This is a genomic window from Allobosea sp. 05T438 (genome assembly GCF_056396025.1).
In genome coordinates, this window is record NZ_JBFTKQ010000003.1 from 220,997 (window position 1) to 447,030 (window position 226,034).

The 226,034-nt window shown below is 64.8% G+C and carries 208 protein-coding genes, 4 pseudogenes and 1 riboswitch (1 of these 213 cut by a window edge); of the genes and pseudogenes, 108 read left to right on the forward strand and 104 right to left on the reverse strand.

What is annotated here, in order from left to right:
- Window positions 1–211: 211 nt before the first annotated feature.
- Window positions 212–2,584, reverse strand: a complete 2,373-nt coding sequence (locus AC1DIN_RS09490) for a hypothetical protein (protein WP_476809555.1) — start codon at window positions 2,582–2,584, stop codon at window positions 212–214.
- A 518-nt stretch (window positions 2,585–3,102) separates the two neighbouring features.
- Here AC1DIN_RS09490 and AC1DIN_RS09495 point away from each other — a divergent pair.
- On the forward strand, window positions 3,103–3,303 hold the full coding sequence (locus AC1DIN_RS09495; RefSeq protein ID WP_476809556.1) for a hypothetical protein: 201 nt from the start codon (window positions 3,103–3,105) through the stop codon (window positions 3,301–3,303).
- Between the two features lie 53 nt (window positions 3,304–3,356).
- On the opposite strand, the gene AC1DIN_RS09500 is transcribed toward AC1DIN_RS09495, so the two are convergent.
- Window positions 3,357–3,998 carry a hypothetical protein gene (locus AC1DIN_RS09500; RefSeq protein WP_476809557.1) on the reverse strand — a complete coding sequence of 214 codons (642 nt, stop codon included), beginning with the start codon at window positions 3,996–3,998 and terminating at the stop codon, window positions 3,357–3,359.
- Window positions 3,999–4,344: 346 nt separating this feature from the next.
- Between AC1DIN_RS09500 and AC1DIN_RS09505 the strand changes: the two genes are divergently transcribed.
- Window positions 4,345–6,498: a hypothetical protein gene (locus tag AC1DIN_RS09505; RefSeq protein ID WP_476809558.1), complete on the forward strand. Its 2,154-nt coding sequence runs from the start codon at window positions 4,345–4,347 to the stop codon at window positions 6,496–6,498.
- Between the two features lie 116 nt (window positions 6,499–6,614).
- Here the strand turns inward: AC1DIN_RS09505 and AC1DIN_RS09510 are convergent, their stop codons facing one another.
- Both AC1DIN_RS09510 and AC1DIN_RS09515 read right to left on the reverse strand, forming a co-directional pair.
- Window positions 6,615–7,577, reverse strand: a complete 963-nt coding sequence (locus AC1DIN_RS09510; RefSeq protein ID WP_476809559.1) for a tyrosine-type recombinase/integrase — start codon at window positions 7,575–7,577, stop codon at window positions 6,615–6,617.
- Entirely contained in the window at window positions 7,574–8,332 is a 759-nt protein-coding gene (locus tag AC1DIN_RS09515) for a TIGR02391 family protein (protein WP_476809560.1), read from the reverse strand. Before AC1DIN_RS09515 ends, AC1DIN_RS09510 begins: the two co-directional genes overlap by 4 nt.
- 143 nt (window positions 8,333–8,475) lie before the next feature.
- On the opposite strand from AC1DIN_RS09515, the gene AC1DIN_RS09520 reads away from it, so the two are divergent.
- The gene (locus AC1DIN_RS09520) at window positions 8,476–8,970 is read left to right on the forward strand and encodes a hypothetical protein (RefSeq protein ID WP_476809561.1); all 495 of its coding nucleotides are present in this window, start codon (window positions 8,476–8,478) and stop codon (window positions 8,968–8,970) included.
- A 106-nt stretch (window positions 8,971–9,076) separates the two neighbouring features.
- Here AC1DIN_RS09520 and AC1DIN_RS09525 read toward each other — a convergent pair whose 3' ends face one another.
- The 8 genes from AC1DIN_RS09525 to dcm all read right to left on the reverse strand — a co-directional run bounded on the left by AC1DIN_RS09525 (window position 9,077) and on the right by dcm (window position 17,396).
- A complete protein-coding gene (locus tag AC1DIN_RS09525; RefSeq protein WP_476809562.1) occupies window positions 9,077–9,571 on the reverse strand; it encodes a hypothetical protein in 495 nt (164 codons plus the stop codon).
- A gap of 106 nt (window positions 9,572–9,677) precedes the next feature.
- Window positions 9,678–10,517: an HNH endonuclease gene (locus AC1DIN_RS09530; RefSeq protein ID WP_476809563.1), complete on the reverse strand. Its 840-nt coding sequence runs from the start codon at window positions 10,515–10,517 to the stop codon at window positions 9,678–9,680.
- Entirely contained in the window at window positions 10,507–12,123 is a 1,617-nt protein-coding gene (locus tag AC1DIN_RS09535) for an ATP-binding protein (protein WP_476809564.1), read from the reverse strand. Before AC1DIN_RS09535 ends, AC1DIN_RS09530 begins: the two co-directional genes overlap by 11 nt.
- 1 nt (window position 12,124) lies before the next feature.
- A complete protein-coding gene (locus tag AC1DIN_RS09540; protein ID WP_476809565.1) occupies window positions 12,125–12,553 on the reverse strand; it encodes an EcoRII N-terminal effector-binding domain-containing protein in 429 nt (142 codons plus the stop codon).
- Entirely contained in the window at window positions 12,553–14,445 is a 1,893-nt protein-coding gene (locus AC1DIN_RS09545; protein WP_476809566.1) for a DEAD/DEAH box helicase, read from the reverse strand. The genes AC1DIN_RS09540 and AC1DIN_RS09545 overlap by 1 nt, the downstream gene beginning before the upstream one ends.
- The gene (locus tag AC1DIN_RS09550; protein WP_476809567.1) at window positions 14,442–15,680 is read right to left on the reverse strand and encodes a type II restriction endonuclease; all 1,239 of its coding nucleotides are present in this window, start codon (window positions 15,678–15,680) and stop codon (window positions 14,442–14,444) included. The genes AC1DIN_RS09545 and AC1DIN_RS09550 overlap by 4 nt, the downstream gene beginning before the upstream one ends.
- Window positions 15,677–16,132 (reverse strand): very short patch repair endonuclease, encoded by a 456-nt coding sequence (locus tag AC1DIN_RS09555; protein ID WP_476809568.1) that lies wholly within the window; start codon window positions 16,130–16,132, stop codon window positions 15,677–15,679. Before AC1DIN_RS09555 ends, AC1DIN_RS09550 begins: the two co-directional genes overlap by 4 nt.
- On the reverse strand, window positions 16,125–17,396 hold the full coding sequence (gene dcm, locus AC1DIN_RS09560; RefSeq protein WP_476809569.1) for a DNA (cytosine-5-)-methyltransferase: 1,272 nt from the start codon (window positions 17,394–17,396) through the stop codon (window positions 16,125–16,127). The genes AC1DIN_RS09555 and dcm overlap by 8 nt, the downstream gene beginning before the upstream one ends.
- A gap of 198 nt (window positions 17,397–17,594) precedes the next feature.
- On the opposite strand from dcm, the gene AC1DIN_RS09565 reads away from it, so the two are divergent.
- On the forward strand, window positions 17,595–18,539 hold the full coding sequence (locus tag AC1DIN_RS09565) for a hypothetical protein (RefSeq protein ID WP_476809570.1): 945 nt from the start codon (window positions 17,595–17,597) through the stop codon (window positions 18,537–18,539).
- A gap of 247 nt (window positions 18,540–18,786) precedes the next feature.
- Here the strand turns inward: AC1DIN_RS09565 and AC1DIN_RS09570 are convergent, their stop codons facing one another.
- Window positions 18,787–19,581 carry a hypothetical protein gene (locus AC1DIN_RS09570; RefSeq protein WP_476809571.1) on the reverse strand — a complete coding sequence of 265 codons (795 nt, stop codon included), beginning with the start codon at window positions 19,579–19,581 and terminating at the stop codon, window positions 18,787–18,789.
- Window positions 19,581–20,573, reverse strand: coding sequence for an Abi family protein (locus tag AC1DIN_RS09575; RefSeq protein ID WP_476809572.1), 993 nt, complete (start codon window positions 20,571–20,573; stop codon window positions 19,581–19,583). Before AC1DIN_RS09575 ends, AC1DIN_RS09570 begins: the two co-directional genes overlap by 1 nt.
- A gap of 1,020 nt (window positions 20,574–21,593) precedes the next feature.
- On the opposite strand from AC1DIN_RS09575, the gene AC1DIN_RS09580 reads away from it, so the two are divergent.
- Both AC1DIN_RS09580 and AC1DIN_RS09585 read left to right on the forward strand, forming a co-directional pair.
- Window positions 21,594–21,794 (forward strand): FitA-like ribbon-helix-helix domain-containing protein, encoded by a 201-nt coding sequence (locus tag AC1DIN_RS09580; RefSeq protein WP_476809573.1) that lies wholly within the window; start codon window positions 21,594–21,596, stop codon window positions 21,792–21,794.
- Window positions 21,795–21,831: 37 nt separating this feature from the next.
- Window positions 21,832–22,218 carry a type II toxin-antitoxin system VapC family toxin gene (locus tag AC1DIN_RS09585; protein ID WP_476809574.1) on the forward strand — a complete coding sequence of 129 codons (387 nt, stop codon included), beginning with the start codon at window positions 21,832–21,834 and terminating at the stop codon, window positions 22,216–22,218.
- Between the two features lie 490 nt (window positions 22,219–22,708).
- On the opposite strand, the gene AC1DIN_RS09590 is transcribed toward AC1DIN_RS09585, so the two are convergent.
- Window positions 22,709–23,641: a M12 family metallopeptidase gene (locus tag AC1DIN_RS09590; protein WP_476809575.1), complete on the reverse strand. Its 933-nt coding sequence runs from the start codon at window positions 23,639–23,641 to the stop codon at window positions 22,709–22,711.
- Between the two features lie 94 nt (window positions 23,642–23,735).
- On the opposite strand from AC1DIN_RS09590, the gene AC1DIN_RS09595 reads away from it, so the two are divergent.
- The 3 genes from AC1DIN_RS09595 to AC1DIN_RS09605 all read left to right on the forward strand — a co-directional run bounded on the left by AC1DIN_RS09595 (window position 23,736) and on the right by AC1DIN_RS09605 (window position 28,014).
- Window positions 23,736–25,994, forward strand: coding sequence for a caspase family protein (locus tag AC1DIN_RS09595; RefSeq protein ID WP_476809576.1), 2,259 nt, complete (start codon window positions 23,736–23,738; stop codon window positions 25,992–25,994).
- 213 nt (window positions 25,995–26,207) lie between these two features.
- Window positions 26,208–27,518, forward strand: coding sequence for a peptidoglycan recognition protein family protein (locus AC1DIN_RS09600; protein WP_476809577.1), 1,311 nt, complete (start codon window positions 26,208–26,210; stop codon window positions 27,516–27,518).
- Window positions 27,519–27,636: 118 nt separating this feature from the next.
- Window positions 27,637–28,014: a hypothetical protein gene (locus AC1DIN_RS09605; protein WP_476809754.1), complete on the forward strand. Its 378-nt coding sequence runs from the start codon at window positions 27,637–27,639 to the stop codon at window positions 28,012–28,014.
- A 261-nt stretch (window positions 28,015–28,275) separates the two neighbouring features.
- Here AC1DIN_RS09605 and AC1DIN_RS09610 read toward each other — a convergent pair whose 3' ends face one another.
- From AC1DIN_RS09610 to AC1DIN_RS09620, 3 genes are all read right to left on the reverse strand, one after another.
- Window positions 28,276–28,584, reverse strand: a complete 309-nt coding sequence (locus tag AC1DIN_RS09610) for a hypothetical protein (protein WP_476809578.1) — start codon at window positions 28,582–28,584, stop codon at window positions 28,276–28,278.
- A gap of 20 nt (window positions 28,585–28,604) precedes the next feature.
- On the reverse strand, window positions 28,605–29,636 hold the full coding sequence (locus tag AC1DIN_RS09615; RefSeq protein WP_476809579.1) for a serine protease: 1,032 nt from the start codon (window positions 29,634–29,636) through the stop codon (window positions 28,605–28,607).
- A gap of 105 nt (window positions 29,637–29,741) precedes the next feature.
- Window positions 29,742–30,761 carry a hypothetical protein gene (locus AC1DIN_RS09620; protein ID WP_476809580.1) on the reverse strand — a complete coding sequence of 340 codons (1,020 nt, stop codon included), beginning with the start codon at window positions 30,759–30,761 and terminating at the stop codon, window positions 29,742–29,744.
- Window positions 30,762–30,902: 141 nt separating this feature from the next.
- On the opposite strand from AC1DIN_RS09620, the gene AC1DIN_RS09625 reads away from it, so the two are divergent.
- The 5 genes from AC1DIN_RS09625 (at window position 30,903) to AC1DIN_RS09645 (ending at window position 34,553) form a co-directional block, all read left to right on the forward strand.
- Window positions 30,903–31,058: a hypothetical protein gene (locus AC1DIN_RS09625; RefSeq protein WP_476809581.1), complete on the forward strand. Its 156-nt coding sequence runs from the start codon at window positions 30,903–30,905 to the stop codon at window positions 31,056–31,058.
- Window positions 31,059–31,330: 272 nt separating this feature from the next.
- Window positions 31,331–31,519: an antitoxin Xre/MbcA/ParS toxin-binding domain-containing protein gene (locus tag AC1DIN_RS09630; RefSeq protein WP_476809582.1), complete on the forward strand. Its 189-nt coding sequence runs from the start codon at window positions 31,331–31,333 to the stop codon at window positions 31,517–31,519.
- Between the two features lie 626 nt (window positions 31,520–32,145).
- Window positions 32,146–32,769, forward strand: coding sequence for an HAD family hydrolase (locus tag AC1DIN_RS09635; RefSeq protein WP_476809746.1), 624 nt, complete (start codon window positions 32,146–32,148; stop codon window positions 32,767–32,769).
- A 100-nt stretch (window positions 32,770–32,869) separates the two neighbouring features.
- Window positions 32,870–33,661: a metallophosphoesterase gene (locus AC1DIN_RS09640; RefSeq protein WP_476809583.1), complete on the forward strand. Its 792-nt coding sequence runs from the start codon at window positions 32,870–32,872 to the stop codon at window positions 33,659–33,661.
- Window positions 33,662–34,400: 739 nt separating this feature from the next.
- Window positions 34,401–34,553, forward strand: coding sequence for a WGR domain-containing protein (locus AC1DIN_RS09645; RefSeq protein WP_476809584.1), 153 nt, complete (start codon window positions 34,401–34,403; stop codon window positions 34,551–34,553).
- Between the two features lie 130 nt (window positions 34,554–34,683).
- Here the strand turns inward: AC1DIN_RS09645 and AC1DIN_RS09650 are convergent, their stop codons facing one another.
- A complete protein-coding gene (locus AC1DIN_RS09650; RefSeq protein ID WP_476809585.1) occupies window positions 34,684–34,983 on the reverse strand; it encodes a hypothetical protein in 300 nt (99 codons plus the stop codon).
- A gap of 10 nt (window positions 34,984–34,993) precedes the next feature.
- Complete coding sequence (gene mobF, locus AC1DIN_RS09655) at window positions 34,994–38,767, reverse strand: MobF family relaxase (protein WP_476809586.1); 3,774 nt, start codon at window positions 38,765–38,767, stop codon at window positions 34,994–34,996.
- Between the two features lie 69 nt (window positions 38,768–38,836).
- Between mobF and AC1DIN_RS09660 the strand changes: the two genes are divergently transcribed.
- A complete protein-coding gene (locus AC1DIN_RS09660; RefSeq protein WP_476809587.1) occupies window positions 38,837–39,115 on the forward strand; it encodes a hypothetical protein in 279 nt (92 codons plus the stop codon).
- A 263-nt stretch (window positions 39,116–39,378) separates the two neighbouring features.
- Entirely contained in the window at window positions 39,379–39,759 is a 381-nt protein-coding gene (locus AC1DIN_RS09665; RefSeq protein WP_476809588.1) for a hypothetical protein, read from the forward strand.
- 34 nt (window positions 39,760–39,793) lie between these two features.
- Here AC1DIN_RS09665 and AC1DIN_RS09670 read toward each other — a convergent pair whose 3' ends face one another.
- The 8 genes and pseudogenes from AC1DIN_RS09670 to AC1DIN_RS09705 all read right to left on the reverse strand — a co-directional run.
- Complete coding sequence (locus AC1DIN_RS09670) at window positions 39,794–40,591, reverse strand: hypothetical protein (protein WP_476809589.1); 798 nt, start codon at window positions 40,589–40,591, stop codon at window positions 39,794–39,796.
- Between the two features lie 53 nt (window positions 40,592–40,644).
- Window positions 40,645–41,460, reverse strand: coding sequence for a nucleotide-binding protein (locus tag AC1DIN_RS09675; RefSeq protein WP_476809590.1), 816 nt, complete (start codon window positions 41,458–41,460; stop codon window positions 40,645–40,647).
- Between the two features lie 104 nt (window positions 41,461–41,564).
- On the reverse strand, window positions 41,565–41,972 hold the full coding sequence (locus AC1DIN_RS09680) for a hypothetical protein (RefSeq protein ID WP_476809591.1): 408 nt from the start codon (window positions 41,970–41,972) through the stop codon (window positions 41,565–41,567).
- Window positions 41,965–42,750 carry a hypothetical protein gene (locus AC1DIN_RS09685; RefSeq protein ID WP_476809592.1) on the reverse strand — a complete coding sequence of 262 codons (786 nt, stop codon included), beginning with the start codon at window positions 42,748–42,750 and terminating at the stop codon, window positions 41,965–41,967. Before AC1DIN_RS09685 ends, AC1DIN_RS09680 begins: the two co-directional genes overlap by 8 nt.
- A gap of 262 nt (window positions 42,751–43,012) precedes the next feature.
- Window positions 43,013–43,207: a hypothetical protein gene (locus AC1DIN_RS09690; RefSeq protein ID WP_476809593.1), complete on the reverse strand. Its 195-nt coding sequence runs from the start codon at window positions 43,205–43,207 to the stop codon at window positions 43,013–43,015.
- Window positions 43,208–43,321: 114 nt separating this feature from the next.
- Window positions 43,322–44,092, reverse strand: a complete 771-nt coding sequence (locus AC1DIN_RS09695; protein ID WP_476809594.1) for a hypothetical protein — start codon at window positions 44,090–44,092, stop codon at window positions 43,322–43,324.
- A complete protein-coding gene (locus tag AC1DIN_RS09700; RefSeq protein ID WP_476809747.1) occupies window positions 44,089–45,048 on the reverse strand; it encodes a tyrosine-type recombinase/integrase in 960 nt (319 codons plus the stop codon). Before AC1DIN_RS09700 ends, AC1DIN_RS09695 begins: the two co-directional genes overlap by 4 nt.
- A 9-nt stretch (window positions 45,049–45,057) precedes the next feature.
- Window positions 45,058–45,312: pseudogene (locus AC1DIN_RS09705) on the reverse strand (Arm DNA-binding domain-containing protein); the annotation flags it as partial.
- 419 nt (window positions 45,313–45,731) lie between these two features.
- On the opposite strand from AC1DIN_RS09705, the gene AC1DIN_RS09710 reads away from it, so the two are divergent.
- From AC1DIN_RS09710 to AC1DIN_RS09730, 5 genes are all read left to right on the forward strand, one after another.
- Window positions 45,732–46,412 (forward strand): hypothetical protein, encoded by a 681-nt coding sequence (locus AC1DIN_RS09710; protein WP_476809595.1) that lies wholly within the window; start codon window positions 45,732–45,734, stop codon window positions 46,410–46,412.
- A gap of 504 nt (window positions 46,413–46,916) precedes the next feature.
- Entirely contained in the window at window positions 46,917–47,870 is a 954-nt protein-coding gene (locus AC1DIN_RS09715; RefSeq protein ID WP_476809596.1) for a metallophosphoesterase family protein, read from the forward strand.
- Window positions 47,871–47,899: 29 nt separating this feature from the next.
- Entirely contained in the window at window positions 47,900–48,244 is a 345-nt protein-coding gene (locus AC1DIN_RS09720) for a cupredoxin domain-containing protein (protein WP_476809597.1), read from the forward strand.
- Between the two features lie 47 nt (window positions 48,245–48,291).
- Window positions 48,292–48,822 carry a sigma-70 family RNA polymerase sigma factor gene (locus AC1DIN_RS09725; protein ID WP_476809598.1) on the forward strand — a complete coding sequence of 177 codons (531 nt, stop codon included), beginning with the start codon at window positions 48,292–48,294 and terminating at the stop codon, window positions 48,820–48,822.
- A gap of 41 nt (window positions 48,823–48,863) precedes the next feature.
- On the forward strand, window positions 48,864–49,619 hold the full coding sequence (locus AC1DIN_RS09730) for an anti-sigma factor family protein (protein WP_476809599.1): 756 nt from the start codon (window positions 48,864–48,866) through the stop codon (window positions 49,617–49,619).
- Between the two features lie 124 nt (window positions 49,620–49,743).
- Here AC1DIN_RS09730 and mctP read toward each other — a convergent pair whose 3' ends face one another.
- On the reverse strand, window positions 49,744–51,291 hold the full coding sequence (gene mctP, locus AC1DIN_RS09735; protein WP_476809600.1) for a monocarboxylate uptake permease MctP: 1,548 nt from the start codon (window positions 51,289–51,291) through the stop codon (window positions 49,744–49,746).
- 51 nt (window positions 51,292–51,342) lie between these two features.
- A complete protein-coding gene (locus tag AC1DIN_RS09740; RefSeq protein WP_441469281.1) occupies window positions 51,343–51,549 on the reverse strand; it encodes a DUF3311 domain-containing protein in 207 nt (68 codons plus the stop codon).
- A 310-nt stretch (window positions 51,550–51,859) separates the two neighbouring features.
- Between AC1DIN_RS09740 and AC1DIN_RS09745 the strand changes: the two genes are divergently transcribed.
- The 3 genes and pseudogenes from AC1DIN_RS09745 to AC1DIN_RS09755 all read left to right on the forward strand — a co-directional run bounded on the left by AC1DIN_RS09745 (window position 51,860) and on the right by AC1DIN_RS09755 (window position 54,348).
- Window positions 51,860–53,332, forward strand: coding sequence for a DUF2252 domain-containing protein (locus tag AC1DIN_RS09745; RefSeq protein WP_476809601.1), 1,473 nt, complete (start codon window positions 51,860–51,862; stop codon window positions 53,330–53,332).
- Window positions 53,333–53,472: 140 nt separating this feature from the next.
- Window positions 53,473–53,550, forward strand: a pseudogene (locus AC1DIN_RS09750) (IS5/IS1182 family transposase); the annotation flags it as partial.
- Between the two features lie 258 nt (window positions 53,551–53,808).
- Window positions 53,809–54,348 (forward strand): hypothetical protein, encoded by a 540-nt coding sequence (locus AC1DIN_RS09755; protein ID WP_476809755.1) that lies wholly within the window; start codon window positions 53,809–53,811, stop codon window positions 54,346–54,348.
- Between the two features lie 85 nt (window positions 54,349–54,433).
- On the opposite strand, the gene AC1DIN_RS09760 is transcribed toward AC1DIN_RS09755, so the two are convergent.
- Entirely contained in the window at window positions 54,434–54,694 is a 261-nt protein-coding gene (locus AC1DIN_RS09760; protein ID WP_441469277.1) for a PsiF family protein, read from the reverse strand.
- 128 nt (window positions 54,695–54,822) lie between these two features.
- Window positions 54,823–55,065: a hypothetical protein gene (locus AC1DIN_RS09765; protein WP_476809602.1), complete on the reverse strand. Its 243-nt coding sequence runs from the start codon at window positions 55,063–55,065 to the stop codon at window positions 54,823–54,825.
- A gap of 189 nt (window positions 55,066–55,254) precedes the next feature.
- On the opposite strand from AC1DIN_RS09765, the gene AC1DIN_RS09770 reads away from it, so the two are divergent.
- Entirely contained in the window at window positions 55,255–55,479 is a 225-nt protein-coding gene (locus tag AC1DIN_RS09770) for a hypothetical protein (RefSeq protein WP_441469275.1), read from the forward strand.
- A 315-nt stretch (window positions 55,480–55,794) separates the two neighbouring features.
- A complete protein-coding gene (locus AC1DIN_RS09775; protein ID WP_476809603.1) occupies window positions 55,795–56,427 on the forward strand; it encodes an HAD hydrolase-like protein in 633 nt (210 codons plus the stop codon).
- Between the two features lie 203 nt (window positions 56,428–56,630).
- On the opposite strand, the gene AC1DIN_RS09780 is transcribed toward AC1DIN_RS09775, so the two are convergent.
- Both AC1DIN_RS09780 and AC1DIN_RS09785 read right to left on the reverse strand, forming a co-directional pair.
- A complete protein-coding gene (locus AC1DIN_RS09780) occupies window positions 56,631–56,849 on the reverse strand; it encodes a hypothetical protein (RefSeq protein ID WP_441469273.1) in 219 nt (72 codons plus the stop codon).
- The gene (locus AC1DIN_RS09785; protein ID WP_441469272.1) at window positions 56,846–57,331 is read right to left on the reverse strand and encodes a DUF6790 family protein; all 486 of its coding nucleotides are present in this window, start codon (window positions 57,329–57,331) and stop codon (window positions 56,846–56,848) included. Before AC1DIN_RS09785 ends, AC1DIN_RS09780 begins: the two co-directional genes overlap by 4 nt.
- Before the next feature lie 270 nt (window positions 57,332–57,601).
- Here AC1DIN_RS09785 and AC1DIN_RS09790 point away from each other — a divergent pair, with 270 nt between their 5' ends.
- Entirely contained in the window at window positions 57,602–58,084 is a 483-nt protein-coding gene (locus AC1DIN_RS09790; RefSeq protein WP_476809604.1) for a hypothetical protein, read from the forward strand.
- 140 nt (window positions 58,085–58,224) lie between these two features.
- On the opposite strand, the gene AC1DIN_RS09795 is transcribed toward AC1DIN_RS09790, so the two are convergent.
- The 5 genes from AC1DIN_RS09795 to hisD all read right to left on the reverse strand — a co-directional run bounded on the left by AC1DIN_RS09795 (window position 58,225) and on the right by hisD (window position 63,957).
- Window positions 58,225–59,058 (reverse strand): ABC transporter permease, encoded by an 834-nt coding sequence (locus AC1DIN_RS09795; protein ID WP_476809605.1) that lies wholly within the window; start codon window positions 59,056–59,058, stop codon window positions 58,225–58,227.
- Window positions 59,055–60,224, reverse strand: a complete 1,170-nt coding sequence (locus AC1DIN_RS09800; RefSeq protein ID WP_476809606.1) for an ABC transporter permease — start codon at window positions 60,222–60,224, stop codon at window positions 59,055–59,057. The genes AC1DIN_RS09795 and AC1DIN_RS09800 overlap by 4 nt, the downstream gene beginning before the upstream one ends.
- On the reverse strand, window positions 60,221–61,291 hold the full coding sequence (locus tag AC1DIN_RS09805) for an ABC transporter ATP-binding protein (RefSeq protein WP_441469268.1): 1,071 nt from the start codon (window positions 61,289–61,291) through the stop codon (window positions 60,221–60,223). The genes AC1DIN_RS09800 and AC1DIN_RS09805 overlap by 4 nt, the downstream gene beginning before the upstream one ends.
- 180 nt (window positions 61,292–61,471) lie before the next feature.
- Entirely contained in the window at window positions 61,472–62,524 is a 1,053-nt protein-coding gene (locus AC1DIN_RS09810; protein ID WP_476809607.1) for an ABC transporter substrate-binding protein, read from the reverse strand.
- Window positions 62,525–62,649: 125 nt separating this feature from the next.
- A complete protein-coding gene (gene hisD / locus AC1DIN_RS09815; protein ID WP_476809608.1) occupies window positions 62,650–63,957 on the reverse strand; it encodes a histidinol dehydrogenase in 1,308 nt (435 codons plus the stop codon).
- Between the two features lie 135 nt (window positions 63,958–64,092).
- On the opposite strand from hisD, the gene AC1DIN_RS09820 reads away from it, so the two are divergent.
- Entirely contained in the window at window positions 64,093–64,638 is a 546-nt protein-coding gene (locus AC1DIN_RS09820; protein WP_441469265.1) for a cupin domain-containing protein, read from the forward strand.
- 198 nt (window positions 64,639–64,836) lie between these two features.
- Here the strand turns inward: AC1DIN_RS09820 and AC1DIN_RS09825 are convergent, their stop codons facing one another.
- The 7 genes from AC1DIN_RS09825 to AC1DIN_RS09855 all read right to left on the reverse strand — a co-directional run bounded on the left by AC1DIN_RS09825 (window position 64,837) and on the right by AC1DIN_RS09855 (window position 72,276).
- Entirely contained in the window at window positions 64,837–66,177 is a 1,341-nt protein-coding gene (locus AC1DIN_RS09825; RefSeq protein WP_476809609.1) for an MFS transporter, read from the reverse strand.
- 49 nt (window positions 66,178–66,226) lie between these two features.
- Window positions 66,227–67,342, reverse strand: coding sequence for an acetylornithine deacetylase (gene argE, locus AC1DIN_RS09830; RefSeq protein ID WP_476809610.1), 1,116 nt, complete (start codon window positions 67,340–67,342; stop codon window positions 66,227–66,229).
- A 3-nt stretch (window positions 67,343–67,345) separates the two neighbouring features.
- A complete protein-coding gene (locus AC1DIN_RS09835) occupies window positions 67,346–68,413 on the reverse strand; it encodes a Glu/Leu/Phe/Val family dehydrogenase (protein ID WP_476809611.1) in 1,068 nt (355 codons plus the stop codon).
- A complete protein-coding gene (locus tag AC1DIN_RS09840; RefSeq protein ID WP_476809612.1) occupies window positions 68,410–69,345 on the reverse strand; it encodes a DMT family transporter in 936 nt (311 codons plus the stop codon). Before AC1DIN_RS09840 ends, AC1DIN_RS09835 begins: the two co-directional genes overlap by 4 nt.
- Before the next feature lie 8 nt (window positions 69,346–69,353).
- Window positions 69,354–70,079: an alanyl-tRNA editing protein gene (locus tag AC1DIN_RS09845; RefSeq protein WP_476809613.1), complete on the reverse strand. Its 726-nt coding sequence runs from the start codon at window positions 70,077–70,079 to the stop codon at window positions 69,354–69,356.
- 97 nt (window positions 70,080–70,176) lie between these two features.
- Window positions 70,177–71,007 carry a helix-turn-helix domain-containing protein gene (locus AC1DIN_RS09850; RefSeq protein ID WP_476809614.1) on the reverse strand — a complete coding sequence of 277 codons (831 nt, stop codon included), beginning with the start codon at window positions 71,005–71,007 and terminating at the stop codon, window positions 70,177–70,179.
- 378 nt (window positions 71,008–71,385) lie between these two features.
- Complete coding sequence (locus AC1DIN_RS09855) at window positions 71,386–72,276, reverse strand: GntR family transcriptional regulator (RefSeq protein WP_476809615.1); 891 nt, start codon at window positions 72,274–72,276, stop codon at window positions 71,386–71,388.
- Between the two features lie 117 nt (window positions 72,277–72,393).
- Here AC1DIN_RS09855 and AC1DIN_RS09860 point away from each other — a divergent pair, with 117 nt between their 5' ends.
- Genes AC1DIN_RS09860 through AC1DIN_RS09890 form a run of 7 tightly spaced genes read left to right on the forward strand, consistent with a single transcriptional unit; the run spans window position 72,394 to window position 81,002 of the window.
- Window positions 72,394–73,659: a M20 family metallopeptidase gene (locus AC1DIN_RS09860; RefSeq protein ID WP_476809616.1), complete on the forward strand. Its 1,266-nt coding sequence runs from the start codon at window positions 72,394–72,396 to the stop codon at window positions 73,657–73,659.
- 11 nt (window positions 73,660–73,670) lie between these two features.
- Window positions 73,671–75,224 carry an ABC transporter substrate-binding protein gene (locus tag AC1DIN_RS09865; RefSeq protein WP_476809617.1) on the forward strand — a complete coding sequence of 518 codons (1,554 nt, stop codon included), beginning with the start codon at window positions 73,671–73,673 and terminating at the stop codon, window positions 75,222–75,224.
- Between the two features lie 19 nt (window positions 75,225–75,243).
- Window positions 75,244–76,191: an ABC transporter permease gene (locus AC1DIN_RS09870; protein ID WP_476809618.1), complete on the forward strand. Its 948-nt coding sequence runs from the start codon at window positions 75,244–75,246 to the stop codon at window positions 76,189–76,191.
- Window positions 76,184–77,008 carry an ABC transporter permease gene (locus AC1DIN_RS09875; RefSeq protein WP_476809619.1) on the forward strand — a complete coding sequence of 275 codons (825 nt, stop codon included), beginning with the start codon at window positions 76,184–76,186 and terminating at the stop codon, window positions 77,006–77,008. Before AC1DIN_RS09870 ends, AC1DIN_RS09875 begins: the two co-directional genes overlap by 8 nt.
- Window positions 77,009–77,011: 3 nt before the next feature.
- Entirely contained in the window at window positions 77,012–78,631 is a 1,620-nt protein-coding gene (locus AC1DIN_RS09880; protein ID WP_476809620.1) for a dipeptide ABC transporter ATP-binding protein, read from the forward strand.
- 17 nt (window positions 78,632–78,648) lie between these two features.
- Window positions 78,649–79,869: a M20 family metallopeptidase gene (locus AC1DIN_RS09885; RefSeq protein ID WP_476809748.1), complete on the forward strand. Its 1,221-nt coding sequence runs from the start codon at window positions 78,649–78,651 to the stop codon at window positions 79,867–79,869.
- Complete coding sequence (locus AC1DIN_RS09890; RefSeq protein WP_476809621.1) at window positions 79,866–81,002, forward strand: M24 family metallopeptidase; 1,137 nt, start codon at window positions 79,866–79,868, stop codon at window positions 81,000–81,002. Before AC1DIN_RS09885 ends, AC1DIN_RS09890 begins: the two co-directional genes overlap by 4 nt.
- A 27-nt stretch (window positions 81,003–81,029) precedes the next feature.
- Here AC1DIN_RS09890 and AC1DIN_RS09895 read toward each other — a convergent pair whose 3' ends face one another.
- Genes AC1DIN_RS09895 through AC1DIN_RS09905 form a run of 3 tightly spaced genes read right to left on the reverse strand, consistent with a single transcriptional unit; the run spans window position 81,030 to window position 83,008 of the window.
- Window positions 81,030–81,797 (reverse strand): aminotransferase-like domain-containing protein, encoded by a 768-nt coding sequence (locus tag AC1DIN_RS09895; protein ID WP_476809622.1) that lies wholly within the window; start codon window positions 81,795–81,797, stop codon window positions 81,030–81,032.
- An 18-nt stretch (window positions 81,798–81,815) separates the two neighbouring features.
- A complete protein-coding gene (locus AC1DIN_RS09900; protein WP_476809623.1) occupies window positions 81,816–82,607 on the reverse strand; it encodes a 2-keto-4-pentenoate hydratase in 792 nt (263 codons plus the stop codon).
- Between the two features lie 59 nt (window positions 82,608–82,666).
- Window positions 82,667–83,008: a hypothetical protein gene (locus tag AC1DIN_RS09905; protein WP_476809624.1), complete on the reverse strand. Its 342-nt coding sequence runs from the start codon at window positions 83,006–83,008 to the stop codon at window positions 82,667–82,669.
- Here AC1DIN_RS09905 and AC1DIN_RS09910 point away from each other — a divergent pair.
- From AC1DIN_RS09910 to AC1DIN_RS09920, 3 genes are read left to right on the forward strand one after another with little or no spacing between them, the layout of a single operon-like run.
- Window positions 83,007–83,336, forward strand: a complete 330-nt coding sequence (locus tag AC1DIN_RS09910) for a hypothetical protein (protein ID WP_476809625.1) — start codon at window positions 83,007–83,009, stop codon at window positions 83,334–83,336. The genes AC1DIN_RS09905 and AC1DIN_RS09910 overlap by 2 nt on opposite strands.
- Window positions 83,326–84,132 (forward strand): inositol monophosphatase family protein, encoded by an 807-nt coding sequence (locus AC1DIN_RS09915; protein ID WP_476809626.1) that lies wholly within the window; start codon window positions 83,326–83,328, stop codon window positions 84,130–84,132. The genes AC1DIN_RS09910 and AC1DIN_RS09915 overlap by 11 nt, the downstream gene beginning before the upstream one ends.
- Before the next feature lie 41 nt (window positions 84,133–84,173).
- Window positions 84,174–84,971 carry an inositol monophosphatase family protein gene (locus AC1DIN_RS09920; RefSeq protein WP_476809627.1) on the forward strand — a complete coding sequence of 266 codons (798 nt, stop codon included), beginning with the start codon at window positions 84,174–84,176 and terminating at the stop codon, window positions 84,969–84,971.
- 124 nt (window positions 84,972–85,095) lie between these two features.
- Here AC1DIN_RS09920 and AC1DIN_RS09925 read toward each other — a convergent pair whose 3' ends face one another.
- Both AC1DIN_RS09925 and AC1DIN_RS09930 read right to left on the reverse strand, forming a co-directional pair.
- Window positions 85,096–85,803: a GntR family transcriptional regulator gene (locus AC1DIN_RS09925; RefSeq protein ID WP_441469246.1), complete on the reverse strand. Its 708-nt coding sequence runs from the start codon at window positions 85,801–85,803 to the stop codon at window positions 85,096–85,098.
- A gap of 90 nt (window positions 85,804–85,893) precedes the next feature.
- On the reverse strand, window positions 85,894–86,454 hold the full coding sequence (locus AC1DIN_RS09930; protein ID WP_476809628.1) for an MFS transporter: 561 nt from the start codon (window positions 86,452–86,454) through the stop codon (window positions 85,894–85,896).
- Window positions 86,455–86,539: 85 nt separating this feature from the next.
- Here AC1DIN_RS09930 and AC1DIN_RS09935 point away from each other — a divergent pair.
- Window positions 86,540–87,680 (forward strand): annotated as a pseudogene (locus AC1DIN_RS09935) (IS3 family transposase); the annotation flags it as partial.
- Window positions 87,681–88,317: 637 nt separating this feature from the next.
- On the opposite strand, the gene AC1DIN_RS09940 reads toward AC1DIN_RS09935, so the two are convergent.
- Entirely contained in the window at window positions 88,318–88,503 is a 186-nt protein-coding gene (locus AC1DIN_RS09940) for a hypothetical protein (RefSeq protein WP_476809629.1), read from the reverse strand.
- A 656-nt stretch (window positions 88,504–89,159) separates the two neighbouring features.
- On the opposite strand from AC1DIN_RS09940, the gene AC1DIN_RS09945 reads away from it, so the two are divergent.
- From AC1DIN_RS09945 to AC1DIN_RS09960, 4 genes are all read left to right on the forward strand, one after another.
- Window positions 89,160–90,185, forward strand: a complete 1,026-nt coding sequence (locus AC1DIN_RS09945; protein WP_441469242.1) for an amino acid ABC transporter substrate-binding protein — start codon at window positions 89,160–89,162, stop codon at window positions 90,183–90,185.
- Between the two features lie 65 nt (window positions 90,186–90,250).
- On the forward strand, window positions 90,251–91,354 hold the full coding sequence (locus AC1DIN_RS09950) for an amino acid ABC transporter permease (RefSeq protein WP_476809630.1): 1,104 nt from the start codon (window positions 90,251–90,253) through the stop codon (window positions 91,352–91,354).
- Window positions 91,355–91,428: 74 nt separating this feature from the next.
- Entirely contained in the window at window positions 91,429–92,442 is a 1,014-nt protein-coding gene (locus AC1DIN_RS09955) for an amino acid ABC transporter permease (RefSeq protein WP_476809631.1), read from the forward strand.
- Between the two features lie 32 nt (window positions 92,443–92,474).
- Entirely contained in the window at window positions 92,475–94,553 is a 2,079-nt protein-coding gene (locus AC1DIN_RS09960; RefSeq protein ID WP_476809632.1) for a chorismate-binding protein, read from the forward strand.
- 19 nt (window positions 94,554–94,572) lie between these two features.
- On the opposite strand, the gene AC1DIN_RS09965 is transcribed toward AC1DIN_RS09960, so the two are convergent.
- Window positions 94,573–96,129 (reverse strand): IclR family transcriptional regulator domain-containing protein, encoded by a 1,557-nt coding sequence (locus AC1DIN_RS09965; RefSeq protein WP_476809633.1) that lies wholly within the window; start codon window positions 96,127–96,129, stop codon window positions 94,573–94,575.
- Between AC1DIN_RS09965 and AC1DIN_RS09970 the strand changes: the two are divergent.
- Window positions 96,035–97,027 (forward strand): annotated as a pseudogene (locus AC1DIN_RS09970) (ABC transporter substrate-binding protein); the annotation flags it as partial. The gene AC1DIN_RS09965 and the pseudogene AC1DIN_RS09970 sit on opposite strands and share 95 nt — an antisense overlap.
- Window positions 97,028–97,134: 107 nt before the next feature.
- Window positions 97,135–98,223, forward strand: a complete 1,089-nt coding sequence (locus AC1DIN_RS09975; protein ID WP_476809634.1) for a mandelate racemase/muconate lactonizing enzyme family protein — start codon at window positions 97,135–97,137, stop codon at window positions 98,221–98,223.
- A gap of 309 nt (window positions 98,224–98,532) precedes the next feature.
- Here AC1DIN_RS09975 and AC1DIN_RS09980 read toward each other — a convergent pair whose 3' ends face one another.
- Both AC1DIN_RS09980 and AC1DIN_RS09985 read right to left on the reverse strand, forming a co-directional pair.
- On the reverse strand, window positions 98,533–99,483 hold the full coding sequence (locus tag AC1DIN_RS09980; RefSeq protein ID WP_476809635.1) for an isocitrate lyase/PEP mutase family protein: 951 nt from the start codon (window positions 99,481–99,483) through the stop codon (window positions 98,533–98,535).
- The gene (locus tag AC1DIN_RS09985; RefSeq protein WP_476809636.1) at window positions 99,480–100,214 is read right to left on the reverse strand and encodes a GntR family transcriptional regulator; all 735 of its coding nucleotides are present in this window, start codon (window positions 100,212–100,214) and stop codon (window positions 99,480–99,482) included. The genes AC1DIN_RS09980 and AC1DIN_RS09985 overlap by 4 nt, the downstream gene beginning before the upstream one ends.
- Before the next feature lie 182 nt (window positions 100,215–100,396).
- Here AC1DIN_RS09985 and acnA point away from each other — a divergent pair, with 182 nt between their 5' ends.
- The 4 genes from acnA (at window position 100,397) to AC1DIN_RS10005 (ending at window position 105,768) form a co-directional block, all read left to right on the forward strand.
- Window positions 100,397–103,114: an aconitate hydratase AcnA gene (gene acnA, locus AC1DIN_RS09990; protein WP_476809637.1), complete on the forward strand. Its 2,718-nt coding sequence runs from the start codon at window positions 100,397–100,399 to the stop codon at window positions 103,112–103,114.
- A complete protein-coding gene (locus AC1DIN_RS09995; RefSeq protein WP_476809638.1) occupies window positions 103,111–104,472 on the forward strand; it encodes a dihydroorotase in 1,362 nt (453 codons plus the stop codon). The genes acnA and AC1DIN_RS09995 overlap by 4 nt, the downstream gene beginning before the upstream one ends.
- Window positions 104,473–104,490: 18 nt before the next feature.
- Window positions 104,491–105,222: an isochorismatase family protein gene (locus AC1DIN_RS10000; protein WP_476809639.1), complete on the forward strand. Its 732-nt coding sequence runs from the start codon at window positions 104,491–104,493 to the stop codon at window positions 105,220–105,222.
- Between the two features lie 132 nt (window positions 105,223–105,354).
- Window positions 105,355–105,768 (forward strand): RidA family protein, encoded by a 414-nt coding sequence (locus AC1DIN_RS10005; protein ID WP_476809640.1) that lies wholly within the window; start codon window positions 105,355–105,357, stop codon window positions 105,766–105,768.
- 287 nt (window positions 105,769–106,055) lie between these two features.
- On the opposite strand, the gene AC1DIN_RS10010 is transcribed toward AC1DIN_RS10005, so the two are convergent.
- The 6 genes from AC1DIN_RS10010 to AC1DIN_RS10035 form a co-directional block, all read right to left on the reverse strand.
- Window positions 106,056–106,787 (reverse strand): maleate cis-trans isomerase family protein, encoded by a 732-nt coding sequence (locus AC1DIN_RS10010; protein WP_476809641.1) that lies wholly within the window; start codon window positions 106,785–106,787, stop codon window positions 106,056–106,058.
- A gap of 10 nt (window positions 106,788–106,797) precedes the next feature.
- Window positions 106,798–107,979, reverse strand: coding sequence for an FAD-dependent oxidoreductase (locus AC1DIN_RS10015; protein ID WP_476809642.1), 1,182 nt, complete (start codon window positions 107,977–107,979; stop codon window positions 106,798–106,800).
- Window positions 107,980–108,067: 88 nt separating this feature from the next.
- Window positions 108,068–109,156, reverse strand: a complete 1,089-nt coding sequence (locus AC1DIN_RS10020; RefSeq protein WP_476765424.1) for an ABC transporter ATP-binding protein — start codon at window positions 109,154–109,156, stop codon at window positions 108,068–108,070.
- A gap of 8 nt (window positions 109,157–109,164) precedes the next feature.
- Entirely contained in the window at window positions 109,165–110,010 is an 846-nt protein-coding gene (locus tag AC1DIN_RS10025; RefSeq protein WP_476809643.1) for an ABC transporter permease, read from the reverse strand.
- A gap of 2 nt (window positions 110,011–110,012) precedes the next feature.
- A complete protein-coding gene (locus tag AC1DIN_RS10030; RefSeq protein ID WP_476809644.1) occupies window positions 110,013–111,191 on the reverse strand; it encodes an ABC transporter permease in 1,179 nt (392 codons plus the stop codon).
- Window positions 111,192–111,217: 26 nt separating this feature from the next.
- The gene (locus tag AC1DIN_RS10035; protein ID WP_441469223.1) at window positions 111,218–112,255 is read right to left on the reverse strand and encodes an ABC transporter substrate-binding protein; all 1,038 of its coding nucleotides are present in this window, start codon (window positions 112,253–112,255) and stop codon (window positions 111,218–111,220) included.
- 174 nt (window positions 112,256–112,429) lie between these two features.
- Between AC1DIN_RS10035 and AC1DIN_RS10040 the strand changes: the two genes are divergently transcribed.
- On the forward strand, window positions 112,430–113,980 hold the full coding sequence (locus AC1DIN_RS10040) for an aldehyde dehydrogenase (RefSeq protein ID WP_476809645.1): 1,551 nt from the start codon (window positions 112,430–112,432) through the stop codon (window positions 113,978–113,980).
- 26 nt (window positions 113,981–114,006) lie between these two features.
- On the opposite strand, the gene AC1DIN_RS10045 is transcribed toward AC1DIN_RS10040, so the two are convergent.
- Complete coding sequence (locus tag AC1DIN_RS10045; protein WP_441469221.1) at window positions 114,007–114,816, reverse strand: GntR family transcriptional regulator; 810 nt, start codon at window positions 114,814–114,816, stop codon at window positions 114,007–114,009.
- A gap of 145 nt (window positions 114,817–114,961) precedes the next feature.
- On the opposite strand from AC1DIN_RS10045, the gene AC1DIN_RS10050 reads away from it, so the two are divergent.
- Entirely contained in the window at window positions 114,962–116,266 is a 1,305-nt protein-coding gene (locus tag AC1DIN_RS10050; RefSeq protein WP_476809646.1) for an aspartate aminotransferase family protein, read from the forward strand.
- Between the two features lie 14 nt (window positions 116,267–116,280).
- Here AC1DIN_RS10050 and hemC read toward each other — a convergent pair whose 3' ends face one another.
- Window positions 116,281–117,417: a hydroxymethylbilane synthase gene (gene hemC, locus AC1DIN_RS10055; RefSeq protein WP_441469219.1), complete on the reverse strand. Its 1,137-nt coding sequence runs from the start codon at window positions 117,415–117,417 to the stop codon at window positions 116,281–116,283.
- Between the two features lie 113 nt (window positions 117,418–117,530).
- Between hemC and AC1DIN_RS10060 the strand changes: the two genes are divergently transcribed.
- Entirely contained in the window at window positions 117,531–117,827 is a 297-nt protein-coding gene (locus AC1DIN_RS10060; protein ID WP_476809647.1) for a type II toxin-antitoxin system YhaV family toxin, read from the forward strand.
- 162 nt (window positions 117,828–117,989) lie between these two features.
- Here AC1DIN_RS10060 and AC1DIN_RS10065 read toward each other — a convergent pair whose 3' ends face one another.
- Entirely contained in the window at window positions 117,990–118,631 is a 642-nt protein-coding gene (locus AC1DIN_RS10065) for a helix-turn-helix domain-containing protein (protein WP_476809648.1), read from the reverse strand.
- A gap of 245 nt (window positions 118,632–118,876) precedes the next feature.
- Between AC1DIN_RS10065 and dapA the strand changes: the two genes are divergently transcribed.
- From dapA to AC1DIN_RS10130, 13 genes are all read left to right on the forward strand, one after another.
- Entirely contained in the window at window positions 118,877–119,776 is a 900-nt protein-coding gene (dapA, locus tag AC1DIN_RS10070) for a 4-hydroxy-tetrahydrodipicolinate synthase (RefSeq protein ID WP_441469215.1), read from the forward strand.
- Window positions 119,777–119,790: 14 nt separating this feature from the next.
- Complete coding sequence (locus AC1DIN_RS10075) at window positions 119,791–121,218, forward strand: FAD-binding oxidoreductase (RefSeq protein WP_476809649.1); 1,428 nt, start codon at window positions 119,791–119,793, stop codon at window positions 121,216–121,218.
- Between the two features lie 126 nt (window positions 121,219–121,344).
- A complete protein-coding gene (locus tag AC1DIN_RS10080; protein WP_441469213.1) occupies window positions 121,345–122,193 on the forward strand; it encodes a transporter substrate-binding domain-containing protein in 849 nt (282 codons plus the stop codon).
- An 89-nt stretch (window positions 122,194–122,282) separates the two neighbouring features.
- On the forward strand, window positions 122,283–122,948 hold the full coding sequence (locus AC1DIN_RS10085) for an amino acid ABC transporter permease (RefSeq protein WP_441469212.1): 666 nt from the start codon (window positions 122,283–122,285) through the stop codon (window positions 122,946–122,948).
- A 10-nt stretch (window positions 122,949–122,958) separates the two neighbouring features.
- Complete coding sequence (locus AC1DIN_RS10090) at window positions 122,959–123,720, forward strand: amino acid ABC transporter ATP-binding protein (protein WP_441469211.1); 762 nt, start codon at window positions 122,959–122,961, stop codon at window positions 123,718–123,720.
- Window positions 123,721–123,728: 8 nt separating this feature from the next.
- Complete coding sequence (locus tag AC1DIN_RS10095) at window positions 123,729–125,006, forward strand: NAD(P)/FAD-dependent oxidoreductase (RefSeq protein ID WP_476809650.1); 1,278 nt, start codon at window positions 123,729–123,731, stop codon at window positions 125,004–125,006.
- Window positions 125,003–125,971 carry an ornithine cyclodeaminase family protein gene (locus tag AC1DIN_RS10100; protein WP_476809651.1) on the forward strand — a complete coding sequence of 323 codons (969 nt, stop codon included), beginning with the start codon at window positions 125,003–125,005 and terminating at the stop codon, window positions 125,969–125,971. The genes AC1DIN_RS10095 and AC1DIN_RS10100 overlap by 4 nt, the downstream gene beginning before the upstream one ends.
- A gap of 10 nt (window positions 125,972–125,981) precedes the next feature.
- Complete coding sequence (locus AC1DIN_RS10105; RefSeq protein ID WP_476809652.1) at window positions 125,982–127,145, forward strand: alpha-hydroxy acid oxidase; 1,164 nt, start codon at window positions 125,982–125,984, stop codon at window positions 127,143–127,145.
- A 16-nt stretch (window positions 127,146–127,161) separates the two neighbouring features.
- Window positions 127,162–128,793, forward strand: coding sequence for a thiamine pyrophosphate-requiring protein (locus AC1DIN_RS10110; RefSeq protein ID WP_476809749.1), 1,632 nt, complete (start codon window positions 127,162–127,164; stop codon window positions 128,791–128,793).
- 4 nt (window positions 128,794–128,797) lie between these two features.
- Window positions 128,798–129,970, forward strand: a complete 1,173-nt coding sequence (locus AC1DIN_RS10115) for an alpha-hydroxy acid oxidase (RefSeq protein WP_476809653.1) — start codon at window positions 128,798–128,800, stop codon at window positions 129,968–129,970.
- Window positions 129,960–131,411: an FAD-dependent oxidoreductase gene (locus AC1DIN_RS10120; RefSeq protein WP_476809654.1), complete on the forward strand. Its 1,452-nt coding sequence runs from the start codon at window positions 129,960–129,962 to the stop codon at window positions 131,409–131,411. Before AC1DIN_RS10115 ends, AC1DIN_RS10120 begins: the two co-directional genes overlap by 11 nt.
- 122 nt (window positions 131,412–131,533) lie before the next feature.
- A complete protein-coding gene (locus AC1DIN_RS10125) occupies window positions 131,534–133,834 on the forward strand; it encodes a xanthine dehydrogenase family protein molybdopterin-binding subunit (RefSeq protein ID WP_476809655.1) in 2,301 nt (766 codons plus the stop codon).
- Between the two features lie 102 nt (window positions 133,835–133,936).
- Window positions 133,937–134,239, forward strand: a complete 303-nt coding sequence (locus AC1DIN_RS10130; RefSeq protein ID WP_476809656.1) for a hypothetical protein — start codon at window positions 133,937–133,939, stop codon at window positions 134,237–134,239.
- A 633-nt stretch (window positions 134,240–134,872) separates the two neighbouring features.
- Here the strand turns inward: AC1DIN_RS10130 and AC1DIN_RS10135 are convergent.
- Window positions 134,873–135,631 (reverse strand): helix-turn-helix domain-containing protein, encoded by a 759-nt coding sequence (locus tag AC1DIN_RS10135; protein WP_476809657.1) that lies wholly within the window; start codon window positions 135,629–135,631, stop codon window positions 134,873–134,875.
- Between the two features lie 95 nt (window positions 135,632–135,726).
- Here AC1DIN_RS10135 and AC1DIN_RS10140 point away from each other — a divergent pair, with 95 nt between their 5' ends.
- The 4 genes from AC1DIN_RS10140 to minE all read left to right on the forward strand — a co-directional run bounded on the left by AC1DIN_RS10140 (window position 135,727) and on the right by minE (window position 138,969).
- Window positions 135,727–136,923, forward strand: a complete 1,197-nt coding sequence (locus AC1DIN_RS10140) for an MFS transporter (protein WP_476809658.1) — start codon at window positions 135,727–135,729, stop codon at window positions 136,921–136,923.
- A 201-nt stretch (window positions 136,924–137,124) separates the two neighbouring features.
- On the forward strand, window positions 137,125–137,859 hold the full coding sequence (gene minC / locus AC1DIN_RS10145; protein WP_441469201.1) for a septum site-determining protein MinC: 735 nt from the start codon (window positions 137,125–137,127) through the stop codon (window positions 137,857–137,859).
- 34 nt (window positions 137,860–137,893) lie between these two features.
- Complete coding sequence (gene minD, locus AC1DIN_RS10150) at window positions 137,894–138,709, forward strand: septum site-determining protein MinD (RefSeq protein ID WP_476809659.1); 816 nt, start codon at window positions 137,894–137,896, stop codon at window positions 138,707–138,709.
- Window positions 138,706–138,969: a cell division topological specificity factor MinE gene (gene minE, locus AC1DIN_RS10155; RefSeq protein ID WP_441469199.1), complete on the forward strand. Its 264-nt coding sequence runs from the start codon at window positions 138,706–138,708 to the stop codon at window positions 138,967–138,969. Before minD ends, minE begins: the two co-directional genes overlap by 4 nt.
- A gap of 42 nt (window positions 138,970–139,011) precedes the next feature.
- Here minE and fhuB read toward each other — a convergent pair whose 3' ends face one another.
- Together fhuB and AC1DIN_RS10165 are read right to left on the reverse strand one after the other, a co-directional pair.
- The gene (gene fhuB, locus AC1DIN_RS10160; protein WP_476809660.1) at window positions 139,012–141,009 is read right to left on the reverse strand and encodes a Fe(3+)-hydroxamate ABC transporter permease FhuB; all 1,998 of its coding nucleotides are present in this window, start codon (window positions 141,007–141,009) and stop codon (window positions 139,012–139,014) included.
- Window positions 141,002–141,892: an ABC transporter substrate-binding protein gene (locus tag AC1DIN_RS10165; RefSeq protein WP_476809661.1), complete on the reverse strand. Its 891-nt coding sequence runs from the start codon at window positions 141,890–141,892 to the stop codon at window positions 141,002–141,004. The genes fhuB and AC1DIN_RS10165 overlap by 8 nt, the downstream gene beginning before the upstream one ends.
- A gap of 299 nt (window positions 141,893–142,191) precedes the next feature.
- Here AC1DIN_RS10165 and AC1DIN_RS10170 point away from each other — a divergent pair, with 299 nt between their 5' ends.
- Together AC1DIN_RS10170 and AC1DIN_RS10175 are read left to right on the forward strand one after the other, a co-directional pair.
- Window positions 142,192–143,001 carry an ATP-binding cassette domain-containing protein gene (locus tag AC1DIN_RS10170; RefSeq protein WP_476809750.1) on the forward strand — a complete coding sequence of 270 codons (810 nt, stop codon included), beginning with the start codon at window positions 142,192–142,194 and terminating at the stop codon, window positions 142,999–143,001.
- A 23-nt stretch (window positions 143,002–143,024) separates the two neighbouring features.
- Window positions 143,025–144,779 carry an ABC transporter ATP-binding protein gene (locus AC1DIN_RS10175; RefSeq protein WP_476809662.1) on the forward strand — a complete coding sequence of 585 codons (1,755 nt, stop codon included), beginning with the start codon at window positions 143,025–143,027 and terminating at the stop codon, window positions 144,777–144,779.
- A gap of 25 nt (window positions 144,780–144,804) precedes the next feature.
- Here the strand turns inward: AC1DIN_RS10175 and AC1DIN_RS10180 are convergent, their stop codons facing one another.
- The 13 genes from AC1DIN_RS10180 to AC1DIN_RS10240 form a co-directional block, all read right to left on the reverse strand.
- Entirely contained in the window at window positions 144,805–145,665 is an 861-nt protein-coding gene (locus AC1DIN_RS10180) for a glycosyltransferase family 2 protein (protein WP_476809663.1), read from the reverse strand.
- A 16-nt stretch (window positions 145,666–145,681) separates the two neighbouring features.
- Window positions 145,682–147,145 (reverse strand): polysaccharide pyruvyl transferase family protein, encoded by a 1,464-nt coding sequence (locus AC1DIN_RS10185; protein ID WP_476809664.1) that lies wholly within the window; start codon window positions 147,143–147,145, stop codon window positions 145,682–145,684.
- Window positions 147,142–148,326, reverse strand: a complete 1,185-nt coding sequence (locus AC1DIN_RS10190; protein WP_476809665.1) for a hypothetical protein — start codon at window positions 148,324–148,326, stop codon at window positions 147,142–147,144. Before AC1DIN_RS10190 ends, AC1DIN_RS10185 begins: the two co-directional genes overlap by 4 nt.
- Window positions 148,323–149,504 (reverse strand): polysaccharide pyruvyl transferase family protein, encoded by a 1,182-nt coding sequence (locus AC1DIN_RS10195; RefSeq protein ID WP_476809666.1) that lies wholly within the window; start codon window positions 149,502–149,504, stop codon window positions 148,323–148,325. The genes AC1DIN_RS10190 and AC1DIN_RS10195 overlap by 4 nt, the downstream gene beginning before the upstream one ends.
- A gap of 31 nt (window positions 149,505–149,535) precedes the next feature.
- A complete protein-coding gene (locus AC1DIN_RS10200) occupies window positions 149,536–150,840 on the reverse strand; it encodes a glycosyltransferase family 4 protein (RefSeq protein WP_476809667.1) in 1,305 nt (434 codons plus the stop codon).
- Window positions 150,841–150,842: 2 nt separating this feature from the next.
- A complete protein-coding gene (locus AC1DIN_RS10205) occupies window positions 150,843–153,029 on the reverse strand; it encodes a glycosyltransferase family 2 protein (RefSeq protein WP_441469190.1) in 2,187 nt (728 codons plus the stop codon).
- A 4-nt stretch (window positions 153,030–153,033) separates the two neighbouring features.
- The gene (locus tag AC1DIN_RS10210) at window positions 153,034–153,786 is read right to left on the reverse strand and encodes a hypothetical protein (RefSeq protein ID WP_476809668.1); all 753 of its coding nucleotides are present in this window, start codon (window positions 153,784–153,786) and stop codon (window positions 153,034–153,036) included.
- Window positions 153,783–155,030: a glycosyltransferase family 4 protein gene (locus AC1DIN_RS10215; RefSeq protein WP_476809669.1), complete on the reverse strand. Its 1,248-nt coding sequence runs from the start codon at window positions 155,028–155,030 to the stop codon at window positions 153,783–153,785. Before AC1DIN_RS10215 ends, AC1DIN_RS10210 begins: the two co-directional genes overlap by 4 nt.
- Complete coding sequence (locus AC1DIN_RS10220; RefSeq protein ID WP_476809670.1) at window positions 155,027–155,860, reverse strand: class I SAM-dependent methyltransferase; 834 nt, start codon at window positions 155,858–155,860, stop codon at window positions 155,027–155,029. The genes AC1DIN_RS10215 and AC1DIN_RS10220 overlap by 4 nt, the downstream gene beginning before the upstream one ends.
- Entirely contained in the window at window positions 155,857–158,148 is a 2,292-nt protein-coding gene (locus AC1DIN_RS10225; protein ID WP_476809671.1) for a glycosyltransferase, read from the reverse strand. Before AC1DIN_RS10225 ends, AC1DIN_RS10220 begins: the two co-directional genes overlap by 4 nt.
- A gap of 116 nt (window positions 158,149–158,264) precedes the next feature.
- Window positions 158,265–159,059 carry a calcium-binding protein gene (locus AC1DIN_RS10230; RefSeq protein ID WP_441469185.1) on the reverse strand — a complete coding sequence of 265 codons (795 nt, stop codon included), beginning with the start codon at window positions 159,057–159,059 and terminating at the stop codon, window positions 158,265–158,267.
- 290 nt (window positions 159,060–159,349) lie between these two features.
- Window positions 159,350–160,705 carry an HlyD family type I secretion periplasmic adaptor subunit gene (locus AC1DIN_RS10235; RefSeq protein ID WP_476809672.1) on the reverse strand — a complete coding sequence of 452 codons (1,356 nt, stop codon included), beginning with the start codon at window positions 160,703–160,705 and terminating at the stop codon, window positions 159,350–159,352.
- Window positions 160,702–162,447: a type I secretion system permease/ATPase gene (locus AC1DIN_RS10240; RefSeq protein WP_476809673.1), complete on the reverse strand. Its 1,746-nt coding sequence runs from the start codon at window positions 162,445–162,447 to the stop codon at window positions 160,702–160,704. Before AC1DIN_RS10240 ends, AC1DIN_RS10235 begins: the two co-directional genes overlap by 4 nt.
- Window positions 162,448–162,770: 323 nt before the next feature.
- Between AC1DIN_RS10240 and AC1DIN_RS10245 the strand changes: the two genes are divergently transcribed.
- The 14 genes from AC1DIN_RS10245 to AC1DIN_RS10310 all read left to right on the forward strand — a co-directional run bounded on the left by AC1DIN_RS10245 (window position 162,771) and on the right by AC1DIN_RS10310 (window position 175,695).
- Window positions 162,771–163,385, forward strand: coding sequence for a MarR family transcriptional regulator (locus AC1DIN_RS10245; RefSeq protein ID WP_441469182.1), 615 nt, complete (start codon window positions 162,771–162,773; stop codon window positions 163,383–163,385).
- The gene (locus AC1DIN_RS10250; protein ID WP_476809674.1) at window positions 163,334–164,527 is read left to right on the forward strand and encodes a glycosyltransferase; all 1,194 of its coding nucleotides are present in this window, start codon (window positions 163,334–163,336) and stop codon (window positions 164,525–164,527) included. The genes AC1DIN_RS10245 and AC1DIN_RS10250 overlap by 52 nt, the downstream gene beginning before the upstream one ends.
- Before the next feature lie 92 nt (window positions 164,528–164,619).
- The gene (locus AC1DIN_RS10255; RefSeq protein WP_476809675.1) at window positions 164,620–165,525 is read left to right on the forward strand and encodes a LysR family transcriptional regulator; all 906 of its coding nucleotides are present in this window, start codon (window positions 164,620–164,622) and stop codon (window positions 165,523–165,525) included.
- A 100-nt stretch (window positions 165,526–165,625) separates the two neighbouring features.
- On the forward strand, window positions 165,626–166,462 hold the full coding sequence (locus AC1DIN_RS10260) for an NAD(P)-dependent oxidoreductase (RefSeq protein WP_476809676.1): 837 nt from the start codon (window positions 165,626–165,628) through the stop codon (window positions 166,460–166,462).
- Window positions 166,463–166,466: 4 nt separating this feature from the next.
- On the forward strand, window positions 166,467–167,585 hold the full coding sequence (locus AC1DIN_RS10265) for a 4-oxalomesaconate tautomerase (RefSeq protein WP_476809677.1): 1,119 nt from the start codon (window positions 166,467–166,469) through the stop codon (window positions 167,583–167,585).
- A gap of 21 nt (window positions 167,586–167,606) precedes the next feature.
- Complete coding sequence (locus AC1DIN_RS10270; RefSeq protein WP_476809678.1) at window positions 167,607–168,332, forward strand: PIG-L deacetylase family protein; 726 nt, start codon at window positions 167,607–167,609, stop codon at window positions 168,330–168,332.
- Window positions 168,329–169,018: a 4-carboxy-4-hydroxy-2-oxoadipate aldolase/oxaloacetate decarboxylase gene (locus tag AC1DIN_RS10275; protein ID WP_476809679.1), complete on the forward strand. Its 690-nt coding sequence runs from the start codon at window positions 168,329–168,331 to the stop codon at window positions 169,016–169,018. Before AC1DIN_RS10270 ends, AC1DIN_RS10275 begins: the two co-directional genes overlap by 4 nt.
- A 56-nt stretch (window positions 169,019–169,074) precedes the next feature.
- Window positions 169,075–170,250, forward strand: a complete 1,176-nt coding sequence (locus tag AC1DIN_RS10280) for an ABC transporter substrate-binding protein (RefSeq protein ID WP_476809680.1) — start codon at window positions 169,075–169,077, stop codon at window positions 170,248–170,250.
- A 31-nt stretch (window positions 170,251–170,281) separates the two neighbouring features.
- Complete coding sequence (locus tag AC1DIN_RS10285) at window positions 170,282–171,139, forward strand: branched-chain amino acid ABC transporter permease (RefSeq protein WP_476809681.1); 858 nt, start codon at window positions 170,282–170,284, stop codon at window positions 171,137–171,139.
- The gene (locus tag AC1DIN_RS10290; protein WP_476809682.1) at window positions 171,136–172,140 is read left to right on the forward strand and encodes a branched-chain amino acid ABC transporter permease; all 1,005 of its coding nucleotides are present in this window, start codon (window positions 171,136–171,138) and stop codon (window positions 172,138–172,140) included. Before AC1DIN_RS10285 ends, AC1DIN_RS10290 begins: the two co-directional genes overlap by 4 nt.
- The gene (locus AC1DIN_RS10295) at window positions 172,140–172,892 is read left to right on the forward strand and encodes an ABC transporter ATP-binding protein (protein ID WP_476809683.1); all 753 of its coding nucleotides are present in this window, start codon (window positions 172,140–172,142) and stop codon (window positions 172,890–172,892) included. Before AC1DIN_RS10290 ends, AC1DIN_RS10295 begins: the two co-directional genes overlap by 1 nt.
- Entirely contained in the window at window positions 172,885–173,610 is a 726-nt protein-coding gene (locus AC1DIN_RS10300) for an ABC transporter ATP-binding protein (RefSeq protein WP_476809684.1), read from the forward strand. The genes AC1DIN_RS10295 and AC1DIN_RS10300 overlap by 8 nt, the downstream gene beginning before the upstream one ends.
- A gap of 25 nt (window positions 173,611–173,635) precedes the next feature.
- Window positions 173,636–174,745: a 5-methyltetrahydropteroyltriglutamate--homocysteine S-methyltransferase gene (locus tag AC1DIN_RS10305; protein WP_476809685.1), complete on the forward strand. Its 1,110-nt coding sequence runs from the start codon at window positions 173,636–173,638 to the stop codon at window positions 174,743–174,745.
- Entirely contained in the window at window positions 174,742–175,695 is a 954-nt protein-coding gene (locus AC1DIN_RS10310) for a catechol 2,3-dioxygenase (protein WP_476809686.1), read from the forward strand. Before AC1DIN_RS10305 ends, AC1DIN_RS10310 begins: the two co-directional genes overlap by 4 nt.
- Before the next feature lie 137 nt (window positions 175,696–175,832).
- Here the strand turns inward: AC1DIN_RS10310 and AC1DIN_RS10315 are convergent, their stop codons facing one another.
- Genes AC1DIN_RS10315 through AC1DIN_RS10340 form a run of 6 tightly spaced genes read right to left on the reverse strand, consistent with a single transcriptional unit; the run spans window position 175,833 to window position 181,658 of the window.
- Window positions 175,833–176,600 carry an SDR family oxidoreductase gene (locus AC1DIN_RS10315; protein WP_476809687.1) on the reverse strand — a complete coding sequence of 256 codons (768 nt, stop codon included), beginning with the start codon at window positions 176,598–176,600 and terminating at the stop codon, window positions 175,833–175,835.
- The gene (locus AC1DIN_RS10320) at window positions 176,597–177,589 is read right to left on the reverse strand and encodes an ABC transporter substrate-binding protein (protein WP_476809688.1); all 993 of its coding nucleotides are present in this window, start codon (window positions 177,587–177,589) and stop codon (window positions 176,597–176,599) included. The genes AC1DIN_RS10315 and AC1DIN_RS10320 overlap by 4 nt, the downstream gene beginning before the upstream one ends.
- A gap of 5 nt (window positions 177,590–177,594) precedes the next feature.
- Window positions 177,595–178,344 (reverse strand): ABC transporter permease, encoded by a 750-nt coding sequence (locus AC1DIN_RS10325; protein WP_476809689.1) that lies wholly within the window; start codon window positions 178,342–178,344, stop codon window positions 177,595–177,597.
- Window positions 178,341–179,138 carry an ABC transporter ATP-binding protein gene (locus tag AC1DIN_RS10330; protein WP_476809690.1) on the reverse strand — a complete coding sequence of 266 codons (798 nt, stop codon included), beginning with the start codon at window positions 179,136–179,138 and terminating at the stop codon, window positions 178,341–178,343. Before AC1DIN_RS10330 ends, AC1DIN_RS10325 begins: the two co-directional genes overlap by 4 nt.
- Entirely contained in the window at window positions 179,128–180,576 is a 1,449-nt protein-coding gene (locus AC1DIN_RS10335; protein WP_476809691.1) for an acyl-CoA reductase, read from the reverse strand. Before AC1DIN_RS10335 ends, AC1DIN_RS10330 begins: the two co-directional genes overlap by 11 nt.
- A 5-nt stretch (window positions 180,577–180,581) precedes the next feature.
- Entirely contained in the window at window positions 180,582–181,658 is a 1,077-nt protein-coding gene (locus tag AC1DIN_RS10340; protein ID WP_476809692.1) for a LuxE/PaaK family acyltransferase, read from the reverse strand.
- An 89-nt stretch (window positions 181,659–181,747) separates the two neighbouring features.
- Window positions 181,748–181,875, reverse strand: a riboswitch (TPP riboswitch).
- Between the two features lie 138 nt (window positions 181,876–182,013).
- On the opposite strand from AC1DIN_RS10340, the gene ggt reads away from it, so the two are divergent.
- Window positions 182,014–183,690: a gamma-glutamyltransferase gene (gene ggt, locus AC1DIN_RS10345; protein WP_476809693.1), complete on the forward strand. Its 1,677-nt coding sequence runs from the start codon at window positions 182,014–182,016 to the stop codon at window positions 183,688–183,690.
- Window positions 183,691–183,710: 20 nt separating this feature from the next.
- On the forward strand, window positions 183,711–184,676 hold the full coding sequence (locus AC1DIN_RS10350) for a 2-hydroxyacid dehydrogenase (RefSeq protein ID WP_476809694.1): 966 nt from the start codon (window positions 183,711–183,713) through the stop codon (window positions 184,674–184,676).
- Window positions 184,677–184,833: 157 nt separating this feature from the next.
- On the opposite strand, the gene AC1DIN_RS10355 is transcribed toward AC1DIN_RS10350, so the two are convergent.
- The 6 genes from AC1DIN_RS10355 to pobA all read right to left on the reverse strand — a co-directional run bounded on the left by AC1DIN_RS10355 (window position 184,834) and on the right by pobA (window position 190,977).
- The gene (locus tag AC1DIN_RS10355) at window positions 184,834–185,550 is read right to left on the reverse strand and encodes an ABC transporter ATP-binding protein (protein ID WP_476809695.1); all 717 of its coding nucleotides are present in this window, start codon (window positions 185,548–185,550) and stop codon (window positions 184,834–184,836) included.
- Window positions 185,531–186,295 carry an ABC transporter ATP-binding protein gene (locus AC1DIN_RS10360; RefSeq protein WP_476809696.1) on the reverse strand — a complete coding sequence of 255 codons (765 nt, stop codon included), beginning with the start codon at window positions 186,293–186,295 and terminating at the stop codon, window positions 185,531–185,533. The genes AC1DIN_RS10355 and AC1DIN_RS10360 overlap by 20 nt, the downstream gene beginning before the upstream one ends.
- The gene (locus AC1DIN_RS10365; protein WP_476809697.1) at window positions 186,292–187,299 is read right to left on the reverse strand and encodes a branched-chain amino acid ABC transporter permease; all 1,008 of its coding nucleotides are present in this window, start codon (window positions 187,297–187,299) and stop codon (window positions 186,292–186,294) included. Before AC1DIN_RS10365 ends, AC1DIN_RS10360 begins: the two co-directional genes overlap by 4 nt.
- Window position 187,300: 1 nt before the next feature.
- Complete coding sequence (locus AC1DIN_RS10370) at window positions 187,301–188,164, reverse strand: branched-chain amino acid ABC transporter permease (RefSeq protein ID WP_476809698.1); 864 nt, start codon at window positions 188,162–188,164, stop codon at window positions 187,301–187,303.
- 175 nt (window positions 188,165–188,339) lie between these two features.
- Window positions 188,340–189,506, reverse strand: a complete 1,167-nt coding sequence (locus tag AC1DIN_RS10375; RefSeq protein WP_476809751.1) for an ABC transporter substrate-binding protein — start codon at window positions 189,504–189,506, stop codon at window positions 188,340–188,342.
- 298 nt (window positions 189,507–189,804) lie between these two features.
- On the reverse strand, window positions 189,805–190,977 hold the full coding sequence (pobA, locus tag AC1DIN_RS10380; RefSeq protein WP_476809699.1) for a 4-hydroxybenzoate 3-monooxygenase: 1,173 nt from the start codon (window positions 190,975–190,977) through the stop codon (window positions 189,805–189,807).
- 127 nt (window positions 190,978–191,104) lie between these two features.
- Between pobA and AC1DIN_RS10385 the strand changes: the two genes are divergently transcribed.
- Window positions 191,105–191,980 (forward strand): helix-turn-helix domain-containing protein, encoded by an 876-nt coding sequence (locus AC1DIN_RS10385; protein ID WP_476809700.1) that lies wholly within the window; start codon window positions 191,105–191,107, stop codon window positions 191,978–191,980.
- A gap of 6 nt (window positions 191,981–191,986) precedes the next feature.
- Here AC1DIN_RS10385 and pcaDC read toward each other — a convergent pair whose 3' ends face one another.
- The 5 genes from pcaDC to AC1DIN_RS10410 form a co-directional block, all read right to left on the reverse strand.
- On the reverse strand, window positions 191,987–193,168 hold the full coding sequence (pcaDC, locus tag AC1DIN_RS10390) for a bifunctional 3-oxoadipate enol-lactonase/4-carboxymuconolactone decarboxylase PcaDC (protein ID WP_476809701.1): 1,182 nt from the start codon (window positions 193,166–193,168) through the stop codon (window positions 191,987–191,989).
- Window positions 193,169–193,178: 10 nt separating this feature from the next.
- Entirely contained in the window at window positions 193,179–194,318 is a 1,140-nt protein-coding gene (locus AC1DIN_RS10395; protein ID WP_476809702.1) for a lyase family protein, read from the reverse strand.
- Window positions 194,315–194,977, reverse strand: coding sequence for a 3-oxoacid CoA-transferase subunit B (locus AC1DIN_RS10400; RefSeq protein WP_441469151.1), 663 nt, complete (start codon window positions 194,975–194,977; stop codon window positions 194,315–194,317). The genes AC1DIN_RS10395 and AC1DIN_RS10400 overlap by 4 nt, the downstream gene beginning before the upstream one ends.
- Complete coding sequence (locus AC1DIN_RS10405) at window positions 194,977–195,687, reverse strand: CoA transferase subunit A (RefSeq protein ID WP_441469150.1); 711 nt, start codon at window positions 195,685–195,687, stop codon at window positions 194,977–194,979. The genes AC1DIN_RS10400 and AC1DIN_RS10405 overlap by 1 nt, the downstream gene beginning before the upstream one ends.
- Window positions 195,688–195,887: 200 nt before the next feature.
- Entirely contained in the window at window positions 195,888–196,328 is a 441-nt protein-coding gene (locus tag AC1DIN_RS10410; RefSeq protein ID WP_476809703.1) for a PACE efflux transporter, read from the reverse strand.
- A gap of 88 nt (window positions 196,329–196,416) precedes the next feature.
- Here AC1DIN_RS10410 and AC1DIN_RS10415 point away from each other — a divergent pair, with 88 nt between their 5' ends.
- The 5 genes from AC1DIN_RS10415 to AC1DIN_RS10435 all read left to right on the forward strand — a co-directional run bounded on the left by AC1DIN_RS10415 (window position 196,417) and on the right by AC1DIN_RS10435 (window position 202,098).
- On the forward strand, window positions 196,417–197,301 hold the full coding sequence (locus tag AC1DIN_RS10415) for a LysR family transcriptional regulator (protein ID WP_476809704.1): 885 nt from the start codon (window positions 196,417–196,419) through the stop codon (window positions 197,299–197,301).
- A gap of 245 nt (window positions 197,302–197,546) precedes the next feature.
- Complete coding sequence (locus AC1DIN_RS10420) at window positions 197,547–199,112, forward strand: ABC transporter substrate-binding protein (protein WP_476809705.1); 1,566 nt, start codon at window positions 197,547–197,549, stop codon at window positions 199,110–199,112.
- Between the two features lie 98 nt (window positions 199,113–199,210).
- Window positions 199,211–200,152, forward strand: coding sequence for an ABC transporter permease (locus tag AC1DIN_RS10425; protein ID WP_476809706.1), 942 nt, complete (start codon window positions 199,211–199,213; stop codon window positions 200,150–200,152).
- 10 nt (window positions 200,153–200,162) lie between these two features.
- The gene (locus tag AC1DIN_RS10430; RefSeq protein WP_441469145.1) at window positions 200,163–201,008 is read left to right on the forward strand and encodes an ABC transporter permease; all 846 of its coding nucleotides are present in this window, start codon (window positions 200,163–200,165) and stop codon (window positions 201,006–201,008) included.
- A gap of 106 nt (window positions 201,009–201,114) precedes the next feature.
- Entirely contained in the window at window positions 201,115–202,098 is a 984-nt protein-coding gene (locus tag AC1DIN_RS10435; protein WP_476809707.1) for a MurR/RpiR family transcriptional regulator, read from the forward strand.
- A 118-nt stretch (window positions 202,099–202,216) separates the two neighbouring features.
- On the opposite strand, the gene AC1DIN_RS10440 is transcribed toward AC1DIN_RS10435, so the two are convergent.
- On the reverse strand, window positions 202,217–203,089 hold the full coding sequence (locus AC1DIN_RS10440; RefSeq protein ID WP_441469143.1) for a MurR/RpiR family transcriptional regulator: 873 nt from the start codon (window positions 203,087–203,089) through the stop codon (window positions 202,217–202,219).
- Window positions 203,090–203,181: 92 nt separating this feature from the next.
- Between AC1DIN_RS10440 and AC1DIN_RS10445 the strand changes: the two genes are divergently transcribed.
- The 8 genes from AC1DIN_RS10445 (at window position 203,182) to AC1DIN_RS10480 (ending at window position 211,311) form a co-directional block, all read left to right on the forward strand.
- Window positions 203,182–204,795, forward strand: coding sequence for an ABC transporter substrate-binding protein (locus AC1DIN_RS10445; protein WP_441469142.1), 1,614 nt, complete (start codon window positions 203,182–203,184; stop codon window positions 204,793–204,795).
- Between the two features lie 85 nt (window positions 204,796–204,880).
- Window positions 204,881–205,858 (forward strand): ABC transporter permease, encoded by a 978-nt coding sequence (locus tag AC1DIN_RS10450; RefSeq protein ID WP_476809708.1) that lies wholly within the window; start codon window positions 204,881–204,883, stop codon window positions 205,856–205,858.
- Window positions 205,855–206,763, forward strand: coding sequence for an ABC transporter permease (locus AC1DIN_RS10455; RefSeq protein WP_441469140.1), 909 nt, complete (start codon window positions 205,855–205,857; stop codon window positions 206,761–206,763). The genes AC1DIN_RS10450 and AC1DIN_RS10455 overlap by 4 nt, the downstream gene beginning before the upstream one ends.
- Window positions 206,760–207,740, forward strand: a complete 981-nt coding sequence (locus AC1DIN_RS10460; RefSeq protein WP_476809709.1) for an ABC transporter ATP-binding protein — start codon at window positions 206,760–206,762, stop codon at window positions 207,738–207,740. Before AC1DIN_RS10455 ends, AC1DIN_RS10460 begins: the two co-directional genes overlap by 4 nt.
- Complete coding sequence (locus tag AC1DIN_RS10465; RefSeq protein ID WP_476809710.1) at window positions 207,737–208,744, forward strand: ABC transporter ATP-binding protein; 1,008 nt, start codon at window positions 207,737–207,739, stop codon at window positions 208,742–208,744. The genes AC1DIN_RS10460 and AC1DIN_RS10465 overlap by 4 nt, the downstream gene beginning before the upstream one ends.
- Window positions 208,741–209,616: an alpha/beta hydrolase gene (locus tag AC1DIN_RS10470; protein WP_476809711.1), complete on the forward strand. Its 876-nt coding sequence runs from the start codon at window positions 208,741–208,743 to the stop codon at window positions 209,614–209,616. Before AC1DIN_RS10465 ends, AC1DIN_RS10470 begins: the two co-directional genes overlap by 4 nt.
- A 221-nt stretch (window positions 209,617–209,837) precedes the next feature.
- Complete coding sequence (locus AC1DIN_RS10475) at window positions 209,838–210,482, forward strand: outer membrane protein (RefSeq protein WP_476809712.1); 645 nt, start codon at window positions 209,838–209,840, stop codon at window positions 210,480–210,482.
- Window positions 210,483–210,627: 145 nt separating this feature from the next.
- Window positions 210,628–211,311 carry a response regulator transcription factor gene (locus AC1DIN_RS10480; protein WP_476809713.1) on the forward strand — a complete coding sequence of 228 codons (684 nt, stop codon included), beginning with the start codon at window positions 210,628–210,630 and terminating at the stop codon, window positions 211,309–211,311.
- Between the two features lie 24 nt (window positions 211,312–211,335).
- On the opposite strand, the gene AC1DIN_RS10485 is transcribed toward AC1DIN_RS10480, so the two are convergent.
- The gene (locus tag AC1DIN_RS10485) at window positions 211,336–212,679 is read right to left on the reverse strand and encodes a sensor histidine kinase (protein ID WP_441469134.1); all 1,344 of its coding nucleotides are present in this window, start codon (window positions 212,677–212,679) and stop codon (window positions 211,336–211,338) included.
- 72 nt (window positions 212,680–212,751) lie between these two features.
- Between AC1DIN_RS10485 and AC1DIN_RS10490 the strand changes: the two genes are divergently transcribed.
- Window positions 212,752–213,558 carry an EipA family protein gene (locus AC1DIN_RS10490; RefSeq protein WP_476809714.1) on the forward strand — a complete coding sequence of 269 codons (807 nt, stop codon included), beginning with the start codon at window positions 212,752–212,754 and terminating at the stop codon, window positions 213,556–213,558.
- Between the two features lie 120 nt (window positions 213,559–213,678).
- On the opposite strand, the gene AC1DIN_RS10495 is transcribed toward AC1DIN_RS10490, so the two are convergent.
- The 4 genes from AC1DIN_RS10495 to AC1DIN_RS10510 form a co-directional block, all read right to left on the reverse strand.
- A complete protein-coding gene (locus tag AC1DIN_RS10495) occupies window positions 213,679–214,362 on the reverse strand; it encodes a lysophospholipid acyltransferase family protein (RefSeq protein ID WP_441469132.1) in 684 nt (227 codons plus the stop codon).
- Window positions 214,363–214,486: 124 nt separating this feature from the next.
- Window positions 214,487–215,608: an amino acid ABC transporter permease gene (locus AC1DIN_RS10500; RefSeq protein ID WP_441469131.1), complete on the reverse strand. Its 1,122-nt coding sequence runs from the start codon at window positions 215,606–215,608 to the stop codon at window positions 214,487–214,489.
- A 1-nt stretch (window position 215,609) separates the two neighbouring features.
- A complete protein-coding gene (locus AC1DIN_RS10505) occupies window positions 215,610–216,782 on the reverse strand; it encodes an amino acid ABC transporter permease (protein ID WP_441469130.1) in 1,173 nt (390 codons plus the stop codon).
- Between the two features lie 183 nt (window positions 216,783–216,965).
- Window positions 216,966–217,988 carry an amino acid ABC transporter substrate-binding protein gene (locus AC1DIN_RS10510; protein WP_476809752.1) on the reverse strand — a complete coding sequence of 341 codons (1,023 nt, stop codon included), beginning with the start codon at window positions 217,986–217,988 and terminating at the stop codon, window positions 216,966–216,968.
- A gap of 167 nt (window positions 217,989–218,155) precedes the next feature.
- Between AC1DIN_RS10510 and AC1DIN_RS10515 the strand changes: the two genes are divergently transcribed.
- From AC1DIN_RS10515 to AC1DIN_RS10535, 5 genes are all read left to right on the forward strand, one after another.
- Entirely contained in the window at window positions 218,156–219,709 is a 1,554-nt protein-coding gene (locus AC1DIN_RS10515; protein ID WP_476809715.1) for a sensor histidine kinase, read from the forward strand.
- Window positions 219,706–220,311 (forward strand): response regulator transcription factor, encoded by a 606-nt coding sequence (locus AC1DIN_RS10520; protein ID WP_476809716.1) that lies wholly within the window; start codon window positions 219,706–219,708, stop codon window positions 220,309–220,311. The genes AC1DIN_RS10515 and AC1DIN_RS10520 overlap by 4 nt, the downstream gene beginning before the upstream one ends.
- A gap of 159 nt (window positions 220,312–220,470) precedes the next feature.
- A complete protein-coding gene (locus AC1DIN_RS10525) occupies window positions 220,471–220,959 on the forward strand; it encodes a GlcG/HbpS family heme-binding protein (RefSeq protein ID WP_441469127.1) in 489 nt (162 codons plus the stop codon).
- An 84-nt stretch (window positions 220,960–221,043) separates the two neighbouring features.
- Entirely contained in the window at window positions 221,044–221,724 is a 681-nt protein-coding gene (locus AC1DIN_RS10530) for an ankyrin repeat domain-containing protein (protein ID WP_476809753.1), read from the forward strand.
- Between the two features lie 468 nt (window positions 221,725–222,192).
- On the forward strand, window positions 222,193–224,007 hold the full coding sequence (locus AC1DIN_RS10535) for an ABC transporter ATP-binding protein/permease (RefSeq protein WP_476809717.1): 1,815 nt from the start codon (window positions 222,193–222,195) through the stop codon (window positions 224,005–224,007).
- 65 nt (window positions 224,008–224,072) lie between these two features.
- On the opposite strand, the gene AC1DIN_RS10540 is transcribed toward AC1DIN_RS10535, so the two are convergent.
- Window positions 224,073–224,909, reverse strand: coding sequence for an alpha/beta fold hydrolase (locus AC1DIN_RS10540; RefSeq protein ID WP_476809718.1), 837 nt, complete (start codon window positions 224,907–224,909; stop codon window positions 224,073–224,075).
- A gap of 398 nt (window positions 224,910–225,307) precedes the next feature.
- Between AC1DIN_RS10540 and AC1DIN_RS10545 the strand changes: the two genes are divergently transcribed.
- Window positions 225,308–226,034, forward strand: partial view of a carbohydrate kinase family protein gene (locus AC1DIN_RS10545; RefSeq protein ID WP_476809719.1) — the 5' portion only. Its footprint extends 227 nt past the window's final position; 727 of the gene's 954 nt are visible here — the first part of the coding sequence; it begins with the start codon at window positions 225,308–225,310; its stop codon lies beyond the right edge, outside the window.

Here is a 226,034-nt window from a genome sequence, read left to right on the forward strand (position 1 = left end):
GGCATTTCGCGTAAGCGATTGATCTCCCACAAAAATTTACGACTGAACTGGGGCCGGCCCTATGCCGGGCCCTAGGCAGATTGCCGGTTGCGGACGGTTGGCAGCGAACTTTTGCGGACGATGTGCCGCACCCACCTGCTAGCTGGTGAAGAGTGGATGTCCGAGGCGAGCCTGACCAAAATTGCCTCTCGGGCAGGCTCGTCTGTATCGACTACGCCGCTGCCCACACTTGGTTGAGGATCTTGGCAGCGAGTGCGGCTTTGTCCTGCGGCAGGAAACGACCGTAGTGATTCTGAACCATCTCCGGCGTGTCCTGGATCGCGTAGCTCGCTTGTTCGTACGAGCCGGTCTGCTTCAGGATGTGCGTTGCGAGCACATCACGGACGTTGTGCGGACCGTGCGGCAGCAACCCCTTGATAGCGCCGCGTCCGGTGAAGGGGTTGTAGATACCATAGCGCTGGATCGTCAGCCTCCACGCCTCATAGAAGGTGGTCTGATCGTAGGCGGGGTCTGTGCTCGTCTGTTTCACGGTTTTCACGAAGAAGGTGCCCGGGTCGTCAGCACCGGCGAGCAGAATTCTTCGATGCCGATCGACGTAGGCCTCGAGTTGGTCGTAGAGGCCCAAGAGGTTTGGCAGCACAAGCCGGAACGGCTTGCTGCCGAAATAGGATGAGTTTGCGTTCTTGAACGCGACGGCCGGGATCAGGACCTCCCATCCGCCATCCCGATCGCTCCACCGCAATTCGCCACGTTTCATGTCCTCAAGCTGACGTTCTGACCGCGGAAATTGGTGACGAGGGCACACCATCAACTGCCGCAGGTTTTTCTGTCGCAGACCGAGATGCAGACCGAGCCTGAGCATGAGGAAGGCACGAACAGCCTCCGCCGCACCTCGAGGGTAACGGCCGCTATCAGGCATCCGCTTCAGGATCTCCTCTGTGATCTTCCGATACTCTCCGACCGGACTGGTTGCCTCCAGCACCGGCATGATCGGCTCGAAGGGATCGCGGTGGACCCGCGCGACACGCTGGATCTCCTTGGCTCGGCCTGTCGCATGTTTGAAGAAGGCGTCGCATGCGCCGTTCCAGTCGGCCCGCGCTGCTTCGATCTCCTCTGGTGAGACAAGTCCCGGTATCGGGTGAACCCGGTGAACGAGCTGCCCATGCTGCCGAAGCCAACCGGTATCCTGGCGCGTCAGGGCCAGCGCAATCCGCAGCATGTCGACTTCCCAGGCGGTATAAAACCCGCGACGTCGCTCCCGCCATTGCACGTACCAGTCCCATACTCCCGGGAACACGAGCAAGCCTAGGGTCAGGTGCTGCAGGGGAACCCCGTAGCCGCGCACGGCGCCCTTGGGCGAAGCCGCAAGCGCCCCAAGCATCAGGCCAAGGTGCTCGATCTTCTGCGAGGTGGTTTCCTCGCCCCAGACGCCATTTCGCTGGAGGCCCAAAGCGGTGAGTGTCGAGGTCTTGAAACGGACCAGACCCGCCATTTCCATGGTGAGCTGCGGCGGAGCGTCCACCACGCCCGACAGCAGATCGGGATCGGTCTCTGGCATCCCCTCGGTTTGGGTATTGTGCTGATCGAGAGCTTTGATGGGCTCCGACCAACCATATGCCACTCCCGGGAACCGGATGGCGTAACGGTGCTTTGCCGCAGCAGCCTGGAAACGCCGATAATCGGTCGCGCCGCTGATGATCACCCGCCTCACCCATTCGATGATCTTCTCGCGCTCCGAGAACGGCAGCGAATTGAAGTTGTCGGGAAGATGCCAGGCCAGTCGCCTACGCTCGGAGGGGCTAACGTTATCGAGTTCGTAGCCTCCCGACGCGCGGGCTTGATGAGGAAGCTTCTCACGGAAGTATCCCGTTGGCAGTCGGTAGCGACGCTCAATGCGTCCCAGGATTTCCATGCTCTCGACGCTGCGTGGTGATCTCGTGCCTTGCATCCAGCTGACGATGGTCTTGATGTCGAAGCTCTCATCGGCGCGAACGACGGCTCGATGCAGGTGCCAGTAGCTATCTCCATGGCGCTGCATATGGAGCGTCAGTGCTTCGTGAAACACAGCCGTGTCATCCCAGTCGCCGCTCGACGGCTCCGGGAACTCTTCGACGGCCTTTGCTTTGACGCCGGGCCTCTCCCGGCAGCGAGCTGACTCCAATTTCTGCGCAGGCGCCTCAAGTGCGAACAGGTCGGGATGGAGGCGAGACCAGCCGCTCGTTCGCGCGGCGCTCTTAACGCCGGCAAGACGCCTCTTCGCATTGCCGCTTGGCCTCTCTTTATGAGCGAGAGGTTGGACCTCCTTCGTTGCAGCGGCATAGTAGGCGCGCATGATTGCATCGAGTGCAGGCCGGATTTCCTCCTTGATCTCCAGCAACCGAGCGTAGGGGATCCCACACCCTTCCGAGATCGTACGCCAATCGACGCCCCGGCCTTTCGCCGGCGGATATTCGCGATGAGCGATGAGGGCTAACAGGTACGCCTCGAGCCGCTCGGTATCGGCAAGAAGGAAAGGCGTCAGGCGCTTTCGGCAGAAGTCCGTGATCTTGGTGGCGAGCAGGCGGGAATTCGAACCAGTGTGCATATGAAGTCGATCTGCCAGGCAAGTTAGCGGGATCGCGCGGCTATCCGATTCGGCGCGAACTGGCCCCAAAAAAGAGCCGCCGGAAGTTGAAGGCGATCTAGGTTTAGTCGCCAAGGTGCGCCAAAGCAGACCTTGAGATCGAGCCTGAAAGCGGACTTTGCTAGCTAGCCGTCGGACTTCAGCTCCGATCAGCGGCTGACATAGGCGACGTCGCCTCGCGGCATCGCTTAACGAGCCCGTTACGCGGCTTCGGAGTGGCCTTCAGCCAAGCAATGGTGGTTGTCATCGCCGTCCGTTCGTGTGCGACCGACCTTTACCTCAGCCAAATGTCCGGATGCTTCGTCAGACGGAGGTTCCACTGTGAGCTCCCCATCTGGCAAGCTGAGCGTCGTTGCCCTGAGCGGAAAGACGCATGGTCGTCGCCGGATGGCAGATCCTCCCTGCCAGCCGGGCAAAGATCGCGTTTTGATACATACTAGAGCAGGCAAATTTTCACTCGACCTGCAGGAGTAAAAACAATGGATATTGAAGGACTTACAACGTCATCGCTGCGCAAGCTTCACAACGGATTGCTCCGCGCTATGGCCACGGATGATGCGCTGCCCAAGGGCCAAAAGCCCTATCTGATCAKGGAGTATGCGGACTGGCGCAGCCCTGCCGACCGCATCGAAGATGAACTGTGGTCACGGGGCGAGCGCTTCCTGCCGCTGGCCTGGTAACGACATAAAAAGAGAAGGGGCCGGGAATCCGACCCCTTCATGCTTCAACCACTTTAACGCTTGGGCGGCGGGGCCAGATAATAGCTCTGCTTCTCCATCCGCTCGATGTTCTTAATTAGGTTCTGGGCCTGCGGGGAGGCCGCGTATTCAGCCAAGCGCTTCGCGGCGGGCGAGTTTATGTAATTCTCGATCGCCTTGGCGGCAGGCGAGTTGGCATAATCAGCCAAGGCCTTGACCGCCGGAGAATTCAGCATCTGATCGACGATCGAGCGGTATCGATTGCCGGTCTCCAGAATCTTCTCCAGCACCTCCGGTGACCGCAGCTTTTCATGCAGAGGCCCCATGGCATCCAGGAGCGCCCCGATCTGCTCGGTCGGGATGTTCAGGCGGCCACCGGGGGGCCGCCAGGCGCGCGTGTCGTCGTGGTTCATCACCTTTGTCTGCGCCTGAGCCAGACGCGCACGCGCGACCTCCAAAAACGCTTCGTGGCCGATCTTCCATTTGCCCTGCAAACGACGAACAAGCGTGTCGTCCAACTCGGACGCGTCGGCGCGCTGATAGATGACGCGCTTGATGGCGGTCGTGGGCTTGGTTCCTGCGTTGGCCGCGATCATGTCCGCGACGCGTGCCAGATAGTCATCATCGTTCTTGCCGGAGCCGGGCGGACGGCCGCGCGGGCGCTTGGGGGTGGGCATATTGGCCTCCTGTGTTGGGTTCAGGCCTCGACGCTAGCGACAGCTCCTGCTCGAAAATAGTGAGAAGAAATGCACCGGAAAGAATTCTAGCGCGGAATAATGGCTCGCATGAAGCACCGGAGCGCGGTTAATTCGAGAGTTCCCTATTTATCCGCGCTTTTCATCTGCCGATCCGATTATTACGCGCGATCGGTTTCGCAGCCTGGACAAGCTACGCCGCCCGCGCTCTGGCGGGCAGTCCTGATGACACCGCCCCTCTTTAGGAAGGCCCCTGCAGAGGTGGAAGGGGCTCTGGTCAATATCCTCACGGTTGTGTCACAATCCGCAGGGGAGACGAAACGCCGATATGAGTAAGCTTACACAAAGAGCACTGCGAATCTTCGCGGTTATGGAAGATTTCCGTGGTGGCTCAGAAGATATCCTGAGCGCAGTGATGCCATTTTTTGAGCCCCTATTGGCCGAGAGGAATGGCCAGACCCTTGATCAGACTGAACTCGCAACAGCTGTACGATCTGCATATTATTGGAATTTTACCGCCGACGTAGTGGAGGAGCTTGTACCTCGGTTCGAAAAGCTAGGCTGGCTTCAGGAAATAGGCAAATCCCGGGATTCAGTATCCTATCGCGTGACATGCGATAATCCTGCTGCTGTTCCCATGGCGGAAAATGAAATCAGGATCGGGCAGCGCCTCTCGGCTGCGATCGAAGAATTTCAGGCGTTTGTCTCCAAATTATCGCCCCTATCACTTGCGAGTAAAACGACCGACGAGTGGTCGGATATTCTGGTCGAATGGCTCGTTTCGATCGATGCCTATACGGAAGACGTCCTAAGGCATCATGCGATAACGGCCACCAAAAACGAGGGGCAAATCGGCCTTAGCGTTGTTCAACCTGAAGGTGGCAGGCTTGGAACAGACGAAAAGTACCTTTGCGCTCGGTTCGTAAAGCATCTGGCAGATAAATCGTCACCATATTTGGCCGATCTCTGTAAAATTGCCTCTGTAGGCCTCCTGACAGAGGTTATTCAGGATTTTCAGAAGCCGACAACGCATGTGAACCGCACTTCGTTGGTGGTCCATTTGGATGCGCCCGTGGCGCTCGACCTATTGGGCGTTTCTGGCCTGTCAGCTCAAGAAAACATTAGGCCGCTGATCGTCCAACTGCAGGCGATAGGCGCGCAAGTGCGGATTTTTCGGAACAGCATCGAGGAGCTGACGCGGGTGCTCAGCGCAATGCTGGCCCGCCCTCCTTCACAGAGGACCGGCCCGACCGCTGATGCATTGAGAAGAAATCAGACCTCAGAAGCATATGTGCGCTCGGTCATTTCAAATCCTGACCAGGAACTGCGGCGTTTCAATATTTTGGTGACCGATCGGTCGCTTGCCCAGTTTCCCAATGAACACGCTTTCTTCCCCAAAGAGATATATGATGAATTTTACAGCCGAATTAGGTGGCAACTTGAGAATGCACCGCGCACCCACGATGCTTCGGTGGTTGCCTTCGTCATGCGCATGCGCGGCGCTAACAATAGCCCTGACATATTCAGTAGCCGCCACATCCTAATCACCCGGAACGGGATCCTCGCACAAAGCACGCGTCGATTCTGCCTCGATAGAGATCTGATCAACCGTCGCTCTTGCCCGCCGGTAATCCATCAGCGGCAACTGGCGACTGCAATATGGCTGCGCACAGGCTTCAACACGGGCGAGTCTGCTGAAATCCCTCGCCGGTATCTTCTCGCAGCGTGCGAGCGCGTTTTGGAACTCAAGAAGTCGGTTGTTGATCAGGTGCGGCTTGCTGCACGGGGGCTGACGCCGGAGAAGGCCGAGCAACTCGAATTGTTGCTCACACAAGATCGCAGCACGCAAATCCTCATGGATCAGACCCTCGGCATGTCACACTTGGTATCGAGCACCAATGTGGATGCCTTGGTCGACACGATGAAGCAGGGCCTCGTGTCTGAAATCCGCGACGAAAAAGAGGCTGAGGTCGCAGTTCTTAAGGCAGAAGCTGCATCAAAAGTTCGACATGCGCACGAAGGACGGAGGTCGGCCGAAGCTGAAATGCGGCGCCTGAATCAAGCCCTTCAGCAGTCGGAGGCCGATGATCGTGCCGCGATTAATGCGCTCGTCCTGGCGACGAATAAGGCGATGCGGTGGAGGTATCGTGCAGCCAACTGGATCGCTGGGTTTGTCCTGATTGCCGTTGCATTGTTGCCCATGGCAACCGAATTAGTCAGTGGGCCCGAGAAACTAGGGCTTTTGGCCGTATCGGGCGTCGTAGCCGTTGTTTTTGGGTACTTTCAGGTCTGGGACAAGCAGATGGGCCTTCGCCGTCGTATTGAAGCATGGGGCCTTAAGCGGATCCATAACTTGGCTACGGAACGCCGCTTGGAGCGCAAGCTTGCTGTCGTGTCACTGCGATACGAAGAGGGGTATCTCGTCGCAGACGATGCAGTCGAGGAGATCAGCGTGTCTGAGCCCTCGAAGCTCCTTGTTTAGACCACCTGGGGAAGAAGTGGCGCTATTGCTGGGTTGATGACGAAGGCGCCGGTCGCAGCATCACGCTGCAGGGCATCTCGAGCACAGCCCGGGTGATGCAGTGGTCCCCATGGAGCTTAGATAAGAACGCGCTCCACTTCATCCAATGTGATGTCGTCGGATCGCCGATCGTAAAGCTGCGTCGTCCTGGTTGAAGCATGGTTGGCCATGGTCGCCGCCCGCTCAAGCACCCCGCCATTCTTTAGATAGGCTGTGATTCCGGTAGCCCGGAACGTGTGGTTCCCGATGCTGGTGGCGATGCCTGCGGCTGCGGCCCGCCTGGATACCATGGCATAGGCGTTCGGCTGGGGCAGAGGGGTCTGGGTGAGCGCATGTGTTCCTCGGCCGATCGTCCTGAACAGCGGCCCCTTGGGGTCTCGCCGAAGGTCGCAGCCGTCCAGGTAGGCCACCAGGTACTCCTCGAGGTTATGGTGGCAGGGCATGTCATGTTGCTTGCCGCCCTTCTCCTGCAGCCGAACCCAGAGCCTGCGGTTCTGGGTGTATATGTCCTCCACCGTCATCGCGATCGCGGCGCCGATCCGGGCGAACGAATAGACCATCAGCCCAATGAGAGCCCGGTCCCGCAGGCCGATCGGAGTTGAAACATCGATGCTGTCGAGAAGTTGCCTGGCCTCATTAGGCGCCAGCACGGGGGTCTTGCCCTTCTTGACGGAATGCCGAGGCCCGCGCACGGCCGTCGCCGGGTTGAATTCCAGGACGCCGCCTGTGGCGAGCCAGTCTAGGAGCTTCCGGATAGCCGCCAGGCGCTGCTTCACCGTCGGCGCCGGATACCGCTCCTGCAGCTGCTCCACATAGAGCGCGATCACCACGGAATTGATCTGGCGGATATCTGCCATTCCTCGACTCTCAAGCCAGGCTATGAAGTCGGCCGTGGCGCGGATGTAGGAGCGCCGGGTGTGGTGGTTGCGGATCTGTGCGGCAAAGAACTCGAGAAAGCGGTAGGAGGCTCGCTCGCCGGCGGCCGCAACGATAGAAGGCGCGGCGTTGAAGACCGGCCGGGCTACGATCGCCGTTGTCATGCTGCTCTCGGCGCAGCGCGAGCATCGACGATTCTGAGGAGATGGTTGGCAAGAAGCACGATTTCCATGGCTTCCTGAGGATCATCAACCGCCACGTCTCGGTGAGAGTGGGGGTTTTTGTAGGAGCCAATCGCCCCGGCGAAGAGCTCCATGCGCGCGACACGCTCCCCCGGCTCTGCAGTCATATCGGTAAGAGGTCCACCCTCTGGTGCAAAAGCCTGTCGCATCAGTCTGACGCCAAGCGCTTCAGCGCCAAGACCGGAAGCTGCACGTACCGCGACCTCGACAGCCTTCATCGCCTGGAATGCTGCAGTGTCGAACTCTCCGCGGATAAGCGCACTCCACACCCGATCCCGCATGGATGCGTGCAGGGTCTCTTTCGGAAGTCGCCGAGCTGCAGTGAAATCGTTCATTCCTTGGGCGTCTTCGATGCGCTCAGCACGCCTACTCAAGACCCGGAAGCCATTTTGGCCGTTCATGCCCGGGGCGGGTACAATCAAGCCCTGAGACTCGAGCCACGACCACGCTTCGGCCGTCGCTTGAAAGAAGTTATCGCGAGCGGCGTCCGGATAGGTCGGCGCGCCATTGTTGCGGTTACCAAATGGCTCCGACTGATAGTTGCCCAAGGACGCGAGGTGGTTGCGCTCTCGCTGGATCCGCTCACGGATCAGAAACAGCATTTTGGCGCCCAGCTCTTCCGGCTCTAGCGCCAGGAGGGTCGCGACGTCTGGGATGTCCCGGGGTAGTTCGTACATGGGGTCTCCTATATTTGATAAAGAATATTATCATATATAGCGGGCGGCAATTATTTTGATCATTTTTCTCCCGGAGGATCTTGCATAAAGCACTTGATCATCTATCTTCATTTCCATCGCAACATGTAATGCAGGAAATGAATATGTCGAAATTGGTCAGCAAGGCTTCGGAAGTTCAGGACAACGCCACCCGGTTCGAACTCGAGCTCGATACCTCTCCGACGCTCCAGGACCGACTGGCATATGCCCGGGCTTGGTACGCATTCAAAACCAAGAACGGTTGGCAGTTCGTCCCGTCGAAGTTTGGCGGCTACACCAACATGACCGCCAAGGAATATCTGAACAACGATCTCCGCGATGGCCGTCGCACCGAAAAGCAGCTCGCGCAATGGTTTGCCGAGGTTCCGGAAGACAGTGAGCTTTTTACCGAGCTTTACGGCGAACTTGTCGCCCTTCTCGAGACCTACCAGAAAGCGCCCAGCACGGCGGCGCGGATCAGCGTGTTGAGCGAGGTCTATGCCGAACATTTCGGCGAGGACGAATCCAACGGCACGGACACCGCGATCGTGGATCTGATGCTCCTGGTTGCCGCCAAGCTCTCTCCGGTCGAGCTTGCCCGGCTCAAGGCTGGACTTTGACTCCGTGCACGCCCCTACTGCCTGATGGTGGCAGGGGCCGTGCTAAATTTCGCTGGCTGCCATGCCAATACTACGTCCAACTCTACGCAAAGCTGCCGGGGTCGCGCTAAGTTGGCTGTCGGCGCCCCCAAGCCCAGCACGCGTCGCGGTGTTCATGATGAAATGCCAGCTCATCCGTCAACTTAAAGCCTAGGCGCCGGGCCCCCTCGGCAAAGCCGGCAAGAGCGGCGGGCTCGAGTTCGCCGGTTTCCAGCCCCTGCTTATTGACGCAGATGGCCGGCAGCATGGGGAGACCTCGAGCGTGGCAAATATCGAGAAGGCGATCCAGGTGCCCGTTTGCGCCGTTCATACGATGGCGAGCCTGATTCCAGTCGACGCCATTAGCGGTGGCCAGCTCGCCATATGAAATACAACGCTGTTCGACCGCGGCCAGCATCAACGCCTTGAGCGATGTCTCGACGTCGAGTGAGTGCTTGGTCTTGCTGCGACGGGCCCGCTCCTCCAGCAGAAGCCCGTAGAGGGGTGCACTTGCAGCCGATTTGATCTCGTGGTTGCGGATCCACTGATCGATTTCTTTGTCGGATTTCGCCGATAGATCCATAATGCCAGTCCGTAGTGTGAATGCAGCTGTCCGACCAGAGTGGCGTAAAGATGATACCGCCGTAAAGCTGGCTCGATATTGCGGCGGCCAGCTTCGCCCGTTTGCCTTACCGTCCGAAAACGGCGATCCGCAGTTCATCAACGGTGAGCGGAGGTGTCCGAAGATGCGCCACCGCATGACAATTTGGGCATAGCGGTGCGAGATCAGTCGCGGGATTGATGATGTAGCCTGGCCCCAGCATGCTCACCGGCGTGAGGTGGTGAACCTCGATCAGGGTGGCGGCTATCTTGCCATACTCATCGGACATCAACCGATCGCAGGCCTGGCAGCGGAAGCCATGTATGGCCAATGCTGCCGCCCTGTTGCGGCGATCGCGTTCGTACCGATTCACGGTGGTCGAGAGTTTGGCACCTTCCGGAAACCCTGACAGGTCCTCGCCGGCCATTCCATCTGCCTCAACGGGCATCAGCGCGAGCATCGCCGCAGCCAGCCGCCCGGTCCACTTCAGAAGCTGTTCCCCGTCCCCTGCAGGATTGCCGGTATTCACCTCCAGCTGCCCGCGTGTCAGCCGGATCCTGAAGTTATCCCATGGTGAGGACCAGAGAGCGCTGTTGGACAGCGGGCCTGTTGTGCCGCTCATGCTGACAACCACGTCGGCGCCATCCAGCACGGACGCCTCGAGTACGCTCATGCAAAGCGACCTGGCTTCTGCCGAGGCGTTCCGCATGGCCTCGACCAGTCCGGCCGCATATGCCCCTGGTTCAAAGTGGACGATTACCGATCGCCATCTCAGAGTGGTGCGGAGCCTGAATGTGTCGCCGGCCTGATGGCCGGCTGGGACAAGCTCGATCTCGTCCTGGTTATCGCTACGGTGTCTTCTTCCCATGAAGGGAAGACCGGCTTCAGCCGATAACAGGCCCGCAAAAACGTCGGGATCAGGCAGCATCGGCGTTGGCGTCAGCCTCAGGCAGGGACTCTACAAGTGTCCGCAGGATCTTGGACACCTCGAACCGCATCTCCCGGAAGTGGTTGATTGTCGCCTGATCAATGGTCGATAGCTCTGCAACCACGAGTGCCCAGAACAGCGAATCCATCCCCTGTACGGTTACGCTTCGATTGAGGTTGGGCAGGTAGATTTTTTCATAATAGGGGTGAGACGTATTCAGCAGGACAGCCTTGTGCTGGTCGACAATGGCTGGCTGAAACAAAAGCCCGTCATTGAGCGATGGGACAGGCTTGATGAACACCTCTCCGGGTCGTGCAGCACTCTGAACCGGCAAGATCAGCTTCAGTTTGCCCTTGGCATTCTCGATTACGACCTCCCCGGTGGCGGCGCTGACAACGCTGACATTGGCGCCGGCGCCGGCCGCTGCCTCGCGTGCCCGGATATTCGTGTTGGAAGTGTCATGGGCACCACCTGCGGCCTTTTTCGCAATGTCCTTCTGCTTGCCTTCGCGGTAGCGGTCGTCGGCAGCCCGCCGTGGTGCAGGCAGAAACTGCTCTTTCAGCCATTTCCAGATGTCTTCATTCAGAATGATCTGGGATTTCTTGATATCGAGATGGAAGGCTTCGTCGAGTTTGTTGTCGAATGAGAACTCAACGCGCAGAAGCGTGCCGTGTGGCTCCTTCTGGAACATTCCGAGCCAGTCAGCTTCGTGAATCAGCCGGTTTTCCCGGTAGATATAAATGCCCTGCATCTCGGAGGAGAGCTTTGCTGCTGCTGCAGCTTTCTGGTCAGCAAATTCCTCGCGGCGCGGAAGAACATAGGCTTTAACTGTGAAAGCGGCCTGCGATCCGGACTCGGTTTCAACCTTCATTTCCTGCTGGGCCAGAACCTCAGAAAGGCCTGACTGGAAAGGATCCCACGCCTCCACCTGCTCCCCATTCAGCGTAATGGTTACGTTGTCCGAACGTGTGTCTTTGTGATCCAGAAAGCGCTGGTAGACCATCGCCAGATGCTCGCGCAGATCAGAGACCTTCTTTTCCAAGGCTTTGCGCGCGAATTTTCCATCCGGCTTGCTGTAGTCTTTCAGGAGGCGATCAACCCGCGACCAGGTGACTACGGTACCGGAGTGATTGCGGGCCACTTCTTCCAGATGGTCCAAGGCGTCCACGTCTGGAGTATCCGTGATCAGCACTTCCCATTTGCCGACCTTGCCGACGTGATCGAGGTCCCAGGTGATCATGGTCGGCGGCGAGTCAGCCGCGTTCCGGGATGTTACCGATAGCCTGCGGGCAAATGCCGTAGATGCCGTCTTTAGACCGAGACCGTATTTGCCAAGGCTTGCTGCACTCGGCCGAACCCGGGCACCGTATCGCATGGCGTTTTCCAGCCCGCCCTGATCCATCCCGTAACCATTGTCCGCAATCGACACCAGAATGTTTCCGCGAACGTCAGCGTCAACCTTGATATCGACAGCTGTTGCCGTGGCAGCGATGGAATTATCGACGATGTCGGCGATGGCTGTATTGAACTCATATCCCGTATCGCGCAGACCTTCGATCATCCGCTGCGGATCAGGAATGAGCTCCTGAACGATCTGATTGACCATGCTAGTTCCCCCCATCGATCTGTATTATTCGCCAGCCAGATCCCAGCTTCAGAACACCGTTCACGATTTCTGGCTGATTTTTGCGCCGGTATCTGATCGAGTAGCCCGAATCTGTTTCATTCTCGAGAATAAGCTCGTCCCCTACTCCCAGCCCGGCATCTCGAATATATTTGGTCATACGCGTCAGGCGATATTCATTCCGCGTTCCAGAAAATAGTGCATTGTTATAGTATATAAAAGCAAATTCCCACCGTGTTCGTGTTTCATCCATGAACATAAGGTGGCATCTTGGATTGTATTTTCTTGCATCGAGACGGGGAAAAAATCCAAGAATGCGAGAGTCCTTGGGTATCAGAATCCCCGCTTGGTGCCCGCCGGTCGCGCCAATATCGTTCGCGCTCAGGATTTTCGATATCGTGCCCATTGCCATCAGCTTTTAAGAGGTGAGAGTTGCAGCGCCTTCAGGATGTCCTCGTAGTCGTCATCCTGGCCTGTCACCCCCACAATCGCTGTCTGTGAAAGCTCTCGTTTGCGAAGCGTCCGCTCGTTGACGACCTCCTCGACGGTACCAGCGCAAAAGAGTCGGTGCACGGTAACGGGACGGGTTTGTCCCCGGCGATGTGCCCTGGCCGACGCCTGATCCTCGAGCGCGGGGTTCCATTCGAGATTGTAGTGAACCACGTGGTTCGCCGCGGTGATGTTGAGGCCAGCTCCCCCGGCCTTGGGGTTGAGGACGAGCACTGCCGGTCCTTCCACAACTGAAAACCGGTCAATCAACGGCTGCCGATAGTCGATGGGCAATCGGCCATCGAGGCAGCCGGCAAAAACGCCCCATGTACGCCTCACGAAACCTGAAATGGTATCGGCCATCGCAGTGTACGACGTGAAAATGATCGCCTTCTCGGAGGATGCAAAAACCTCTTCAAGGATCTCGCGCAGGCGCTCGAGCTTGGAAAACTCGAAGGATGACGTCATCTGGTCCAGCAGCCCGGGATGCGCGCAGAACATCCGCAGGCGGGTGAGTGCTACGAGACTTGCCGCCTGTCCGTGCTCAGCAAAAATGGCAGCCCGCTCCCGCTCGTAGGTCTCCGCCTCTTCGGGGCTCAGCTCTATGGCCTGTGGAATATCGATCCGTTCGGGCAGGTCGCCGGCGACATCGCGTACCCTGCGTCGGAGAATAACCGGCGATATCAGCTCCTCGAGGCGTGCTGCCGCCTCGACGGATTCCTCGAAATTCGTTGTGAAGTCTTCCTGGGTGCCGAGATGCCCGGGAATGCTGAAATCCATGAGCGACCACAGGTCAGTCAGCCGGTTTTCAAGAGGCGTCCCGGTTACAGCAATTCCCGTCTTGCGACGCAGAGCTTTTGCGGCCCGGGTCCTGATCGCACCGGGGTTCCGGATGTGCTGAGCCTCATCGAGCACAACAAGGGGCCATTCGATCATCCCGAACATCCCGGTGTCCCGGACGATAGTGTCGTAGGAAGTGACAATCACATCGTACTGCCTGAGCTCAGCCGGTCGCCCGGTGCGCCGCGGGCCGTGGTGCTTGAGAACCTGAAGGGCTGGCGTAAACTTTGCGATCTCGCGTTTCCAGTTCTCCAGCAGGGATCCCGGCGCCACGATCAAGGCGGGAAGCGCCGACGGGTTGCCCTGGCCGGCGTCACTCATAAGACTGATGATCTGGAGCGTTTTGCCGAGCCCCATCTCATCGGCGAGGATCCCGCCCATCTCCTGGGAGGCCATAAACTTCAGCCATCGCCATCCATCGTCCTGGTAGTTGTACAGGGTGGCCTGGACGTCCCGCGGGGCGTCTCCCTTTGCAKGCACAAACAGCAACGGCKGGAGCGGAGTATGGGCCGTGCGGTCCTCTACCGGAGCTCCATTCTGGGCAAGGCTGCGCAGCTTCAGGAACGACCGCAGCGACCGCAGCGGTCCCGGCGCGGCCCTGCTTTCCTCCAGCGCGGCCCGGACAGATCCGACATTCTCCGCGTCGAGAGCGAACCAGGAGCTGCCAACGACAACGTGCTCTGCGTCTGGGAGCTCTGCGGGAACCTCGATGTCCTTGCCCCGGGACTTTCCGGCTAGTGACAGAACGGGACCGTGATCGGGACTAGCGTCGATTACAAGCCGCAGGATGAGCGGATATTGGCTGAATGTCAGGGCTGCCGCAGCACCCGTGGCGCCAGGCTCAAGATCGGGCCAGATGCGCTTTCCATCGAGTACCGAGTTCAGGATGTCGAGGGCAGAGGGCACGAGCAGCCGTTCGCCCCGCCGCACCATCAGGATCGAGTGATCGAGCACCCATTGTGCTTCGACGGTCATGCCAGCGCCCGGCCTTCTTTCGATGCCACCAGCCGGACGAACGAGGCCACGTCCATGAGCCAAGCGCGTTGGGCTGCCGTGTAGGTTTTCTGCACCCCGGCTGGCACCACGAGCTGCAGCCGTTTTGTCCGCATCTCGTCGGTCTGATTGGTCGAGACGCCGGGCTCGAGGGTCAGCAAATGCTTGGGTTCGATCCGCTCAGCCTCCGAAAGCACCTGCCGCCAGCGGTCTTTTAGCGTCGATTTCGCGCCCAGCATCGTCAACCGATCAGCCGGAAACGAAGGATCGCGATATTCGGCCTGCCCGGGAAACAGGAAGTCGGGCTTGTTGCGGTTTTCTGTCTCTGCGCCGCGGGTAAAACGGATGTGGTGGGCCCGGAAAAGGGATTCTAGGTGATTTTCAAGGGCATGCCCGGCGCGGGATTTGCGGCGGTTCTGCACGCTGAGGGAAAAGCTCAGGAACCCGTCCACGTCTGACCCCTCGCCGGCCATAAAGCCCGAGCGCAGGCGTGAATCGACAATCCGCCGCTCAAGCCGGCGGAACAGCTGCTCCTCGAGCTCCATCCAAGCGAGAATTGCCTCGTCCGGAGCGTCAAGCGGCAAAGCCGCCGGCAGGGACTTCCGGGCCAATTCCGACAGGACCCGCGTCGTCGGAAAGGCGAAGCCAAACGGCTCAATCAGTGAATCTAGGCGTGCCGTTTCCGGTTCCTCGAGTTCGATCCCGATCTCGTCAAGGACATAACGCGCCGCAAAGTCCATCTCCGCGGATTCATCAGCCTCGATATCCCGCGCGACAAACTGGAAGCCAGGTTGGCTTTCAATACCGAACAGCCACATCAGCTGGTTCTGGATGGTGCTGTCCGCCGGAGTGACGATCACCATCGCTGTGCCGTCGCCGCGCGTCGCAACGAAAAAGCTGTCCCCGGCCTGCATCATCCCGGTTACCGCATTGGTGGGGTAATACAGGCGGTATTCGGTGCGGGTCGGGTGGTTGCGGCGGGCATCGTACCAGCTGATCACACCGTCTTCTGTAATTCCTTCCTGTTCCTCTCCGAGCCAGACGAAACGGGTCGAAATGTTCTTGCGATCAGGATCGCCGAACAGACGCCGGAGGGCTCCGGAGCCATTGAATTCATGCTGATTGGAGATCTCCGGACTGGTCTCAACCGCGCTAAGTCGTTTGACGGCGACGCCGTCGAAGTAGTCTGAAAGCAGGCCGCGGCGGATCAGGCTCATTGTAGACCCCGGATCTCGAAAGTCAGCTCGTTGCCGCGGAGCCATGACGCGCAGGCCTGTATGACGTCTGCCAGCGGCAAACGGGTTTTGCCCTTCAGCGCGCATTCCCAGACGATGCCATGGCGCCAGCCGGCGGCGCTCAACTGCTCCGCGGCGCGCTGATCTAATTCCCGGTTGCGTCCTATCTTCGCGCGCCAGAACTCCTCGCGGGAGGACGGCCAGCGGAACAGATGGCAGTCATGGCCGTGCCAGAAACAACCATGAGCAAAAAGAACAGCCCGCCGCCGCGGAAACACCATGTCCGGCCGACCGGGCAAGGCTCGGTCATGTAGACGAAACCGGAAGCCGGCCGCATGCAGCCCCTTGCGCAGCATCATTTCGGGCTTTGTATCGCGCCCGCGAATGCCAGCCATCATGCGGCTGCGAACCTCAGGCGGGACGATGTCAGCCATGAGCGGCGATGGGCTCGGGCCGTTCCTGGCCACTGGATCGGCTGCGGCGGGAATTCGCAGCATCCTGTTTCGCCAGAGCGGCCTCGATGTAGGGACGCATGGCGTTTGCCACGAACTCCACCACCGGCACGACAACGGCATTGCCGAACTGACGGTATGCCTGCGTATCGGAAACCGGGATCCGGAAAGGTCGGCCGGGCCGCTCGAAGCCCATCAGCCTGGCACACTCCTGGGGCGTGAGGCGGCGCGGGCGACCTTCGGGATGGTGGGGCTGGTCAATCAGCACCTCGGACCCGTCCTTGTAATACCTCGCTGACAGGGTCCTCGATACATCTTTCGGGCCAAACAGGCTGTAGCCAAAGCCATTGCCGGCCGCGTTGTGCTTCTTCTTGTAGTCCTGGAGGTACTGCCACAGCCTGGGGGTCAGCGTGTATTTCGGATCGACATCGCCAAGCGGCAGCAGGATCGTGCCCAGCTTTGGCCCTTTTTCAGCTGAAGGCAGCTTCAGAGCGCTGAAATCGAAATCGTTGGGCTCGCGGAACCCCACGATGAACACGCGCTGGCGTTTCTGGGGAACCCAAGGCTCCGAGCTGATGACCCGGTGCTGGACCTGGTAACCCAGCTCGTTTTTCAGCACATTCATGATGGTAGCAAAGGTTCGCCCGCCGTCGTGGCTCTCTAGGTTCTTTACGTTCTCCAAGAGGAATGCCGCAGGCCGGTGGTGGGCGATGATCTGGGCCGTATCGAAGAATAGCGTGCCCTGGGTGTCGCACAGAAAGCCGTGCGGGCGGCCGAGGGAATTCTTTTTCGAGACGCCGGCGATTGAGAACGGCTGGCAGGGAAAGCCGGCCAGCAGAACGTCGTGCCCCGGAATCGTACCCGGAGCCTTTGAAAACTCCCGAATATCTCCCGCGATCGGGTGATTGTCAGGGAAGTTCATCGCATAGGTCTTCTGCGAATGCAGGTCCCATTCGGATGTGAAGACACAACGGCCGCCGATGGTCTCGAACCCCATGCGCAATCCACCGATTCCGGCAAACAGGTCAATGAACCGGAATGCCGGCCGGTTTGCTTCTACCGGTGCGCAACGCCTCGCTGCGGCCTGTCTCAGTGTCCGCAGCGCCAACCCTTTGAGCTCACGCTCGCCGCTCTGGTACCGCTGCCCTGTTCGCTGCGATACCTCCAGGAGCGAGATGGTTTCCTCGAAGGTCAGGCCGGCCTGCTCATGCAGCCGGGTGAATTCGGTTTTCTGGCTGGGGCGCATGCGGGAGGTGATTCGCTTTATCTGTGTCATTTGCCGTCAGCTTGGCATCAGGTATCCCGCCGGGCAATGCCGTTGTTCGTGTAATGTTCTATAATTGGGCGGCTTTTAACAGGCGGTTTACGCTCCTCCGGCCACACCGTGCGAGCGCAAGCCTAGCGATGGCGCGGTAATCTGGCTCATTGAGATTGAGAACGCATAATGCCCGGCCTGACCCTTAGTGATATGCGTGCCTATCTCAAAAAAAGCCTATCCAGCGTAAACGCCAACAAGATAAATGGCCTCCTCGCGGAAATTGAACTTCGGGATTATCTCGATAGATTTGGATTTAGTGGACGGGTCTCGGTTGGTGGATGGATTTTTCGCAGTACCCGGCAGGCATTTGGTGAAGAGACGGTTGCTGTCTTCCCCCATATTGTATCACCAGAAGTCGATTTCCCATTGGATCCCTCGAAAATAAGTATCCCTCTTGGATTGCACACCATATGCGCAACAATGCACCAGCTGGGTGTGCAGAGTTATTTTGCCGTTCCGATTCTCGGGGCGACCGCCTCCGCAGAGGGTATTCAATGGATGTTCATCCAGCTGGGCATTCCCGTCGAGACAAGCCCTGTGGATCTAAAATCAATCGCCAAAGGCTTTATTAAGCGCACCAGGCGACATAATTTTCTTCGTAATAATTCCGATACTACACCTATCCCTGATAGATGTGTTCCTGAAGAGTTTTGCAAGGAGAACCTCCGAGTTTTTTTTCAGAACTCGTTTATGTCTGAGGTTTCTGACATTGATAGCATTATCTGGGGCAACCGATTTACGTATCCAGTAGAGATAAAAGAAAAGACTTCAGCTAATGACAGCACTGTAGGTGATTATTTCGGAATAGATGTAGGTCCATTTGTAAAGTTAACACATTTCTCCGCCCGAAAAGGCAATATGAACGCACTTTTTATTGTGAGGGAGATTGTAGATAAAGACAAACGCGACCTGAAAAATTGGTGGTTTATTCCGTTTGACGAATTAGCTGAGTTCGCATCCTGGGTGCCTATCAAAGGTGGCACCAACATGGGCGGAGGTGGCAGTTCGGTGATCAAAATCCCAAAATCGAAGTTCCGGCCTCTGGATGCGGCCGGCCTTCTATCGCTATAGCGCGCGACAAGTCCGCCCCGACTATCAGCGACCCGCCCCACGCAACATTCGGCATATCAGACGCCAGCCTGCCGGTGTCCTCGAGTGTCGGCATCAACCGGCTGGCTGGGCGGCCATTCGCCCGCAATGTGACCGATTCAACAAGGTAGCCGCAGGAGCGTCAGCATGGCGACGCCGAAGGCGGGACGCGGGACCGACTGCCTCCGGCACGTTGCTCCGCCGTGCGGCAAAGCCATACACGCTTCGCTTACTGCTCTATCGGCCGCCCCATCCCGAGTGAATGGAATGTCGAGTCGGCCGGCGTGTGCACCGCGATAATGCCCTGAGGTCCAAGCGGCATGGTCAGATATGCATCAATGCCCCGGATGTGCGGCCGATGGCCTAGTGCCTCGACGACACTCGAAAGGGCACTATCGGCGAAGCTCGAGGCGCGTTTGGTCAACGCGACCGGAACAGCGAGTTCTAGCACGACCGGCGTTCCAAGCCGTTGCAGGCGATTTATCAGCGTCTCATCCTGCTGCCAGAAATAGACGACCTCGCCACCCCAATGACCCAGCAACAGCTCAACCCCGCTGTCGGAAGGGTGGAGAGCTCGATCAGTTACCCAGAACATCCCTTGGCGGGCTTGGGCCTGCTCGGCATTGCGGAGCGGCGACCCTGCGCTGATGGCGGCTTGGTCGGCCGCTGAAAGCCGTCCGGCCTCGACTTGCCGAGCAACCCGCGCTTCCATACTGGCGATCGACCCCGGGACGACACCATGAATGCGGATGTCAGCGATTTCATCGTCGGTCAGTCGGGTATAGTGCCAGCAGCGAACTGTCCGCGCCTTGAACAGCTCCGTCAGCCGTTCGCGGAACAGCATGTAGGCGTCACCGAATGGATTTCGCTCGGTGAGATACTTCATCCCGCCGGCGCGCCGATCCACCTCCAGCTCGGCATCACGCTCGTGGTAGGCGTTTATGAGATCGGTGCTCTCCTCGAAGAATGCGCGCAGTGCAGGGTCAAACGTCCCCGGGTCGCCGGTCGAGATGATGTGCGTCATTAGGGCGTGCCCGCCGCGGGGATTTGCCAGAGAGGCAGGGCTTCCCAGCCACGCTCAAACCCAGACTGCTCTAACTGGATGTGCGGCGCGGCCGGAAAAGTGTCCAAAACGGCCTTCAGCCGGGTCGGCCATGTGGTCGTCGGATTGATCTTGAGAAGAAGAAACCGGATGGATGCAGCAGTGCCGTAGAGGCGCGTCTGCTTGTGGCTGTCGCCCAGAAGATGGTCGAGCATCGGGACCGCACCGGCGGCGGGGAACGCAGCCTGCAGCACCAGCGCCCGGTTCCACAGGCGATTGTGGTGAGCGCAGACGTTGCGAAGGAAGTTAATGGCCCGAAGCCAAGCCTCCAAAATGTCCGGATCCGACAACCCGTACTCTGCCGCGACTGTTTGGCGGTCTTTGTAGGCCATGCCCGCGTAAAAGCGTGACAGCATGCCGAAATCCCACAGCTCGGTGGCCATCCAGAGCGGGGCGTGGTCGCCGGGGTATTTCTGGCGGAAATGCTTCGCGAACTGCTCGTTGGACTTGGCAAAGTCCTGGTCCAGCTTGGCCAGCCAATCCTGGTGCGGGATGCGGCCGGTCCTCGGATCTGCTCGTCGCGAGAACTTACCATCCAGTAGAGCCGGAGCCCGGTGCCCCCAGGCGCCTTTTTGGCCGAGCAGCAGCGCTATGCTGCTGCGAAGCCCGATTTCGACCCGCTCGATGGCGTCCAGGACGACCAGCCGGAGATTCTTGTCGAAGATGTAGAGCTCGACGATATGCCGGAACTCGACGCCCGCCTTGAAATCGTCGCCGGCGACCGTGAGCATGCGCCCGTTGGGTTGCCGGGTGCGAGTTGAGACGCGGAACGGGAACCAGTAGCCGCTGAGGCGGTAATAGCCGATCCGGCTTAGATAGGCCTTGGCGCGGTCTTCATCGGTAACTGTGAGCCCGCGGCCCTGCAGCTTCGCGAGCTGCTGGTCGACAGTGAGATAAGGCTTGGCGTAAGGCATGCGTCCTAGCGTGCACCAGGCGCAAAAAAGAAGACCGACCCTTGAGCTTTCGCATCAGAGGGGCCGGCCGTGTTAACAACGATATGGGGCCCGATGCCGCGGCTGTCAATCGAAACCGCATTAGAATCGCGTACAACCGCCCATGGTTGACCAAATGCGCCAAAAAAATCAGCGGAAACCGCGTGATTCCGAGCAAATTCCTGACAATTCCTTAAAGATCCCAGCATGTTGCGACACTACCACAGCCGCGGGTAGTGGCCAGCGAATTCAAGATCTGAACATCGCTTAGAGTGAATAACCGGCGGATAAGCGCGCTTGTCGGGTTTGCGGTATTCTACCGGCCGCTCATACCCTAAGCCTCCGAGCCTGATGGCTCGTTGTCGTTGCGTGCGTCGATCAGGACAACATCCTTGTGATCGAATATTCCGAAAACCAGCCGCTTCGATCTCCTGAATCTCGTTCTTGGTGTTCTGTCCGGTTGTGGTGTCTCGGACATATGCGAAGGCGCGAGACATAAGTTTTCGTCCGAAAGAGGAGGTGCAAGATTCGGACATGTCCGGAATTAGCGAAAGCTATTTTTTGGACGTCAGGGGAAGAGGCGTCCGAAATCGCTCGTTTTTGGACACTACCGTCAGCTTGCGGCGATTGGGATGGGTAATCGCCGCAAAATTTGCGGAGATTGAGGAGGCGGCGCGGTTGTTACCATTTTCGCAGGAGTGGTAATAACAGGGAGTGGCTTTGCGTCAGCTGCGACGCATCATATTGCTGCGGTAACTTGGAACCGATTTGCAGGTGCAATCCTTGGCGCGCCCTGGCCGGCGTTTCCAGAGAGCTGTCTCGCCAAGCCGCAAGGCCGATCATTCTACCGCGGTTAACGAGGCGAACGTTGCCGAGGCTGAGCTGAAATCCGCGTGAACCGTCGCTGCGAGAACACGATCCGATCGGCTACCATTGACTTAATGAGATCAATGGAGCCATGGCACGCTTGGAAACCTTTATGTGCGGAACCTGGACGACAGCTTGATCGCCAAGCTGAAAATGCGCGCCGCCGCCACGGCCGCTCGGCAAAAGCCGAGCACCGAGGGATTCTGCGTCCCCGCCCTGCAAGGCGAAACCGAGCCTGATTTCGATAGTTTGGCAGCCGATCTGAGGAACCTGACCGCTTCACGCCAACAGACGCCTGTTGAGGATCTCCTGCGCGAAGGCCGAGACGAGCGTTGATGGAGGCTTTGATTGTTGACGCCAGCGTCGCGATAAAGTGGGTCGTGGCAGAAGGCGGTCCGACGCCCCTGTCGATCTGCGTTCGCGGTTCCGACTTGCGTCCCCTGAGCTTCTCATTCCGGAGTGTGCGAACATCCTCGGGAAGAAAGTGCAGCGCGGCGAGCTTTCAGCCAACGAAGCCAACCTTGCTGCGCGGCTGCTCGAACGCTCCGGAGTGGAGCTGCTCTCGATGGCAGGTTTGCTGGAACGGTCCGCAAACTTAGCAATGGAGCTTTCGCACCCGGCTTATGACTGCGTCTATCTGGCCGCTGCGATCAGAACTGGGTCGAGATTCGTAACTGCAGACCACCGGTTAATACGCGTGATTGCCGAGCGCGCTTCAAATGAGACCGCATCGAAATGCCTCTCCTTGGCGGCAATCTGAAGCGTCCCGAAGGCGGAGAGGCAAACGGGCTGTTCCGCAGGGTTGGTGGAACGGCGAAATTTTCCAGGCAACCATCGTGAGAGCAGGGCAGCGTCGAGAATCTGGGTTCTATCGGATCTTCATTTTTAAGGGTTCCCGTTTCCCTCGGCATTTGCCCCTTGCCGGGCGGCGTCCGACGTCCTGGTTTCGGCCGGGATGTTTGGCAGGGGAATACCCCAGCGGGTTTCCAATTCCTGCGCCACTTGGCCGGAGACAGACCCGTTATTGCGACGTTGGGCAATCATGAACATTGGCCAGGCGAACGGAGCACCGCGATCGGGCATCTAGGCGCGTCGCCAAAGCCAATGGTATCTCATTGCTCGAGGGCGACTTTGGCCCGCATCGGGAGCGCTACTACAGCCCGCGTCTCTGAATGCCCTCTGTCAGCTACTCGCTTTTTCTAGCGTCTGGGGGCGGATATCGAGCAATCCTTTGAGAGCGATTTGCAACATTAGTTACCTTCTATCGTCAGCAACTCCTTCACAAACTCGCGAATTTCCTTAGGGTCTGAGCCATTTCCAATCCCATAAAGGACGGCTCTCTCCCGTCCTTTACTTAAATTGCTACGCTGGAGAGAGTATGCTCTCTTGAGGCCGCGAATGTCACGAGGAGACGGTTTTAGATTTTCCCCCGAAAAGCACGGGCTGGATTCGCCATCTTCAATTTCATCTGGTGAAAAATAGTACTTCATTATGGAATTTATATCAAATGAATCCMATGTATAGAATCGCGAATCATTATTTAATCTCCCAATATTCACTTCATACTTCGAGTCGTCCCATCCTGTCCTTTGCTTAATTGTGTCCTTATTGAACTTACAAGGGTTGTGAGGAGCTTGATGCTCATGCTCAAAGCCCAAGGCGTGCATGATCTCATGAATGACAATTTGCTCCGCCCGCGCTCCCTTCTCTATTACGCCTTCTAGGTTGATAGTCGGCTCAGATTGAACGTCCCGGACATGGGCGGTGCGGCCGATGTGAGCAAAGCAGCATCCATCAGTGAAGCTGACGCGCAGGTCTGAACGGCGCCCCGGTGCGCTGCAAGCGCGAAATGTGGGTTCGGTCCCAAAATCAATCTTCAGCTGAATTGCGCTTTGAGAAATAAGTTGATTGGCTATTCGCACAAAGAGCGCCTTCTCATTAGAAGAGCCGCTAAAGAAACAACCACGTAGGGTTTGCTGAGGATCCCAAAGAAGTATATTGACGTATACAGTTCTTGCATCCGGATCCGCCTGCGCAGCGGCCAAAGCGGCAATACGGGAGCGTGCGAATTGGTCACCGATCTTGAGCGAGCTGTGCCCCAAACCACGAGTATCATGTGCCCCGACGTCAGTCGCGACGAATGCGAAGAGAAAAACTACGAGCAATTTGAAGGACTTACCCACTCACGACCTCGATGATTGTATCAGTGAATAGATTACGTTACGATACGATGTAGCACCTGCGTAGGCGATTGCATAACGCATTCGGAAGGTCGATATGCTACGAATCCTTGTGTACCTAGCCTTAATGGCGATTGCCTCGGGTTCGAGCGCTCAAGCGCCCGCTATACCGTTTCCGGGAAAAGATGGGGCGAATTTGCCCAAGCGAATCGCATTGGTGATTGGTATTGAAAACTATTCAACCGGGGGATCTATAAAACTCATTCAGTTGCCGGAGGCAGCGAAAGATGCGGAGCGCATGGCCGCTACCTTGGAGCGCGCCGGCTTTGAAGTAAATTTGTTGACAAGCAAAACCCAGAACAAGCCCTGGATCGATTTTCACGATATTACTGCTGCGCTGTCAGATCTTAGAAAAGATGCTCGGGAGGCCAGATTAGATACGGGGCKAGGCGCAATCGTGGCATTCTATTTCGCGGGACATGGGCTGAGATACGGCGAAAAGAACTATTTAATACCTTCTCATTTTACGGCAAATGATGCAGAGGACGTCCCCTTGAATTCGATTGATATTGAGAATCATATTGCAAGCGTTTTCAATTCTGACGATACTGCTCCTGAATTGAAGATTTTAATTGTAGACGCGTGTAGGACTAATTTTCCTCTCTCTCTAAATAGTAGAGTGTTAAATAGACCTGTTGAATTATATCCAAATATTGGAGATATATCTTTAGAGCCGACAAATTGGGACTTAGGAAAGAACCATACTTACTATATATTTGCGTCAATGCCGGGCCGGGCCGCATACAATGGTAGTTTCAATGGTGACATTGGGGGCGAATTCACTACTCGGTTAGTAGATGCGATCCAGGGCGAACTTGAGGTCGCAAAACGAGGCAACGTAGTTACACTTAATGCAACTATTCAAAAGATATTTGAAAAAGTAAAAATTGGCATGAGAGCAATGCCTCCTCCGAGGCCGCCGCGTACGAGGCAGATACCCGATCACAATGACCGATTTTCATCACCTTTTATACTATTTCCAACGGAGAACGAGTTCGAAGTAGAGAAAGAGTCATTCGATGGAGTTGAAAATATTCCAATCACAAATTTCCGTAACTATGCAGAAGTTAGTCGATATAGGGCTTGTGAATTTTTACGATTACTAACGCTATTCTCCGAATTCTCCTATTATTCTCCACAAGTCATCCAGCGCCTCAAAAGCCCGGACATTGATAGGTCTCTTCGGTGCCCCGATGACCAAAATGGTGCGCAGAACGAAGGTGCCGGCAGCCTGATTCAGCGAAATCTTCCTGGTCCGTATGCGCCAAGCGCGCCGCGAGGGTCTACGCCCAGTCGGATTCTTGTTCCAGGTGATGAGGGAGGGGAGAATGAGCGGCATGGAGCGCTGAGGCATTTCGGCCGCGTTAGGCTTGCTCAACTCGCTGGTCCAGATTCGATGAGGTTGGACGCATTGATTGCTAAGCCGACCGGCACGATCACATTTGGCGATCTGAAGGCGCTGATCGCACAGGCGGGCACGGTAGAACGACCGCATGGCCTTCTCGGTGATGACGTGCTGCTCAATCGAGCTGTGGTGACCAAATCGAGTGCCAATCTCCGCAGCGGACCCGGAGCTAGCCAAGCGGTCATCTCAGCCGTAGCGCCAGGCGAATTCCTTGAGGTGGTTCGAACCAGCAGCAATAAGAACTGGCTGCAGGTACGCCATCCGATTGTCGGCATGGCTTTCGTGTCGGGAGATCTGGTGGAGTCGGCGCTAGTGGAGGTTACGAAATCCGTACAATTTGGTGATGGAGAGTTCCGGCCGACTGAAGACTCCCTGGTTCAACTAACCGCCGCGTTTGGACTGCTGGGCGGGATTGTAGCGACGGAGGCCGCGGTTGAGTATCCAAAAGGGGACGGCAAGGTCGGTTTTGCCCGAGCAGCGGCGGTGCGGACCTTCGTAGAATCCCTATTGTCCCCGCCGGGGAACGAAAAGTCGCGTGTCTACATCCATGTCAAGGAAGTCAAAGATGGCGGATTTTTGCCCCACAGTGTCCAAGTCCGAGTTCGCGGATTGCCACTGAACCGCGCCGTGCGCGCGGCAGTAGCCCAGTCGATGAAGGGTGACGCCGCACTCGTCCTCGACATTCAGGTCCCAACAGATCTGACCACTCTGTCGGATTCTACCGCGACTATTTGCGTCGGAGAATCTGACTGCAGGGAGGTTCCCAAAGTCACATCTAGAGATGATCTAGAGAAAGCCATTCAGGAGAGCAAAAGGATTKAACCAAGAGTAATGCAAATTGAGCCGGATATAAAGACAATTCAGAATCGATTGAAGATACTTCGATTCTAATTTTTGGAGTTATAACATGAAAATTAAGCCAAAATTTATCTCACGTATATCTATGTTCATAGTCGTACTTATTTCCATGATCTCTTTTCAGTTAGATAGAGTTGAAGCTTGCCAGCGAAAATTTACGAGTTCTGGATGGCGCTGCGAGTAGATAGCATATAATTCGCAGTGGGAATGTCAATCTTTGAATAAATAACACGATAGGAGATTAGGATGGTCGCGCGGAATGCATTTGCTATTCTCATCATCGCGTCCATGTGTGCGCTCAATTTTGGGGCGAAGGCTGACATAACGGGCGCGCGCCTCCGCGTGAATCAGATAGATCTCCAATTTGATCTGGTGTCCGAGCAGCCTGGCCGCAATGTGCTGGACATTATGTTCGGAGTCCCTGGCGTCGTCTCGCGTTTGGGTAACGTGCTTTCGCGGCAATCGGTTGAAGCTGCCCGGCACCCAAAGGACCTTACGGTCGAGGTCGTATCTGTCAACGATGCAATCGTAGCCCGCTTCGCCTCCGGAACCATCACGACCCTCGACGCCGCATATCCCACAGGGCAGTTCCAGCCGGAGAGCCGAGAGGCCCTAGTCCAAGAGATTTGCAAGCTGCTGGAGCTCCAGACGTGCGAGGATCCCGGTCTTAGCGAGCGGCGGCCGCGACCCGGCGACGCTCCGCTGCCGCGCGGTTCGAGGGAAGCCGCCAGCACCGTGGAAGTAACCATCGGTGCGCTTCCGGGTGGAGCACCGGCGGATCAGCTCCTTATTGTTCCGCCTGGCCCCAGTCCCCGAGCTGCCCGCCCGTCAGGTCGCCAGCAAGAAACCCCTTTGTCGAGCGCGATCAAGGCCCGCGCCGATCGCGCGTTTGCGCCTAAGCGGCCTGGCACTCAACCGCGATCGCAAGTACCCGGCTCGGCGAGCGCGACTGCGCGCACCCATTTTGTCGTGCATTGCACCGCCTTTGCTGCTTCCGATCAAAGGATGAGGCAGTGGGTGGCGAACAGGAAGGATGAGGGTTCTCGGAACAAGAGCCACGGAGTGGTCTTGCCCAGCGGCGAGTATTTACCTATGTGGCCTTTTTCGGAGCGCCGTGTCTGGGCGACGAAGACGGAAACTTGCGCGCAAACCACATCGCGCGCGATGGGGAATTTGCTCAACATTGAGCTGCATTACTTCTGCGCGACAAACCGAAACGACGCCGCGACGGCAGCTCAGTACGATACGGTAGCTACAATATTCAACGAGGTGAATCGAGACTACGGACCCTTGGCGATCGTATCTCACCGCGAGGTCGACCGCGGGCTTCATGATGGGCACAATGATCCAATCGGCTTCAATTTCGAGCAGTTCTACGCCGTTCTGCAGTCGAAGGGTGTTGATGTGGCCGCGCTGCGAAAGATCTCCGATCGGCGGCACGGGCTCCGGACGGGCCGTGACATAAGTCATCATTTTGCCCCTCAGCTGACCGGAGATATTGTACTCGAGCGCGTCCGTCGTGACGATTGCCGGCGGGATCAGCGCGCTCCCAACTAGTTCCGCCTGGTACGGCGCACCATTTTGGCGAAGCGACTGCCCTGGCTTCGCGTGGCAAGATCAGGGCAGCCGCGAAGGCGATCCAAAGGGGCGGTCGGCTTGCCCACCCAGTGGCAACATGACGCTCGTCGAGTTTGCCCTCAAATCCAGCCTGGAAAGCAGGCCACCTAAGGCAAGAAATGAAACTCAAGGCTGCACTAACGGGGTGGATGCCCCCTCCGGCCGGTTTCGTATGGTGCCTGCGAGCGCATCTAGATGCGTTCGACAAGGAGCCATGTCCAACGTCCATGTTTTGGCGATCGATCTCGCCAAGCGGAGCTTCCAGGTCTGCGCGAAAGCTCGAGGGGGCAGTTCTATTCAACCGCATGGTGTCGCGCGCCGGCATCAGGCGCGGGCCGTCGCTTTCCGCACGCATCGGTGCTTCTTCCGCCAGCGTACGCTGCTGATCAACGCTCTGCGCGGCCATCTGGTGGAGTTCGGGATCGTCGTCGCCTAGCCCCCCGGGCCAAAACTTATCTGCGCCGCTGCCGCTGATCACTAACCCTCGGCTGTCCCGGCCACCTTGCAAACTCGAAGTCATCACAGCGCTGCGGCCTGATGACCTGCCGGCGTCCGAGCCTTTGCCGCCCATGGGAGTGCCGTGCGCTGCAGCGCCTTACGCGGGAGGGCCGGGCGGCGGCCCTGGACATGCCGCCCTCGAATGGTGTGAAGGGGCCGCTGAACTTCCAATCGGCCGCCTCGCAACGGGATCTCTGCCTTACCGCCCTACGGAGACAAACGCTCCACGTACATTGGTGTTGTCGATCTGAACTTGCAGAGGCCCAGCGGCTCGACCCTTCGGCAGCTTTTCAGCCGCCTTGCAGAAAACGCCCGCGACCGCGACGGCAGTAGACGCGCCCGGAACCAACTTCGAAAGATCTTCCGCAAATGGCAGGATTTCGCAGAGCCGAATAGCCTCGACCTGCACATCTTGGATCCAATTTCCGTTCTGCGTCGTACCGGGCGTAACGCAACCGGTAATTGCCAAGCTCGAACCAAGACAAATGGCGATCGTCTTCTTCTTCATGTTTGCCCCATCCCCCAATCTTATCGAGTCGCAACGACAGTTTTCTTCATTTCGGCATTTGCCCAATCAACATATGTCGGGACGCGCGTATAGACTCCGTATTTGAGCTTGAGGGCACATCCGCGACCCCAACTAACGATCCCGATCTGATGTTGAGTGCCCTTGATCGGAGCTGTGAGGGGGCCTCCGCTGTCACCCTGACAGGCATCAACGCCGCCCTCGCGGTAGCCGGCGCACAACATGCCCGCGCTGATCGCGCCGTTATACGAGGCCGGTTCGTTGCACGTCGCATTCGCTACGATCGGCATTTCGGCTTTCAGCAGCTGGTCGCTCATAGTCGCGCCTTGCACGACAGCTCCCCAGCCTGAGACGATCACCAGCGCATTGACAGGAATCATTAGATCCTTGGGCGCGAGAGGAAGCACCCTTCCCAGCTTAATGGGACGCTCCAAGCGAAGGAGAGCGATATCGTGTTCATATGTCGAGCTGTTATATTGAGGATGCAGAACAATTTTGGTCACCTGAATTCGATCGCCCTGACCGGAAAACCGTGGCCAGGTTGTTCCGGTGACGACGTTTACGTCGGCCGAACCTTTCACGCCCCGCATGCAATGAGCTGCGGTTAGAATCCACTGCGGGGCTACGATGCTGGCCCCACAGAACGGAACCCGGATTTCCGGCGGCGTGGTCCCAACTATCAGAGCAGCCTGCCAGGGATGTTCGTTGATGAACGCCATCTCGCCGCCCACGACCCGAGGGTTGAACTCCTCCGTCAGGCGCTCCTGAGCGGCCTCGAAAGGCGCTGGCGCCTCTGCTCGGGGAACCGGCGTTGGCGCAGGGCTTGGCGGAGCGGGCGGGGAGACCGGGAAGCCTCGACCGATCGGCCCATCCGGGACGACGATGCCCTTCGGATCGACAATCTCGCGAAGACGGTCGGGCGAAATAGCCTTGCTAGGAATCTTGAAATCGCGGAACTGCGCCAAAGCTGGCAATGCGATTGAAGAAGCAAAGCAAATTCCGGCCAGCAATTTGGTCACAAAATGCGAAAACATCTGACACTCCCCGGAGAATTATTTTTGCCGAAGGTCGCTTTCCACCGGCTTGATCAGAAATCAGCCGCTTCCTAGTACCCGCACCAAATCGATTGTTATGATAGATCATGCGTTAAGAGCAACGAGCCCCGGCTCGTGCATAGCGATCGTCTTGATCACTGCAGCCAACCCGGCTTGCTTTGAGACATATGTCGGAGACCAGACGTGGTCCCGCGGAAAGCCGCCTTTCGTATAATGCTTCGTGTATCCCCATAGATAAGGCGACCGAAACCCCGGGTGATCCCGATAACCCATCCCGTTATAAACTTCGAAGGCAAATAGCATTTCTGGGATCGTCCACCTGCCATCCTTGGGAAGTTGTCTCAATGCGTCCAAGGCACTCTCGCGCCAGGCGTCACGATCATTCCATGTTCTCGGCGGAGTCTCCCGCGCCCACTTTGATGGCGGCCAGTCGCGAGGCCTGCCGCTGGGGACGTTCAGCGTTTTGTATCTTAACGGGTCGCCGTTGTGCAGATGACCGAGAAAGTTGAGTGATGCTTCGCGGTAATGCAGCGATCCGATAACATACCACGGAACGCCACTCTCCTTTTCGACCTCTGCATATCTACCGCGGGAACCCGCAGAAATAATGCGTCGCGCCACCGCGTTCAGCTCATCCTTGCGCTCCGGGCGGATTTCGGCCGTCCGGAACAGCCGAATGTACTCGCCGGCCAGAAGGTCCAGCGTCCAACGACGAGCGCGTGCCGTGTCCTCGATCATTTTTGTTTCGGGATCGTAGTTGACGCCACCTGTGTCGGACTTACCGTCCCGTAACGACCGGTTCATTTCAGCGAGAGATTGGCCGATCCGCTGAGCTAAATCGTCAGCTTCTCGATCGCCTGCTGCGGATCTCACGAGCGCACCATCAAGAGCCTCGACCAAGCTCAGCATCGCGTCGGTCTGTGACAGTTTTGCTGGCGTGCCTGGCAACAGTCCGGACCGTGCGGCATCCTTCAACGCCGCTTCAGCGCCAAGCTTCTGGCTTGTCGACAGGAGTTTGCCTCCAATCGTCTGTGCCGTCGATTCCGTGATGATGGCGGACAGGCCGACAAATCCTAGCCGCAGAACTTGACGTCTGCTGTCCATTAGGTCAGCTCCCAACATGCCCAGAAGCATTACACGCATGCCTCTGCGGAATGTCAACAGCAGTTAAGCTCTCGCTAAGCGCCGGTATTGATGACGCTAGTCGGATTCCTTTCAAGAATACCTTTCCGATGGGGAAGTCGCATGGACAATCTGGCGCGTTCGACCTGGGCTATCCCGCAGGGATCGTCGACGCTTTTTGCGCCCGACATCGGCATCGATGGCCAAGACCGCAGTCAGTCGCAGCGTGGAGTCATGCTCGTCTGTGCGCTGGACACGGGCATGTTCCGCACCCTGTGATTCCGGAGCGTTCTGCCGCTGCCGCCTATAGCACCAGCACCTGGCACTCGCGCCCATCCGCGGCCAACGACACGGTCCCTGACTGGCGGCCCGATCGACGGCTTCTTGCCCGGCTGGAACTGGGCCTGTCCATCACAGCATCGACTTGCGCCGGCCAGGCGGAACACGGATCCTCTGCAATCCAGCCGAAGCCTTGTTCTCCAATTCGGCGTTTGACGAGAGCCTGGTGGTCGAGGTGTCGAACTGACGAGGCCTTTAGCTACGGGGATGAGATGAAAGACCTGGAACGCGATGCCCGACGCTCTCGTGTCACGGCCTTAGCCAACGACACCTTGGGCGATCCAGAGAAGGCCCGCCGCTGGCTTAGTCGCCCGACGACCGTCCTCAATAATAAAACACCAATCTCAATGGTGGAAACAGAGGAGGGAGCCAGAAAAGTCGAAGCATTTTGGCGAAGATAGATTGGGGTGTCCCTCCTTGAGCTATCACGCTGCGATCAGGCAGAAGGCCGCGCAACGATGTTGGGGTGCCTTCGCGGCGCACTAGAGCCTGACTAGTCCTAATCGAGAATAGCGGCAGCGCGAGGAACCAACGGTCTCTGCAATCTGCTACTGCAATGGGGTAAGGGGCATAGATCTGCTGGGATAGGAAGAATGGAAAGGTCATCTGAAGATAGCACCAGTGTAAGCGCGCCGGGGCTCCGCACGTTCTTGAACATCGCGGATCGCTGGGAATTGTCCTCGACTGACCGGCTCGCTCTTCTGCAATGCGACGCGGCTCAGTTTGAAGAGTGGGCGAACATCGCGCGGTCGCACGGTCCGCTCGTCCTCGACACCGCCGTCCTCATGCGGCTCTCCTGGCCTTTATGAGGATCTGCAACATCTTTTCGCAGCACCGGATCAACAACGAGATTGGCTTTTTGACGCCAGCACGACAGCGCCGTTCAACGGGCGGGCCGCCATCGATCTCCTATTAGGAACACTCGACGATCAGCTCGCTGTGCGCGGCGACGTCGCAGCAATTAGGTGACGAGAACTTCACGAAGTACACCGATAAAGATCTGATTTGGAAAGACGCTCGTCCGCAGATCAAGGCGGTCTGCTTCGACGGGTCCGGAACGCTCGTCGAAATTGGCGACAAGCGCCGGCCGTTCAGAGCTCTCCTCCGCGATGCCAGTTCATCGAAGGCGGCAACGCAGGCACTCACCACTCCGATGAGCCTGCGCGATATTGCAGAGGATCTCGCGACGATCACAGACGAGGCGCGGCTTGCGGAGTTGGAGGCTGACTTGTCGGCGGAAACCGCTTCGACGCGGCTACGGCCAAGCATCGATACCATTTGGAGATCGCTGCGCCGGCTCGGACTGAAAATCGGCGTCTGCTCCAATCTCGCTGCGCCATACGCCAGCGCTTTGCTTGATTGCCTGCCTGATGGGCCGGAAGCGGTCGTTCTGTCGTTCGAGGTGGGGCTGATGAAACCCCAGCCCGCAATTTACCAGCTGGTCTGCGAGCGGCTCGGTCTGGAGCCGCACCAGGTCCTTTTCGTCGGAGACACCGTAGAGGCTGACGTCGACGGTCCGCGGAGTGCTGGACTGTTCGCGATACACATTGACGAATTCGAAGCCGGACTGGCTCAGGGGACCGCGCCCGGAGCGTCGCAACCGGTCGCCGAATTCCTCGAGCGCGCCGCTCTTTCACAACGCCATGCTTGAGTCTCGCCAGCCTTCATCGCACTCCACTCTGGAGCGGCGAGAATCAAGCCGGTGAGGGACGCACTCCGCCAGCATCCCGGTGAATTGAGGGAAGGGCAGGATGCGCCTGTTGGTGATTTCCGATCTGCATCTCGAATTCGGCCTGTTTCAGTTCGCCAAGCCGATGCCGGAATTCGACGTCGCCGTCTTCGCCGGCGATGTGCACAAGCCGATCACTGCTGCGATCGAGTGGTTGGTGCAGCAACGGGAAGCCGGTCCGCTCCGTGACCGTGAAATCATCTACGTCGCCGGCAATCACGAGTTCTACAAGAGCGAGCTGAAGAGCAGCCTGGCGGCTGGGGGCGAGCTCGCTGACAAGGTTGGCATCCATCTGCTGCATCGCCGAGCAGTGATCATTAGGCAGGTACGCTTTATAGGCTGTACGCTTTGGACGGACTACCGGCTCCTCGGGACGCCGAAGCCTTCGATGGTCTTCGCCGGGCAGGAGCTGAACGATCACCGTCTCATTCGCTATCGGGAGGAGAGCGGCCACTACAGCCGCTTCATGCCCTGGCACGCCGCGGCTGAACATCGGCTCGACCTTGCATTCATCCGCGGCGAGCTCGCCAAGCCACATGACGGATCCACCGTGGTGGTCACCCACCATGCGCCGCATCCGCAGTCGGTCCAGAAGAGACACCTGGGCAGCGCCTTGTCGCCTGCCTTCGTTTCGGATCTCAGCGCGTTGATTGAGGAATACCAGCCGGAGCTCTGGATCCATGGCCATGATCACGGGTCGCATGACTACACCGTCGGTCGCACGCGCGTCCTGGCAAATCAGGCCGGCTACCCCAGCCGCAATGGCGATCGCGAAAATCCGGGGTTCGATTCCGGCTGCGTCGTAGAGGTGTGAAGCTAAGGATCGGATCAGGTGCGACATGGCTTCAGTTTGGCCCCGCGTCGCTATGAAGCCGGGTCGATGGTACAAAGGTTCAACGCGCGGGGTTCGCCGGCCTGATACCGAGGTTTAGCGCGCGGGGTCGCCCGGAACTTGCGATCTAGGATTTCAAAAGGGCCCTAGATCGGGTGCTCGGATGCCGTCGGTTCCCTATTCGGGTTTGGCGCGCGCATAGCGAGGTTTGGCACGCGGGTTAGCCGCCAGCTACCAAGGTTTAGCGCGCGGGGTCGCCCGCAACCGGCACCCCATCGCTCCAAATGAGCCCCGCCAATGGCTACCTTGGGCGCTCTGAAGCCCTCCGCCCCCTATTAGGGTTTGGCGCGCACATACCGAGGTTTGGCGCGCAGGGTCGCGCGGAACCGGGGATTGTTGCGCTCAAACGAGCCCTATTGGGGCTGAATCCGGTGGTCGGATGCCGTCGGCTCCCTATTAGGGTTTGACGCGCGCCCTAGTCAGATTTGGGATGCGGATTGCACGCCGGATACCGAGGTTTAGCGCGCGGGGTCGGCTAGAACCGGCGATTCTGATGCTTTAAATGAGCCCCGTGGCTGAAATCTGGTGCGAAAAGGCTTTCTGCTCACTATTGGGGTTTGACGCGCGCCCCTTCCGGGACTGTGCTGACAATTCCTGTCGATAGTTCAGTGATAACGGAGGTCGGCTTTCGATCTCAGGCGCGATGCTGGAAGCAGGAGCGATGAGTAGAAATTACCTGACGCGGTCAGATGCCAGCTGCAACATGAACCGCTTCTATCGGATGGAGGTGCAGCCGGATCTGTTCGGCGGCTGGACGCTTTGGCGCGAATGGGGACGCATCGGGCGAGGAGGGCAGCTCCGCTTCGATCCGTAGCGAGCAGGAAGGGCATGTGGCTCTCACCGACTTGGTGCGGCAGAAGATGCGGCGCGGCTACCAGGGCGCGTAGGTCAGAGCACGGGCAGGGTCTTGCCCGCTCGGTGAGGCATCGGGATCAGGAATCGTCCTATGGCTTTTGGATTTTCCAATCAGGTGAGGCTTCGATCCCTGCGGCGAGCCTCCACTTATGCTTTTGCCTCGGTTTGACCCAGACTTCACGTTTGCGGCTCTTGCGCATGGCGGTCAGCGATGCGTCGACCATTTCCTTGGTGGGGTTTGCTGGCACAACACGCCAGCGAGCGGCATCGAGGTCGTCGAGCAGAAAACGGGCCAACCGAAGGGCATCCTCCTCCGAGATTTCGTGATTGAGATCATGAAGGTTGGAGCGAAGCTGGTTTTTCACCATCAAGAGGATGCTGTTAGCCACTGGTCGCGCCTCACATCGACAACCCGTCGTGGCGTGATCCGCGGCCGCGATCGGGAGCCTTAGCCTTCTCGACCTCCGCGGCCGTCGTCTTGCCGATGATAAAATCAATTCGGCGCCGCGCAATTTCGGTCGGCGAAGATTCCAGAGCCCGGGCTATCGGATTGACCGTCGTCAGCCGCGTGCGGTCGCGCAGCCATATGATTGCCTGGGGTGGGGAGGTCTCCTTCACTCGGGCGACAAGGTCCGCGACACCGCGCATGGTGCTGCCTGCTATTGTCGACCAGGACCAACGGCCGGTTGTTGCGGATTTAGAGATCAGCACCTTTCCGGCGCTGCCTCCGAATTGCACCTCGTGATCCCGGTTCGAATTCCGCGACCTCAGAAGATTGCCGCCCAATTGTTGAGTGGCGACCTTCAAAAGGTTCTGCGTCTCGACCATCACCTTGTCGAACTGGGCTATGCGGCCTGCTGCTTGGCGAGCAGTTGCTCGATCGCCATTTCCCGGCCGTCGCAGGCTTGAAGATCGTTCTTCTCCTTGTTGCTGTAGACCTCGACGTGCATCACCCTGCAAAAGGCCCGCAGCTCGCCCGGCAAGGCGTACCATACGGCTGCTGGACAGGTTTCGCAGACCGTTGAGGGACTTGGCCTCACGTCCCGGGGCAAACGCGAGAGAGTAGGCGACTCGTAGATTGTCCCGAACGCTTCGGTCGCGCTGCTTTGGTCGTGGATTTGGGGCAAGCTCGATGCGGGCGGCGCTTCGATCTCGGCTGTCTCGGTCATTGCTTCGCTCATGATTTTGGGTTGCGGTTCCTGGGTTGGCCTCAACGTTCATCCCGGCCTGTGTGGGCTCGATCGCGGATGAATTCGCAGGCGGCACGGGATAGACCGCCGGCGAATTCATCCGCGCTTCCATTCGAATTTTCAGTTGCTCAGCCGGCGTCGGCTCGGCCTGCTCAGCCTCGACCGCAGCAAGCTTTGGGGCGACACGTTTGCCGTCGACGAAGGCCAGCGCCGGCTCAGTGATGGCAGGGGGAGCAGCCACAAACTGTCTGATGTCCGCGACGAAATCGGACGGGTTCATTTTGAGGTCGCTCTTTTTGACCTCGTCCATGAGCGCTTTCCGGACCTCGGCATCGCTGACGCCGATCGCGCGGTCTTCAAGCTCGAGCGTCGTGGTTTGCTGCTTACCGGTCAGCATCTTGCCGGGCTGATTGGCCTCAAGCCTGTCGCGAATGCGAGATGTGTCGGTGTACAGCCGCGCGGTCTGGCGGTGGCGCGTCATCGCGACATAGGTGGATTCCCGGCCCATCCCTCGCAGATTGGCGACGTAACAGTGATCTACGGTGACGCCCTGGCTGGCGTGAATTGTCATCGCGTACGAGTGCTGGATCTTCGGAACGGCCGGTTCGCCATCCTTGCGGCGGCCGACAAGCTCGCTCATTCGGGCAGTGACGTCTCGGCCACCGTCCTTCTGCAGTCGGACCATAATTTGCGGATCCGCCTCCTTCGAGATTGATACGATCTCGCCAAGGTCGGCATTTCGGATGGTCACGCCATCAAGCTCGACGGTTTCGCCGAAAATGATCCTGTCGCCTGCGGCGAACGCCAGATCGTCGACCTCCTTCGAGCCTCGGGGAAGCACCGGCACCAGGATTTCATCCTGAAGCTGGCCCTTGCTCTGCAGCACGGCGCGGATCTGCGAATTGATTTCGCGGACGTCCAGATTCCAGCCGCTGAGAATGGCGCGCGTCGATGTCGCGCCACCTTGAGCCTCCAGGTCGCCGCAATAGTCATCGACCAGCTGCTTGATCGACTCGTCGCGATCTTCCGCCCAGTTTATTGCCCCGGCGCGATCGTAAGCCTCGAGCGCACGGATAGGGTCGCCGACGGCGAAATCCTTGGAGGCGGCGCGCATCCATAGACCCTCGGCCTCATTGCGCCCCTTTTGCCTACGGATTTCGTCCATGCGGCTGGCCCCGATGGTCCGACTGAGAGCGACGAGAGGAGCACCGGCCGCAACAGGCTGCAGCTGCTTGGAGTCGCCAGTGAGGACGAGCTTGCTGCCAGCGTTGGTTGCCGCGGCGACGAGCCTGGCCATGTCGAGCGTACCGATCATGCCGGCTTCGTCGGCAATGATGACGGTGTTTGGTCCGAGGACGATCTTCCCCGTCTCAACCTGGTTCAGGAAACCCGAAACTGCCCGAGCCATCTCCTCGGCGGTTTCTGTGTCGGTTCGAATAACGTCGACCGCCTTCCAACTTGGAGCTATCGGCCGCACCTCTTTGCCGCACTCCCGAGAGACCTCGGCCACGGCTGCCATGGCGAAGCTCTTCCCCGCGCCAGCGGAGCCTTCAACGATGGAGATGCCGTCCCGATTCAGCGCGTGCCGTACCGCCCGCTTCTGCTCGTCCGCCATGGTCGTGCGGGCGGCGAGGGCGCGTTCAAGCGTCTCGGTATTGACGAAATCCCGGCTGTTTTGGCTCTCAATGGCCTGAGCGAGCATTCTGCGCTCAGCATCAATCAGCGCCGCGGTCGAAAACACAGGCTGCCTGGAATCGTCGAGACCGAGCTTGATGATGGCGCCTGACCTCTCGAGCTCGCTGACAACCTCTAGGGCTTCATTCGCAGACAGCTCGCACTGAACCGCCTCAGTCACCTCGCGCAGGACATCGGCACGGGTGAAGACAGCGTCGTGCTCGCTCATAGCGTCGATGGCTGCGACAGCGAGGCCTCTCAGTCGTTGTGCCTTCTCACCTTCTGCCTCGCGCTGCAGGCGCACGTGATCCGACATGACCCTGACCGATTGGAATAATGCGGCTGGGTTCCAGCCAGCATCCAGCAGCTCCCGAACCCATTTTTCCTCCAGCTCGCTTAGGGGCGTCTCACGGTCCTTCGTGTCGCGGCTCGAATAAGCAGCCAGCTGCGCAGCAGTCCGATTAGCCTCGGTGTCGAAGCCCATGTCGCGTGCGATTTTCTCGATCTGGGCGCGACGCTTCGAAAAGAGTTCAACGACCTGTTCGGATACCCCTGCGATCTCGAAGTTGCGCCCTTTTGCCTCGACCTCGATGCCAAGTTCGCGCCGGAGCTCGCTCGCGAGTTCGGATCGATAGAGAGCGGCGACCGCACCGCGGTATTTCATGATCGTCGAATTATCGATTCCACCCGTCGTACCATCCGCGCGAACAGCCAGGTTCACAAGGACGCCATGGCTATGCAGCTGCGGATCCTTCGCGCGCGACGTGAAGTGACGATAGACGGCAGCTGCTACCTCGGCCGGCGGATTGCGAGGGCCCTGACCAGCCTTGCCTTGGCGAGCATCAATCAGCCCGTCGTCGAAGATGAAATCCAGGGCCCGCCTGAACGCGCGATCATGGGCGGAGAAGACCTTCGCGCGCATGGCGTCGTCGCCAAAGGCTGCCAGCAATGAAACGGACTTTGGCGCACTGATCTGGACGTCGAAGCCAGCTGTGCGTTTGCCGTTGGCGCTGTTCTTGACGAGCGACTGACGTGTACCCGGGTCGCGTCCGGACGCCAGATCGCGCAACACACGACCATCAACTTCGTGCCCGTCGCGACAGGAACGGAATGGCGAAAGGCCTGGAGCGAGGGCGGTGTTTCCGCTTCGCGTCCACCAGGTACCGATGCTCTCTCCCTGGCCATTGTCCGTGTAGTAGGCGACCTGATCGCGCCCCGACCGGTTGACGCCGGCCTCAATCTCGGTGGCCGCAATGTCGGCCTGCGCTTCATAATATTCGACGCTTTGAACTCGCGTGAAATTCATCATCGCGTTGAACTCAATGTTAAATAGCTGTACGACTGAAAGTCACAATCACGCGGACGTCGAGTTAGCCCGATGTGCATCCACGACGTAGTCCGCGATGACATTGATCCGCTCGACCGTCTCGGCCGCGCTCGCTTGAGCAGAAAGAGCCAGGTCCGCTGCTCGCTGGATGATCTCGAAAGGGCCGAGTGCCAGGTGAAGCGCCTGCTCGATGTACGCGCTGGTGGCTATACCTCGCGCTCGGGCCGCAGCTTCTACGGCTTCCCAGAGCGATGGATCGATGCTTATGCGGCGTTGTTCTTTGCTCATAAATGGCTCATGCGACTGTATGAAAATGATTTAAATCAATGAGTTGAAGAGATTTCTGTCTAGCTTCAGAGCACGACAGGTGCGTAATGCGTCCTAAATTTAGCCGTTGTACTGAAGCGCGCGCGGACACACATTCAGATGTTCATATGGCCGATCTATAAATGTAACCAATGTGTACCAACCGTATCTCCTGGTCTTGAATAAAAATGCTGTGCTGATATCATATTATGTGAACTCGCATTGAATGTTGATGTGGATGCTAGGGTGACGGTGTGAAAATGAACAACGCCAGGATTGCGGGAGGCTTGAGCAAGCTGAAACAGGCGCTCAGGGAGATGGCTTCGGAGGAGCCTACGCGCCAGCCATCAATATTCGAAGCCATCAAAAATCTCCTGCCGGAGATCCGCGAGTTGAAATCGAAGCGGTTCACCGATGCTGAAATTCTGGCTCGACTTGAGGCAAACGGCGTTAGAATGACGCTTGGAACATTCAGGCAATATCTGAACAAGGCGAGTCGATCGAATGAAGGAACGCCGTTGAGAATGAAACGTGAGCGGAAGCCTGAGGGGGATCTGAAGCGTGATCAAGCTCGGAAGCCGAAACCATCTGAAACAGCAATGAAGCCAAGTGGCGCCCTACCCGGATCCAAAGTGTCGCTCGGGCATAAGCTCGATGATGACGTTTGAAGGACGTCAATCAATCTACGTGTCTGCTGCAATGCTATTTCAGAATCCACCGGATCGGCTTCACAGCCGTCACGTACCTGATAGCCTTGGCGCCGATAAGGCCGGTCGCAAATGAAGAGCTGACCAGAACGTATACGTTCCAGGAAGTCAGCCATTCAGAAAGGGTATTGTAAGTCATGCGAATTTCGTTAGTTGCAGCAGGCATATCTAGCCATACTGGAAGACTGCAAGCACGAGTTCCGTTCACGATACCATAGAATCTGGTGTTCGGATTGCAGAACTCCTTGATAGTACTGTTAAGATTGGGATTTTCTTGAATTAGCTTGAGCCATGCGGTGCTATCGCCCCGCACCGCGACCGCGGCCCACTCTGCGCTCAGCCCATTCACATACATATTCCCGATTATCCAACCGCAAAAAACGCAGACAAGCGCAGTCACGGTGCCGATAAAGACAAGGCTGAGGCTGGCTTCCAGCTTCCGGTTCTTTTCAATTTCTTTCAGATGGGCCGCAGCCGCGGCGGCCACTGATGCTCCTACGCTCGCATTCAGCCTGGCATGGGCAGCCTCAACTTGAGCCGTCGCTGCCGCGGCCACAGGCCCGACAGCCCGCCTGCTCGCCTCCTCGATCACCTTTGGAATCGAGCGAATAGCCGTCGGCAGGGTGTCGGCGGCCTTTTCGAGGAGGCCACTGACCGCGAGCAGGACATTTGTCGGATCGCTCGGCGGTAGCCCAAGATCGGTCATTCGCTTCCACGCGAGCGCACGCGCCTCGGGATCAAGACCCATAACCTCGCAAGCTTTGTCGAATTGGAGTTTGTTTTCAGGCTGCATTTCGTTCCTCGCATCCGCGGGAAGCAGCGAGGGATTTACCTCGCTCCGTTGGTTCAGAGGCCGAGCAGGTGGCGTGCGGGGTCAAGTGCCGCGGCATAATCTCGGCGGAATTTCGCAATATGAGCTCGCTCGGTAATGGTCAGCGCAGCGTCGGCCGCGGCTGCCGAGAACGACATGTTTTCCGCGTCAATCTTGGCAAAGGTGCCAATCGGAATTCCAGGAAGATCGATCTCAATGCCGCCAAGACCAAGCAGCTTCTCGCGTGTCTTTCCGCCCTTTGAGACGCCCTTGCCATCGGTGAAGCCGTACCAGAAGGGGAAGTCCGCTTCCAAACGCCCCCACCGACAATTCCGAACCGCAATGTGATCGACTTTGTCACCGACGAGCTCGAGCCAGCTGGCTACCGACTGCACCGCTCCAATATCTGGTGAAAGGATATGAACGATCGTGAGCCGATACCCGTGCTCTTCGAAAGCAGCCAAAAGCCCATCCAGCCCTTCGCCGCCGTCCACGATCCGCGTCAAATCTGCCAGCGAACCACCGGCCAGATCGTGGACGATGAGTTCATCTCCCGAAGCGATCGCATCCAAGAGCTTGTTCCGCGCTTCCTCCGCGCGAACGTTATAGTAGCCGACGCCCTGCACCGGATCCTGCTCCGGGGAAATGCGGCCGTCTTCGTTACGAGTGCCGAGCACACGTACTAACGCGCCCACAGATCCATCCGCATCATATGCGGCTACGATGAGATTTTCGTAACGCAGTTGGTCGATCAGAGCGCGGGCCTTGGTACTCTTTCCCACGCCCCCCTTTTCGGAAACGATGAGCGCACACCGCTTGCGCTTGCCTTTCGCCCTATCGATCTTAGCCATTTTAGGTTGTCTTTCTCACTGTTTGTGCTCGGCTCGCAGCGTGGCCACCACCGAGATCTTTCGCGGGTTTCCATTTGTTGGAACCAAGCGCGGAATGAATGGGATTAAGGGCTGAGGGGTTTGCTATCCGCCGTCCGTTTCCAATCGAACCGGTTCAACCGGCACCGTTCCACCACGGATTGGCGCTGAGCGACCGCCGCAGGGCTGTCGTCGCGGCTATCGCCAGGCGCCGGCAGCAAGCGCTGCCGCGGCGGTGCAATCAAATCCTCGCAATGGCGACAGGCGCGAGAAACTTGAGCGGTTGTCGGAGCATATTGACCGTTGAACCAGTCGAACTCTCCGCGGATCAGACGTTTGACAGCGCTCTTGATTGCCAGCAGCGAATAGCCTTCGACTGCAATCAAATAGGCTGCCGCGGCATTGCTCCCATGGCTGCGCTCGATGGGGAAGGCAGTGAACAGCAGCCGCAAGGCGTTGAAGGCCTCAGCCTGTGAGGCTGGTAGATTATGCATCGCGTGACAGCCTACATTCGAGCTTGTCGAGCCCCTCGACGGGTGAGCGGCGGTTTGATGGCCAGTTCGGTTCGACACTGTCGCGGCGCCGGTCGGGTCTCCATGCCAACCATCCGCGCTCGATCATCTCGTCGGCAGCCGAATTTGGATCTGCGGCTGCTGAAAAGCTGCGAGAAAGCAGAAGCGCGGCGTGGAGGGTAAGGGGCTTTCCGAGCAGCAATCGATGCTCGACGACCGCTGCTGCGCGGTCAGCGACCAACACTCCCTCAAAAGCAGCCAGAACGCGCTGTCGGTTGTCACGCCTTGACGAACGCGCTGCGCGCATATTCCGAAGAGACGTAGTCTCTGAGGAATCTTCCCTTGTTTCCTTGTTTTCTATTTTGCGTCGCTGCTGCGTCGCTTCTGCGTCAGATGATGCGTCGTCAGATCGGGCTTGCCGCTTGGTGACGCGCTGATATTCGTCGTAGTTGCAGATAGTTATGCGCGTCACCCCGGCGTCGTTATCAACGTCGATCGCTGCGCCGTTTTGCAAACGCTTGAGAAACCGTCGGACCGTGGCCTCCGGCCACTGCCAGATGGATGCGAGGTACCTGGATGAGTGCGAAAGCTGGCCACGCTCAAGTTCTACGGACTGCGATCCCACCATTACGCGGCGAGCCGCATATGACGCGGAGCTTAGTAGCCAGAGGTATGCAGCGTGCTCGTTGAAGCGCTGCCGTCTAAGTAAGTGGTGACCCCAGATGCTGCGATCCACCGCGAAGAAGCCAAACTGAGCCATCAGCTGTGCCTCCCCGAACCGCTTCGTCTCGGAGTTGAACAACTGTTAGCAAACCGTGGGTGGATCATCCGAACTCGAGGGTGGCGGTCGGCTGAGCAACTCATAGCTGCAACCCGCAGCGTAATTCTCTCGGCGGGCGAGATGGCTTGCAATTGTGCGAGGAGGGGGGCAAGGTCGGAGTTGATCGGCGGCCAAACCTGATCAATTCTGCGAGGCTCGTAACCGGTGATGACGGTTACGAGCCTCTGCCGCTTCTGGGCCATTAAGACGCCTTCCCCGGCGAGCCTGCCTTCGGCAGATTGGCGAGAAATGCATCCCAATCTTCGGCAAGCACCACGGTAGCTGCGCCAGCCTTGCGAGCTGTCAGCTTTCCTTTCGCGATGGCGTCAAAGATGAAGGTCTTCTTGAAGGGGCCGGCCTCGGCGAGTTGTTTAATGCGATAGGCCGTCTTTGGCATGGTCTGCTCCGTTTTTGAGCGGTCGGCAGCGGGTTGCTGCGATCCGTGGAACAGAGAGCCGTCGGCAGATGGGCACATCAATCTGGCACTTCGGCAGATCGAAATGCCGGAAATTCACTTTTTCTTTTCGGGGCTTATGATGTGTCGGATTGTGCGCGGCAGGTCCCCCGGCACTTTCAAATTCCGATCCTCAAGCCACTTATAGACCGGGTTAGCTTTACCCTTGCGAGCACTCCACAGCTTAACGTCCGGTCCGTAAATTGCCGTTAATGCGCTTTTGATGTCTGCCCGCGTGCGAACCTTCGCGCTGAGCACCGCGTTTGTAAGATCGGTCGGCGTATCCGCGGGGCCGCCAAGACCTTTATCCGCCTGATGGGTGACGCGTGTCGCTAGGTCAGCGGCATTTGGCTTAGCAGCTTCTGAAAAGCTCAAAGCAGTCGACTTGGCAACCACCGCACAATCCTGATCACCCCCTATTAAAATTTCGAGAACATCACCGTAGTGCAACCCTACCGGTCCAGCAAATCTAACGTCTCCGTCTGCCGCATAATCGCCGTCCTTGATCGCAGCATCCGTAATAGCCAATCCCCATGCCGAAGGATGGATCTCTACATCGCCACCGAGCCGTGGGTCTGAATGAAAGGCGCGAATTTTACCGTCGCGTAGCCACTGTCGTAGCAGTTTTCTTGCGTCATTTTTTAGATTGTTTTGAAAATCTAATATTGCACGAATATGATGTTCTTTTTCCAAATCATCAATTGCTAGGCTTTGTTCATTGGCCATGAGATGCTGTAGATATTGGTAACGTTTAGGGAATTCAACTGCGATAATTTGATCGACTGCATCGCTGATCTTGATCTGTGAACTGGGAATTGGCTTGGTCACGAGCACGCCCTCCCAGCGTGAAGGGTGGTGCGGTGGCCCGATGGGCCGCCAATATAGCGAGCCCATGCCTCCATCAACTTGCGACGCTTCTCGAGCGCCGAACTCCTGCGATAGGCCTGTTCGGTGCCATCACCGACTTGGTGCGCCAACGCATGCTCGATGATATCCCGAGGGAAATTCGTGCGGTCGCCTGCCCAGTCGCGAAAGGTCGAGCGAAAGCCGTGTGGTGTGGCATCGACCTGCATTCGCCGCATTAGCATTGCCATGCTCATGTTGCTCATCGGCTCAGAATTCCGCTGGCCGTGAAAAATGGGATCGCTCGCCTCCAAGGTGCGACCGCCGATCACGGAGTCGAGAATCTCGATTGCGCGCCCTGAAAGGGGGACCTCGTGCGGCTTTCCCATTTTCATCCGTTCTGGCGGTACACGCCAAAGCTTCTTTGCCCGATCGATTTCACTCCATGTCGCGCCGATGACCTCGCCGGTACGAGCGGCGGTTAGAATCGTGAATTCTAAGGCGAGTGCGGCCATAGCGGAGCGGTTGCGCAACTGCTCCACAAAAGAGGGGGTATCGTCGATCGCCACCGCCTTGTGGTGCCCTCGGGTGAGGCGCTCACGCTTGCCCAGCAACGAGTCCAAGTTGCCGCGCCAACGGGCCGGGTTTTCCCTGGAGCGATGGCCAAGAGCCGCGGACGCATCGAGCACGCGCTCAATCCGGTTACGGATACGAGAGGCTGTCTCGGGTTTCTCTCGCCAGATCGGACGCAGTACCTTCAGTACATGCTCGACCTCGATCTCGTTAACCGGCATCTCGCGCAGTGACTTCGCTTCGACCTCCAGTGCGCGCTTCCACTGATAACGGTGCTTTTCGTTTGTCCAATCTTTCTCGATTTCTCTAAGTAGGGCATCGGCAGCCTCACCGAAGGTCGGAGCGGGCTTGTCGCGTTCGCGTTGCACTTTCCGTGCTTCAATCGGATCCCGACCTTCTGCTAAATGGGCACGGCATTCGGCGGCAAGATCCCGGGCCCTAGCGAGAGTCACGTCTCGAGCGGGGCCTAGGCCCATCTCTCTCTGCTTCCCGCCTTTTGCGAAGAAGAAAACCCAGCGGCGTCTTCCGTCCGTCGAGATCGAGAGGTACAGGCCCCCGCCGTCGCTATGACGGCCAGTCTTGCTAAGGGCCGCAACACCCCTAGCGCTCAATTTGCCAATAACTCGTACCATTCGGCCCTAGTCCCGGCCCTAGTTGGAGCGCCGGATTAATACGGCGCGCCGCGATCCGCAGCGAAGGGCTGCGAAAACGCATACACTATAAGCCATTAGAATCTAGGGGTTTTGTGGCCGTTTACGGATAACCGCGATCACCTGCGGACAAACATTCAGTGGACCTCAGCTCCACCAAGGTTTTCCGTTAAGTGGGCGATAGTTTTGGAATCGCTTCTGTGCGGCCGCCATTATCGCTGCATTTGCCCCAAGATCGTACGCGGTTGAGGTCGGGCTGAAACAAGCCAGAACTCCGCAAGCGCGCGCGGGCGAGGCCCTCGGCTGCAATCGATGACTGATGCAGGCGGCAATTCCGCTGGGGCCTCTGTGCCGCGTCGATCCTCGATCCGGGCGCAGTGGGGGCGCGGAGATACGCGCCCATGGCGTCATCGTTGCCCTGGCCTGCATGCATTTGGGCTTCGTCGGGATGCCACTTTCGTTATTCCGTTGATGCCTGGCCGGACATTAAATTTCTTCGCGGCTTCCCATTGCGTAAGGTCGTTCATTCTCGGTATTCGGGCTGCGCGCTGCAGGCCATCTTCTTGACTTGGCGCAAGAGATCGTTCCCGATGTTCTTCACTCGTATTGCCGCGGGCGCCTTGGCGCTTGGCCTCCTTGCATTTCCAGCCTTCGCCAAGAATTTCGCGGTTCCGGCCAAAAATCCTACGATCACAATCGCTCTGCCGGATGATTGGTCGACCGAGGAGATCGAATTCGGCTTTCAGGCTCGGCCCGATGACGAAGCAATCTTCTTGTCCATTGAATCAGCAAACGCACGTCAAATCGACAAGATGCTGTCCGACACCCAGAAATGGATGCGCGACAACAAGATCAAAGCTGTCGATCCGATCAAGGCCGACATGAAGATCAATGGCATCGACTCAACCGTGTTCCAGTTCCGGACGGCCGACGAAAACGGCCCGACGACTGTCGACCTGATCCTGATGCCGGCCACCAACAATCGGGTGATGATGCTTACGGTGTGGGGCAATGACAAGGAACGCGAGACACACGGCAAAGCGCTCGATGCCATTTTTGGCAGCATCAAGTCGATCAACTAGTCCGTATCGGACCGCTTGAAGCGTCGACGGCTGCTTTCGCCGCCAGTAGGGTCCCGGCTGTGCAGGAAGCCCGAAAGCCGGAGTAGTCGTAGCTGGGCGATCGAAGCCCTCACCGGACACCAAGGCTCAGCCAGGCAGAGATTCCGCTGGAGCCTTGGTGATGCGCGTCGTGCGCATAGGCGTGCTCAGCCCGGTCGCGATGGCGCGAGCGCGCGTCGCTGCCTCGCCGGTGTGACCGGGCAAACAATACGCAACAACAATCCAGCCCGTCGTTCGCTCGCATTCAGCGCTGGAAGAATGCTCTGAGCCCACCGCAACAGCCAGGCGAGCGCCACCTGTATGGACGTCGCGCCCATTGGCAGGAATGCACGGACGCGCGGTACAATCCCCCGACCTTATGCCATCACGCCCCTGTGAACGTCCGGCGCGGCGGGGACGGGAATAAACCCGCTTCTCTCCCGGTCTTCTCAGCATCTGCCATCGGCGGCATTGCAGGAGACCGACATGACCCATCATCGCGACAGCAATGGCGAACCTATCGACCGCCGGCATGCGCTCGAGTGCATGATCTGGGCGGGCACCGGCATTCTCTGGACGGTTTCGAGCGGTGTGCCCGTATCGCTCGGCCTACTTGGCGAGGCCAGCGCGGCTGAAGGGGCATCCACCGGCTTCACGTTTCTGCAAATCTCGGACAGCCATATCGGCTTCGACAAGGCCGCCAATCCATATGCCATCGACACATTGAAGGAGGCGATCGGCAAGGTTCGGGCGCTGCCCGAAAAGCCGTCCTTCATGATCCACACCGGGGACATCACCCATCTGTCGACGGCTTCGCAGTTCGACACCGCCGCGCAGGTCATCGGCGGCGCCGGGTTCGACGTGCACTATGTGCCCGGCGAGCATGATGTCATCGATGAGAACAACGGGCGCGCCTACCTCGACCGCTACGGCGCCGGCACACGGGGGGGCGGCTGGTATTCCTTCGACCAGAATGGCGTGCACTTCGTCGGCCTGGTCAATGTCGTGAACCTCAAGGCCGGAGGCCTCGGCAATCTGGGGGCAGAGCAACTCGCCTGGCTGGCCGACGATCTGAAGGCTGTCAGTGCCTCCACGCCCGTCGTCGTCTTCGCCCATATTCCGCTTTGGGCGGTCTACCCGGAATGGGGCTGGGGCACCGACGATGCGTCGCAGGCGCTTGCTCTGCTCAAGCGCTTCGGCTCGGTCACCGTGCTCAACGGCCATATCCATCAGATCATGCAGAAGGTGGAGGGCAACGTCACCTTCCACACGGCCCTCTCGACCGCCTTCCCGCAGCCGGCGCCCGGCACCGCACCATCGCCCGGGCCGATGACCGTGCCTCCCGGCCAGCTGCGCAATCTCCTCGGCATCACCAATGTCGCAGTGAAGCGGGGCAAGGAGGAACTCGCGATCATCGACAGCACGCTCGCGGGAAGCTGACCCCCGTGGCGCAAACAAGGACGCCTCCCATGATCCGCACAGGCCTCAGTGCTCGACGGCTTGCCTCCGCGCTCGTCGGTCTCGGCCTCATCGTCTTGACGCAGAACCCGCTTCGGGGCGCCGATGCCGCCCATGTCAAGATCGAGAACTTCACCTTTGCCCCCAAGACCCTCACGGTGAAGGTCGGGACGGCCGTGACCTTCGAGAATGATGACGACATTCCCCATCTCGTCGTTGCAAACGATGGTTCGTTTCGGTCCAAGGCGCTCGACACGGGCGATGCCTACGCCTTCACCTTCACGAAAACCGGCGATTTTCCCTATTTTTGCGCGCTTCATCCGCATATGCAGGGTACCATCACCGTCACCCCGTGAGAGTGGCCGGGCGAGCCGTTCCCGGAGAACCGGACGATGCCGCGGTGTTGAGCGACAAAGCCTCGGCGGAACGCTTTGGCGAGGTGGTCCTGCCCCATCTCTCCGATGCCTTGGCGCTCGCCCGCTGGCTGACCGGCAATGCCGATGACGCCGAGGACGTGGTGCAGGAGGCCTGCCTGAAGGCGCATAAGGGGCTGGCAGGCTATGCGGGCGGCAATGCGCGAGCCTGGCTGCTGACGATCGTGCGCAATGTGTCCTACGCCTGGCTCGCGCGAAACCACCCACGTCGCATTGTTGCCGTTGGCGACCTTGCCGATCTCGACGCCCTTGGGGCCTGCGCCGAAACAGGCGTCGACACGCCGGAGGCGGCCTTGATTGCCAAGGCGGACGCGGCGGCGCTGGAAGCGGCGATCGCCATGCTGCCGCACTGTTTCCGCGAGGTTCTGGTGCTGCGGGACATCAACGGCCTCAGCTACCGGGAGATCGCTGCCATGCTCGATGTGCCGCTGGGCACGGTGATGTCGCGCCTGTCGCGGGCGCGCGGGCTGCTGATCTCGGAACTTGGGGTCAACCGATGAAGGAAGCCATGGGATTGCCGCTGGAACCTGCGGATCTTCGGTTGCTGCTCCACGCTCTGGTTGATGGCGAACTCGATGCGGCCACGAGCTTGGCGCTGGAGCGGCGCCTGGCAGACGATCTGGCGCTGGCGGCCGAGCACGCCCGTATCGCCGCGGCGCAGGCTGCCATTCGCAGATTGCCTCGGCCCGACATCAGCGAGGCATTCCAGGCTCGCATCGCGGCGCTTGGCGTTCGTCGCGGAGAAGCGGAGCAGCCGGAAATTCCCCGCCTCGGCTCGTTCGGCTGGCGCGCCATGGCGGCGTCGATCCTCCTCGCCGCGGTTCTGGCGAGTGGGGCGACCCAATGGTGGATGACACGTGGTGCGCCCGACAGCGTTGCGGCGGCGATCGCCAGCAGTCATCGCCGCAGCCTGCTCGCCGCAAGCCCGGTGGATATCGCCTCGTCGGACCGGCACACGGTCAAGCCCTGGCTCGACGCCCGGATTGGCCTGTCGCCCGCTGCGCCGGACCTGGCGAAGGACGGCTTTTCGCTCCTGGGCGGCCGTGTCGAAGTGATCGGGGACAAGCCGGTGCCGGCTCTCGTCTACAAGCACCGTGAGCATCTGATCACCCTCGTGGCCGCGCCGCAGGACAGCGGAAGCGCAGCGATGCCGGCCGCGGCGGAGCGTTCCGCCGGCGGCTTTTCGCTGCTCCGCTGGACCGACGGCGCTTTCTCCTATTGGGCCATCTCGGATACGGATCGCGCCACGCTCGAAGACTTCGTCAGCCGCTTCCGGGCCGCGGCTGCAGCGGGCTGATGCGCGCGTCTTCGTGCCTGGAAGGCCGGCGGGGCGACTCCCTTGCAAGTTCCGGTGCGGAGGCCCACACGGCCTGCGGTTGCGCATGCCGTGCTCGTGAAGTTCGGGTCGGGCCGCGAGAACATCAGGCGTAGTAGTCGGCGGCAATCGTCTCGTCGGCAGGGACTGAATGTGCCCTCAACGCCCGGAAGACCAAGGTCAACACGACGGCGATGGCGAGGTTGAGCACGAGCGTGTAGACGGCGGTATAGCCTGGGAAGACATGGCCGCCGAAGCTGAGTGGATAGGTGGGCGTGAGATTGGACGCGATGGCCATCAGCGTCCCCGCGACGATCCCGGCGAGCCAGCCGATCAGCAGGGCCCAGGAGTCGAACCAGCGCGTGTAGACGCCGAGCATCACCGCCGGCAGCGTCTGGATGATCCAGATGCCGCCGAGCAGCTGCAACTGGATGGCGTATTGCGTCGGCACGAACAGGATGAAGATGAGCGCGCCGAGCTTGACGATCAGCGAGACCCATTTCGCCATCTGCGCTTCCTGCCGATCGGTGGGGTTCTGGTTGATGAATTCCCGGTGGATGTTGCGGGTGTAGAGGTTGGCGGCGGCGATTGACATGATCGCCGCCGGAACCAGTGCCCCGATGCCGACGGCGGCGAAGGCGACGCCGACGAACCAGGACGGGAAGCTGTGCAGGAATAGCGCGGGCACCGCGAAATTATTGCCGAACTCGGCAAACCCCGCCGCATATTCCGGCATGGTGCGGACGCCGGCGGCGATCGCGAAGAAGCCGAACAGCGCCAAAAGACCCAGCAGGAAGGAGTAGGCAGGCAGCATGGCCGCGTTGCGCCGGACGGCCTGGCCACTGCTGGCGCTGAGGATGCCGGTCATGGAATGCGGGTAAAGGAACAGCGCGAGAGCTGATCCGAGGGCGAGCGTCGCGTAAGTGCTGTAGGCACCTGTCGTGCCCGGAGCCGGCGTCTCGAGCAGGATCTTCGCGTCCGGCACGGCGGAAAAGATCTTGGCAAAGCCGCCGAGCTGGATCGGGATGGCGATGATCGCGGTGAAGGCGGTGACATAGATCAGGATGTCCTTGACGATCGCGATCGAGGCCGGCGCGCGCAGGCCGCTCGAATAGGTGAAGGCCGCCAGGATGAGGAAGGCGATGATCAGCGGCAGGTCCGCGGCAAGGCCGGTGCCGGAAATGCCGAGCGCGCCGATCACCACCTGGATGCCGACGAGCTGCAGCGCGATATAGGGCATGGTCGCGACGATGCCGGTGATGGTCACGGCGAGTGCCAGCCAGCGGTTGCCGAAGCGGCCACGGACGAAGTCGCCGGCGGTGATGTAGCCGTGCCTGTGGCAGACGTGCCAGAGCCTGGGAAAAACGAGGAACAGGATCGGATAGATGACGATCGTGTAGGGTACGGCGAAGAATGCCACCGCGCCGGCACCGAAGGCGAGGGCCGGCACGGCGATGAAGGTATAGGCGGTATAAAGGTCGCCGCCGATCAGGAACCAGGTGACCCAGGTGCCGAATCTGCGGCCGCCAAGGCCCCATTCGTGCAAGAGATCGAGATCTCCCTTGCGCCAGTTGGCGGCGGCGAAGCCAAGCCATGTAATGAAGCCGAACAATGCCACGAACACGATGGTGGCGGTCCAGTTCACGTTCTGCATGACACGCTCCCCGAACTCGTCGTCCTCAGGCGCAAGGTCTGGTGAGGCGAGCTAATCCTTTGCCGCAAAGTAGACGATGGCGGTGAGGGCGGCCCCGATCAGCACCCAGAGCATCTGGTACCAATAGAAGAACGGTATGCCCGCCCAGGCGGGCTCAGCCCGGTTGTAGAAGGGCGGCCAGAGGACCGCGACGAACTGGATGACGAAGAGCAGGTACCACCAGCTCCATCTTCCCCGTCTTTCTCCGGTGCCGTTCATTCCKAGCCCTCCCGACATCGCGCCTTTGGGTCAGAATGAAAATTATGCTCCTCTTGGGCGGGGCCTGGCAATGGCTTTCCGAATACGTACCACTGCGAAGGCCGATACTTGTGTGTTTCGGAATTGGCCAGTGTCCGAGCAACGAGTGTTTTGCGATCACGGTTGCGTCATTTGACGAACCAGCGCGAGGCGTCTCACCTTTCTCCATGGGATGCCGGAATGCGAAGCCGGATCGCGGGATATCGCCGGCAGGGGCGGGCCCGTTGACGAGAAAGCCGTGCGGGCCGAAACGTCAGGATCGAGGTCACCGATGGCACGACATCAACCGAGCAAGCCACTCCTCCTGTCCCGTGCCGAGCGCTACGCCGCCGGCAAGGCCCTGCGCAGCAAGGTTCCGCGCGAGAGCCATGCTCAATGGTCGCTTCGCGACGGCGGCGACGCGGTCTCCATTCTCGCCGAGACCGATGGCAGCCGCATTCCGGAGCTTCTGCCCATTCGCTACGAGCGCATGATGCAGAATCCATTCGCCTTTCTGCGCGGTGCGGCGGCCGTGATGGCGGCGGATCTTGCAGATCTCCCATCGGCCGGTCTGGACGTGCAGGCCTGCGGCGACTGCCATCTGATGAACTTCGGCGTCTTCGCCACCCCCGAGGAGAATATCCTCTTCGACATCAACGACTTCGACGAAACGCTGCCGGGCATCGACTTCTCCGTCGACCTCAAGCGCCTGGCCGCGAGTATCGCCGTAGCGGCGCTCGACGCCGGATTTTCCAAGAAGGCCGCCCGTCTCACTGTCACCGCGACGGTCGCGGCCTACCGCCGCCGGCTGCGCAGGCTTGCCAAGCTCGCTCCGATAGAGGCTTGGCAGGCGCGCACGGAACTCGGGCAGGAACTGGCGCGGATCGATGATCCGGCGCTGCGCCGGCATGTGCAGGGCCTCCTCGCCAAAGCGCGGAACAACCCGCAGCAGGATGACAACTTTCCCCATCTCGAAGCCACCGCCGACGGCTCCTGGCGCATCGAGGATCGGCCGCCCCTGATCTACCATCTTCCCGAGGAACACGACGGCACGCGAACGCTGCAGGCCGACAAGGTCTTTCGTCATTACCGCGAGACCTTGCCGCCGGAGCGCCGCGTGCTGGTTACGCGCTACGGCCTGCGGGACCTCGCCTTCAAGGTCGTCGGTGTCGGCAGCGTCGGTACCTTCTGCGTGGTGGGCCTGTTCATGACAGCGGACGATGAGCCGCTGTTCCTGCAGGTCAAGGAGGCTCAGGCGTCCGTGCTCACGCGGCTGACGAAGGGTAGGAGCCCGGCGCAGCCCCATCAGGGGCAGCGTGTGGTGGAAGGCCAGCGCATGCTGCAGGCGGCGAGTGATGTGTTCCTGGGGTGGGCGGACGACAGTGCCAGCGGGCGCCAGTTCTACGTCCGGCAACTCAAGAACCGCCGTCTGGGATCGATCGCCGAAGTGGTCGAGGGCCAAGCCCTGACGGCATATGCAGAATTGTGCGGCCGAACGCTAGCGCGCGCGCATGTCCGCTCCGGCGATGCGGCAGCCATCGCGGGCTACATGGGCGGGTCCGGGATATTCGACGAGGCCGTGACGTCCTTCGCAATGGTCTATGCGGCGCAGACCACGCAGGACCATGCGGCGCTCGTTGCCGCCAAGGGCTCCGGCAAGACGATGGAGAAACCAACGGTCAAAGCTGGACCGAAAGCTTCCGTTTCCGGTCGCGCCGGTCAGCCAACTCGCCATGCGGAGACGCGGGCATCCGGCAGGTACTGACCGAAGGAGCAGCCTCGGCCCGGGCGCGGGCGATCACTTGTTGTCGAGCGCATCGCGGGCGCCGTCCCCTAGGCCGTAAACTCATAGGTCCTTTTGGGTTTTAGGCTGTTGCGTGATTCAAGGCTTCCGATGGGGGCTTGATGACGCGCCGTCGCTACGAACTCGCCGACCACGAATGGTCGATCCTGTCGCCGCTGTTGCCCAACGAGCCGCGCGGGCAGTGGCCCCTTTGCGCCCTTTACCGAACTGGGAGAGTTGAGCGCGGCCAAAAAGGCCAATCGCAGCTAAAGCGCACAGCGCCGACTATGCGGGTCGGGCTTTTGCCGTGGCCATTGTTACGAAATGTGTCGAGGACGACACCTCCCGGCCAGCGCTCAGCGCGAAACGGCCCCTGCGACGATGCCGCGTCATCCATTTGGCTGACGTCTATCCGAGACGCCCCTGATCAGGTTCAACCTCCTGGCGGGGGCTATCCCATGAGCAGCGGTGTTCCTCCTCAAAAGCTGGTCACTCTCGTTGGCCCCTCAGTGGGGTTGAACGGGGAGGGAGTGCTGTTCCGCACGAGCCTGACCCGGAATCCATACATCCGGAACGGCGCCAGCAACGAGGATATGGTGGGCATGGTGAAGGAGGGCGACAAACACGTCGTCTTCAACTGCCACGGCTTCTCTGCAAAGCCACCCTACAAGGCCTACCTCGCGATCGGGCAGATGCTCTTCGAGGACAACGTGGAGGTCTGCTTCCCCTGGATGCGGATCAACAGCCTCAGAGTGATCTGGCTTTCTGCCTGCAACATCGGAGGCAGCGGCCTGGGTTTCTGCAAGAAGCTCGCGAAGACCACCGGCTGCTACGTGGTCACGAACACGGGGCCGGCGCTCGATCGCTCACTGAAGCCGAACACGATCGAAGACAACTACGCCGCCATGCCTCAGTACGTGAAACCGGACGGCGGTATGATCAGCCGGGCCGATTTCAAGGCATTGGGCGGAAAGTACGGCTTCACGATTCCGGGGTGACTACGGCATTCAGAGCTCGCGGCCGCGAAATGCTGGCCACAGAGGCGCCACCCAACGTTCAGGATGGCGCCCAGCCGCGTCGAGCTTAGGCCTTCTTGCACTCGTCGCGGAACTGCTTTCGGGCCTTCCCGTGAAGGCCCTTCTGATCCGCTTGATCAGAGCAGGCCTTCGACTTGGCGGTCCTTTGACCGGAGGTCGTCGTCGCCTTCTTGGCGGGCGCTGCCGGCGCAGGGGCCGTCATCGCTGGCTTTGTATCGGGGGTCATCTGCACGGGTGTTTGCGCAAAGCCGTAACCCGTCATCATCGCGAGCGCGGCAACCGGCAGCAGATAGCGCGAGAGGTTCATGGCATCGTCCGTCATTAACCCGGATGGTCGGTTCCTGGCAGTCGCCGGGTCGGCTGTCGGATGGCGAATGATCGCGCGGACTGACTTGAACGGGTACTGAACAGCTCGCCGGCAAAGATTCAGACCCGCTAGCGGGTGCTGCCTTTCGGTCCGACGCGGATCGTGTTGAGTTGCTGCGATGACAGGGTCATATCGATCACCTGTTCCTTTGGCGCTTCAGCAGCTGGCGAGAACTCGGTCCGGAGCACGCCTAGGTCAACAACAGGTTGCCCCGGCAGTTCACACGCAGGCCCAACTCGGTTGGGCTCGGCCGCGGCCAAGGTGGGAAGCGCGGCAACGGCGAAACCTGCGACTATCGCAGCTTTGATCATGGCGCCCTCCTTGGCAGGTTGATGTGGTGGATCAACCCGGCCCTGGAGCACTATGTTCCTGCCCGCCAGGGAGGCTGGCTTCGGAGTTCGACGAGAACTCCGCTATCCCTGTAAGCGTTCTGTAAGCCGGCCTGACTACACCTTGCTCAACGAAACAACGGGCCTAGCCCGATGAGCAGGAGCGCAACGATGAACGCCAACCGAGACAATGTCGCTCTGGACGACGAGACGCTGGACAGCGTGAACGGCGCGGGCCTGAAGGATGCCCTGGGGCGCATCGGAGAGTCGGTGAAGACCGATTTGGACAAGGGTATTGAAATCGGCAGCTACGGCGGAAAGCTCGGCCTCGGCGTCGGCGCCTCTGTCGGAGCCACCATCGGTTTGGTGAAGGGCATCAAGAACGAGATCTTCTGAGGCTATTCCGCCGCGGCTGAAGGTGAGGCCGAACATCGGCCTACCATTTTCAGAGTTCGAAGAGGCCGCTTGCGAGGATCGGCCTCCCCGGAAGGATGGCCGCCAGGCCTCCTCGATCGTTTCGGACCGCTTCGCGGGTAACCGCAAGGCCCGGAGTATCGATGCGGGCTGGGGCCGCCGCATGGTCCGGTGCCGATTTCAAAGTTCGACGCGGCGAGGGGGCGACATTCCCGCGCGGCCTCGTGGTAGCTGGCGCGCGGCTGGTTGACCGCTTCGACGGCTCGGGGCAATGACACCTGAAGTTCAGGAGCCATTATGCCTCCCTTTTCGCTCGCCATATTCGATTACGATGGAACACTGGCGGACAGCTTCCCGTGGTTCTGCTCGGCACTCAATCAGACTGCCCGGCGGTTTGGATTTCGCGAGGTCGCAGAGCATGAGATCGAAGAACTTCGGGGGTTAGCTACGCGAGAAATCGTGGCGCGACTTCAGGTTCCCCTTTGGAGAATGCCTTCGATAGCCGTGCACATGCGCAAGCTGAGCGCAGACAGCCGCGATGAGGTGCGGCTATTTCCCGGCGTCGAGAACATGCTGGCCAGCTTGGCCGCATCCAATATTCAGGTCGCCATAGTGAGCTCGAATGGCGAGGAAGCAATTCGAGAGAAGCTCGGCTCTGCAGCTGTCCACGTTAGCCATTTCAATTGTGGAGCATCCCTCTGGGGCAAGGCCGCCAAATTTCAGGCTGTCATCAAACGCAGCGGGGCCAGTAAGCAAAGTTCCATCGCCGTGGGCGACGAAGTTCGTGACATCGAAGCTGCCCGAAGCGTTGGAATCGCCGCTGGCGCAGTGACTTTCGGCTACAATGCTGCTTCCGCGTTGCGGGCAGCGAAGCCGGACATGACGTTTGATAGCATCGGCGAACTGTCGGCTAGGTTGACGCACGCCTGAGGGATGCGTGGATTGACTGACCGCACGCCCATCGACTCGACTGGGGAGCCGTAGAGCGGGCCGCTGCATTGGTGTCGCAATGTCAGGGCGGCGAGGCTAGGCTCATGGCCTTCCGATTAGACTGATAGCCGGAATTCGCCATCCAATGGCGGCGTAGGTCTGGGCTGCATTATGGCTTGGCCGGTTCCGAAGTTCGAAGAATCTCACCAGTTTCGCCGCGACAAGGACCGGGCGATGTACCCGAGCCCGAAGCCCATCATGGCAACCGCGAGCCCGGAACAGACCAGTCCAGCCGGCGTGATACGCAACTTGCCCTGCAGCGTGATGTGATTGCCAACGCGCAGGTCGAACACCGATCGGATTTCCTCCGGGTGCGCTGGCGCCGCGTCGAAGATTGCAGGCTCTGCCTTTACATCGGTCATCGGGCGGCCTCACGTGACTGGGCCCTGAAGTAGAGCCAGGGCAGCAGGAAGATGCTCACAATCGTAGAGACTAGCAGCAAGCCGAAATTATTGACTGCCAGGTTGCCGGCGGCGGCATCGTAGACGTGATTGATCGCGACACCGATGAAGAAGACCACTGCGTAGAGAATAATCGCACCTTTGAACTGAACCGGTCGCCAGAAGGCAACGATTGCGGTGATCCCCATGGCGATGTCGGCAATGCCAATCTCGGTCTCGAACGGGCTGGGGCTCCACCCGATCGACTTCGAGGCGATTGCCGGGAAGAAGACGTGAAATATCCCGGACCAGATGCTGCCAATGCCCAGGAAAAGCAGAAGCAGCCAATCCAGCAGCCGCTCCTCGTACGGTGCCGGTCTCTTGGAGACGGCGGCCGCGACGAATGCCGCTGGGAACATCAGCACCGTCAGATTGCCAAGCACGAACCGGATCAGCGTTTCCATAGTGCCCCCCGCGCATTTTGCCGGAGCTTAAACGCTGCGTGAGCGGAAACCCACTGACCGGGAAGCCGAATAGCGAGAATACCGGGCCGGCGTCCTCTCGGTCCGCGATATCGCCAACGGCGCCGGCATCTCCAATGTCGCCGTCATCAAGCGCGCGAAGCGTTGCGGTTGGACCCAGGACATCGCCCGCAGGGTCAAGGAAGAGAGCGCCAAGCGGCTGGTTACCGCTGCGGTTACCAGTTCGGTTATCTGCGATCAGGCAAGGCTCCGATGTTCGGCTCGTCGCTGACCAGTCAGGTCAAGAGCATCGAGGGCATCCTCGACGGCCTCGGGGACGCCGGCGATGGCCGCGACAAGACGCTGGCCTATGGCCTCGCGACGGCGCGGCGGGTGGTTTGTGCCGGCATGGTCCCGGTGCGCGAGGGCTTGGAGCAGACTGGCGAGGAGCATCGCGCCTGCGTCGCGAAGCACTATCCGAATAAGGGCCGCAGCAAGCCGGCTGAGGCGATCAAGCGCCTGCTGGCCGAGCGCCTGCCCATCAGCTCGCCCGGTATGGAAGTGCGCGGACAGGCGCCCGATACCCACGAGGTCATCATCTTCTCGGCGGGCAGACAGAGCGTCTTCGGGCGCTGCCGGGGGCTCGCACTCCTTCCCCACTTGCACGATGGATCTCCAGCGTCTCGACGGAACGCCAAGCGAGCGGAAGCGCGCGATTCCACAAGCGAAAGATGCCCGGCCGGGACCGGGCATTGATCCACCCCCGTTGAATTGGATCGATTTTCGGTCATGCGGATACGGGAGCTCTGGAAGTCTGCTTTCGAGCGGGGGGCCCAGATCCCGCTATTGGCGCAGACCAGTACCGAAGCGACAGATGACTTCTAATGATGCCCGAGCTAGCCGATCTCGATCCTCTGCCTCTTGCGCAAAGCCTGGTACAGCGAAGCGCCCTTGACGGCCAGGAGCAGCACGAACGTCAGGATCATGATGATGAAGGCCGCTGCTGCGATTGCAGGGCTGATGTTCTCACGCAAAGACGAAAACATCTGGCGGGCGAGCGTCGTCTGGTTGGGGCCGGCGACGAAGAGCGTGATCACCACCTCGTCGAGCGAGGTCGCGAAGGCGAAGACCGCGCCGGTCAAAATGCCCGGCATGGCCAGCGGCAGCGTCACGCTCTGGAAGACCTTGACCGGGGAGGCTCCGAGACTGGACGCGGCACGCTCCAGCGCCGGATCGATGCTGGCGAGCGAACTCGCGACGTTGACGAGCACGAAGGGCACGCACAGCACGGCATGCGCGATGATGACGCCGAGATAGCTCGAAGCCAGTCCCATGCGAGCGTAGAGGATCTGCATGCCGACGCCGAGCACGACCGCCGGCACCACCATCGGCAACAGGAACACAGAACGCAGCAGCCCGGAGAACGGCACGAGTTCGCGCCTGAGGCCCAGCGCCGCCAGCGTCCCGACCACTGTGGCGACGATGGTCGCGCCTGTGCCGATGATCAGCGAATTGACGATCGCACGCGTCCAGGCCTGGCTTTCCGCGAGCGCGCCGAACCAGCGCATCGAAGGGCCGCTGATCGGATAGACGAGGAAGACGCTGTCGGTGAAGGCGAGCGGCAGGATCGCGACGAGCGGCAGTAGCAGGAAGGCGACGGCCAGTGCCGCGAAGGCGAGCCGCAGCGCGTTGAAGGCGGCGCCGCCGGGGCGGACCGAAACGCCGCTCATGTCTGCACCAGCGGCGTGCGCGAGAGCCGGCTGTAGGCGATGTAGAGCACCGTCGTGGGCACCAGCAGGAACAGGCCGAGTGCGCCCGCCATGCCCCAGTTCGCCGTTCCGGTGGCGTAGAAGGCGATGACCGAGCTGATCATCTGGTCGCCGGCGCCACCGGTGAGCGCCGGCGTGATGTAGTAGCCGAGCGCCACCATGAAAACGAGCAGCGAGCCCGAGAGCAGTCCGGGCATGGCGAGCGGCAGCAGGACGTACCGGAAGGCCTGCAATGGCGCGGCGCCCAGCGCCGCAGCGGCCGGCATCAGGTTGCGCGGGATCGCGATCAGGCTGGCATAGATCGGCAGCACCATCAGCGGCAGCAGCACATGCGTCATGGCGATCAGCACGCCGGTGCGGTTGTAGATGAGCGAAAGCGGCGAATCGATCAGCCCGATCGCGCGCAGCGTCTGGTTGATGAGCCCGTTGTCCTGCAGCAGGATCAGCCATGCAGCCGTTCGCACCAGCAGCGATGTCCATAGCGGCAGCAGCACGGCGATTAGAAGCGCATTGCGCTTCCAGCCGCTGACGCTCGCCGCCAGCATCGCGAAAGGCAAGCCGATCGCTGCGCAAAGGAGTGTGACCTGCGCCGCGATCACGAAGGTGCGCAGCATGATCGCGCGGTTGACGGCGAAGTCGGCTTCGACGGCCTCGATCCGCGCGTCGTCATTGCGCTTGAGGTCGACCGCCGCCAGCAGATTGGCGTCCGTATAGGCCGGCATGCTGCGCTTCAGCGCCAGCCAGTAGGCTTGGTCGCTCCAGCGCGGATCGACGGCGGCGAGATCGACCACGTCAGCCTCACCGGCCTCACGCACGGCGCGCGCCGTACGGGGCAGCAGCGTGCGGAAGCCGGCCTGCTGGCTGTTGAGCGTGCGCACCGCATCGCCGAAGCGCTCCTGCGGCGTATCGGCCCGCAGATCCCGGATGAGCGCCGCCTGCAACGGCGCGGACGGCGGGCTGTTGCCATCCCAGCTCGTGATCGCGGTCGCCGTCTGCGGAAAGGCGAGGCGCACCGTGCCGCCCTGCACCGCGGTCGAAATCATCATCCACAGCGGCCAGAGAAAGAACAGGCCGAGGAAGACCACCATCGGCGTCACGAGGAGGAAGGCTTTGAGGCGTGCGCTCATGGCGCCACCAGCGAGCAGTCGCCGGGCGCGAAGCTGGCGAAGGCCTTGCTGCCGATCGGCGGTGCCGCATCGCGGCGCCCGGCCCTGGCGACGAGGCGGTTCTCGCCGTAGGCGAGGTGCAGGCGGATGTGATCGCCATGATAGACATGGTCCTCGATGGTCACCGGCAATGCGTTCGCCGCAGCATCCGGCACGAGATGCAGCATTTCAGGACGAACCGAGACCATGACGTCATGGCCGGCTTCGAAAGCTCCGGCCCTGTCGCAGGTCACGCTCCCACCGGCCGCGAGCGCGACCGTCCCGGCTTCGCCCTGACGCTGGGACACTCGTCCCGCAAGCAGATTGGTCTCGCCGATGAACTCGGCGACGAAGCGTGTGCGCGGCCTGTCGTAGAGGCCCGAGGGCGTATCGAACTGCTCGATCTTGCCGCGGTTCAGCACGGCGACACGATCGGACATGGTCAGCGCCTCGCCCTGATCATGCGTGACGAAGATCACCGTCAGACCGAGGTCGCGATGCAGTGCGCGGATCTCGAGCTGCATATGCTCGCGCAATTGCTTGTCGAGCGCGCTCAGCGGCTCGTCCATCAGCACGACCTTGGGCTCGTAGACGAGGGCGCGGGAGAGCGCGATGCGCTGCTGCTGGCCGCCGGAGAGCTGCGAAGGCTTGCGGTCGGCGAGATGGCCGAGGCGCACGAGGTCGAGCGCGCGCTTCACCCGCGTCTCGCGTTCCGCCCGGGCGACGCCGCGCATCTTGAGCGGAAAGCCGACATTCTCGGCGATCGTCATATGGGGGAAGAGAGCGTAGTTCTGGAAGACCACGCCCATCTCGCGCTTGTGCGGCGGCAGATGCTCGACGCGCCGCCCGTCGACATGGATGCTCCCGCCGGACGGCGTCTCGAAGCCGGCAAGCATCATCAGGAGGGTCGTCTTGCCCGAGCCCGAAGGGCCGAGGAGGCTGACGAACTCTCCCCGCGCGACATGGAAGTCAAGCGAGTCGACCACAGTTACCGCGCCGAATACCTTGCTGATGGCCGCGAAATGAATGAACGGATCCGGAGCTCGCAAAGATCAATCTTCCCGTGACGAATAAGGCGCTGCCGTTGCGGCCGCGGCGAGGAACGTGAGGGAATGGCCGCGCCACCCCGGCCGGCCGGAACGGCCCCGGGCACGCTCTGGCGCACCCGGGGCTTCGCTGCATGAAGACCTGCGAACCGAAAGCGGCAGGTTGCCGCCCCCGTCGCCGAGCTATTTGCCGACCCAGGCGTTGAAACGCTTGGTCAGGTCCTCGATGTTGTCGTTCCAGTAATCGACGTCGATCGCGATCGCGTTCTCGAGATTCTGCGGCGCGGTTGGCAGATCCACGGCGAGATCGGCTGGAACGGCGGCCGCGGCGGCCTTGTTAGGCAGGCCATAGGCGATGTCCTGCGGCAGCTTCGACTGGTTCTCCGGCAGGCTGGCGAAAGCGATGAAGTCCATCGCTTGGTCCTTGTTGGGGCTGCCCTTCAGGATCACCCAGCTGTCGACCGCGTAGATGCTGCCCGGCCAGACGGTCTTGAACTTGGTGCCCTCGGTCTTGTTGATGCCGCTGATGCGGCCGTTATAGGCCGAAGTCATCACGACCTGTCCGGATTTCAGCAACTGCAGCGGCTGCGCGCCCGATTCCCACCAGACGATATCGGACTTGATCTCGTCGAGCTTCTTGAAGGCGCGATCCACGCCCCCCTTCTCGCGCAGCACCTTGTACACGTCCTTCGGCGCGACGCCGTCGGCGATCAGCGCGAATTCGAGCGCGTATTTCGGGCCCCGGCGAAGGGCGCGCTTGCCCGGAAACTTCTTGGTGTCCCAGAAATCGGCCCAGGAGGTCGGCGCCGTCTTCAGCTTCTCGGAATCGTAGGAGAGCAGCGTCGACCAGACGATCGCCCCGACGCCGCAGTCGCTCACCGCGCTCGGCAGGAACTTGTCCTTGCCGCCGAGCTTGTTCCAGTCGAGCTTTTCGTAAAGGCCGTCGGCGCAGCCGATGGCAAGCTCGTCGGCCTCGACCTGCACCGCGTCCCAGTTCGGCGTTCCCGCTTTCACCTTCGCCTGGACGACGCCGACGCCCCCGTCCCAGGATTCGTCGAGGACCGGCTTGCCGGTCTTGTCCGCGAAGGGCTTGAAGTAAATCTTGCGCTGCGCGTCCTGGTAGTTGCCGCCCCAGGATACGACGGTCAGGTCACGGGCGGATGCCGCGCCGAGACCGGCAATGACGAGCCCCGCCGCGAGCGCGGTGTTGCCGAGTATGGACTTCAGAAACGTCATGGATTGTCTCCCTGCTTCTGCTGCAGCGATCCGTTCCGCCCCTCGCGGACAGGATCGGTGTTGCCCTCATTGGAACCCCCTTTTTCGTGGTGCGATAGAGGGTTTCCGGAAAATCTTGTCGCCGGTCAGGCTCCGATCTCGCTCAGCAACTGCGCCGGGGCGAGCCGCAGCGCCGCTGCCCGCCTGTGTCCTTCCAGGCCCTCGCTCGCACTCTGGCGCATGGCCGGCGGAGCGACGGCCGCGACGCCGCGCTCGTCGAGCCATTGATGCGTGCAGGTCTTGAGATAGGAGCCGACCCAGAGGCCGCCGGTGTAGCGCCCGGCCGCCATGGTGGGCAGTGTGTGGTTCGTGCCGCAGCATTTGTCGGAATAGACCACGCTGGCGGCGACCCCGACGAAGATCGAGCCGTAATTGCGCAGCTTCGCGGCCGTCGCCTGCGCATCGCGCGTGTGCACTTCCAGGTGCTCGGCGGCGATATGGTCCGAGTAGGCCAGCATCGTCGCCTGGTCAGCGCAGACGACGATCTCGCCATAGTCGCGCCAGGCGGCGGCGGCCACCGGCGCGGTCGAGAGATTACCGAGCTGGCGCTCGATCTCGACTAGGACCTTCTCGGCCAGAGCGCGATCGGTGGTGATGAGGCCGACACGGGTACGAACGTCATGCTCGGCTTGCGCCAGCAGATCGACTGCGATCGTCACGGCATCGCCGGTTTCATCCGCGACGATAAAGATCTCGCTCGGTCCGGCCAACTGGTCGATCCCGACCTGGCCGAAGACCTGCCGCTTGGCCTCGTTCACATAGGCGTTTCCGGGCCCGACGATCTTGTCGACGGCCGGAATGCTCTCCGTGCCGAACGCCATCGCCGCGATCGCCTGGGCGCCGCCGATACGGAAAATCCGATCCGCCCCTGAGAGGTGACAGCCCGCGACCATTGCGGGATGGGCTCCGGGCGGCAGGCAGGCGATAACCTCGTCGCAGCCGGCGACTTTGGCCGGCACGATCGTCATGATCGGCGCCGACAGTAGCGGGTAACGCCCACCCGGCACATAGGCGCCGATGCGAGCGATCGGGATGATGCGGTGGCCCAGATGCAGCCCCGGCAGCGCTTCGATGTCGAGGGGCAGCAGGGTCCGGCGCTGCGCCTCGGCGAAGCTCCGCACCCGTTCGATCGCGAATTCGGTATCGGCGCGGGTCTGCTTCTCCAGTCCATCGAGCGCAGCGGCGCGCTCCGCCGGCGTGACCTCGAACGCCTCGATATCGACCTTGTCGAACTCGCGCGAATAGCGGCGCAAGGCGGCGTCGCCATCACACCGCACTGCCTCCAGAACGGCTTTCACGGTTGTCTCGACGGGGGTGTTGTCGCTCCAGGCGCTGCGCTGGGGTGCCTTGATGCGCGTTATCCGGCGTTCCAGGGCGGGATCGGACTTGGACATGCAGCGTGTTCCGGTGAGCAGGAGAGAGCTGCAAGCTTCAGCGGCACGCGACGACAAGGCAAGGAGGGCCGGCGGGCCTGTTGAAGATCCTCACCAATTGCGCTCACATGCAGGGCTTGGTGAAGGAGGCCTTCCATGAAAATCGGCGACCGTTTGAGGGAGCTTCGCCAGCGCCGCAAGCTCAGCGTCCGCGCCGTCGCCTTGCGCTCAGGTGTTTCCCACTCGTCCATCTCGCTGATCGAGCGGGATCTGATCAGTCCCTCGCTCGATACGCTGCATGCCGTGCTGGACGCGCTCGGAACGACCATGTCCGGCTTCTTTCTGGATTTTCATGCCGTTTCTCCGCCAAATCCTTTCTGCCGAGCTGCGGAGATGGCCGAAATCGGCCGCGCCGACGCCATCTCCTACCGCGTCATCGGGACCGGATTTCCCAACCGCTCGATGCTGATGCTGCACGAGACCTACGCTCCGGGGGCCGATACGGGCGAGGCCTTCTCCCATTCGGCTCAGGAAGGCGGCCTCGTTATCCGCGGCGCGGTCGAGGTCACGGTCGCGGGTCGAACGTCGATCTTGCAGACCGGTGATGGTTATTATTTCGACAGCCGGGAGCCGCACCGATTCCGCAATGCCGCGAACGAGCCGAGCGAGATCGTGAGCGCCATCACGCCTCCGACATATTAGCGGCCCTGACGAGGGGAAGCGCGTTGGATATGTCTGCTCTCGGGCCAAAGCTCGGTGTCTGGTTGTGCGCCCTACCGAATCCAACATGACAAAGTAAGTCCCGTTGCCACATGGTTTGGCTTCCGTCCGCAATCTTGTTGCGATTTGCCGCCGAGCTCCCGGATCTGCCGCCCGTCGGATTGGTCGCGCGATCCCCAATTAGCGGCCGAAGGACGCCTTCAGCAGGTTTCTGCCCATCAGCAAGGCGCTCAGGCTGATGGCTGCGGCCAGCATCACGTACCAGGCCGGCGCGAGGGCGCTTCCCGTCTGGGTGATCAGCCAGGTGGTTATGAACGGCGCGAAACCGCCGAAAACGGTGACTGCGAGATTGTAGGCGATGGACAGGCCGGTCGAGCGCATGGCGGGCGGGTAGAGCTCGGCCATCGCCGCCGGCGCGGGGCCGCTGAAGCCCGCGATCAGCACGGCGAATACGATCTGCGCGAGCATGAGGTTGAACGCACTGGGCTGCCCCGTCAGCCAGAAGAGCACCGGCCAGCTCAGCAGGAAGAGCCCGACCACTGAAGCCAGCATGATCGGACGCCGGCCTACCTTGTCGGACCAGGCGCCGAAGACGGGTGCCAGCACCACGATCAGGACGAGCCCGACGCTGTTGGCGAGAAGGCTCGCGCTCTGCGGCACGCCGAGCTGGCGCACCGCATAGGTCGGCATGGTGACCAGGAAGAAATAGGTGCAGACCGTCCAGGCGATGGTGATGCCGAAGCCGGTGATTACGGCGGCACGATGCTGGCCGAGCGTGTCGCGCAGCGGCGAGAAGTCGGACTCGGGCCGCGCGGCGCGCTCGCGCAGGATGGCCTTGAAGGCCTCGGTCTCGTCGACGCGCGAGCGGATGTAGAGACCGACCGGCGCGATCAAGAGCCCGATCAGGAACGGCACGCGCCAGCCCCACGCCTCAAGCTCAGCCGGCGGCAGCAAGCCGGTGAGCAGCGCGCCGGTCAGCGAGCCCAGCAGCAGAGCCCCGGCCTGGCTTGCCTGCTGCCAGCTCGCATAGAGCCCGCGGCGTTCGGGAGGAGCATGCTCGACCAGGAAGGCTGTGGCGCCGCCGATCTCGCCGCCGGCGGAGAAGCCCTGGATCAGCCGCGCGAGCACGATGATCGCCGGCGCCCAGGCGCCGGCCGTCGCGTAGGTCGGCGCGAAGCCGATCATGGCGGTGCCGAGCGCCATCAGCAGGATCGTCAGCGAGAGCGCCGCCTTGCGGCCGCGCCGGTCGGCGAGCGTCCCGAGCACGAGTGCCCCGATCGGACGCATCACGAAGCCGACGCCGAAGGTGGCGACGGTCAGCAAAAGCGAGACCGTGGCGTCACCCGCGGGAAAGAAGAGCTTGGCGAGCGTCAGCGCGAAGAAGCCGTAGACGGCGAAGTCGTACCATTCCAGCGTGTTACCGACGACGGCTGCAATCACCGCCCGTCGGCTCGAAATCGTGTCGGCCGTCCTCCCGGCCTTGGATTCGGAAATGGCATGCGTGGCGGCGAGTTCTGTCATGGTGATCCCCTCTTTGAAAACATGCCCCTGGCGTCGAGGCCCCGGGCTTTCAGGCGTGCTGGCGTCGGGCCCAGCCGGTGAGACGGGCGAGAAAGGCGTCGGCGGCATCGAGCTCGGCGCGCGCGATCCATTCGTCGGGCTGATGAGCCTGCCCGATCGAGCCCGGCCCGCAGACGACGGCGGGAATGCCCGCCCCCTGGAAGAAGCCGGCCTCCGTGCCGAAAGCCATCGGGAAGGGCGGAGCGATGCCGCCGAGCGCAGCCACGACGGCGAGCGCACCTTCGTCGCCTCCCGCGCATAGCGGCGGGACATGGATGTCCCGCCGCATCGACAGGCGGACATCGTCCGGCATCGCGCGCGCAAGATAGGAGCGGGCGAGCGCCTCGATCTCGGTGGCGTCGCTGGCCGTTACCGGCCTGAATTCCCAGAGCACCTCGCAGAGGGCCGGCACGATATTGATCGCGGTTCCGCCCTCGATCTGGCCGATATTGACCGTGGTCGCGTCGGCTCCCACGCCCGTGCGGTGCCCGATGGTCTTCAGGAAGCCGACGAAATCGGCAGCCGGATAGATCGCGCTCGCGCCGGCGCCGGGGTCGCTCGAATGCGCGGCCTTGCCCTCGAAGCGGGTGCGAAAGCCGAGGAAGCCGCGATGGCTGTCGCCGATCCGCATGCCGGTCGGCTCGCCGATGATCGCGAGCTCCGGCTTCTCCTCATGGGCCAGCAGGTCGTTGATGAGGCGCGCCACCCCGAGGCAGCCGACCTCCTCGTCATAGGACAGAGCCAGATGGACAGGCCGGGCGAGACCGGCGCCGGCAAAGCCCTCGGCCGCCGAAAGACAGGCCGCGACGAAGCCTTTCATGTCGGCAGCGCCGCGGCCATGCAGCTTGCCGTCGCGCTCGGTCAGGCGAAACGGATCGGACGTCCAGTCCTGGTCGGCGACCGGGACGACGTCGGTGTGCCCGGACAGGACGACGCCGCCCGGCGCGCGCGGCCCGAAGCTGGCGAGGAGGTTCGCCTTGGCGCGGGCGTCGTCATAGCTCAACCGGATGCGGGCACCGAGGCTGTCGAGCCGGTCGGCCACACGGCCGATGAGAGCCAGGTTCGAGCGGCTCGACGTGGTGTCGAAGCCGACCAGTTCCTCGAGCAGGGAGACCGTCGCGCTCATCGCTCAAGCTGCCAGCGCGTGCTGTCCGGCTCGAGCCCGCCCGAGCCGGGCCTGGGCGAGGCGCAGCGCCGCCGTATGAGTCGGCACGCCGTCCGCCTCCGCGCTCTCGAAGATCGTCCGCAGCGTGTGGCCGATGCCCTCTACGCCGCGATCGACGGAATCCTGATCATAGCCGGCGCGCTCGGAGGAGACGCGGATCATCCCGCCTGCATTGATCACGAAGTCCGGTACGTAGAGGATGCCGCGAGCGCGCAACTGCTCGCCATGCTCCTCGCGCGCAAGCTGATTGTTCGCCGCCCCGCCGACGACGCCGCAGCGCAGCCGGGCGATGCTCGTATCGTCCAGCACGGCGCCCATGGCGCAGGGCGAGAAGATGTCGACCTCGGCGGCATAGATCGCCTCGGGAGCCACGGCACGGGCCGAGAACGTCGCAACGGCCCTCGCGACACGGCTCTCGTCGACGTCGCTGACCGTAAGCGACGCCCCCGCCTCGCGCAGAAGCTGGCAGAGATGCCAGCCGACATTGCCCAGCCCCTGGACGGCGACCGAGCGCCCGGACAGGCTCGTCGCGCGCCAGCGATGCCGCGCGGCCGCGTCCAGGCCGTGGAAGACGCCGAGCGCCGTGGTCGGCGACGGGTCGCCGCTGCCGCCGAGCTCGACCGGCAGGCCGACGACATGGCCCGTCGTCTTGCGGACTTCGGCGAAGTCGGCCACCGAGGTTCCGACATCCTCGGCCGTGATGTAGCGGCCGCCGAGCCGCTCGACCGCCCGTCCCATCGCCATGAGCAGCTCCGGCGTCTTCTGCTGGCTGGGATCGCCGATGATCACCGCCTTGCCGCCGCCGAGATCGAGGCCAGCCGCCGCGGCCTTGTAGGTCATCCCGCGCGAGAGCCGAAGCACGTCGCGTAGCGCCGCCTGCTCGTCGGCATAGGGGTACATGCGGCAGCCGCCGAGCGCGGGGCCGAGCGAGGTATCGTGAATCGCGATCAGGGCCCTCAATCCGCTGGCCTCGTCGGAGACGAACACCACCTGCTCGTGATTGGCGAAGGATTCGTGGGAAAACACGGTCATGGCTTGAGCGCTCCGGCGGCTCGGGATGGGGAAGGGCGGCCGCTCGTCGCCGCGAGGCCGAAGCCGCACAGGATCATCGCGGCACCAACGAGGTGGAACGGCCGCACGGGCTCGCCCAGCAGCAGGAAGGCGAGCATGGCGGTGAACAGGGCGACGAGGTGGAAGGAGGCCCCGGTGACGCTCGGACCCAGCGTCGCGACGCAGCGGTTCCAGATGACGAAGGCGAGCAGCGAGGCGAAGACGCCGATATAGAGCACGGCGGCGAGGGGGCCGGGGGCGGTTGGGATCGCCGCGCCGAGCGCCAGTTCCCAGATCCAGAACGGCAGCAGCACGAAAAGCCCCGCCACCATCGTCGCCGCCAGGAAGACGAGCGGATCGAGATCGGTGGGGCGGCGGCGCAGCAGCACCGAGTAGACCGCGTAATTGGCGACCGCGACCAGGACCAGCGGCTCGCCGCCGCTGATGCCCAGCCGCGACAGGGTCGACGGCTCGCCGCGCGCGACGATCCAGGCCACGCCCACGAAGGAGATGGCGATGCCGGCGAGCGTGCGGGCCGAGACACGCTCGACCCCGAGTGCGAAAGCCGCCAGCGGCACCATCAGCGGCAGGGTCGAGTTGAGGAAGGCGACGCTGGCGGCGGGGGCGCTCTGCAAGGCGAGATAGCCGAGCGCATTGTAGCCGGCGATGCCGAAGGCGCCGCAGGCCAGGACGAGCCAGCGGGCACGAAAGAGCGCCTGCCGCTGCGCGCTGAGCGCGCCGAGCACGAAGGGCGCCAGACAGGCGAGCGCGACGAGCCAGCGCCCGACCGCGAGCGAGACCGGCGGGAACGTGTCCGCGAGCGCCCGTCCGAGCACGAGGTTTCCGGCCCAGAACAGGGGCGGCAGGGGCAGCAGCAGCAGCGGCTGGTCCCAGATGCGCCGGAGGATCGGCATCGCCAACCTCACAGCGCGCCTGCGAGGCCGATACGCAGACGCCGGTTGTGCCGGCCCTTGTTGTCGATCTTCAGGATGCGGATCGGCGGCGAGCCGCCGGTCGAGGCGAGGTGGGTGCCGCCGCAGGCCTGCCGGTCGAGGCCGACGATCTCGACGACGCGCACCTGCCCGTCCGCGGTCGGCGGGGGGGCGACCGAGCGCGAGCGGATCAGCCCCGGCTCCGCGAAGGCCGCGGCCTCGGGCAGATAGTCCTGCCGAATGGCGAGGTCTTGCCGGATGAGCGCATTCACCGGCTCCTCGATCGCGCGCAGGCGGTCGTTGTCAGCATCCGGGAGGTCGAAATCGATGCGCGCGGTGCCGTCCTCGTTCATCTGGACGCCGGTGACGAGCGCTCCGTCGAAGCTCTGGAAGACCACCGCGTTGACGATGTGCAGATCGGTGTGGAGCGCGCGCATCAGCTTGCGAAAAGTCGGATCTACCCGGGCTTCCACGGCGCCGGCTGGTAGTTCGATGGGGTCGCCGAGCATAAGCCGAAGCCGGCCTCCCTCGTTCTCGAAGCCGGCGACCGCGACCTCGCCACCGGCCCAGGCCAGTGCGCCGCGATCGGGCAATTGCCCGCCGCCGCCGGGATAGAACGGGCTCTCCGCGAGAACGACCCAGCCCGGTCCCGCCTCGACGACCTCAGTCGCGAGCGCCGGGACCTCCGGATTGTCGAGGCAGAAGTAGCGGGACATGAATCTCATCCTTTCCGCAGTGCCGACAGGGCATCTGCTCGGGAACGAGATTGGCGCGCCGAACCGCGCGGCTATTGGCGGAAATTGAGGACGCGGATCAGACGGTGGTCGCGCGCACCCATTGCAGCGGAGTGATGCCATAGCTGCGCTTGAAATGTCGCGTCAGCGCGCTCTGGTCATAGAAGCCGGCGTCGAGGGCGGCGGCGGCGATGCTCGTGCCGCGGCCGAGCGCGGCGATCGCGGCCTTCAGGCGCAGTTGCGTAAGATAGGCGTGCGGCGTCAGGCCCGTGGTGCGCTTGAATACCGCGATCAACTGGAACGGAGTGAGCCCGACCGTGGCGCCGAGCTCCTCCAGGGTGAGTTCCTCCATGTGACGTTCGCGCATGATCTCACGGACATGGGTGGCCTTGTTGGCATCGCGCGCCGGCAGCGACAGACTGGGCTCGCCGGCGGCGTGGCGCCGGATCAGGGCTCCGAAGCTGCGCAGCAACAGCTCGCGTTCCTCGAAAGGGTCGTTGCCATCGTCGAGAATGCGGTGCAGCTCGAGGAAAGCCTCGATCAGATCGGGATCCCGAAAGCTGTTGCGGCAGAAATAGGCGGTCGCATCGAGCCCGAGCGCGGCATTGAGCGTCTCGATCGCCGGGCGGGTCAGATAGAGCCCGCGATAGCGCCAGCGCGGGCTCCAGCCCATGCGCCCGGAATGCGGCTCGTCGGGATTGAACACGAGCAGCGTCGAGGTCCCGGCCTCGTCGCTCCGTCCCCGGCTCTTGAACTCGGCACCGCCGACCTCTGTCACCGCAACGACGAAGGCCTCGTGGCTGTGGGGCGCATAGTCGTGACTGGTGAAGTCGGCGACGAGACAACTCAGGCCCGGAACCCGAGGGTCGCGCCAGTAGCGGGACGAATTGCGCAGGTCGGTACGGGCCAAGATCCGATCCGGTCGTCAGGAGAGCCGGGATCGTGCAACGATCGTGCCGAGATCGCAACCGAGAGGGGGCTACCGAGGACACGATGGGCAGCGCTCCAAAAGGGGGCGATGAAGGCACTGGCAATGTCGGTCCGGCAGTGGCTGCGAGATCATCGAGAGCGGGGCCTCATGCCATCGCTCTGCCGAGGCTGGCCCGCGCGAGGACATGACGCCGTGTGGCAAGGGGCCCGGCAGTGACCATGGCCATTGGAAGAGTGGCCTTCGGATGAGCGCCGATCCACAGTCCCGTTCACAACGGGGCGCTTGCGATCTTCCAGACGCCGGGCGCCTCAATGTCCGCTTCAAGGCCCATCCGCTATCTCGACTTCTGGCGCGGGCCTACCTGACTTCGTTGACATAGGCGTGCGCAGCAGTCGTCGCGCGATGCCACCCGAGGATCGTGGGCACGCCTGCCTGATCGTATGCGACCTCGTCGATCGTGAGCACGGCTTCACGTCCGCCCAGCTGGAGCAGCGTGATATCCTCGTCGCCGGCGAGGTCGGCGGTGATCTGCTCGCGAACCGCGGAGATCCGGATGCCGTAGCGCTCCAACAGATGGAGATAGAGCAAGGGCGGTAATTCGGCGGTGTCGTGCGGCCAGTCCGGCAGCCGCTCCTCCGCCATGACCAGCTTGTCGTGCATTATCGGGCGGCCATCGACATGGCGGATGCGGTGGACCTTGATCACACCGCCGGTCCTGATCTGCAGTGCTTCGGCCTGTGCCTGCGTGGCGGGCAGGGTCTCGACGCCCAGGAACTGGCTGGTCGAGTGCACGAGGCTGCCATCGGCCCGGTGCAAGCGGAAATATTGGAAGAAGAAGCGCAGGCTGTGATGTGGGGTGCGCCCGGTCACGACCGTGCCGGTCTTGCGGCGACGGGAGAGCAGCCCCTCCGCGACGAGATCGCTCATGGCCCGGCGCACCGTGCCGACTGCGACCCCGAACCCCTGGGCCAAAGCCGTTTCATTGGGCAGCATCATGCCGGGCGGCCACTCGCCAACCAGGATGGCCTCCGACATATGCCGTTTCACGCGCTCATAGAGCGGCGCCGCCTCGCCAGCGCCGAAATTCGGCAGAACCGGTGCTGCCGCGCCGGCGTCATTGCCTGTTCCGGCGCCAGCGCTCGTCGCTTTTTTGGCATTGACAGGGGGCATGCCAGTCTGTCCTATTTCTATATAGTTTATATGAAAGAGGGAGGCCCGCAAATGGTATTGCCAGCTGCGGCGGTTCAAGTGCTCCATCGCAGATCGTGCCGGCGCTGGACAAGCGCGGCTTCGCTGGGCTGAGCGATGGCGGGAACCTCCTCTCCGCGACACCATGAGACTGCGCTGGCAGAGGCAGGCGGCTGGATGTCCGCCCATGTCGACGCTGCCGTCGCCGATCTCGGCCGGATGATCGCGGTCGATACCTCTTTCCCGCCCGGCCTCGGTTACGATGATTTCGCCGGGTTGATGGAAGAACTCGTTGCTCCGCTCGGCTTTGCGACCGAGCGCGTGGCTGTCCCCGAGGCACTCTGGCGCGTTCCGAATGGCCCCGCTGCTGGCCCGCGCACGAATCTGATCGCCAGCCACTCGAGCGGTCGGCCAGCCTGCGGCCTCTATTTCCATGTCGATACGGTGCCCGCCGCCGCCGGGTGGGAAACCGCTCCGCTGCGGTTGGAACGCGATGGCGATCGCCTGATAGGGCTTGGCGCTGCCGACATGAAGGGCTGCATTGCCGCCGTGCTGCTGGCTCTGCGGGCGGCGCGGGTCTGCGGGGTGGCGCTCGCCTATGATCCGATGCTGCTCTTCTGCACCGACGAGGAGGGCGGTCTCTATCCCGGTATCCGCTATCTCGCCGAACAGGGCCGGCTCCCCGATCACACGCTCAACTTCAACGGCAGTGCCGAGGCGCGGATCTGGGCCGGCTGCTTCGGTCTGTTCAACCTGCTCGTCCGGATGCACGGCCAAGCCGTCCATGCCGGCGAAGGCAATCGCAAGGGTTCCGGGCTCAATGCGATCGACGCCGCGCTGCCGCTGCTCAATGCGCTGACGGAACTGAAGGAAAAGGTCGCGACGCGTATCTCGGCCTTGCCGCCGCCGCCGGGCAAGCCGCCGCTCGCGGCCCAGCTCAATCTCGCCGCGATCTCGGGTGGTACGGCCGGCGGGCAGGTTCCGGCTCTCGTCGAGCTGACGGTCAACCGGCGCTATGCGCCCGAGGAGCGCTTCGAGGAGGCGCTCGCTGAGATCGAGGAGGTGATCCGCCGCAGCACGGCTGCCATGCCGGGCCTCTCGGTCGAAACGGCGCTGGTCGGTCATCTCATGCCGACCGCGGATCCGGCGGGGCCGCATTGGCCGCGCTGGCAGGCTGCCATGGGCGCTGGCTTCGGCTATGCGCCGGAAGAATTCCGGAAATGGGGCGCAGCAAGCTGTTCCGATTTCGGCTGGGTCCAGCGCGCCACCGGGCAGAGCGAAGTGCTGCTCGGCGGCCTCGGCCGGCCCGACCGCAACATCCATTCGCCCGGCGAATACACGACGGTGCCTGACATCGTCTCGCTGGCGAAGTCCGTGCTCGCCTATCTCGCCGTCGATTTCAGACCCGACATCAACCCCGATCTGCCCTCGTCCCAGAGCTGAAGGAGCGTTCCATGCCGAGCATCCATCGTCGCGATTTCCTCGCCGCCTCCGCTGCTCTGAGCGGCCTTGCCATATCCGGCCTGCCGGCCTTCGCGCAGACACCGCGGCGAGGCGGCACGCTGCGCGTCAGCGTCGACCAGGCGGTTGCGAAGCTCAATCCGCTCGTCACCCGCGTGAACCCGGAATACCTCGTTGCCGAGTTGCTCTATTCCGGTCTGACGCGGCTCAAGGTCGACATGAGCGCTGAGCCTGATCTGGCCGAATCCTGGACCAACTCGGCCGATCTGACCGAGTGGACCTTCGTCCTGCGCAAGGGCCTGAGCTTCCATGACGGCTCGCCCTGCACGGCGGCCGACGTGGTTGCGACCTTCGAGGCTATCCTCGATGCGAAGACGGCCTCGCCGGCGCGCCAGAATGTCGGCCCCATCGCCAAGGTTGCGGCCAAGGACGATACTACCGTCGTCTTCACGCTCTCGGCGCCTTTCGCCGACCTGCCGGTGACGCTGGCCTACACCAACGCCAAGATCGTGCCGGCCGCCGTGATCAAGGGCGGGCTGGAGAAGCTCGACCGCCAGGCGATCGGCACCGGTCCGTTCAAGCTCGTCTCCTTCGAGCCGGAGCGGCAGATCGTCGTCACCCGCAACGACGCCTATTACGACAAGGCCCGGCCTTATCTCGACAAGATCGAGGTCATGGTCTTCCCGGATGTCAGCGCGGAGGCTTCCGCGCTGATCGTGGGCGACACCGACCTGATCTCCACGACGCCGCCGACCGAATTCGGGCGCCTGCAGAAGGCGAACGGCGTCAAGGCGCTGCGCGTGCCTTCGGGCCAGTTCTGCAATGTCAATTTCGGTTGCGACCAGAAGCCCTTCAACGACGTGCGCGTCCGCCAGGCACTGGCGCTCACCGTCGACCGCGCCGCGATGGTGGATTTCGTCACCGAGGGCTTCGGCTCGCCGGGCAACGACACGCCGCTAAGCCCCGCTTATCGCTTCTACGCCGACCTGCCGGCCAAGAAAGCCGATATCGCCAAGGCCAAGGCGCTGCTCGCGGAAGCCGGCTATCCGAAAGGGCTCGAGGCGACGCTGATCGCATCCGACCGGCCGGGCCAGCGCACCCAGCTCGCCGTGGCGCTACGCGAGATGGCCAAACCCGCCGGCTTCGACATCAAGGTCGAGACCATGCCGCACGCGACCTATCTCGACCAGGTCTGGAAGAAGGGCTCGTTCTATGTCGGCTTCTACAACATGCAGGCGACGGCCGACGCCATCTTCTCTCTGCTCTACACCTCCAACGCCGCCTGGAACGAGACGCGCTGGAACAACACCGCGTTCGACAAGCTGATTTTCGAGGCGCGCGCCACGGTCGACGAGGCCAAGCGCCGGGCGCTCTACGCCGAGGCACAGAAGCTGATGTATGACGAGGTTCCATCGATCATCCCGGCCTTCTTCGATCTGCTCGGCGCGCAGCGCGAATGGGTGCAGGGCTATCAGCTCCATCCGCGCGGCGCGGTCTTCCGGCTCGATTTCGTCTCGCTCGGCGCCAACGCGCCGAAGCGCGGCTGAACGAAGCGGGGCAGCGGGCGTGTCGCCGGCCTATATTCTCAAGCGCATCTTGCTGATCGGCTACACGCTCCTCGTCGTGTCGCTGATCGTCTTCGCGATCACCCAGATCCTGCCGGCGGATGCCGCCGTCATGATGCTGGGCGAAAATGCGACGCCGGACGCGCTGGCGGCCCTGCGCGTCCAGATGGGGCTGAACGACCCCATCTGGATGCAGTATCTGCACTGGCTCGGCGGGGTCGTCAGGGGCGATTTCGGCGTATCGATGCGCACCGGCCAGCCGGTCGCGCCGGCCATGCTGGAAGCGCTTGGCCGCTCGCTGTTGCTCGCCTTGTTCTCGATCCTGCTGATGCTGGCGGTCGCGATCCCGCTCGGCATCGTCGCGGCTGTCAGGCGGGGCAGGGCGGCCGATCTCGGCGTCAGCTTTCTCTCCTATATCGGCGTCTCGCTGCCGGAATTCGTCACGGCGACGCTGGTCGTACTTGTGCTAGCCGATTGGCTGCAATGGCTGCCGGCGACGGGCTATGTGCCGCTGACCGAGGACCCGCTGCGTGGCCTGAAGCACCTCGTCCTGCCGGTGCTGACGGTGTCGCTGATCCTGATCGCGCATGTCTCGCGCATGGTGCGGTCGGAACTCGTCGACGTGCTGCATTCCGACTATATCCGCGCCGCCCGGCTGAAAGGGCTGTCGAAGCGGCAGGTACTGTTCAAGCACGCGCTGCGCAATGCGCTGCTGCCGACCATCACCATCGTCGCGCTCGATGTCGGTTATCTGCTCGGCGGCGTCATCGTGGTCGAGGAGATCTTCGCGTTGCCCGGCATCGGGCGCCAGCTCATCGTCGCGATCCAGGCGCGCGACCTACCCTCGATCCAGGCGGGCGCGCTGATCATGGCGACGACTTATGCCGTCGCCAATTTCCTCGCCGACATCGCCTATGCCTGGCTCGACCGGAGGATCCAGTATGATTGAGATCCTCAAGCGCATGCTGCGTTCGCCGCAAGGCGCGCTCGGCCTCGTCATCGTCGGGCTGATCTTGCTCGTCGTGATCGTCGGGCCATGGCTTGCGCCCTACGACCCCGAGAAGATGGCGCCGCTGATGCGCTATAAGCCGCCGAGCGCCCAGTTCTGGCTCGGCACCGACCAATACGGGCGCGATATCCTGAGCCGGCTGCTGCACGGCGCTCGCGCCACCGTCGTCATGGCCGTGCTGGCGACTGCGCTGGGGACGCTTGTCGGTGCCGTCATCGGCACGGTCTCGGCCTTCTTGGGCGGGCGCAGCGACGAAGCGATCATGCGCACCGTCGATGCGATCATGTCGATCCCGAGCCTGCTGCTGGCGCTGCTGATCGTGAACCTGCTCGGCAAGAGCAGCAGCAATGCACTGCTCGCGATCGCGCTCGCCTTCGCGCCCGGCATGGCCCGCGTGACGCGCTCTGTCGCACTCGCCGTGCGCAAGCAGGATTACGTGAATGCGGCGATCGCGCGGGGCGAAAGCGCGGCCTTCATCGTCTGGCGCGAGATGCTGCCGAATGTGGTGGCGCCGATCATCGTCGAGATGACGATCCGCGTCGCCTTCGCCGTAATGCTGTTCGCGACGCTCTCCTTCCTGGGGTTGGGCGCCCAGCCCCCGGCCTCCGAATGGGGGCTGATGGTCGCGGAGGCGCGCCGCTTCATGCATCTGAGCGCCTGGATGATCCTGTGGCCGAGCCTCGCCGTCGCGCTCGTCGCGATCGGCTTCAACCTGCTCGGCGACGGGCTGCGCGACGCGCTGAACCCGAGGACCTGAGCGATGAGCGAACCGATCCTCGACATCGCCGGCTATGGTCTCGACTACGCGACGCCGGCCGGCTTCACCCGCGCGCTCGACGATGTGTCGCTGTCCGTCGCCAAGGGCGAGGTGCTCGGCCTTGTCGGCGAATCCGGCTCCGGCAAGACCTCGCTCGCCTGGGCGATCATGCGCTACCTGCCCGCGACCGCCCGCGAGGCGGGCAGCATCCGCCTGACCGGGCAGGACCTTCTCAAGGCATCCGAAGCCGAGATCGACGCGATCCGCGGCAAGCGCATCGGCATGGTCTTCCAGGACCCGAGCACCTCGCTCAACCCGACGCTGCCGCTCGGCGAGCAACTCGCCGAGGTGCTGGTGCGCCATCGCGGCCTGACGCGCCGGCAGGCCTGGGCCGAGGGGGAGGAGCGCCTCGCCCATGTCGGCCTGAAGGTGCCCCGGCAGATGATGCGGCGCTATCCGCATGAGGCCTCCGGCGGCGAGAAGCAGCGTGTCGTCATCGCCACGGCCTTCGCCTGCCAGCCGGAATGCATCATCTTCGACGAGCCGACCACGGCGCTCGACGTCATCACCGCCCGGCAGATCCTCGACCTCTTCAAGGAATTGCAGGCCGAGACCGGCGTGGCCTCGCTCTACATCTCGCACGATCTCGCGCTGGTTTCGCAGATCTCCATGAAGGTCGCGGTGATCCATCGTGGCAGAATCGTCGAGAAGGGCGCCGTCGGCGACGTCTTCGCTCGACCGCAGGACGCCTATACGAAAAAACTGCTGGCCGCCGTACCGCGGCCGGACCACCGGCTGGTCGACACGGAGGCACCCGTAGCGGCCAAGCCGCTGGTCGAGGTCGAGAAGGTCAGCGTGCTCTATGGCCGCAAGCCCTTCCTCGCCGGCCTGCTCGGCCGGGCGAATACGCAATTCACTGGCAATCGCGAGGTCAGCCTGTCGGTGATGCCGGGCGAAATCCTCGGCATCGTCGGCGAGTCCGGTTCGGGCAAATCGACGCTCGCCAAGGCGATGACGGGGCTCAATCGCTTTGAGGGCGAGATCCGCTTCGCCGGCCGCCGCATCACCGGCCTCGGCGACATGGACCGGGCCTATCGCCGCGACGTCCAGATCATCTTCCAACATCCGGATTCCTCGCTCAATCCGCGCCAGCGCATTCGTGAGATCCTGTCGCGACCGCTTGCGCTCTACGGCGAGCCGGGCGGCCGCCGGGACGCGGCTGCGATAGGCGAATTGCTGGAGCAGGTTCGACTGCCGGCGGCTTATGCCGAGCGCTATCCGCACCAGCTTTCCGGCGGCGAGAAGCAGCGCGTCGCCATCGCGCGTGCCTTCGCCTCCAAGCCGAAGCTGGTGATCTGCGATGAGATCACCTCGGCGCTCGACGTCTCCGTGCAGGCCTCCGTGGTGGAGCTCCTGGTCGATCTGCAGAAGCGCTTCGGCACGGCCTATCTCTTCATCACCCACGATCTCAATTTGGTGCGCCAGATCGCCCACCGGATCGCGGTGATGTACCGCGGCGACCTCGTCGATCTCGTCGATATAGCGGCGCTCTCGACCGGGCCCCTCCACCCCTACACCCAATCCCTGCTCGAAGCCGTGCCCGCCCCGGCCACGGCCGCCTGACATTCGAGGCCATGACGATGAATCCCCGCGACCTGATCCATTCGCTCGACGAGAAGGCCTGCCTCGCGCTCCTCTCGGACTGGGCGAAGCACAAGAGCTATTCGGAGACCGAGGGCGAGAAGGCGCTGGTCCGCCACGTCGTCGGCCAGATGACGGCGATGGGCATCGAGGCCGAAGAGCAACCCTTCGACGAGGGGCGCCGCGCCAATGCCATCGGTCGCTGGAAGGGCACCGGCGGTGGCAAGAGCCTGCTGTTCAACGGCCATCTCGACACCAATCCGGCGACCGAGGGCTGGACCGTCGATCCCTGGGGCGGCCTGGTCGACGACGAGTTCATCTACGGCATCGGCGTCTCCAACATGAAGGCGGGCGATGCCGCCTCCTATTGCGCGGTCAAGACCCTGCTCGATGCCGGGGTGAAGCTGAAGGGCGATGTGATCCTGACCTATGTCGTCGGCGAATTGCAGGGCGGCGTCGGCACGGTGGCGGCGATCCGCAACGGCATCCGCGCCGATTATTTCGTCAACAGCGAGCCGACGGACGTGCAGGCCGTTACGATGCACGCCTGCGCCTTCTCCTTCGTGATAGAACTCACCGGCAATACCCGTCACCTCTCCAAGCGCGAGCAGGCGGTCGATGCGATCATGGCCGCCTGCGACCTGATCCCGCGCCTCAACGCGATGACGTTTTCCGGCGCACCCTCGCCCGAGCATAAATCGATCAACCGCGTCCATGTCGGCGTCGTCCATGGCGCGCTGGGCAAGGAGCTGCACGAGTGGCGCGCGCCGCAGGTCGCGGATTACTGCAAGCTCAAGGGCTCTGGCCGCTATGCGCCCGGGCAGACGCAAGAGGGCGCGCTCGCCGACATGAAACGCGAGCTCGCCGCGCTGGAGCAGCGCTTCCCGGGCCTGAAGACCGCGATCCGAATCGAGAAGAAGGAAGGGCATCAGTCGATGCCGGCCTTCGAGGTCGCCAAGGACGCGCGCATCGTGAAGACCGTCAACGCGGCCTATGAGGCGGTGCGCGGCGAAAAGCAGCCGACGGGGGCGATCAAGCCGCCGGGTTTCTTCGGCACCGATGCCGGTCATCTCTATGCCGAGGCCGGGATGGAGGGCATCGTCTGCGGGCCGGGCGGGCGCTACAACACCATGCCCGACGAGCGCGTCGAGATCCGCGATTTCCTCGACATGGTCCGCATCTACATGCTGACCATCCTCGATATCTGCGAGGTGGCGTGAGGCCACTCTTCACGCGTGAGGAGTTCGCAGGGCGGGTCGCCAAGGCCCGCCTCGCGATGGCCGAAGCGGGCGCCGAACTGCTGCTCGTCGACCATGCCGAGTTCCTGGCATGGCTGACTGGCTACACCGTCTCGGAGACGATGTACCGCGCCGCCTTCCTGCCGCGCGAGGGCGAGCCTTGGTTCGTGCTGCGCGAGCTCGATGCCGGGCCCTGCCGCGATGCCTGCTGGTTCACCGACATCGTCGGCTTCCCGGACACGGCCGAGCCGCAGGCCGTGATGGCCGAGGAAATCCGCCGTCGCGGCTTTGCGCAGGCCGGGATCGGTGCCGATCACGCTTCGTATGGCTTCACCATGCAGACGCGTGAACGCTTCGGCGCGCTGCTGCCCGATGCGTCCTTCATCGACCTGCCGTGCGCGAGCGACTTGCTACGGGCCGTGAAGTCGCCGGCGGAAATCGCCTTGATCGCGGACGCCGCGGGCATTGCCGACAAAGCGATGGCCGCCATCGCCGCGCAGGCCGAACCGGGAATCTCGCCGCGCGCCGCGGCCGCCATCGCCGCGGCCTGCTTCCTGGAGAACGGCGCCGATAGCGGGGAGACCGGGCCGATCGTGCCGGGCGTGGGCAATCACGAATTCCTGCACGGCGTGATGACCGCCCATCCGCTCGGCGACGGCGACATCCTGCATGTCGAGCTGATCCCGAAGGTGCGCAATTACGGCGCCCGGCTGATGCGGCCGGTGCTGATCGGCACGGACCGGCGCGGCCTGTCGCCGGTCGCCGAACGGCTCGTGGCCTTGCAGGACCGGCAGATCGCTGCGATGCGGTCGGGAGCGCGCGCCTGCGATGTCGACGCGATCCTGCGCGACGGCGTGCTCACCGAGCGCTTGCGCCCAGTGTACGACAACGTCACCGGCTATGCGCTCGGCCTGTACGGCCGCACGCCTCGTACCAGCGATTTCTCCCGTGTCTTCCTGCCGAATGCCCGCTGGCGACTCGAAGCCGGCATGGTCTTTCACATGTACGTCTCGGCCGGGGGGCTGGGTTTCAGCGAAACCGTTGTCGTCGAAGCCGACGGCGGAAGGCGGTTGACCTCCACGGCGCGCAAGATGCTCCCGGCCGGCCCAAACTAAACCGCGACATTTTCGCCCTTGCCCACGTCAGGAGCTAATTTGTCCGACGTAGCAAGGAGCCGCGGGAGCAGGCGTCCGCTTTCCGGTATTGATCCAATGCCGGCATTTGGCGCTTCTTCGTCGCCTCAGGCCGATCTTGATCGGCGGGATGCGCTCGCCCTCCAAGCGGATCTCACGATAGGGCGAGTCCTCGAGGATGATCAGGTCATGGGCGTTGGCGATCTCCACCAGCCGCTTGCGCCGCGCCAGGCTCATGGTGACGCCGGTCGGGTTCTGGAAATCCGGGACCGTGTAGATGAACTTCGCCCCCCGATTGGCCTTCAGCGCCGCATCGAGCGCCTCGACATCCATGCCGTCCCCGTCCATGCCGATCGTGACATAACGCTGCTCGCAGGAGTTGAAGGCGATCAGCGCACCAAGGAAGGTCGGGTCCTCGACGACGATGATGTCGTCCTTGTCGACCAGCATCTTGGCGACGAGGTCGAGCCCCTGTTGGCCGCCCTGCAGGATCAGGACCTCGTCGGCGGTGCAGGCCACGCCATCCCGCGTCATCCGTTCGGCGATCTGGCAGCGCAGCAGCGGCATGCCGTTCGAGACGGTGTATTGCAGCGCCTCCTGCCCGTTCTCGGCGAGCGTTTTGCGGAAAACCTGGTCCAGCCCCTCGATCGGAAACAGCGAGGCGTCGGGATAGCCGCCGCCGAAGGAGATCACGTTGGGATCGGCGCCGAGGCGCAGGAGCTCGCGGATGGCGGAGGGCTTGACCCGGCTCATCCGGGCGGCGAGGCGATGCGTCATGGCTTTTGTCTCCGGCGCTCAGGCAGCCGCGGCAGTGGCGTCGAGCTCGACGGCGCCGACGCCAGCGAGTTCGAAGCGATAGGTTTCGCTTTCGGTGGGGAAACGGGTGGTGACGAGGCTTCCGGTCATCACGATCTCGCCGGCGCGCAGGCTCTGCCCCTTCGCCGCCAGCGCATTGGCCAGCCAGGCGAGCGGCGCGAAGGGATGGCCGAGGACGTCGCGGCCATGGCCGCGGTCGAGCTCGCTGCCATTGCGGCTGACCACGCCGGAGACGGCATCGAGCGCCGGCCAGCTGCTCCGGAATTCCGAGAGCACCACGCCGCCATTCCACGAATTGTCGGCAACAAGCGAGAGCACGTCGAGCTCGGCATAGTCGGCCGCGCGGTCGTCGATGATCTCGAAGGCCGCGCAGACCCCGGCGACATGGGCCGCGATGCTCTCCGGCGTCCAGGCCGGGCCTCCGACGGGGAGATCGCTGGCCATGCGCACCGCGATCTCGAATTCGAGACCCATGCGACCGTAATCGGCGATTGCGACGCGCGCGCTGGAAGGATGCAGCCGGTCGGCCAGCACGACGCCGGCGATCGGCTGGTCGATGCCGCACATCACCTGCATGCGCTGCGAGGTCAGGCCGATCTTGTAGCCGACGGCTGCACCGCAGCGCGGCTTCAAGAGCGAGACATCGTGCTCTTGCACGTCATAGGCATCATCGAGCGAGGTGATGCCGTTAGCCGCGGCGAAGGGGCGGAACTTCTCCTTCCCATCATGATCCCCGATCAGCCGCGCGGCCAAGCCACCCCTGTCCATCATCATGTCCTCCTGACCCGGTCCTGTTGCCGCCGGGGTGAAACGATCGATTCCCAGGAGCCCTAAGCGGCAGCCATGACCTCGGCGAAGCGCCGCACGGCCGGGATTATGCGTTCAGGCACGGTATTGCCGAAGCCGAAGACGAAACCTGTCGCCGTCCGGTCCTGCAAGCGGTAGCGCGAGAGGGCTGGCGCATCGATGCCGCGCTGCCTCGCCGCATTGGTGACGGCGGCGTCGTCCAGTGGTCCCAGCGCATGGGCCGTCAGGTGCAATCCTGCTGTGACGTCGGGAATGAGCAGCCGGTCTCCGAGGGTTTGCCTGAGGGCATCGACCAGGATCGTCGCCCGCTCGCGATAGATGAGCCGCATGCGCCTGACATGCTTCGCGAGAAGCGCCTGCGGCATGTCCGCCTTCCAGGTCCAGCGCCTGATCGTGCTGCCGATCGCGCTCCGGCTCATGCTGCCCGCCTACAGCAACCAGGCGATCGGCATGCTGAAGGGCACCTCGCTCGCCAGCACGATCACGCTGATGGAGTTGACCGGCGTCGCCAACACCATCGTCGCCAGCACCTTCTCCCCCTACGAGGTCTTCATCATGGCGGCGCTGATCCACCTCGCGATCACGCTCGTGATCGCGCGTTGCTTCAAATACCTCGGATACGCGCTCGGCAAGCACCAGCGTCCGCTCGAGAGCACAGCTGCAATTCCCGGACAGGTCCGCCATGCCGACTAGCGACATCAGGAACTTCATCGCCTTCGCCCAGGGGCTGACTGATGCCAGCGGCGCGATCATCCGCGAGGCCGCCCGCGGGAACAACGCCTTCGTCTCCAAGGGCGACGACAGCCCGGTCACCGAGATCGACCGTGGCGTCGAGACCGAATTGCGTCGCCGCATCGGCGAGGCCTTTCCGGAGCACGGCATCCAGGGCGAGGAATTCGGCGCGCAGGCGACCGATGCCGAGTATGTCTGGGTGCTCGACCCGATCGACGGCACCAAGGCCTTCGTCGCCGGCATCCCGGTCTTCGGCACGCTGATCGCGCTCACTCGCCGCGGCACCTCCATCCTCGGCGTCATCGACCAGCCGATGACGCGAGAGCGCTGGATCGGCGCCGAGGGTTACCCGACCACCCTGAACGACATCCGCGTCGCGACCTCCGGCCGCAAGTTCCTTGCCGAATCTGTTCTCTCGACCAGCAATATCGAGCTCTATGACGCCGAGACCCTGCCGGTCTTCCAGGCCCTGCGCTCGTCGGTGCATTGGTGCGTCTATGGCGGGAGCTGCTATTCCTACGGGCGGCTCGCCTCGGGCGGGATCGACATCGCGATCGACCGCTTCACCACCCCGCACGACGTGCTCGCCCATGTTCCGGTTATCGCCAATGCCGGTGGCGTCATCACCGACTGGGACGGTGCCCCGCTGACCCTGCATTCGAGCGGGCACTGCCTCGCCGCGGCCAATCCCGAGTTGCATCAGGTGGCGCTCAGCCGGATCGCGGCCCCGCGCGCCGGGATCGTGCCGGCGGCGTGAGCCGACCGACCAGCGCACCAACTTCAGCCAGGTTAGCCATCATGCCCACCAAGTCCCGGACCCGGAGCGAGATCGTCGAGGCCATGAAGGAGACCGCGCGCATCGGTGGCGCCTCGCTCGCCGAGAATTTTGCCCGTCTCTCGGCCCTGCCCATCCTGGAAAAGGGCCCGTCCGATTTCGTCTCCGCCGCCGATATCGAATCCGAGCGCCTGATCGTCGCCTATCTCAATGAGAAACTGCCCGAGGTCGCGGTGCTCGGCGAGGAAGGCGCCGCATCCCCGGATGCAGGCAACGGGCTCAGGATCATCATCGACCCGCTCGACGGCACCAACAATTTCCTGCACGGCATCCCGCAATTCTCGGCCTCGCTCGCCCTGATGGAAGGCGACGAGGTCACGGCGGGCGTGACCTATAATCCACTCAGCGGCGAGATGTTCTGGGCCGCAGCCGGAGAAGGCGCCTATCTCGGCGACAGGAGGCTGAATGGCTCCAGCCGCAAGTCCCTCGCCCATGCGGTCGTTGGAACCTGCTTCCCCTATAATGGCAAGGGCGACACCGAAAAGGCGGCCCGAGAGATGGCCGCGATCATGCCCCGCGTCTCGGGCATCCGCAGCCCCGGCTCGGCCGCGCTGGAGATTGCCTATGTCGCGGAAGGCTGCTTCGACGGCTTCTGGACCTCAGGCGCAAAGCTCGATCTCTGGGACCTCGCCGCGGGGGTGATTATCGCACGGGAGGCCGGATGCCTCGCGACCGAGACCCGCGCCAATTCCACAGCCACTTCATCGAGATTTTTCGCTCGGCCTGTGCAGAAGAGGCGCTGGATGGAGCAGCCCTCTTAGCCGAGCCGCGATAACAATGTCTGGCTTATGGCGACCTCTCAATGTCCGTAGTTGGCGCAACGCCGCTATGAAACGTCTCATCAGGCCGGTCCAGAATTTGCCTCACCGGCAATGTTGTGGTCGCTCAGGCTGAAAAGACAGGCTTGTCAGCAAAGCCACTATGTCGTCGCATCATGCGGCCGACGACACGGTCTCTTGAAACCTTCACATGCCGGGCCACAGCGTCCCGCGCAGCAGCAGCATCTCGTCGCGCGAGAGCATCGATGATTTCGTCGTGATCGTGCCGAACCTCATCGCCATCCTCGACTGCGCCAAGGTCGGCAAACAGTAGACGCTGCATCTCGTCCATGGTCTGGCCGATTGCACGAGAGAGCCTGCTGTTGTCCGCGATCTGCGCAATTCCCTCATGGAATTCTTGATTGGCTCGCATAAAGGCGCGGTAGCTCGCTTGATTGCCGACTTCCAACTCCACGGATGACAATCGCCGCATTGTCTCGACATGGCTGTCGGCAATGCGGGGGGCGGCAAGTTCTGCCGCCGAACATTCCAGGATCAGGCGCATCTGGATCAGCTCATGAAAGTCGCGGAGCGTAAGCTCCGTTACGCTGTAGCCGCGACGAGGAATGACGCGAACAAGGCCATCCTGCCTGAGCCTCGATAGTGCCTCGCGCAATGGCGACGTGCTGACCTTGAAGCGAGAAACAAGGTCCGATTCATTGAAGACAGACCCTTGAGCGATCTCCCCCAGAACGATCGCGGCTCGCAGCTCCTCATAGACGCGATCGGCCAGGGAGATCTTTCCCTCCGTTTTCGCATCGGTCTTCGCCAGCATCACCCTATCCTCTGCGGGTTGCGAATCGCGGTACGTGATGTACCGCGACTGCGTGTCTTGCCTAAAAGTCGGCCTCGTTGAGACAGCACGTCAAGCACTGCGTCCGGCGAAGAAGCGCCGCACGATCAGGATCAGCACCAACGCCGCAAAAGCCTCGACAATCGAGACAGCCATGAGGCCAGGTGCAATGTTGCCGGTGGCGTCCTTCAGCAGGCCCAGGCCATAGGGGGCAAGAAAGCCGCCGAGGTTGCCGAACGAGTTGATGATCGCGATGCCTGCTGCCGCGGCGGTCCCCGCGAAGAGCTTGCTCGGCAGTTGCCAGAAGACAGGAATTGCACCGTAAGCGCCCGCGAGAGCCAACGCGAACATGACAAACACGAGCTGTGGCGAGGAATGAAGGACGGCGGCAATGCCAGCCAACCCTAGTGCGCCCGCGGCCAGCGAGCCGATGCACTCCCAAAGCGGACGCCCGGTGCGATCGGCCATCAGCCCATTGCCGATCATGACTGCTGAGCCGATGAGCGAAGCGCCTGAGACCAGCCAGCCAATCGTGGCCACATTTGCAAATCCGGCCTCGCGCATGATCGTTGGCCCCCAGAACGCGACGGTGGCGTTCGCGACGATAACGCAGAAGTAGACAAGTGATCTCACCACTTGGCTTGACTTCGCGCCACGTGGCCTGCTGCCGGTTTCGTGGACACCGAGATTGGGTGTTTCATGAACCCGGAGGTGGGGTATGCGGCGAAGACAGTTTGGGCGTGAGTTCAAGATCGAGGCGGTCCGCCTGATCAAGGATCGCGGAGTGAGTGTGGCGCAGGCGTCTCGGTATTTGGATGTCCACGAGAACCAGTTGCGCAAATGGGTGAAGCTGTTTTCGGCCGATCCTGCGCAGGCCTTTCCCGGCCACGGTCAGATGAAGCCGGAGCAACTTGAGATCGAGAAGCTGCGGCGGGAGGTGGCCAAGCTCAAGGCGGAGCGCGACATCCTAAAAAAGGCCGCAGCTTCTTCGCGAGGGACGTGACATGAGGTTCACGTTCATTGCGAAGCACCGGGGGATCTGGCCGGTGGCATGGCTTTGGGAAGCGCTGGATGTGTCGCGCTCGGGCTTCCATGCCTGGCTCAACCGGTCGCCGAGCCGGCGTGCACGCGACGACGAGGAGATTGGCGCCAAGGTCCGGGCAAGCTTTATTGGTTCGGATCGGACCTATGGTGCCAGGCGTGTCTGGCGCGACGTGCTGGCGGAAGGCATCGATTGCGGCCTGCATCGCATCGAGCGGCTGATGCGTGCCCAGGCTTTGCGTGCCAGACCGCGTCGGCGCAGCCTTCCGAGGGATGAGGGCCGGCGATTGGCCATCGCCCCGAATACGCTCGGCCGGGAGTTCCACGCCGAACGGCCCAACCAGCGCTGGATCGCCGACTTTACTTATATATGGACCGCGGAGGGTTGGCTTTACGCAGCGGTCATCGACCTCTTCTCCCGCCGGGTGGTGGGTTGGTCGATGAAGGCTGAGATGACCGCCGGCCTCGTAACCGATGCGCTAATGATGGCGATCTGGCGTCGGGGAAAACCTGATGCCCTGCTGCACCATTCGGACCAAGGCAGTCAGTATGCCAGCGAGCAGTTCCAGAAGCTCATGACCGACAACGGCGTCACCTGCTCGATGAGCCGCGCGGGTAACGTCTGGGACAATGCCGCGATGGAGAGCTTCTTCTCGTCGCTGAAGACCGAGCGGATCAGAGGCAGGGTTTACCGGACACGCGACGATGCTCGTGCCGACGTGTTCGATTACATCGAGCGGTTCTACAACGCCGTTCGCAGGCACTCGACCATCGGCTACATCAGCCCGGCCGAGTTCGAAAAGAAGGTCGGATTAGCCCAACCGACTGTTCACAAACCGGCAGCAGGCCATCCCGGTAAGGCCCAATGTCCGGCTTCTGCGCGATGCGATCTGGCAAGCGAGGTTCGACAAACGTCCGAAGGAATGATCGCGTGGCGGCTTGTGGAACAACAGGCTCCGGCTCGCGTAGTAACATGTCGCAAGGAGCGCGGCTCAGATGTTCAAAATATTCTTCGAGATGTCGATGCTCGCGTTCGAAGCGCAGCAAGCGATTTGGCTGCGCACAATCAGACTTTCCAAGGGCGGCCAAGCGGCCAGTCGCGAGGCAAAGTTGATGGTGACAGAGAAGGTTTCCGCCGCTCAACGGGCGGCCGGCAAGCTCGCAACCGGAACACCCCCCACCCAAGTCATTCGCGGATACAGGACGAAGGTGCGCTCGAATGTGCGGCGCTTGTCCAAGAGCTAGAAGCGACAAAAAGTTATCGACGAGGTCGGGCATGATACCGACCAGGCGATGCTCCGAACGCGGCTGGGACAGCGTAAAGAACGGGGGGCTGGCTCAACTCGGGTCGACCGTTGCTTGGGGAAGTGTCTCGCAGCGGGTTGAAAACAGGCGTCGCCAATAAAATCGACGAAGACCTCGATTTTCGGCGAGAGGTTGCGGCTGGAGGCCAGATCAGGCTGAAATGGCCGGGAGCATCGATCCGCGCGTCGAGGAAGGTGCGCATTTCCCCTCCGCCAGCGCATCGCGCGCCAGGAAATCCGGCATGCAGCCGATGCCAAGGCCGGCGACGGTGGCGCCGCGCAGGGCAGGCTCATACGCCTTCTGCCCGACTGGGACATCACCACGATACAGTTGCAAGCGGTCTATCCTGCCAACCGCCATATAGCGGTGAAGGTCCGACGCTTTGTCTCGTTCCTGGTGGGCAAATTGCGACCGTAACGGGCGAGGAAGGCGAGCCGGCCAGAACGGCTGCGTAAGAGCCCGATCGAAATGCCGACCGTGGCGGCTTCTACGACCGAGGACCCCACTCCGACTTCGACGACCGAGGCGCCAAGAACGCCATGGCACGCCAAGCTTCGCGGTACATTTTGTGCAGCAAAATGGAACCACTACGACCCCGCCTCGGGGCAGATCGAGGCAACCCAGGCCGCAGTAATTGGCAGCGTGTCTGTCGAGACCGAATCCAAAGCGCCACTGTCCGGAAGGTCCGCTTTCTGACGTCGAGCCAACGTCTGAAAATGGCGCGAAGCTCCAGCCGAGGATGCGACGAACGGCTGATTTCGTCGCTCTTCAGTGCAACTCAAGACAGGCGGCTTCTGCCGCCAGCGATCCACGCCCGGAAAAGGTTGGCGGTAGGCATTCGTGCGGCTTCCTAGCGAGAGAACGAGCCGGTCGACGTTTCCTCAAGGGCTGATCATCGCAAGCGCCCGGCATTCGTCGAGCGATGCTTGCCTTACCAGATTGAGCTGCTTAAACCCGCGCTCGCGGTCGTGATTGTTTCGGGAAATTATGCAATGAAATTACGTGAGCTTGCCGTGGCTGCGGCCCTGTTGGTCGCCCCGCTGCTGAACCCTGCGAACGCGGGCACGCTGGACACCGTGAAGGCGCGCGGCACGCTCAATTGCGGCGTCGGCGAGAGCTTTCCCGGTTTCTTCGCCGCCGATGCGTCGGGGCGCTGGAGTGGCCTCGATGTCGATTTCTGCCGGGCCGTGGCGACTGCGGTTCTCGGCGATCCGGAAAAAGTGAAATACCTGCCGGCGACGCCCGCAGCGCGCTTTGCCCAGCTTCAGTCGGGCCAGGTCGATATCCTGTCTCGCTCCGTGACCTGGATCATGTCGCGCGAGGCCGGGCTCGGCCTGTCGTTCCCCGGCGTCACCTTCTTCGACGGCCAGGGCTTCCTCGTCCGCAAGTCGGCAGGGATCAAGAGCGCCCGCGAGCTGGAAGGGGCGACGATTTGCACCCAGACCGGGACGACGACCGAGCGCAACCTCGCCGACTACTTTCGGCAGCACAACATGAAGTACAAGCCGGTGGTGTTCGAGCAGGCCGACCAGGTCGTCGCCGCCTATGAGGCGGAACGCTGCGACGCCTTCACAACCGACAAGTCGACGCTTTCGGCCCGTCTCGCCAAGCTGAAAGACCCGAGTGCCCATGTCATCCTGCCCGAGACGATCTCGAAGGCGGCCAACGGCCCCGTGGTGCGCCAGGGCGATGACCAATGGGCGAATCTCGTACGCTGGACGCTGAATGCACTGATCGCGGGCGAAGAGCTGGGCGTGACCACGGCGAAGGTGGACGATCTCGCGGCCAATGCGACCGACCCGGAGATCCGCCGGCTGCTGGGCACCGACGGCGATCTCGGAAAGCTGATCGGCCTCGACAAGGACTGGGCCGGGCGTGTCATCAAGGCCGTCGGCAATTACGGCGAGATGTACGAGCGCAACCTGGGGCCGAAGGGCGCGATCGTCATCCCGCGCGAAAACAGCCTGAACCGCCTCTGGCGCGATGGCGGGCTGCTGTTCGCGCCGTCCTTCCAGTGACGCCTCGCGACGCGCGGTGAATTAATCCCATGGCGGCGGCTTCCCGAGACGCAGGCAAGAGCTTCATGCGTCGCCATGGGATCGAGTATGGCGTTTATGTCGCGACGGCCTGCATCGTCGCGGCGCTCGCCGTCATGGCGATTTTCACGCTTCGGGCCCGCGGCATCCACGCGGGCTTCGGTTTTCTCTGGGATACGGCCGGCTTTGACATCAGTTTCGGCCTGATTCCGTACGATGCGACGAAGAGCTATGCCCGCGCTTTCATCGTCGGCCTGCTGAACACGCTCGTCGTTTCGGCCGTGGCGATCGGGCTGGCGACGTGCCTGGGGCTCGGCCTCGCGATCGCTCGCCTATCCGAGGATCCGCCTTTGCGCACGCTGGCGACCGCGGCGACCGAGCTCGTCCGCAACACGCCGCTGCTGCTGCAGCTGTTCGTCTGGTATTTCATGGTGTTCGGCGCGCTGCCGCCCGTCAGGCAGTCGCTTCATCTCGGCAGCTTCGCGCTGCTCAACAACCGCGGGATCGTGGTTGCGGCACCGGGATTGAATTCCGTCGGCGTGGCGTGTCTGGTCGTCGGAGCAATATCGATCCTGATCGCTGCCATGGCGCGTCCTCTGCCCTGGCCGATCGGCCTTTTCCAGCGATCGGTGGTCAGGACCGCCTTCGCAATCGCAGGCGTGCTCCTCCTTCTCGCTGCTGCAGCTTCCGCCGATTGGGACCTGCCGGTTCAACGCGGATTCAACGTAACCGGCGGCCTCACCCTGCCCCCCGAATTCGCCGCGCTGGTCACGGCGCTTGCAATCTATGCCGCCGCCTTCATCGGAGAGGCCTTTCGGAGCGGCTTCGTTTCGGTGCCGGCTGGCCAGTGGGAAGCGGCCCAATCGCTCGGTCTCGGCCGCTTCGCCACGTTGCGGCTGATCGTTCTGCCGCAAGCGATCCGCGCCGCCCTGCCGGCGCTCGGCAACCAGTTCGTCAACGTCGTGAAGGCCTCGTCGCTGGCTGCGGCTGTCGGCTTTCCCGATCTGATGCAGGTGTTCGGCAAGACCACGCTCAACCAGACCGGACAGGCCGTCGAGGTGATCAGCATCACGATGGCGGTCTATCTCGCGATCAGCCTCAGCATTTCCGGTCTGATTCATCGCAGCGAAGCCAGGCGCTGGCGTGCATGACCGAGGCCCCGGCTTGCCCATCCGTGACTACCGCCGATCGGCCAGCTCGGTCATCCACGCAGCGGCGATGGCGCGTGGGAAGCGTCCTCCTGCTCGCGGCACTCCTGGCGCTCGGCACTCTCCTCGGCCCGCGGCTGTTTCGTTGGGCCGTGCTTGACGCCGCCTTCCCCTGGGGCGAAGCGGCGAGCTGCGACGGGCGCGGCGCCTGCTGGCTTTTCATCCGCGAGCGGTTGCCGCAATTTATCTATGGCTTCTATCCGGCCCCCTCCCGGTGGCGGTTGAATATTGGCTTCCTGCTGCTGTTCGGCTGGCTCGCGCTGCCGCTGCTTCCCGGCATGCGCCGGAGAATGGCCGTGACCTTTGCGGGAGCCGCGATCGGAATCACGGCGGCCCTCCTGCTGGCGGCCGGCGGCGTGTTCGGTCTGGCTCCGGTCGAAACCGACCAGTGGGGAGGCCTCTTCGTCACGGCGCTGCTGTCGATCACCGCGATGGTCGTGTCGCTACCGGCCGGGATCGTGCTGGCGCTCGGCCGGCAGGCCGACAGCCCGCTCTGGCGCGGGCTCGCCAACATGACGGTCGAAGTCATCCGCGGCGTGCCGCTCCTGGCCATCCTGTTCACGGCCGTGGTGCTGCTGCCGCTCTTCGTGCCGGGTGGCGAAGGCATCGGCCTGTTCACGCGGGTGGTGGTCGGCCTGTGTCTCTACGCCGCGGCCTATATGGCCGAGGTCATCCGGGGGGCGCTACGCACCATCCCGGCCGGGCAGGCCGAAGCGGCCCGGTCCCTCGGGCTGGGCTATTGGCGCTGCCTCAGCCTCGTCGTGCTGCCGCAGGCGCTGCGTGCCGCTCTGCCAAACATCGTCAGCACCTTCATCCAGATGCTGAAGGATTCGACCCTGGTCCTCGTTGTCGGCGTCTTCGACCTGCTCGGCGTCGTGCAGCTCACGGTCGCCGACCCGAAATGGAACGGCTATTCGGCCGAAGCCTATCTCTTCGCCGGCCTGTTCTTCTTTGCAATCTGCTTTGGCCTTTCGAGAGTGGCCGCCCGCCTTGAGCGGCACCTCGACTACAACCGGACATCACCCACGTGACGCACAGCTTCATAACGCCATCCGGACTCGCCGTGACGCGGAGCGTGGAAGCGATCGATGCGCCGGAAGGGCTCGATGCGCTGATCGACGGCCTMGGGACGCGGCAGGGTCTGCTGCTGCGTTGCAATTTCGCGTTTCCCGGCCGCTACCGCCCGCATTGGCTCGGGTTTGTCGACCCGCCGCTCCGGCTCTCGCTGCGCGCGGATCGCCTGATCTGCCGGGCGCTGAACGAGCGCGGCAGCATTATCCTGCCGGCCATCGCCGCCGCTTTCGCGCAGGGCGGCATCGCCGATCTGGAGACGGGTTCGGATGTCGTCGAAGGGCGCCTCGCAACGGGCGAGACCCTTTTCGAAACCCTGCGAAGCCTTGTCGCGGCGTTCCGCTCGGACGACCCGCATCTCGGCCTTTTTGGCCCGTTCGGCTTCGATCTGGCATTCCATACGCTGGGGCTGGAGCGGCACGCCCGGCCGCAGACCGATCACGACGACATGGTCCTCTATCTGCCGGATCGGATCGTCGTCGCCGATCATCCAGAAACCGGCCAGGCCAAGATCGTCACCTATGACTTCGCTCTGGGCTCGCAATCGACACGAGGTCTCGCGCGTACGGGAAATCCATCCGCTCTGGGGAGCCGGACGGCGGCACCTGCGGCACAAGAACAGCCTTATTCCGATATGGTGCGCAGGGCGGTCGAAGCCTGCCGCTCCGGCGAATTGTTCGAAGTGGTCCTGGCGCAAACCTTCAGGCGCGAGCTTCCGGCAGGGCCCGATGCCCTCTTTCGCCTGCTCGATCGCATCAATCCGAGCCCTTATGAGTTCCTGGCCAATCTCGGGAGCGAAGCGCTGGTGGGTGCCTCGCCGGAAATGTTCGTGCGCGTCGAAGGCCGGCGTGTCGAAAGCTGCCCGATTTCGGGGACGGTCCGGCGCGGAGAGGATGCCATCGCGGATGCCGAGCGGGCTCTGGAGCTCCTGAATTCTTCCAAGTCGGCGGCCGAGCTCACGATGTGTACGGACATCGACCGCGACGACAAGGCCGGCCTGTGCGAGCCCGGCTCGATCCGCCTTCTGGGCCGCCGCCAGATCGAGACCTACTCGCATCTGTTGCACACGGTCGACCATGTCGAGGGGGTACTGCGTCCGGACCGCGATGCGATCGACGCCTTTCGCGCGCATGTCTGGGCGGTGACGTTGACCGGCGCGCCCCGCCGCGAGGCGATCGCCTTCATCGATGCCAACGAGGCAGCCCCGCGGCGCTGGTATGGCGGCGCCATCGGGCGGCTCGGCTTCGATGGCCGAATGGATACCGGCATCGTGTTGCGCTCGATGCGGCTTGCCGGCGGAACGGCGGAAATCACCGTCGGCGCGACGATCCTGCATTCCTCCGACCCGATCGACGAGGAACGCGAAACCGTGACGAAAGCCGGCGCGCTCCTGCGCACGCTCGACCTTGCATCGGCGCAACCTGCTGAGCCCGAGGCCGCGCCGTCGCCGCGAAGCCCCGCGCGCCCGGCCGAAAGCGCCCGGATACCGGTCACGATCCTGGGCGGCGTGCCATTCGCGCAGACCCTGACAGCGCTTCTGAAATCGGCTGGGGCCGATGTCGCCCTGCAGCCCCTGACAGGAGGCTCGCGGGCCCCGTGGAGAGAGGGAGCCTATATCGTCTCCCCGGATCTGTCGGATATCGGGCTAGACACCGCGCGCGAGGTCCTCGCCAACCTTCTCGCGGTTCAGTGTCCGGTGCTGGCGCTGGGGCACGGCATGGTGGCGCTCGCTCAATTGTTCGGCGCGAAGGCCCCACCGGCGGACACACCGCGCCATGGCGAGCGCGTTTTGGCGCTGCCTTCGGCCGGCCCTTCATGGCTGCTGCCGAACCGCGCCGAGCCGTTCGTCGTCGGCTGCTATCACCGCCGGGTCGTCCTTTCCGGCCAAGTTCCAGACTGTTTACGCGAAATCGCGCAGGGCCCTGCGAGGGAAGTGCTGGCACTCGAGCATGAAACGCTGCCGGCAGGCGGTTTTCTGTTCAGGCCGGAATCGCTCCTTACCCATGATCCGGAAGGGCCTGTTCGTGCGTTTCTCAACCGTGCTGAGCACGAATTGCTGAAAGTGCATTAGCATCCCCACGCCCGGCAGGTCAGCCGGCAGTCGTTAGCGCAACCAGCAAATGACCGGACAACGGCGCTTTTTCCAAGACCTCGCGTGCAAGGTCGATCCGCGCAGTGGTGACGTAGACCCGGTCCTTGCCCTTACCGCCAAAGGCAAGGCCGGTCGGACGCGGCACCGGCAGCGGCAGCAGCCGCTCAATCTCGCCCTCGGTCGTCAGCCGCGCGATGCTCCAGCCGTCATAGAGACCAACCCAAAGCCGATCATCCGCGTCCACTGCAAGGCTGCGCGGTTCGCCCGAGACACGCGGTATGCGCGTGAAAAGCCGGGGCGCCGCGCCACCGCGCTCAAGGAGATAGATCGTGCCACTCTGGGGGTCAGAGGCGAAAAGCCTGCCGCTCGCCTGCGACCAGGCGAGCGCGCCGATCCGCTTGCGCAGGGTCCATACGGTTTCGAGCGTTCCATCAGCGCCGAGTTTGCCGATCCGGGTTTCGTCGCCCTGGTGCACGGCGACCCATGGCTGCCCGTTGAGATCGGTTGCCATGGCGGTGGCGCCGGCAAGCTCGGGAACAGTGCGATCCAGCACGCATTCCCTCTTGTCGATCCTGAGCATGCGCCCGCCGAGCAGCAGAACGATGTCGCCTTCGGCCGTGATGGCGAGACCGTCGATCGGTGCGCCGGGCTCCGGCCGGATTGCCGCCGTCCGGGATCCCGCCGTCATGTAGAGGGTGGGTCCGAGCCGATCGGCCCAGACAAGGGATGAGCGCTCCGGGTCCCAGACCGGATGGGCACCGTAGAAGACGGGCTTGCCGTGCGGGGCGTGCGGCTGCCAGGGCATGCCTGCCTGCGGTTGCCGCGCCGGCGCGCCCCTGAGCCCCAGGCTGATATTGCGGGCGACATTCGCGATCTCCGGGCCGAGCTGCGCCACTCTTTCGCTCGTCAGCCGATAGACCGGCCCGGCAACGCTGATGGCGACGATCGGCTGGCCAGTAGAATCGAGCACCGGCGCCCCGACGCAACGATTGCCCGGCAGAATTTCCTGGTCCTCGACGGCATAGCCGCGAGCCCGGATGATGCGCAGCTGCGTCATCAGCGTGCCGCGATCGGTGATCGTCTGCGGCGTGAAGCGCTCCAGGGGCCCATGGCCGAGCATGGCCTCGGCCTCCGCTTCCGGCAGGAAGGCCAGGATCGCCTTTCCCTGGCTGGTGCAGTGCAGAGGCTTGCGCACGCCGAGGCGCGCGGCCGAGCGGATGTCGTGCGGGCTTTCGAACTTGCCGAGCGCCAGAACCATGCCGTCATCGGGCACGGCGAGATAGGCGGTCTCCCCGGTCATGTCGCGCAGGCGCTGCAGCTCGACGCTGGCGACCGCGGCGAGGTCGGGCGCGACCCAGACATTCTGGGCCAGCTCGAGCAGGCGATAGCCGAGCGTATAGCCCTGGGACTGCGGGTCGAGGCGAACGAAGCCGTGCGCCGTGACTGAGGCGAGGATCCGGCCTGGCCTGGTGTCGCGGATGACCTTCACCAAGGCGCCGGCCCCGGAACTGCCCGGCAAGATCAAGGCGCAGCAAGCTGCCGGTCGCGTCGACATCGACCTCGTGCTGACCGGCACTGATGCGCTGGCGGCGGGGATCGAGCAGAATTTGTGGGTCGATCTGCTCGCGGCTCACAAGCCCGCTCTGCCGAATCTCGACGAGATCTATGAAAAGGGCGCGGCCATGATGCAGGGCCTGGCCCGCGGCCAGGGTGTGGTCGTCGCCTATTATCCCTCAGGGCCTTTGCTCGAATACCTGCCGAACCACGTGCCCAACCCGCCCGGCTCGCTCGAAGAGCTGCTGGCCTGGGCCAAGGCCCATCCCAACAAGTTCATGTATGCCCGGCCGGCCAATTCCGGCCCGGGCCGCACCTTCATCATGGGATTGCCTTACATCCTTGGCGACAGCGACCCGAAGGATCCCATGAAGGGCTGGGACAAGACCTGGGCCTATCTGAAGGAGCTCGGCCGCTATATCGAATACTACCCGACCGGCACCTCCGCGGTGATGAAGGAGCTCGGCGACGGCACCCGCCACATCATCGCCACCACGACGGGCTGGGACATCAATCCGCGTGTCCTCGGCGTCGTCCCGAAAGAGGCGCGGATCTCAACCTTGAAGAATTTCCGCTGGGTCATCGACGGCCAGTACATGGCGATCCCGAAGGGGCTGCCCAACGACAAGATCGCCGTCCTGCTCGACCTGATGGCGTTCATGCTGACCAAGCCGGCGCAGGCCTTCACCTATGACGAGGGCTACCTCTATCCCGGCCCTGCGGTGAAGGACGTCCCGCTCTCGATGGCCCCGCCCGAGAGCCAGGCGGCGATCGCGGAATTCGGCCGCCCCGAATATGCGAAGCTGATCGCGGACACGCCCTTCGAACTGCCTCTCGAACCCAATCAGATGGTCATGGCCTTCCGCAGATGGGATGAGGAAATCGGCAAGCGAGCCTGATCAGCCTGCCGTGCCCGGTCTGCCATGTCCGGCAGGCCGTCGGCGATCCGAGCCCTGTTTCGCCGGGCCGGCCGCGTCGGGCCGGCTCCTGACCCGATGAGAAGGCCATGTCCGATCCGATCACCAAGGTGGAACCGATTGTCCTGCGCATTCCGTTCGACGACGGCGGCAAGGGGCAGGGCATCACGCCGACCCGGTGGAGCAATCTCGACATCGTCCTGGTCCGGGTCGAAACCGGCTCGGGCCTGGTCGGCTGGGGCGAAGCCTTCGGCTATATGTGCCAGAACGCCACCGCCGTCGCGGTTCGCGACCTGGTTGCGCCGGCGGTGATCGGGTGGAATTCGCAGGATCCGCAGGCGGTCAACCTGGCGGCTCAGCAGGCCCTGGCCCTGTTCGGCCGCTATGGCATAACCATGTTCGCGATCTCGGGGCTGGACATCGCGCTGTGGGATATCGCGGGCAAGCGCGCCGGTCTGGCGCTATCGCGCCTGATCGGGCCGCCCCGCCGCGACAGGATCCGCGCCTATGCGAGCCTTGTCCGCTACGGCGATGCCGAGCGCGTCGCGCACTTCGCGGCTGAGGCCACGGCGCTCGGCTATGACGAAGTGAAGCTGCACGAAGTGCTGCCGGAGACGATCGCGGCCGGCCGCCGGGGGGCGGGGTCGGATGCGCGGCTGACCGTGGACGTCAACTGCCAGTGGTCGCTGGAGCAGGTTCGCGCCATGCTGCCGGTGCTTGCGGAGAGCAATGTGAACTGGTTGGAGGAGCCGACCTTTCCTCCTGAAGATCCAGCACCCTGGCGGGCCATCGCAGCCGAGGGGATCGCCATCGCCGCCGGGGAGAATGCCTGCACGGCGGTCGAGTTCGGCCGCCTCGTGCCGGCGCTCGACATCGTCCAGCCGAGCGTCACGAAAGTCGGCGGCGTTACCGAGTTCGTCAAAGTCGCGCAGCTCGCGCGCGCCGCCGGCAAGCGCCTGGCGCCGCACTCGCCCTATTTCGGGCCGGGCTATTGGGCGAGCCTGCAGCTCGCTGCCGCCGTCGACAGCTTCGAGGTATTCGAATTCCTCTATGTCCGCCCGGAAGCCTGGTGTGGCCTGGATCCGGCCTTGCCGGCCGGCGGAGCCATCGGCATTCCCGATAAGCCAGGCATCGGCTTCGAGCCCGACATGTCCGTCATCGAACGCTATCGGATCTAGAACGGGGACGAATGCCCCGACGCAATCCCATCGCTACTGCTCGGGCGTGTTGTTCTTCCAGGATACCGAAGGCGATGCGTTGCGGGACGCCTCCGGTACGCGCATGAGCATTCGCCTGGGTGGAGGCAGAATAGAGGGCCAGCTTCGTGAAAGCAGCAGAATCTGAGTGCTTTCGCCGGCATCCGCCTCGTCGAGCTCTTCGATCTGCGTGACGGGCCGATCCGGCGTCATGAAGCCTGGAACGACAGCGCCGAACGGTGGTTCTGCCTCACTCTCGCCTTGAGTGGACGGCGGCCCACCGCGCCGGCCTCAGGCGGGGACTGCCGCAGCCTCGTATTTCAACGCGTAGCTGTCGACCGTCAGGAGTCGCTTTTCCAGCGCCTGCATGGCCGGGAAGCCCATCAGGTTCCAGATCTCGTCGATGCCGACGAGCAGGTCCGAGCGGTCGGCCGGCACGCCGGTCTCCATGACACCGCGCATCACCGACAGCGCATCGCGCATCGCCCTGATCGCGGCGGCGGGCAGCATGCGCGGCAGGCTGATGCGGCGCACGCCGAGTTCCTTGAGGCGCGGCAGCGGGATCAGCGGCGTGGTCGGGCGCGGGCGGATGCCGAAGCCCATATTGATCGAGACTGGCTTGCCGCCGGCTGCCTCGACGACGCGGGCAATCTGGTCCTCGGTCTTGACGGCGTCGGGAAAGATCGCGTCGGCGCCGGCCGCGACATAGGCGCGGATGCGCTCCAGCGTCGCGTCGAGCCCCTCGACGGCGAGCGCGTCCGTACGGGCAATGATGACAAAATCATCGTCGCGGCGGGCGAGGCAGGCGGCCTCGATCTTCTTCACCATCTCGTCGCGCGAGACGACTTCCTTGCCCGGCATATGGCCGCAGCGCTTCGGGCTGACCTGGTCCTCGAGATTGACGCCGGCAACGCCGGCCTCCTCGAACATCTGCACGGTGTAGTGCACGTTCATTGGGTTGCCGTAGCCATTGTCGGCGTCGCAGGTCAGTGGGATCGAGATCGCGCGCGCCAGATGCCGGCAATGGTTGACGTTTTCGTTCAGCCCCATCATGCCGAGATCCTCGACGCCGAGGATGGCGTTGGCGATGGCGGCGCCACTGGTGCAGGCGCTCTTGAAGCCGGCAGCCTCGACCAGCCTGGCGCTGTAGCCGTCGAAGACGCCGGGCGAGACGATGAACTCGCCGGAATTGAGCAGAGCCCGAAAGGCGGCGGGGGCCGAAATCTCGCGTTTGGCGATCATGATGCTCGTTTCTCCGCGCCGGCGGCGTCGTTGGTTGAGGCTTCGGGAACCTGGGCCAGCACATGTCGGCCGGCGCGCTCGACATGCGAGCGCATCAGGGATTCGGCGAGGGTGGGGTCGCGCATCTTGATCGCGCGCAGGATCTGCCAGTGTTCGGTGAAGGCGAGCTCCTTGCGCTCGGGCACGGCGCCGGAGATGCGCCGGTAGATGCGCAGCAGGTGGTAGAGGTCGCCGCAGAGGCTATCGATGATGCGGCTGTTGCCGCTGCCGCGCACGATCCGCTCATGGAAGTCGAAGCGCATATCCTCCGGCTGCTGCCCGGAATGGGCGGCCTCGAGGTCGGCGATCAGCGCATCGATCTCGGCATCGCTCATCTGCTGGGAGGCCAGCCGGCAGGCATAGCCTTCGAGCGCCTCGCGCATCTGGAACAGTTCGAGGATCGCCTGCGGCGAGAGCGAGACGACGCGAGCCCGCATAAAGGGCTCGCGCGAGACGAGCTGGATGCCCTGGAGGCGGCGGATGGCCTCGCGGACCGGGCCGCGGCTGACGCCGAAGCGCGTCGCGAGCGTCGACTCGTTGACGACCATTCCGGGGGCGAGTTCGCAGCTGTAGATCAGATCGAGGATGCGGCCGAAAACCTCGTCGCCGAGCGTCTCGGTACGCCTGTCACCTGTGGCTAGGAGCTGCAGTTCCATCGCGGTGACGTTAGGAGCGAGCGGAAAATGTGTCAACAGTTTTGCGAAAATGCCCCTGCGAGGGTTCAGCTGTGCGGAGGGCGAAGGCGCCATTCAGCGTTTGACTTGAAATCGACGGGAAGCTAAAACGTCTGACATAAGATACTTTTACGAAAGTGTTGACATTAAATGGCTCACTTTCATGGGGTGCGGGCCTGTTGGACGATGCGAGCGGCGAAATGTCCGACGTCATGACGACCGATGAGCCGCTGGCGGTCGATGCCGTGGCGGGCACTTACGTCTCCGTCGCCGCCGCAGCGGCGCGGGCCGGAGTGAGCCTTGCCGATCTGCCCTATGCCTGCCGGGTCTTCGTCGAGAACCTCGAACGCGGGCGGCTCTGCGATCCGAACATCGGCGCGGATGCCGTCGAGGCGATGCTGCATTGGCGCGAGAGCCACGGCGTCGGCGTGCCGCTCAGCGTCGGGCGAGTCATCTTGCCGGATTCCAGCGGGTTGCCGGTGCTGCTTGATCTCGCCTCGCTGCGTGATGCGGTGGCCGAGGCGGGCTGCGATCCGACGACCGTCGAGCCGCGCATTCCCGTGGACGTCATCGTCGATCATTCGTTGCAGGTGGATGTTTCGGCCACGCCTGACGCGATGGCGCGCAACATGGCGCGGGAGTTCGAGCGCAACGGCGAGCGCTACAGCTTCCTGAAATGGGCGCAGCAGGCTTTCCGCTCCGTACGGGTCTATCCGCCCGGCACCGGCATCATCCACCAGGTCAATCTGGAGCATATCGCCTCGGTCGTGACGCGCGTCGACACGCCGTTCGGTGAGGTTGCCTGCCCGGATTTCGTCATCGGCGGCGATTCCCACACGCCGATGGTCAACGGCATCGGCGTGCTCGGCTGGGGTGTCGGCGGCATCGAGGCGCAGGCCGCAATGCTCGGCCAGCCCTATGTCTTTCCGGTGCCTGAATTCGTCGGCGTCCGGCTCACCGGCACGCTGCCGCCGGGCGCGACCACGACCGACCTCGTCCTTACCGTCACCGAGAGGCTACGGCGCGAGCGCGTGGTCTCGACCGTGATCGAATACTTCGGCCCGGGCGCGGCGACGCTGTCGGTGCCATCCAGGGCGACGCTCGCCAATATGGCGCCGGAATACGGCGCGACGGCGGGCTTCTTTCCGATCGACGCGCAGACCATCGCCTATATCGCGCGGACGCGATCGCCGGAGCATGCCGCCTTCGTCGAAGCCTATGCGTGCGCCAACGCGATGTTCCGCGAGCCGGGTCTGCCCGATCCGCTTTATTCCCGCGTCATCGAGATCGACCTTGCCGGGGTGAGACGCAGCGTGGCCGGCCCGCGCCGCCCGCAGGATCGGCTCGATCTCACCGCCGTCGCCAGGGATTTCGTCGGCCGGCTGCCGCAGCCGCTGGCGGAGGGCGGTTTTGCCACCGATCCCGAAACCGCCGTCCCGATTGCGACGCCCGACGGTCCGGCCACGCTGCGTCACGGGGCGCTGGCGATCGCCGCCATCACCGCCTGCACCAACACCTCGAACCCGGCTGTGATGATCGCCGCCGGGCTTCTGGCGCGCAACGCCATCGCGGCGGGGCTGACGGTGCCGGCCTGGGTCAAGACCTCGCTCGCGCCGGGTTCGCGTGTGGTGACGCGTTATCTCGAAGAACTCGGCCTGCTGGCTTCGTTGGAAACGCTCGGCTTCGGCGTGGTCGGCTATGGCTGCACCACCTGCGGCGGGAAATCCGGGCCGCTGCTGCCGGTGATGGCGCAGGCGATCGACGCGGGCGGGCTGGTCGCGGCCGCCGCGCTTTCGGGAAACCGCAATTTCGAGGGCCGCATCCACCGGCAGATCCGGGCCAATTACATCATGTCGCCGCCGCTGGTCGTCGCCTTCGCGCTGGCCGGGCGGATCGACATCGACCTCGAAGACGAGCCGCTCAACGGACCGGATGCGCCGACGCCGATCCGCCTTGTCGATCTCTGGCCGGACGAGGCCGAGATCGCCGCGCTTGCCGCGCGGGCCGGCGACGCGCGCCTGTTCCGCGAGGTCTATGGTGACACGCCCTCCGATCTGCTCTGGAAGGAACTCGCGGCGCCGACCGGCCTGCGCTTCGACTGGGACCGGCAATCGAGCTATCTGGTCGAGCCGCCCTTCCTCGATCTCGCCCGGGAGCGCGCCCGGGAGGGCGTGCCGGAAGCGTTGCATGGTGCCCGCGCACTCGGCGCCTACGGCGACTCGCTGACCACCGACCATATCTCGCCGAGCGGCGAGATTCCGATCGACAGTCCGGCAGGGCGCTATCTGATCGGGCTCGGCATCGAGCCGAAGGCGTTCAACACCTATGTCGGACGGCGCTGCAATCACGAGGTGATGGCACGCGCGACCTTCGCCAATCTGCGCATCAAGAACCAGATGGTGCCCGGCCGCGAGGGCGGCTGGACGCGCCTCCTGCCTGAAGGCGAGGTCGTTTCCGTGCACGAGGCCGCAACGGCTTACGCCAAGCGCGGCGTGCCACTAATCGTGCTCGGCGGGAAGGATTACGGCATGGGGTCCAGCCGCGACTGGGCGGCCAAGGGCCCCGCCCTGCTCGGGGTGCGGGCCGTCATCGCCGAGAGCTATGAGCGCATTCACCGTTCCAACCTGATCGGCATGGGCGTGGTGCCGCTGCGCTTCGCCGAAGGCACGGGCTGGCGCCAACTCGGCCTCGACGGCAGCGAGAGTTTCGACATCGAGGGTTTGGCCGAGGCCATCGACGGAACCGCGCCGGCCATCGTCACCGCGACCGGCACGGCCGGCCCGATCCGCTTCGCGGTCACGGCCAATGTCTCGACGCGTAGCGAGCGCGCCTGCCTGCGCCATGGCGGTGTCATGGCGGAAGTCCTCGCCTTCTTCACCCGGCATCCTGCGCCGACCCTGGTCACGGAGCATCCATGAGTTTCGATCTGCTGCTGGAGGGGGGCGAGATCGTCTTCCCGAATATGGGTGTGCGTACCGGCTCGGTCGCAGTCAAGGACGGGCGCATCGCCGCGCTGCTGGCGACCGGCGAAAAAGTGCAGGCGAAGGAAGTCGTCGACTGCCGCGGCAAATGGGTGATGCCGGGGCTGATCGACCCGCATACCCATATCGGCTTCGGCTCGAACGAGACGGATTTCGAGACGGAGTCACGCTCGGCCGCCATCGGCGGCGTCACGGGCATGATGACCTTCCATCGCTCCAACGATCTGCGCCAGTCGACCGGGCCATGGAAGGAGCGCGGCGAGAGCCAGTCGCTGATCGATTTCGGCTTCCATTTCGGCGTCACCAGCAAGCTGCATATCGACACGCTGCCGGAATGCGCCGAGCGCTTCGGCGTGACCTCGATCAAGGTCTATCTGATGTACAAGGGCGCTTCCGGCGCCGCGAAGGGTTTCACCGAGATCGATGACGGCCTCCTCTACCGGGCGTTGTTGCAGGGCGCGCGCATCAAGGGCGGCGTCGTCGGCGTTCACTGCGAGAATGTCGAGGTCATCCCCGTCTTCCGCGAGCCGCTGAAGGAAGCAGGCCGTAACGATTTGCCTGTCTGGGACGAGCAGAGCCCCGGCTTCCTCGAAGCCGAGAACGTCTTCCGCGTCATCTATTTCGGCGAGAAAGCCGAATGCCCGGTCAACATCGTGCACATGTCCAGCGCCGAGAGCCTGGAGATCGTGCGCCGGGCGAAGCGGCCCGGACGCGCCCCGATCCATGTCGAGACCTGCAGCCATTACCTCGCGCTGACCAGCCAGTCGCCGATAGGCTTCCTCGGTAAGGTCAACCCGCCGCTGCGCCCGGCCGCCGATGTCGAGGCGCTGTGGGAAGGGGTGCGCGACGGCACGATCTCGACCGTCGGCTCCGACCATGTGCCGCGCAAGCGCGAGACCAAGGGCCCGGATATCTGGAAGGCGTCGGCCGGCTTCCCCGGCATCGGCACGCTGCTGCCGGTGCTGATCCATGAGGGCGTGCACCAGCGCGGATTGCCGATCGAGCGCATCGCCGCCGTCACCAGCGCCAATGTCGCGAAGCTCTATTCGATCCCAAACAAGGGCGGCATCGCCGTCGGAATGGATGCCGACCTCGTCGTCGTCGATCCCGATAGGGAGATCACCATCGACCCGGCGACGCAGGAATCCTTCTCTGACTACTCCCCCTATGAAGGCATGACCTTCAAGGGCGCGTCCGTCCGCACGATCCTGCGCGGCCGCACCATCGCCCGCGACGGCGCCGTCGACCGCCAAGCCCGCGCGACTCCCGCCGGCCGCTACCTGCACCGTTCCTGAGATTTGAGGCTGACGACCATGACCAAACGTATCTGGGACGATTTCCTGACCGAGCGCGACAAGCAGGTCTATGCCCAGGCCGGCTACGGCAAGCGCGGCGGCTTCGGCAAGCGGCCGGCGCTGTTCATCATCGACGTGCAGTACAATTTCTGCGGCGACAAGCCGGAGGAGATCCTCGAAGGGCTGAAGCAGTATCGCACCCATTGCGGCCCTGAGGCCTGGGCGGCGGTGGAGCACATCGTGCCGCTGCTGGAGATGGCGCGCGAGAAGAACATCCCTGTCTTCTACACCGAGAGCGCCCGCCGGCCGGACATGATCGATTCCGGCGTGCAGGTCGGCAAGAACCATCGCGGCACCGAAAAGACCTCGACCGAGGGCACGCATGCGACGCAGACCGTCGCACCGCTGGCGCCGCGCCCGCAGGATATCCGCATCGGCAAGCGCAAGCCGTCCTGCTTCTTTGGCACGATCTTCATGAGCCATCTGAACTTCTTCGATGTGGACACGCTGATCCTCACCGGCTGCACGACCTCGGGCTGCCTGCGCGCCACCGCGGTCGACGCCTATTCCTATAATTTCAAGGTGGTGATCCCGGAGGAGACGGCCTTCGACCGATTCCAGGCGAGCCACGCCATCAATCTCTTCGACCTCAACTGCAAATATGCCGACGTCATTCCGTCAGCCGAGGTGAAGGATTATCTCGGCGGCCTCGCCGTGAGGGATGATCTGCCCACAGGCGTGCAGGGCTGAAGCCAAGGCCGGGGCGTCTTTCCCGGCCGAAGCGCAGCGGAGAGCCGGGAAGCTCTGGACGAGCACGCTCCAGAGCCCCATTCGGATTGAGATGCTCGGGGCAGGCCCGAGCATGACGCCTGAGAGGACCTTATGGCCGACCGCGAGATCATCGTCCCGGAATCGATGCGCGCCATCGTCGAGCGGGCCGGCTATGCGCCGGCCGTGCGTGTCGGCGAGATCGTCTATGTCGTCGGGCAAGTCGGTCGCACGCCGGACCTTCAGGTGATCGAGGACCCGGCGGAGCAGTTCGCCGCTGCGTGGGAGAACGTCCGGATCGTCCTCGAGGCGGCCGGCTGCGGCTTCGCCGACATGGTCGACGTCACCACCTATCACGTGGGGATGGCCCGCCACATGGACGTGTTCCGGGAGGTTAAGAACCGCCTCGTCCCGCGCGAAGGCTATGCCTGGACCCGGATCGGCGTCTCCGAGCTCGCCCATCCCGGCCTGCTGGTCGAGATCAAATGCGTTGCGCACTGCCCCAAAGGCGGCGCCGGCTCGCGCTGAGAGATCGGCGCGGCGGATGCGGGGGGCGGCGGCAACTCACCACAGCGGCAGACGGGCAAAGCGCCGCGCGGCCTCGAAGGCACGGCTCGCCCGCAGGACCATGGCTTCGGCATAGCGCGCCAACGAGCTGGAGCGCAACCGGCCGGCCGTCCGGCGGCAGCAAGCATTCCCTGCGGTTTTGCCGAGCCCGGCGAAGACGGAGACGGCTTCACGGGTCAGGGCTTCTATGGCGGGATCGGGTTCGTCACGCAGGCGCCGGCCGGCAGGGGCTGGGTAAAACGGCAGCCTCAGGCAGCGGCGAGCTGGGCGCAGGCGCGAGCAAAGGCCGGGCCGGGCGCGACGCTCGTCTTTTTCATCATCCACCAGGCGCAGCAGAGATTGGACGACAGCAGCGGCGGGCTCGAACGCTCCGGGCGCGCCGCCATCGCCGGTAGCGTGATCATGCCGGTGCCGCTCATGACGATGGCGTCGATGCCGGTTGTCTCGACCTGGCGCAGGGCTGCCTCGACCTCTTCCGTGGTCAGCTCATAGGCGCGGAAGGTCTCGGAGACCTTGACCACCTGCGCGACGGTGAAGCTGGCGCCGGTCCAGTAACCGGCGGCCTCCTCGGTGAGCCAGGCCGGATAGGGCGAGAAGAGGCAGATGCGCTTCGCGCCGACCGCCTTCAGCGCATGCCGGATCGCGCCGCTCGCGGTCTCGACCGGGCAGCCGGCCGAGGCCGAGAGGCGGGCCGCCAGCGCATCGTCCTCGCCGGCGCCTAGCCGGTAGCTCGGCCCGGTCAGTGCCACGGTGGCGGCGTCGAGCTTCAGGCTGCCAAAGCTCTTCAGCGCCGGCTCGTAGGAGGCGATGTAGGCGCGGTTGCGCTGTTCCAGCGTGGTATCGGGCATCACCGGCAGACGCGTTGCGTAGAGCCGGGCGCCGGACGGGATCAGCCGGTTCATCTCCGGCTCGACTGTCGGATTGGCCGGCGGCACGAGCAGGCCGAGCGCGGGCCGGGTGGCGAGTTCGGCGAGATCCATGGTGGCCTCCTCAGGCGGCGGCGCTGGCGGGGCGCTCGAGCATGTCGAGCATGGCGGCCGTGGCGAGATAATCGGCTGCGCTGCTGCGCGAGCTGGCGAGTTCGCGGACCTTCTGCAGCCAGCCCTCCCCGCCCGCGACGTTGCGGTCGGTGCGCGGGATCAGCATCTCCTCGGCGACGCGCTTGCGCTCATCTGCGGCGGCGGCGACCAGTGCGGGCCGGTTGTCGCGCAGGGCGCGGATCATAGCATGGGTCAAGGCCTGGGCATCATGGATGCCGCAATTCATGTTCATGCCACCGCGGGTGTTGGTGACGTGCGCGCTGTCACCGGCCAGGAAAGCGCGCCCGACCTGGTATTGCGATGCCACGCGCCGGCTCGCCCCGTAGACGTCGCGGCCGCCCACGGCGGGCGGCGTGGTCCAGCTCGGCAGCACCTCGCGCAACCGCTCGGCGAACCAGCCGTCCTGGAGCGCAGTCTCGTCCGTTACCTCTTCCGGTACGCGGATGATGATGCGCCAGCAATCCGGCATCTTGAGGAAGCTCAGCGACTTCGGGCCGTTGTGGAGATAGGTGATGGCGGCGATGCCCGGCAGTACCTTGTCGAGATCGTCCGGCGTCATGACCCGCAGGATCTTGTGGGGATAGACCATGCCGTCGAAGGCGAGGCCGAGCGCGTCGCGCACGGCGCTGCGGGCCCCGTCCGTCCCGATCAGGTAATCGGCCGCAATGGTGAGCTTCTCGCCGCCCCGGTCGGCAGTAACCGTGATGCCGTTCTCATCCTGTGTCAGGGTGTCGAAGCCGGTATCGAACAGTACCTGCGCGTTGTCGCGGGCGTCGATCCGCGCCAGCAGCAGCGGGGTCAGCCGGGCCTGTTCGAGATGCAGGCGGAAGGGGAAGCGGGTGCGGTCCGCCAGATCGGCGAGGACGAACTCGGCGAAGGGGCCTTCCGGCGTGCGGTATTGGATGCGCCGGACGATTTCGCCCTGACCCATCATCGGCTCCAGCACGCCGAGATCGTCGAGGATTTCCAGCGTCGCCGGGTGGAAGGTCGAGGCCTTCGAGGCCGTGTTGAGCCCCGCGCGCTTTTCCAGCACGACGACGTCGATTCCGGCGCGCGCCAGGATCAACGCAGCGACGAGCCCGACGGGGCCGGCGCCGGCGACGATCACTTGCGTTTTCAGGCTGGCAGTCATGGAGTCCTCCGCAGCGGCGTTCGGCGCCACGTAATTGTATTAAGTATGCTACTTAATATGTTTCGGCAAGGCCAAAACGTCGACGTGCTCAAGTCTCTTCGGGACCGAGTGCGAGGCAGTTGGCCGCAGCCCAGCTAACCGCAATGCGCTCGCCCCGCTGCAGCGCGGGCAAGCCGTCGCGGAAGGTGACGCGGGCGGTGAAGCTATCCGAGCCGCCGAGCTTCAGCCGCAGGCGGGTGTGGTCGCCGAAATAGATCAGCTCTTCGATTTCGGCCTCGAAGCGGTTCTCGTCCGCGGCAGCCGGGCCGATCAGCACCTTCTCAGGCCGCAGCGCCAGAACGGCCGATGCGCCGACCGGGAGATCGGCGCCGGCGACGGCGCGGACCTGGCTGCCATCGGAGAGGCGCAGCAGACAGGAGCCCCCGTCGCGCGCGGCGATGGTGCCGTCGAGCTTGTTGTTCTCGCCGATGAAGGAGGCGACGAAGGCATTGGCGGGTTTCTCGTAAATCTCCGCCGGCGGGGCGAGCTGCTGGATGCGCCCGTGGTGGAACACGGCAACGCGGTTCGACATGGTCAGCGCCTCGCCCTGGTCGTGCGTGACGTAGACGACGGTGACGCCGAGCTGCTCGTGGATATGCTTGATCTCGATCTGCATATGCTCGCGCAACTGCTTGTCGAGGGCGCCGAGCGGCTCGTCCATCAGGACGAGCTTAGGGCGGAAGACCAGAGCTCGGGCCAGAGCGACGCGCTGCTGTTGGCCGCCTGAGAGCTGGGTCGGCCGCCGGTCGGCGAGATGGCCGAGCTTGACCATGTCGAGCGCGCCGCGCACGCGCTCCTCGCGCTCGGCTCGGCCGACGTTCTGCATTTCCATCGGGAATGAGAGGTTGGCGGCCACGCTCATATGCGGGAACAAGGCGTAGTTCTGGAAGACCACGCCGATGCCGCGCCGATGGGCCGGCACGTTGTTGAGCGGGCGTTTGTCGAAGGTGATAGTGCCGCCGGAAGGGTCCTCGAAGCCGGCCAGCATCATCAGCGTCGTGGTCTTGCCCGAGCCGGAAGGCCCCAGCAGCGTGACGAACTCGCCGCGCTCGACCGCGAAGTCGAGCGACTTCACGACTTGCGTCGCGCCGTCATAGCTCTTGGTGACCTTGTCGAAGACGATGATCGGGTCGCACATGCTCGCACTCATGGGGTAGGTCCGGAGGGAGAGGCCCCGCGGGCCTGGGCGCGCTTCCGGATGAATTCGTTCAGGGCCAGCAGCAGCACCGAGAACAGGATGAGCAGCACGGCTGCAGCCGCGATGGTCGGGCTCAGGAATTCGCGCAGGCCCGCATACATCTGGCGCGGCAGGGTGAACTGGCCGGGGCTGGCGATGAAGAGCGCGACGATGAGCTCGTCGAAGGAGGTGGCGAAAGCGAAGAGCGCTCCGGTCGCCACGCCCGGCGCGATCAGCGGCAGGACGACCCGTCGGAAACTCACCACCGGATTGGCGCCGAGGCTGGCGGCGGCCCGCAGCAGGTTCTGGTCGAAGGTCTGCAGCGAGGCGAGCACGGTCAGCAGCACGAAGGGCACCGACAGCACCGTATGCGCGAGGATGAGGCCGGTGAGCGTCGAGCCGAGGCCGACCAGCGAGAGCGCGAAATACATGGCGATGGCGGTGACAATGACGGGCGTGACCATCGGCAGCGACAGGATGGCGAGCAGGATCGCCTTGCCGGGGAAGCGCCCGAGGAAGAGGCCGAAGGCGGCGAGCGTGCCGAGCAGCGTCGCCAGCACCATGGTAGCGATCCCGACGACGAAGCTGTTCCAGGTCGCGTCGAGCCAGCGACTGGAGCTGAAGAAATCGGCGTACCAGCGCAGCGAATAGCCCGGCGTTGGCAGCACCAGCAATTCGCCCGAGGAGAGCGAGAGTGGGAAGACCACAACGATCGGCGCCACGAGGAAGAGCAGGATCAGGCTCGTAACGAAAGCGAGTGCGAGGCGTCCGGCGGAGGCTTTCTTGCGCAGGGCGGGGGCGGGTGCTCCTGCCATCGTCAGACCCTCACGCCGCCGGAGCGGAAGCCGGGCAGGACGAGGCGGGCGACGACGACGAATAGGCCGGTCATCGTCATCAGCAGCGTCGCCAGCGCGGCCGCCATGCCCCAATTCACCGAGGTGTTGGTGAAGAAGGCGATGAAGTAGCTGACCATCTGGTCGCCGGAGCCGCCGACCAGGGCAGGCGTGATGTAGAAGCCGACCGAGAGCATGAAGACCATCAGCGAGCCGGCGGCGACGCCCGGCATGGTGAGCGGCAGGTAGATGCGCAGGAAGCGGCGCCAGCCCGGCGCGCCGAGCGAGGCGGCGGCGCGCATATAGTCGGGCTTGATGCCCTTCATCACGCCGTAGAGCGGCAGGATGGCGAAGGGCAGCAGCACATGCACCATGGCAAGATACACCGCGAAGCGGGTGAAGATCATCGCCAACGGCTGGTTGACGATGTCGAAGGCCATGAGCAGCGCGTTGATCGGCCCTTCCCGCTGCAGGATGATGAACCAGGCGGTGGTCCGGACCAGGATCGAGGTCCAGAACGGGATGAGGACGAGCATCATCCCGGCATTGGCCCAGCCCTGGGGCACGATGGAGAGCGTATAGGCGACGGGGTAGGCTAGCAGCGCACAGATCAGCGTCACCACAAGGCTGATCTCGAAGGTGCGCCAGAACAGCGGCAGGAAGACAGCGTCCTCGGAGGGGGCGCGGATGACGCCCTGGTCAGTGGGGCGCAGGTCGAGCGAGCGCAGCAGATAGAGCGAGGTCCAGGGGCCGGTCGCGCGCTTGAACAGGCGCCAGAGGGCGGGGTCGCCCCAGCGCGGGTTGAGCGCCACCAGCGAATCCTTGAACGGGTCGGCTAGGCGGGCCGAGGCCCGGCTGGCCTGTAGCAGCAGGCTGCGCAAGCCGGTTTCCTCGAAATTGAGCCGGGAGAGCACGGACCCGGCCGCCTGATCCTGTTGCGCCAGGCGCAACTCCTCGATCAGCGAACGGAAGGCTTCTTCCGGCGGCAACTCCTTGCCGTCCCAGGCTTTGAGCAGGGCGGCGGTGCGGGGCAGGGCGGTCGAGAATTCTGAATCCTCGACCGCCCGGTAGAGCGTCGCGCCGAGCGGCACGAGGAAGCTCAGCGTGACCAGGAGCAGGAGGGGCGCGATCAGCGCCGCCGCCAACAGGTTCCGTCGTGACATGCCGAGCCCTCGCGCCGGTGGGAGGCTTACTTCGCCAACCAGGCGTTGAAGCGGGCTTCGAGATCCTCGCCGTGTTCAACCCAGAAATCTGTGTTGATGAAGAGGCCCTCCTTGGCGTGGTTGGCGACCATGCCTGGGTTCTTCTTGATGATCTCGGGATTGTTGGCGACGGAGGCGTTGGCCGGCGAGACGGCCCAGTCCTGCGCCAAGCTCGTCAGCGGCTTCTCGTCGGTCATGTAGTTGATGAGCTTCATGCCGTCGGCCTTGTTCGGCGAGTTGCGAACCACGGCCCAGTAGTCGAACGAGAACAGGAGTGTGTTCCACTGCACGGGGTACTTGGCGCCGCCTTCATTGGCGCGGATCGTGCGGCCGACATAGCCGACCGCATAGGCGGCCTCGCCGGAGCCGACGAGTTGCAGTGGCTGCGTGCCCGACTTCCACCAGACGACATGGGGCTTGAGCTGGTCGAGCTTGGCGAAAGCTCGCTTCTGCCCCTCCGGCGTCGCCAGGACCTTGTAGACCTCGGCGGGCGGCACGCCGTCGGCGAGCAGCGCGACCTCGAGCGTCATCTTCGCGCCCGAGCGCAGCGAACGCTTCCCCGGGAACTTCTGCACGTCCCAGAGCTCGGCATAGTTCGCCGGGCCGGTCGGGGTGCGGGCCTGGTCGTAGAACAGGCTGACGCCCCAGCCGACGGCGCCGGCGCCGCAGGCGGTGGTGCCGCCGGGGATGAACTTCTTCTGGTCGATGACGCTCCAGTCGAGCTTCTCGAACACGCCATCCTCGCAGCCGCGAGCGAGCTCCGGAGCTTCGACCATGATCACGTCGTAGGTGATGTCGTTCGACTTCACCATCGAATAGATCTTGGCCATCTCGCCGTTATAGACGTCGTCGGCGACCTTCACGCCCTTCTCGGCGGCATAACCCTGGAAAAGATGCTTGCGGGCATTGTCCTGGAAGCCGCCGCCGAAGCCGACGACCATCAGGTCGCGTGCCGCGACCGGAGCTGCTGCTGTCATCAGGGCGAGCGCGAAAAATCCCAAGCGGGCATACTTTGCGGTGTTCATACTGGTCCCCTCGTTTTTGCGGATACCCAACGGGTCGCTCCCGATCTCGTTGACAGTTTGCGCTGCCGCAAAGAAGGGCCCTTCCCCCTGTGATAAGCGTATTGGTATTTTTGATATGATGATGATACATATCTGTCAACGGCACCCCGCCGCCGTGATCTCCAGGGACCTCCGATGACAGCCGCCATGCTTTCGCTCGATCCGATCTCGCCCGCGATCCGCCCGACCAAGCAGGATGCGGACCAGCGCTATCGCTACCAGCATTATATCGACGGCACCTTCGTCGATCCGGTGGGTGGAACCTGGCTGGAGACCTCCGATCCTGTGACGGGCGAGGATTGGGCCTGGGTGCCGCGCGGCAATGGAGCTGATGTCGAATCCGCGGTGCAGGCCGCGCATCGCGCCTTCTCGGAAGGGGCCTGGCCGGCGCTCTCGGCCTCGGGTCGCGGCGCGCTGATGCGCAAGCTCGGCGACCTCATTACCGAGAATGCCGAGTGGCTGGCGCGCGTGGAGATGCGCGACAACGGCAAGCTGCTGGCCGAGCTGTCGATGCAGATGCGCTACATGGCCAACTATTATTACTACTATGGCGGGCTGGCCGATAAGATCGAGGGCACGGTGATCCCGACTGACAAGCCCGGCGTGTTCAACTACACCAAGCCGGAGCCGATCGGCGTCGTCGCCTGCATCATGCCATGGAATTCGCCGCTGCCGCTGACGAGCCTGAAGCTCGCCCCGGCGCTCGCCGCGGGCTGCACCGTGGTGCTGAAGCCGTCCGAATTCACCTCGGCCTCGCTGCTCGAATTTGCCAAGCTGGTCGAAGCGGCCGGTTTCCCGAAGGGCGTCGTCAACGTCATCACCGGCTATGGCGCGGAGGTCGGCGACGCGCTGATCAGCCACCGCCTCGTCGAGCGCATCGCTTTCACCGGCGGGCCGGAGGCCGGGCGCATGATCAACGAGAAGGCCGCCCGCCACATGAAGCGGGTGACGCTGGAGCTTGGCGGCAAGTCGCCGAATATCATCTTCGACGACGCCGATCTCGACCAGGCTGTGAAGGGCGCCGTCGCCGGCATCTTCGCGGCATCGGGCCAGACTTGCGTCGCCGGCTCGCGCCTGCTGGTGCAGGACACGATCCATGATGCCTTCGTCGAGCGGCTGAAAGCCTTCATCGCCGATGTGAAATTCGGCCACCCTTCCGATCCGGCTACACAGGTCGCACCGATCTCGACCAGGCCCCAGCTCGAGAAGATCAAGTCCTATGTCGAGATCGCCAAGTCCGAGGGCGCCCGCCTCGTCGCGGGCGGCGAGCCGGCTTCGGTCCCAGGCTATCCGAAAGGGCTGTTCTACAAGCCGACCATCTTCGTCGATGTGAAGAACGAGATGCGTATCGCGCAGGAAGAGGTTTTCGGGCCTGTTCTTTCGGTGATCCGTTTCACCGACGAGGACGATGCGGTCCGCATCGCCAATGACACGCAGTTCGGCCTCGCCGCCGGCATCTGGACGCAGTCGATGCGCCGGGCGCTCACCATGGCGAACCGCGTCCGCGCCGGAACCGTTTGGGTCAACAACTACCGCTCGACCAGCACGACCTCGCCGTTCGGCGGTTTCAAGATGAGCGGCGTCGGCCGCGAGGGCGGCATCGCCGGCATCCGGGAATATATGGAGACCAAGAGCGTCTGGATCTCGACGGCGACGGACATCCCGAACCCGTTCATCCGCCGTTGAGACGGTCGAAAACCGATGGCTGCGCCTCAGGCGGCGCCGCTGTCGGTGATCATCGCCTTCCACGGCGTGCCTAGATTCTGGCCATCGATCGAGTACTGGACGCGGTATTCGTAGCGGTCGGGCCGGTAGAGCGCCTGCAGCAACTCGATCAGGCGCCCGTCCTCGTCGCGGACCTGGCGGGTCATCGCCACCAGGGGCGTGCCGATCGCGATCTCGAGATGCGGCGACACGTCGGAATCGGCGAGCACGGCCGTGATCTTCTCCTCGAAACGAGCGAGCTTGACGCCGGCCGCTGCGAGCGTGGCGGAGACCGGCAGCGAGGAGATCGCCGTGCGCGGCACCAGCGGGGCGAGATCTGCAGGAAGATAGCAGAGGGTATGCGAGATCGGCGAGCGCTCGTCGCCGCGCACGCGCTCGATCCGCAGCAACTCGGTGCCTTCGACGATGCCGAAGGTCTGGGCGAGCAAGGGCGAGGGCCGGACGAACTCATAGGAGAGCAAGGCGATCTTCGTCTTACGGGCCAGCGAGATCTGGTTGTTGAGCAGCTGGCTCGCCGGCTCGCCCGTCTCGTTGGCGGGCGTCAGCGGAAAGGTGCCGCGCCCGCGCTGGCGCAGGACGCGCCCTTCGCGCTCCAGTCTTTCCATCGCCTTGCGGATCGTCACCCGCGACACGCTGAAGGTCTCGGCGAGGTCGTCCTCGCTCGGGATCGGGGCGCCGGCCGGATATGAGCCGTCCATGATCTTCTGAAGCAGCATGACGTAGACGCGGTGATAGAGCGGGATGACGTCTCGCTCCGACGCGGGCCGCTCCGCCGTACCCGTCTGCGGTCTTGCCATGAGTTGCCCTTCCCGGTTCATCCGCGGAATCGCTAGCATGTATGGTCTGGAATACCAATCAGGCCCCGGCTCGCGATAATATATTGTATTATATTTATATCATTGATACCTATCAAACGACTCCGGTACCGATGAGAGACGGGTGATGAGAGATAGCCTTGAGGCCGCAGACCGCCAGCGTTTTGCTGGCTCCTACGCGCATCGCGAGAAGGCGCTGTCGCATCTCGCATTCGGCGTCTCGTCCACGCCGCGCGCAACCCAGCATCCCGTGGCGATCGCGATCGAGCGCGGCGAGGGCGCCCATGTCGTCGACGTCGACGGCAATCGCTTCATCGACTACGCCCTCGGCTATGGCCCGCTGATCCTGGGGCATACGCCCGCTTCCGTCCTCGCAGCCGTTCAAAATGAGCTGACCAGCGGCTTGCGCACCGCGAGCGTCCATCGCGGCGAGGCACGACTGGCAGAGTTGATCGCCGCTTGCGTTCCCTCGGCCGAGCAGACGAGCTTCGTCAGCACCGGAACCGAGGCGATCCAGCTCGCATTGCGAGTAGCACGCGCCGCGACCGGCCGGGTTAAGGTCATCAAGTTCCGCGCGAATTATCACGGCTGGTTCGACAGCCTCCACATCGGCAGCGCCATTGGGCAGGATGGTCCATCGGCGCTGGGACAGGATCCCCAGGCGGCCGGAACGGTGACGCTGGCCGATTGGGGCGATGCGGGCGGGCTCGAGGCCTTGCTCGACGCCAGCTACGCGGCGGTGATCGTCGAGCCGGCCGCGATCAACGGCGGCTGCTTCGAGCCGCCTGCCGGCTTCCTGGAGCGGCTGCGGGCCGCGACGAAGCGCTGCGGCGCGCTGCTCATCTTCGACGAGGTGATTACCGGCTTTCGTCTCGGTCTCGGTGGCGCGCAGGAGCGCTATGGCGTGACGCCCGATCTCAGCGTCCTCGGCAAGGCGCTGGGCGCCGGCCTGCCCATCAGCGCGGTCTCAGGTAGCCGTGCAGCGATGGATGTTCTCTCCAGCGGGCGCCTGATGCATCGAGGCACCTTCAACGGCAATCCGCTCTCCGTGGCGGCGGCCATTGCCTGTCTTGAGGAGCTGCGTGATGGGCGCAGCGAGATCTATCCTCGGATGGACGCGTTTGCCGGCCGGCTGTGCCGCTTCCTGAATGATCGGGCCGCCTTGAGGGGTGTTCCGGTCCGCGCTCGGCAGGCAGGAGCTGCCTTGCAGATTTTCGCCGCCGAGGCGGCAATCGAGACGTTGCGTGACACGGCGCAGGTCGACAAGGAGAAAACGCTCTCGTTCACCGGCGCTCTCCTCAGGGAAGGGGTGCTGACCTTGCCGCGTGGTCTCTGCTACCTCTCCGCCGCGCACAGCCTAGCCGATATCGAGGCAACCGAAGCGGCGATCGCCGCGGCGGTGGACGCCGTGGCGCATGCGAAGGCCGGGTGATCGAGGCGGCTTCTTCAGGATTGCAGCATCTTGAAGTGGCTGCAGAATTCCCGGTAGCTCGAGTGCAGGATCTTCTCGCCGCCGCAGACTTTCAGGGTTTCGGCGGCAGCGAGGCCGAGTTCTCGCGCCCGGTCTCCAGGTTCGTCCTCGATGGCAACCACCCGTTCCTCGCCATCGAGAGAGGTAATCTGGGCTTGCAGGATCAGGCGTTCTTCCTTCCAGTTGCAGAAGGCGCCCACGGGCAGGCTGCAGCCGGCGCCTAGCGCATGCATCATCTCACGCTCGGCATCGACCTCGGCCCGGGTCGTCTTGCATTCGATCGAGCGCAGGATCTCGACGATCTCGCTATCCGCGCTGCGCGCCTCGATACCAAGGGCGCCCTGGCCGACGGCGTAGGGGAACAGGTGAGGGTCGAGAAGCTCGGTCGTCTTTCCGCCGAGGCCGAGGCGTTCCAGGCCGGCCTGCGCCAGGATGACGGCATCGAGCGCATCGTCCCCTTCGATCTTGGCAAGCCGGGGGCCAATGTTCCCGCGGATGGGAACGACGGTCACATCCGGCCGCAGGCTCAGGATCTGGGCGCGGCGACGCAGCGATCCGGTTCCAACTCTTGCTCCCGGCCGCAAGTCGTCGAGGGTCGAGCCACAGAGGACATCGCGAGGGTCCTCGCGCTTGGGCACCGATGCCAGCGTGAGCCCGTCCTTCAGAGCGGTCGGTAAATCCTTGAGGGAGTGGACGACGAAATCGACGTCCTTGCGCAGCAACTGCTCCTCATGCTCCGTGGTGAAGACGCCGATCATGCCGAACTGATGAAATTCGGAGATCCTGTCACGATCCGCGACCGTCGAAATGGGCCGGATCTCGAATTCGATATGAGGGTGAAGAGCCTGAATTGAACCAATTACAAAGTTGGTTTGCGTCATGGCGAGGGGGCTGCGGCGGGTGCCAACGCGAAGAAGCATATTGTGTGTAACCTGTTTGCGCCGTGCACGCGCGATCGCCACCCGTCTAGCAGTTGCCTTGTCGGAGTGAAAGTGCGTCACATTCGCTGCTTGTTGGGGTGGAAGCGCTTTCGCAATTCCACCCCTCGAGGTGACAAGTTGGTCGAACAGACTGGTCGGTAGCCCGCGCATTGTCGGTGACGCGATCGTCATGCCGCCACGTGGCGCCCATCTTCGGGGGCGACGCTCGAATGCGCCACGGCCCTGACCAAGGGCATGTTGGTCGATCCCGATGCCGTGATCGAGGGTGACGTCTCGCTCCGACCATGACCATCAATGGCTGGACCATCCTCGCGCATCCCCTCGTGCTCGATCCGTGGGAAAAGTTGATCGCGGCAGTCGAGGCACAGAAGGCGAACAGGCCCGACAACTATCAGAAATCGGCCGATGACAAGCTACATGCGGCTCTGGTCAAGCTCGTCACCGAGACGGTGCCCGCCGGCCCAACGGCCACCGCCTTCATCTTCGCACGAGTGAATGACGAGAACGGCTTGCGGACCTACGGCTCAAAAACCGATGCCTACTGTCTTCAAGAGCATGCTGGACGATGGCAATCTGCCTGACGACTGGGATGCGCTCTGCACGGCCGCATCTGCCACCGCCGCCACCAATCGCTGGAACAACGCCGTGCCGTCTCGCGAATGAGCCGCGCGGCCGCGGCCATTACGCTGGGCTCGCGGCCATCGCGAGCCGACTTGCTCGATGATGGCGGAGCCGGAACGATTTTAAAGATCGACGAGTACCCACAAAACCACGGCGTTGGAGACCCCTTTTGAGGTCCAGGTGTGTTCGGTAGTGGCATCGTAGTAGACGGAATCGCCCTTGTTGAGCTCCAGCGGCTCGTAGAGGCGGCTGTGCACGATGAGCGTGCCTTCGAGGACCATCACGAAGATCTCCGCCTCGGATTTTGCCCACGCTGCATATTCATCAGGAGAGCGCGCGGTCACCGTCGTCAGTATAGGGGTGGCGCGCTTGTTCTTGAGATCGGCACAGAGCAGGACGTTGTTGCAAGTGCCGGTCGTATGCTTGCTGCCGCTGCCGGCTCTGCTGATGCTGCGGCGTCCGGCGAAGCTAATTGTGCCGTTGTCCTGGCCGCTGGACAAAAGTGTCACCAATTCGACGTCGAGCCCATGCGCGATCCGCTGCATCGTCGAGATCGTCGGCGAAAGCTCGTTGCGTTCAATTTTCGAAAAGGCCGAGGCGGAAACCCCCGTCATCGCGCTGACGTCCTGCAGCGTCAGGCCCCGACCTTTACGCAGCTTGAGCAGCCGAGCGCCGATATCGACCCCGCCGCGCGGCTCGTCGCCAACCTGCCAGGCCTCAGGCGGTTCGATATCCCCGCGTTCCGCCAGCGAGATTTCCGGCATGCCGATTCTCCTCGTCCCCCCGATGGGGATACTCCTGTCATAATCTCTGGTTGCGCGGAGGGAAAGAGAACACCATTGCGTATGGTTCAATAATTTTCGTATCCGACATTTCTGTATTTTTGTGTTGACACGTCCACGCCCCTGAAAGAGGCTCCATTCCCAACGATGCGCCGGCAAGGAACTGGGCGCGGTTGGCGAGGGGCCGACACGCTGGAACCGGCAGCATCACTGCGGGGATGCTTCAAATGACGCTTACGCACGACACTCTCGGCGGCCTGTATACCGCGATCGTCACACCGCTCGACGCCGATGGCGCGGTCGACATCAAGGGTCTCCAGGCGCTGGTTCGGTTCCAGCTCGCCGCCGGCGCCGCCGGCATCGTGCCGATCGGCGGCACGGGCGAATATCCCGTCTTCTCGCGTGGCGAGCGCCGCGACATCGTCGCTGCCTGCGTCGACGTGGCGGACGGCAAGCCGGTGATCCCCGGCGTGCTTGCGACCGGCTACGAAGATGCGCTGGAGGCCGGCCGCGACTTCGCAAAGGTCGGCGCCTCGGCGGTCATGACCGTGACTCCCTACTACGCGCCCGGCACGCAAGAGGGCATGCGTGCGTGGTTCGCCCGCTATCGCGATGCGCTCGACCTGCCGGTCATGCTGTACCAGATCCCGCGCCGCACCACGGTCTCCGCCTTCGCCGAGACGGTGCAGGCCATGGCCGAGGACGGCTCGATCATCGGAATGAAGTACTCCTCCTACGACATGCCGGACTTCATCCGCACGGTGAAGCTCGCGGGCGACAAGATCGCGATCCTCTCTGGCGAGGAACCGCTCTTTGCGACCCATGTCGCGCTCGGCGCGCGCGGCGGCGTGCTCGCTTCCGCGACGATCTATCCCCGGATCTGGATCGAGATCTTCGAGCTCGCCAGTCAAGGCAAGCTGAAGGAAGCGCTCAAGCTCCAGGACAAGATCGACCCGGTCGTCGATGCCATCTATGTCGAGACGAACCCGGGCCCCCTGAAGGAATACATGGCGCTCGCCGGCAGGCCGGTAGGCGGGGTCCGCCTGCCGCTGCTCGGGCCGAGCCCGGAAACGCTGGCAAAGCTCAAGGTTGCCGCCGAGCGAGCCAAAGCCGTCAGCCTCGCCTGAGCGGAGACCGGCTCGTGATCGAGACGCTTCACAGCATCGTTGGCGACAAGGGGCTGATCACGGATCCGGCAGAGATGGAACCGTGGCTCACGGACTGGCGCCAGCGTCGGCGCGGCCACGCACTCGCCGTGGTCCAGCCAGCTTCGACGCAAGAGGTCGCGGCCGTGGTCGCGCTCTGCGCAGCCGAGGGGCAGCCGGTCTTCCCGGTTGGCGGCAATACCGGGCTGTGCTTCGGCGCCGTGCCGGAAAGCGACCGCAGCGACAAGCCCGGCATCGTGCTCTCCCTGCGCCGCCTGAACCGCATCCGAACCATCGATCGGGCGACCGGCATCGCCACGGTCGATGCGGGCGTGGTGCTCGGCGATCTGCACAGCGCCGCTACCGAAGCGGGGCGGCAGTTCCCGCTGCATCTCGGCAGCGAGGGCAGCGCCCAGATTGGCGGGCTGATCTCGACCAATGCCGGCGGCACCGGCGTCGTCCGCTACGGCCCGATGCGCGATCTCGTCGCGGGGTTGGAAGTGGTGCTGCCGGACGGGCGCGTGCTGGCGGACCTCGCGGCGCTGCGCAAGGACAATACCGGCTACATGCTGCGCCATCTTTTTATCGGAGCAGAAGGTTCGCTCGGCATCATCACCGGCGCGGCGCTGCGGCTGCATCCGCAGACGCCGAGCACCGCTCATGCCTGGGTTTCCGTCGCTGATCCGGCGGCGGCCGTCGCGCTTCTGGCTTCCCTCCAGGACCGTGCCGGCTCCTATATCCAGGCGTTTGAGCTCATCTCCGCCTCGCAGTTCGAGCTGGTGCGCCGGCACGTTGAGCGGGTGCGTTTTCCATTCGCGGAGATTCCGGCCTGGTCCGTGCTGATCGAGCTCGGCAGCGAGGATACGACCACGAACCTCCAGGTCATCCTCGAAGAGGTCGTCGGCGCTTCGCTCGAAAATGGCGAGTCCGTGGACGCGGTCGTCGCGACCTCCGAGCAGCAGGCGGCCGAATTCTGGCACGTCCGCCATTCGGTCTCCGAAGCCAACAAGAAGGAAGGCATCGGCATCGTCCATGACGTCGCCGTGCGCTCCTCCGATGTCGCCCCCTTCATCGCCGCGGCCGACACGGTCGCAGCGGAGCGCTACCCACAGGCGGTCACGCAGGTCGTCTGCCATCTCGGCGATGGCAATGTGCACTACATCCTGATGTTCCAGCGCGATTTCTGGGCGTCGCTGCCGGACCAGGACGCGTTCGCACTCGAAGTCGAGCGCGACATCCATGACGCCGCGGCGCGCTTCGGCGGCACCTTCAGCGCCGAACACGGCGTCGGCCGCAAGCTGACGGAGGAGCTCGAGCGTCTCGCCGATCCGCTCCGCTACGAGTTGATGAATAAGATCAAGACGCTGTTCGACCCGCAAAACCTGATGAATCCGGGTGTTCTGCTAGCGCCGAAAGCGGTTTGAAAACGACGGAAAAATCCGCTGCCGCCTCCGGTGAGGGGCGGAAGATCACGGAAAGCCCGCAGGGGAAGCGGGAGCCTGCCTCACCAGACATAACGAGGTTCGCCTCACAACGCCGGGAGAGTGAAAATGACGACACGCAGGGATCTGGCAGGCCTCATCGGCGCCGGCGCAGTTGCAGCCGGCGCATTGACGCTGGCTTCCAACGGAGCAAGGGCGCAGGCCGCAGGTCAGAACACCTTCGACCGCATCATCGCCAGCAAGAAGATGAGGCTCGGCGCCGTGACCTCGAGTGCCCCCTGGTTCATCAAGGACCCGGCCTCCGGCAAATGGAGCGGTCATTTCTACGCGATCGGCTCGGCGCTCGCCAAGGACATGGACGTCGAGCTCGAGCTTGTCGAGACGACCTGGGGCAACGCGGTGCTCGACCTGCAGGCAGACAAGATCGACATCATGTTCGGCCTCAACCCGACGCCGAAACGAGCCATGGCGGTCGATTTCTCGAACGGCGTCTATGACAGCGCACTGGTCGTCATCGCCAAGCCGGGCTTCGATCCGAAGAGCTGGGCCGACCTGAACAAGCCGGAGGTCAAGATTTCGGTCGACGTCGGCTCGGCGCATGACCAGATCGCTACGCTCCTGTGCCCCAAGGCCCAGATCACGCGCTTCAAGACCATCAATGAAGCGATGCTTGCGCTGCGCAGCGGCCGCGTCGATGCGCAGTGCATCTTCTGGATGGGCGGCGTGCGTGCCGTGAAAGCGGATCCCAGCCTCGGCAAGGTTGTCGTGCCGCAACCGTTCTTCGGATCGACATCGAATGCGGCCGTCCGCCGCGAGGTGGACAAGACCTGGCTCTTCTTCGTCAACACTTGGGTCGGCTATGCCCGCGGCCTCGGCCTCGTCCGCAGCGCTGTCGTCGAGAGCTTGGATCAGGTCGGCGTCAAGCCCGAGGACATCCCCGCGGGGATCACTCTCTAAGGCCTCCTCGGCTTCCCGCGCCCGCCCGCGGGAAGCCCATCCATTCTTGTGAACGGCTTCAGGCCGCGCGGGGCGCGGGCAGGGTTGGCATGTCCTACACTTGGAATTTCGACATCGTCTGGAGCTACCGCTGGATCTTCCTCACCGGAACCGGCGTAACGATCGGGATCACGATCGCGGTCGTGATCCTCGGCCTGATCGTGGGCTTGGTCGCCGGCATCGCGCAGCTCTCGCGTTCCCCGGCGCTACGCTGGCTGTCCTGGGCCTATATCGAGATGTTCCGGCTGACACCGCTGCTCGTGCTGTTGCTGTGGTTCTACTACGCGCTGCCGATCCTGACCGGGATCAAGCTGGACGCGATCACCGCCGCGATCGTGACGCTGACGCTGTATGGCGGTTCCTTCTACGCGGAGGTCATTCGCGGCGGGATCGTCTCGATCGATCCCGGACAAAGCGAGGCGGGGCTGGCTTTGGGCATGACCCCGGCGCGCGTGATGCGCCGCATCGTGCTGCCGCAGGCGATCAAGCGGATGATCCCGCCGCTCATGAACCAGTCGATCATCCAGTTCAAGAACACCTCGCTCGTCTCGGTCCTCGCTGTCCCGGACCTGCTCTATCAGGGCCAGGTGGCGGCGATGGACACCTACCGCGCGCTCGAAGTCTACACGGTGGTCGCTGCGATCTATGTGATCGTGCTGCTGCCGCTGACCGCGATCGTCAAGCAAGCCGAGAAGCGGCTTGCCCATAGCAATTGAGGGCGCAGCGATGAGCTACAAGATCGAGGTCTCCGGCCTGCGCAAGAGCTTCGGCTCGCTCACGGTGCTGCGCGACATCAACCTCAGGGTAGAGGAAGCGCAGGTCGTCGCGCTGATCGGCCCTTCCGGCTCCGGCAAGTCGACGCTGCTGCGCTGTCTCAACCTGCTCGTCATGCCCGAGGGCGGCCGCATCCGCATCGGCGACGACAGCTTCGCCTTCGGCGACGGCTCGAAGCTGCCGGGCACTCGCGAGCAGGCGCGCTTCCGCTCGAACGCTGGCATGGTCTTCCAGCATTTCAATCTGTTCCCGCACATGACGGTGATCCAGAACGTCATGGAAGGCCCGATCTCCGTGAAGGCGATGCGGAAGCCGCAAGCCGAGGAGCTCGCCCGCAAGTTGCTCGCCAAAGTGGGCCTGAGCGACAAGGTCGACGTCTTTCCCAGCAAGCTTTCCGGCGGCCAGAAGCAGCGCGTCGCCATCGCACGCGCGCTCGCCATGGAGCCTGCGGTGATGCTCTTCGACGAGGCGACCTCCGCTCTGGATCCCGAGCTCGTCGGCGAAGTCCTCGGCGTCATGCGCGATCTCGCAGCTGAGGGCATGACGATGATCATCGTTACTCACGAGATCGGCTTCGCCCGCGAGGTCGCCGATCGCGTCGTATTCATGCGCGACGGGGTGATCGTCGAGGAGGGGCCGGCGCGCGAGGTGATCGGCCAGCCTCAGCAGGAAGCGACCAAGAGCTTCCTCAGCCATTTCCACAATCGCGGCTGAGGCGATCCATGTCGAAGGATGCGCCCCTGACCGTCGCCGTAATCGGCGCCGGAATCGTGGGCCTGTGCGCGGCGCTGGAGATCCAGCGCGGCGGCCATCATGTCCTCCTCATCGAACCGGGCGAGCCCGGCGGCCGGCAGGCGGCCTCCTACGGCAACGCAACCTGGATCAACCCCGGCGCGATCGCGCCGATTTCCCTGCCCGGACTTTGGCGCAAGGTGCCCGGCTTCCTGCTCGACCGGACCGGACCGTTCACGGTGCGGTGGCGGGACCTGCCGCGGCATGCCGGCTGGCTCGCCCGCTTCATCGCCGCCGGCCGGGACTGGGATCGGATCACGACGAGCGCACGCCAGCGCTACCCGCTCTGCAAGGACACGGTGGCGGATCACCAGTTCTATGCCGCCGAGGCCGGCGTCGGCCACCTGATCCGGCAGCAAGGGCTGGTCTATGTCTATCCGGATCGGGCCGCCTTCGCTGCGGAGAGCCGGATCTGGACAATGCGCCAAGAATTGGGCGTGCGCTTCAGCGAGATAGAGGAAGCCGACCTGCGTCGCCTTCAGCCGGAGCTGTCGCCGGCCTATCGTTTCGGTGCTCGCCTCGACGATGCCGGCCAGATCATCGACCCCGGCGCTTATTGCGCCGCGCTTACCCGGCTGCTCGAGGCGCGCGGCGCACAGCGCTTCACCGCCACTGCCACCAGCTTCGCTTTCGAGGTCGGCAGGCTGAGCGGCGTCGCCACCGATCGGGGGCCCGTCGCCTGCCAGCGCGCCGTCATTGCGGCCGGCATCGGCTCGGCCGCCCTGGCTCGGCTCGCCGGCGACCGCGTGCCGCTGATCTCCGAGCGGGGCTACCATGTCGTCATCCCCGAGCCGGATGTGGAGCTGGGCGCCGGGCTGATGCCCTCGGACGGCCAGATGGGCGTGGTCTCGACGCCGCAGGGGCTGCGGCTCGCCGGACAGGTCGAACTTGCCGATCCCTCCGCACCGCCCGACTGGCGCCGCGCCGAAATCCTGCTGGGCTATGCCCGCAAGATGTTTCCCGAACAGGCGAAGCGCTTCGATACGGCCGAAGTCGATCGTTGGATGGGCAATCGCCCCTCGACGCCGGACGGCCTGCCCTGCATCGGCTTCGCGTCCCGCTCGCACGATATCCTGCATGCTTTCGGCCATGCCCATACCGGGCTCACCCAGGCTCCGGCGACAGGCAAGCTCGTCGCTGCGCTGATCGACGGTCGCGAGCCGCCCTTCGATCCCACCCCCTATTCCGCCCGGAGATTCGCCCGATGAGCGAGCACCTGCTCTATCTCTCGCGCAATGACGTGAAGGCCCTGGCCATTGCTCCCGGCGCGGCGCGCGAGGCCGTGCTCCGCGCCTTCCGCGACCATGCCGCCGGCCTCAACCGCAGCCTGCCCAAGAGCGCGCTGGGGCTCGGCCCCGGCCATGGCTTCCAGGCGATGACGGCCGCCTCGCAGCCGGACGGGATCGCCACCCTGAAATGGGTCTCGATGGCACCGGTTGCCCCGGATAGTCCGGTGCCCGGCATCAACGCCCTGATCTGCGTCAGCGACTACGCGAGCGGGGCGCCGCTGGCCGTGCTAGACGGCGACGAGATCACGCTGATCCGCACCGCCGCGCTCTCGGCCGCCGCCGCCGCGCGGATGGCGCCGCCCGCGCCCAGGATCATCGGTTTCGTCGGCTGCGGCCTGCAGGCCCATGCCCATCTCACCGCCTTCCTCGATCTCTATCCCGGCCTGACCACGGCGCTCATGCTGAGCCGCAGCCGCTCCTCGGCGGAGCAGCTCGCGCAAGCCGCCTCCGGGCAAGGGCTCGCGGCGGAGGTCGTTGCGGATGTCGATACCCTATTGGCGCGCAGCGATATCATCATTTCGATGGTTCCGGGCGCATCGGGGCTGAAGCCATTCCTCGACGCCAGGCTGATGAAGCCAAATGCCTTCGCCGCCGCCGTCGATATCGGCCGAAGCTGGATTCCAGAAAGCCTGCCGGCCTTCGATGTCCTCGCGACCGATAGCCTCGAACAGTCGAAGGCGCCCTACGATATCGACGGCAACCCGGTGACGACGGTCCGCTTCGGCCACGATCTCGTCGAGCTGGCGAGCGCCGCCCATCCGACCGCGCCGGCCGCCCGTTCCTTCTTCTGCTTCCGCGGCTTTGCCCTCGCCGATCTCGCGCTCGCGCATCTCGTCGTCGGCCGCGCACGAGAGCGCGGTGTCGGCGCAAAATTGCCACGGTGATCCTGACGCGATGACCGCAAAGCCCGCCTTCGCCCATATCCTCAACGTCGCCGACGCGCGACGCGCCGCTTCACGGCGGCTGCCGCGCGGCCTCTTCGAATATGTCGATCGCGGCAGCGAGGACGAGGTCTCGATCGCGAGCAATCGCAGCCTGCTCGATGCGATCCGGCTTTCGCCCGCTGTGTTGGTCGACGTCTCGCAACGTTCGACCGAGGCCGAGATCCTCGGCCACCGCCAACCGCTTCCCCTGGTGATCGCGCCCACCGCCGTCGCCGGCCTCGTCTGGCACGATGGCGAGATCGCGATCGCCAAGGCCGCGGCGGCCGCGGGCATCCCGTTCTGCGTGTCGACCCAATCGATCACCGCGGTCGAGCGCATCGCGGCGGAGTCCGGGGCCCGGCTCTGGTTCCAGCTCTATGTCTGGAAGAACCGACAGCGCATGCTTGCATTGCTCGACCGGGCCTGGGCGGCGGGCGCCGAGACCCTCGTCCTGACCGTCGATACCGCCGTTGGCCCCAATCGCGAATACAACCTCCGCAACGGCTTCGGCATTCCTCTCAAGGCCTCGTGGAAAGCCGGGCTCGACGTCGTGCTGCATCCGCGCTGGGCGGGCTCGGTCATGCTGCGGGCTCTGGCGGCGGGCGGAGTGCCGACCTATGCGCATTACCCCGACGAGTTCCGCACCAAGCTCGGCCGCGCCTCGCTTTCCGACGAGCTAGCCCTGGCGACCGACGTGACCTGGGAGGATGTGGAGCTGTTGCGCCGGCATTGGCGCGGCAAGCTCGTGCTCAAGGGAATTCTGCGGGTGGAGGACGCGCTGGCGGCCCTGGCGCACGGCGTCGATGCCATCGTCGTGTCCAACCATGGCGCTCGCAATCTCGACTGCGCCCCCGGCCCGACACAGGTGTTGCCGGCGATCGCCGATGCCGTCGCCGGCCGGCTCGAGATCCTGGCCGATAGCGGCGTGCGCCGCGGCGCCGACATCGCCCGATTCCTCGCGCTGGGCGCAGGCGGCGTCCTCGTCGGACGCGCACCGCTCTACGGCGTGGCGATCGGGGGAGCGGAGGGAGCGGGCCGCATCCTCGACATCCTCACCAACGAACTCAGGATCACCATGGGAATGCTGGGGGCGCCAGCCCTCGCCGATTTGCGTCTAGCGGCCGATCAGGCCTGAGAACCGGAGTGCCCGCATCATGAACGTCGCCCAGGCCATGACCGCCATCCTCAAGAAGGAAGGGGTGGAACTGCTGTTCTGCTACCCCACGAACAAGCTGATCGACGAGGCCGCTCTCGCCGGCATCCGGCCGATCGTCGTGCGCCAGGAACGCACGGGCCTGCATATGGCCGATGCCTATTCGCGGCTGTCTTCGGGCCGCAAGTTCGGCGTCTTCGCCATGCAGCACGGGCCGGGCATCGAGAACTCCTACGGCTCTGTCGCGCAGGCCTATGCCGATTCCGTGCCGGTGCTCGTGATCCCGCAGGGCTATCCGCAGCGCGTCGCGGGCATCAAGCCCAACTTCAATGCCGTCCAGAGCATGCGCGACATCACCAAGTCCGCCGAGCAGCTCAACCTGCCCGGCGAGGTCGTCAATGTGATGCGCCGCGCACTGAGCCAGCTTCGCAATGGCCGCGGCGGCCCGGTGCTCGTAGAAGTGCCGAACGATCTCTGGACCGCAGAACTGGCGCAGCCGGAGGATTACGTCCCGGTCCGCGGCCATCGCACGGCGCCCGATCCCGACGACATCGTCCGCGCCGCCGAGTTGATCGGCTCCGCCTGCAATCTCGTCATCCATGCCGGCCAGGGCGTGCATTACGCCCAGGCCTGGGACGAGTTGCGCGCATTGGCCGAGCGCCTCGCCTGTCCAGTCGTCACCACTCTACCCGGCAAGAGCGCGTTCCCCGAGGATCATCCGCTCTCGCTCGGCTCCGGCGGGCTGACCTATCCGATGCCGGTCAAGGCCTTCCTCGACGAGGCAGACGTTATCCTCGGCATCGGTTGCAGCTTTACCGAGACGCTGTTCGCGGTGCCGGTGCCGAAGGGCAAGCGTATCATCCATATGACGCTCGATCATGCGCATCTCAACAAGGATGTGCCCGCCGAGATCGGCCTCGTCGGTGATGCGAAGCTGGCCTTGCAAGCGCTACTTGCCGAACTGGAACGGCGCGGCGTGCAGTCGGACAAGGGAGAGGCCGTCGCCAATCGCATCCGCGTCGCGCGCGAAGCTTGGTTCGCGGATTGGCTGCCGAAGCTGACTTCGACGGAGACGCCGATCAATCCCTATCGCGTCGTCTGGGAGCTGATGGCGGCAACGAAAGACGAGCCGACGATCATCACCAACGACGCCGGGCGGCCGCGCGACCAGCTCACGCCGTTCTGGGTCGCGCGCGATCCGCTGAGCTTCATCGGCTGGGGCAAGACCACCCAGCTCGGCTACGGCCTCGGCATCGCCATGGGCGCCAAGCTCGCATGCCCGGACAAGCTCTGCATCAATGTCTGGGGCGACGCGGCGATCGGCTTTACCGGCATGGATATCGAGACAGCGGCCCGCGAACGCATCCCGATCCTCTCGATCCTGTTCAACAACGGCGGCATGGCTACAGAGCTGAACAGCATCCCGAACGCGATCCGCCTCTATGCGGCCAACCGCATCACCGGCAATTACTGCGAGATGGCGCGCGCCTTCGGCGCGTATGCCGAGCGCATCACCGACCCTTCCGAGATCCGCAGTGCGATCGATAGAGGCATCGCCAGGACGAAGGAAGGCCAGCCGGTCCTGCTCGAATTCATCACGGCACAGGAAACGGCGATGTCGAAAGCCTGAGGCGATGGCGCTCGCGCGCTGCTTCAATGTCGAGGATGTGCGCCGCCTCGCAAAGCGGCGCCTTCCGAAGGGCCTGTTCAACTTCATCGACCGGGCGACAGAGGACGACTTCGCGCGGGACCGCAACCGCGCCGCGTTCCGCGCACTGACCTTCCTGCCGCGCACCCTCGTCGACGTGGCCGAACGCTCGACCGAAGCTGTCCTCTTCGGCGAGCGCCATGCCATGCCGCTCGCGGTCGCGCCGGCCGGGCCTGCGGGCCTGCTGTGGTACCGCGGTGAGCTGGAACTGGCGAAGGCCGCGGCACGCGCCAACCTGCCCTTCACGCTCTCGACCTATTCGACCGTCGCCATGGACGATATCGCGGCGACCGGTGCGACCGTCTGGCAACAACTCTATTTCTGGAAGGACCGTTCGCTCACCGACAAGATTGTCGACCGGGCGCGCGATCTCGACTTTCGTGTCCTCGTCGTGACGGTCGATACGCCGGTGCTCGGCCAGCGCGAATATCTCCAGCGCGATCGGTTGATACCGCCCTATGGCCCCTCGCTGACGGCCTGCGCCGAGATGCTGCTGCATCCCCGCTGGCTCACCGGCGTCGCCCTGCGCTATCTCGCAACCGGCGGCCTGCCGCGCGTCGTCAACAGGCCTCAGCCGGGCCCCGGGCTCGTGGACGAGGAGATCGCCCGGCGCACCTCGCTCTGCCCCTCCGTCACCTGGGACGACATCGCCCGGCTGCGCCAGCGCTGGCCGCATCAGCTCCTACTGAAGGGCATCATGCGCGAGGAGGAGGCCGAACGCGCTTTCGCGCTCGGCTGTGATGGCGTCGTCGTCTCGAACCATGGCGGACGCAATCTCGACAGCGCCGCCTGCACGCTCGATGCTCTGCCCCGCATCGTCGCCGTCGCGGGTAACAAGGGCTCCGTCCTCCTCGACGGCGGCATCCGCCGCGGCAGCGACATCGCGAAGGCGCTCGCGCTGGGCGCCCACGCCGTGCTCACCGGCAGCGCTCCGCTCTACGGCATCGCCGCCGCGGGCGAGGCTGGAGCAAGTCATGTGCTCGGCCTGTTGCAAGCCGAGCTGGATTGCACGATGGCACTGACCGGAAGTCGCACCATCGGCGAACTCACCCGGGACCTGATCGCACCCAACCGCATGGAGGGCTCCCATGGCGCTTGAGAGGGACAAGGATGCCGACGTCATCGTCGTCGGCGCGGGCGTGGCCGGTGCCAGCGCCTTCCTCGAAGCGGCGGCGGCCGGTGCCAGCGTCATCGGGATCGATGCAGCTCCCGGCTTCGGCGGCACCGCCCGGCTGGCAGGCGGCGGCATGTGCGTGCCGGGGACGTCCCTTCAGGCCACGCGCGGCATCGTCGACTCCGCCGATCTCGCCTTCGCAGACCTGGAAGCCAACGGCCATGATTTCGACCGCGATTGGGCTCGCTTCTATTTCGAGCGTGGTTCCACAGACCTGATCGACTGGCTCTCCGGGCTCGGCGTGAGCTTTCCCGACATCAGGCATTTCGAAGGCGACAGCGTTCCACGCTTCCATCGCCCGCTGAACGGGGGAGCCGGGCTCATGGGAGTATTGTGGGAGCGCATGCAGGAGCGCGGCTTGCATCGGGCCTGGCGTTTCCGCTGGCGGCTGACCGAGCTCGTCGTCGAGGACAGCAAGGTGAACGGCGTGATCTGCCGCGACGGAGAGGGCCGCGAGCAGCAGCTACGCGCTCCGGCGGTCGTCATCGCCATCGGCGGCTTCGCCGGCAGCCTGGCGATGATCCGCCGCCATGCGCGCCGGCTCGACAGCGTGCCGCAGGTCCTGGCGGGCGGCGGCCCCGGCGCCCAGGGCGAGGCGATCACCATCCTGCAGCGCCATGGCGTTCGCTTCAACCATCTCGACGAACTCTACTGCTACGCGACCGGTGTCCCCGATTACCGTGACCCGGCCGGCGAGCGCGGCGTCGTCTTCAGGGGCAATACCGGCTGGCTCTGGCTCAATCGGGAGGGCGAGCGCTTCCACGACGAAAGCCAGTCGACCAGCGGTAACCTCGCCGTGCCGCGCCTGCTCTCCCAGCCCGGCGCGACCGCATGGGCGATCTTCGACGCAGCCATGCTGCCGGCGATCACCGTCGACGACCATCATGTCCCGCCCGGCTCGGAAACCGGCAACGAGGCTGCGAGACGCCATCTTGCTCATTCGACCTGGGCCTGGCAGGCCGATACACTCGACGAACTGTTCCGCCGCTCGGGCATCGATGCGAACGGTGCCGGGCGAACGGTCGCGCAGTGGAATGCTTGGCTCGCCGCCGGGCTGGCGCGTGACCCGGCGACACATCGTCCGCTGGCCGGCCTTCCACCGGTGGCCAAACCTCCCTTCTACGCCGTCCGCTTCGTGCCGATCGGGCGCAAGGCGATGGGTGGCGTGCAGACCGACCGGCAATGCCGCGCCTTGCTGAAGTCCCGCGAAGCTCTTCCCGGCCTCTATGCTGCGGGCGAAGTGGCGGGAATGGCCGGTGGCCATATAGGCGGCATCAAGCCGCTCGAAGGCATGATGGTCGGCCCGAGCTGTTTCAGCGGACGCATTGCCGGGCGGGAAGCTGCCGCTTTCTCCCGAATTTCCTGATGTCCCCGTCAACAACAAGCCGGGCATTGGCGCAAGAATTGGAGTATGGCCTTTATCCTCGGCGGACGAGTGACAGCCTGATGCATGCGAAAGTTTCTTGCCACGAGAAGGAGCCGGCCGTCGTGGATTCAGCCTCGTCGGACCCGCGCTCGCTGCGCCGCTTCGAGGACGAGCGCTTCCTGACAGGGCGCGGCAACTACCTGGACGACGAGGCGGTGCCCGGGGCGCTGCATGCGATGGTGCTGCGCTCGCCGCACGCTCATGCCGCGATCCTCGCCGTTGATACCGAGGCTGCCCGGAAGCTGCCCGGTGTCCACGCGATCTACACCGCGGCGGGCATCGCCGATCTCGGCTCCTTTCCCTGCTCGCTGGCGGTGGCTGGCGATGCGCCGCTGATCGTGCCATCCCGGCAGGCCCTTGCGCGTGACTGCGCCCGCCATGTCGGCGATCCCGTCGCCTTCGTCGTGGCCGAGACGATCGATCTTGCCCGCGAAGCCTGCGAACTCATCGCCGTCGACTACGACATTCTGCCTTCCGTCACCGACCTTACAGCCACGGCTGAGCTCGGCGCGCCGGAAATCTGGCCGCAGGCGCCCGGCAACCTCGCGCTGCGCTATCGCCTCGGCGACGAGGCCATCGTGGCTGCCGCCTTCGAACGGGCCGCCCACGTCGTGAGCTGCCGGGTCGTGAACAACAGGATCGCGGCGGCCGCGCTCGAGCCGCGCACCGCGCTCGGACGCTTCGATCCGACCAGCGGCCGCTACCGGTTGTCGCTCAGCGGCGCCTCGGTGCACGACATCCGCCGCGAGCTCGCGGCAGTGTTGTGCGTCGCGCCCGAACGGCTCGATGTCGCCTGCCCCGATGTCGGCGGCGGGTTCGGCATGAAGAATGTCACCTATCCGGAATATGCGCTGGTGCTCGTCGCGGCCGAGCGCCTCGGCCGGCCGGTGCGCTGGCTCGCCGAGCGCATCGAGGACTTCTCCGGCGGCGTCCACGCCCGCGACAATCTGACGACCGGCAGACTCGCCCTGGACAAAAAGGGCCGTTTCCTGGCGCTTCAGGTCGAAACCATCGCCAATCTCGGCGCCTATGTCTCCTCGCTCGGTCCGGGCAGCGCGACCACTGCGCCGACTCCGGCTGTGGGAGGGCTCTACGACATCCCGGCGATGACGATGGATGTCCGCTGCATCTTCACCAACACCGTTCCGATCGACGCCTATCGAGGCGCCGGCAAACCGGAGGCCAACTATCTGATCGAAAGACTGGTGGACGAGGCGGCTCATCGCTTGCGCATCGACCCCGCCGCCTTGCGCAAGCGCAACTTCATCCACCGCTTCCCTTATCGGAAGCCCTTCGGCGCCGTGCTCGATTGCGGCAGCTTTGGAAGCAATCTCGACGGCGTGCTGGCCGCGGCCGACCGCCCCGGCTTTCGGCGCCGCAAGGCGCAATCGCGTCGGCGCGGCAAACTGCGCGGCTTTGGCATCGGCTGCTTTCTGGAAACCTCGCGCGGCGCCCCGAGCGAGGATGCCTGGTTGTCGTTTCGCGCGGATGGCGGCATCGACATGGCGGTTGGCACCCAGTCGAACGGCCAGGGTCACGAGACGAGCTTCGCCCAACTGCTGTCGAGCGAGTTGGGTCTGCCTGTGGAGCGCTTCCATCTTGTCCAGGGCGATACGGCTCTCGTCCCCAGCGGCGGCGGCCATGGCGGCGCACGCTCGCTGCATATGGGCGGCGGGGCGCTGGTTCTGGCCGCGAGGGCGCTGGTCGAGGCCGGCAAGCCCGCAGCAGGCCAGCTCCTCCAGAGTTCTCCCGACACGGTCACCTTCGAAGGTGGACGCTTCCGTGCCCCCGGGGCCGGCGAAGTCGACCTCGTCGATGTCGCGCGCCATGTCGCGGAGACGACAGGCCAGGCGCTTGCCAGCCATGGCGCGCGACGCAACGCTCCGCTGACCTTTCCGAACGGCGCGCAAGCGGCAGAGGTCGAGGTTGATCCCGACACCGGCGAAGTCGTCCTGCTGCGCTATGTCGCCGTCGACGACTACGGCACGTTGATCAATCCCCTGCTGACCGAAGCGCAGGTGCATGGCGGGCTGGCGCAAGGCATCGGCCAGGCACTGATGGAGGAAGCCCGCTACGATCCCGATGGCGGCCAGCTCCTGAGCGCAACCTTCATGGATTATGCAATGCCGCGCGCGATGGACCTGCCCTCATTCGAGCTATCGATGGTGGAATTGGCGACCGAGGCCAATCCGATCGGTGCCAAGGGAGCGGGACAGGCCGGTTGCATCGGCGCGCCCCAGACCGTCATCCACGCCATCCTCGACGCGCTTCGGCCTCTCGGCGTCACGCATCTGGACATGCCCGCCACCCCCTCCCGAGTCTGGCGTGCGATCCAGGAGGCGCGGGACACTGCGAAGGGTTGAGGAAAGAAGCCGGGAAGCGCTGGCTTCAAAACGCCAAGCGAAGCAACTATCCGTGCTGCAGCGGAGTTGCGCGCGGAGGAGGCTTTCCGGCTCTGCGCCGGGATGGCCCAGGCCGGACAGGCGATCTACCTCTCCCATCACCAGCACCTGTGCGAGATTGTAGGGCGCGTTTGCCCGACCGCGCAGTTGCATCAAATCGATGCTTCAGGGAACTGGTCGAGTGGAAGGCGACAAGCCGGGCTGCTGTCGAACGGGCGCTTGTGGCCCACAGGCGACATTGTCGCTCAGGCGTTGTTCAGCAAAGCGCGCCCGGACGAAGCCGCGCATTTGATCGGCACGTCCTCCTCCTTCGAGCAGCGGCGGAAGCTCAAGCAACACTGCAATTCAGAACAGGCATTAGCCTAGATCATCAGGCTCAGCTGGCTTGGCTCATCTCGCTGATCGTCTTCAAACGACGACGGAGTCACTCCAATCAGGCGGATTTCCTTCTCGGTCGGAAAGAGCAGGTGGAGAAGGCTGCGCGATATCTTCCGCGTCGGAAGCCGTGCCGAAGTTCTCGACGGTGGCAGTTTCGGCCCCACCGATCCGGCGCTCGATCTCGTCGTTGCATGGCACCTACTGGATCGTGCCCCTCGGGCAGCCTTTCGCGAAGCTACTCAAACCGGTGAATTGGAATGGACGCCCGGGGCTGCATGGGCTTTCCAGCAGGCGATGGGTCTCGTTTGGTACTATGGTGTGACCAATCCGACGATGAGTGCTCTGGGGCGCTGCCGTGCGGGCATTGGTCTGCTGGATGTCCGACCGAGGGTTGTCGCTTCGCCGCGAAAGCCTCCCTCCGATCGCCACTGCGAAGCGATCGGACCGATCATGAATGTCTGCATGCAAGGGATCATTCGAAGCCTGCTTTTGGCGCTTTGTAGCCGCGGGGCTTCACGTCGGGAGCGCGGTGAAAGCACCGACGCCCGAGCCACCGAAAACACCCATGCGACCCATTGTCAGAATGGATTCGCGCGCATCCACGGCATATCCCCTCGTCATTCACCGCCATGACAAGGCTGTGCTGCCAAGGATGCGTTCGGCGGCAGCCCTCAGCGCCCGCAGATCGGCGTAGCCGACGGCGCGGACGATCTGGTGCGGGGGCCAGCCGTCCGTCGCCAGGGCGAGAGCGCGAACCAGCCGCAAACGTGCCCTCCATTCGCCAAAACTCATGCCGGTCTCGATGCGGAAGCCGCGCGTCAGCGTGCGCCGGCTTGCGCCGGCGTGCTGCGCCCAGCCGTCGAGGTCGAGGGGCGAGGCAGGGTCCTTCAACAACGCCTCGCAGACGCGACGCAGCCGTGGATCGCGCGGCAGGGGCAGGGTCAAAGCTGTTTCCGGCGCGCGCGCGATTTCATCGAGTATCAGCGCGGCGAGATGCCCGCCGCGCCCGTTCTCATCATAGAGGAGGGGCTCGGCCGCCAGCGCCGCCAGCGACGAAGCCAGCAACGGCGTCACCTGAAGAACGCGGCATCCCTTCGGCAGGACACCCACGGATTCAGGTGCGACATAGGCCGAGCACATCGAGACTCTTCCATGCATCCTGACCTCGTGGAAAAGCCCCGGTGGAATCCAGAGCGCATGCTGTGCGGGCAGAATCCAGGTTCCGTCCTCCGCCGTCACCAGGGTCAGCCCGGCGGTGGCGTAGAGAAGCTGGGCTCGTGGGTGGCTGTGCCAGCCGGTGGTCGCGCCCGCCTCATAGGTCTTCGGCATGACGCCGATGGCCCGCGGAACCGTCTGATAGGCGTCGCTGTCGCCACGCATCGCCATCTCCGTTTGGCCCGATCATGCAGAATAACGGCCCAACAGAGCGCAGCGGGTCAAGATATAAGAATGCCGTCCCTGTCGCGAGCATCGCCATGAGCCCTGAGACGCTGTCCAAGCGCACGCTTCTCTTCGTCAACGCAGCCCATGCGCTCGATCACTTCGTGCTGCTCATCTATCCCACGGCCGTGATCGCCATCGCGGCACAGACCGGCCTGAGCTACGCCGAGCTGATCGGTCTCGCGACGGGCGCCTTCGTCGCCTTCGGCCTGTGCTCGCTGCCGATGGGTTGGCTCTCGGACCGCTTCGGCCGGCGCAACATGCTCGCCATATTCTTCCTCGGCTACGGGCTGTCCTGTCTCGGCGTCGCCAGCGCGAGCGGGCCTGCGGCCTTCGCGGCCTGGCTGCTCGTGCTCGGCGTGGCGTCGGCCATCTATCATCCGGTGGGTTCGACGATGCTGGTCAACCACGCCCGCCAACTCGGGCGCGATCTCGGGGTCAACGCGGTCTGGGGCAATCTCGGCGCCGCGTCGGCTGCCGGCGTCACCGCATTGCTGGCGGCAAGCTTCGGCTGGCGTGTGGCCTTCGTGCTGCCGGGCCTCGTCTGCCTCGCGGTTGGTGTCGCGTTCATAGCGCTCGTGCCCGGCGACGGGGCGCCGCATGCGAACCGCTCCGGCAAGGCGGAGCTCATTCCGGTGGGCCGCCCCGTGGCGCTTCTCGCTGTCTTCGCCGTCGCGATCATCGCCGGCGGCATGACTTTCAACATCACGACCATCTCCTTGCCGAAGGTCCTGGACGAGCGGCTCGGGCTGGACCTGCCGCTGGTGCTGACGGGCTCGCTGGCGACGCTGGTCTTCGTGTTCGGGGCTGGGGCGCAATGGCTGATGGGCCGGCTCGTCGACCGCTACACGCTGCCCGCCCTGTTCGTCGGCCTCGCCATCCTGCAGCCGCTCGGCCTCGTGCTGGCGGCAACGACCCAGGGCGTCCCCCTGCTGCTCGGCCTCGTCCTGACGATGACCGCGATCTACGGGCAGGTCGTCGTCAACGATGCCATGGTCGCGCGCTATGTGCCGGCCCAGCACCGCGCCAAGGCGTTCAGCGTGCGCTATTTCCTCGGCTTCACCGTGAGCGGTTTCGTGGTGCCCATGCTGGCGGTCCTCTATGCGCAGGGCGGCTTCGGGCTGGTTCTGGGCGGAGCAGCCGTGTTCGGCCTGGTCGTCTGGCTGGCGTCGCTGGCGTTCTATTTCCTCGCTCAAGGTGCGGCGTCGCAAAAGGCTGCTCCTGCCGAATAGCCGGCGCTCTTCCGCGCGCCTGCGTCGCCGATCTGGCCGGGTTTTTCGCATGCCGGGAAGCCCGGCGCAGGCGCTTCATACACCCTGACAGATCGGTCCGGCCGGTGCGCGATGCCGGCTTCTTAGCGTGGATAAGCGGCGCCGGTTTACCGCTTGTTAACCATACGCTCGATACACCGAAGCAACCGAAAATTTACCAAGATGACCGGCGTGTTAACCCAATCCCGACCCATTCGTCTCAAGGGGCGCAGCTTCCTTGCGCTGGCCCTGACCCCCGAGCTTCCCTTCGAGGATTGGTTGGTCCGGCTCGATGACCTGGCCTCGCGCTCGACCGGTTTCTTCATGCGCCGGCCCGTGGTTCTCGACATCACCGGGCTGGACATCGACCGGCCCCAGCTGCGCGATCTGATCGACCGGCTCGGCACGCGCAATGTGCGGATCATGGGCATCGAAGGCGCGCGCCCCTCGCTGCTCGGGACGGATCTGCCGCCGGCGATGGCGGATGGCCGCCCGACATCGGATATCGAAGCGCCGGCTGCCGACGAGGGCGGCAAGCCGCCGGCTCCCGAAAGCGTCGCCCCGGCGGCCATGGCCGTGCCCCAGGCATTGCCGTCCCTGGTCGTGACCCAGCCCGTCCGCTCGGGACAGTCGGTGATCTTCGCCGAGGGCGATGTCACGATCGTCGGCTCGGTCGCGTCGGGGGCGGAGGTCATCGCGGGCGGCTCGATCCATGTCTACGGCACGCTGCGCGGCCGGGCCATGGCGGGGACGATCGGCAATGCCGAGGCACGCATCTTCTGCCGCAAGCTCGAGGCCGAGCTCGTCGCCATCGACGGCTACTACAAGACCGCCGAGGATTTGGAGCCGGGCCTGCACGGAAAGGCCGTCCAGTTCTGGCTGGAAGGCGACACATTCAAGGTCGGATCACTCGCCTGAGCCGAAGGCGCGTCCACATCAACAGGAGAGGTCAATGGGCAAGGTCATCGTGGTCACATCGGGCAAGGGCGGCGTCGGCAAGACGACCTCCTCGGCGGCACTTGGCGCCGCCCTGGCGCGCGACGGCGAGAAGGTCGTGGTCGTCGATTTCGACGTCGGCCTGCGCAATCTCGACCTCGTCATGGGGGCGGAACGGCGCGTGGTCTACGACCTCGTCAATGTGATCCAGGGCGAAGCCAAGCTGACGCAGGCGCTGATCCGCGACAAGCGGCTCGAGACGCTCTACCTGCTGCCGGCCTCGCAGACGCGCGACAAGGACAACCTGACGGCCGAAGGCGTTGCGGCGGTCATCGGCGCTCTCAAGACCTCGTTCGACTGGGTGATCTGCGACAGCCCGGCCGGCATCGAGCGCGGCGCGACGCTGGCGATGCGCCACGCCGATATCGCGATCGTCGTGACCAATCCGGAAGTCTCCTCTGTACGCGATTCCGACCGCATCATCGGCCTGCTCGATTCCAAGACGCTGAAGGCCGAGAGCGGCGAGCGCGTCGAGAAGCATCTCCTCCTGACCCGCTACGACCCCGTCCGGGCCGAGCGCGGCGACATGCTCAAGGTGGACGACGTCCTCGAGATCCTGTCGATCCCGCTGCTCGGCATCGTCCCGGAAAGCATGGATGTGCTGCGGGCTTCCAATGTCGGCTCGCCCGTCACGCTGGCCGACGAGCGCAGCGCGCCTGCCGTCGCCTATTTCGACGCGGTGCGCAGGCTCAGGGGCGAGGCCCTGCCGGTCACCGTTCCCGGCGAGAAGCGCGGCTTCTTCGGCAAGATCTTCGGAAGGAAGGCGGCATGAACCTGCTTCGTCTTTTCTCCCGCCCCCGGTCGGCGCCCGCCGCGCGTGAGCGGTTGCAGGTGTTGCTCGCTCATGAGCGCGCTGCCGTCGGCGACTCGGATCTCGTCACCAAGCTGCGGGATGAGATCCTGCGCGCGATCTCGAAGCACATGCAGGTCGATGACGAGAAGGTCACCGTCCGCATGGAACGCGGCGCCCAGGTCTCGACCCTGGCCGTCGATATCGAAATCCCGTTCGACGCGGGCAAGAAGGCGGCCTGACGGCCGCCTTCCCACAACCGATTCGCACGCGGACCGGCGGTGTCAGCCATTTCGGCTTCCTCCGCGGTTCAGAAGCCAGATCAGGTAGGGCCCGCTGATCAGCGCGGCGAATAGCCCGACGGGCACCTGATAGGGAAAAGCGACGAGACGCGCGAGCCAATCCGCAACGATCATCACGCCGCAGCCGATCAGGGCGGAGGCGAGAAGCTGGTCGCGGCTGCGTGCGAAGCCGGCGAGGCGGGCGAGATGTGGGGCGATGAGCCCGATCAGACTCAAGGGCCCAACCAGAAGCGAGGCCACCGCCGTCATCAGCGCTGCCAGCGCAGCGAGGCAGAGGCGGCTGCGCTCCACCGCGAGGCCGAGGCTGCGGCTGGTGGCGTCCCCGAGCGGCAGCAGATCGAGCCAGCGCACCGCGAGCAGAAGAGGCGCGATCAGCAGGACGCATGCGATAAGGCCGGTCCACGCCTCGATCTCGCCGGCCCGGTCGGTCGAGCCTGAAAGCCAGACCAGCAGCATGTAGGCGCGCAGATCGCCCTGGGCGAGCGCTGTCGAGACCACCGCCATGCTGAGCGCGCCCATGGCGATGCCGGCAAGCAGCAGGCGCTGCGGCCCGATGCCCGGGCGGCCGGCGAACAGCAGCATGACGAAGAGCACCGCCAGCGAGCCGCCCGCTACGCCTGCCAGCATCGCGAAGGGGCTCGCCGGCAAGAATGTGAGGGCGAGCAGCAATCCGACGCCGCCGGCGGCGCTGACGCCGAGCACCTCGGGGCCGGCGAGAGGGTTCGCGGTGAGGCGCTGCATCAGGCAGCCGGCGGCGCCGAGCAGAACGCCTGCCGAGCCCGCCGCGGCGAGGCGCGGACCACGGAACGGCAGCAGATCCCGGAAGAGAGAACCCGTCGCCAACTCCCATCCCTGTGGTCCGCGCCCGAGCACGAGACCGAGCGCCGCGACGAGCGCGATGATGGCGGCGAGCGGAACGAGGGTCCGGAGCGAGCGTGCGGTCCGGTCCAGGCGCCAAACGGTATCGGTGGCCTGCGGCGGAAGGGTGGGCGGGACCCTGCGCATCAACCACAGCAGCAGCGGGCCGCCGAACAGGGCGGTGGCGGCACCGGCCGGCGCGAGATCGTTGAAGCCGGAGCCGAGCAACTGCACCGTGCTGTCGGTGATCGAGAGCAGCAAGGCTCCGAGCGCGGGTGCTGCCAGCAGCATCTGTCGCGGGGTGCGGGCGCCGAGTTCGCGCGCCAGCGCGGGGGCGGCAAGGCCGACGAAGCCGATCACGCCGACCTCTGCTGTGACGCTCGCCGCCAGCCATACGGCGATGCACAGGACGGCAAAGCGTGTCGCATGAAGGGCGAGGCCGAGGCCGCGCGCCATGTCCTCGTCGAGCCCCAGAAGGGCGAGGGGCCGCAAGAGCAGTGCGGCGGCGAGGGCGCTCAGCATGAGACGCGGGCCGAGCGCCATGGCTGCGTCCCAGCTCTGCTGATTGAGCGAGCCCGCGCCCCAGATGAACAGCGACAGCAGATATTCGCCCTTGGCGAGAATGGCTGTCGCGCTCGCTGCCGCCGAGACGAGCGAGACGACCATGCCCGAGAGGACGACCGTCATCGGATCGAGCCGGCGCCGCCAGCTCAGGCCGAGGACGAGAGCGACCGCGGCGATGGCGCCGGCCAACGCGACGCCTTCGCGCGAGAAGACGAGCAGGGCGGGCGCATAAGCCGTGGCGGCAGTCAGCGCGAGCTGCGCGCCGGAGGCGATGCCGAGCGTTGAGGCATCCGCGATCGGGTTATGCAGCACGCGCTGCAGCAGCATGCCAGCGAGCCCGAGCGCCGCGCCGCTGATCAGAGCGGTTGCAGCGCGCGGCACGAGGCTGTGCCAAAGCAGGATCGATTCGAGGGTTCGTGCGAGCTCGGGCGGCGCCGACAGGGACGGGCGCGTCACGACCACCGCCAAGAAAAGGGCAGCCGCCGTCATCGCCGCGAGAAGCCAGGCACCGGAGTGTCCGCCGGTTGGCGGGCGTAGTGCTCGGACCGCCTCAGCCACGGGCAGTCTCCGCCCTGAGCAAGGCGTCGGTGAGCAATCGCGCGAAACGCCGCGCCGCCGGCAGGCCGCCATAGGGGTTGATGGCGCCAAGCTGCAGGAGCCGGCCTTCGCGCAGGTTCGGCAAGGCGTTCCAGAAGGCGCTGGCCGCGAGGGTCTGCATGGCGCCGGGCGGGACGGGCGGGATCAGCGCGATGAAGGCGCCGGGAACATGGACGAGCGCTTCGAGCCCGATCGGGGCCATGGCCGAATAGTTCGTATGCTCGGTCCAGGCGTTGGCGAGCCCGAGCCGCTTCAGCACCTCGGCGAACATGCTGTCATCGCCGAAAACACGGAAATGCCGGGCATCGCCGAGATTGACGGGGAGCACCGGACGCGCGCCCAACGGCTTCAGCCTTTCGCGCAGCTCCGCGAATTGCGCCTCGGTCCCGGTGATGTAGCGCTCCGCCGTCGCGGCGATGCCGAGGCGCTGGCCTATGCTGCGGGTCATCGCGACCGCCGGCTCATAGGGCAAGCGGTGCGGCGCGTAGATCGAGAAGCTCTCGACCGGCGCGATCCGGCGCAGCCGCGGCTCGGAGGCGACATAGAAGCTCGACGAGAAGATCAGCTCCGGCCGTGACAGCAAGAGGAGCTCCAAATTGATCGTGCCGCGCAGGCCGAGATCGGTGACGCTTGCGGGAACCGCGGGTTCGACCGCGACTTCGCGGAATTGGCGCAATTCCGGTGCCGCGATCGGCGGCACTCCCAGCGCAAGCAAAGTCTCCAGCACCGACCAGTCGACGGTCGCGACGCGCAGCCCCGCCGCCACGGCCGGGAGCGGGAGGCTGGTGGCGCCGAGAAGCGCCAGTGCGCCGCGCCGCGTCGGGGATGACGGGATGCCGATCATGCGCTCGGGTCTAGCACAGCCCTGACGAGGGAGCCTCTTACCAGCCGTCGTTTGCCGAGACGGTGACGGTGCAGGGCTGCGCGTCGATGGATTGGGACCGTCAATCGGGCGAGGCTCGTGCAGGCACGAGCCCGCTGGCTTTCGGAGACGAAACAACTCCACTTTCGCCATGGGCCGCGGCGGTGTAGGCCGAGGAATGCGGCTGAAAACCGATGATCCCGAAGGCGCGTCCGATCATGCAGAGCAAGGCTACCGCATTTCCATCCGGTGATGGCGTTCTGGCGGCGAAGGCCCTTTCGATGGCCGGGAACGGTCCGCTTGCCGCTGACGGCCAGGGCGACCTCTTCGGCCTCGAGGGCGTCACCTTCAGCGTGCCCGGCCGGGTGCTGCTGGAGCCGCTGACGCTGTCGCTGCCGACCCGGCAGGTCATCGGGCTGATCGGCCATAACGGCTCGGGCAAGTCGACGCTGCTCAAGCTGCTGGCCCGCCAGCAGGCGCCCTCGGGCGGGACGATTCGGTTCGAAGGCAAGGCGCTCGACGCCTGGAACGGCCGCGCCTTCGCGCGCAAGGTCGCCTATCTGCCGCAGCAGACGCCGCCCTCTTCGGGACTATTGGTCAAGGAACTCGTCGCGCTCGGCCGCTATCCCTGGCATGGCGCGCTCGGCCGCTTCGGCGCGAAGGACCGAGACAAGGTCGCTGAAGCCATGGCGCTGACCGATGTCGAGCCCTTCGCGGACCGGCTGGTCGACACTCTCTCGGGCGGCGAGTGCCAGCGCGTCTGGCTCGCGATGCTCGTGGCGCAGGATGCGGAATGCCTGCTCCTCGACGAGCCGACCTCCGCGCTCGACATCGCGCACCAGATCGAGGTGCTGTCGCTGGTGCACCGGTTGTCCGCGGACAAGGGCCTCGGTGTCATCGTCGTGCTGCACGACGTCAATATGGCGGCCCGGTTCTGCGACGAGATCATCGCCCTGCATTCCGGCAAGATGATCGTCCGGGGAACGCCGGAGGAGGTCATGACCGCGCAGCAACTTGGCCGCATCTACGGCGTCGACATGAGCGTCATCGCCCACCCACAGACCCAGCGACCGATCGCTCTTCCAGCCTGAGAGCGGCCGCCGCGGAGACCGATATGGATCTGATCAAGCGGTTCGCCGCCTATTATCGGCCGCATCGCGGCCTGTTCCTGCTGGACTTCTGCAGCGCGGTTGCGGCCGGCCTGCTGGAGCTCGCCTTTCCCGTCGCGGTGACGCTGTTCATCGACCGGCTGCTCCCGACCGGCGAGATCGGAATGATCGCGGTCGCCGCCGCAGGTCTTTTCGTCGCCTATCTCATCAGCGCAGGGCTACAGGTCATCGTCACCTATTGGGGCCATATGCTCGGCATCGGCATCGAGACCGAGATGCGCGCCAAGGCCTTCGACCATCTGCAGAAGCTTTCCTTCGGCTTCTTCGACAACCAGAAAACCGGCCATCTCGTCGCCCGGCTGACCAAGGATCTCGAGGAGATCGGCGAGGTCGCCCATCACGGGCCGGAAGATCTGTTTATCGCGATCATGACCCTGATCGGCGCCTTCGCGCTGATGCTGTGGGTCCATCCTCCGCTCGCCATCGTCACCGCGCTCGTGGTTCCCCTCACGGCGTTCGTCACCATCCGCTACGGCAGTCGCATGACCACGAACTGGCACGCGCTCTACGGCCGGGTCGGGGATTTCAACGCGCGCATCGAGGAAAATGTCGGCGGCATCCGCGTCGTCCAGGCCTTCGCCAACGAGGACCACGAGCGCCGGCTCTTCGCCGAGAGCAACCGCCACTATCGCGATACGAAGCTGCAGGCCTACAAGCTGATGGCGGCCTCGACCTCGCTCTCCTACCTCTCGATGCGCTTCGTGCAGGTGGTGGTGATGTTGGCGGGCGGCTGGTTCGTCGTGCGCGGCGAATTGTCCGCGGGCGGCTTCATCGGCTTCCTACTGCTGGTCAATGTGTTCTTCCGCCCGGTCGACAAGATCAACGCGGTCATCGAGAGCTATCCGAAGGGTATCGCCGGCTTCCAGCGCTATCTCGCCTTCCTGGCGACGCGCCCCGACGTCGCCGACCGGCCGGGCGCCCGGGCCGTCGAGCGGCTGCGGGGCGATATCGCCTACCGCGGCATCCACTTCGGCTACGGCGCGGGAAGCCCGATCTTCGCTGGCCTCGATCTCGACATCAGGGCCGGCGAGACCATCGCCTTCGTCGGGCCGTCCGGCGCGGGCAAGACCACGATCTGCTCTCTGCTGCCGCGCTTCTATGAAGTCACGGGTGGCGCGATCCTGATCGACGGCATCGATATCCGCGACATGACCTTGAAGTCGCTGCGCTCGAACATCGGCATCGTCCAGCAGGATGTCTTCCTCTTCGCCGGCACGATCCGCGACAACATCGCCTATGGCCGTCTCGATGCGACCGAGGAGGAGATCGTCGAGGCGGCGCGTCGCGCGCGGCTCGACGGCGTTATTGCCGCATTGCCGCAGGGGCTCGACACGGTGATCGGCGAGCGTGGCGTCAAGCTCTCCGGCGGCCAGAAGCAGCGCCTCGCCATCGCCCGCATCTTCCTGAAGAACCCGCCGATCCTGATCCTCGACGAGGCGACCTCGGCGCTCGACACCGAGACCGAGAAGGCGATCCAGCAATCGCTGTCGGAGCTGTCGCGCGGCCGCACCACGCTGGTCATCGCCCACCGGCTTGCCACGATCGCCAATGCCGACCGCATTGTGGTGGTCGAGAACGGCGATGTCGTCGAGCAGGGCAGCCACGCCCAGCTTCTCGCCCGCAAGGATGGGCGCTATCGCAGCCTCCACGCCGCGCAGGCCGGCCATGACCCTCTGGCTTCAGGTCCCGCCGTTGCCTGAGTTGGGCTAGGCCGCGGCGAACCGCTCAGAATAATCCGCGGAAGCTGTCGGGCAGACGCCAGGCTTCCGTGCCGGCGATATTGAGCGGTGCCACATACATGGTGCCGACCTCGCCGCCGCGCTCCGAGCGCTTGATGCCTTCGATGAAGCTCTGGCAGTAGCGCTCGATCGCGTCGTCATCCCAGTCGCGGCGCTCGAGCCGGTCGAAGCTGCAATAGAGGTTGAGCAGGTCGAGGTCGCTGCTGCGCTGGTGATGGCCCTGGTCGACCTGGGTGAAGTCGAGCCCGCGCGTCAGCGATTGCCGGTACACGCGCTCGCCCAGATCGGCGTATTTGAGGTGAAACAGATAGGCGCCGGGAAAATGCGGCGGCTGATTGGCGTGGTGAAAGCCACCGCCCCAGCGGATGGGCTTGCGCACGATCAACGTCTTGCACATCGGCGAGACGAAGCGGACATGGCCGCGCTGGCGCAGGATCGGCCCGTCGAGGAGCGCCGCGTTCTCCCCCTGCAGCATCGGCGTCACATTGAAGCCGATGCAGGTCGCGTACTCGAAATCGGCGGCGTCCAGCCAGGCGCCGAAGCTCTCGAAACGGCGGGGGTCGTGGCTGACGAACTCGTCGCAATCGCAATAGATCACCGTCTCGTAGAGCTCGAGCAGCGCGCCGACGAATTTCGAGACGAAGCGCGCGCGCTCCTGATCGTCCAGCGCCGAGCGGGGATAGCGGACGATGCTGACGCCCTGCAGGGTCTCGCGTATCTCCGCGTCGCTGTCATGGTCGATCACATAGAGATTCTCGCGGCCGACGAGCCCGGAATAATAGTCGATCCAGCGCGAGACGTAGAACGCCTCGTTGAACTGCATCGTCACCACGGCGACCTTCTTCATTCCCCGGCTCCTCCGGTCACATCCGGTGCGGGACGCCGTTGCGATCGAGGAAAGCGAGCATCCGATCGTAGGAGGCGGCATAGGATTTGGCGAGCCCGTTCAGCGCCGCCTCGCGATAGACGGCGCGCCAGCCGCCCTCGGCCAGAGCCTGCTCGGGCACGACCGGGATCTTCAGCGTCTCCGCCAGCTCCTGGCTGCGCGTGTCGTAGGAGACGAGCACGCCGGGCACGCCATGCGCGACAGCCGGAAGCACGCCATGCACGCGGTAGCCGACGGCGAGGTCGACCCCTTGCGCGAAGCGGTCGTAATCCTCGACATCGAAGAAGGTGAACATCCTGCGCTCATAGATCTCGCGCATCCGGGCATCGTTCGGCCCGTCCCACCAGCCGGTCCTGGCGAATTCGGCGATGGCCTTCCCCTTGGCCGCCTCGTCGCGCAGGAAGAAAGCCTTCTCCTCCTGCTCGCCATGCGAGGACATCACCATCTCGCTCTGGCCGTCGACCTTGAGCAGGGCCGCGCGCTGGTTGCGCAGATAGGCTTCGGGGTCGACCGTGTAGCTCTTGTCGGCCTCGCGGCGCAGGCTGAAGGCGACCTTCCGGATCGCACGCTGGTCCGGCACGCGGATGTGGAGGTCGCGGTTGCAGGTGCGGAAGATCGAGGGGCAGCCGACGACCTCGACATTGCCGACGCCGTTGCGGCGCAGCGTCTCGGCGCTGAAGGCGCCGCGCACGCCGATGGCAGCGCAGCGATCCGCGACAATCTGCCAGAAACGCTTTGAACTCTCGGGCAGCTCGATCGCGCGGTTCTGGCTGGCCTGCGCACCGACGCCGATGGCGTAGACCGGCAGCTGGACCTTCTCCAGCACCTCGACGGCGCGGAACCACTCCATCTTCTCGTGGATGAAGTTGGAGCCGCGCACGAAGACGAAGTCGAACTCGCTGGCATAGCGCTCGATGTCGGCCTCGGTCGGGTTCATGATCTTCATCGGCTCGAGATGCGCATAGTCGAGCAGCTTCAGCGTCGAGTCGTAGACGATCATGTCGCCGATATTGAAGTAATCGGAGAGCAGCTTCTCCAGCGGCGCGCGGTACCAGCGCACCTTGTCGTGGTCGTAGACCTCGCCCGCCGGGTAGATCACCAGCGCGCGCAAGGCCTTCGTCGTGGCGACAGGGCGCAAATGCGAGCCGGGGGCGAGCGCGCCGGTCCTGGCATCGGCCACCGCGATCGCGCGCAGCCGCGTTTCGGGGAGTGCCGGCAGGGGAATGGCGATTTCCGCCACCGTCGCATCGCCGGCGACAAGGGCGCCGGGATGGATCGTGGCATAGTCCTCGCCGTCGAGCAGGAGGCGCAGGGAGGGCCAGCTTCCACCCGGTTCCCGGGCGACAAGGACGACGACCTCCCGCGTGCTGGCGCGCAGGATCTTCATGGTCTGCACGGCCTGGCTCGCAGCGAATTGGTGCGCGTGCGCATTCGCATTCATGGCGTTTCCTTCACGATGCGGACCTTGATGCGGACGAGGTCGCGCTGCGGCCCCATCTTGCAGCCCGTGACATGCATCTTGGTCATGAACAGGTAGGGCTCATCGCCCGTCGTCTCGAAATTCCGCGAGGGCGAGGCGGGGTCGGCGATGGCGCCATAGGCGTAGCGCACGCTGTCGCCGCAATCCTTGCTCCACATCGTCGGATGGGTGAGGAGCGTCTGCAGCGGCGTCCATTTGATCAGGTCCTTCGACCAGCTATAGGCGACGCGTCCACCCGCGATGCCCTGTTTGGGATCGGGGCCGAGATGGAAGATGGCGAGCCATTCTCCGCTCGCCTCATGGCGGGTGACCGAGCCCACGACCGTCGGCAGCACCTTGAGCGGCTGGCAGGGTTTGGCCTGCCCTGCATCCTCGCGATAGGGATCGACGGCGCGCACGGTGAAATCCTCGCCGTCGAAGGCACGCCATGCCTTGGGATCGCGGATGTCCGGGGTTCGGTAGAGGCAGGTGCCTCCCTTCTGGCCCTCGCCGCCGGTCGTCGCGATCAGCGCGTACCAGGCGCCGTCCTTCTCGACGATGTTCGACGGGTTGAAGAAGCCGCGGTGACGGCCTTGCCCGACATCCTGTTTGAAGGCCGGCGCGGCGACGACGGTCGGCGGGTCGTCGACCTTGAAGCTCTCGCCACCATCGTTCGAGCGCGCTGCCGTCACGACATTGTACCAGCAGCTCATCCCGTCCTTGAACCGGCAGGCGCCCGGGTGGCGGTCGGCGTGATACTCGTCATGCATCAGCGCGTAGACGTCGCGCCCGTCCTTGCTCCAGGTCGCGGCGATCCAGCTCATGTCGCTGAACTGGCTGGGATCGGCGCTGTTCTTCGCCTCGAACGAGATCGCACAAGTGGTCTTGATCCGGTCGAGGCCTGCGCCGATCAGTGCGCGGTTGCGGTAGTGGCTGGCGAAGGCGACGACCGCACCCTTGTCGTCGCGGAAGGCGCGCAGCGGCGCGTCCGGGATGTGCCATTCCTGGCAGCGCTCCTTCGACCAGTCGAAGACCGTCTCCTCCTGCGCGCCGGACCCAAGTTCCAGGCGGTAGCGTGAGCCTTCCGCGGCACCGGCGAGCGAAGTCGGCAGCAGCGCCGCAAGCAGCGGCGCCGTGCGCAGGAGGGCGCGAGCGCCCCTCATGCCACCTTCCGCTGTGGTTCCGCGGCTGCGCGACCCGCCATCTTGTTGTCGACGCGGTTCTCGACCAGGAAGTCGCGCATCTGCCCGTAGACCCGGGCGTAAGCCTCGTTGAATCGGTCGAAACGGGACTGCTCCCAGTAATCCTCCAGCCGAAAGTCCTGGCCGGAGAAGACGTCGACGCTCGGGATCTTGAAGGTGTCCGCGAACTCCACGGTGCGGCTGTCATAAGTGAAGTAGATCGAGGGCGTGCCGTTGGCGAGCGCCATCAGATTGCCGTGCAGCCGGTAGCCGAGGACGAGATCGAGCCCGCGCACCAGCCGCTCATATTCCGCGACGACATCGGAATAGAACATGCGGCTCTGGTAAAGGCTCGAGACCTGCTCATCGATGTACCAGTCGCGCGCCCAGGCGTTGTCGCGCAGCGACGCCATGGCTTGCGCCTTCTGCTCGGGCGTGCCGAGTGCGAGCTTCTTCTCCTCGACCTCGCCCTGCGACATCAGCGTGACCTCGAAACGATCAGCCATCGCCTTCACCAGATCGCGGTGGAAGGTGAGGTAGCGCTTGATGTCCTGCGCATAGGTCTTCGAGACCTCGCGCCGCAGCGTGACGCCGACCTTCTTGACCTGGTCGAGCGCGGGCAGGCGAATGGCGAGATCGGGGCTGTTGTTTCGGAACGCGGTCGGGCAGCCGATGATCCGGACGTTGTGGATGCCGAGATCGTTCAGGACCTCGGCGGAGTAAGCGCCGCGCACGCCGAGCGAGGCGGTGGAGTCCGAAATGAGCTTCAGGACTGTCTTGGTGTCCTCGCTCAATTCCAGCTTGCCGCTGACCGGCGCCTGCGCGCCGATGCCGAAGGCGATGACCGGCAGCTTGAGCCGGCGCAGCACTTCGGCGGCGCGCGACCAGTTCATCTGCGCATGGATGTAGTTTGAGCCGCGCAAGAAGACGTAGTCGTACTCGGCATTGAGCCGGTCGATCCTGGCCGGATCGACATGCGCGATCGGCAGCTCGTCGAGCTTGTCGAAGTTGAGCAGCTTCAGCGAGGAATCGAAGACGAAGGCGTCGCCGATGTTGTGGTAGTGGTCGATGTGACTCTGCAGGTCGGCATAGCGATACCAGCGCACATTGTCGTGGTCGTAGACCTCTCCCGACGGGCTGATGACGAGGATGCGGGCCATGTCAGGTCTCCCCTGTTATCTCGTTATGGTTTCAGGCGATCATCGCGGCCGGATCGTGCCGCTTCGGCGCCGGCTGGCTGCGTTCGGCCAGGAGGCGGCGATAGAGGTCGAGATGCGTCTGCGCGCATTCGCGATGGCTCATCGGCCGCTTGATGCCCACGCGCAGCCGGTCCCAGAGCTTGGGCTCGGTCAGGGCGCGCGTCATGCAGTCGACGAGGTCTTCCGGGCTGCCGGCGCGGAAATGCAGGCCGTCGACCTCGTCGGTGATCTTTTCGGCCATCCCGCCGAGATTGCTCGCCAGGATCGGACGGCCGTGGAAGAACGCCTCCTGGATCACGATGGGTGAATTCTCCCACCAGATCGAGGGCATCACCACCCAGTCGACCGAGCGCATCAGGTTGGGCATCTCGTGGTTCTGGAAGGCACCGCAGAAGCGCACGCGGCGCCCGGCGCCCTCGACCAGCTTGGCGAACTTGTCCTGATATCCTTGAGGCTGGCGTTCGAGATTGCCGCCATAGATCAGCAGGATCGCATCCTCGTCCCAGACGGAGTCCGGGATGCGCGTCACCGCGTCGATCAGCATATCGGCCCCCTTGTAGGGCGTCAGCTGCCCGAAATAGGCGAAGCGCGAGCGCCGCGTCTTGCCTTCGGGCAATGGCCGCGGCGGCGCGGCGGCAGCGACGTCGATGCCGTTCTCGATCACCGAGAACCGCTCCTGCGCCAGCCCCCAGCCGACATAGCGATCGGCGAGAAAGCGGCTCGGCGAAACGAAATGGTCGGCGAGGCCGAGCATGCCCTTGATGAAGGTCTCGCGGGCCAGGAAGCGTGCCGGAGAGATCTCGGGGAAGCAGGCGTTGCAATCGGTCGGCGAGGCCCGGTAGCAGAGCTTGAAGGCGCCGGTCTTCACCATCTGGCCGTGGTGGTGGCAGATGCTGAGATATTCGTGGAAGGTCACCACGATCAGTGCGTCCGGCAGCGCGTCGCGCACTGCGAACAGGCATTCGAGCCCGAGCCCGATGAAATGGTGGAAATGCACCACGTCCGGCTTCAAATCGTTCAGGACGCGCACGAAGTCGCGCTCGATCTCCTCCGTCGCGCGGTTCGAGATGAGAAAGTGGTCGTAATCCTCGGCGTAGTAGAGCAATTCGCCGCCGCGCTGGCGCAGGCTCATCAGCGCCGTGCCGGCATGGCGCGGGGTCGGTGAACCGACGCGGGCGAGGTAATGGGAATCGACACCCTCGCCCGTCTGCAACCCCTTGTGGAGGTTGTAGGACGCCATCTCCGCCCCACCGAGCGAGAGCGAGGGATGGCCGTGGGATATCACGAGAACCCGCATCCTCAGCCTTTCATATTGGAGATGGCGAGCGCCCAACGCCGGTCGAAGCTGGTCCGGTCCGCGAGCTGGGCGAGCGCGCCGAGATGGGGCGAGGCGATCTCGGCGTCATCGACCGCGTAGACCTCGACATCCGGCACCCAGAGAGAGGGGGAGCCCGCCATCCTGAGCTTGAGGCAGAGATCGAGACCCTTCTCCGCCGTGGTGAAGTAGTTGCGCGCGAAGCCGCCGACCTGGACGAAGGCGGCACGCGAGAGCACGCAGCATTCGCTCGCGCCGGCCGCGACCTCCATCGGACCGAGATTGCCGACCGCCTCCAGCGGATAGCCGACGAAACGATTGGCAATGCGCCGGCTGGCTCCCTCGCCCTCCAGCCAGGCGCCGGCCCAGCGGATTGAATCGTCCTCGAAGAGCAGGGTGGGGCTGGCAACGCATTGGCCGCCGCGCGCGCGATAGGCCCGTTCGAGCCGGCCGAGCCAGCCCGGCATCCGGATCTGGGCGGCGCCCGAGAGCAGGGCCACCGTCTGGAAGCGGCAGGCGCGGACACCGGCCTCCAGCGCATCGCAGGCGTCCTCGACACCTTCGACGGCGATGAGACGCACCGAGAGCCCGTAGAAGCGGGCCAGCCGGCGGGCTTCGGCACCGACGCGGTCGAAGCTCTCCGAGGGCGCAGCGAGCACGATCGGCAGCGGCCTGACCTCCGGGTCCATCGCCATCAGCGCGAAGAGCGCTGACAATTCGCGCTGGCGATGGTCGAGGCCGATGACGAGGCCGAGCTGGGCCTCCGGGTCGAACGCGCCGACATCGAGGGTCTCGACGGCACGCGGCGGCGCGATCTCCGCAGCCTGCAGGGCCGGAGCGATCTGGCGCTCGACGACGGCATTCGCCGTCGCGGAACGCGGGTCGAGCAGACCGAGGATGCGCTCGAGCGCCCGGCGCGCCTGGCCGCGATTGGGTTCGAGCGGCAGGAAGGCAGGGCCGGTGCCCTGGACCTCGAAGGCGAGGTGGAGCGGCTGGCCGGGTTCCGGCACGAGCTTGGGCGCGAAGACGATGAAGCCGTGGCTGTTGCGCCGCGAGGCGAGGGCCGGGCCGAAGCGCGGGTCCTCCATGAAGGCCGCCGTGACGTCCGGCCGCTGCACGCGGGTCCAGAGCCGGTCGACGGCGCAGGACTGGCTGCCGCTGCGCAGCGTGACCGCGTCGACCCGGCGCTCCGGATCAAAGAGCCAGCCGATGATCAGAACACCGGTGTTCTCGACAATGGTGACGGCGTCGATGCCGGCGCGGACGGGCTCTTCCAGGAGGCAGACAGTGTCGCGGCCGTCGAAGCGCTGGGAGGCGCGCCGCAGCTTGTCGGCCGTGGCCTGGGGGGCCGTGCCGCGCTGGAGCCCGTCGCGGAGATGGCCGGGAACGGTGATCGGTTCGAGCAGGACATAGCGCTCATAGACCTCGAGCGCGCGCCAGCCGTCGTTCCCGCGGAAATAGAGCCGCTCGATCTCTCCCGGCTGCTGGGCCTGGCAATCCTCGAGCAGGCCGAAGAAGCCGCGGGCGCCTTCGCCGAGATCATCCCGCTCCAAGGTTCCGGCTTCGAGATTGGCTGGGGAGAGGCCGCCATGGGCGATCAGAAGCTTGATCCGCCCGGCTGCAAAATGGGAGGTCCAACCCTGCAGGAAGATGCCGTCGCCATCGAGCGATCCCATCACCTCGACGAAGCCGCCGGGCCGCGCGACGGTTTGCAGGAGCATCGCGACCGCGCGCAGGCGGCGCGGATTGGGCGCGCCGGTCAGCAGCACTTCGAGCAGGCCGTCGACGACGCTCGGAAAGGCCTGTCCGGCGTCGTCGGCGAGTTCGGACAGGAAAACCTGAAGCGGCTGCGGCTTCGGTGCCAGGATCAGCCGCAGCGGACGGCCGGGGCGGCCGATCAGGAGCGCGCCGGTGCCGCTGCTGTCGACGCTGGGTGCCGGTGCCAGGCAGAGGAAGCCGGTCGCTGCCGAAGCCTCGGCTCCGGGCCGGCGCCAGCTCAGCACCATGGTCTGGGCGCGGTTGCGCGGATTGCCGTCGACCGCGACCGGGACCTTGGCCGGGATGGCGTCGCAGGTGCTGCGGACGAGGATGGCGTTCTCGCCGAGCGGCGTCCAGGCGACCGTCGGAGCCGGGGCGACCGCAGTCCTCTCGGGAACGATGACCTCACTCATCGCCTCAGCCTCCCCAGAGCGTCACGGCCAGCGTGACGAAGGACATCATCGCGGCCAACGCCGACAGGAAGCCGAGAATGACGGTGACCTGCCGCAGCGGGGCGCGCGCTTCCTTGCGGATCGCATCAAGCCGCTCGTCGAAGCCGCGCAGCGTGCCGTCGAAGCGCAGCTGGAAGACATCGAGCTCGCCGAGACGGCGGACGATCTCGCTCTGGCTCTCCGTCTCGGCCTTGGTGGCCTCCGCCAGGGCATGATTCTCTTCGAGCCGCGCCGCGATGCGGTCGAGCTTTTCGTTGAGCTCCTTCTGGGCAAGCTGGCTGCGCCGGTTGAGCGCAATCAGCATCTCGACCTTGTCGAAGAAGCGCGCGAGCGGCACGGCGATCGCGGCTTCCGCCGCGAGCTCGTCCGCCGCCGGGAGGCGCAGCTCCAGTTCGGCGCCGGTCGCCGGCGAAACACCGACGACGGTGAGGCGGCTGCGGGCCGCGACCAGCGTCTCGTCGAGTTCCATCGAGAAGGCGTGCCTGCCGTCACCGATGCCGTTGCGGCGCAGGTCGATCCGGCTCTGGTCGGCCTGGGTCTCGCCGGCGAGCTGGCCGTCGCAATAGAGCTTGACCGTGATGGCTTCGTCGGGACGGGCTTCGTCCCAGATCCAGCCATGCAGGCGGCTGCCGTCGAGGGCGTCGATCCGTCCGTTCAATTTCGCCGGGCTGACGTTCGGCAGGCGGATTTCCCTGTCCTGTTGCTGGGCTGTCGTCATGCGGCCTCCGCAAGCTTGAGGCGATCGAAGAGGGTGAGGTGGCGGCCGGCGCATTCGGCGAGCGATGGCTGCCCGGCAATGCCGTCGACGAGGCGCTGCCAGAGGCCGTATTCATCCATTGCCCGGCGCATCGCGCGGGCCAGCGCGGCCGGGTCGCCCGGCCGGACATGGAGGCCGTCGACATCGTCGCGCACCATCTCGGCCATGCCGCCGATATTGCTGACGATCAGCGGTCGGCGATGCTGGAAAGCCTCCTGGATGACGAGGGGCGCGTTCTCCCACCAGATCGAAGGCATCACGACCCAATCGACCTCGGCCATCAGTGCCGGCACCTCCTCGCGGCGATAAGGGCCGCAATGGGTGACGACACCTTCGGTACCGGCGAGGGCCGCATCGAGGGCGGTCGTGAAAGCCTCGCTCTGGAACGGCGCGCCGCCATGAATGCGCAGCGAGAATTCCCGCTCCCCGGCAGCGCGCAGCAGCTGCGCGGCCTGAAGCAATGGGAGAACGCCTTTCCAGGGATTGAGATTGCCGAAGTAGCCGAAGCTCGCTCGGCGCCCGTCGCCGGGCCGGTGCGGGGCCGGCTCCTGGCTGGGGCGAGCATTGGCGATGACCTCGATCTTCTCCGCCGGCAGGCCCCACTCGACATAGCGCTGGCGCAGGAAGCGGCTCGGCGCGACGAAGCGGTCGACGGCGGCCAGATGCGTCTTGATGAAGCGCTCGCGCAGCAGGAAGCGGTCGGAGCCGATTTCGGGGAAGCAGCCATGGCAAGCGGCGGGGGAGGCGCCGGAGCAGCGCTGGCGGTCGGCGGGCCGCACCATCAACCCGTCATGATGGCAGATCGGATAGTAGTCATGCAGGGTCATCACGATCGTCGCTTCCGGCAGGAGCCGGCGCGCCAGCGTCAGGAACTCGGCGCCGATCAGCACGAGATGATGGACATGGATCACATCCGGCCGGAACTCGCCGAGCAGCGTCGCAAGGTCCTGCAGCGTGCCGTAGTGATCGATCTGGCTCATGTGGAACCGGTCGAAATGGCCGCTCCAGAGCACCGCGTCGTCGCCGACCGATTGCAGTGCCGTCCCGGGATGCGGCTGGCGATGGATCGCGTTGGTCGCGCCGAGGAACAGCACCTCGCAACCTTGCTCGCGATAGGCGCCGGCGAGATCATGCGCGAAGATCTCGGTGCCGCCCGGATGCAGCGAGGGATGGTTGTGCGCGACGACGAGGATGCGGCGGGTCATGTCCGACCCCGCGGCTTCGTCGCGATCAGGACGTCCTGATAGTGCGCCGCGCTGATGCCGCGCCAATGGCCCGGACGCAGCGCCGAGACTTCGAGACCAGCCTGCGCCGCCCGCTCGATGAGGAAGCTCGGATCGATGCCGGCGGCGGCGAGCGGCGCCTCGTCGATGGCGTACCAGCCTGGACCGTCCTGCCAGCGCTTGAACGACAGGCGCTCCTGGCCGGTGGCGGCGCCGTCGATCGCAAACGCGGTCAGGAAGAGACGGCCGCCCGGCGCGAGAAGCCGCGAAGCCTCCTGCAGATAGACGACGAGCTCGTCGGGCGGCAGATGCGTGGCGACGGAGATCATCGTCAAGAAATCGAAGCTGCCATTGGCGAAGCCGAAGCGGACCTCGATGCCGGGCAGCGAGCCCCGCGGATTGTAGAGCGGATGGGCGATGTCGAGGCGCTGGAAGCGGAAACGCGGATAGGCCGGGGTGATCGTCTGGGCGCACCAGAGGATGCCCTCCATCACCGGATCGACGCCGTCGTAGCTGCCGCGTTCGGAGTCCAGATATTGCGTCAGCGGAATGGCCATGCGGCCGATGCCGCAGCCGATGTCGAAGACGCGCTCATGCGACTTCAAGCCGCCGATCCGGATGAAGTGGCCGAGGAACTCGGCGCCGATCGCGCGGTAGTCGCCATCGCCGACGAAGATCGAGTCCGGCGGCGGGTGCGGCATGAACCGATTGGTCTGCAGCGAAGCCAGCAGCCAGTCGAGCTGTGGCTCTATGGGGGTGTCCCCGGACGCCGGCTCAGGCGCGATCTGTCTCAGGGCTGGGATAGCCGTCATGCCGCGGTCGCTCTCCTGAAGCCGAAGCGGGGAACAAGGTCGGGCTCGCTCGGAGCGGGCCCTTGCAGCGCGGGCTCCGCCGCTGAGGTCTCGAAGGCCTGCATCAGCGCATCGATCTGCGCGTCCCAACGCCGGGTCTGGAGCCAGGCGTTGTGCTGGGAGGCGGCGCCGCGCGTGTAGTCGGAGCTTTTGGAAATCGACTGACGCTCGAGGTGATAGAGCGCCGTATCCGGCGCGTAGAGGATGCCGAAGCCGGCACGCCGGACCTTGAGGCAGAGGTCGCTGTCCTCGTAGTCGCCGATGACATAGCTCTCGTCGAAGCCGCCGAGTTCGTCGAAGAGCTCGCGCGCGATGACGATGCAGGCGCCGGTAACGCCGGGCACCGGGCGCTCGATATTGGCCGGGGCATAGCTACCCGGCATGCCCTTGAAGTAATGATGGTTGAGCCATGTGCCTTTGCTGTCGCGCTTGAAGTAAAGCCCGGCATGCTGCAGCGAGCCATCATCGTAGAGCAGCTTCGGCCCGACCGCTCCAACCCGGCGGCGGCGGTCGAGCTTGGCGACCAGCGCCGCCAGCCAGCCGTTTCTGCTAGGGATCACGTCGGAATTGACGAGCGCGAGAGCCTCGCCGCGGGCCTGGCGCACGCCGGCATTGCAGGCGGCGGAAAAGCCACCATTGCGCCGCATCGCGACGAGCCGCATCGGCAGGCCGTAGGCGAGGTGGAGCCCGCCGAGCAGATGTGCGACCTCCGCCTCGTGCTCGGGCGAGTCGAGCACATAGATCAGCCCGGCATTCTCGACGAACCAGGGATCACCGGCGAAGGCGGCGACCTGTATTCGCAGGAAGTCGTAGACCCGATAGAGCGGGATCACCACGGAGGCCTTCGGGCGGGCCGGGGCTTTCCCGAATTCCCTGACCGTTGGTTCCGGGCGGCTTTCGCTCAATTCGTCCTGACAGGCGGCGAGGATCGGCGCGAGCGTCCCCTCCAGCATCGCGGCCGTCAGATATTGCGGCGGGATCGCCGCGAGGGCCCGGGCGCGGATCGTTGCCGCGTCGGCCGGCTGCACTGCCGGGCGCAGCGTCAGCGTCGTCCCGGATTTCAGCTTGATCTCGCAGCGCGGCTGCAGCACCGGCGCTCCGCCGGCATAGTCGGAGGCGAAGGCGGCGAAGCCCGTCGCAGTGCGCGTTTCGCCTTCCGCGCCGGTCGGCAGCCGCACGGGGAAGCGCTGGAGGCGTGAGAGCATGGCGATCGGCTCGCCGGCGCCGCGATGCAACAGCACCTCCTGCAGGAGATCGTCGGGATCGCGCAGCCAACCGCCGATCAGCAGGCCGGCGCGGTTGCAGACCGCGAGGTCGAGCTCGGCGGCGGGGAGGTCATCGTTCCGGCGGACATGCTGGACCGCGAGCGGAACGCGCCGCTGCATTTCGACGGCCAGCAGCCGCCCCTGCTCGGACAGGCCGGCAAGCTGTTCGACGACCCAGTTGCGCAGGCCGTCGCGGCTCGCCGCCTTCCCGGCCCACCAGCGGCCGAGCGAGGGCGCGGCCTGACGGCCGGGCAGAGCGCGGACGATCAGGGAGCGCTCGCTCTGCAGGATCAGCAATCCGCCGCCACGAACGGGCGGCTCCTCCAGCACGAGGTGCAGCTCGCGCTTGCCGCTGCGATCGGCGGCGCCGACGCGCGACTTCAGATCCAGGCGGGTGAGGCCGGCACCGTCGAGGCGAGACGCCGTGCGCAACGCGCCGAAATCTGCAGGCACGAAGGTCTCGAAGAGCCATTGGCCTTCGACCAGCGCCGCAGTGGGCTGCATCGCGGCCGGCTTTGCGAACAAGGTCAGCAGGAGCTGGCGCAGAAAGGACAGGTAGTTGGGAATTGAGGAGAGGCCGAACAGCGGCGGCCAGGCGCGCACCAGCGCATTGGCCAGAGTCAGCCGGGCTTGCGGCGCAAGATCCTTCAGGATCTCGGCGGGATCGGCGAGGCCATGGACGAGTGCGGGGTCGAATGAAGCGGTTACGTCACCCTGCGGACCCTGATCAGAAAGGGTCGCGACGATGCTGTCGTGCCCGGAGGAACGGAAGGCGATTGCGAGCCGCTCGCGCCCGTCACGCAGGCCGAGCGAAATCGATGCGGCTGCGAGGCGTCTGCCCCCTCCGGTCAGGGCGATCGACGGCTTGCCGAAGGGCGATGCCTCGAGCGTCCAGCAAAGCAGGAAGATCGAGCCGCCGAGGCGATGGAGTTCGAGCTGGGCCGGGGGTGTCACCGCAACAGAGGCGGGCGCAAGTGAAAGCATGGAGGCGTTCCTGCGGCACGGGGGAGCCCGGAGCGCCCCGCGAAGGGCGCTCCGGGACGTTGCTGAGGCGTGCTGTCCCGCCCGACCATGGCCGGCGGGACAGCGCGTCAGGGCGATCAGGCGACCGAGAAGTAGGAGTGCGGATCGGCCTGCACGTCCTCGGCGTGGACGCCGACGAGGGTCAGGGTGTCGCCATTGCCGAGATCGATGACGGTGTTGCCGCCGACCGTAGTGGCGCGCGCCGCCACGTCCTCGGCCGAAGCCACGCCGGTGCCATTGATGTCGTGCGCGATCTGCAGCATGTCCGAGCCGGCCTCGAAATCGAGGACGACGTCGTTGCCGCCGCCGCCGGCGAAGACGAAGACGTCGCTGCCGGCGCCGCCGTGCAGAACGTCGTTGCCGGCGCCGCCGAACAGCATGTCGTCACCAGCGCCGCCCTGCAGGATGTCGTCGCCGGCGCCGCCATAGAGGATATCGGCGCCATCGCCGCCCTGCAGGATGTCGTTGCCGGCACCACCCTGAAGGATGTCGTCGCCCGGCCCACCTTGCAGCAGGTCGTTGCCCTCGCCGCCGATCAGCACATCGTCGCCGGCATTGCCGCGCAGGATGTCGTCGCCGGCGCCGCCGATCAGCGTGTCGTTGCCCTCGCCGCCGAAGAGGGCATCGTTGCCCTCATCGCCGGAGAGGATGTCGTCGCCGAGCCCGCCGAAGAGGATGTCGTCGCCCTCGCCGCCGAACAGGGCGTCGTTGCCGCCGTCGCCATAGAGCAGATCATTGCCTTCCTCGCCGAAGATCGAGTCGACCTGATCGCCGCCATGCACGATATCGTGGCCGGCACCGGCCAAGATAACGTCGCTGAACCGACTCCCAATCAAAAAGTCGTCGAATGCACTTCCTTCGATCGTCGCCATACGGCACCTCCATAGCGATCTGGTGATCCCGGTCGTTCGGCGGTGGCGCCGCGGAACTGAAAGTCCAGGAACGGTTCCGACAGCTCCGCATAGTCATGCTGTCGCTCGACAATCTAAGGATTACTCAATGAGTGCGTTGCAGCAAGACATTTGTTGTGACGATTTTGCGATGCAGCGCAGTTTAGATTCTAATTTACGGAGATAATTCTTTTGAGTATGCCGTAAATATACTTCCAAAATCGAAATACATGCCGAGCCGTGGCTTGCCGGCGGCAGCCGCGGCGGGCGGGTCAGTCTTCGCGGAAGGCGCGGTTGAAGCTGTCGGTGAACGGAGAAACCAGATAGTCGATCGCCCGGCGCGCGCCATTGACGATCATGACCTCCGCGTTCATGCCGGCGTGCAGCGAAACCTTGTAGTCGCGCAGGCTTTCCTGATCGATTTCGGCGCGCACGACGAAGTAGGCCGCGCCGGTCTTCTCATCGATGAGCTGATCCGGCGCGACATAGGTCACCTTCGCCTGTATCGGCGGCAGCAGACGGGAGTTGAAGGCGGTCAGGCGCACGCGGGTGTTGGCGCCGACGCGGACCGCATCAATGTCGCGCGGATCGACCTTCGCTTCCACGATCAGCGGTTCGCGCTCCGGTACGATGTCGAGGATCGCCTCGCCGGCGGCGATCACGCTGCCAGCGGTGCGCATCCGGATGTTGGCGACGATGCCCTCTTGCGGGGAGGTCACGACCAGCCGGCGCAGCACATCCTCGGCCTGCACGATGCGTTCGGTGACCTCGGAGAGCATGAGTTGGGATTCCTGGATCTCCCGCGCGATGTCGTTCTGCCGTTCCAGGCTGATCGAGAGGATTTCCAGATTGGCGCCGGCCACCGCCTGCTCGGCCTTGGCCTTGCGGGCGGCGAACTCGCCCGCCCGGCCAACGAGTTCGCTCTGCTTGGTCTGCAGTTCGACGAGCTGGCCGCGCTTGGCGTAGCGCTTTTCGTAGAGGTCGGCCATGATCCGGACCTCTTCGTCGATGAGCGAGCGCTGCTGAATGGTGGCGTCGATCTGGGCCTTCAGCGCGTCGGCTTCGGCCTGATGCTGTTCGATGACGCGCTGCTGGATATGGGTCTTGCCGTCCTGGACCTGGCCGCGTGACTTGAAGAACGTCTGTTCGGCCCGCAGCACTTCGCGTGCGATCGGCGTTTCCATGCGCGCAATATCGGCGGGGAAGGCGATATCGGTCGCATTCGTCTGTTCGGCGCGCAGGCGGGCGAGCTTTGCCTCCAGTCCGATGCGCTTGGCCTGCAATTGCTGCAATTCGGCGCGGGCGCGGGCGTCTTCGAGCCGCAGCAGCGGTTCGTCCTTGGCGACGCGCTCACCTTCCGCCTTCAGCAGCGTCTTCAGGATGCCGCCCTCGAGGTGGCTGACGGTCTTGCGCTTGCTGTCGACCGCGACGACGCCATTCGCGACGGCGGCGTTGTCGAGCCGCGCGGTGACCGCCCATGCGCCGAATCCGCCGAAGCCGACGCCGATTGCGGCCGCGCCGGCGAGGACCAGGCTGCGCAGGCTCGGGACGCGCTCATCTTGCGGCTCCGCATCGATCTGCGCGACCAGGGGCTGTTCAGGGCGTTTGATCAGGGAGCGTCCGGTCATGCCTTCACCTCACGGATCGTGGCGGGTGCGTTTGCGGGAGGCTCCATGTCGATCCGGCCACCTGGCGTGATCATGCCGGCGATGGCCGCGCGTGGGCCGAATTGCTGCACGCGGCCCTCGCGCAGCACGAGGAGCTTGTCGACGACCTGCATCACCGATGGACGATGCGCGATCAGCACGACGATGGCGCCGCCTTCGCGCGCCGCGGCGATGGCGCGGATCAGGCTCTGCTCGCCTTCGGCGTCGAGATTGGCGTTGGGCTCGTCGAGCACGATCAGCCGCGGCGAGCCGTAGAGCGCGCGCGCCAGGCCGATGCGCTGGCGCTGGCCGCCCGAGAGAGTGAAGCCGGTATCGGCGACGTTGGTGTCGTAGCCGAGCGGCAGGCGGCCGATCAGCTCGTGAACCCCGGCGATTCGCGCGGCTTCCAGAATGGCGTGGGGGTCGGGCTCGCGCATGCGGGCGATGTTTTCGGCGATCGTGCCGTTCAGCAGCGAGACCGATTGCGGGAGGTAGCCGACCATCGCGCCGAAGGAGCCGCGCTCCCACAGAAAGGTGCTGTGCCCGTCCAGATAGACGCCGCCGACATTGGGCTTGAGCACGCCGACCAGCAGCCGCGCGAGCGTCGACTTGCCGGCCCCGGAAGGGCCGACCACGCCGAGCACCTCGCCCGGCTCAAGCGTGAAGGAGACGCTCTTGATCACGGTCTGCTCCGAGCCTGGCGGCGCGAAGACGACGCGATCGACCACGAGGTCGCCCTGGCAGGGCGGGGTCGGCACCGTCTGCCGCTGCGAACTGCGCGCCAGAACAAGGTCGCGCACGCGCTTCCAGGCCGCGGCCGCCAAAACCCATTGCCGCCAGTCGGTGATCATCGAATCAAACGGCGCCAGCAGCCGGCCGCTCAGTATGCTCGCGGCCATCAGCGTTCCGGCGGTGACCTCGTTGCGGATGATGAGGGTTGCGCCGGTTGCATAGACGGCAAGCTGCATGGTCATGCGCGAGGAGCGCGTCACGGCAGCGATGAACTTGGCGCGCCGGGTGCCCATGTCGAGCTGCTCGATCATCGCCAGTTGCTGGCCGCGCCAGCGCCGGGAAAGCGCGGGCAGCATGCCCATGGCCTCGATCGTCTCGGCATGACGCAGGCTCGCGCCGACTTCGTTGATGCTGGCGACGCCCGCCTCGTTCGCCTCCTTGAGAATCCGGCGGGTGAGCATGTCGGAGAGCACGCCGAGCAGCAGCAGGATGATCAGCGAGGCCAGGCCGACCAGCCCGTAGATCGGATGCAGTGCGAAGAGGACTGCGAGGAAGATCGGCGACCAGGCCGCTTCCAGCGGGGTGGCGATCGCCGAGCTCGCGATGAAGAAGCGGATATCGTTCAGGTCGCGAATCGCCTGCGTCGCCTGTCCCGAACCCTGCTCCAGAGACGAGCTCACGGCAGCCTGCAGCGCCGGCAGATTGAGCCGGCGCGCAAAAATGCTGGCCATGGTCTGGAATGTCAGGGAGCGGATGAACTCGACCGTGCCGTACAGCGTCAGAGCTCCGATGGCGATGACCAGGAGCATCGTGAGCGTGTCGTAGCTGTGGCTGACGATGACGCGGTCCTGCACCTGCATCATGAACAGCGGAACGGTCAGCAGCAGCAGGTTCACGCAGAGGCTGAGGAACGCCGCATAGCCGAGGCCGCCAACGAAGGATCGCTGGAGATTTCGGATCAGGACGTCAGGTGCCAGCATCGCAGCCTTCATGCACGACTCCAGGATTGTGGTTGGGGTGCGGGGTGTGGCGGCGAGACCGTCAAACACGCGCCCGCTTTCAGCAAGGCAAACGTGATACGGAGCGGGTGTCAAGATTATGACAGATTAGAAAGGTAGTCCATCGATTCGAAGAAAGAAAATGAGGCAAAACTATGCAAAATTTTGAATTTCGAATTAGTTTCCGACCATCTCTGGATTGATGCAATCTTAATTATTAGCCAAGGAATATGGCATGTGCTTTGCCTATAGGCTCTTAGTAGAGAAAGGGGACAAAAGGGGTGGATTGTTCATTTTTCGATCAGGCGGAGTAAGGGATGCACTTTAAATTGCATAGCGGCGGGCAATTCCTAGGCAGTTCCTTGAATGGCCATCATCGGGCGGATGGGTCCGATGACCTCGAAGAAGAGCGGGATCGCGGAATTTCTCCGTTCGATCTGGCTCGCGTTATCGAACGTGTCAGCCGGCGCTTTCTGGATTACCTGCGCCTGGAGCTGAACAAGCTGGGCATCGACGACATCTCGCCATCGCAGGTGATGGTCCTGATGACGATCGGGCACGGCGAGATCGCGGTCCGCGATCTCCTGGACCGTGGACATTACGGAGGGTCCAACGCGTCCTACAATCTCAAGCAACTGGTGGAGAGTGGCTACCTCGACCGCGGGGCATCGCCTCGCGATCGCCGGCAGGCGCGAATCTCGCTCTCGTTGAAGGGGCAGATGCTGTGCGAGCGTCTGCGGCTTCTCGACGAAGCCAGTCAGTTCGGCCAGCGGCTCGAAAGCAACCGCGACACCGACCTGCGCACCACCCACGAAACCCTGCGCCATCTCGAACAATGGTGGAATGACGCGCTCCGCTACGGCGGCGTGCTCCTCGCATCATGCATGTCCTATTCGTTCATCGCGCAGGATCTGGTCAGTTCGCTGCTCTGATCGCGAGCCTCGTCGCCCAGGGCGTCGAGGTCTCGCTGATCACGGAGCGTCCTGGGCAGGAGCAACCCGGCGTCAGTCAGCTGGTCTATTCGGTGGAGGAGACGTCGACGCGGCATCCCGCGCTCGCCGCCACCGAATATCACCTGCGGACGGGCGAGGCGGTTGCCCGGCTGATGGAGCGGCTGAAGAGCACTGACCCACCCGATGTCGTCCTCGGACATATCGGGTGGGGCGGGCTGCTGTTCGCGCGCGACACGCTGCCCGATGCCGCGCTGATCGGCTATTGCGAGTACTATTATCGCAGCACGGGGTCCGACCTGGATTTCGGCATGAGCGATCCGGTTCCCGCTGCCGACCGCCATCGCGTGCGCATGCGCAACGCCGCACAGCTTCTCGCTCTCGACACGCTGGATGCCGCCTATGCGCCGACGCAGTGGCAGCGCCAGCAATATCCGGCGGCCTACCGCAAGCGAATCGCCGTCTGTCATGACGGCATCGACACCACCTTCTGCAGGCCCGACGCGGAAGCGTCCTTCGTGCTGCCCGATGGCCGCGTGCTCGTGCCGGGCTCGCCGGTGGTCACCTTCGTCGCCCGCGACCTCGACCCCTATCGCGGCTATCCCCAGTTCATGCGCGCCGCGGCCATCCTGGCCGCCCGCCATCCGGACCTCATCTTCGTCGTGATCGGCGGCGACGGCGCCGGCTATGGACGCCCGCGTTCCGATGACAACAGCTGGCGTGAGGCGATGTCCGCCGAGACCGGGCTCGGCGAACGCATCGTCCACATCCCCTGGCTGTCCTATGAGAATCTGATTCGGCTGTTTCAGGTCTCGGCCGCGCATGTCTATCTCACCGTTCCCTTCGTTCTGTCCTGGTCGCTGCTCGAGGCGATGGCCTGTGGCTGCCTCGTCATCGGCTCGGATACGGAGCCGGTGAAGGAGGTCATCCGCGACGGAAGCAACGGCCTGCTCACGCCGTTCCATGAGGAAGCGCTCTTGGCGGAACGCATCGCGGAAGCGCTGGCACAGCCCGTATTGGCTCGTTCGCTGAGGCGGGCCGCCCGCGAGACGGTGATTGCCAGCTACGAGCGGGAGCGCTGCATCGACCGGCAGATCGGCTGGATTCGTCAGTTTGGCGAATAGGGCTGCGGGAGGTTTGTCAGCCGCGCGGTTGCTGATACCGGTGACGGATCGCTTTCCGTCGGCGCCTGCCATCGCGAGGATCAGGCAATCCCATGCGCGTGGATGTTCTAGGGCTTCAGGCGTTCATCAGCATCGCGGAGCGTGGCAGCTTCCGCGCCGCCGCCTCCCATCTCAACCTGTCGCAGACGGCGCTCAGCCACCGCATCCGGAAGCTCGAGGAATCGTTGGGCACGCCGCTGTTCCTGCGCACCACGCGTCAGGTCTCGCTGACGGCGGCAGGCACGGCACTGCTCCCGCGCGCTCGCCGAATCTTCGAGGATCTGGGATCGGCGCTCGACGAGGTCAGGGTCGATGTCCGGGAGGGCGACGAGCAGGTCTCGGTCGGCTGCCTGCCGACGGTCGCCGTCCATTGCATGCCCTCGGTGATCGCGACCTTCGCCAAGCGCCATCCCGGCGTCGGGGTGAGGGTCCACGACAACTCGGCTTCGGAGATCGCAGACAAGGTGCAGTCCGGCGAGGCGGAGTTCGGCGTCACCATAGTCGCGGCGAATCGCTGGGACCTGGAGCTGAAGCCAGTGGTGAAGGAGCCCTTCGTGCTGGTCAGCCATCGCAGCATGCCGCTCGCCCAGGCGTCGTCGCTGACTTGGGCCCAGTTGCAGGGCGAGCCGCTCGTGCGCATCAGCGCCGAAACCGGGAACCGCATCCTGATCGACGATGCGCTGGGCGCGCGGCGCGAAAGCCTGACCTGGCGCTACGAGGTCCAGCGGGTCGTCACTGCGGTCAGTCTGGTGCGTTCCTGCATCGGCTATGCGGTGGTGCCGCAGCTGGCACTCGATGTGCTCGATGCCGGAGAGCTGGTCGCGGTGCCGCTGCGCGCGCCGGCGGTGACGCGCACGCTCGGCATCATCACCCGCAAGACCGTGCCGCTGCGCCCGGCGGCGCGCGATCTTCTGTCCCTGCTAAGCCAGGCCTTGACGCGCTCGGTTTCGCCGCGGTGAGATGAATGAAACTAATCAATCGCTGCATTCTTATCATTTGATGAAGCAATGAGCCTGCTCCACCCTTGCTGCGGGAAGAAACGTACAAGGAGTGGCGACGATGGCTGGTTCGGCACCGGCGGCGATCGCATTCATCGGATTCGGTGAGGTCGGGCAGACCTTCTCGCGCGGCCTCCTGGCCAATGGCGCGGCCGGAATTCGCACCTACGACCTGCTTTTCGGCAGGGCTGCCGGGCAGCGGCTTGAGCATGCGGCGCGGCAGATCGGCGTGAGCTGCGGCGCGTCGGCGGCTGAAGCCTGCTCGCAGGCATCCTTCATCTTTTCGGCGGTGACGGCCGACCGCGCCGAGGCCGTGGCTGCCGAGGCGGCGAGCTGGCTGAGACCCGGTCAGGTTTTCGTCGACGTGAATTCGGCCGCGCCTTCGACCAAGCAGCGGGCCGCGAAGGCAGTCGAGGCCAGCGGCGCCGATTATGTCGAGGCTGCGGTGATGGCGCCGGTGCTGAAGCCCGGCCTCAAGGTCGCGATCCTCGCCGGCGGTCCGAAGGCCGAGGTCGTGGCCGAGACGCTGAATGGGCTGGGCATGAACCTGACGCCGGTTTCCGAGACGTTCGGCCGTGCATCGGCGATGAAGCTGTGCCGCAGCATCGTCATCAAGGGGCTGGAGGCGTTGATGGTCGATTGCGCCGCTGCCTGCGAGGCCTGGGACGTCAAGGATCCGGTCTTCGCCAGCCTGCACGCGACGTTTCCGTCGATCGATTTCTATGCGCTGGCCGCCGATATGCGCGAGCGTGTCGCGACCCATGGCATCCGGCGCGCGGCCGAGATGCGCGAGGCGGCCGAGATGCTCGCCGCCGCCGGTCTGGAGCCCGGCCTCGCCAGCGCCGTTGCCGACGCCCAGCAACGCGGTGCACGCGCAAACTTCGCAGCAGGAGCGTGAGGCGATGAGCCAGATCGCCATTCCCTGCATGCTCATTCGCGGCGGCACTTCGAAGGGGGCCTATTTCCTGCGCGATGACCTGCCCGCGGATATCGGCGCGCGCGACGCCTTCCTGCTCGCGGTGATGGGCTCGCCGGACAAGCGGCAGGTCGACGGGCTTGGCGGCGCGCATCCGCTGACCAGCAAGGTCGCAATCGTCTCGCGTTCGAGCGATCCAGGCTGCGACATCGATTTCCTGTTCGCGCAGGTCGGCATCGAGACGGGAACCGTCGATACGACGCCGAATTGCGGCAACATCCTCGCCGGGGTCGGGCCGTTTGCGCTGGCGCTGGGGCTGGTCAAGGCGACCGGCGCGCGCACGAGCGTCCGCGTCCGCACGATCAACACCGGCACCATCGCCGACCTCACCATGGATACGCCCGATGGCGAGGCCAGCGCTGCGGGCGAAGCGCGTATCGACGGCGTTCCGGGCACTTCGGCACCGATCGATATCGGTTTCCTCGATGCGGAAGGCTCGGTCTGCGGCGCGCTGCTCCCGACCGGCAACGTCGTCGATGTGATCGAGGGCGTGCCGTGCACACTGATCGACAACGGCATGCCGGTGATCGTCATGCGGGCGGCCGATGTCGGGCGCACGGGCTACGAGCCGCGCGAGCAACTGGACAAGGACACGGAGTTGAAGGCGCGGATCGAGCGCATTCGTCTTGCGGCCGGGCCGCTGATGAATCTCGGCGATGTCGCCAAGAAAGTCGTGCCGAAGGTTGCACTCGTTGCGCCGCCGCAGGCCGGCGGGGCGATCTGCACCCGCAGCTTCATTCCCCAGGAATGCCACGGCTCGATCGGCGTCTTCGCCGCTGTGACGGTGGCGACCGCCGCAGTGCTGCCGGGTTCGCCGGCGGCCGCCGTTGCTGCGATGCCCGAGGGGCGCGAACGCGCAGTCTCGGTCGAGCATCCCACAGGCGAATTCACCGTGACATTGACGGTTGGCGGAACAGCCGAGCGGCCGCTGGTCGAGCGTGCCGGATTGCTGCGCACCGCGCGCATCCTGATGGAAGGCCGCGCCTTCGTGCCGGCGAGCGTCATGGCGGCGCATGCGGGCAACGCTCGCCGTGCTGCAGAGTGAATTGAGAGAGGGCTGACGGCAATGGCCGACGCGCAGAAGACAGGTCTGGTGATTACCGCGCATCCGGGCGATTTCGTCTGGCGGGCGGGTGGGGCTATCGCGCTGCACGCGAAGCGCGGGATGCGCGTGAAGATTCTCTGCCTGTCCTATGGCGAGCGCGGCGAGAGCCAGTTCGCCTGGAAGAAGGCTGGTGTGAGGATGGAGGAGGTCAAGGCCCAGCGCCGCGAGGAGGCCGCCGCTGCGGCCGAACTGCTCGGCGCCGAGATCGAGTTCATGGATGCCGGGGATTATCCGCTGCGGACGACGCCCGATATGCTGGACCGCGCCATCGACATCTTCCACGAGCTGGGTCCGAGCTTCGTGCTGACCCACGCGCTCGAAGATCCCTACAATGTCGACCATCCCGAGGCGACGCGCTTCGCGCAGGAGGCGCGCATTATCGCGCAGGCGGCCGGGCACAAGCCCGATCTGGAGCGCGGCTATGCCGCCCCGCCTGTCTTCCTGTTCGAGCCGCACCAGCCCGAGCAGTGCAACTTCAAGCCGAACGTCATCCTCAATATCGACGAGGTCTGGGAGCAGAAGCGCCGGGCCTTCGAGATCCTCGCGGCACAGAAGCATCTCTGGGAATACTACACGCGTGTCGCGCTCAACCGCGGCATGCAGGGTGGCCGCAACTCCGGCAAGGCGATGACCTATGGCGAGGCCTATCAGCGGCTCTTCCCGGAAGCGCTGGAGGCGCTGGCATGACCCCCGTCGTCATCCGCACCAAGAAGCGTGCCCCGGCCGCGGCGATGGCCGATCTCGGGGAACTCGGCGTCTCCACCACACATGAGGCGATGGGGCGGGCCGGGCTGATGAAGCCTTATATGCGGCCGATCTACGCCGGCGCGCAGATCGCGGGCGGCGCCGTCACCGTGCTCGCCCAGCCCGGCGACAACTGGATGATCCATGTCGCGATCGAGCAGGTGCAGCCGGGCGATGTGCTCGTCGTAGCCTGCACCACCGACAACACCGACGGTATGTTCGGCGATTTGCTCGCGACCTCGCTCAAGGCGCGCGGCGGCGTCGGCCTCGTCATCGATGCCGGCGTGCGCGACGTGCGCGTGCTGACGCAGATGGGCTTTCCGGTCTGGTCGCGGGCGATCTCAGCCAAGGGCACGGTCAAGGCGACGCCGGGTTCGGTCAATGTGCCGGTGGTCTGCGCCGGGGCGCTGGTTCATCCCGGAGACGTGATCGTCGCAGATGATGACGGGGTCGTGGTGGTGCCGCGGCTGCAGGCGGAAGCCGTCGCGGCGTCCGGCCGCAAGCGCGAGGCCAATGAAGACGAAAAGCGTAGACGGCTCGCCTCTGGCGAACTCGGGCTGGACATGTACGCTATGCGCGAAGGCCTCGCCAAAGCAGGCCTCGTCTATCGCGACGACGAAGACGAATAAGCAGAAGAAAAGCCCCGCCAAAAGGGGACCACAGACATCTCGGGAGGAACGACGACATGACGCATCGCAGGACAGTTCTGGGTGGAATTCTCGGCCTCACGCTGGCGGCCACGACTGGTAGCGCCGCACTGGCGCAGGAAGCGGTGAAGATCGGGCTGATCCTGCCGATGACGGGGCCCTTCGCCTCGACCGGCAAGCAGATCGATGCGGCGGTGAAGCTCTTCCTCGCCAAGGAAGGCGCGGTCCATGGCGGGCGCAAGCTCGAAGTTATCCTCAAGGACGATGCCGGCAATGCCGACACGACGCGCCGCCTGGCGCAGGAGCTGGTCGTCAACGACAAGGTTTCGGTGCTGGCCGGCTTCGGCCTGACGCCGCTTGCCATGGCGACGGCGCAGATCGCGACGCAGGCGAAGGTGCCGGAGGTCGTGATGGCGGCGGCCACCGCCTCCATCACGGAGGCCTCGCCCTATATCGTGCGGACCTCCTTCACCCTGCCGCAGGCGTCGGAGCCTATGGCGGACTGGGCCGCGGCAAACGGCATCAAGAAGGTCTTCACGGTCGTCACCGATTACGGGCCGGGCATCGACGCCGAGACCTCCTTCGCGGCCAAGTTCAAGGCGGCGGGCGGCACGGTCGAGAGCGTGCGCGTGCCGCTGCGCAACCCCGATTTCGCACCCTTCCTGCAGCGCGTCTCGGAAGCCAAGCCGGACGCGCTCTTCGTCTTCGTGCCGTCGGGGATCGGCGCGCAGTTCATGAAGCAGTTCGTCGAGCGCGGGCTGGACAAGGCCGGCGTCAAGCTGATCGGCMCCGGCGACGTGGTCGATGACGACATCCTCGAAGGCATCGGCGATGTCGCGGTCGGCGCCATCACCACGCATCATTACTCCGCCGCGCATGACAGCCCGGCGAACAAGGCCTTCGTCGAAGCCTTCCAGAAGGCCAATCCCGGCATGCGGCCGAACTTCATGGCGGTCGGCGGCTATGACGGCATGAAGCTGATCGCTAGGGCGTTGGAGGCGACCAAGGGCGACGCCAGCGGCGACAAGCTGATCGCGGCGATGAAGGGTGCGTCATGGGAGAGCGTGCGCGGGCCGGTCTCGATCGACCCCGACACCCGCGACATCATCCAGAACATCTATGTCCGCAAGACGCAGAAGGTCGGCTCGGAACTCCACAATGTCGAGTTCGCGACGATCAAGGACGTCAAGGACCCGGTGAAGGCCCGCAAGTGACGGGCCGGACAGCCAGCCGGGATCGAAGCTCATGCTGACCATCCTGTTCGATGGCATCGCCTATGGGATGGTGCTCTTCGTCCTCGGCTGCGGGCTCTCCGTGACGATGGGGTTGATGAACTTCGTCAACCTCGCCCACGGCGCCTTCGCGATGCTCGGCGGCTATGTCGCCGTTCAGGCGATGCAGCGGCTCGGCATGCCGTTCCTGGCGTGCCTGCCGCTTGCCTTCCTGGCGGCGGCGCTGGTCGGAATCGTGCTGGAGCGGCTGATCTACCGCCCGATGTACGCCAAGAGCCATCTCGACCAGGTGATGTTCTCGATCGGGCTGGTCTTCATGGCCGTGGCCGGCACCGACTGGCTGATGGGCTCGACCCAGCAGTTCATCCATCTGCCGACCTGGCTGCAGGGCCGCTTCGAGATCGCCGGCATCGGCATCGGCCGCTACCGGCTCTTCGTCATCGTGATCTGTGGGCTGCTGGCATTCTCGCTGCAATGGGGCTTCACGCGGACGCGCTTCGGCAGCCGCTTGCGGGCGGCGGTCGACGATGCGCGGGTGGCGCGTGGGCTCGGCATCCCGGTCAACCGGCTGTTCGCGCTGACCTTCGCGCTGGGCTGCGGACTCGCCGGGCTGGGCGGCGCGCTCGGCATCGAGCTGATGGGGCTCGACCCGAGCTTTCCATTGAAGTTCATGATCTACTTTCTGATCGTCGTCACCGTCGGGGGCACCTCCAGCATCACCGGCCCGTTTTTCGCCGCGATGCTGCTCGGCGTCGCCGATGTCGTCGGCAAATATCTCGTGCCGCAGGTCGGCGCCTTCATCATCTACGCGCTGATGGTCCTGCTGCTGATCATCCGGCCGCACGGACTGTTCGCGAGGGCGCGGGCATGAGGGCGGAAACCTTCGAAAGCCGCGTCAGACAGGCTCTCTATGCGGGCCGCCGCTGGCATCCGGCCGAGATCGCCTTCTGGCTGATCGCCTTTGCAGCCTTTCTGCTGTTTCCACGCAACCTGCTGCTGCTCAACGAGATCGCGATCCTGGCGCTGTTCGCGCTCTCGCTTGACCTGATCCTCGGCTATGCCGGCATCGTGTCGTTGGGGCATGCCGCCTTCCTCGGCATGGGCGCCTATGCCGCGGGGCTCTTCGCCAAGCATGTCGGGGGCGATCCGCTCGGCGGCCTCGTCGTCGGCATGGCGGCGGCGGGGCTGCTCGGCCTCGTCACCAGCCCGCTCGTGCTGCGCGGCACGGATCTTACACGCCTGATGATCACGCTCGGCGTCGCGCTGATCCTCTACGAGCTGGCGAATTCCTTCGGCTTTCTGACCGGCGGTGCCGATGGTTTGCAGGGCATCATGATGGGGCCGGTGCTCGGCCTGTTCGACTTCGATCTCTTCGGCCGCACCGCCTATCTCTATTCGCTCAGTGTGCTCTTCGTTCTGTTCCTGATCGCGCGGCGTGTGGTGCACTCGCCCTTCGGGCTCTCCCTGCGCGCGATCCGTGACAATCCGCTGCGGGCCTCGGCCTCGGGCGTACCGAATGCGCGCCGTCTCGCCGCCGCCTACACGCTTGCCGCGGCCTATGCCGGGGCGGCGGGGGCGCTGCTCGCTCAGACCACGCAATTCGTCTCGCTCGACGTGCTCGACTTCCATCGCTCGGCCGATCTGATGCTCGTGCTGATCATCGGCGGCGCCGGCTATCTCTATGGCGGGCTCATCGGCGCCATAGCCTTCAAGCTGCTGCAGGACGCGATCGCGACCTTCACCCCGCAATACTGGATGTTCTGGATCGGGCTTTTCCTCGTGCTCTTCGTGCTCGGCGGGCGCGAGATCATCCATGGCGCGGTCAAGGCCGTTGCCGGCCGTTTCGCTCGCTTTCGAAGGGGAGGGGCATGATGAGCGTCGCTCTCCAGACCTTCGACCTCGTCAAGAGCTTTGGCGGCATCACCGCGACGGATCATGTCGACTTCACGCTGGCAAAGGGCGCCCGCCACGCGCTGATCGGTCCGAACGGCGCCGGCAAGACGACCTTCGTCAACCAGCTCACAGGCGTGCTCAAGCCGAGCTCCGGCCGCATCGAACTGATGGGCGAGGACATCACAAGGCTGCCGCGCGAGGCGCGGGTGAAGCGTGGCCTCGCCCGCACCTTCCAGATCAACCAGCTCTTCGCGACGATGACGCCGCTGGAGATGATCGCGCTCGTCACCTCCGAGCGGCTCGGCCGCGGCAGCCATCCCTTCCGCGCGCTCGACCGCGATGCGGAACTCGTAGGGCAGACCGCCGAGATCCTGGCGCGTTTCAAGCTGGGCGACATCATGGACAGCCGTATCGCGACGCTGCCCTATGGCAAGCAGCGCCAGATCGAGATCGCCGCATCCTTTGCCGCGAGGCCCAGCGTGCTGCTGCTCGACGAGCCCGCCGCCGGCGTGCCGGAGGCCGAGCGGCGCGAATTGATGCAGACGGTCGCCGAACTGCCCGACGATGTCTCGGTGCTGCTGATCGAGCACGACATGGATCTCGTTTTCCGCTTTGCCACGCGCATCACGGTGCTGGTCAATGGCCGCGTGCTGGCGGAGGGCACGCCCGACGAGATGGCGCGCGACAGGAGCGTGCGTGCGGCCTATCTCGGCGAGGGCGCCCATGTCTGACGCATCGACGCCTGAGCTCCTGCAGATCGAGAAGCTGAGCGCCGGCTATGGCGAGGCGCAGGTGCTGTTCGACATCGACCTCACTCTCGCCGAGGGGCATTCGCTCGCGCTGCTCGGCCGCAACGGGGTCGGCAAGACCACGCTGGTCAACAGCATCATCGGCGTCACGCGCCGGCGCGGTGGGCGGATCGTGCTGGCGGGGCGCGACCTCTCCACCGCTTCGCCCGAGCAGCGGGCGCATGCCGGCATCGGCTGGGTGCCGCAGGAGCGCAACATCTTCAAGTCGCTGACCGTGCTGGAGAACCTGACGGCGGTCGCCCGGCCGGGGGCGTGGGATGTGAACCGCGTCTTCCGCATGTTTCCGCGGCTGGCCGAGCGGAAGGCCAATCTCGGCAACCAGCTCTCGGGCGGCGAGCAGCAGATGCTGGCGATCGGCCGGGCGCTGATGCTCAATCCAAAGCTGCTGCTGCTCGACGAGCCGACCGAGGGGCTTGCGCCGATCATCGTCGAGGAATTGCTCAAGGCGCTGAAGGCCCTGTTCCGCGAGGAAGGGCTTGCTGCCATCGTCATCGAGCAGCATGCGCGCAAGATCCTCGAACTCACGGACGACGCCATCGTGCTCGAACGCGGCCGCGTGGTCCTGGCCGAGCGCAGTGCTACGCTCATCGCCGAGCCCGCGCGGCTCGAACATCATCTCGGCCTCGCCGCCGCAGCATGACCATCAAGAACCGGGAGGAAACATCATGACACAGAGAAAGAAGCCGCCGTTCCGGGGCGATATGGTTGGAAGCCTGCTGCGCAGCGCGCCGGTGAAGGAGGCGCGCGCCAAGGTCGCCGCTGGCGAGATGGCGCAGGCCGAGCTGACCCGGATCGAGGACGAGGAGATCGGGAAGCTCGTCCGCAAGCAGGAGGAGATCGGGCTGCAGGCGGTGACCGACGGCGAGTACCGCCGCGCCTTCTGGCACTTCGACTTCCTCGACGGCTTGACCGGCGTCACGAGCTACGAGACCGACTCGGGGATCCAGTTCAAGGGCGTCGCGACCAAGGGCCACGGCATCCGCGTGACCGGCAAGCTGGATTTCCCGGCTGACCACCCGCATCTGGCCCATTTCAAGTTCCTGGCCTCGATCACCAGCCGCGTGCCGAAGATGACCATCCCGAGCCCGTCCATGCTGCACTATCGCGGCGGGCGGAAGGCGATCGACCCGAGCGCCTATCTCAAGATGGAGGATTACTACGACGATCTCGGCAAGGCTTACGCCAAGGCGATCAAGGCCTTCTACGATGCCGGTTGCCGCTATCTGCAGCTCGACGACACCAGCCTGTCCTATTTCTGCGATCCGGAGCAGCGCAAGATGCTGGCGGATCGCGGCGATGATCCGGACAAGCTGATCTTCGTCTATCGCGACGTGCTCAATGCCGCGCTGAAGGCCAAGCCGGCGGACATGCAGATCACCACCCATACCTGCCGCGGCAACTTCAAATCGACCTTCATCGCCTCAGGCGGCTACGAGCCGGTGGCCGATATGGTCTTCAACCAGATCGATGTCGACGGCTACTTCATGGAGTGGGATGACGACCGCTCCGGAGGTTTCGAGCCGCTGCGCTTTCTGCCCAAGGGCGACAAGCAGGTTGTGCTCGGCCTCGTCACCTCCAAGTTCGGCACTGTCGAGAGCAAGGACAATCTCAAGCGCCGCATTGAGGAGGCGACGAAATATGCCCCGCTCGAACAGCTCTGCCTGTCGCCGCAATGCGGCTTCGCCTCCACCGAGGAAGGCAATGTGCTGGCCGAGGACGAGCAATGGGCCAAGCTCTCGCGCATCCTCGAAGTCGCCAAGGAAGTCTGGGGATGAGCAGCGAGCCCTGTTTCGACATCGCCCATCTCGGCCATGTCGAGCTCTTCACCAACAAGCCTGACGCGAGCCTCGACTTCTTCGTCAACATCTTCGGGCTGACCGAGAGCGGGCGCGAGGGCGACTCGGTCTATCTGCGTGCCTGGGACGATTACGAGTTCCACACGCTGAAGCTCACGGCGTCGAACACCACCGGCGTCGGCCATATCGGCTATCGCGCCTCGAGCGAGGCGGCGCTGCTGCGCCGCGTCGCGGCGATCGAGGCGCTGGGGGCGGGCATCGGCTGGAGCGAAGGCGATCTCGGTCACGGCCGCGCGTATCGCTTCCGCGATCCCGACAACCACATCTTCGAGATCTATTTCGACACCAACAAGTACGTTGCCCCCGAAGGCGAGCGGCCGGCGCTGAAGAACCAGGCACAGCGCAACCATGGCCGTGGCTGCGCGGTGCGTCGGCTCGACCATCTCAACCTGCTGGCGCAGGACGTCGCGGCGATCCGAGACTTCATGCCGAAGGCGCTCGGCAGCCGCATCACCGAGCAGATCGTGCTGGATTCGGGGGAAGTCGGCGGCTGCTGGTTCACCGTCAACAACAAGAGCTACGACATCGCCTATACCCGCGACCACACGCCGGCGCAGGGCCGCTTCCACCATGTCACCTATGCGGTCGACCAGCGCGAGCACATCCTGGAGGCGGCCGATCTCTTCCTTGAGAACGGCGTCTTCATCGAGACCGGCCCGCACAAGCACGCCGTGCAGCAGACCTTCTTCCTCTATGTCTATGAGCCGGCCGGCAACCGCGTCGAGATCGCGAATGCCGGGGCGCGGCTGATCCTCGATCCGGACTGGCAGACCGTGACCTGGACCGAGACCGAGCGGAAGAAGGGGCAGGCCTGGGGGCTCAGGACGATCGAGAGCTTCCATACCCATGGGACGCCGCCAGCGACGTAGGGATAGCGTGGCGGCCTGGTGTGGAGATGAGCCCTGGCGGAAACACGCCGTCATCCCGGATCGGCGCCGCTGGCGCGGCTTGCCCGGGATGACACCGCGAGTTGGTTCGCATCAGCAGTCGCTAACCACCTCGCGGCTCAGGCCATCACCAGCCCGCCATCGACATGTAGCGTCTGGCCGGTGACGAAACCGCTCCAGTCACTGGCGAGGAAAAGGACAGGGCCCGCGATATCGGCCGGCGTGGCGATGCGGCGCAGCGGCGTCTGCGCGACCAGCATTTCGCGCACCTCCTCCGGCGTCGCCTCGCTCGCCTGTGTCGGATAGACCAGCCCCGGCGCGACGCAGTTCACCCGGATGCCGAGCGGGCCAAGCTCGGCCGCGAGGTTGCGGCTGAAGCCGATGAGCGCCGCCTTGCCGGTGGTGTAGTCGTGATAGGGAATGCTCGGGCGCGTCACCAGATCGCTCGCGAGATTGACGATGCTGGCGCCGCTGCGGCGCTGGAGCAGCGGCAGCATAGCCCGGCAGACCGTGTAGGTCGCCTTCACCGCGCCCTCGAACTGCTGGCCATAGGCCTCCCAGGGCGTCTCCCAGAAGCGGGCGCGATTGTCCGGGTCGAAGCGATAGGGCGCGAAGGCGTTGTTGACGACGACGTCGAGCCGGCCGACCTCCTCCGAGATGCGCTCGGCCATGGCGGCGACCGCCTCGGGCGAGGTCACGTCGGCCGCGATGGCCAGCGCTTCGCCGCCGAGCGCGCGGCATTCCGCGGCGACGGCTTCGGCTGCCCCATCGTTCGTCCGGTGGTTGACGATGACGATCCCGCCCTCGGCGGCGAAGGCCTTCGCGATCGCTGCGCCGATGCCGCGGCTCGCGCCGGTGACGAGGATGGACCGGTCGCGGAACTTCACGGCGCGCCGTCCTTCTGCGGGATGAGATCGCTCTTCACGACGGCCTTCATATCGAGCGGGCGGGCGATCAGGCCGAGGCTGCGGAAGGTATCGGCACCTTTCTGCAGTGCGTCGAGATCGAAGCGGCCGAGACCCTCGCGTTCCGTCGCCTGCGAGACGCTGGAGAGGTTGCGCAGCTTGATGATCTCGAGATTGACAGTCTCGTCGCGGCCGTTGATGGCCCGGGTGACGGCGAGGCGGGCGGCTTCAGCGGGATTCGCGATCATCCAGGCGGCGGAATCGCGATAGGCGGCGAGGAAGCGCTTCAGCAGCGGCTTGTTCTGCTCGTAATAGCTTTCCTTCACGACGAAGATGTCGCTGGGCAGGTTGAGCTGGTCGCGGACCTCGATGACGTTGGCGTCGCCCAGTCCTCGGGTGCGGGCGACGAGCAGGCCGGTATCGGTCGCGGCCGTGGCGTCGACCTGGCCCTGCATCAGCGGCGCGAAATTGAGCAGGCCGGTCGGCTGGATGGTGACGTCCTTCTCGTTCAGGCCGACCTGATGCAGCAGCACGAGCAGGTTCTGATAGGTGCCGCTGGCGAGGCTGTAGACGCCGATGCGCTTGCCCTTGAGATCGGCTGCTGAGCGGATGCCGCTGCTCTTGAGCGCGACGACGTTGAAGACGTTCTGCGGATAGATGTTGTAGATCGCGACGAGCTTCTCGCCCTTGTCGAGCGCGAGATAGAGCGCGGCGGGATCGGTGAAGGCGATATCGGCCTGCCCCGCGATCAGGGTCTGGAGCGCTGCGCCGCCGCCATTGCCGGGCACGTAGTCGAGCGCGATGCCCTTGGCCTTGAAGAAGCCTTTGTCCGGCTCGGCCAGCAGATTGGTGATCTCGCTGATCGGCTGGCTCCAGCCAGCGACGGTGACCTTGTCGAGTGGCTGGGCTGCAGCGTGCGAGGCGGCCAGCCAGGATAGGGCGAGCAGGAGAAGGGCGCGCAGCTTGGACATGGGATCTAGCCTTTCGAGAAACGGTGCAGGACGCGGCGCTCGAGCAGGCGCACGGCCTCATAGAGCAGCATTCCGAGAGCGGTGATGACGATGAACAGCGCGAAGATCAGGCTCGAATCCATCACGCTCTGGGCGGCGATGATCGAGGCGCCGAGGCCGATCCGCCCGCCGATGAATTCGCCGACGACGGCGCCGACCAGCGCCAGCACGACGGCGACACGCAGGCCCGCCATGATGACGGGCAGCGCCGCCGGCAGTTTGAGGCGCAACAGCGTCTTAAAGCGGCCGGCACCCAGCATGCGGAAGAGCTCGCGCCGGGCGGGATCGACCTCGCTGATCCCGGTCAGCGTGTTCTCCATCAGGGGGAAAAAGCAGATCAGCGCCGTGATCACGACGGTCGGCGTCATGCCGAATCCGAACCAGATGATGAAGAGGGGCCCGAGCGCGAGCTTGGGCACGAGCTGGCTCGCGAGGATATAGGGGCGCAGCAGCCGGCTGAGCGCGGGGACTTCCGCCAGCAGGATGCCGACGCCGAGCCCGACGGCAGTGCCGATGCTCAGGCCCAGAGTCATTTCTGCGGCGGTGACGGCAAGATGCGGCCAGAGGCGGCCGGTGGTGATCTCGCTCCACAGCGTTGCGAGCACGGCAGACGGCGGCGGCAGGACGAGCGTCGAGAGGCCACCGAGCCGGCACCAGGCTTCCCAGCCGGCAAGCAGGGCGAGCATCAGCAGGAGTGAGGGCAGGCGCGCCGTCATGCCGCCGGCCTCCGGCTCGTGGCGGCCTGCGGCCCGCCATCCATGGCATCGCGCAGATCGTGACAGGCCGCGGTGAAGCCTGGAGTGTAGCGCATGTCGCGGTGGCGCGGGCGGGACAACTCGATACGGCGCGCATGGGTGAGCTGGCCGGTGGCCATCACCGCGACCTTGTCGCCGAGATAGACGGCTTCACCGATATCGTGCGTTACGAAAAGCGCGGTCGTGCCGTTGAGCGCGCAGAGCCGCAGCAGGTCGTCCTGCAATTCCTCGCGTGTCAGGGCGTCGAGCGCGGCAAAGGGCTCGTCGAGCAGCAGCAGGTCGGGGTTGCCGATCAGCGCGCGGGCGACGGCGACGCGGCTCTGCTGGCCGCCGGAGAGCTCGGAAGGCCGGCGTGCGGCGAAGTCCGTAAGTCCGACGCGGGCGAGCAGATCGAGCGCCGCGTCGCGGTCGGCGGCCTTCGGGCGGCGCTTCAGCGAGATCGGCAGCAGCACGTTGTCGAGGGCGCTCAGCCAATCGAGCAGGGTGGGAGCCTGGAAGACGAAGCCGGCTCGCGGGCTTGGGCCCTGCAGCGGCTCGCCGCCGATGCGGATGGAGCCTTCTGTCGGCATGAGCAGGCCGGCGGCGAGCTTGAGCAGCGTGGTCTTGCCGCAGCCGCTGCGGCCGAGCAGGCAATGGATCTCGCCGCGGGGGATGGCCCAGTCGACGCGATCGACGATGGCGGGGCCGGACGCGTCATAGCTGTATCCGACCTGCTCGATCGCGACGAAGCCGGGCATGGCAGGGTCAATCGACATAGGGTGCGAACCCTTCCGCCGCGGCCTCAGTGCTCTGCTCGATCTCGGTCAGGGTGACGAGATCGAGCAGGCTGAAGCGCCCGTCATGATGCCAGCCGGCTTCCGGCGCGGTCATGCGTCCGAGCGGGGCGACGCGGCTGACGCCGACCGCGCCTAGCCGCTCGGCGAGCAGGAACAGCCGCTCGGGCGCCACAGCGACACCCGCCGTCTGCAGGAAGCTGCGGTAGGGCGCGACGAGGGCGGGGACCTCATCGAGGCTGTCGACCGAGACCAGCTTGAGCATGCGGTTCAGGCCAGTCGGGCTCAGGGTTTCGGGCGCCTCGACATGGACCACGCTCCAGGAATCGCTGGGCTCGCCGAGGAGTTCGGCCCCACCGTCCATCGCGCGCATCTCCTGCGCGCCCCGCCATGCGGCGATCGACGCGGCTTCGCCTTGCGACAGGGCGCGGCGTGGATGGCGATGGACGAGGGCGCCGAGCTCCTGCGCGAGGTAGCGCGCGAATTCGGCGGGGGCGACCCGTCCGCCGCGCTCGACGAAGAGCAGCTGCGGCGAGTAGCAGCCCTGCTGCTCGTAGCGGGCGACGTCATGGGCCGCGAGCCGGGCGAGCGCCGGTGCCTTGCGGCTGTCGAGCGCTTCGCGGGCGATGACACCGAAACCGATCTTGTGGCCATGCGGCAGGAAGCGCGTGGTGACCGGCAGCTTGGCGCGCAGGGCCGCGAGCGTGTCGTTGCCGCCATAGGCCATGACGGTGTCGGCTTCGCGCAGGAAAACCGGTTCGGCGGCCGCTTCGCCGCCCTTCCACCAGACGATCGCGAGGCATTCGCCGAGTTCCGGGTCGATCTCCGCGAGGAGGCTGGCGAACCACCCCGCGGTCAACGGCTCGGCCGAGGCGAGCTTGCCCACGCTGCCCGCCTTGACCAGCAATCCGCAGATAAGGCTCCAGAGCGAGAGCGCCGGGACGTTGCCGGCCCAGACATGCAGCAGCAGTTCCGGGCCGTGGGCGCGCAGGTAGCCGCCCTTGGGCGTCGGCTGGAAACCTTCGAGCACGGCGGGATTGGCGAAATCCTCGGCTAGGAAGCGCAGGAGCTGCGGGCGCCGGAAGGTCTTGAGATAGCCGGTCAGGCCGAGGCGGACCGTCTCGCGATCATAGCCGGTGACGATCGGCAGGAGATGCTCGGCCTTGCGTCGGAGCGGGTGCCCGCGGTCGAGCAGACGCGCGACGGCGGCGTCGATCGCGGTGACGATGCGGGCGGTGTCCATCTGCTTCAGCCGGGCGCGTGCATTGCTGCGCACATGCTCGCAGAGAGCCGCGGCCTGTGCTTCGTCGAGCTCCGGCAGCGCGATAGTGACGCTTTCGCCCCAGGCACTGTGACTGACCTCGCGCCAGCGCAGCGCCTCGCGGTCCAGGCCGGGCAGATGGCCTGCGTGCTCGATCACGGCGGTCAGCCCCGCGCCGCCGCAAGGAACTCGGCAACCGCGACCGAGCAGCCCTTCGAGGCTTCGCCGTCGACGCGGCCGAACAGCTTGAAGCCACCCGGGACGATCTCGCCGGCGTCCTCGGTCAGGATCGCGGAAACGCAGTTGAAATGCGCGAGGTCGTGATGGACGATGACGCCGCGCTGGCCTTCCGGCAGGTCCGCCCCGGTCAGCGGATCGACGACGCGGCTGCGGATCCAGTGCGGGCCGGATTTGACCGAGGGGCAGGTCTCGTTTCCGTCATCGTAGAGCTGCGAACTCAGCTCGGTCATCCCGTACATGTTGATGCAGGCCGAGCGCGGCACGCCGAAGGCGGCTGCGAGCCCGTCATAGAACTCATCGGGGCCGAGCTCCCGTGACTGGCCCTTGAAGCCGCCGGTGTCGAGGATCAGGCTGCCCTCCGGCAGGGCGAAGCGCCGGCCGCTCGCGGCGAGCGCGTCCAGCACGGGCACGAAGGAATAGCTCGCGCCGAGCAGGGAATAGGGCTCACCGCTCGCTTCGACTTGGGCGAGCGTCGATAGCAGTTGGTCGAGATCGAGACCCGCAGCGTTGATGAAGACCTGTGAATCGGACGTGCCGCATTCGCGCCGGGCGAGCGAGAGATAACAGGCGAGCGAGGAATTCGGCAGTGCCGTCTCATCTGGGAAGAGGACGCCCATGCGGATGCGCTCGCGGTCGCGCATGAAGCGCTTGCGGAAGTTCACCAGCATCGAGTCCTTCCAGACATCGAGCGTCGGGTGGTAGCTGCGGCCGCGCACGCCCTGCGTCGTGCCGCTCGTCATGAAGACATGGCTAGCCGCTTCCGGCGGGATGCAGCTCAACGTCAGGTCCTTGAAGGCGGTGATCGGCACGGCCGGGATGTCGCGCCAGCGTCTCACCGAAAGCGGCGTACGGCCGCGCTGCAGGGCAAAGCGCCTGTAGGGCTCGTTGTTGCGGAACTGATAGGCGAAGACTTTCAGCGCCATCGCCTCGAATTCGGCTTCCGTGGCATCGGGAAGCGAGATGAACGCGAGGAGCGCCTCGATGATCTCGGCTTGCGTCACTGCGGCTCACTCCGTTCGGACGTTCGCGGGCAAGCCGGGAGCGTCGATCGCAACAGGATCATGGGCGCAAGCTGGAATCAGGGCCCGTGACGGCCGCATGTCCCGCATCCCTACGCCGGTATGATCCGGATCAGGTTCGGAGGGTCACCGCGTTGCCGGGCCAAAAGCCCCGCGGGCGGAATCTCAGCCTCCTAGCGAGGCCCCCCTGGGAACGGGATTTAGGTGGGGCTTCGGGCCATGGCTTGTCAAGCATTGCCGGCGCAGGGCCCGCCGCTTTCGGCGAGAAGCCGGGACATGGCGCGCATGCTGAAGAAGAGGCTCGACGCGGGCCTTCAAAACCGTTTCTGTGCCGGCCATGAACGTTCCTGCGCCGCCACCCCGCATCGCCTCCTTTACCTGCGAAAAGAAGCCGGCCACGGGCTCGCGCGGGATGGTCGTCACCAATCATCCGCTCGCCTCGGCGGCGGGCGCGCAGATGCTGCTCGGCAGCGGCAATGCGATCGACGCCGCTGTCGCCTCGCTCTTCGCGCTGACCGTCGCCGAACCGATGATGGTCGGCATTCTCGGTGGCGGCCTGAGTCACATCCGCCTCGCGGATGGACGCCATGTCGTGATCGACAATCTCTCGACCGCGCCGGGCCATGCGACGCCCGACATGTATGACTGCCTTTCCGACGAGATCGGCAGGCAACGCGACACCCGCGACCGCGAGAACGTCGTTGGCGCCAAGGCGGTTGCCGTTCCGGGCGCGCTCAAGGGCTGGTGCGAGGCGCTGGCACGCTTCGGCACGCTGCCGCTGGCCGAGGTGCTGCAACCTGCGATCGGGCTGGCGGAGCGCGGCTTCATCGTCACGCCATATCTCTCGAACTGCATCACCGACAATGCCGGTGATCTCGCCCGCGACCCGGGCCTCGCGGCGATGCTCCTGCCGGGCGGCCAGCCGCTTCAGCCCGGCATGCGGCTGATCCAGTCCGATTATGCCGCGAGCCTGAAACTGATCGCGGCGGAAGGGCCTGAGGCGCTCTATGGCGGGCGGCTCGGGCGCGCGCTGACCGACTATATGGCGGCGAATGGCGGCCTGATCGATCAGGCCGATCTGGCGAATTACCGCATCGAGATGCGCGAGCCTATCCGCGGCTCCTATCGCGGCTATGAGATCGTCGGCCCGCCGCCACCCTCCTCGTCGGGCGTGCATATCGCTCAGATGCTGAACATCCTCGAAGGCTACGACATCGGCGCTCTCGGCTTCGGCTCGCCGGACGCCGTGCATCTGCTGGCCGAAGCGCTGAAGATCGCCTTCGCCGACCGTGCCGTGGCGACGGCCGATCCGGCCTTCGTCAAGGTTCCCGTCGAGAGGCTGATCGACAAGGGCTATGCCGCCGAGCGACGTGCGCTGATCGAGATGGGCCAGACGAAGAACTGGACGGCCGGGCTGTCAGGCGGCGAATCCGCGGACACCACCCATGTCACGGTCGCGGATGCGCAGGGCAACGTCGTCAGCGCGACGCAGACGATCAACGGCTTGTTCGGCGCCTGCGTCCAGATCCCCGGCACGGGGATGATCGCCAACAACTACATGTTCAACTTCGATCCGCATCCCGGCCGCGCGCTCTCGATCGCGCCGGGCAAGCGGGTCTTCACCTCGATGGCGCCGATGATGGCGCTGAAGGAGGGCAGGCTCGCCTTCGCGCTCGGCCTGCCCGGCGCGCTGCGCATCTTCCCCTCGGCGCTGCAGGCGATCGTCAACCTGATCGACCATCGCATGACATTGCAGGAGGCGGTCGAGGCGCCGCGGGTCTGGACCGAGGGCGGGGTGCTCGAGCTCGAGGAGGCGATCCCTGAAGCGGTCGCGCAGGAGCTTGCGGCACGCGGCCACCGAATCGTGCGCTCGCCGCGCGTTGCCGGCGGCATGAACGCCATCGCCTTCAATGCGGACGGCACGCTGACCGGGGCCGCCTGCTGGCGCGCCGACGGCACGCCGGTTGCCATCTCCGGCGGGCTTGCCCGTGCCGGCGCGCGCTTCACCATCTGATCGAATTGCCGGACCTTTCCATGCCCGAGACCATCGTCCTCCTCGACATGACCAGCCCCGAGCGGGCCGACCGGCTGCGTGCGCTGCTCCCGCCCGGCTTCGTGCTGACGCATGGGACCGCGCGCGGCGACGAGCACATGAAGGAGATCATCGCCGAGGCCGACTACGCAATCTCCGGGCAGGTCGGTGTTTCGGCCGATGTGCTGCGGGCGGCGAAGAAGCTGAAGCTGCTGCACAAATGGGGCGTCGGCTACGACAACATCGATATCGCCGCAGCCAAGGAACTCGGCATCCAGGTCGCGCGCACGACCGGCTCCAACGCCGTGGCCGTTTCCGAATTCGCGATAGGGCTGATGCTGTCGACCCTGCGCCTCATCGCCTACGGCAATGCTGAGCTCAAGAAGGGCCATTGGCGCACGGGTCAGTTGCCGTCGGATACCTATACGCTCTCGGGCAAGACGGTCGGCATCGTCGGCTTCGGGGCGATCGGCAAGAATGTCGCGAAGCTGCTGAAGGGCTTCGGCTGCACCATCCTCTACAGCAAGCGCACGCCGCTCGACGTCGCCGAAGAAGCAGCGCTGGGCGTGAAGCATGCTTCGATGGCCGAAATCCTGGCGCAGGCGGACGTCGTCTCGCTGCATTGCCCGCTGACGCCGGAAACCAAGGACCTGATCGATCTGGCGGCCCTGAAGGCAATGAAGAAGACGGCGGTGCTGATCAATGTCGCGCGCGGCGGTGTCGTCAACGAGGCCGATCTCGTCACGGCGCTCAGGGCGAAGGAAATCGCCGGCGCGGCGATGGATGTCTACGAGATCGAGCCGCTCCCGGCCGACAGCGAGTTGCTCACGCTCGACAATCTCGTGACCACGCCGCATCTGGCCGCCATGGCGTCCGACAATTTCGCCCCGGTGGTGAAGCGGATGTTCACGAACATGCAGCACGTCTCGCGCGGCGAGCCGGTGCCGCCGCTCGATCTGGTGGTTTGACGCCGGATCCCGTCATCTTCGGGCGAAGCGAAGCGTAGACCCGAGAATCTCGAGCAGGATGGGCGCTGGAGCCTCCTTCGGCACGAGATGCTCGGGTCAAGCCCAAGCATGATGGCCGAGCTTGGCGCGAGCCTCGCTTCGGCCAAACCGCGCGTACTCAGTGCAGCCCGCCGACGCCGACATAGCGTTCGAGTACGTCGGCATCGGCGCGCAGGGCATCCGGCTTGCCCGACCAGACGATCCGGCCGCGTTCGAGGACGATGACATCCTCGGCGAAGTCGAGCGCGCTCTCCAGGCGCTGCTCGACGAAGAGGATCGTCATCGCGCCGCTGCCGGCGAGCCGGGTGAAGGCCTCCATCAGCATGTCGCAGATCACGGGAGCGAGGCCTTCCAGCGGCTCGTCGAGCAGCAGCACCGAGGGCTGGCCGAGAATGGTCCGGGCCGTCGCCAGCATCTGCTGCTCGCCGCCGGAGAGCTGCGAGCCGAGATTGCGGCGTCGCTCCGCGAGACGCGGGAAGAGGGCGTAGGCTTCCTCGATGGCGCTGCGCGTGCGGCCTTTCAGCCCGGCGAAGAGGTTCTCCTCGACCGTCAGCCCCTTGAAGATTTCGCGGGTCTGGGGGACGAGGCCGATGCCGCTATGGGCGCGGGCGGCGGTGCCGAGCGCGGTGATGTCGGTGCCGCCGAGGCTGATGCTGCCGGCATAGCGGCGCGTCAGCCCCATCAGGCTCGCCATCAGCGTGGTCTTGCCCATGCCGTTGCGGCCGAGGATGGAGAGGCGCCCGCCCGCCGGCACCGAGAAGGAAACGTCCTCCAGCACATGGGTCTGGCCGTAGCCGGCGCTTAAGGCCCTGACGTCAAGCGTGGCTGCCGGCATGCGCGTAATTCCCGAGATAGGCTTCACGGACCTTGGGGTCCCTGGCGACGTCGGCTGGCAATCCCTGGAAGATCAGCTCGCCCGCAGCCAGCACCACGACCCGTTTCGCGAAGCGGAAGACGAGGTCCATGTCATGCTCGATCATCAGCACGGCGAGCGAGGCGGGCAGGCGGGCCAGCGCCTCCTCGATGCGCGGGGTATCGGCGGAGGGCACGCCGGCGGCGGGCTCGTCGAGCAGCAGTACCCTGGGACGCTGCGCCAGCGCGATCGCGATCTCGAGCAGGCGCTGCTGGCCATAGGCGATGGTGGCGACCTTGCGGCGCGCGACCTCCGTGAGCCCGAGCGTGGCGAGGATCTCGGCTGCTTCGTCCTGAACTTCGGAGGCGCCATGGAAGCGGGCGAATATGCGCGTCGCTCGGCCGAGCCGCTGCAGGATGGTCATGACGACATGCTCTTCCGGCGTCATGTCGGGGAAGAGGCGCGTGACCTGGAAGGTGCGGACGAGGCCACGCCTGACGCGCTGGACGGCGCCGATCGCGGTGATGTCCTCACCAGCGAGATGGACGGTGCCGGTGCTCGGCCTGATGCGGCCGGTGACGAGGTTGACGAAGGTGGTCTTGCCGGCGCCGTTGGGGCCGATCAGCGCAAGGCGCGCGCCTTCGGCCATTGCAAGGGAGAGGTCATGATTAACCTTGAGCCCGCCGAACTCCTTCGAGAGATGGGAGACCTCGAACAGCGCGGTCATCGGCCTGTTCCCCAGCGTCCGCGCTTCAGCAGGCGGGCCAGTTCGTCCAGTGTGCCGGAAAGTCCACGCGGGGCGAAGAGCACGATGGCGATGAGCACGGCGCCGACCAGCGTCATCCAGTGGAACGGATTGATCGCGGCGACGATATGTTCGAGCGCCATGAAGATCACGGTGCCGATCAGCGCGCCGTAGAGGCTGCCGATGCCGCCGAGCACCAGCATGACGAGAGCGTTGGCCGAAATCTCGAAACTCACGCTGTCGAGGCCGACGACCTGCGTCGCGATGGCCGCGAGCGCGCCACCCATGCCGGCGACGGCGCCGGAGATCACGAACATCTTGACCAGCACCGGGAAGGCGAAGATGCCGAGCGCGCTGATGCGCAACGGGTCCTCCTTGAGGCCGCGGCAGACCATGCCGAAGGGCGAGCGCACGATGAGGCGCAGGGCTGCGAAGACGACGATGAGCAGAGCGAGGCCGAAGAGATAGGCGGCGCGGCCCCAGAGATCGAACTCGAAGACGCCGAAGAGCGGCGCGGGGACCATGCCGGAAAGGCCATCGCTGCCGCCGGTGATGGAGGAGGCCTTGTTGGCGGCCTCGTGCAGCAGCTGGACGATCGCGATCGAGAGCACGAGCTGTGGCAGGCCATGGGCGCGCAGCATCACCGCGCCCATGAGCAGGCCCATGACGGCGCCAGCGGCGGCGCCGATCAGGATGAGGAGGAAGGGCTCGGTCACGCCGTGCACGCAGGCGATGCCGGCGGCATAGGCGCCCGCGCCGTAGAGCGCGCCCTGGCCGAGCGAGGCAATGCCGCAATAGCCGACGATCAGGTCGAGCGAGAGCACGAGCAGCGCCACCGAGATGACGCGGGTCAGGAAGGCGAGGTTGTCGGGGAAGAGCACATAGCCGGCGAGGCCGACGAGCGCGATCAGGACAAGGCCGACCAGGTCACGGCCAAGCGGTCGGAGGCGACGGGTGGCGGGGCGCGGGAGCGAGGCGTCCGTCATCCTACTGTGCCCGTCCCATCAGGCCGCGCGGGAAGGCGCAGACGATCAGGATCACCGCGAGATAGAAGAAGAAATTGCCGAACTCCGGCACGAGATAGCGCCCGGTGACGTCGATGGCGCCGAGCAGCAGGCAGGCGGCAAGCGCGCCGGGAATCGAGCCGGCGCCGCCGACAGAGACGACGACGAGGAAGGTCACCATATAGCGCAGCGCGTAGTAGGGCTCGATCGGCAGGAACTCGGCGCCGACCACGCCGCCGAAGGCGGCGAGCCCGATCGCGAGCGCGAAGCTCGCCGCATAGATGATATCTGTGCGCACGCCGAGCGCACGGGCCATCGGGGCATTCTCGACGGCGGCGCGCAGAAGGATGCCGAAACCGGTGCCCTCGATCAGGAGCCAGAGGCCGCCGGCGACGACGAGGCCGCTCGCGATGACGAAGAGGCGGTGGCTGGCGATGCTGCGGAAGCCGAGATCGATCGGCCGAGCGAGCTCCGGCGGGAGCGGAATCGTCTTCAGCGTCGGGCCGAAGAAGTAGTTGGTGATGCCGATGACGCAGAAGGTGATGCCGATCGTCATCAGCACCTGGGAAAGCTCGCTGCGGTCGTAGATGCGGCGATAGAGCAGGCGCTCCAGCGGGATCGCGAGGAGCACCGTCCCGAGCATGGCGAGCAAGATGCCGAAGCCGTAGCCGAGCCCGAGGTCGCGCGCCGCATAGGAGGCAATGTAGCCGCCGATCATGGCGAAGGCGCCATGGGCGAGATTGACCACCCGCATCAGCCCCATCGTCAGCGACAGGCCGATGCAGATGATGAACAGCGCCATGCCATAGGCGAAGGCGTCCATGGCGATGCTCAGCGCGGTCTGCATCTGCGGGCCTCGTTACTGCTCAGCGTGCCGCAGCCGGGCAATGCCGCCGTCATGCCCGGGCTTGACCCGAGCATCTCGCGACGGGGAGGCACCAGAGCCTCCTTCTGAAGGAGATTCTCGGGTCTGCGCTTCGCTTCGCCCGAGAATGACGGATGCTGCCACCGCAAGATGGTCCTCACTTGGCGAGGCCGGGATCCTTCTGATCCGGGACGCTGGCGATCTCCTTGTTGATCCAGCGGCCCTGCGCGTCCTTGGCGACCTCGCGCAGGTAGATCGTCTGGGTGATGTGGCGGGTCTCCGGATCGATCTTGACCGGGCCGCGCGGGCTCTCCCAGGCAAGGCCCTTCACGGCCTCGACGGCCTTTTCCGCATCCTGCTTGCCGCCGGTCGCCGCGATCATCTTGGAAATCACGAACATGCCGTCATAGGCGCCGACGGCCGGGAAGGAGAGCAGGTCCGGCGCGCCGATTGCCTTGTCGGCGGCGGCGACGAAGCGCTTGTTGATCTCGGAGTCGTGCGAAACGGCATAGTGGAAGGAGGTCACCATCCCTGCGGCGGCCTCGCCGAGCGCCGGCAGGTCGGATTCCTGCGTCAGGTCGCCGGTGGCGAAGAGCTTGACGCCAGCCTGCTTCAGGCCGGTGTCGCTGAACGCCTTGACGAAGCCCAGCGTCGGGGGCCCGGAAGGCAGGAAGGCGAAGACACCCTGGGCACCGGCATCGCGGATACGCTGCATGATCGGGCTGAACTCGGTGGTGTTGAGCGGCATGCGGATCGATTCGACGACCTCGCCGCCCGCGGCCTCGATCGCCTTCTTGAAGGCGCCCTCGGCGTCGACGCCCGGGCCGTAGTCGGTGACGACCGAGACGAACTTCTTGATGCCGCGGTCCACCGCGGCCTTGCCGATCGGCGTCGCGGTCTGCGCCGTGGTGAAGGACGTGCGCACCACCAGCGGGGAGGAGTTCATGATGGCCGAGGTCGCGGCGTTGAAGATCACCAGCGGCACGTTGCCCTGCTTCAGCAGCGGGGTGATCGCCATCGCGTCCGGGGTGAAATAGACGCCGCCGAGATACTGCACCTTGTCGCGCACGATCAGTTCCTGCGCGAGAGCGCGGGCCTGCTGCGGATTGGCCGTCGGAAGGTCGCGATAGACCAGCTCGATGTCGTGGCCGGCGACGGTCTTGCCGTTCTGCGCCAGCCAGGCCTCGGCGCCGGCCTGGAAGTTCTTGCCCTGCAAGGCGAAGGGGCCGGAGAAAGGCCCGATGATGCCGACCTTGATGGTGTCGGCGCTGGCCGCGCCGCCAAGGCCCCAGGCGCCCGCGAGTGCCAGGGCGCCGGCGCGCAGCAGCCGGCCGAAGGATGTCTTCTGCATTGTTCTCTACCTCCCGATATCGTGCGCCGCTGCGGCTGTGTCCTCTGCCGTGCGGCGGGCGTCGCCGTTCGTTCCTGGTCGGATCGCCATGCGGAGGCGTCCGGCTCTTGTTGTCACCAACGCAATTTTTCGCCTGAGGGCAATGCCCATCGCCTTCGGATGCCGGAAGCCATCAGGTCGAAACAGTCTCGAAGGTGAATTCGTCTCCCGGTGGTGGGCCACGAGATGGTCTGCCCGTCCTGCTGGCTCGTCGTGCCCTGCGTAACAGGGTCTAATAGGGCAGGCCGACATAATTCTCCGCGATGGTGATGCCTGCTGCCCGCGACTGCGTGAGATAGTCGAATTCGGCCTGCTGGATGCGCTGGCCGAAGCCATCCTTCTCCGGGAAGCGATGCAGCAGGTTCGTCATCCACCAGGAGAAGCGCTCCGCCTTCCAGACGCGGGCGAGCGCGCGGGACGAATAGGCATCGAGGCCGGCGTCCGAATGGTCGCGATAGTGCTCGCGCAGCGCGTCGAAGAGATAGCGTACGTCGCTCGCCGCGAGGTTAAGCCCCTTGGCTCCGGTCGGCGGCACGATATGGGCGGCGTCTCCGGCGAGGAAGAGCCGGCCGAAGCGCATCGGTTCGGCCACGAAGCTGCGCAGCGGCGCGATGCTCTTCTCGAGCGAAGGGCCGGTCATCACCGCATCGGCTACCGCCGGGGGCAGGCGCCGGCGCAACTCGTCGAAGAAGGCGTCGTCCGACCAGTTCTCGACCCGCTCCTCCAGCGGAACCTGGACGTAGTAGCGGCTGCGCTCGGCCGAACGCATCGAACACAGCGCGAAGCCGCGCTCGTGGTTGGCATAGACCAGCTCATGCGCCGCCGGCGGGCGATCCACCAGCAGGCCGAGCCAGCCGAACGGGTAGACGCGCTCGAAGATATGCAGCGCATCTGCCGGGACGGAGGCGCGGGAGACGCCGTGATAGCCATCGCAGCCGGCGATGAAGTCGCAATGCAGCTCCTCGGCCTGCCCGCTCGCCCGGAAGGTCACGCGCGGCGAAGTGCCGCCGAAATCGTGCAGCGCGACGTCTTCGGCTTCGTAGAATGTCGTCCGGCCGAGCGCCTGGCGGGCGTCGATGAGATCGTGCGTCACCTCGGTCTGGCCGTAGACTGTGACTGTCTTGCCGCCGCTGAGTTCCTTCAGGTCGATGCGGTGGAGCGCGCCGCGGAAGGCGAGCGCGAAGCCGTCATGGACGATACCTTCACGGTCGAGCCGGCCGCCGACGCCCGCCTCGTGCAGGAGATCGACCATGCCCTGTTCGAGCACCCCGGCACGGATGCGGGAGAGCACATAATCGGCGCTGCGCCGTTCGAGGATGACGTTGTCGATGCCGGCACGCGACAGAAGCTGCCCGAGCAGCAAGCCGGCAGGTCCGGCGCCGATGATGGCGACCTGCGTTCGCATTCTTTTTTCCTCCCACGAAGCGACGATTTGCACCGTTCGATCCGCAAGCCGAGAGTAACGCTTTCGCTGCAATTGACGGAATGGAGGATTCGCGCATTGTCTTGGACAAATCGATCCTGAGGACAGCATGCCCGGCAGAAGCGTCCCCGCCTATTGGCTCTATGGCGAGCGCCTGACGGACCGCTTCCCCGACGCGCTGCATATCGAGCCCATCGTGGCGCGCAGCTCATTGCATGGCTGGACGATCCAGCCGCATCTGCACCACGATCTCTTCCAGTTCTTCCTGGTCGCGCAGGGCGGTGGCCGGACCCGCGTCGACGGCCGCGAGCAGGGTCTCTCGCCGGGGTCGGTGCTGCTGCTGCCGCCGTCGACGATCCACGAATTCGCTTTCCTCGATGGCACCAACGGCTTCGTCGCCAGCGCAGCGGCGACCTCACTGAAGCGCCTGTTCGCCAGCGAGCCGGAGGCTCGTGCTCTGCTCGGAACGGCCGCGGTGCTGCATGTGCCGGTCGGGGGCGCGGAGTTCGCCGGTCTCGACGCGATGATGCGGCTGGCGATGAGCGAATTCGCCGCGAACCTGCCGGTGCGGGAGTTTTCACTCGGCGCCTATGCCGACCTTATCGCTTCCTGGTTCGTGCGGGCCACGCGCGGGGCGCGGGCGGTGGCCGAGCCGGCGCGGGACGCGAGGGCCGAACTGGTCCGCCGTTTCGTCGAACAGGTCGAGGCGCGCTTCCGGCATCATGATGCGCTGACTGACTATGCGCGAGCGCTCGGCGCCTCGGTGCCGCATCTGTCACGCAGCTGCCGGGAACTGCTCGGCCATTCGGCGGCCCGCGTCATCCAGGATCGGCTGATGATCGAGGCGCGGCGTGATCTGGTCTACACGGCGATGTCGATCTCGCAGATCTCGTTCCGGCTGGGCTTTTCCGATCCGGCCTATTTCTCGCGCTTCTTCGCCAAGCGCGCGGGCCTGTCACCTTCGGACTATCGCGTGAAGGCCTGACGCCGATCAGGCCGAAGCTTCGATTTCCTTCATCACAGCCGCGGCTTCGGCGAAGGCGGTGTTGCCGGCAGGCACGCCGGCATAGATCGCCGTCTGCATCAGCACTTCCTTGAGGTCGTCCTGCGTGAAGCCGCCCCGGCTCAATCCTGCCCGGACATGCAGGCGGAACTCCTCCCAGCGGCCGAGGCTCGCGGTGATGGCGACGACCAGCAGGCGCCGCGTGCGGTCGTCGAGGCCGGGCCGGCTCCAGATCTCCTGCCAGGCGATGCGGGTTATCATGGCCTGGAAGTCGGCGTTGAACGGCGTGCGATTGGCGAGCGAGCGATCGACCCAGGCGTCACCCAAGACGCGGCGGCGATTCTTCAGTCCGGCCTCGAACAGGGTCTCCGCAGCTTCGGCCGCATTCGGGCCGGGCAACAGGAAGCCACGCAGCGCGCCTGCCAGGGCAGCGGGTGCCTCGAGCGGGGCGAGATGGCCGCAGTCGAGCCGTTCCAGCTTCACGTTCGGGATTGCCGCGACGAGGTTCTCGCCATGGCCGGCGAAGGGGGTCGAGACATCGCGTTCGCCAACGACGACGAGCGTCGGGCAGGCGAGGCCGGGAAGGCGGCCGATCAGATCCATGTCGCGGATGGCGGCGCCGGCTCCGGCATAGCCTTCGCGGGCCATGGCGACGAGACCGCGCCGCACACTCTCGGCGACTGCCGGCTGGCCGATGGCGAAAGCCGGCGAGAGAAAGCGCTGCATGGCGAGATCGGCGATCGCCACCGTGCCGCCGGCGCGGACCTTTTCAACGCGATCCTGCCATGCCGCGGGGTCCATGGTGGCCGAGGTGCAAATCAGCGCCAGCGCCGAGACGCGCTCGGGTCTGGAGAGTGCGAGCTCCATCGCGATCATGCCGCCAAGCGAGACACCGGCAACGGCGGCCTGCGCGATGCCGGCAGCGTCCATCACGGCAGCGACATCACCAGCCAACTGGGTGAGGGTGTAGTCGCCGTCGGGAGCATCGGAAGCGCCGTGGCCGCGGGTGTCGAGCCGCAGGACACGGAAGGAGAGCAGGAGGGCGGGGATCGCCGCGTCCCAGAGGCCGAGATCGGTGCCGATCGAGTTCAGCAGCACGAGCGCCGGCTTGTCGTCCGTGCCTTCGAGTTTCCAGTAGATGCGGGCGCCGCCGCTTGCTGCAAAAGGCATCGTCCGTCCCTCAGTCCTGCTGCGCGAGCAGCGCGGCGACCAAGGCCGGGCTCTCGCCGATATCGCTCCCGAGACCGGCTGCCGTGAGATTGCGGGCGATCGCTGCCTCGTCGACCTCAAGCCCTTCCGCGATCGTCGCCATTGCCTCGGCCGCGCCCGCTGCGAGCAGGAAGAGCTCGGCCAAGGCCGGGCCCTCGGCCTGCCAGCCGCCGAGACCGCGTTCCTGTTCGGCCGGAAGACCGGCGAGGATGCCGGCGACGAGGCCGGGCGCCCGCAAGGCGGCCGAAAGCGCAACCTGGCAACCGGTGGGATTGCGCTTGTGGGCCATGGCGGAGGAGCCGCCGCGGCCGGGAATCGCGGGTTCGCGGGCCTCACTGACACCGTTCTGGGCCAGGAGCGAGACGTCGCGCGCCATCTTGCCGAGCGCGCCGATGGCGATGGCGAGCGCCGTCGCGATGCCGGCGATGCCGCCGCGGCGGGCATGCCAGGGCGGCGTGTCGGGCAGGTCGAGCGCGGCGGCGAGGCGCGCCGACACGGCCGTGCCCTTGCCGCCGAGACCGGCGCGCGAGCCGGCGGCGCCGCCGAATTGCAACGTTGCGCCCGTTTCGACCTCGCGTCGCAGGCGCGCGGCCGCTTCCACCACGCCGGCCTGCCAATGCGCGATGCGCAGGCCGAAGCCGATCGGCAGTGCGTCCTGCAGGAGTGTGCGGCCGATCGCCGGGGTCGCGGCATGGCGCTGTGCGAGGGTGGTGAGCGCCGTCGCGACGCGCTTGAGATCCCGGTCGAGCAGACTGCTCGCGGCGCGGATCTGGCAGGCCAGTACGGTATCGGCGACATCCTGGCTGGTGGCGCCCTTGTGGAGGGCCTTTGCGGCTTCGCCCGTCAGGGCGGCGCGCAGCCGCGCCACCAGCGGGATCGCCAGCGTGCCGGCGAGCGCGGCTTCCTCGGCGAGCGCGGCGGTGTCGATCGCGATGGTCGCGCAAAGCGCGGCGATCACCTCGGCGGCCTCGGAAGCAATCAGTCCTTCTGCCGCCTCGGCACGTGCGAGCTCGGCTTCGAAGGCGAGGGCATGCCGAAGCGTGGCCGTGTCCGCGAACACGGCCAGCATCGCTTCGGTGGTCGCCTGCCTGGTTCTGAGGAGGGCGCTCACGCGGCCTTTGCGAGGGTCGAGGCGACTGCGAAGGGAGCCGCCGTCTTGGCCTTGACCTCGTCGAGGGTGACGCCTGGCGCGAGCTCGATCAGGGTGAGCCCGCCGCCCTTTTCCTTGTCGCAGCTCATGACGCAGAGATCGGTGATGATGAGGTCGACCACGCCGGCGCCGGTCAGCGGCAGGCTGCAACGCTCCAGCACCTTGGATTCGCCCGCCTTGTTGGCGTGATCCATCACCACGATGACCTTCTTGACGCCGGCGACGAGATCCATGGCGCCGCCCATGCCCTTCACCATCTTGCCGGGGATGGTCCAGTTCGCGATGTCGCCATTGGCCGCCACTTCCATCGCGCCGAGGATGGTCAGGTCGATATGGCCGCCGCGGATCATCGCGAAGCTGTCGGCCGAGGAGAAGAAGCTGGAGCTCGGCAAGATCGTGATCGTCTGTTTGCCGGCATTGATCAGGTCGGGATCGGCCTCGCCCTCATAGGGAAAGGGGCCGATGCCGAGCAGGCCGTTCTCCGACTGCAGGGTCACGTCGACGCCATCGGGAATGTAGTTCGCCACCAGCGTGGGAATGCCGATGCCGAGATTGACGTAGAAGCCGTCCTTCAGTTCCTTGGCCGCGCGCGCGGCCACCTCTTCACGGGTCCAGGCCATTATGCCGCCTCCCTCTTGCGCTCGGTTAGCTTCTCGATCTTCTTCTCGTTGATCGTGCTCTTGATGATGCGGTCGACATAGATGCCCGGCGTGTGGATCGCCTCGGGATCGAGCGAGCCCACCGGCACGATCTCCTCCACCTCGGCCACCGTCACCTTGCCGGCGGTCGCCATGTTCGGGTTGAAGTTGCGGGCCGTGCGCCGATAGACGAGGTTGCCGGCGGTGTCGGCCTTCCAGGCCTTGACGATGGCGAGGTCGGCCCGGAGCCAGGTCTCGCGGACATAGAGGTGCCCTTCGAATTCCTCGACCGGCTTGCCTTCGGCGACCACGGTGCCGACGCCGGTCTTGGTGTAGAAGGCCGGGATGCCGGCGCCGCCGGCACGGATGCGCTCGGCCAGCGTGCCCTGCGGGTTGAGCTCGAGCTCGAGCTCGCCGGCGAGATACTGCTGCTCGAACAGCTTGTTCTCGCCGACATAGGACGCGATCATCTTCCTGATCTGCCGGGTCTGCAGCAGCATCCACAGGCCGAAGCCGTCGGCGCCGGCATTGTTAGAGATCACCGTCAGGTTCTTCACGCCGGAGTCGCGGATCTGCGGAATCAGGCTCTCGGGATTGCCCGACAGGCCGAAGCCGCCCGACATGATCGTCATCCCATCGAAAAGCAGCCCCTCCAGCGCAGCCGCAGGGCCGTCGTAAATCTTGCGCGTCATCGGTCCTCCAAGGGCGCGGCTTGGCGCCGCGGCATTCGCTCCGGTGTCCCTGCCGCCGTGGCGCCAAAGCGCCGCCTTCGGGTCGGTCCAAAGTTTCCGGCGCGATCAGAATACGAACGCGGGAGAATGTCCATGGCCGCGACGCAACAGCGGCCAGGCCCCTGAAAAAAGGTTGGGCATGCGGCCCCGCCTTGCGGAGTTCAGGCTGCGGCCATCCGCTCCGGCCCGGGGATCGGGAAGACCCGGTCATAGGCCAGATTGAACAGGAAGGCGTAGACCACGTAGAAAATCACGATGGCGAGATCCATCAGGAAGGTCTCCCACAGGCTCATGCCGAGATACCAGGCGATCGGCGGCAGCAGCAGCAGGAGAAGGCCGCCCTCGAAGAGCAGCACATGCAGGACGCGCGTCGGGATGTTCTTCCGCGTGTGCCCGACCAGCCGGTACATGACGTGATCGAAGCCAAGGTTGAAGAAGAAATTCCAGATCGTCGCGACGGTGGCCGAGCCGACGCCGATCACACCCATATGCGTCGCCGGCAGGCCGAACAGCTGGGCGCCGCCGGGAATCACGAGCGCCAGTCCGATCGCCTCGAACAGCAGGGTATGGCGAACCCGGTCGGGAAAGGAGCGCATCGACATTCAAAACACCTGTTGTTCTCGTTGACGCGCCGCTTTCTATCGCCAAATTTGAGCGTCTCAAGTTAGGTATTATCTGGATTGCAGATAGATGAATGTATCTTTCGAGCAGTTGGAAGCCTTTGTCGCGGCGGCCGAGCGCGGCTCCTTCTCGGCGGCGGGCCGGGCTCTGCGCAAGGCGCAGTCGGCCGTCAGCACGCAGGTGGCCAATCTGGAGGAGGATCTGGGAATCGCGCTGTTCAGCCGGGCCGGCCGCAGCCCCGTGCTGACGGCGGCGGGCGAGCGGCTGCTGCGCGAGGCGAAGGTGATCCTCGACCGGCGCGAGCATCTGGTCGGTGTCGCCAGCGGCTTCGAGGCGCATGTCGAAAAGCGGCTCGTGGTCGCGATCGACGAGCTCTATCCGGAGCATCTGCTGGGTACGCTCTTCGCGGATTTCGCCCGGCAGTTCCCGCATGTCGAGCTGGAGCTGCTCTTCCCGCTGATGGAGGATGTCAGCCAGCTCGTCCTGGCCGGGCAAGCCGATATCGGGGTGATGTGGCGGCAGGAGGTGCTGCCGCCTGAGCTCGGCTTCCAGACGGTCGGCTGGGTGCCGATCAAGCTCGTCTGCGGCAAGGGACATCCGCTGGCCGGCACCCGCGTCGATTGGGAAGATCTCAAGCGGCACCGCCAGATCCTCATCGCGGCGCGAGGGGACGGGCCGGAGAAGCAGCGCCTGCGGGTCGCGGCAGAGGTCTGGTGGGTCGAGAGCCACTGGGTCATCCTGCAGCTGGTGAAGCAGGGCATCGGCTGGGCCTTCGTCTCCAGCTATGTCATCGAGCATTCGCCAGTAGCGGCCGACCTCGTCACTCCCGACCTGCAGTTCGATAATTTCGACCTGCCCGTGGCGCTGGAGATGGTCTGGCACAAGCAGCGCCCCTGCGGCCCGGCTGCGGCCTGGCTGCGCGAGCGCTTTGCCGCTGCACGCATTGCCGCCTGATCCCATCCGGTTTCGTCGGCGCGGAGCTCGAAGCACTGCATGGCTTCGCTAGTCTTAAAATCCGGAATTAAATTACACGCTCGCGACCGGGTCTCTGTCGAAGAGCAGGGCTGAAATCGAGAGAAAATCGGCATTCATGCCGAATTTCGACTCTCCGGCTTGTCATGCGGGGCGATGACGTAGTATCCGTATTGGTAATAAAATTTCATAATGCCGCCGAGGGCGGTTTCTTGTGGGGAGTGATTATGCAGAACGATTCCTTCTCTCGCGCTGCCGTGACGCGGCGCGGCCTGGGTGGCCTCGCGGCCGGTCTCGCCGCTTCGACCGTGCTCGCGCCGGCTGCCGGCTGGGCCCAGGCCGCCTCAAGCGCGAACCTTGCCATGGTCGGCGAGCCGCAGTCGCTCGATCCGATGGCGTCGACCGCCGATCTCGTCGGCACCATCATGCAGCATGTCTACGAGCCGCTATTCACCTTCGACGCCAACTGGGCAACGCAGCCGATGCTCGCCGCCGCGCTGCCGACCGTCTCGGCCGACGGCAAGACCTACACGATCGAGCTGCGCAAGGGCGTGAAGCTGCACAATGGCCGCGACCTTGATTCCGAGGACGTGGTGGCCTCGCTGAAGCGCTGGTTCGACATGACGCCGCGCGGCAAGGGCCTGGCGAAGAGCCTTGCCAGCCTGACTGCGAAGGGGCCGACCACGGTCGAGATCGTGCTGAACAAGGTCGAGCCGGCGCTGCTGGCGCATCTGGCACTGCCGTCCGGCTTCGCCGCGATCATGGCGAAGGAATCGATCGCCAATCCGCTGACCGAGTTCGTCGGCACGGGTCCCTACAAGTTCCGCGAGCGCAAGCCCGACCAGTTCGTCGTGCTGGTGAAGCACGAGGGCTATGCTTCGCGCAGTGAGCCGGCTTCCGGCTATGCGGGCAAGCGCGAGGCCAAGATCGACGAGCTCCGCTTCATTCCGGTGCCGAACGCCAATACCCGGCTTGAGGGCGTGATCGCGGGCCAGTACCAGTTCTCCGACCAGCTCGCGGTCGAGAGCTTCAAGAAGCTGTCCGGGGCGAGCGCGGCGCGGGCCGTGCTGACCATGCCCTTCGGCTTTCCCTATTTCCCGACCAACACCAAGCAGGGGCCGATGGCCGATCTGAAGGTCCGCCAGGCCTTCCAGATGGCGCTCGACCTCGAAGAGGTGCTGATGGCCGGCTTCGGCGAGCCGAAGTTCTTCGCGACCGCCGCCGAGCACTTCCCGAAGGGCTCGCCGTTCTTCTCCGAGGCCGGCAAGGACAAGTACAGCAAGGGCGATGCGGCCGGCGCCAAGAAGCTGCTGGCCGAGGCCAAGTATGACGGCACGCCGATCCGTATCCTCAATTCGAAGCAGTACGACTTCCATCACCGCATGGCGCTCGTCATGGCCGAGCAGCTGAAGGCGGCCGGCTTCAAGGTTCAGCTCGATGTCGTCGACTGGGCGACGCTGATCCAGCGGCGTGGCGATCCGGCGCTGTGGGACATCTACATCACCCATTCGGCCTTCCTGCCCGAGCCGATGCTCTCCCCGCCGCAGCTCGGCGAAGGCGCGCCCGGCTGGTGGTCGAGCCCGGCCAAGGAAGCCGCGCTCGCCGCCTTCAATGCCGAGCCGGACCCGGCCAAGCGCGGCGCGCTCTGGGGCAAGGTCCAGCAGGTGATCTATGACGAGGTGCCCTATATCCGCGCCGGCAATTTCGGCGCGCTCTCGGGCGCTTCGGCCAAGATGACCGACTACGCGGCGATGCCGTGGCCGTCCTTCTGGAACGTCGGCCTGGCCAAGTGATCCGGCCGGAGTAAACGGCCCATCATCGGCCCGGTGTCGCGCAGGCAACGCCGGGCCGGTTTCCAGTCAAGTCCGCCTTCGCCAACGGAGCGTATCGGATGCTCGCGCATATCGGACGCCGGTTCGCCGGCCTGTTGCTCGTGCTCTTCATCGTCGCCGCGCTGGTCTTCTTCCTGACGCGGCTGGCGCCGGGCGATCCGGCGGCGCTGATGCTGGGCGACCAAGCGACGGCGGAAGACATCGCGCGGCTGCGAGCCGCATATGGCCTCGACAAGCCGCTGCTGCTGCAGTTCTTCCTGTGGCTGAAGGAGGTCGCGGGCGGCAATCTCGGCCAGTCGATCTTCCTGCAGCGGCCGGTGACGCAGGCGCTTTTGGAGCGCGCCGAACCGACCTTCTTCCTGGCGATGTTCTCGCTCGCCATCGCTGCGGCGATCGGCATCCCCGCCGGCATCGCCTCGGCGGTGTGGCGCGGGCGCCCGGTCGACCAGGCGGTCAGCGGGCTTGCGATGCTGGCGGCCAACATCCCGAGCTTCTGGCTCGGCCTGATCTTCATCCAGCTTTTCGCGGTCAAGCTCGGCTGGTTCCCGGTTGCGGGCTACGGCCCGCCGCAGGCCAGCTTCGCCGAGCGGCTCCAGCACCTGCTGCTGCCCTCCGCCGTCCTCGGCGTCGTCAACTCGGCGCTGATCACGCGCTTCACCCGCGCCAGCATGCTCGATATCCTCGACGCCGATTTCCTGCGCACGGCGCGGGCGAAGGGGCTGTCCGAGCGCCGCGTCCTGCTGGGCCATGCCTTTCGCAACGTGCTCGTCCCGGTCATCACCGTGCTCGGCCTGACGCTGGCGCTGCTGATCGGCGGCGCCATCGTGACGGAGACGGTGTTCGGATTGCCGGGCGTCGGCAACCTCGTCGTCTCCGCGGTGCTGCGGCGCGACTATCCGGTAATTCAGGGGGCGCTGCTCGCGGTGGCAGCGATCTACGTCCTGATCAACCTCCTCATCGACGTGATCTATACGTTCGTCGATCCGCGTGTCCGCTACTGAGGCAGCGACGATGAACTCTCCCGTCCTCGCTTTCCTCCGCAGCCTGTTCCGGCGCAAGCTCGTGCTCGTTGCCGCCCTCGTCCTCGCGGTGGTCTTCGTCCTCGCCGTGCTCGCGCCCTTGATCTCACCCTATGATCCCGGTGCGATGCGTGTCGCGCGGCGCCTGCGCCCGCCGAGCGAGGTCAACTGGTTCGGCACCGACGAACTCGGCCGCGACATCTTTTCGCGCATTGTCTGGGGCGCGCGCGCCTCCTTGGGCATCGGTTTTGCCGTGGTGATGATTTCGGTCACGGTCGGCACGGCGTTCGGCCTGATCGCCGGCTATTTCAAGCGGCTCGACGCACCGATCATGCGCTTCGTCGATGCGTTGATGGCGCTGCCGGACATCCTGCTCGCGATCTTCCTGGTCGCGGTGCTCGGCGCCTCCGCCGGCAACGTCATCCTGGCGCTGTCGATCGTCTACACGCCGCGCGTCGTGCGCGTGATCCGCGCCTCGACGCTGGTCGTGCGCGAGCTGCCCTTCGTCGAGGCGGCGCGGTCCATCGGCGTCTCGACCCCGCGCATCCTGGCCGTGCATCTGCTGCCCAACATCGCCTCGCCGGTGCTGGTCCAGGCGACCTTCATCTTCGCCTATGCCGTGCTGGCGGAAGCGGGGCTGTCCTTCCTCGGGGCCGGCGTGCCGCCGGAGACACCGACCTGGGGGACGATGATCGCGTCGGGCCAGCAATATGCTGATGATGCCTTCTGGATCGTCGCTTTCCCGGGCCTCGCCATAGTCTTCGTGGCATTGTCGTTGCAGGTTCTCGGCGACGGGCTGCGCGACATGCTCGATCCGCGTCTCAGGAAGGCTCTGTGATGGCTGCCGCCGTTCCGCTCTTCTCCCAGACCTGCGTCAATCTCGCGAGGCTGGGAAAGGTCGGGGCGGCATCAGGTCGCCAGGCCGGTTTCGGCGGAGCTTCGACATGACCAGCACGTTCGATCCAACGGGAACGTCGCGCGCGGCCGGACTCGAGGATACCGTTGGCGCCTCCGACATCCTCAGTACCATCCGCACCGGCCTCGACGCCATGTCGGAGAGCCAGCGGCGTGTCGGGGCGCTCTTCCTCGACGATCCCGATTGGGCGGTGAAGGCCAATGTCGAGGAGATCGCGGCGCGCTCCGGCGTCAGCGCGCCGACGATCGTGCGCTTTGCCCGCGCCATCGGCTGCGAGGGTCTCAGGGACCTGAAGCTGAAGCTCGCCGGGGCGCTGGCGCTCGGCGCGCCGTTCCTGCACCGCTCGGTCCATGTCGGCGAGACGGCGGCCGATGTGGTGCGCAACGTCACCGGCAGCATGACCACGGTGATCGCCGAATGGCAGCGACGGATCGACCCTGCCGAGCTCGACCGGGCCGCCGCGGCGATGAAGCGAGCGCGCCGGATCGATTGCCTGGGCACCGGCGCGACCTCGCATTTCCTGGCGCAGGACCTGCAGGCACGGCTTTTTCGCCTCGGCCTGACCGCGAACGCCTTCTCCGACGCCCATTTCCAGCTTGTCGCCGCCGCGACCCTGACTTCGGCCGATGTCCTCGTGGCGATCTCCTTCGTCGGCCGCATGCCGGCACTGCTGCGCGCCGTCGAGGTTGGCCGGGCGCGGGGGGCGACGATCATCGCCCTGACGCAGGCGCGCACGCCGCTCGCCGAACTCGCCCACATCGTGCTGCCGATGGATGTGCCACGCGATGCCACCATGTTGGTCGGGACGGACGCCTATGTCGTCCAGCTCATCGCGATCGAGATCCTGATGATCATGGTCGGGCTGCGTCAGGGGCCCGAGCTGATCGCCCGCATGAACGATCTCCATCACGTGCTGAACACCTACGGCGTCGACCGCGAAGACCCGTCCGTCCTGCATGCCGGCTGGCGCCAGATGCTGGATTCCGACCTTGGGTCGTCCGAAACGGGCTGAGGCGGCCCACGAGAGCATTTTCGCGTGTCTCCGAACCGTAGAAATGCTCTATGTCTTTGTTTTATCGCATTTTCTTCACGCGAACCGGCATCCACTTCGCTGGAAAATGTTCTGGCCGCTACTGCTGGAAAGTCCAGAGCAGGCTCTCGCTCAATTCCTTGAGGGCCTCGACCGCATCCGGCCGTTCGCGCGCGACCGCGGCGATCAGGGCGTCCGCGATTGCGAAGACGGCGGTGGGAGAATTGGGCAGCAGGCGACTGCGCGCGGGCGCGAAGAGCGTGACATCGGCGATCGACGCGAGCGGGGAAGTCGGACCGTCGGTCAGTGCCAGGAGTTTCGCGCCGCGCTTCTTGGCGAAGCTCGCGAGGTCGAGCGTCGAGCGTGAGTAGCGCGGGACCGAGATCGCCACCAGGAGATCGTCCGGTCGTGCCGACATCATGTGGCGCACCGCACGCTCCGGGCCGGTTCGGGCCGAGGCGAAGATCACATCCGCTCCGAGGTAGAGAGCCAGACCGTCTTCAAGGAACGAAGCGACATGGTGGCTTGCGCCGGAGGCCGCGATGAAGACCCGCGGCGCCTTGAGCAGCAGCTCGACGGCCCGCGTCACCGCTTCCTCCGTCAGTCCTTCGCGGGCTGCCTGCAGATTGGCGGCCTGGTCGGCAAGTGCGGCCTCGACGGTTGCGAAGGTCGAGCCGGCGGCCGAGCGGGCGCCGGCGAAGCTGTCGACGGGAGCATGGGCGAACTTCAGCGCAGCCGAGAGCGCGCCGCGAAACTCGCCATAGCCGCCATAGCCGAGCGCCCGGACGAAGCGCGTCACCGTCGCGTTGGAGGTGCCGCTCCCTTCCGCCAGCCCTTCGATGGTCATCGTCGCGACGTCGAGCGGATGCTGCAGCACGAAATCGGCCGCACGGCGGTGGCCGTTGCTCAGGGACGGGTAAATCCGAGCGATCCGGTTCGAGAGATCCGTCGACGGCTTCAGGCCCTGGGACATGTGCCTCCGCCCGGTTGACGTTCAAAAATTTTCATGTTTGCTACCGGACGAAAATAAACCTGTCAAAACGACAAGCGGGAGCGGATACCATCATGCGTCAATCCCTGTTCGTCGCGGCACTCGCCGCAACGTGCCTGTCCGCCACGGCGGCCTCGGCCCAAACCTTGCGCATCGCGCTGGCTTCCGAGCCGACGGCCGTCGATCCGCACTATCATGACCTCACTCCGAACAACGCTCTGGCGCAGCACATCTTCGACTCGCTCGTCAGCCAGGATGAGAAGCAGAAGCTGCATCCGAGCCTTGCCTCGTCCTGGGAGAATGACGGCAAGAACCGCTGGACCTTCAAGTTGCGCGACGGTGTGAAGTTCTCGAACGGCAAGCCGTTCACGGCCGAGGACGTGGTTTTCACCTTCTGCCGCACGCTGAAGAACGAGACCAAGGTGTCGGATTCCTTTGCCGACGTCACCGGGAATTTCGCCTCGGTCGAGACGCCCGATCCGCATACGCTGGTGATCAACACCATCAACCCGGAGCCGCTGCTGCCGAACCTGCTCTCGGCGCTCAGCATCCTCTCGGCTTCCATCGCCGAGCACGGGCCGATCAGCTACGACATCGCCAAGAACTGCGGCGTCACCGGCCCCTGGCCGACGGTCAGCGGCTTCAATGACGGCTCGCTTGCCGTCGGCACCGGCCCCTACAAGCTGAAGTCCTATGTGCGGGGCTCGGCGATCGAGCTCGAACGCAACCCGACCTATTGGGGCAAGGCCGAGCCCTGGGAGCTCGTGCGCCTGCTGCCGGTGACCAATGCCGGCCCGCGCCTCGCCGGCCTGCTCGCCGGCGATTACGACGTGATCGAGAATCCGGCGGCGCGCGACCTCGGCCGGATCAAGGACGACAAGCGCTTCGGCCATGTCATCACGCCCTCGACCCGCGTGATCTATTTCCAGCTCGACGTCGCCCGCGACCAGAGCCCCTTCGTCAAGTCCGAGGACGGCAAGAACCCGCTGAAGGATGCGCGCGTGCGCAAGGCGATGTCGCTCGCCATCGACCGCGATGCCATCGTCAAGCGCATCATGGATGGCGCTGCCGAGCCCGCCTACCAGTACCTGCCGACCGGGATGTTCGGCACGCTGCCGAACCCGCCGAAGCTGGCCTATGACCCCGCGCAGGCGAAGAAGCTGCTGGCCGAGGCCGGTTATGCCAAGGGCTTCCAGCTCACGCTGTCGACCACCAACGATCGCTACATCAACGACAGCCAGATCACCCAGGCGGTCGCGCAGTACCTGACCCAGATCGGCATCAAGACCGAGGTCGACGCGATGACGCGGGCGATCTACTTCCCGCGCCGGGCCAAGAAGGAATTCAGCGTTGCACTCGGCGGCTGGGGCTCCGGCACCGGCGAGGCCGCGTCCTTCCTGCGCCAGTGGCCGCCGACCCCGAACGAGACCAAGACGCTGGGTGGCTCGAACTATGGCGGCTACAAGAACGACCAGTTCGACAAGGTGATCCGCGAGGCCGTGACCACGCTCGACGACGCCAAGCGCGCCGAACTGCTGCAGGAGGCCGGCAAGCTCGTGCTCGCCGACGGCGCCTTCATCCCGCTGCACTTCGAGAGTGGCGTCTGGGCCTTCAAGTCCAACCTCGCTGTCACCGGTCGCGCCGACCAGTACATGCTGGCGATGTCGGTCAAGCCGGCCGCCAAGTAAGCCTCGCCGGGCAAGTCCCCCGAAAGTGACGGGTGGCCCGCCAGGGCCGCCCGTTCGCAACACGTAGCGGAGCCGGTCTCACCCCATGACCGCCTATGTCCTGCAGCGGCTGATCCAGAGCGTGCTCGTGCTGCTCGCGGTCTCGGTCGTCGTCTTCTTCGCCGTCTATGGCATCGGCGATCCGATCGAGCTTCTGGTCTCGCCCTCGGTCAGCTCGGCCGAGCGCGAGGCGCTGATCCGGCGCCTCGGTCTCGATTTGCCGATCTGGCAGCAATATTTCGTCTTCATCGGTAACGCGTTGAAAGGCGACCTGGGCCGCTCCTTCGTTCATGGCGTGCCGGCGATCGAACTGATCTTGGCGCGTCTGCCCGCGACCTTCGAGCTTGTGCTGCTGGCGATGACGCTGGCGATCTTCACCGGCGTGCCGCTCGGGCTCTATGCCGGGCTCGATCCGGAAAGCCGGCCCTCGCGCATCATCATGGGCAGCACCATCCTCGGCTTTTCTCTGCCGAGCTTCTGGAAGGGCATGATGCTGATCCTGCTCTTCGCCGTGCTGCTCGGCTGGCTGCCGACGGCCGGGCGCGGCGAGACGGTCTCCGTCCTCGGCTTCAAGACCAGCCTGCTGACGCTGGACGGGCTGAAGCATCTGGCACTGCCGGCGATCAACCTCGCCATTCCCAACATGGCGCTGATGATCCGCCTCGTCGCCGCGGGCACGACCGAGACGATGACGCAAGACTACGTCAAATACGCCCGCGCCAAGGGCGTGCGGCCGCGACGCATCGTCGGCCGCCACGTGCTGCGCAACATCCTGATCCCGGTCGTCACGGTGGTCGGCATCGAGTTCGGCAGCCTCGTGGCCTTCTCGACCATCACCGAGACGGTCTTCGCCTGGCCGGGCATGGGCAAGCTGCTGATCGATTCGGTTTACCAGCTCGATCGGCCCGTGGTGGTCGCCTATGTCCTGCTGGCGACGCTGCTCTTCGTCGCGGTGAACTTCCTCGTCGACATCCTCTATGCCGCGCTCGACCCGCGGGTGAAGCTGACGGGAGAGATGGCATGAGCGCAAAGACCAGGGCGCCCGCCGTTCCCGCCTATGCCGACACACCCCTGCGCGAGAAGGTACTGCGCCGCATCCGCAGCCGGCCGACGACGCGCGGTGCGGCCATCCTGCTCGGCATCATGGTCCTGCTCGCTCTGCTTGCGCCGTTCATCGCGCCGCAGAACCCGCACGACCTCGCCGCCCTCAGCGTGATGGACAACCGGCTGCCGCCGGGCGAGGCCGGCATGAACGGCATGACCTATTGGCTCGGCACGGATTCACAGGGCCGCGACATGCTGAGCGCCATCCTCTACGGGCTGCGCACCAGCCTGATGGTAGGCCTTTCGGCAACGCTGGGGGCACTGTTCATCGGCATTTCGGCCGGGCTTCTTGCCGCACAGTTCGGCGGCGCGGTCGACGCCGTGATCATGCGCGTTGTCGACTTCATGCTCGGCTTTCCCTCGATCCTGATCGCGCTCGTGCTGCTCGCCTCGATCGGCCGCGGTGTCGACAAGGTCATCCTTGCCATCGTGCTCGTGCAATGGGCGCAATATGCCCGGCTGATGCGCGCCTCCGCGCTGGTCGAGCGCCGCAAGGAATATATCGAGGCCGCCCTGAATTTCGGCCTGCCGACCCGACACATCATGATTGCTCACCTCCTGCCGAATTCGGTCGGCTCGGTGCTGGTCGTCGCCTCGATCAGCGTCGCCAGCGCGATCACGCTGGAGGCGACGCTGTCCTTCCTCGGCGTCGGCGTGCCGGTGACGCAGCCCTCGCTCGGCCTGCTGATCGCCAACGGCTTCGAGTTCCTGCTCTCGGGCGAATACTGGATCGCGGTCTTCCCCGGCATTGCGCTGGTGCTGCTGATCGTCTCGCTCAACCTTGTCGGCGACCGGCTGCGCCGCAGCTTCAACGTGCGCTCATGACCGACGCCCTGCTCGATGTCCGCGGTCTCAGGACCGTCTTCCATGCGCTCGACGGTGCCTGGCCCGCCGTCGACGGCGTCGATCTCAGCGTCGCGCGCGGCGAGGTGCTGGGGCTCGTCGGCGAGTCCGGTTCCGGCAAGTCGGTGACCGGCTTCTCGCTGGTTCGGCTGATCGACCCGCCGGGCGAGATCGTCGGCGGCACGATCAGCTTCGGCGGCGAGGATCTGCGCGCCGCTTCGGAAGAGCGGCTGCGTGATCTGCGCGGCGACCGCATCGCCATGATCTTCCAGGATCCGCTGATGACGCTGAACCCGGTGCTCAGCATCGGCGAGCAGATGAGCGAGGCGATCCTGGAGCATCGTCAATGCACACGCGACGAGGCGCTGGCGGAGGCTTCGAAGGCGCTGGCGCGCGTCGGCATCTCCTCGCCCGAGGCGCGGCTGAAGCAGTTCCCGCATGAGTTCTCCGGCGGCATGCGCCAGCGCGTCGCGATCGCGACCGCGCTGCTCAATGCGCCCGACCTGATCATCGCCGACGAGCCGACGACGGCGCTCGACGTCACCATCCAGAGCCAGATCCTGTTCGAGGTGCAGAAGCTCAGCCGCGAGACCGGCACCGCCGTGCTCTGGATCACGCACGACCTCGCGGTCGTGGCCGAGCTCGCCGACCGGGTGGCGGTGATGTATGCCGGCCGCGTCGTCGAGATCGGCCCGGTCGATCAGGTTCTCGATGCGCCGCGTCACCCCTACACGCTCGGCCTGCTCAACTCGTCGGCTGCCAATGTCGCGCCCGGCGAGCGGCTGAACCAGATCGACGGCGTCGCGCCGCGCATCGATGCGCGCCCGAGCGGCTGCCCGTTCCGGCCGCGCTGTCCGCGCGTCCAGCCGGTTTGCGCCGAGCAGGACCCGACCACGACGGCCGAGGGCGCCCGCAGCTTCCGCTGCCATAACCCGGTCCCGTTTGGAGAGGCGGCATGAGCGCGCCCATCATCGAGCTCAAGGGCGTCACCAAGCATTTTCGCCGCAATCCGACGCTGGCGGAGCGCATCCTGATGGCGACTGGCCGCGGCAAGGCGCCGCCGGTGCTGCGCGCCGTCGACGGTATCGACCTCAGCGTCAAGCGCGGCGAAGTGCTCGGCCTCGTCGGGGAATCCGGCTGTGGCAAGTCCACGCTCGCGCGCGTCGTCACGGGCATCCTCAAGCCGAGCGCGGGCGAGGTGGTCTACGAGCAGCGGCCTGTCGCGGGGCTGAAAGGCAAGGAGCGGCTGGACTTCCTGCTCAAGGTCCAGATGATCTTTCAGGACCCGTACGCTTCGCTCGACCCGCGCATGAAGGTCAGCCGAATCGTCGGCGAGGCGCTGAGCGTCCACAAGCTGCTGCCCAGGGGCGAGATCGACAAGGCGGTGGATCAGGCGCTGAGCGAGGTCGGGCTCGACCTTGCCTATCGCGAGCGCTACCCGCACCAGTTCTCGGGCGGACAGCGCCAGCGCATCGGCATCGCGCGGGCGCTTGCCGTGAAACCCGATTTCCTGGTCTGCGACGAGCCGGTTTCGGCGCTCGATGTCTCCATTCAGGCGCAGGTCGTCAACCTGTTCATGGATGTGCGCGAGCGACACGGCCTGACCTATCTCTTCGTCAGCCACGATCTCGGCCTCGTCAGGCATATCAGCGACCGGGTCGCGATCATGTATCTCGGCCGTATCGTCGAAGTCGGGCGGGCGACCGAGATATTCGCCGAGCCGGCGCATCCCTATAGTGCGGCGCTGATCGCCGCGATCCCCTCGGCGGCCCGGCGCAAGCGCGCTTTCCAGCCGCTCAAGGGCGAGCTGCCTTCGCCATTGGCTCCGCCGCCCGGCTGCCCCTTCCATCCGCGCTGCGAGCAGGCGATGCCGGTCTGCCGCGAGGTTCAGCCGAAGCTCGTCGAGATCGCGCCCGGGCGCAGCGCCGCATGTCATCTGCACAAGGCTCCGGAGGCCGCATGACCACCACCACCCTCAAGCCGCCGGTCGGCCGCAGCACGCTGCCTTTCATCGACCGCCGCCATCCTGACCGGCCGCTCGTCGTGAACTTCTACCGGCCCGCCCGCCATCAGCCCAACGATCCCGTTATCGTCGTGCAGCACGGCATGATGCGTAATGGCGACGACTATCGCGATTTCTGGGTCGATGCGGCCGAGAAGCACGGCCTGCTTATCGTCGCGCCGACCTTTCCCGACGCGCATTTCCCGAAGGCCGAAGGCTACAACAACGGCCTGATCGTCTCCGCCGACGATGCCATCGCTCCGCGCGAGCAATGGCTCTACGCCGTGCCCGAGCGCGTGCTGGACGCGTTGCGCGCCGGCGGGGTGATCGACCGCCCGGTCATCCGCATCTTCGGTCATTCGGCCGGCGGGCAGTTCGTGCACCGCATGCTGGCGACAGAGGGTGGGGAGCTCTTCGCGGCGGCGATGGCCTCCAACCCAGGCTGGTACACCCTGCCGACGCTCGATAGGCGCTTCCCGGAAGGGCTCGGCGGGCTCGATCTCGACCGCGGTGCGCTCACACGCTGGCTCGCCTATCCCATGATGCTCTTCGCCGGCGACCGCGACATCGTCACCGACGATCCGAACCTGCCGGCGCAGGCCGAGGCGCTGGCGCAGGGGCCGCATCGCTATGGCCGCGCGCATTTCATGCTCGACTTCGCCCGGGCCGAGGCTGCGCGTCTCGGCGTGCCCTGCAACTGGCAGCTCGTCACGGTGCCGGGGATCGGGCATGACGGCGCGGCGATGTCGCGCGCTGCGGCGGCCTATTGGTTCGAGGCTGGCCGGATTCCGCCGGTGGAGGAGCTTGGAAAGCAGGTCGAACCCGTACTCTGACAACTCCTGCTGCGGCGCAATATTGCCGACCCGGTGCGAGAGCTGCCGGGCGATGGGGCTTCCCGGGCGGGGGCGCTTGAGCGCGCCGCCGCTGCCTCTTCCTTGGGCAACATTGCCGTAATCTTCGTTCGCAATCTGCGCATGCCGACCCGCTCCGATCCGCGGAGACAGGGCGCAGGCAGTTGCGTCGGTGGCAGGGAATGCCGCCGCAAGGAGTTGTTATGTCTCGCACCATCCCGACGGCGGGTCTTGGCCTGCTGGCCCTTTTCGCTGTGCCTGCAGCGGCGGCGGATCGCGCCCTGCCGCGCACCCAGGAGTGGCCGGCCTATACTGCGCCGCGCACCTATAACTGGAACGGCATCTATGCCGGTATCCATTCCGGCGCGGCCTTCGACCGCTTCGAGGGCGCCGCCAAGAAGAGCCGCAACGCAGTGCTGTTCGGCGGCCAGCTCGGCTACAACGTGCAACTCGGCAACATGGTCTTCGGCATGGAGGGCGACGCGTCGATGAACGGCACGAGCAGCAACTCCAGGCGGAGAGGGGCGGGCACCAGCGTCGATATGCGCTATGTCAGCACGCTGAAGGCGCGCGCCGGCCTCGCCTTCGATCGCGTGCTGGTCTACGGCACGGGCGGTTTGGCCTATGGCAGCCTGAAGGCCAGCGACGGCCTGCTCTCGAAGACCAAGGGCAAGATGGGCTATGTGGTCGGTGCCGGCGCCGAATACGCCATCACCGACCATCTCTCGGCCAAGCTGGAATACAACTACGTTTCGCTCGGCAAGCAGAACTTCCAGTTCAGCAACACCCGCAGCCGCATCGGCGTCACCGAGCATCTCGTCAAGGCCGGCCTGAATTACCGCTTCTGACCTCGTTATTGCGGCCGGCTTTGCGAAGCTGCCCTGATCCTCGGTCCTTTTCGGACCGTTCCCTGGTAGGGATGGGGCGGGATGTCTGGAATTCCCGTCCCTTGTCCGGCATCACGTTCCATCCCTGCATCTATACAGGATCGACATGCGCGCATTGATCGTCGAGGACGAGCCGGATCTGATGAGCTTCCTCTCGTCGCTTCTCACCAATGCAGGGCTGATCGTGGATCGCACCACGACGATCGATGCCGCATTGGCGGCCCTGCGGACGGCGCCCTTCGATATCGCCATCGTCGACCGGCGGCTGCCCGATGGGGACGGCCTTTCCATCGTCAAGGCGCTCAGCGCGGAAGAGGCGCGCCCGGCCTTCCTGATCCTGACCGCGCGCGACGCGAAGACCGACGTCATCGAAGGCCTCAATGGCGGCGCCGACGACTATCTGGTCAAGCCTTTCGAGCCGGGAGAACTGCTTGCGCGCCTGCGGGTGATCGTGCGGCGCCGCCACCCCAAGCGATCGCTGGTCATTGCGGCGGGCAATCTCTCGCTCGATCTCGAGGGCCGCAGTGCCCGCGTCGGGAGCGAGGCTCTCGACCTGCGCCGGCGCGAGGGGCTGATCCTCGAGGCGCTGGTGCAGCGGGTCGGCCGCGTCGTCACCCGCGACGTGCTGATCGAGGCGGTCTACGGCTTCGACGACCTGATCGAATCGAACACGCTCGAAGCTCAGATCTCGCGCCTGCGCCGCAAGCTCCGCGATGCCGGCGCCCAGGTCGAAATCACCTCGCTGCGCGGCATCGGCTACATGCTGAAGACGATGGAGCCGGTGCGCTAGAGCCGGAGTCGGTTCTGGCCCACCTCAATCGCTGCCGGTGCCGTCCGGCGGGAATGCCAGGCGCACCGTGGTGCCGCCGCCCTCATTGCCGAGAATGGCGATGGAGCCGCCATGGGCGGCCATGATGTCGCGCACGATCGTCAGGCCGAGGCCGGCCCCAGTCGAACCCTGCGACATGCGGTTGAACGGTTCCATCGCCTGGCTGCGCTTGGTCGCGGCGATGCCGACCCCGTCGTCGATGACCTCCAGAACAGCTGCGTCGAGGACGCGGACCAGGATGATCGATCGGGCCTTGGCATGGCGCAGGGCGTTGTCGACGAGGTTGGCGAGCGCGGCCCGGACCGTGGGCTCATTGGCATCGATCATCGCGTGCAGATCGCCCTCCTCCTCCAGGGCGACATCCACGCCATGGCTGAGGATGAGCGGCGCGAGCTCGGCCAGCACGGAGCGAGCGAGCGCGTTGAGCTGCAGCGGCTCGAAGGGCAGCTCGGTCGCATGAAGGCGCGCGAGCTGCAGCATGGAGGAGACGATGGTGGTCAGCCGGCTCAGATCCGTGGTCAGTTGCAGGCGCGCCGGTTCGTCCGGAAGCGCGTCGACCCGGCTGCGCATCACCGCGAGCGGCGTGCGCAACTCGTGCGCGACATTGTTCATGAAGCGCCGCTGCCCCTCCATGTTGCCGGCGATCTGGTCGAGCGCCGAATTGAGCGCGGTCGTCAGGGGCATGAGCTCGACCGGGGTCTCCTCTGTCGGCAGCAAGCCGCGCGGCGCGCGCGGATCGATGCGTGCCGCCGCTTCGGCGGCGCTGCGGAGCCGCGCACTGATGTAGGAGACCGACATCGCGATCGCGGCGGCGATCATGATGCCGAAGACCACCGAGATCGCGAACGCCGGACCGGCGATCGCGCGCAGGAAATAGCCGAGGATCAGGTCCCAGCCCGGCACGCCGCCGCCGGTCGCGACGATGACGCGGCTGCCATCCTTCTCGATCACGTCGAAGGCGAGCGCGTTGTCGCCGCCGACGCGCATCTGCGCCGCGATCGTCGGTCCATCCAATCGGATGTCGATGGGCAACCCCGGACGCAACTCTGGCGCATACTCGACGACGGAACGTCCATCGGAGACGAGATACCAGAGACGGGGGCTGGCCTGCTCGATCTGCACGAGCCCGGCGGTCTTCTCGACCTGAAGTGCGCTGCCCGTCGACGGCCGCACGCTTTGCTGGATGATTTGTGAGGTGACGTCGTTGCGTAGGGCGCCGGGGTCTTCGGTGATGAAGGTGAAGGCCAGGACGGCCGCGATGAAGGCCGCGAACAGGACGACGCCCAGCAGGCCCAGCCGGATCGTGAGGGCGCGCGACAGGGAGGTCACCACAGGCCTCCGCTACCGCGAAGATCATGAGCGCCCGAAGCCGCCGCCGACAGCCGCATGGAAATCGGTTCAATGTTGCGGGTCGTCACGGAGCCTCTGTGCGGGTATGGCTTGTGGGACAGGGCGCGCTGCTCTGCCTCGCTCTGCATGGACCGTAATAGCGTTGCCGTTCAACTCTTCCATGGATCTGCCGACCTGATGTCTGCGTTGCGCACCATGGCAAGGGGAGGCTGCCCGGTCTGGGCGCTGGCGGCGCTGCTCGCGGCCGCGCCGATCGAAACCACCACATGGGCACAGGGCAAACCGCCGGCGAAGGAACAGATCCGGCCGGGCCAACTGCCGACGACATCGCGCAACGATATTCTGCGATTGGTCGAGGGGGTATTCGATACAGCGTCGAAGACGGTGAGCCTTCCGATCGAACGGGCGTTCGCCCTGTTCGGCGAGCCCAACGCTTATATCGTCGGCGGCGAGCTGAGCGGCTCTTTCGTTGTCGGCGGGCGGCATGGCAGCGGCGAGTTGCGTTTCTCGGACGGGCCTGCCGAGCCGGTGATCTGGTCGGCGCTGTCGGTCGGCATTGGACTCGGCGCCGATTACGGCCGGGTGATCATGCTGGTCTACGGGCTCGACCGGCGGGAGGATGTGTTCGGGGACTATGCCAGCCTCGGCGGCAGCGCCCATTTTCTGGCGGGCGCCAATGCGACGATCCTCGCATCGCCGCGCGCGCGGATCGTCCTCATTTCCTCGGGCCTCGGCCTGCGTTTCTCGGGCGATCTCAGCCGCATTCGTATCGAGCCGGCGGGCGAGCCGGAGATCCTGCGCCCTCCGGCAAACATCTGCGGCAATCCGGCCGATTGTCCGCCACCGGGCCGTCCCTGACGGTACGGGGCAAAACCATGCCTGGAGTGTTTCCGCGTTCCTCCGAACCACGGAAATGCTCCGAGCCCTTGTTTTGCTGCCTTTTCTTCGCGCGAACCGGTATCCATTTCTTCGAACGCTCTAGCGCGCCCGCTCAAGCGATTGATAGGCGGCGGCGTGGAGGTCGTCGAGGCGGGCGGAGATGTCCATGGCGATGAGGCCGACCTCGCGGTCATCGGCACCCTTTCGGACATAGAGCGGCTCCGACCAGAGGATGCAGCCGCGGCCGAAGGGCAGGGCGATGCTGGCTCGGTCCCAGTTGGTCAGATCGAAGCGGGCGCTGGTGACGGCGGCGAAGAGATAGATCGGCCGGCCGGTAACGCGGGCGAGTTGCACGGCGCCCTTGCCGGCCACGCGCGACACTTTTGGCACGTCAGCCGTGAGAACGACGCTGGTGCCGTCGCGGAGGGCATCCCGCATCTCGAAGAAGGCGGGAATCGCCCGCTTGGTCTGAATTTTCGGGCGGCTCTGAGTTCCCGAGCCACGGATGGTCCGGTATCCGGCCCTCTCGACAACCGAAGCGACGACCTCGCCATCGAAATGCAGAGATGCCAGGATTGCCACGCGCGACGCCCCCTCGAGCGCCGCAAGGCTCAGCATCTGCTGGCCATGCCATGTCAGGGCGATGAACGGCTCGCGGCTGCGCTCCCACGGACAAGCCCCGGGAATGACCGGCCTGAACCGGGTGGTTCGCTGCACGAGGTTGATATAGCTATGCAACGCGCGGCCGGCGAGCGCCGCTGAGTGGCCTGAGCTGGAACGCATCTTCCGCCCTCCATGGTGAATCACATGGAGTGGTCGGCGTCCCGGCTTGCTGGAACATTGCGCGGCTGCCGGCCGGGAGACCGGTTTTGCGCGAAATCAGGGTCTGAACACGTTTCCGGCCTCGTCAGGCACTCCGGCCATGACTGTGGTCCGTCCGCAGGCGGCGCTCGATGAAGCGGCTGTAGGAGCCCATGCCGTAGCTGAACACGGCATAGACCAGCGCCGCGAAGACATAGCCCTCCAGCACGGCGATGCCCTGCCAGACCGGATCGCGCATCGCCGAGCGCACCGTGTCGAGGAAATCGAGCAGGCCGATGATGGTGACCAGCGTCGTGTCCTGGAAGAAGCCGATGAAGATGTTGACCAGCGGCGGGATGACGATCTTGAGCGCCTGCGGCAGCACGATCTTGCGCATCGACAGCCAATAGCCGAGGCCGAGCGCGGCGGCGGCTTCATGCTGGCCCTTCGGCACTGCCTGCAGGCCGCCACGGACGGTCTCGGCGATGTAGGCGCCGGCGAAGATGATGATCGCGACCTGCGCTCGCAGCAATTTGTCGATGGTCACGCCATCCGGCATGAACAGCGGCAGCATCACTGAGGCCATGAACAGGATCGAGACCAGCGGAACGCCGCGCACCGTTTCGATGATGATCACGGCGATGACCTGGATCGCCGGCAGCTTCGAGGAGCGCGCCAGCGCCAGCAGCACGCCAAGCACGAAGCCGAAGGCGAGCCCGATCGAGGAGAGCATGAAGGAGAGCGGCAGTCCGCCCCAGTTCGTGGTGCTCACCACGGTGAGGCCGAGCACGCCGCCGTACATCAGCACGCCGCAGACCAGCACGACCGCGAGCCAGAGCCAGAGCAGGCGCCGCGACCAGAAGCGCGGGATCATCGAGATGATCAAAGCTGCAAGGAACAGCAGTACCGCCAGCGCCGGCCGCCAATGCTCCTCGTAAGGGTAGAAACCGAAGATCATGAAGCGCAGCTTCGCGGCCAGGAAGGGCCAGCAGGCCCCGTTTCCGACCTTGCAGGCCTGCGGCCCACCTTCCGTGACCGCGCGGGTGACGAGCCAGCCCCAGGCGCCGGTCACGAGGCGGTAGATCAGCCAGAGACAGGCGAGGGTGATGACGGCGTTGAGCGGGGAGCCGACAAAGGGCTTCAGCCCCGAAAGCCAGAGGCGGCGGCCCTGCAGAGGCCGGTCGCTGCGCTCGACGCCGAGCATGGCCGTGTTGGTGAGCTCGGACATCTCAGCGCTCCACCAGAGCGACGCGCGCGTTGTACCAGTTCATGAGCAGCGAGATCGTGATCGACAGACTGAGATAGACCAGCATGAAGATCGCAATGCCCTCGATGGCCTGCCCGGTCTGATTCATCGTGGTGTTGGAAACCATCACCAAATCGGGATAGCCGATCGCGATGGCGAGCGAGGAGTTCTTGAAGGTCGAGAGATAGGAACTCGTCAGCGGCGGAATGATCACGCGCAGCGCTTGCGGCAGCACGACGAGCCGCATCGTCTGGCGGTCGTGCAGCCCGACGGCACGTGCGGCCTCCCACTGGCCGCGCCCGACCGCGAGGATGCCGGCGCGGACGATCTCGGCGATGCCCGCGGAAGCCGACAGGCCGAGCCCGACCAGAAGCGCGGTGAATTCGGGCGTGACCTGCAGGCCCCCGGTAATGCGGAAGCGCCCTTTTTCCGGCCAGTTCACCACGAGGTCCGGCTGGAACAGCAGCAGCCCGATCAGCGGCGGCGCGAAGAGGGCAAGCAGCACGAAGGGCCAGGCGGCCCGGGCATGGCCGGACACGACCCGGTGGCGCCGCAGGATGGACGCGACGACGAAGGCGAGCGCGACGCCGACTGCGACGGAGGCGAGCACGCCGGTATGGGCGGCGGACCAGCGCAGCGAGGGTACGATCAGGCCGCCATTGCTCAGGAAGACGTCAGGCAGGATCTGCCAGGCATCCCGCACTGGCGGGAAGACCGCGACGATCAGCGCATACCAGAGGAAGAGGTAGAGCAGCAGCGGCACATTGCGCAGCGCCTCGACATAGATCAGGGCGAGGAAGGACAGGAGCGGATTGCGCGACAGCCGGGCAATGCCGACGATCAGGCCGAGCACCGTCGACAGGATGACGGCGAAGATCGAGACCCAGACCGTGTTGAGCAGCCCGACGAGAATGGCGCGGCCGTAGCTGTCGCTGGATTCGTAGCTGATGAAGGACTGGCTGATGACGAAACCGGCCGGCCGCGAGAGGTAGGCGAATCCCGTCGCGATGTTCTGTTCGGCGAGCTTCCGCGAGACAGTGCCGAATAGATAGAGGCCGATCCCGACGACGAGGACGACGGCCACGACCTGGTAGAGCACGGCGCGCACGCGCACGTCGTAGATGAGCCGCAGCGGGCTGGATGCTGGAGAGGCCATCGGGCTGTTCCGTGCTGGAGACGCACCGGCCGCGCGCGGCGGCCGGCGGTCTCAGGTCAATCGAGGGAACGCCAGATCGCCGCGCGTCCCACCGGACGCGACGACGGCGATCTATTTATTTGGTATTGCATCGGATTTTCCGAAAAGCGGAAGCCACTTTGCGGTCCGATGCGATGGCCGGGATCACCGGAAGGGCGGGGAGTAGAGCAGTCCGCCCTTGGTCCAGAGCTGGTTCGGGCCGCGGGTGAGGCCGAGCGGGGTCTTCTCGCCGAGGTGACGCTCGAAGAGCTCGCCGTAATTGCCGAGCTGCTTGATGGCGTTGTAKGCCCATTTGTTGTCGAGGTTCAGCATCTTGCCGAGATCGCCGTTGACGCCGAGCAGGCGCTGGATCTCGGGATCCTTGCTCTTGAGCTGCTCGTCGATATTGGCCTTGGTGATGCCGTATTCCTCGGCCGCGATCAGGGCGTTGACCGTCCAGGAGACGATATCGCGCCAGTTGCTGTCGTTCTGGCGGACGACGGGAGCGAGCGGTTCCTTCGAGATCGTCTCGGGCAGGATGACGTATTGCTTCGGGTCGTTCGCGATCGCGCGCACCGAGGCCAGGTCCGAGCGGTCGGTGGTGATGACGTCGCAGCGGCCGGAGAAGAAGGCGTTGCGCCACTCGTCGGGATTCTCGAAGACGACCGCCTCGTACTTGATGTTGCGCGGCTTGAAGTAGTCTTCGAGGTTCTGCAGCGTCGTCGTGCCGGGCAGGATGCAGACGGCCGACTGCGACAGCTCAGCCGCGCTCTTCACGCCGAGCTTGCTCGAAACCATCAGCCCCTGGCCGTCATAGAAGACGACCGGCGCGAAATCGAGCCCGAGCGAGGTGTCGCGCGAGAAGGTCATCGTCGTCTGGCGCGACAGGATGTCGACCTCGCCCGATTGCAGGCCCTGGAAGCGCACATTGGTGTTGAGCGGAACGAAATCGACCTTGTCCGGCACACCGAAGACGGCGGACGAAATGGCGCGGCAGATATCGCTGTCGAAGCCCTGACGGACGCCCTTGTCGTCGGCATAGGAGAAGCCCGGAGCCGTCGGGGAGACGCCGCAGAGAACTTTGCCGCGCTTCTTCACAGCCTCGAGCGTCGCTTGCGCCGAGGCAGGAGCGGCGAACACGGAAAAGGCGGCCGCGGCGAGACCGAGCGCGGCCAGCTTGCTGAACATTTTTGGCATAGGCGTTTCCCCTGGTGCGCGCCTGTCATCGGCGCGTCGGAAGGGAGCCTATTGAGCTGCGGTTGCCGCGGCAAGACCTTCCGCGCATCGCGTGATGACAGAGCACGGTGACGGCACCAGGCTGGCGCAGTAGGCTCGGGGCGAACCGGATCGTGCCCTTGAAATCCCGACTCGCCAGATTCCTGCTGCTGTGGATTCCGCTCGCGCTCGCCGGCCTGGGGCTGGGAGCGGCGATCGAAGCCATTCGTGCGCGTGATGCGCTCCAGCGCGAGGGGACGACGCTTCATCGCGTGATCTCGCAACGCGCCGAGCAACATGACGCGCATCTCACCAGCCTGGCGGCGGTACTGGCGAGTTCGACCGCGGACTCCGCCACGTTCCGGGCGGTCGTCGAGGCAATGCAGCGCTTCTATCCGCGTATCGCGGCCGTTGAGCTGGCAGGATCAGGCGCTCCGCCGGAGGTTCTCGACGGGAAAGCCGTCGAGAACCTCAAGGATTTCGATCCGGCCGCGCTCGCGGCGCGCATCCGGGAGCTTTCGCCGGGGCAAGCCAGCACGCTGCCCAGCCGCGGGGGAAAGCCCTTCTACGCCCTCGTCAAACGTGTTCCCGATAACGGTTCCGAGCCGCGGGCGCTGGTTCTCGTCATCGACGCCACGCGCATGGCCGAGCCGGAGAGTGGCTTGCCGGAGGAGACAGCGCTTACGCTTCGCAATAGCTCCGGGGCCGTGATCGTCCAGCAGGGAAGGGAGCGTCCGCCCGGCATGGCGATGCCTGAGCTCGCCTTCGAGCGGGCACTGGGCAGCCGCTCCCAGCCGCTCGTCCTGTCGCTGGAGCGGCGGCCGGCCTTCGCCGAGATCCTGCCGCCTGCGCTGCTGATCGGCTGGCCGGTGGCTTCGGGGCTCGCCGTGCTGCTGCTTCTGGCGGTGCTGCGCGAACGGCGCGCCAGCCAGCGGGCGCGCGAGGCCATGCGCCTGCACCAACAGGATGCGCGACTGGCCCATGCGATGCGCGTGAACACGGTCGGCGAGATGGCGTCCGGCATCGCCCATGAAATCACCCAGCCGCTCACGGCGATCCTGAGCCAGAGCCAGGCGGGCCTGCGGCTTGCGCGCTCCGGGGCGGCGAAGCCGGACGAGCTGATCGGCGTCCTCGAAGCGAATGTGCGGCACGCGCGGCGCGCCGGCGAGATCCTGGAGCGGCTGCGGGCCTATGTGACCCGCCGCGAGCCGCAGCCGCAACCGCACGATCTCAACCGGATCGTCCGCAACGTCGTCGCCCTGACCCAGCGCGACCTGCAGGAGCGCGGAATCGCTCTGCGATTGGAACTCAGCCCGTCGCCGCTGCAGGCGCGGGTCGATCGGGTCGCGATCGAGCAAGTGGTGCACAACCTCGTCCGCAACGCGGCCGAGGCCATGGAGAGCAATTCCGGAGGCCGGCGCGAGATCACACTCGCGACCCGCCTCGTCGAGCACGAGGCCGAGATCGCCGTGAGCGATACCGGTCCGGGGATCGCGGAGGCAGATCTGGAGCGGCTGTTCGAGCCGTTCTTCACCACCAAGAGCGGCGGCATGGGGCTCGGCCTGCCGCTGTGTGAGCGCCTGGTCGAGTCGGCTGGCGGGCGCATATCGGTGCGTAGCGACGCCGGCCAGGGCGCTGTGTTCACGGTTCGCTTTCCGGCTCTCGCCGGCGAGCAGGGGATCGCGGCCGAATGAAGCCTGCCGCCCGCACGGTCTATCTGATCGACGACGATGTCGATGTCCGCGACGCGCTCGCGCTCTTGCTGCGCACCATGGGCTTCGCGTCAAAGCCCTTCGCCAGTGTCCAGGCTTTCCTGGAGCGCCCGAACGCGCGCCCGGACGGCTGCGTCGTTGCCGATATCCGGATGCCCGGGACATCCGGCCTGCAATTGCTGGAGCGCATGGCGGCCGAGGTCGAGCGAATGCCCACCGTCATCATCACTGGCCATGGCGATGTCGCCGCCTGCCGTCGTGCTTTCAAAGCCGGCGCCGTCGACTTCCTCACCAAGCCGATCGACGAGCAGGTGCTGCTCGAGGCGATCGAGGCGGGTTTCGCGGCGCTGGACGAACGCAGCCGGACGCAGGCCGTGCGTGCCGGGCGAGAGGCGCTGCTGGCGAAGCTGACACAGCGCGAGCGCGAGATCCTCGACCTCGTCGCCGATGGTCTTTCGACCAAGGAAATCGCCCGCGCGCTCGACGTCTCTCCGCGCACGATCGAGACCCACCGCGCCAATATCGCCGAGAAGCTCGGCGCCGGCTCGGTGGCCGAGATGGTCCGCATCGCCCTCGAAGGGTAGCGGCTCAACAGGTCCGCTGACGAGACTGTGCTCGCAGACCTCTCCGTAGGATTACGGAGAGGTCTCCGGCGCCGCACCGATCTTTTTTCGCTGCGCGGTTCGGTAGCTTGGTCCCAGTCGAGCTCAGGGCTCGCGCTCATGCCCCGCATCGGAGAGATCATGTCCAAGGTCGTTTTTGCCGCCGCCGCAGCGCTTGCTCTCATCCCGGCCGTCGCCGGCGCCCAGGTCCTGCAGGAGCGCAACATGCCGCTCGCCGTCGCGCAGGAAATCGCCCAGGCGACCGTCGACGCCTGCGCTGCCAAGAACTTCAACGTCACCGCCACGGTCGTCGACCGCGCCGGCGTTGTCCGGGCCGTGCTGCGCGCCGACCGGGCCGGCCCGCACACCGTCTCGGCAAGCCGCGAAAAGGCCTACACCGCGGCTTCGGCCCGCAACGTCACCAGCGCGATCGCCGAGGGTGCCGAGAAGAACCCGGCCGCGCGCCACATGGCCTCGATCGAGGGCTTCCTGCTGCTCGGCGGCGGCGTGCCGGTCAAGGTCGGCGACGAGGTGATCGGTGCCGTCGGCGTCGGCGGTGCGCCCGGCGGCCATCTCGATGAGGAATGCGCCAATGCCGGCATCGAGAAGGTGAAGGCGAAGCTGCGCTGAGCCCGGCCTTTCGGTCATCGTCAGGCAGGTGGCCGCTCGCGCGGCAGCCTGCCTTGTCGTTCGAGGAGTACGGCCGTGCCGAGAATGCTGCTGGGCGCCCTGGCGCTCCTTGCCGTCGTCTGCTCCGGTCAGGCCGAAGCGCAGATGGCGCCGAGCCCGGCGGAGCTGGCAGCCTATCGCGGCTTGCATGCGGCGGCCGCGACCGGCGACGCCGCGGCCATCCGCCGGCTTGCCGCAGCGGGGAGCGATCTCGGTGCACGCGACGGCAATGGCCGCACGCCGCTGCATGTCGCGGCCTTCCAGGGCCGGGCCGAGGCGGCGCGCCTCCTGATCGCATCCGGGGCGAAGCCGGGACTGCTCGATGACCAGCGCTATGACGCGGTGACGATCGCGGCGGTGCGCGACGACGTGCCGATGGTGAAGGTGCTGCTGGCATCCGGCGCTTCGGCCAAGCTCATCACCAGCCGCTATGACGGCACGGCGCTGATCGCGGCCGCGCATCTCGGCCATGACCGCGTCGTTCGCGCGCTGATCGAGGCCGGGGCGCCGCTCGACCATATCAACAATCTCGGCTGGACCGCTCTGATGGAGTCGGTGGTGCTGGGCGACGGCGGGCCACGCCATGTCGAGACGGCCCGTGCTCTGCTCGCCGCCGGAGCGGATCGCTCCATCGCGGACGGGCAGGGCGTCACGCCGCTGCGGCACGCCAGGGCTCGTGGCTATCAGGCCATGGCCGAAGTGCTGGAAAAGCCGGAAGGACGCTGAAGCCGCGCAGCTCGGAGACGCGCGATCACGCTTGCCGGCGCAGGCATGCGCGGCCGTCGGTCCTCATTTCGCTCCTTCGCGACCGACCGGCTCCGACCATCCGGCATGGAACCCCGCCTGCGGCTTCACCGTTTAGGCAGGCAGCGGGAGAAGTTTCGACATGCCTTCGAGAGCGATGGAATTGCGCCGTTCGGACGTCCGCGTCACTCCGGCGCGATATGAACGATGCCAGGATTCCGACGGGAACCGATATGTCGTCGCGGTGTGGTCTGACGCAAACGGGATCGCGCGCTTTACCCTCCTCGACGGAACATCGCTTGCGCGCGTCGATGGCGAGACGTTCGAGACGCCGGGCAGAACGCGCCTGCGCCGCTGCAAGGACGCTCCCTTTGCGCACTGGGCTTGAGCGATAGCACGCCCCCCTTGCCGCCAAACATTGTTCGTGACCTCCGCGGGGCGGGACAGCAGATGACCGACGCTCCGCCTCCCTCCCAGCGTTCACGCATGCGCCAGTTCTTTCGGGTTGCCCTCCGCTACTGGAGCGACCGGGAGACGCGCTGGCGGGCCTGGGGGCTGACGGCCGCCGTACTGCTCTTCATTGCCGCGCAAACGGCGAGCGCGGTCGGCATCAACGAATGGAACCGCCTGTTCTTCGATGCGCTCGAGAAGCGCGACGTCCCGGGCGTATGGTCGGCGACGGGATGGCTGCCTCTTCTGGTCGTGGCATCGACCCTGTCGGTGTCGGGGCTGGTGGTCTGCCGCATGCTGCTCCAGACGCGCTGGCGCGAGAATCTGACCCGGCGCGTCTCGGGCTGGTGGATCGCCGATCAGCGCTATTACCGCCTGGGGTTCCTGACCAAGAAGCTGACGGCGCCGGAATACAGGATCGCCGAGGATGTTCGCCTCTCGATCGAGCCACTGGTCGAGTTGGCGATCGGGCTGATCAGCGCCTTCATCACGGCGGCGACCTTCGCCGCCATCCTCTGGCAGGTCGCGGGCTCGGCCGAGGTGACGCTGGGAACCGTCACGGTCGTGATTCCGAGCTATATGGCCTTCGCTGCCGTGCTCTATGCGGCGATCGCCTCGCTCGCGGCCTATCTGAACGGCAGGCCGCTCGTGGGTCTCGTCTCGCACAAGAACGAGATGGAAGCCCAGTTCCGGGCCGAGATGACACGGCTGCGCGAGAATGCCGAAAGCATCGCGCTGATCCGCGGCGATGCCGACGAGTTGAGCACGGCCGGCCAGAACTATCGGCGCGTCGTCACCGCCTGGCTCGGGATCATCCGCCAGCAAGGCATCATCGCCCTCGTGCTCAATACCAACGGAGCCTTGTTCCCGATCGTGCCGCTTCTGCTCATCGCGCCCAAATTCCTGGCGGGATCCGTGACGCTCGGCGCGGTCGTGCAGGTCGTGGCGGCCTTCAGTGCGGTTCAGGCGGCGCTAATCTGGTTCGTCGACAATTTCGTCAGGCTGGCGGAGTGGTTCGCCTCCGTCACGCGCGTCGACGAACTGGTCGAGGAGCTGCAGGCGCTCGATGTCGGCACGATCATGGAGGCGGATACGCAGATCGAACTCGGGGAGAGCGAGGACGAGGCGATCCATATCGAGAATTTGTCGCTGGCCCATAGCAATGGCCGTATCGTCGTCGCGGATGCGACTGTCGCCATCGAGCGCGGTGCGAAGGTTCTGATCGTCGGGGAGAGCGGCTCCGGCAAGAGCACGATCATCCGGGCATTGGCCGGGCTCTGGCCCTGGGGATCAGGCTCGATCCGCGTGCCCGCAGGGCAATCGATCGCCTTCGTCCCGCAAAAGCCGTATCTGCCGCGCGGGACGTTGCGCTCGATCCTGCTCTACCCGGCTTCGGAGCGCCCGGTCGACGAAGAGACGATGACCGGAGCGCTGCAGCGCTGTGGCCTAGGCTATCTCTCCAGGCGGCTCGACGAGGAAGACGATTGGGACCGCATCCTTTCGGGGGGAGAGCGCCAGCGCGTCGCCTTTGCGCGCCTGCTGATCCAGAAGCCTGACATCATCGTCATGGACGAGGCGACGTCCGCGCTCGACGAGGAGAGCCAGGAAGTGCTGCTCGGGCTGTTCGACGGCGAACTGGCCGATGCGACGCTCATCAGCGTCGGGCACCGCCCGGGGCTGGAAGACTATCACGAACAGAAGATCACGCTCGAACGCCGCCCCGCTGGAGCCCATCTCACGTCCAAGCCTATCGGGCGTTCGTTGTGGCGCCTTTTCCGGGGCCACCGGGAGGCCCGTGAAGATACCGCAGACTGAAGCACGGCGAGGCTTGCCGGTGCCGGCCTGCGGCGGGCCGAGATCGACCAGCCGCAGGCTCGGTGTCAGCTCTGCACGAAGGCAAGCAGATCGGCGTTGAGCACGTCGGCATTCACGGTCAGCATGCCGTGGCTGAAGCCCGGATAGGTCTTCAGCTTGCCGTTCTTGAGGTGCTTGATCGACTCGTGCGCGGCGGCGCCGATCGGCACGATCTGGTCGTCCTCGCCATGCAGGACGAGGGCCGGCACGCTGATTGCCTTGAGATCCTCGGTCTGATCGGTCTCGGAGAAGGCCTTGATCCCGTCGTAATGGGCCTTGGCGCCGCCCTCCATGCCCTGGCGCCACCAGTTCCGGATGACGCCCTGATCGACCTTCGCGCCCGGCCGGTTGAAGCCGTAGAAGGGGCCGGTGGGGACGTCGAGGAAGAACTGTGCCCGGTTGTCGGCGAGCGCCTTGCGGAAGCCGTCGAAAACCTCCAGCGGCAGGCCGCCGGGGTTCTTTTCGGTCTTGACCATCAGAGGCGGCACGGCGCTGACGAGCACCGCCTTGGCGACGCGCCCCTGCGGCTCGCCATGCCTCGCGACATAGCGTGCAACCTCGCCGCCGCCGGTGGAATGGCCGATATGGACGGCGTTCCTGAGATCGAGATGCTGCGCGACCGCCGAGGCATCCGCCGCGTAGTGATCCATGTCATGCCCCTCCCAGACCTGGGAGGAGCGGCCATGGCCGCGGCGGTCATGCGCGACGACGCGATAGCCCTTCGACAGGAAGAAGAGCAGTTGCCCGTCCCAGTCATCCGAGGAGAGCGGCCAGCCATGGTGGAACATGATGGCCTGGGCGTCTTTCGGTCCCCAATCCTTATAGAAGATCTCGACCCCGTCCTTGGTCGTGACGAATGGCATGTCAGTCTCCTTCAGTGTGCCAAACATGGTCCTTGCGTCGACGGTGCCGGCGCAATCGGCTCCATCGAATTTCTTCGCGATGCCTGTCGTCGGATCGGCAGCGCCTGACGCGCTGCACTCTGCAATGGCATCACCGGGCCGTCTTGTCCGATTGCCCGGAGTTTTGTGCTTTATCGTCTCGACCTGGCAGAGATGCGTCAAAGCGGGCTGCGCCATGCCGCCGGAGGGTTCCCGGCATAGCGCGTGAAGGCGTGTGCGAAATGACCCGATCATCAGCGCCGCAATTGGGGGCGGCCGTCAAGAGAGACGAAGGTGCCGGGCGGCGCATGGCGTCGACTTTCAGCCTCTCGCTCTCAAAGGTGCTGTAGATTGCGGCAGGTCGCATTTGAGGAAACACCATGATTCTGGTCTGTGGCGAGGCATTGATCGACCTGTTCGTCGATGCGCCCGAGCGTGGCGAGATGCCGGCGCGGGCGGTTCCCGGTGGTTCACCGTTCAATGTCGTGATCGGGCTCGCGCGGCTCGGTGTCGAAGCCGGATTCCTCGGAGGCATTTCGCGCGACGCATTCGGTTCGCTGCTGGCCGATATCCTGGCTCGGGAAGGAGTCGATCGCCGTTATCTGGTCCGGACGGACCGGCTCAGCACGCTCTCCGTCATCGCGACGAACGAGAGCGGCCAGCCTAGCTACAGCTTCCATGGCGAGGGTGCCGCGGATCGCTCGCTGCTGCCGTCCCATCTGCCTGCGACGCTTCCCGGTGCCGTGGAGGCACTGGCTTTCGGGTCCTACACCATGGCGGCCGAGCCGGTGGGGTCGAGCCTCGCCGCGCTGGCCGAGCGCGAGAAGGGCAGGCGGTTCATCAGCGTCGACCCCAATTTGCGACCGACGGCCCTCGGCGGGCTGGCGGGCTGGCAGGCGGCGGCCGAACGCTTCTATCGCGCCGCGAACCTGATCAAGGCCAGCGAGGAAGATGTGCGGATCGCCTGGGATGGGCAGATCACCATCGCCGAAGCGGCCGCCTATTGGCTCGACCTCGGCGCGCAACTGGTCGTCATCACCGAGGGAGAGCGAGGGGCAACGGCCTTCTCGGCTGCCGGACGGATCTCCGTGCCCGGGCGGCCCGTCA

Coding starts and splice junctions, on each gene's coding strand:
- AC1DIN_RS09525 (WP_476809562.1), bottom strand. CDS start 9,571: ATGGATCTATCGGCGAAATCCGACAAAGAAATCGATCAGTGGATCCGC.
- argE (WP_476809610.1), bottom strand. CDS start 67,342: ATGAGCGCGACGGTCTCCCTGCTCGAGGAACTGGTCGGCTTCGACACC.
- AC1DIN_RS09550 (WP_476809567.1), bottom strand. CDS start 15,680: ATGAGCCTGATCCGCCGCGGCCTGCTTTCAGACTACTTCGACGGCGTC.
- AC1DIN_RS10495 (WP_441469132.1), bottom strand. CDS start 214,362: ATGCGTTCCAGCTCAGGCCACTCAGCGGCGCTCGCCGGCCGCGCGTTG.
- AC1DIN_RS10170 (WP_476809750.1), top strand. CDS start 142,192: ATGGCCGGGAACGGTCCGCTTGCCGCTGACGGCCAGGGCGACCTCTTC.
- AC1DIN_RS10540 (WP_476809718.1), bottom strand. CDS start 224,909: ATGCCATTCGTCACGACCAAGGACGGGGTCGAGATCTTCTATAAGGAT.
- minE (WP_441469199.1), top strand. CDS start 138,706: ATGAACCTGCTTCGTCTTTTCTCCCGCCCCCGGTCGGCGCCCGCCGCG.
- AC1DIN_RS09760 (WP_441469277.1), bottom strand. CDS start 54,694: ATGAACCTCTCGCGCTATCTGCTGCCGGTTGCCGCGCTCGCGATGATG.
- AC1DIN_RS09910 (WP_476809625.1), top strand. CDS start 83,007: ATGTCCGCCTTCCAGGTCCAGCGCCTGATCGTGCTGCCGATCGCGCTC.
- hisD (WP_476809608.1), bottom strand. CDS start 63,957: ATGTCCAAGTCCGATCCCGCCCTGGAACGCCGGATAACGCGCATCAAG.
- AC1DIN_RS09600 (WP_476809577.1), top strand. CDS start 26,208: ATGGTCGCGCGGAATGCATTTGCTATTCTCATCATCGCGTCCATGTGT.
- AC1DIN_RS10470 (WP_476809711.1), top strand. CDS start 208,741: ATGACCACCACCACCCTCAAGCCGCCGGTCGGCCGCAGCACGCTGCCT.
- AC1DIN_RS10320 (WP_476809688.1), bottom strand. CDS start 177,589: ATGTCCAAGCTGCGCGCCCTTCTCCTGCTCGCCCTATCCTGGCTGGCC.
- AC1DIN_RS10010 (WP_476809641.1), bottom strand. CDS start 106,787: ATGGATCTCGCCGAACTCGCCACCCGGCCCGCGCTCGGCCTGCTCGTG.
- AC1DIN_RS10005 (WP_476809640.1), top strand. CDS start 105,355: ATGGCCGACCGCGAGATCATCGTCCCGGAATCGATGCGCGCCATCGTC.
- AC1DIN_RS09860 (WP_476809616.1), top strand. CDS start 72,394: ATGTCCGCCCATGTCGACGCTGCCGTCGCCGATCTCGGCCGGATGATC.
- AC1DIN_RS09865 (WP_476809617.1), top strand. CDS start 73,671: ATGCCGAGCATCCATCGTCGCGATTTCCTCGCCGCCTCCGCTGCTCTG.
- pcaDC (WP_476809701.1), bottom strand. CDS start 193,168: ATGCCTTTTGCAGCAAGCGGCGGCGCCCGCATCTACTGGAAACTCGAA.
- AC1DIN_RS10205 (WP_441469190.1), bottom strand. CDS start 153,029: ATGAGTGAGGTCATCGTTCCCGAGAGGACTGCGGTCGCCCCGGCTCCG.
- mctP (WP_476809600.1), bottom strand. CDS start 51,291: ATGCAGAACGTGAACTGGACCGCCACCATCGTGTTCGTGGCATTGTTC.
- AC1DIN_RS10195 (WP_476809666.1), bottom strand. CDS start 149,504: ATGGCCCGCATCCTCGTCATCAGCCCGTCGGGAGAGGTCTACGACCAC.
- AC1DIN_RS10285 (WP_476809681.1), top strand. CDS start 170,282: ATGCTGACCATCCTGTTCGATGGCATCGCCTATGGGATGGTGCTCTTC.
- AC1DIN_RS09515 (WP_476809560.1), bottom strand. CDS start 8,332: ATGTACGAACTACCCCGGGACATCCCAGACGTCGCGACCCTCCTGGCG.
- AC1DIN_RS10535 (WP_476809717.1), top strand. CDS start 222,193: ATGACCGACGCTCCGCCTCCCTCCCAGCGTTCACGCATGCGCCAGTTC.
- AC1DIN_RS10310 (WP_476809686.1), top strand. CDS start 174,742: ATGAGCAGCGAGCCCTGTTTCGACATCGCCCATCTCGGCCATGTCGAG.
- dcm (WP_476809569.1), bottom strand. CDS start 17,396: ATGCGCCCCAGCCAGAAAACCGAATTCACCCGGCTGCATGAGCAGGCC.
- AC1DIN_RS09605 (WP_476809754.1), top strand. CDS start 27,637: ATGACGCTCGTCGAGTTTGCCCTCAAATCCAGCCTGGAAAGCAGGCCA.
- AC1DIN_RS09950 (WP_476809630.1), top strand. CDS start 90,251: ATGCGTCGCCATGGGATCGAGTATGGCGTTTATGTCGCGACGGCCTGC.
- AC1DIN_RS09670 (WP_476809589.1), bottom strand. CDS start 40,591: ATGCAGCCTGAAAACAAACTCCAATTCGACAAAGCTTGCGAGGTTATG.
- AC1DIN_RS10080 (WP_441469213.1), top strand. CDS start 121,345: ATGACGACACGCAGGGATCTGGCAGGCCTCATCGGCGCCGGCGCAGTT.
- AC1DIN_RS10355 (WP_476809695.1), bottom strand. CDS start 185,550: ATGCCGGCAGCCACGCTTGACGTCAGGGCCTTAAGCGCCGGCTACGGC.
- AC1DIN_RS09825 (WP_476809609.1), bottom strand. CDS start 66,177: ATGACAGAACTCGCCGCCACGCATGCCATTTCCGAATCCAAGGCCGGG.
- AC1DIN_RS09690 (WP_476809593.1), bottom strand. CDS start 43,207: ATGCCAAAGACGGCCTATCGCATTAAACAACTCGCCGAGGCCGGCCCC.
- AC1DIN_RS10460 (WP_476809709.1), top strand. CDS start 206,760: ATGACCGACGCCCTGCTCGATGTCCGCGGTCTCAGGACCGTCTTCCAT.
- AC1DIN_RS09995 (WP_476809638.1), top strand. CDS start 103,111: ATGAGTTTCGATCTGCTGCTGGAGGGGGGCGAGATCGTCTTCCCGAAT.
- AC1DIN_RS10030 (WP_476809644.1), bottom strand. CDS start 111,191: ATGTCACGACGGAACCTGTTGGCGGCGGCGCTGATCGCGCCCCTCCTG.
- AC1DIN_RS10445 (WP_441469142.1), top strand. CDS start 203,182: ATGCGTCAATCCCTGTTCGTCGCGGCACTCGCCGCAACGTGCCTGTCC.
- AC1DIN_RS10200 (WP_476809667.1), bottom strand. CDS start 150,840: ATGCGGGTTCTCGTGATATCCCACGGCCATCCCTCGCTCTCGCTCGGT.
- AC1DIN_RS10105 (WP_476809652.1), top strand. CDS start 125,982: ATGACCGCAAAGCCCGCCTTCGCCCATATCCTCAACGTCGCCGACGCG.
- AC1DIN_RS09625 (WP_476809581.1), top strand. CDS start 30,903: ATGGACAATCTGGCGCGTTCGACCTGGGCTATCCCGCAGGGATCGTCG.
- AC1DIN_RS10060 (WP_476809647.1), top strand. CDS start 117,531: ATGACCATCAATGGCTGGACCATCCTCGCGCATCCCCTCGTGCTCGAT.
- AC1DIN_RS09925 (WP_441469246.1), bottom strand. CDS start 85,803: ATGCTGGCGAAGACCGATGCGAAAACGGAGGGAAAGATCTCCCTGGCC.
- AC1DIN_RS10275 (WP_476809679.1), top strand. CDS start 168,329: ATGACCCCCGTCGTCATCCGCACCAAGAAGCGTGCCCCGGCCGCGGCG.
- AC1DIN_RS09755 (WP_476809755.1), top strand. CDS start 53,809: ATGAGCAGCGGTGTTCCTCCTCAAAAGCTGGTCACTCTCGTTGGCCCC.
- AC1DIN_RS09685 (WP_476809592.1), bottom strand. CDS start 42,750: ATGGCTCAGTTTGGCTTCTTCGCGGTGGATCGCAGCATCTGGGGTCAC.
- AC1DIN_RS09810 (WP_476809607.1), bottom strand. CDS start 62,524: ATGACGTTTCTGAAGTCCATACTCGGCAACACCGCGCTCGCGGCGGGG.
- AC1DIN_RS09915 (WP_476809626.1), top strand. CDS start 83,326: ATGCCGACTAGCGACATCAGGAACTTCATCGCCTTCGCCCAGGGGCTG.
- AC1DIN_RS10490 (WP_476809714.1), top strand. CDS start 212,752: ATGTTGCGGGTCGTCACGGAGCCTCTGTGCGGGTATGGCTTGTGGGAC.
- AC1DIN_RS10450 (WP_476809708.1), top strand. CDS start 204,881: ATGACCGCCTATGTCCTGCAGCGGCTGATCCAGAGCGTGCTCGTGCTG.
- AC1DIN_RS09675 (WP_476809590.1), bottom strand. CDS start 41,460: ATGGCTAAGATCGATAGGGCGAAAGGCAAGCGCAAGCGGTGTGCGCTC.
- hemC (WP_441469219.1), bottom strand. CDS start 117,417: ATGACGATCGCGTCACCGACAATGCGCGGGCTACCGACCAGTCTGTTC.
- AC1DIN_RS09895 (WP_476809622.1), bottom strand. CDS start 81,797: ATGACGCATCGCCTCGCCGCCCGGATGAGCCGGGTCAAGCCCTCCGCC.
- AC1DIN_RS10350 (WP_476809694.1), top strand. CDS start 183,711: ATGCCCGAGACCATCGTCCTCCTCGACATGACCAGCCCCGAGCGGGCC.
- AC1DIN_RS09875 (WP_476809619.1), top strand. CDS start 76,184: ATGATTGAGATCCTCAAGCGCATGCTGCGTTCGCCGCAAGGCGCGCTC.
- AC1DIN_RS09885 (WP_476809748.1), top strand. CDS start 78,649: ATGAATCCCCGCGACCTGATCCATTCGCTCGACGAGAAGGCCTGCCTC.
- AC1DIN_RS09965 (WP_476809633.1), bottom strand. CDS start 96,129: ATGTCGACGCGACCGGCAGCTTGCTGCGCCTTGATCTTGCCGGGCAGT.
- AC1DIN_RS10095 (WP_476809650.1), top strand. CDS start 123,729: ATGTCGAAGGATGCGCCCCTGACCGTCGCCGTAATCGGCGCCGGAATC.
- minD (WP_476809659.1), top strand. CDS start 137,894: ATGGGCAAGGTCATCGTGGTCACATCGGGCAAGGGCGGCGTCGGCAAG.
- AC1DIN_RS10530 (WP_476809753.1), top strand. CDS start 221,044: ATGCTGCTGGGCGCCCTGGCGCTCCTTGCCGTCGTCTGCTCCGGTCAG.
- AC1DIN_RS10400 (WP_441469151.1), bottom strand. CDS start 194,977: ATGGCCTGGACCCGTGAAGAGGTGGCCGCGCGCGCGGCCAAGGAACTG.
- AC1DIN_RS09800 (WP_476809606.1), bottom strand. CDS start 60,224: ATGAGCGCACGCCTCAAAGCCTTCCTCCTCGTGACGCCGATGGTGGTC.
- AC1DIN_RS10165 (WP_476809661.1), bottom strand. CDS start 141,892: ATGATCGGCATCCCGTCATCCCCGACGCGGCGCGGCGCACTGGCGCTT.
- AC1DIN_RS09610 (WP_476809578.1), bottom strand. CDS start 28,584: ATGAAGAAGAAGACGATCGCCATTTGTCTTGGTTCGAGCTTGGCAATT.
- AC1DIN_RS10405 (WP_441469150.1), bottom strand. CDS start 195,687: ATGACGCGCAAGATTTACGACGGCCCTGCGGCTGCGCTGGAGGGGCTG.
- AC1DIN_RS09740 (WP_441469281.1), bottom strand. CDS start 51,549: ATGAACGGCACCGGAGAAAGACGGGGAAGATGGAGCTGGTGGTACCTG.
- AC1DIN_RS10100 (WP_476809651.1), top strand. CDS start 125,003: ATGAGCGAGCACCTGCTCTATCTCTCGCGCAATGACGTGAAGGCCCTG.
- AC1DIN_RS09770 (WP_441469275.1), top strand. CDS start 55,255: ATGAACGCCAACCGAGACAATGTCGCTCTGGACGACGAGACGCTGGAC.
- AC1DIN_RS09500 (WP_476809557.1), bottom strand. CDS start 3,998: ATGCCCACCCCCAAGCGCCCGCGCGGCCGTCCGCCCGGCTCCGGCAAG.
- AC1DIN_RS09715 (WP_476809596.1), top strand. CDS start 46,917: ATGACCCATCATCGCGACAGCAATGGCGAACCTATCGACCGCCGGCAT.
- AC1DIN_RS09945 (WP_441469242.1), top strand. CDS start 89,160: ATGAAATTACGTGAGCTTGCCGTGGCTGCGGCCCTGTTGGTCGCCCCG.
- AC1DIN_RS10295 (WP_476809683.1), top strand. CDS start 172,140: ATGAGCGTCGCTCTCCAGACCTTCGACCTCGTCAAGAGCTTTGGCGGC.
- AC1DIN_RS09520 (WP_476809561.1), top strand. CDS start 8,476: ATGTCGAAATTGGTCAGCAAGGCTTCGGAAGTTCAGGACAACGCCACC.
- AC1DIN_RS10525 (WP_441469127.1), top strand. CDS start 220,471: ATGTCCAAGGTCGTTTTTGCCGCCGCCGCAGCGCTTGCTCTCATCCCG.
- AC1DIN_RS09980 (WP_476809635.1), bottom strand. CDS start 99,483: ATGATCGCCAAACGCGAGATTTCGGCCCCCGCCGCCTTTCGGGCTCTG.
- AC1DIN_RS10035 (WP_441469223.1), bottom strand. CDS start 112,255: ATGAACACCGCAAAGTATGCCCGCTTGGGATTTTTCGCGCTCGCCCTG.
- AC1DIN_RS10245 (WP_441469182.1), top strand. CDS start 162,771: ATGCACTTTAAATTGCATAGCGGCGGGCAATTCCTAGGCAGTTCCTTG.
- AC1DIN_RS09840 (WP_476809612.1), bottom strand. CDS start 69,345: ATGCCGATCCTCCGGCGCATCTGGGACCAGCCGCTGCTGCTGCTGCCC.
- AC1DIN_RS10420 (WP_476809705.1), top strand. CDS start 197,547: ATGCAGAACGATTCCTTCTCTCGCGCTGCCGTGACGCGGCGCGGCCTG.
- AC1DIN_RS09720 (WP_476809597.1), top strand. CDS start 47,900: ATGATCCGCACAGGCCTCAGTGCTCGACGGCTTGCCTCCGCGCTCGTC.
- dapA (WP_441469215.1), top strand. CDS start 118,877: ATGACGCTTACGCACGACACTCTCGGCGGCCTGTATACCGCGATCGTC.
- AC1DIN_RS10045 (WP_441469221.1), bottom strand. CDS start 114,816: ATGGCAAGACCGCAGACGGGTACGGCGGAGCGGCCCGCGTCGGAGCGA.
- AC1DIN_RS09835 (WP_476809611.1), bottom strand. CDS start 68,413: ATGACCGTGTTTTCCCACGAATCCTTCGCCAATCACGAGCAGGTGGTG.
- AC1DIN_RS09630 (WP_476809582.1), top strand. CDS start 31,331: ATGAAAGACCTGGAACGCGATGCCCGACGCTCTCGTGTCACGGCCTTA.
- AC1DIN_RS10220 (WP_476809670.1), bottom strand. CDS start 155,860: ATGACGGCTATCCCAGCCCTGAGACAGATCGCGCCTGAGCCGGCGTCC.
- AC1DIN_RS10440 (WP_441469143.1), bottom strand. CDS start 203,089: ATGTCCCAGGGCCTGAAGCCGTCGACGGATCTCTCGAACCGGATCGCT.
- AC1DIN_RS10270 (WP_476809678.1), top strand. CDS start 167,607: ATGGCCGACGCGCAGAAGACAGGTCTGGTGATTACCGCGCATCCGGGC.
- AC1DIN_RS10330 (WP_476809690.1), bottom strand. CDS start 179,138: ATGTCGATTGACCCTGCCATGCCCGGCTTCGTCGCGATCGAGCAGGTC.
- AC1DIN_RS09710 (WP_476809595.1), top strand. CDS start 45,732: ATGGCGTCATCGTTGCCCTGGCCTGCATGCATTTGGGCTTCGTCGGGA.
- AC1DIN_RS10370 (WP_476809698.1), bottom strand. CDS start 188,164: ATGCAGACCGCGCTGAGCATCGCCATGGACGCCTTCGCCTATGGCATG.
- AC1DIN_RS10435 (WP_476809707.1), top strand. CDS start 201,115: ATGACCAGCACGTTCGATCCAACGGGAACGTCGCGCGCGGCCGGACTC.
- AC1DIN_RS10415 (WP_476809704.1), top strand. CDS start 196,417: ATGAATGTATCTTTCGAGCAGTTGGAAGCCTTTGTCGCGGCGGCCGAG.
- AC1DIN_RS10325 (WP_476809689.1), bottom strand. CDS start 178,344: ATGACGGCGCGCCTGCCCTCACTCCTGCTGATGCTCGCCCTGCTTGCC.
- AC1DIN_RS09540 (WP_476809565.1), bottom strand. CDS start 12,553: ATGGCAATGGGCACGATATCGAAAATCCTGAGCGCGAACGATATTGGC.
- AC1DIN_RS09785 (WP_441469272.1), bottom strand. CDS start 57,331: ATGGAAACGCTGATCCGGTTCGTGCTTGGCAATCTGACGGTGCTGATG.
- AC1DIN_RS09645 (WP_476809584.1), top strand. CDS start 34,401: ATGAGTAGAAATTACCTGACGCGGTCAGATGCCAGCTGCAACATGAAC.
- AC1DIN_RS10255 (WP_476809675.1), top strand. CDS start 164,620: ATGCGCGTGGATGTTCTAGGGCTTCAGGCGTTCATCAGCATCGCGGAG.
- AC1DIN_RS10305 (WP_476809685.1), top strand. CDS start 173,636: ATGACACAGAGAAAGAAGCCGCCGTTCCGGGGCGATATGGTTGGAAGC.
- AC1DIN_RS10015 (WP_476809642.1), bottom strand. CDS start 107,979: ATGACTGCCAGCCTGAAAACGCAAGTGATCGTCGCCGGCGCCGGCCCC.
- AC1DIN_RS09660 (WP_476809587.1), top strand. CDS start 38,837: ATGTGCATCCACGACGTAGTCCGCGATGACATTGATCCGCTCGACCGT.
- AC1DIN_RS10135 (WP_476809657.1), bottom strand. CDS start 135,631: ATGCGTGGCGACAGCGACGCCTATCAGACGGTTCCGCGGGCCATCGGC.
- AC1DIN_RS10520 (WP_476809716.1), top strand. CDS start 219,706: ATGAAGCCTGCCGCCCGCACGGTCTATCTGATCGACGACGATGTCGAT.
- AC1DIN_RS09535 (WP_476809564.1), bottom strand. CDS start 12,123: ATGGTCAATCAGATCGTTCAGGAGCTCATTCCTGATCCGCAGCGGATG.
- AC1DIN_RS10185 (WP_476809664.1), bottom strand. CDS start 147,145: ATGAATGCGAATGCGCACGCGCACCAATTCGCTGCGAGCCAGGCCGTG.
- acnA (WP_476809637.1), top strand. CDS start 100,397: ATGTCCGACGTCATGACGACCGATGAGCCGCTGGCGGTCGATGCCGTG.
- AC1DIN_RS10300 (WP_476809684.1), top strand. CDS start 172,885: ATGTCTGACGCATCGACGCCTGAGCTCCTGCAGATCGAGAAGCTGAGC.
- AC1DIN_RS09620 (WP_476809580.1), bottom strand. CDS start 30,761: ATGGACAGCAGACGTCAAGTTCTGCGGCTAGGATTTGTCGGCCTGTCC.
- AC1DIN_RS09745 (WP_476809601.1), top strand. CDS start 51,860: ATGGCACGACATCAACCGAGCAAGCCACTCCTCCTGTCCCGTGCCGAG.
- AC1DIN_RS10090 (WP_441469211.1), top strand. CDS start 122,959: ATGAGCTACAAGATCGAGGTCTCCGGCCTGCGCAAGAGCTTCGGCTCG.
- AC1DIN_RS10475 (WP_476809712.1), top strand. CDS start 209,838: ATGTCTCGCACCATCCCGACGGCGGGTCTTGGCCTGCTGGCCCTTTTC.
- AC1DIN_RS10190 (WP_476809665.1), bottom strand. CDS start 148,326: ATGAGGGGCGCTCGCGCCCTCCTGCGCACGGCGCCGCTGCTTGCGGCG.
- AC1DIN_RS10085 (WP_441469212.1), top strand. CDS start 122,283: ATGTCCTACACTTGGAATTTCGACATCGTCTGGAGCTACCGCTGGATC.
- AC1DIN_RS09765 (WP_476809602.1), bottom strand. CDS start 55,065: ATGATCAAAGCTGCGATAGTCGCAGGTTTCGCCGTTGCCGCGCTTCCC.
- AC1DIN_RS10000 (WP_476809639.1), top strand. CDS start 104,491: ATGACCAAACGTATCTGGGACGATTTCCTGACCGAGCGCGACAAGCAG.
- AC1DIN_RS10505 (WP_441469130.1), bottom strand. CDS start 216,782: ATGGCCTCTCCAGCATCCAGCCCGCTGCGGCTCATCTACGACGTGCGC.
- AC1DIN_RS10465 (WP_476809710.1), top strand. CDS start 207,737: ATGAGCGCGCCCATCATCGAGCTCAAGGGCGTCACCAAGCATTTTCGC.
- AC1DIN_RS10065 (WP_476809648.1), bottom strand. CDS start 118,631: ATGCCGGAAATCTCGCTGGCGGAACGCGGGGATATCGAACCGCCTGAG.
- AC1DIN_RS10140 (WP_476809658.1), top strand. CDS start 135,727: ATGAGCCCTGAGACGCTGTCCAAGCGCACGCTTCTCTTCGTCAACGCA.
- AC1DIN_RS09975 (WP_476809634.1), top strand. CDS start 97,135: ATGTCCGATCCGATCACCAAGGTGGAACCGATTGTCCTGCGCATTCCG.
- AC1DIN_RS09490 (WP_476809555.1), bottom strand. CDS start 2,584: ATGCACACTGGTTCGAATTCCCGCCTGCTCGCCACCAAGATCACGGAC.
- AC1DIN_RS09505 (WP_476809558.1), top strand. CDS start 4,345: ATGAGTAAGCTTACACAAAGAGCACTGCGAATCTTCGCGGTTATGGAA.
- AC1DIN_RS10500 (WP_441469131.1), bottom strand. CDS start 215,608: ATGTCCGAGCTCACCAACACGGCCATGCTCGGCGTCGAGCGCAGCGAC.
- AC1DIN_RS10230 (WP_441469185.1), bottom strand. CDS start 159,059: ATGGCGACGATCGAAGGAAGTGCATTCGACGACTTTTTGATTGGGAGT.
- AC1DIN_RS09900 (WP_476809623.1), bottom strand. CDS start 82,607: ATGATGGACAGGGGTGGCTTGGCCGCGCGGCTGATCGGGGATCATGAT.
- AC1DIN_RS09555 (WP_476809568.1), bottom strand. CDS start 16,132: ATGGCTGACATCGTCCCGCCTGAGGTTCGCAGCCGCATGATGGCTGGC.
- AC1DIN_RS10360 (WP_476809696.1), bottom strand. CDS start 186,295: ATGACCGCGCTGTTCGAGGTCTCCCATCTCTCGAAGGAGTTCGGCGGG.
- AC1DIN_RS10290 (WP_476809682.1), top strand. CDS start 171,136: ATGAGGGCGGAAACCTTCGAAAGCCGCGTCAGACAGGCTCTCTATGCG.
- AC1DIN_RS09530 (WP_476809563.1), bottom strand. CDS start 10,517: ATGCTGCCTGATCCCGACGTTTTTGCGGGCCTGTTATCGGCTGAAGCC.
- AC1DIN_RS10410 (WP_476809703.1), bottom strand. CDS start 196,328: ATGTCGATGCGCTCCTTTCCCGACCGGGTTCGCCATACCCTGCTGTTC.
- AC1DIN_RS09570 (WP_476809571.1), bottom strand. CDS start 19,581: ATGACGCACATCATCTCGACCGGCGACCCGGGGACGTTTGACCCTGCA.
- AC1DIN_RS09795 (WP_476809605.1), bottom strand. CDS start 59,058: ATGAGCGGCGTTTCGGTCCGCCCCGGCGGCGCCGCCTTCAACGCGCTG.
- minC (WP_441469201.1), top strand. CDS start 137,125: ATGACCGGCGTGTTAACCCAATCCCGACCCATTCGTCTCAAGGGGCGC.
- AC1DIN_RS10175 (WP_476809662.1), top strand. CDS start 143,025: ATGGATCTGATCAAGCGGTTCGCCGCCTATTATCGGCCGCATCGCGGC.
- AC1DIN_RS10235 (WP_476809672.1), bottom strand. CDS start 160,705: ATGACCGGACGCTCCCTGATCAAACGCCCTGAACAGCCCCTGGTCGCG.
- AC1DIN_RS09680 (WP_476809591.1), bottom strand. CDS start 41,972: ATGCATAATCTACCAGCCTCACAGGCTGAGGCCTTCAACGCCTTGCGG.
- AC1DIN_RS09510 (WP_476809559.1), bottom strand. CDS start 7,577: ATGACAACGGCGATCGTAGCCCGGCCGGTCTTCAACGCCGCGCCTTCT.
- AC1DIN_RS09790 (WP_476809604.1), top strand. CDS start 57,602: ATGTTCGGCTCGTCGCTGACCAGTCAGGTCAAGAGCATCGAGGGCATC.
- mobF (WP_476809586.1), bottom strand. CDS start 38,767: ATGATGAATTTCACGCGAGTTCAAAGCGTCGAATATTATGAAGCGCAG.
- AC1DIN_RS09775 (WP_476809603.1), top strand. CDS start 55,795: ATGCCTCCCTTTTCGCTCGCCATATTCGATTACGATGGAACACTGGCG.
- AC1DIN_RS10480 (WP_476809713.1), top strand. CDS start 210,628: ATGCGCGCATTGATCGTCGAGGACGAGCCGGATCTGATGAGCTTCCTC.
- AC1DIN_RS10260 (WP_476809676.1), top strand. CDS start 165,626: ATGGCTGGTTCGGCACCGGCGGCGATCGCATTCATCGGATTCGGTGAG.
- AC1DIN_RS10385 (WP_476809700.1), top strand. CDS start 191,105: ATGCCCGGCAGAAGCGTCCCCGCCTATTGGCTCTATGGCGAGCGCCTG.
- AC1DIN_RS10425 (WP_476809706.1), top strand. CDS start 199,211: ATGCTCGCGCATATCGGACGCCGGTTCGCCGGCCTGTTGCTCGTGCTC.
- AC1DIN_RS09780 (WP_441469273.1), bottom strand. CDS start 56,849: ATGACCGATGTAAAGGCAGAGCCTGCAATCTTCGACGCGGCGCCAGCG.
- AC1DIN_RS10455 (WP_441469140.1), top strand. CDS start 205,855: ATGAGCGCAAAGACCAGGGCGCCCGCCGTTCCCGCCTATGCCGACACA.
- AC1DIN_RS09565 (WP_476809570.1), top strand. CDS start 17,595: ATGCCCGGCCTGACCCTTAGTGATATGCGTGCCTATCTCAAAAAAAGC.
- AC1DIN_RS10050 (WP_476809646.1), top strand. CDS start 114,962: ATGAGAGATAGCCTTGAGGCCGCAGACCGCCAGCGTTTTGCTGGCTCC.
- AC1DIN_RS10020 (WP_476765424.1), bottom strand. CDS start 109,156: ATGTGCGACCCGATCATCGTCTTCGACAAGGTCACCAAGAGCTATGAC.
- AC1DIN_RS10180 (WP_476809663.1), bottom strand. CDS start 145,665: ATGAAGAAGGTCGCCGTGGTGACGATGCAGTTCAACGAGGCGTTCTAC.
- AC1DIN_RS09640 (WP_476809583.1), top strand. CDS start 32,870: ATGCGCCTGTTGGTGATTTCCGATCTGCATCTCGAATTCGGCCTGTTT.
- AC1DIN_RS10240 (WP_476809673.1), bottom strand. CDS start 162,447: ATGAAGGCTGCGATGCTGGCACCTGACGTCCTGATCCGAAATCTCCAG.
- AC1DIN_RS10215 (WP_476809669.1), bottom strand. CDS start 155,030: ATGACCCGCCGCATCCTCGTCGTCGCGCACAACCATCCCTCGCTGCAT.
- AC1DIN_RS10115 (WP_476809653.1), top strand. CDS start 128,798: ATGGCGCTCGCGCGCTGCTTCAATGTCGAGGATGTGCGCCGCCTCGCA.
- AC1DIN_RS10130 (WP_476809656.1), top strand. CDS start 133,937: ATGGCCCAGGCCGGACAGGCGATCTACCTCTCCCATCACCAGCACCTG.
- AC1DIN_RS10250 (WP_476809674.1), top strand. CDS start 163,334: ATGCATGTCCTATTCGTTCATCGCGCAGGATCTGGTCAGTTCGCTGCT.
- AC1DIN_RS09880 (WP_476809620.1), top strand. CDS start 77,012: ATGAGCGAACCGATCCTCGACATCGCCGGCTATGGTCTCGACTACGCG.
- AC1DIN_RS09905 (WP_476809624.1), bottom strand. CDS start 83,008: ATGCCGCAGGCGCTTCTCGCGAAGCATGTCAGGCGCATGCGGCTCATC.
- AC1DIN_RS10265 (WP_476809677.1), top strand. CDS start 166,467: ATGAGCCAGATCGCCATTCCCTGCATGCTCATTCGCGGCGGCACTTCG.
- AC1DIN_RS10210 (WP_476809668.1), bottom strand. CDS start 153,786: ATGACGACAGCCCAGCAACAGGACAGGGAAATCCGCCTGCCGAACGTC.
- AC1DIN_RS09820 (WP_441469265.1), top strand. CDS start 64,093: ATGAAAATCGGCGACCGTTTGAGGGAGCTTCGCCAGCGCCGCAAGCTC.
- AC1DIN_RS10040 (WP_476809645.1), top strand. CDS start 112,430: ATGACAGCCGCCATGCTTTCGCTCGATCCGATCTCGCCCGCGATCCGC.
- AC1DIN_RS09615 (WP_476809579.1), bottom strand. CDS start 29,636: ATGTTTTCGCATTTTGTGACCAAATTGCTGGCCGGAATTTGCTTTGCT.
- AC1DIN_RS09920 (WP_476809627.1), top strand. CDS start 84,174: ATGCCCACCAAGTCCCGGACCCGGAGCGAGATCGTCGAGGCCATGAAG.
- AC1DIN_RS10225 (WP_476809671.1), bottom strand. CDS start 158,148: ATGCTTTCACTTGCGCCCGCCTCTGTTGCGGTGACACCCCCGGCCCAG.
- AC1DIN_RS09845 (WP_476809613.1), bottom strand. CDS start 70,079: ATGTCCCGCTACTTCTGCCTCGACAATCCGGAGGTCCCGGCGCTCGCG.
- ggt (WP_476809693.1), top strand. CDS start 182,014: ATGAACGTTCCTGCGCCGCCACCCCGCATCGCCTCCTTTACCTGCGAA.
- AC1DIN_RS09575 (WP_476809572.1), bottom strand. CDS start 20,573: ATGCCTTACGCCAAGCCTTATCTCACTGTCGACCAGCAGCTCGCGAAG.
- AC1DIN_RS10430 (WP_441469145.1), top strand. CDS start 200,163: ATGAACTCTCCCGTCCTCGCTTTCCTCCGCAGCCTGTTCCGGCGCAAG.
- AC1DIN_RS10120 (WP_476809654.1), top strand. CDS start 129,960: ATGGCGCTTGAGAGGGACAAGGATGCCGACGTCATCGTCGTCGGCGCG.
- pobA (WP_476809699.1), bottom strand. CDS start 190,977: ATGCGAACGCAGGTCGCCATCATCGGCGCCGGACCTGCCGGCTTGCTG.
- AC1DIN_RS10365 (WP_476809697.1), bottom strand. CDS start 187,299: ATGACGGACGCCTCGCTCCCGCGCCCCGCCACCCGTCGCCTCCGACCG.
- AC1DIN_RS10025 (WP_476809643.1), bottom strand. CDS start 110,010: ATGGCAGGAGCACCCGCCCCCGCCCTGCGCAAGAAAGCCTCCGCCGGA.